This window comes from Pseudomonas sp. 3B-A001-10F, from assembly GCF_056313565.1.
The window spans coordinates 165785-393251 of record NZ_JBQYFW010000001.1 but is presented as its reverse complement, the minus strand read 5'-3'; the positions used below and the strand labels follow the sequence as shown (position 1 = coordinate 393251).

207 protein-coding genes, 3 pseudogenes and 2 riboswitches (2 of these 212 cut by a window edge) are annotated in these 227467 nt (G+C 59.2%); of the genes and pseudogenes, 110 read left to right on the top strand and 100 right to left on the bottom strand.

Annotation, left to right across the window (positions count from 1 at the left end):
• A protein-coding gene (locus AC0ZWN_RS01925) for a PLP-dependent cysteine synthase family protein (RefSeq protein WP_093437669.1) crosses the window boundary here: on the bottom strand, nucleotides 1–157 show its 5' end (the start). The gene continues 887 nt to the left of window position 1, outside the view; 157 of the gene's 1044 nt are visible here — the first part of the coding sequence; it begins with the start codon at nucleotides 155–157; its stop codon lies beyond the left edge, outside the window.
• A gap of 14 nt (nucleotides 158–171) precedes the next feature.
• Nucleotides 172–1566 (bottom strand): Y4yA family PLP-dependent enzyme, encoded by a 1395-nt coding sequence (locus AC0ZWN_RS01920; RefSeq protein WP_476333855.1) that lies wholly within the window; start codon nucleotides 1564–1566, stop codon nucleotides 172–174.
• Between the two features lie 614 nt (nucleotides 1567–2180).
• On the opposite strand from AC0ZWN_RS01920, the gene AC0ZWN_RS01915 reads away from it, so the two are divergent.
• The 4 genes from AC0ZWN_RS01915 (at nucleotide 2181) to AC0ZWN_RS01900 (ending at nucleotide 6399) form a co-directional block, all read left to right on the top strand.
• Nucleotides 2181–3071 (top strand): HpcH/HpaI aldolase/citrate lyase family protein, encoded by an 891-nt coding sequence (locus AC0ZWN_RS01915; RefSeq protein WP_476333854.1) that lies wholly within the window; start codon nucleotides 2181–2183, stop codon nucleotides 3069–3071.
• A gap of 25 nt (nucleotides 3072–3096) precedes the next feature.
• The gene (locus AC0ZWN_RS01910) at nucleotides 3097–3498 is read left to right on the top strand and encodes a ParB N-terminal domain-containing protein (protein ID WP_220558655.1); all 402 of its coding nucleotides are present in this window, start codon (nucleotides 3097–3099) and stop codon (nucleotides 3496–3498) included.
• Between the two features lie 109 nt (nucleotides 3499–3607).
• Entirely contained in the window at nucleotides 3608–5824 is a 2217-nt protein-coding gene (locus tag AC0ZWN_RS01905) for a TonB-dependent receptor (protein WP_476333853.1), read from the top strand.
• Nucleotides 5825–5976: 152 nt separating this feature from the next.
• The gene (locus AC0ZWN_RS01900; RefSeq protein ID WP_476333851.1) at nucleotides 5977–6399 is read left to right on the top strand and encodes a fe2+ zn2+ uptake regulation protein; all 423 of its coding nucleotides are present in this window, start codon (nucleotides 5977–5979) and stop codon (nucleotides 6397–6399) included.
• On the opposite strand, the gene AC0ZWN_RS01895 is transcribed toward AC0ZWN_RS01900, so the two are convergent.
• Complete coding sequence (locus AC0ZWN_RS01895) at nucleotides 6337–6942, bottom strand: LuxR C-terminal-related transcriptional regulator (protein ID WP_476333849.1); 606 nt, start codon at nucleotides 6940–6942, stop codon at nucleotides 6337–6339. The genes AC0ZWN_RS01900 and AC0ZWN_RS01895 overlap by 63 nt on opposite strands.
• Nucleotides 6943–7056: 114 nt before the next feature.
• Here AC0ZWN_RS01895 and AC0ZWN_RS01890 point away from each other — a divergent pair, with 114 nt between their 5' ends.
• Nucleotides 7057–8673: an ATP-binding response regulator gene (locus tag AC0ZWN_RS01890; protein ID WP_476333847.1), complete on the top strand. Its 1617-nt coding sequence runs from the start codon at nucleotides 7057–7059 to the stop codon at nucleotides 8671–8673.
• Between the two features lie 102 nt (nucleotides 8674–8775).
• Here the strand turns inward: AC0ZWN_RS01890 and yecR are convergent, their stop codons facing one another.
• From yecR to AC0ZWN_RS01875, 3 genes are all read right to left on the bottom strand, one after another.
• A complete protein-coding gene (gene yecR / locus AC0ZWN_RS01885) occupies nucleotides 8776–9084 on the bottom strand; it encodes a YecR family lipoprotein (protein ID WP_007918065.1) in 309 nt (102 codons plus the stop codon).
• A gap of 508 nt (nucleotides 9085–9592) precedes the next feature.
• On the bottom strand, nucleotides 9593–10765 hold the full coding sequence (locus AC0ZWN_RS01880; RefSeq protein ID WP_476333845.1) for a cystathionine gamma-synthase: 1173 nt from the start codon (nucleotides 10763–10765) through the stop codon (nucleotides 9593–9595).
• Complete coding sequence (locus tag AC0ZWN_RS01875; protein ID WP_093437711.1) at nucleotides 10762–12138, bottom strand: pyridoxal-phosphate dependent enzyme; 1377 nt, start codon at nucleotides 12136–12138, stop codon at nucleotides 10762–10764. The genes AC0ZWN_RS01880 and AC0ZWN_RS01875 overlap by 4 nt, the downstream gene beginning before the upstream one ends.
• Before the next feature lie 423 nt (nucleotides 12139–12561).
• Between AC0ZWN_RS01875 and metE the strand changes: the two genes are divergently transcribed.
• Entirely contained in the window at nucleotides 12562–14850 is a 2289-nt protein-coding gene (gene metE / locus AC0ZWN_RS01870) for a 5-methyltetrahydropteroyltriglutamate--homocysteine S-methyltransferase (RefSeq protein WP_476333844.1), read from the top strand.
• A gap of 207 nt (nucleotides 14851–15057) precedes the next feature.
• Nucleotides 15058–15564, top strand: a complete 507-nt coding sequence (locus AC0ZWN_RS01865) for a GNAT family N-acetyltransferase (protein WP_476333842.1) — start codon at nucleotides 15058–15060, stop codon at nucleotides 15562–15564.
• Here AC0ZWN_RS01865 and AC0ZWN_RS01860 read toward each other — a convergent pair.
• The 4 genes from AC0ZWN_RS01860 to AC0ZWN_RS01845 form a co-directional block, all read right to left on the bottom strand.
• On the bottom strand, nucleotides 15548–16312 hold the full coding sequence (locus tag AC0ZWN_RS01860) for an ABC transporter ATP-binding protein (protein ID WP_150751926.1): 765 nt from the start codon (nucleotides 16310–16312) through the stop codon (nucleotides 15548–15550). The genes AC0ZWN_RS01865 and AC0ZWN_RS01860 overlap by 17 nt on opposite strands.
• Complete coding sequence (locus AC0ZWN_RS01855) at nucleotides 16309–17313, bottom strand: FecCD family ABC transporter permease (protein WP_177413900.1); 1005 nt, start codon at nucleotides 17311–17313, stop codon at nucleotides 16309–16311. The genes AC0ZWN_RS01860 and AC0ZWN_RS01855 overlap by 4 nt, the downstream gene beginning before the upstream one ends.
• A gap of 8 nt (nucleotides 17314–17321) precedes the next feature.
• Nucleotides 17322–18335, bottom strand: coding sequence for an ABC transporter substrate-binding protein (locus AC0ZWN_RS01850; RefSeq protein ID WP_476333840.1), 1014 nt, complete (start codon nucleotides 18333–18335; stop codon nucleotides 17322–17324).
• Between the two features lie 144 nt (nucleotides 18336–18479).
• Nucleotides 18480–18673: riboswitch (cobalamin riboswitch) on the bottom strand.
• A gap of 42 nt (nucleotides 18674–18715) precedes the next feature.
• On the bottom strand, nucleotides 18716–19651 hold the full coding sequence (locus tag AC0ZWN_RS01845) for a Ppx/GppA family phosphatase (protein WP_093437728.1): 936 nt from the start codon (nucleotides 19649–19651) through the stop codon (nucleotides 18716–18718).
• An 8-nt stretch (nucleotides 19652–19659) separates the two neighbouring features.
• Between AC0ZWN_RS01845 and AC0ZWN_RS01840 the strand changes: the two genes are divergently transcribed.
• The gene (locus tag AC0ZWN_RS01840; protein WP_141231877.1) at nucleotides 19660–19929 is read left to right on the top strand and encodes a hypothetical protein; all 270 of its coding nucleotides are present in this window, start codon (nucleotides 19660–19662) and stop codon (nucleotides 19927–19929) included.
• A 69-nt stretch (nucleotides 19930–19998) separates the two neighbouring features.
• Here the strand turns inward: AC0ZWN_RS01840 and phnX are convergent, their stop codons facing one another.
• From phnX to phnD, 7 genes are all read right to left on the bottom strand, one after another.
• The gene (gene phnX / locus AC0ZWN_RS01835) at nucleotides 19999–20826 is read right to left on the bottom strand and encodes a phosphonoacetaldehyde hydrolase (protein WP_095050083.1); all 828 of its coding nucleotides are present in this window, start codon (nucleotides 20824–20826) and stop codon (nucleotides 19999–20001) included.
• A gap of 74 nt (nucleotides 20827–20900) precedes the next feature.
• Complete coding sequence (locus AC0ZWN_RS01830) at nucleotides 20901–21770, bottom strand: LysR substrate-binding domain-containing protein (protein ID WP_095050084.1); 870 nt, start codon at nucleotides 21768–21770, stop codon at nucleotides 20901–20903.
• A 10-nt stretch (nucleotides 21771–21780) separates the two neighbouring features.
• The gene (locus AC0ZWN_RS01825) at nucleotides 21781–23076 is read right to left on the bottom strand and encodes an MFS transporter (protein WP_258709688.1); all 1296 of its coding nucleotides are present in this window, start codon (nucleotides 23074–23076) and stop codon (nucleotides 21781–21783) included.
• 130 nt (nucleotides 23077–23206) lie between these two features.
• Nucleotides 23207–24298 carry an iron-containing alcohol dehydrogenase PsrA gene (gene psrA, locus AC0ZWN_RS01820; protein WP_476333837.1) on the bottom strand — a complete coding sequence of 364 codons (1092 nt, stop codon included), beginning with the start codon at nucleotides 24296–24298 and terminating at the stop codon, nucleotides 23207–23209.
• Between the two features lie 110 nt (nucleotides 24299–24408).
• A complete protein-coding gene (gene phnE, locus AC0ZWN_RS01815) occupies nucleotides 24409–25227 on the bottom strand; it encodes a phosphonate ABC transporter, permease protein PhnE (RefSeq protein ID WP_476333836.1) in 819 nt (272 codons plus the stop codon).
• Between the two features lie 2 nt (nucleotides 25228–25229).
• The gene (gene phnC, locus AC0ZWN_RS01810; protein WP_476333834.1) at nucleotides 25230–26021 is read right to left on the bottom strand and encodes a phosphonate ABC transporter ATP-binding protein; all 792 of its coding nucleotides are present in this window, start codon (nucleotides 26019–26021) and stop codon (nucleotides 25230–25232) included.
• Nucleotides 26018–26884: a phosphonate ABC transporter substrate-binding protein gene (gene phnD, locus AC0ZWN_RS01805; protein ID WP_095050089.1), complete on the bottom strand. Its 867-nt coding sequence runs from the start codon at nucleotides 26882–26884 to the stop codon at nucleotides 26018–26020. Before phnD ends, phnC begins: the two co-directional genes overlap by 4 nt.
• Nucleotides 26885–26993: 109 nt before the next feature.
• Between phnD and AC0ZWN_RS01800 the strand changes: the two genes are divergently transcribed.
• The 3 genes from AC0ZWN_RS01800 to map all read left to right on the top strand — a co-directional run bounded on the left by AC0ZWN_RS01800 (nucleotide 26994) and on the right by map (nucleotide 28931).
• On the top strand, nucleotides 26994–27851 hold the full coding sequence (locus tag AC0ZWN_RS01800) for a LysR substrate-binding domain-containing protein (RefSeq protein ID WP_095050090.1): 858 nt from the start codon (nucleotides 26994–26996) through the stop codon (nucleotides 27849–27851).
• Between the two features lie 64 nt (nucleotides 27852–27915).
• Nucleotides 27916–28143, top strand: coding sequence for a ParD-like family protein (locus tag AC0ZWN_RS01795; RefSeq protein WP_007918027.1), 228 nt, complete (start codon nucleotides 27916–27918; stop codon nucleotides 28141–28143).
• On the top strand, nucleotides 28140–28931 hold the full coding sequence (map, locus tag AC0ZWN_RS01790; RefSeq protein ID WP_093437755.1) for a type I methionyl aminopeptidase: 792 nt from the start codon (nucleotides 28140–28142) through the stop codon (nucleotides 28929–28931). Before AC0ZWN_RS01795 ends, map begins: the two co-directional genes overlap by 4 nt.
• Before the next feature lie 203 nt (nucleotides 28932–29134).
• On the opposite strand, the gene AC0ZWN_RS01785 is transcribed toward map, so the two are convergent.
• From AC0ZWN_RS01785 to ribBA, 5 genes are all read right to left on the bottom strand, one after another.
• Nucleotides 29135–30289: an ABC transporter ATP-binding protein gene (locus tag AC0ZWN_RS01785; protein WP_257358289.1), complete on the bottom strand. Its 1155-nt coding sequence runs from the start codon at nucleotides 30287–30289 to the stop codon at nucleotides 29135–29137.
• Nucleotides 30290–30306: 17 nt separating this feature from the next.
• Nucleotides 30307–31116: an ABC transporter permease gene (locus AC0ZWN_RS01780; RefSeq protein ID WP_007918021.1), complete on the bottom strand. Its 810-nt coding sequence runs from the start codon at nucleotides 31114–31116 to the stop codon at nucleotides 30307–30309.
• Nucleotides 31117–31122: 6 nt separating this feature from the next.
• Nucleotides 31123–32070: an ABC transporter permease gene (locus AC0ZWN_RS01775; protein ID WP_476333921.1), complete on the bottom strand. Its 948-nt coding sequence runs from the start codon at nucleotides 32068–32070 to the stop codon at nucleotides 31123–31125.
• Nucleotides 32067–33092: an ABC transporter substrate-binding protein gene (locus tag AC0ZWN_RS01770; RefSeq protein ID WP_127926899.1), complete on the bottom strand. Its 1026-nt coding sequence runs from the start codon at nucleotides 33090–33092 to the stop codon at nucleotides 32067–32069. Before AC0ZWN_RS01770 ends, AC0ZWN_RS01775 begins: the two co-directional genes overlap by 4 nt.
• 468 nt (nucleotides 33093–33560) lie before the next feature.
• A complete protein-coding gene (gene ribBA / locus AC0ZWN_RS01765; RefSeq protein ID WP_095050094.1) occupies nucleotides 33561–34670 on the bottom strand; it encodes a bifunctional 3,4-dihydroxy-2-butanone-4-phosphate synthase/GTP cyclohydrolase II in 1110 nt (369 codons plus the stop codon).
• Between the two features lie 68 nt (nucleotides 34671–34738).
• On the opposite strand from ribBA, the gene AC0ZWN_RS01760 reads away from it, so the two are divergent.
• A complete protein-coding gene (locus tag AC0ZWN_RS01760; protein WP_476333832.1) occupies nucleotides 34739–35035 on the top strand; it encodes a DUF1330 domain-containing protein in 297 nt (98 codons plus the stop codon).
• A gap of 96 nt (nucleotides 35036–35131) precedes the next feature.
• Here the strand turns inward: AC0ZWN_RS01760 and AC0ZWN_RS01755 are convergent, their stop codons facing one another.
• The 7 genes from AC0ZWN_RS01755 to AC0ZWN_RS01725 all read right to left on the bottom strand — a co-directional run bounded on the left by AC0ZWN_RS01755 (nucleotide 35132) and on the right by AC0ZWN_RS01725 (nucleotide 40463).
• Nucleotides 35132–35695 carry an NUDIX hydrolase gene (locus tag AC0ZWN_RS01755; protein ID WP_186624250.1) on the bottom strand — a complete coding sequence of 188 codons (564 nt, stop codon included), beginning with the start codon at nucleotides 35693–35695 and terminating at the stop codon, nucleotides 35132–35134.
• 1 nt (nucleotide 35696) lies between these two features.
• A complete protein-coding gene (locus AC0ZWN_RS01750; RefSeq protein WP_116256671.1) occupies nucleotides 35697–36449 on the bottom strand; it encodes a GntR family transcriptional regulator in 753 nt (250 codons plus the stop codon).
• A 42-nt stretch (nucleotides 36450–36491) separates the two neighbouring features.
• Nucleotides 36492–36896 carry a carboxymuconolactone decarboxylase family protein gene (locus tag AC0ZWN_RS01745; protein WP_016984498.1) on the bottom strand — a complete coding sequence of 135 codons (405 nt, stop codon included), beginning with the start codon at nucleotides 36894–36896 and terminating at the stop codon, nucleotides 36492–36494.
• 135 nt (nucleotides 36897–37031) lie between these two features.
• Nucleotides 37032–37517, bottom strand: a complete 486-nt coding sequence (locus AC0ZWN_RS01740) for a flavin reductase family protein (protein WP_476333830.1) — start codon at nucleotides 37515–37517, stop codon at nucleotides 37032–37034.
• Nucleotides 37518–37529: 12 nt separating this feature from the next.
• Entirely contained in the window at nucleotides 37530–39011 is a 1482-nt protein-coding gene (locus tag AC0ZWN_RS01735; RefSeq protein ID WP_095050099.1) for an aldehyde dehydrogenase, read from the bottom strand.
• Nucleotides 39008–39841, bottom strand: a complete 834-nt coding sequence (locus AC0ZWN_RS01730; RefSeq protein WP_476333829.1) for an alpha/beta fold hydrolase — start codon at nucleotides 39839–39841, stop codon at nucleotides 39008–39010. Before AC0ZWN_RS01730 ends, AC0ZWN_RS01735 begins: the two co-directional genes overlap by 4 nt.
• A 31-nt stretch (nucleotides 39842–39872) precedes the next feature.
• Nucleotides 39873–40463 carry an amino acid synthesis family protein gene (locus AC0ZWN_RS01725; protein ID WP_007917992.1) on the bottom strand — a complete coding sequence of 197 codons (591 nt, stop codon included), beginning with the start codon at nucleotides 40461–40463 and terminating at the stop codon, nucleotides 39873–39875.
• Nucleotides 40464–40901: 438 nt separating this feature from the next.
• On the opposite strand from AC0ZWN_RS01725, the gene AC0ZWN_RS01720 reads away from it, so the two are divergent.
• Together AC0ZWN_RS01720 and AC0ZWN_RS01715 are read left to right on the top strand one after the other, a co-directional pair.
• A complete protein-coding gene (locus AC0ZWN_RS01720; protein WP_476333827.1) occupies nucleotides 40902–41945 on the top strand; it encodes a WD40/YVTN/BNR-like repeat-containing protein in 1044 nt (347 codons plus the stop codon).
• Nucleotides 41942–44326: an efflux RND transporter permease subunit gene (locus AC0ZWN_RS01715; RefSeq protein ID WP_093437794.1), complete on the top strand. Its 2385-nt coding sequence runs from the start codon at nucleotides 41942–41944 to the stop codon at nucleotides 44324–44326. The genes AC0ZWN_RS01720 and AC0ZWN_RS01715 overlap by 4 nt, the downstream gene beginning before the upstream one ends.
• Nucleotides 44327–44676: 350 nt before the next feature.
• Here the strand turns inward: AC0ZWN_RS01715 and AC0ZWN_RS01710 are convergent, their stop codons facing one another.
• Nucleotides 44677–45396, bottom strand: coding sequence for a FadR/GntR family transcriptional regulator (locus AC0ZWN_RS01710; RefSeq protein WP_093437799.1), 720 nt, complete (start codon nucleotides 45394–45396; stop codon nucleotides 44677–44679).
• A gap of 211 nt (nucleotides 45397–45607) precedes the next feature.
• Entirely contained in the window at nucleotides 45608–47344 is a 1737-nt protein-coding gene (locus AC0ZWN_RS01705) for an IlvD/Edd family dehydratase (RefSeq protein ID WP_108226767.1), read from the bottom strand.
• Nucleotides 47345–47537: 193 nt separating this feature from the next.
• Here AC0ZWN_RS01705 and AC0ZWN_RS01700 point away from each other — a divergent pair, with 193 nt between their 5' ends.
• The 8 genes from AC0ZWN_RS01700 to AC0ZWN_RS01665 all read left to right on the top strand — a co-directional run bounded on the left by AC0ZWN_RS01700 (nucleotide 47538) and on the right by AC0ZWN_RS01665 (nucleotide 54377).
• Nucleotides 47538–48860, top strand: a complete 1323-nt coding sequence (locus tag AC0ZWN_RS01700) for an MFS transporter (protein WP_077573249.1) — start codon at nucleotides 47538–47540, stop codon at nucleotides 48858–48860.
• Nucleotides 48861–49004: 144 nt separating this feature from the next.
• Nucleotides 49005–49997 carry an AraD1 family protein gene (gene araD1 / locus AC0ZWN_RS01695; RefSeq protein ID WP_476333825.1) on the top strand — a complete coding sequence of 331 codons (993 nt, stop codon included), beginning with the start codon at nucleotides 49005–49007 and terminating at the stop codon, nucleotides 49995–49997.
• A 9-nt stretch (nucleotides 49998–50006) separates the two neighbouring features.
• Nucleotides 50007–51587, top strand: coding sequence for an aldehyde dehydrogenase (NADP(+)) (locus AC0ZWN_RS01690; RefSeq protein WP_476333824.1), 1581 nt, complete (start codon nucleotides 50007–50009; stop codon nucleotides 51585–51587).
• Between the two features lie 156 nt (nucleotides 51588–51743).
• On the top strand, nucleotides 51744–52055 hold the full coding sequence (locus AC0ZWN_RS01685) for a DUF5629 family protein (protein WP_134173684.1): 312 nt from the start codon (nucleotides 51744–51746) through the stop codon (nucleotides 52053–52055).
• The gene (locus AC0ZWN_RS01680; RefSeq protein WP_476333823.1) at nucleotides 52042–53217 is read left to right on the top strand and encodes a lactonase family protein; all 1176 of its coding nucleotides are present in this window, start codon (nucleotides 52042–52044) and stop codon (nucleotides 53215–53217) included. The genes AC0ZWN_RS01685 and AC0ZWN_RS01680 overlap by 14 nt, the downstream gene beginning before the upstream one ends.
• Nucleotides 53218–53373: 156 nt before the next feature.
• Entirely contained in the window at nucleotides 53374–53553 is a 180-nt protein-coding gene (locus AC0ZWN_RS01675; protein ID WP_201148133.1) for a hypothetical protein, read from the top strand.
• 357 nt (nucleotides 53554–53910) lie between these two features.
• Nucleotides 53911–54123, top strand: coding sequence for a hypothetical protein (locus AC0ZWN_RS01670; RefSeq protein ID WP_476333822.1), 213 nt, complete (start codon nucleotides 53911–53913; stop codon nucleotides 54121–54123).
• A complete protein-coding gene (locus tag AC0ZWN_RS01665) occupies nucleotides 54120–54377 on the top strand; it encodes a hypothetical protein (RefSeq protein ID WP_093437845.1) in 258 nt (85 codons plus the stop codon). Before AC0ZWN_RS01670 ends, AC0ZWN_RS01665 begins: the two co-directional genes overlap by 4 nt.
• A 137-nt stretch (nucleotides 54378–54514) precedes the next feature.
• Here AC0ZWN_RS01665 and AC0ZWN_RS01660 read toward each other — a convergent pair whose 3' ends face one another.
• Genes AC0ZWN_RS01660 through AC0ZWN_RS01650 form a run of 3 tightly spaced genes read right to left on the bottom strand, consistent with a single transcriptional unit; the run spans nucleotide 54515 to nucleotide 59978 of the window.
• Nucleotides 54515–55099, bottom strand: a complete 585-nt coding sequence (locus AC0ZWN_RS01660) for a glutathione S-transferase (RefSeq protein WP_476333819.1) — start codon at nucleotides 55097–55099, stop codon at nucleotides 54515–54517.
• Nucleotides 55096–58737, bottom strand: a complete 3642-nt coding sequence (locus tag AC0ZWN_RS01655) for an SbcC/MukB-like Walker B domain-containing protein (RefSeq protein WP_476333817.1) — start codon at nucleotides 58735–58737, stop codon at nucleotides 55096–55098. Before AC0ZWN_RS01655 ends, AC0ZWN_RS01660 begins: the two co-directional genes overlap by 4 nt.
• Nucleotides 58734–59978: an exonuclease SbcCD subunit D C-terminal domain-containing protein gene (locus AC0ZWN_RS01650; RefSeq protein ID WP_476333816.1), complete on the bottom strand. Its 1245-nt coding sequence runs from the start codon at nucleotides 59976–59978 to the stop codon at nucleotides 58734–58736. The genes AC0ZWN_RS01655 and AC0ZWN_RS01650 overlap by 4 nt, the downstream gene beginning before the upstream one ends.
• Nucleotides 59979–60190: 212 nt before the next feature.
• Here AC0ZWN_RS01650 and AC0ZWN_RS01645 point away from each other — a divergent pair, with 212 nt between their 5' ends.
• The 9 genes from AC0ZWN_RS01645 (at nucleotide 60191) to AC0ZWN_RS01605 (ending at nucleotide 64956) form a co-directional block, all read left to right on the top strand.
• The gene (locus AC0ZWN_RS01645; protein WP_460090621.1) at nucleotides 60191–60382 is read left to right on the top strand and encodes a hypothetical protein; all 192 of its coding nucleotides are present in this window, start codon (nucleotides 60191–60193) and stop codon (nucleotides 60380–60382) included.
• A gap of 125 nt (nucleotides 60383–60507) precedes the next feature.
• Entirely contained in the window at nucleotides 60508–60666 is a 159-nt protein-coding gene (locus AC0ZWN_RS01640; RefSeq protein WP_460090622.1) for a hypothetical protein, read from the top strand.
• 738 nt (nucleotides 60667–61404) lie between these two features.
• Nucleotides 61405–61746, top strand: coding sequence for a hypothetical protein (locus AC0ZWN_RS01635; RefSeq protein WP_134173654.1), 342 nt, complete (start codon nucleotides 61405–61407; stop codon nucleotides 61744–61746).
• Between the two features lie 80 nt (nucleotides 61747–61826).
• Nucleotides 61827–62240 (top strand): hypothetical protein, encoded by a 414-nt coding sequence (locus tag AC0ZWN_RS01630; protein ID WP_093437870.1) that lies wholly within the window; start codon nucleotides 61827–61829, stop codon nucleotides 62238–62240.
• Between the two features lie 56 nt (nucleotides 62241–62296).
• Nucleotides 62297–62707 (top strand): hypothetical protein, encoded by a 411-nt coding sequence (locus AC0ZWN_RS01625; RefSeq protein ID WP_476333814.1) that lies wholly within the window; start codon nucleotides 62297–62299, stop codon nucleotides 62705–62707.
• Between the two features lie 195 nt (nucleotides 62708–62902).
• Nucleotides 62903–63202, top strand: coding sequence for a hypothetical protein (locus tag AC0ZWN_RS01620; protein ID WP_476333812.1), 300 nt, complete (start codon nucleotides 62903–62905; stop codon nucleotides 63200–63202).
• Nucleotides 63203–63595: 393 nt separating this feature from the next.
• A complete protein-coding gene (locus AC0ZWN_RS01615) occupies nucleotides 63596–63898 on the top strand; it encodes a hypothetical protein (RefSeq protein WP_476333810.1) in 303 nt (100 codons plus the stop codon).
• A 211-nt stretch (nucleotides 63899–64109) separates the two neighbouring features.
• Nucleotides 64110–64550, top strand: a complete 441-nt coding sequence (locus tag AC0ZWN_RS01610; protein ID WP_257358300.1) for a hypothetical protein — start codon at nucleotides 64110–64112, stop codon at nucleotides 64548–64550.
• 103 nt (nucleotides 64551–64653) lie between these two features.
• Entirely contained in the window at nucleotides 64654–64956 is a 303-nt protein-coding gene (locus AC0ZWN_RS01605) for a hypothetical protein (protein ID WP_099758854.1), read from the top strand.
• A gap of 112 nt (nucleotides 64957–65068) precedes the next feature.
• Here AC0ZWN_RS01605 and AC0ZWN_RS01600 read toward each other — a convergent pair whose 3' ends face one another.
• The 7 genes from AC0ZWN_RS01600 to AC0ZWN_RS01570 form a co-directional block, all read right to left on the bottom strand.
• Nucleotides 65069–66706, bottom strand: coding sequence for a BatD family protein (locus AC0ZWN_RS01600; protein ID WP_476333809.1), 1638 nt, complete (start codon nucleotides 66704–66706; stop codon nucleotides 65069–65071).
• Nucleotides 66703–68442 (bottom strand): tetratricopeptide repeat protein, encoded by a 1740-nt coding sequence (locus AC0ZWN_RS01595; RefSeq protein ID WP_476333807.1) that lies wholly within the window; start codon nucleotides 68440–68442, stop codon nucleotides 66703–66705. Before AC0ZWN_RS01595 ends, AC0ZWN_RS01600 begins: the two co-directional genes overlap by 4 nt.
• A complete protein-coding gene (locus AC0ZWN_RS01590) occupies nucleotides 68439–69518 on the bottom strand; it encodes a vWA domain-containing protein (protein ID WP_476333806.1) in 1080 nt (359 codons plus the stop codon). The genes AC0ZWN_RS01595 and AC0ZWN_RS01590 overlap by 4 nt, the downstream gene beginning before the upstream one ends.
• The gene (locus tag AC0ZWN_RS01585; protein ID WP_038369283.1) at nucleotides 69511–70008 is read right to left on the bottom strand and encodes a DUF4381 domain-containing protein; all 498 of its coding nucleotides are present in this window, start codon (nucleotides 70006–70008) and stop codon (nucleotides 69511–69513) included. The genes AC0ZWN_RS01590 and AC0ZWN_RS01585 overlap by 8 nt, the downstream gene beginning before the upstream one ends.
• Entirely contained in the window at nucleotides 70005–70949 is a 945-nt protein-coding gene (locus AC0ZWN_RS01580; RefSeq protein WP_093437905.1) for a DUF58 domain-containing protein, read from the bottom strand. Before AC0ZWN_RS01580 ends, AC0ZWN_RS01585 begins: the two co-directional genes overlap by 4 nt.
• A gap of 5 nt (nucleotides 70950–70954) precedes the next feature.
• Nucleotides 70955–71914, bottom strand: coding sequence for an AAA family ATPase (locus AC0ZWN_RS01575; protein ID WP_007913915.1), 960 nt, complete (start codon nucleotides 71912–71914; stop codon nucleotides 70955–70957).
• A 272-nt stretch (nucleotides 71915–72186) separates the two neighbouring features.
• On the bottom strand, nucleotides 72187–72540 hold the full coding sequence (locus tag AC0ZWN_RS01570; protein ID WP_093437909.1) for a hypothetical protein: 354 nt from the start codon (nucleotides 72538–72540) through the stop codon (nucleotides 72187–72189).
• A 504-nt stretch (nucleotides 72541–73044) separates the two neighbouring features.
• Here AC0ZWN_RS01570 and AC0ZWN_RS01565 point away from each other — a divergent pair.
• Nucleotides 73045–77940, top strand: coding sequence for an NAD-glutamate dehydrogenase (locus AC0ZWN_RS01565; protein WP_476333804.1), 4896 nt, complete (start codon nucleotides 73045–73047; stop codon nucleotides 77938–77940).
• A 165-nt stretch (nucleotides 77941–78105) separates the two neighbouring features.
• On the opposite strand, the gene AC0ZWN_RS01560 is transcribed toward AC0ZWN_RS01565, so the two are convergent.
• The 4 genes from AC0ZWN_RS01560 to pdxR all read right to left on the bottom strand — a co-directional run bounded on the left by AC0ZWN_RS01560 (nucleotide 78106) and on the right by pdxR (nucleotide 81530).
• Nucleotides 78106–78819 (bottom strand): ATPase, encoded by a 714-nt coding sequence (locus AC0ZWN_RS01560; protein WP_476333803.1) that lies wholly within the window; start codon nucleotides 78817–78819, stop codon nucleotides 78106–78108.
• Nucleotides 78820–79035: 216 nt separating this feature from the next.
• Nucleotides 79036–79440, bottom strand: coding sequence for a cupin domain-containing protein (locus AC0ZWN_RS01555; RefSeq protein ID WP_095050121.1), 405 nt, complete (start codon nucleotides 79438–79440; stop codon nucleotides 79036–79038).
• Between the two features lie 239 nt (nucleotides 79441–79679).
• Complete coding sequence (locus AC0ZWN_RS01550; protein WP_093437926.1) at nucleotides 79680–79973, bottom strand: putative quinol monooxygenase; 294 nt, start codon at nucleotides 79971–79973, stop codon at nucleotides 79680–79682.
• Between the two features lie 123 nt (nucleotides 79974–80096).
• Nucleotides 80097–81530, bottom strand: coding sequence for a MocR-like pyridoxine biosynthesis transcription factor PdxR (gene pdxR, locus AC0ZWN_RS01545; protein ID WP_093437929.1), 1434 nt, complete (start codon nucleotides 81528–81530; stop codon nucleotides 80097–80099).
• A 311-nt stretch (nucleotides 81531–81841) separates the two neighbouring features.
• Between pdxR and AC0ZWN_RS01540 the strand changes: the two genes are divergently transcribed.
• On the top strand, nucleotides 81842–82282 hold the full coding sequence (locus tag AC0ZWN_RS01540) for a carboxymuconolactone decarboxylase family protein (RefSeq protein ID WP_008087990.1): 441 nt from the start codon (nucleotides 81842–81844) through the stop codon (nucleotides 82280–82282).
• Nucleotides 82283–82730: 448 nt separating this feature from the next.
• On the opposite strand, the gene AC0ZWN_RS01535 is transcribed toward AC0ZWN_RS01540, so the two are convergent.
• On the bottom strand, nucleotides 82731–83045 hold the full coding sequence (locus AC0ZWN_RS01535; protein ID WP_077573225.1) for a hypothetical protein: 315 nt from the start codon (nucleotides 83043–83045) through the stop codon (nucleotides 82731–82733).
• A gap of 207 nt (nucleotides 83046–83252) precedes the next feature.
• Here AC0ZWN_RS01535 and AC0ZWN_RS01530 point away from each other — a divergent pair, with 207 nt between their 5' ends.
• The 3 genes from AC0ZWN_RS01530 to AC0ZWN_RS01520 are packed head-to-tail and all read left to right on the top strand — an operon-like array spanning nucleotide 83253 to nucleotide 85436.
• Nucleotides 83253–83918, top strand: a complete 666-nt coding sequence (locus tag AC0ZWN_RS01530; RefSeq protein WP_095122850.1) for a secretin and TonB N-terminal domain-containing protein — start codon at nucleotides 83253–83255, stop codon at nucleotides 83916–83918.
• A complete protein-coding gene (locus tag AC0ZWN_RS01525; protein WP_093437948.1) occupies nucleotides 83915–84466 on the top strand; it encodes an RNA polymerase sigma factor in 552 nt (183 codons plus the stop codon). Before AC0ZWN_RS01530 ends, AC0ZWN_RS01525 begins: the two co-directional genes overlap by 4 nt.
• A 31-nt stretch (nucleotides 84467–84497) precedes the next feature.
• Nucleotides 84498–85436, top strand: a complete 939-nt coding sequence (locus AC0ZWN_RS01520; protein WP_460128281.1) for a FecR family protein — start codon at nucleotides 84498–84500, stop codon at nucleotides 85434–85436.
• Nucleotides 85437–86285: 849 nt separating this feature from the next.
• Here the strand turns inward: AC0ZWN_RS01520 and AC0ZWN_RS01515 are convergent.
• On the bottom strand, nucleotides 86286–86894 hold the full coding sequence (locus AC0ZWN_RS01515; protein ID WP_008087982.1) for a prepilin-type N-terminal cleavage/methylation domain-containing protein: 609 nt from the start codon (nucleotides 86892–86894) through the stop codon (nucleotides 86286–86288).
• Nucleotides 86891–87337, bottom strand: coding sequence for a type II secretion system minor pseudopilin GspH (gene gspH / locus AC0ZWN_RS01510; protein WP_476333800.1), 447 nt, complete (start codon nucleotides 87335–87337; stop codon nucleotides 86891–86893). Before gspH ends, AC0ZWN_RS01515 begins: the two co-directional genes overlap by 4 nt.
• Nucleotides 87338–87457: 120 nt before the next feature.
• Between gspH and AC0ZWN_RS01505 the strand changes: the two genes are divergently transcribed.
• Complete coding sequence (locus tag AC0ZWN_RS01505) at nucleotides 87458–87631, top strand: hypothetical protein (RefSeq protein ID WP_476333798.1); 174 nt, start codon at nucleotides 87458–87460, stop codon at nucleotides 87629–87631.
• Nucleotides 87632–87770: 139 nt separating this feature from the next.
• A complete protein-coding gene (locus AC0ZWN_RS01500) occupies nucleotides 87771–88085 on the top strand; it encodes a hypothetical protein (protein ID WP_476333796.1) in 315 nt (104 codons plus the stop codon).
• 251 nt (nucleotides 88086–88336) lie between these two features.
• Here the strand turns inward: AC0ZWN_RS01500 and AC0ZWN_RS01495 are convergent, their stop codons facing one another.
• Nucleotides 88337–88408, bottom strand: a complete 72-nt coding sequence (locus AC0ZWN_RS01495) for a prepilin-type N-terminal cleavage/methylation domain-containing protein (RefSeq protein ID WP_320337191.1) — start codon at nucleotides 88406–88408, stop codon at nucleotides 88337–88339.
• A 120-nt stretch (nucleotides 88409–88528) separates the two neighbouring features.
• Here AC0ZWN_RS01495 and AC0ZWN_RS01490 point away from each other — a divergent pair, with 120 nt between their 5' ends.
• The 6 genes from AC0ZWN_RS01490 (at nucleotide 88529) to AC0ZWN_RS01465 (ending at nucleotide 92650) form a co-directional block, all read left to right on the top strand.
• Complete coding sequence (locus AC0ZWN_RS01490; protein ID WP_476333795.1) at nucleotides 88529–88960, top strand: type II secretion system protein N; 432 nt, start codon at nucleotides 88529–88531, stop codon at nucleotides 88958–88960.
• Nucleotides 88961–89444: 484 nt separating this feature from the next.
• Nucleotides 89445–90017 (top strand): hypothetical protein, encoded by a 573-nt coding sequence (locus AC0ZWN_RS01485; RefSeq protein ID WP_476333794.1) that lies wholly within the window; start codon nucleotides 89445–89447, stop codon nucleotides 90015–90017.
• Nucleotides 90018–90072: 55 nt separating this feature from the next.
• Nucleotides 90073–90573 (top strand): PAAR domain-containing protein, encoded by a 501-nt coding sequence (locus AC0ZWN_RS01480; protein WP_249122262.1) that lies wholly within the window; start codon nucleotides 90073–90075, stop codon nucleotides 90571–90573.
• Nucleotides 90574–90601: 28 nt separating this feature from the next.
• Nucleotides 90602–91354, top strand: coding sequence for a hypothetical protein (locus AC0ZWN_RS01475; RefSeq protein WP_212622281.1), 753 nt, complete (start codon nucleotides 90602–90604; stop codon nucleotides 91352–91354).
• Nucleotides 91355–91777 carry a DUF4952 domain-containing protein gene (locus tag AC0ZWN_RS01470; RefSeq protein WP_160039611.1) on the top strand — a complete coding sequence of 141 codons (423 nt, stop codon included), beginning with the start codon at nucleotides 91355–91357 and terminating at the stop codon, nucleotides 91775–91777.
• A gap of 513 nt (nucleotides 91778–92290) precedes the next feature.
• Nucleotides 92291–92650, top strand: coding sequence for a DUF6124 family protein (locus AC0ZWN_RS01465; protein WP_476333792.1), 360 nt, complete (start codon nucleotides 92291–92293; stop codon nucleotides 92648–92650).
• Nucleotides 92651–92807: 157 nt separating this feature from the next.
• On the opposite strand, the gene AC0ZWN_RS01460 is transcribed toward AC0ZWN_RS01465, so the two are convergent.
• Nucleotides 92808–93197, bottom strand: a complete 390-nt coding sequence (locus tag AC0ZWN_RS01460; protein WP_476333791.1) for a hypothetical protein — start codon at nucleotides 93195–93197, stop codon at nucleotides 92808–92810.
• A gap of 170 nt (nucleotides 93198–93367) precedes the next feature.
• Nucleotides 93368–93841: a hypothetical protein gene (locus AC0ZWN_RS01455; RefSeq protein ID WP_476333789.1), complete on the bottom strand. Its 474-nt coding sequence runs from the start codon at nucleotides 93839–93841 to the stop codon at nucleotides 93368–93370.
• A gap of 652 nt (nucleotides 93842–94493) precedes the next feature.
• Between AC0ZWN_RS01455 and AC0ZWN_RS01450 the strand changes: the two genes are divergently transcribed.
• On the top strand, nucleotides 94494–94853 hold the full coding sequence (locus AC0ZWN_RS01450) for a DUF6124 family protein (RefSeq protein ID WP_476333788.1): 360 nt from the start codon (nucleotides 94494–94496) through the stop codon (nucleotides 94851–94853).
• 177 nt (nucleotides 94854–95030) lie between these two features.
• Here AC0ZWN_RS01450 and AC0ZWN_RS01445 read toward each other — a convergent pair whose 3' ends face one another.
• Nucleotides 95031–95972, bottom strand: coding sequence for an aromatic alcohol reductase (locus tag AC0ZWN_RS01445; protein ID WP_476333787.1), 942 nt, complete (start codon nucleotides 95970–95972; stop codon nucleotides 95031–95033).
• Between the two features lie 96 nt (nucleotides 95973–96068).
• Here AC0ZWN_RS01445 and AC0ZWN_RS01440 point away from each other — a divergent pair, with 96 nt between their 5' ends.
• Complete coding sequence (locus AC0ZWN_RS01440; RefSeq protein WP_476333786.1) at nucleotides 96069–96527, top strand: winged helix-turn-helix transcriptional regulator; 459 nt, start codon at nucleotides 96069–96071, stop codon at nucleotides 96525–96527.
• Nucleotides 96528–96844: 317 nt separating this feature from the next.
• Here the strand turns inward: AC0ZWN_RS01440 and gspI are convergent, their stop codons facing one another.
• Nucleotides 96845–97231 carry a type II secretion system minor pseudopilin GspI gene (gspI, locus tag AC0ZWN_RS01435; protein WP_476333784.1) on the bottom strand — a complete coding sequence of 129 codons (387 nt, stop codon included), beginning with the start codon at nucleotides 97229–97231 and terminating at the stop codon, nucleotides 96845–96847.
• A 265-nt stretch (nucleotides 97232–97496) separates the two neighbouring features.
• Between gspI and AC0ZWN_RS01430 the strand changes: the two genes are divergently transcribed.
• The 11 genes from AC0ZWN_RS01430 to AC0ZWN_RS01380 all read left to right on the top strand — a co-directional run bounded on the left by AC0ZWN_RS01430 (nucleotide 97497) and on the right by AC0ZWN_RS01380 (nucleotide 122153).
• Nucleotides 97497–98402, top strand: coding sequence for a halovibrin HvnA (locus tag AC0ZWN_RS01430; protein ID WP_476333782.1), 906 nt, complete (start codon nucleotides 97497–97499; stop codon nucleotides 98400–98402).
• Between the two features lie 142 nt (nucleotides 98403–98544).
• Nucleotides 98545–99003 (top strand): type II secretion system major pseudopilin GspG, encoded by a 459-nt coding sequence (gene gspG, locus AC0ZWN_RS01425; protein ID WP_008087930.1) that lies wholly within the window; start codon nucleotides 98545–98547, stop codon nucleotides 99001–99003.
• Between the two features lie 8 nt (nucleotides 99004–99011).
• Nucleotides 99012–99971: a type II secretion system minor pseudopilin GspK gene (gene gspK / locus AC0ZWN_RS01420; RefSeq protein ID WP_476333779.1), complete on the top strand. Its 960-nt coding sequence runs from the start codon at nucleotides 99012–99014 to the stop codon at nucleotides 99969–99971.
• Nucleotides 99968–101146 carry a type II secretion system protein GspL gene (gene gspL / locus AC0ZWN_RS01415; RefSeq protein ID WP_476333778.1) on the top strand — a complete coding sequence of 393 codons (1179 nt, stop codon included), beginning with the start codon at nucleotides 99968–99970 and terminating at the stop codon, nucleotides 101144–101146. Before gspK ends, gspL begins: the two co-directional genes overlap by 4 nt.
• Complete coding sequence (gene gspM, locus AC0ZWN_RS01410) at nucleotides 101139–101687, top strand: type II secretion system protein GspM (RefSeq protein WP_476333776.1); 549 nt, start codon at nucleotides 101139–101141, stop codon at nucleotides 101685–101687. The genes gspL and gspM overlap by 8 nt, the downstream gene beginning before the upstream one ends.
• Nucleotides 101684–104056, top strand: a complete 2373-nt coding sequence (gene gspD, locus AC0ZWN_RS01405; protein ID WP_476333775.1) for a type II secretion system secretin GspD — start codon at nucleotides 101684–101686, stop codon at nucleotides 104054–104056. Before gspM ends, gspD begins: the two co-directional genes overlap by 4 nt.
• Nucleotides 104053–105459: a type II secretion system ATPase GspE gene (gspE, locus tag AC0ZWN_RS01400; protein ID WP_093442461.1), complete on the top strand. Its 1407-nt coding sequence runs from the start codon at nucleotides 104053–104055 to the stop codon at nucleotides 105457–105459. The genes gspD and gspE overlap by 4 nt, the downstream gene beginning before the upstream one ends.
• Nucleotides 105459–106670 carry a type II secretion system inner membrane protein GspF gene (gene gspF / locus AC0ZWN_RS01395; protein ID WP_476333774.1) on the top strand — a complete coding sequence of 404 codons (1212 nt, stop codon included), beginning with the start codon at nucleotides 105459–105461 and terminating at the stop codon, nucleotides 106668–106670. Before gspE ends, gspF begins: the two co-directional genes overlap by 1 nt.
• 454 nt (nucleotides 106671–107124) lie before the next feature.
• Nucleotides 107125–108234 (top strand): substrate-binding domain-containing protein, encoded by a 1110-nt coding sequence (locus AC0ZWN_RS01390; RefSeq protein WP_099758879.1) that lies wholly within the window; start codon nucleotides 107125–107127, stop codon nucleotides 108232–108234.
• Between the two features lie 96 nt (nucleotides 108235–108330).
• Nucleotides 108331–109440 (top strand): substrate-binding domain-containing protein, encoded by a 1110-nt coding sequence (locus tag AC0ZWN_RS01385; protein ID WP_476333773.1) that lies wholly within the window; start codon nucleotides 108331–108333, stop codon nucleotides 109438–109440.
• 218 nt (nucleotides 109441–109658) lie between these two features.
• Nucleotides 109659–122153, top strand: coding sequence for a filamentous haemagglutinin family protein (locus AC0ZWN_RS01380; protein ID WP_476333772.1), 12495 nt, complete (start codon nucleotides 109659–109661; stop codon nucleotides 122151–122153).
• Nucleotides 122154–122316: 163 nt separating this feature from the next.
• Here AC0ZWN_RS01380 and AC0ZWN_RS01375 read toward each other — a convergent pair whose 3' ends face one another.
• The 4 genes from AC0ZWN_RS01375 to AC0ZWN_RS01360 form a co-directional block, all read right to left on the bottom strand.
• Nucleotides 122317–122670, bottom strand: a complete 354-nt coding sequence (locus AC0ZWN_RS01375; RefSeq protein WP_476333771.1) for a DUF6124 family protein — start codon at nucleotides 122668–122670, stop codon at nucleotides 122317–122319.
• A 546-nt stretch (nucleotides 122671–123216) separates the two neighbouring features.
• The gene (locus AC0ZWN_RS01370) at nucleotides 123217–126570 is read right to left on the bottom strand and encodes a hypothetical protein (protein WP_476333769.1); all 3354 of its coding nucleotides are present in this window, start codon (nucleotides 126568–126570) and stop codon (nucleotides 123217–123219) included.
• Between the two features lie 378 nt (nucleotides 126571–126948).
• Nucleotides 126949–130800, bottom strand: coding sequence for an Ig-like domain repeat protein (locus AC0ZWN_RS01365; protein ID WP_476333768.1), 3852 nt, complete (start codon nucleotides 130798–130800; stop codon nucleotides 126949–126951).
• 269 nt (nucleotides 130801–131069) lie between these two features.
• Entirely contained in the window at nucleotides 131070–132017 is a 948-nt protein-coding gene (locus AC0ZWN_RS01360; protein ID WP_476333766.1) for a SphA family protein, read from the bottom strand.
• Nucleotides 132018–132227: 210 nt separating this feature from the next.
• Here AC0ZWN_RS01360 and AC0ZWN_RS01355 point away from each other — a divergent pair, with 210 nt between their 5' ends.
• The 11 genes from AC0ZWN_RS01355 (at nucleotide 132228) to AC0ZWN_RS01305 (ending at nucleotide 143291) form a co-directional block, all read left to right on the top strand.
• Nucleotides 132228–133325, top strand: coding sequence for an AraC family transcriptional regulator (locus AC0ZWN_RS01355; RefSeq protein ID WP_476333765.1), 1098 nt, complete (start codon nucleotides 132228–132230; stop codon nucleotides 133323–133325).
• 318 nt (nucleotides 133326–133643) lie between these two features.
• Entirely contained in the window at nucleotides 133644–134531 is an 888-nt protein-coding gene (locus AC0ZWN_RS01350; protein WP_476333764.1) for a Dyp-type peroxidase, read from the top strand.
• 10 nt (nucleotides 134532–134541) lie between these two features.
• Nucleotides 134542–135510 (top strand): Gfo/Idh/MocA family protein, encoded by a 969-nt coding sequence (locus tag AC0ZWN_RS01345; RefSeq protein WP_476333763.1) that lies wholly within the window; start codon nucleotides 134542–134544, stop codon nucleotides 135508–135510.
• A gap of 221 nt (nucleotides 135511–135731) precedes the next feature.
• The gene (locus AC0ZWN_RS01340; RefSeq protein WP_099758886.1) at nucleotides 135732–136484 is read left to right on the top strand and encodes a GntR family transcriptional regulator; all 753 of its coding nucleotides are present in this window, start codon (nucleotides 135732–135734) and stop codon (nucleotides 136482–136484) included.
• On the top strand, nucleotides 136481–138211 hold the full coding sequence (locus AC0ZWN_RS01335; protein WP_476333762.1) for a fumarate reductase/succinate dehydrogenase flavoprotein subunit: 1731 nt from the start codon (nucleotides 136481–136483) through the stop codon (nucleotides 138209–138211). Before AC0ZWN_RS01340 ends, AC0ZWN_RS01335 begins: the two co-directional genes overlap by 4 nt.
• Nucleotides 138212–138237: 26 nt before the next feature.
• Nucleotides 138238–138483, top strand: a complete 246-nt coding sequence (locus AC0ZWN_RS01330) for a 4Fe-4S dicluster domain-containing protein (RefSeq protein WP_003225615.1) — start codon at nucleotides 138238–138240, stop codon at nucleotides 138481–138483.
• A gap of 211 nt (nucleotides 138484–138694) precedes the next feature.
• The gene (locus tag AC0ZWN_RS01325) at nucleotides 138695–140119 is read left to right on the top strand and encodes an ABC transporter substrate-binding protein (RefSeq protein WP_476333760.1); all 1425 of its coding nucleotides are present in this window, start codon (nucleotides 138695–138697) and stop codon (nucleotides 140117–140119) included.
• Nucleotides 140120–140429: 310 nt separating this feature from the next.
• Entirely contained in the window at nucleotides 140430–141209 is a 780-nt protein-coding gene (locus tag AC0ZWN_RS01320; protein WP_414925834.1) for an ABC transporter permease, read from the top strand.
• Entirely contained in the window at nucleotides 141209–142057 is an 849-nt protein-coding gene (locus AC0ZWN_RS01315; RefSeq protein WP_476333759.1) for an ABC transporter ATP-binding protein, read from the top strand. The genes AC0ZWN_RS01320 and AC0ZWN_RS01315 overlap by 1 nt, the downstream gene beginning before the upstream one ends.
• Entirely contained in the window at nucleotides 142054–143016 is a 963-nt protein-coding gene (locus AC0ZWN_RS01310; protein WP_476333757.1) for a HEAT repeat domain-containing protein, read from the top strand. The genes AC0ZWN_RS01315 and AC0ZWN_RS01310 overlap by 4 nt, the downstream gene beginning before the upstream one ends.
• Nucleotides 143013–143291, top strand: coding sequence for a DUF971 domain-containing protein (locus tag AC0ZWN_RS01305; RefSeq protein ID WP_414925836.1), 279 nt, complete (start codon nucleotides 143013–143015; stop codon nucleotides 143289–143291). Before AC0ZWN_RS01310 ends, AC0ZWN_RS01305 begins: the two co-directional genes overlap by 4 nt.
• A 127-nt stretch (nucleotides 143292–143418) precedes the next feature.
• Here the strand turns inward: AC0ZWN_RS01305 and AC0ZWN_RS01300 are convergent, their stop codons facing one another.
• From AC0ZWN_RS01300 to AC0ZWN_RS01290, 3 genes are all read right to left on the bottom strand, one after another.
• Nucleotides 143419–145077, bottom strand: a complete 1659-nt coding sequence (locus AC0ZWN_RS01300) for a phosphoethanolamine transferase (protein WP_476333756.1) — start codon at nucleotides 145075–145077, stop codon at nucleotides 143419–143421.
• Nucleotides 145078–145288: 211 nt separating this feature from the next.
• A complete protein-coding gene (locus tag AC0ZWN_RS01295) occupies nucleotides 145289–146026 on the bottom strand; it encodes a TorF family putative porin (RefSeq protein WP_257358355.1) in 738 nt (245 codons plus the stop codon).
• 189 nt (nucleotides 146027–146215) lie between these two features.
• The gene (locus tag AC0ZWN_RS01290) at nucleotides 146216–147958 is read right to left on the bottom strand and encodes an amidohydrolase (protein ID WP_476333753.1); all 1743 of its coding nucleotides are present in this window, start codon (nucleotides 147956–147958) and stop codon (nucleotides 146216–146218) included.
• Between the two features lie 103 nt (nucleotides 147959–148061).
• Here AC0ZWN_RS01290 and AC0ZWN_RS01285 point away from each other — a divergent pair, with 103 nt between their 5' ends.
• Entirely contained in the window at nucleotides 148062–148979 is a 918-nt protein-coding gene (locus AC0ZWN_RS01285; RefSeq protein WP_476333752.1) for a LysR family transcriptional regulator, read from the top strand.
• Between the two features lie 48 nt (nucleotides 148980–149027).
• Here the strand turns inward: AC0ZWN_RS01285 and AC0ZWN_RS01280 are convergent, their stop codons facing one another.
• Nucleotides 149028–149624, bottom strand: coding sequence for a LysE family translocator (locus AC0ZWN_RS01280; RefSeq protein WP_476333751.1), 597 nt, complete (start codon nucleotides 149622–149624; stop codon nucleotides 149028–149030).
• Nucleotides 149625–149679: 55 nt separating this feature from the next.
• On the bottom strand, nucleotides 149680–150516 hold the full coding sequence (locus tag AC0ZWN_RS01275) for an AraC family transcriptional regulator (protein ID WP_476333749.1): 837 nt from the start codon (nucleotides 150514–150516) through the stop codon (nucleotides 149680–149682).
• Between the two features lie 137 nt (nucleotides 150517–150653).
• On the opposite strand from AC0ZWN_RS01275, the gene AC0ZWN_RS01270 reads away from it, so the two are divergent.
• Nucleotides 150654–150929, top strand: a complete 276-nt coding sequence (locus tag AC0ZWN_RS01270; RefSeq protein WP_116255676.1) for a hypothetical protein — start codon at nucleotides 150654–150656, stop codon at nucleotides 150927–150929.
• 67 nt (nucleotides 150930–150996) lie between these two features.
• Nucleotides 150997–151920, top strand: coding sequence for a bifunctional helix-turn-helix transcriptional regulator/GNAT family N-acetyltransferase (locus AC0ZWN_RS01265; protein WP_476333748.1), 924 nt, complete (start codon nucleotides 150997–150999; stop codon nucleotides 151918–151920).
• Between the two features lie 535 nt (nucleotides 151921–152455).
• Here the strand turns inward: AC0ZWN_RS01265 and AC0ZWN_RS01260 are convergent.
• Nucleotides 152456–152719: a hypothetical protein gene (locus tag AC0ZWN_RS01260; protein ID WP_476333746.1), complete on the bottom strand. Its 264-nt coding sequence runs from the start codon at nucleotides 152717–152719 to the stop codon at nucleotides 152456–152458.
• An 80-nt stretch (nucleotides 152720–152799) separates the two neighbouring features.
• Here AC0ZWN_RS01260 and AC0ZWN_RS01255 point away from each other — a divergent pair, with 80 nt between their 5' ends.
• The 8 genes from AC0ZWN_RS01255 (at nucleotide 152800) to catA (ending at nucleotide 160099) form a co-directional block, all read left to right on the top strand.
• On the top strand, nucleotides 152800–153756 hold the full coding sequence (locus AC0ZWN_RS01255) for an AraC family transcriptional regulator (protein ID WP_186624174.1): 957 nt from the start codon (nucleotides 152800–152802) through the stop codon (nucleotides 153754–153756).
• Between the two features lie 142 nt (nucleotides 153757–153898).
• The gene (benA, locus tag AC0ZWN_RS01250; protein ID WP_476333744.1) at nucleotides 153899–155254 is read left to right on the top strand and encodes a benzoate 1,2-dioxygenase large subunit; all 1356 of its coding nucleotides are present in this window, start codon (nucleotides 153899–153901) and stop codon (nucleotides 155252–155254) included.
• Nucleotides 155254–155742, top strand: a complete 489-nt coding sequence (benB, locus tag AC0ZWN_RS01245) for a benzoate 1,2-dioxygenase small subunit (protein ID WP_476333742.1) — start codon at nucleotides 155254–155256, stop codon at nucleotides 155740–155742. Before benA ends, benB begins: the two co-directional genes overlap by 1 nt.
• Before the next feature lie 20 nt (nucleotides 155743–155762).
• Nucleotides 155763–156776 carry a benzoate 1,2-dioxygenase electron transfer component BenC gene (gene benC / locus AC0ZWN_RS01240; protein ID WP_476333740.1) on the top strand — a complete coding sequence of 338 codons (1014 nt, stop codon included), beginning with the start codon at nucleotides 155763–155765 and terminating at the stop codon, nucleotides 156774–156776.
• A gap of 21 nt (nucleotides 156777–156797) precedes the next feature.
• Nucleotides 156798–157559: a 1,6-dihydroxycyclohexa-2,4-diene-1-carboxylate dehydrogenase gene (locus tag AC0ZWN_RS01235; RefSeq protein ID WP_476333738.1), complete on the top strand. Its 762-nt coding sequence runs from the start codon at nucleotides 156798–156800 to the stop codon at nucleotides 157557–157559.
• A 22-nt stretch (nucleotides 157560–157581) separates the two neighbouring features.
• Nucleotides 157582–158703, top strand: coding sequence for a muconate cycloisomerase family protein (locus tag AC0ZWN_RS01230; protein ID WP_476333736.1), 1122 nt, complete (start codon nucleotides 157582–157584; stop codon nucleotides 158701–158703).
• A gap of 15 nt (nucleotides 158704–158718) precedes the next feature.
• A complete protein-coding gene (catC, locus tag AC0ZWN_RS01225; protein ID WP_116255671.1) occupies nucleotides 158719–159009 on the top strand; it encodes a muconolactone Delta-isomerase in 291 nt (96 codons plus the stop codon).
• A 172-nt stretch (nucleotides 159010–159181) separates the two neighbouring features.
• Nucleotides 159182–160099 (top strand): catechol 1,2-dioxygenase, encoded by a 918-nt coding sequence (catA, locus tag AC0ZWN_RS01220; protein WP_476333735.1) that lies wholly within the window; start codon nucleotides 159182–159184, stop codon nucleotides 160097–160099.
• A 315-nt stretch (nucleotides 160100–160414) separates the two neighbouring features.
• On the opposite strand, the gene AC0ZWN_RS01215 is transcribed toward catA, so the two are convergent.
• The 7 genes from AC0ZWN_RS01215 to AC0ZWN_RS01185 form a co-directional block, all read right to left on the bottom strand.
• Nucleotides 160415–160876, bottom strand: a complete 462-nt coding sequence (locus AC0ZWN_RS01215) for a DUF3574 domain-containing protein (protein ID WP_476333734.1) — start codon at nucleotides 160874–160876, stop codon at nucleotides 160415–160417.
• 126 nt (nucleotides 160877–161002) lie between these two features.
• On the bottom strand, nucleotides 161003–163135 hold the full coding sequence (locus AC0ZWN_RS01210) for a S8 family serine peptidase (RefSeq protein ID WP_476333733.1): 2133 nt from the start codon (nucleotides 163133–163135) through the stop codon (nucleotides 161003–161005).
• On the bottom strand, nucleotides 163123–164115 hold the full coding sequence (locus AC0ZWN_RS01205) for a trypsin-like serine protease (RefSeq protein ID WP_476333732.1): 993 nt from the start codon (nucleotides 164113–164115) through the stop codon (nucleotides 163123–163125). Before AC0ZWN_RS01205 ends, AC0ZWN_RS01210 begins: the two co-directional genes overlap by 13 nt.
• Before the next feature lie 36 nt (nucleotides 164116–164151).
• Nucleotides 164152–165261: a hypothetical protein gene (locus tag AC0ZWN_RS01200; protein ID WP_476333731.1), complete on the bottom strand. Its 1110-nt coding sequence runs from the start codon at nucleotides 165259–165261 to the stop codon at nucleotides 164152–164154.
• 324 nt (nucleotides 165262–165585) lie between these two features.
• On the bottom strand, nucleotides 165586–167970 hold the full coding sequence (locus AC0ZWN_RS01195) for a DUF3772 domain-containing protein (RefSeq protein WP_476333729.1): 2385 nt from the start codon (nucleotides 167968–167970) through the stop codon (nucleotides 165586–165588).
• A gap of 168 nt (nucleotides 167971–168138) precedes the next feature.
• Nucleotides 168139–168327, bottom strand: coding sequence for a hypothetical protein (locus AC0ZWN_RS01190; RefSeq protein WP_186624177.1), 189 nt, complete (start codon nucleotides 168325–168327; stop codon nucleotides 168139–168141).
• 136 nt (nucleotides 168328–168463) lie between these two features.
• A complete protein-coding gene (locus AC0ZWN_RS01185; protein WP_093433422.1) occupies nucleotides 168464–169342 on the bottom strand; it encodes a LysR family transcriptional regulator in 879 nt (292 codons plus the stop codon).
• Between the two features lie 157 nt (nucleotides 169343–169499).
• Here AC0ZWN_RS01185 and AC0ZWN_RS01180 point away from each other — a divergent pair, with 157 nt between their 5' ends.
• The 7 genes from AC0ZWN_RS01180 to AC0ZWN_RS01150 all read left to right on the top strand — a co-directional run bounded on the left by AC0ZWN_RS01180 (nucleotide 169500) and on the right by AC0ZWN_RS01150 (nucleotide 175120).
• A complete protein-coding gene (locus AC0ZWN_RS01180; RefSeq protein ID WP_026000724.1) occupies nucleotides 169500–169925 on the top strand; it encodes a VOC family protein in 426 nt (141 codons plus the stop codon).
• Nucleotides 169926–170037: 112 nt separating this feature from the next.
• On the top strand, nucleotides 170038–171294 hold the full coding sequence (locus AC0ZWN_RS01175; protein ID WP_093433419.1) for a cation:dicarboxylate symporter family transporter: 1257 nt from the start codon (nucleotides 170038–170040) through the stop codon (nucleotides 171292–171294).
• A 122-nt stretch (nucleotides 171295–171416) separates the two neighbouring features.
• Nucleotides 171417–172520, top strand: a complete 1104-nt coding sequence (locus AC0ZWN_RS01170; protein WP_093433416.1) for an alkene reductase — start codon at nucleotides 171417–171419, stop codon at nucleotides 172518–172520.
• Between the two features lie 57 nt (nucleotides 172521–172577).
• Complete coding sequence (locus AC0ZWN_RS01165; RefSeq protein WP_093433610.1) at nucleotides 172578–173321, top strand: SDR family oxidoreductase; 744 nt, start codon at nucleotides 172578–172580, stop codon at nucleotides 173319–173321.
• Nucleotides 173322–173402: 81 nt separating this feature from the next.
• Nucleotides 173403–173789: a nuclear transport factor 2 family protein gene (locus AC0ZWN_RS01160; protein ID WP_093433413.1), complete on the top strand. Its 387-nt coding sequence runs from the start codon at nucleotides 173403–173405 to the stop codon at nucleotides 173787–173789.
• A 65-nt stretch (nucleotides 173790–173854) separates the two neighbouring features.
• Nucleotides 173855–174286, top strand: coding sequence for an SRPBCC family protein (locus tag AC0ZWN_RS01155; RefSeq protein WP_093433410.1), 432 nt, complete (start codon nucleotides 173855–173857; stop codon nucleotides 174284–174286).
• Between the two features lie 117 nt (nucleotides 174287–174403).
• Nucleotides 174404–175120, top strand: a complete 717-nt coding sequence (locus tag AC0ZWN_RS01150) for a class I SAM-dependent methyltransferase (RefSeq protein WP_476333727.1) — start codon at nucleotides 174404–174406, stop codon at nucleotides 175118–175120.
• 42 nt (nucleotides 175121–175162) lie between these two features.
• Here AC0ZWN_RS01150 and AC0ZWN_RS01145 read toward each other — a convergent pair whose 3' ends face one another.
• On the bottom strand, nucleotides 175163–175708 hold the full coding sequence (locus AC0ZWN_RS01145) for a GNAT family N-acetyltransferase (protein ID WP_476333726.1): 546 nt from the start codon (nucleotides 175706–175708) through the stop codon (nucleotides 175163–175165).
• A gap of 175 nt (nucleotides 175709–175883) precedes the next feature.
• Between AC0ZWN_RS01145 and AC0ZWN_RS01140 the strand changes: the two are divergent.
• A pseudogene (locus AC0ZWN_RS01140) lies at nucleotides 175884–176030 on the top strand (AraC family transcriptional regulator); the annotation flags it as partial.
• A 126-nt stretch (nucleotides 176031–176156) separates the two neighbouring features.
• Here AC0ZWN_RS01140 and AC0ZWN_RS01135 read toward each other — a convergent pair.
• The 3 genes and pseudogenes from AC0ZWN_RS01135 to AC0ZWN_RS01125 form a co-directional block, all read right to left on the bottom strand.
• Entirely contained in the window at nucleotides 176157–176315 is a 159-nt protein-coding gene (locus AC0ZWN_RS01135; protein WP_093433404.1) for a DUF2986 domain-containing protein, read from the bottom strand.
• A 78-nt stretch (nucleotides 176316–176393) separates the two neighbouring features.
• Nucleotides 176394–177302 carry an alpha/beta fold hydrolase gene (locus tag AC0ZWN_RS01130; protein ID WP_258709737.1) on the bottom strand — a complete coding sequence of 303 codons (909 nt, stop codon included), beginning with the start codon at nucleotides 177300–177302 and terminating at the stop codon, nucleotides 176394–176396.
• Nucleotides 177303–177368: 66 nt separating this feature from the next.
• Nucleotides 177369–177482 (bottom strand): annotated as a pseudogene (locus AC0ZWN_RS01125) (VOC family protein); the annotation flags it as partial.
• 105 nt (nucleotides 177483–177587) lie between these two features.
• Between AC0ZWN_RS01125 and AC0ZWN_RS01120 the strand changes: the two are divergent.
• Nucleotides 177588–178055, top strand: a complete 468-nt coding sequence (locus AC0ZWN_RS01120; protein WP_476333723.1) for an anti-virulence regulator CigR family protein — start codon at nucleotides 177588–177590, stop codon at nucleotides 178053–178055.
• Nucleotides 178056–178089: 34 nt separating this feature from the next.
• Here the strand turns inward: AC0ZWN_RS01120 and AC0ZWN_RS01115 are convergent, their stop codons facing one another.
• The 9 genes from AC0ZWN_RS01115 to AC0ZWN_RS01075 all read right to left on the bottom strand — a co-directional run bounded on the left by AC0ZWN_RS01115 (nucleotide 178090) and on the right by AC0ZWN_RS01075 (nucleotide 186881).
• The gene (locus tag AC0ZWN_RS01115) at nucleotides 178090–179631 is read right to left on the bottom strand and encodes a methyltransferase regulatory domain-containing protein (RefSeq protein ID WP_476333722.1); all 1542 of its coding nucleotides are present in this window, start codon (nucleotides 179629–179631) and stop codon (nucleotides 178090–178092) included.
• Nucleotides 179632–179648: 17 nt separating this feature from the next.
• Nucleotides 179649–180365: a phytanoyl-CoA dioxygenase family protein gene (locus tag AC0ZWN_RS01110; RefSeq protein WP_476333720.1), complete on the bottom strand. Its 717-nt coding sequence runs from the start codon at nucleotides 180363–180365 to the stop codon at nucleotides 179649–179651.
• Between the two features lie 19 nt (nucleotides 180366–180384).
• A complete protein-coding gene (locus AC0ZWN_RS01105; RefSeq protein WP_175559599.1) occupies nucleotides 180385–180867 on the bottom strand; it encodes a GNAT family N-acetyltransferase in 483 nt (160 codons plus the stop codon).
• Between the two features lie 64 nt (nucleotides 180868–180931).
• Nucleotides 180932–181993, bottom strand: a complete 1062-nt coding sequence (locus AC0ZWN_RS01100; RefSeq protein WP_476333719.1) for an NAD(P)/FAD-dependent oxidoreductase — start codon at nucleotides 181991–181993, stop codon at nucleotides 180932–180934.
• Nucleotides 181994–182176: 183 nt separating this feature from the next.
• Nucleotides 182177–182380: a PLD nuclease N-terminal domain-containing protein gene (locus tag AC0ZWN_RS01095; protein WP_007916127.1), complete on the bottom strand. Its 204-nt coding sequence runs from the start codon at nucleotides 182378–182380 to the stop codon at nucleotides 182177–182179.
• A gap of 50 nt (nucleotides 182381–182430) precedes the next feature.
• Nucleotides 182431–183351, bottom strand: a complete 921-nt coding sequence (locus tag AC0ZWN_RS01090) for an ABC transporter substrate-binding protein (RefSeq protein WP_093433386.1) — start codon at nucleotides 183349–183351, stop codon at nucleotides 182431–182433.
• Entirely contained in the window at nucleotides 183348–183707 is a 360-nt protein-coding gene (locus AC0ZWN_RS01085) for a (2Fe-2S) ferredoxin domain-containing protein (RefSeq protein WP_093433383.1), read from the bottom strand. Before AC0ZWN_RS01085 ends, AC0ZWN_RS01090 begins: the two co-directional genes overlap by 4 nt.
• On the bottom strand, nucleotides 183707–185644 hold the full coding sequence (locus tag AC0ZWN_RS01080) for a TonB-dependent receptor plug domain-containing protein (protein ID WP_476333716.1): 1938 nt from the start codon (nucleotides 185642–185644) through the stop codon (nucleotides 183707–183709). The genes AC0ZWN_RS01085 and AC0ZWN_RS01080 overlap by 1 nt, the downstream gene beginning before the upstream one ends.
• Nucleotides 185645–185736: 92 nt before the next feature.
• Nucleotides 185737–185942: riboswitch (cobalamin riboswitch) on the bottom strand.
• A 45-nt stretch (nucleotides 185943–185987) separates the two neighbouring features.
• The gene (locus tag AC0ZWN_RS01075; protein WP_093433378.1) at nucleotides 185988–186881 is read right to left on the bottom strand and encodes a LysR family transcriptional regulator; all 894 of its coding nucleotides are present in this window, start codon (nucleotides 186879–186881) and stop codon (nucleotides 185988–185990) included.
• 110 nt (nucleotides 186882–186991) lie between these two features.
• Between AC0ZWN_RS01075 and AC0ZWN_RS01070 the strand changes: the two genes are divergently transcribed.
• From AC0ZWN_RS01070 to AC0ZWN_RS01040, 7 genes are all read left to right on the top strand, one after another.
• Nucleotides 186992–187999 carry a zinc-binding alcohol dehydrogenase family protein gene (locus AC0ZWN_RS01070; RefSeq protein WP_476333715.1) on the top strand — a complete coding sequence of 336 codons (1008 nt, stop codon included), beginning with the start codon at nucleotides 186992–186994 and terminating at the stop codon, nucleotides 187997–187999.
• 48 nt (nucleotides 188000–188047) lie between these two features.
• Entirely contained in the window at nucleotides 188048–189220 is a 1173-nt protein-coding gene (locus AC0ZWN_RS01065; protein WP_476333714.1) for an L-dopachrome tautomerase-related protein, read from the top strand.
• A 54-nt stretch (nucleotides 189221–189274) separates the two neighbouring features.
• Nucleotides 189275–189928, top strand: a complete 654-nt coding sequence (gene nfsB / locus AC0ZWN_RS01060; RefSeq protein WP_095049900.1) for an oxygen-insensitive NAD(P)H nitroreductase — start codon at nucleotides 189275–189277, stop codon at nucleotides 189926–189928.
• A 27-nt stretch (nucleotides 189929–189955) separates the two neighbouring features.
• Nucleotides 189956–190264 (top strand): putative quinol monooxygenase, encoded by a 309-nt coding sequence (locus AC0ZWN_RS01055; protein ID WP_476333713.1) that lies wholly within the window; start codon nucleotides 189956–189958, stop codon nucleotides 190262–190264.
• Between the two features lie 36 nt (nucleotides 190265–190300).
• Nucleotides 190301–192964, top strand: coding sequence for an alpha-ketoglutarate dehydrogenase (gene mdeB / locus AC0ZWN_RS01050; protein ID WP_476333712.1), 2664 nt, complete (start codon nucleotides 190301–190303; stop codon nucleotides 192962–192964).
• Nucleotides 192965–193139: 175 nt separating this feature from the next.
• The gene (locus AC0ZWN_RS01045) at nucleotides 193140–194267 is read left to right on the top strand and encodes a saccharopine dehydrogenase family protein (RefSeq protein ID WP_476333711.1); all 1128 of its coding nucleotides are present in this window, start codon (nucleotides 193140–193142) and stop codon (nucleotides 194265–194267) included.
• Between the two features lies 1 nt (nucleotide 194268).
• Nucleotides 194269–194760: a DUF2269 family protein gene (locus AC0ZWN_RS01040; RefSeq protein WP_460064304.1), complete on the top strand. Its 492-nt coding sequence runs from the start codon at nucleotides 194269–194271 to the stop codon at nucleotides 194758–194760.
• On the opposite strand, the gene AC0ZWN_RS01035 is transcribed toward AC0ZWN_RS01040, so the two are convergent.
• The 3 genes and pseudogenes from AC0ZWN_RS01035 to AC0ZWN_RS01025 all read right to left on the bottom strand — a co-directional run bounded on the left by AC0ZWN_RS01035 (nucleotide 194744) and on the right by AC0ZWN_RS01025 (nucleotide 196797).
• Nucleotides 194744–195205, bottom strand: a complete 462-nt coding sequence (locus AC0ZWN_RS01035; RefSeq protein ID WP_093433359.1) for a thiol-disulfide oxidoreductase DCC family protein — start codon at nucleotides 195203–195205, stop codon at nucleotides 194744–194746. The two genes, AC0ZWN_RS01040 and AC0ZWN_RS01035, sit on opposite strands and share 17 nt — an antisense overlap.
• Nucleotides 195206–195279: 74 nt before the next feature.
• Nucleotides 195280–195957 (bottom strand): annotated as a pseudogene (locus AC0ZWN_RS01030) (acyltransferase family protein); the annotation flags it as partial.
• A gap of 102 nt (nucleotides 195958–196059) precedes the next feature.
• Nucleotides 196060–196797, bottom strand: a complete 738-nt coding sequence (locus AC0ZWN_RS01025; RefSeq protein WP_476333708.1) for a GntR family transcriptional regulator — start codon at nucleotides 196795–196797, stop codon at nucleotides 196060–196062.
• 213 nt (nucleotides 196798–197010) lie between these two features.
• On the opposite strand from AC0ZWN_RS01025, the gene AC0ZWN_RS01020 reads away from it, so the two are divergent.
• The 4 genes from AC0ZWN_RS01020 to AC0ZWN_RS01005 all read left to right on the top strand — a co-directional run bounded on the left by AC0ZWN_RS01020 (nucleotide 197011) and on the right by AC0ZWN_RS01005 (nucleotide 205114).
• Nucleotides 197011–197844 carry an amidohydrolase family protein gene (locus AC0ZWN_RS01020; RefSeq protein ID WP_476333707.1) on the top strand — a complete coding sequence of 278 codons (834 nt, stop codon included), beginning with the start codon at nucleotides 197011–197013 and terminating at the stop codon, nucleotides 197842–197844.
• A gap of 30 nt (nucleotides 197845–197874) precedes the next feature.
• On the top strand, nucleotides 197875–199173 hold the full coding sequence (locus tag AC0ZWN_RS01015; protein WP_476333706.1) for an SLC13 family permease: 1299 nt from the start codon (nucleotides 197875–197877) through the stop codon (nucleotides 199171–199173).
• A gap of 366 nt (nucleotides 199174–199539) precedes the next feature.
• Nucleotides 199540–200697, top strand: a complete 1158-nt coding sequence (locus AC0ZWN_RS01010) for an HD-GYP domain-containing protein (protein ID WP_093433347.1) — start codon at nucleotides 199540–199542, stop codon at nucleotides 200695–200697.
• 43 nt (nucleotides 200698–200740) lie between these two features.
• Nucleotides 200741–205114 (top strand): response regulator, encoded by a 4374-nt coding sequence (locus tag AC0ZWN_RS01005; RefSeq protein WP_476333705.1) that lies wholly within the window; start codon nucleotides 200741–200743, stop codon nucleotides 205112–205114.
• 132 nt (nucleotides 205115–205246) lie between these two features.
• Here AC0ZWN_RS01005 and AC0ZWN_RS01000 read toward each other — a convergent pair whose 3' ends face one another.
• Nucleotides 205247–205609 carry a DUF6124 family protein gene (locus AC0ZWN_RS01000; RefSeq protein WP_320414364.1) on the bottom strand — a complete coding sequence of 121 codons (363 nt, stop codon included), beginning with the start codon at nucleotides 205607–205609 and terminating at the stop codon, nucleotides 205247–205249.
• 491 nt (nucleotides 205610–206100) lie between these two features.
• On the opposite strand from AC0ZWN_RS01000, the gene AC0ZWN_RS00995 reads away from it, so the two are divergent.
• Complete coding sequence (locus tag AC0ZWN_RS00995) at nucleotides 206101–207108, top strand: NAD(P)-dependent oxidoreductase (RefSeq protein WP_476333704.1); 1008 nt, start codon at nucleotides 206101–206103, stop codon at nucleotides 207106–207108.
• Here AC0ZWN_RS00995 and AC0ZWN_RS00990 read toward each other — a convergent pair.
• Nucleotides 207090–207260, bottom strand: coding sequence for a hypothetical protein (locus AC0ZWN_RS00990; protein WP_175559598.1), 171 nt, complete (start codon nucleotides 207258–207260; stop codon nucleotides 207090–207092). The genes AC0ZWN_RS00995 and AC0ZWN_RS00990 overlap by 19 nt on opposite strands.
• Nucleotides 207261–207262: 2 nt before the next feature.
• Nucleotides 207263–207511, bottom strand: coding sequence for a DUF6555 family protein (locus tag AC0ZWN_RS00985; RefSeq protein ID WP_077572547.1), 249 nt, complete (start codon nucleotides 207509–207511; stop codon nucleotides 207263–207265).
• A gap of 195 nt (nucleotides 207512–207706) precedes the next feature.
• Here AC0ZWN_RS00985 and AC0ZWN_RS00980 point away from each other — a divergent pair, with 195 nt between their 5' ends.
• A complete protein-coding gene (locus tag AC0ZWN_RS00980) occupies nucleotides 207707–208141 on the top strand; it encodes an HhH-GDP family DNA glycosylase (RefSeq protein ID WP_099758936.1) in 435 nt (144 codons plus the stop codon).
• A 44-nt stretch (nucleotides 208142–208185) separates the two neighbouring features.
• Here the strand turns inward: AC0ZWN_RS00980 and AC0ZWN_RS00975 are convergent, their stop codons facing one another.
• Both AC0ZWN_RS00975 and AC0ZWN_RS00970 read right to left on the bottom strand, forming a co-directional pair.
• The gene (locus AC0ZWN_RS00975) at nucleotides 208186–208659 is read right to left on the bottom strand and encodes a short chain dehydrogenase (RefSeq protein ID WP_320336936.1); all 474 of its coding nucleotides are present in this window, start codon (nucleotides 208657–208659) and stop codon (nucleotides 208186–208188) included.
• 105 nt (nucleotides 208660–208764) lie between these two features.
• Complete coding sequence (locus AC0ZWN_RS00970) at nucleotides 208765–210114, bottom strand: HEAT repeat domain-containing protein (protein ID WP_476333702.1); 1350 nt, start codon at nucleotides 210112–210114, stop codon at nucleotides 208765–208767.
• 318 nt (nucleotides 210115–210432) lie between these two features.
• On the opposite strand from AC0ZWN_RS00970, the gene AC0ZWN_RS00965 reads away from it, so the two are divergent.
• The 4 genes from AC0ZWN_RS00965 (at nucleotide 210433) to AC0ZWN_RS00950 (ending at nucleotide 214367) form a co-directional block, all read left to right on the top strand.
• Nucleotides 210433–210915 carry an HIT family protein gene (locus AC0ZWN_RS00965; RefSeq protein ID WP_476333701.1) on the top strand — a complete coding sequence of 161 codons (483 nt, stop codon included), beginning with the start codon at nucleotides 210433–210435 and terminating at the stop codon, nucleotides 210913–210915.
• A 315-nt stretch (nucleotides 210916–211230) separates the two neighbouring features.
• On the top strand, nucleotides 211231–212631 hold the full coding sequence (gene gabP, locus AC0ZWN_RS00960; RefSeq protein ID WP_186624209.1) for a GABA permease: 1401 nt from the start codon (nucleotides 211231–211233) through the stop codon (nucleotides 212629–212631).
• A gap of 87 nt (nucleotides 212632–212718) precedes the next feature.
• A complete protein-coding gene (gene gbdR / locus AC0ZWN_RS00955; RefSeq protein WP_476333699.1) occupies nucleotides 212719–213819 on the top strand; it encodes a choline metabolism transcriptional regulator GbdR in 1101 nt (366 codons plus the stop codon).
• A 134-nt stretch (nucleotides 213820–213953) separates the two neighbouring features.
• Entirely contained in the window at nucleotides 213954–214367 is a 414-nt protein-coding gene (locus AC0ZWN_RS00950; RefSeq protein ID WP_220558749.1) for a PaaI family thioesterase, read from the top strand.
• A 175-nt stretch (nucleotides 214368–214542) separates the two neighbouring features.
• Here AC0ZWN_RS00950 and AC0ZWN_RS00945 read toward each other — a convergent pair whose 3' ends face one another.
• Nucleotides 214543–214728, bottom strand: coding sequence for a hypothetical protein (locus AC0ZWN_RS00945; protein WP_095049917.1), 186 nt, complete (start codon nucleotides 214726–214728; stop codon nucleotides 214543–214545).
• Between the two features lie 275 nt (nucleotides 214729–215003).
• Between AC0ZWN_RS00945 and AC0ZWN_RS00940 the strand changes: the two genes are divergently transcribed.
• Nucleotides 215004–218087 carry an autotransporter outer membrane beta-barrel domain-containing protein gene (locus AC0ZWN_RS00940; RefSeq protein ID WP_476333697.1) on the top strand — a complete coding sequence of 1028 codons (3084 nt, stop codon included), beginning with the start codon at nucleotides 215004–215006 and terminating at the stop codon, nucleotides 218085–218087.
• Nucleotides 218088–218370: 283 nt separating this feature from the next.
• Here AC0ZWN_RS00940 and AC0ZWN_RS00935 read toward each other — a convergent pair whose 3' ends face one another.
• The gene (locus tag AC0ZWN_RS00935) at nucleotides 218371–220230 is read right to left on the bottom strand and encodes an ABC transporter ATP-binding protein (protein WP_116255724.1); all 1860 of its coding nucleotides are present in this window, start codon (nucleotides 220228–220230) and stop codon (nucleotides 218371–218373) included.
• Nucleotides 220231–220465: 235 nt separating this feature from the next.
• Here AC0ZWN_RS00935 and AC0ZWN_RS00930 point away from each other — a divergent pair, with 235 nt between their 5' ends.
• Complete coding sequence (locus AC0ZWN_RS00930; protein WP_095049919.1) at nucleotides 220466–220660, top strand: hypothetical protein; 195 nt, start codon at nucleotides 220466–220468, stop codon at nucleotides 220658–220660.
• 55 nt (nucleotides 220661–220715) lie between these two features.
• Here AC0ZWN_RS00930 and AC0ZWN_RS00925 read toward each other — a convergent pair whose 3' ends face one another.
• The 4 genes from AC0ZWN_RS00925 to tspO form a co-directional block, all read right to left on the bottom strand.
• A complete protein-coding gene (locus AC0ZWN_RS00925; RefSeq protein ID WP_476333695.1) occupies nucleotides 220716–221126 on the bottom strand; it encodes a hypothetical protein in 411 nt (136 codons plus the stop codon).
• A 77-nt stretch (nucleotides 221127–221203) separates the two neighbouring features.
• Complete coding sequence (locus AC0ZWN_RS00920) at nucleotides 221204–221830, bottom strand: DUF3885 domain-containing protein (RefSeq protein WP_476333694.1); 627 nt, start codon at nucleotides 221828–221830, stop codon at nucleotides 221204–221206.
• 79 nt (nucleotides 221831–221909) lie between these two features.
• On the bottom strand, nucleotides 221910–222911 hold the full coding sequence (locus tag AC0ZWN_RS00915; protein WP_476333693.1) for an alpha/beta hydrolase: 1002 nt from the start codon (nucleotides 222909–222911) through the stop codon (nucleotides 221910–221912).
• Nucleotides 222911–223351 (bottom strand): tryptophan-rich sensory protein TspO, encoded by a 441-nt coding sequence (gene tspO, locus AC0ZWN_RS00910; RefSeq protein ID WP_095049923.1) that lies wholly within the window; start codon nucleotides 223349–223351, stop codon nucleotides 222911–222913. Before tspO ends, AC0ZWN_RS00915 begins: the two co-directional genes overlap by 1 nt.
• Nucleotides 223352–223493: 142 nt before the next feature.
• Here tspO and AC0ZWN_RS00905 point away from each other — a divergent pair, with 142 nt between their 5' ends.
• Complete coding sequence (locus tag AC0ZWN_RS00905) at nucleotides 223494–223760, top strand: hypothetical protein (RefSeq protein ID WP_257354755.1); 267 nt, start codon at nucleotides 223494–223496, stop codon at nucleotides 223758–223760.
• Nucleotides 223761–223823: 63 nt separating this feature from the next.
• On the opposite strand, the gene AC0ZWN_RS00900 is transcribed toward AC0ZWN_RS00905, so the two are convergent.
• Nucleotides 223824–224771: an EAL domain-containing protein gene (locus tag AC0ZWN_RS00900; protein ID WP_476333691.1), complete on the bottom strand. Its 948-nt coding sequence runs from the start codon at nucleotides 224769–224771 to the stop codon at nucleotides 223824–223826.
• Between the two features lie 30 nt (nucleotides 224772–224801).
• Nucleotides 224802–225335: a CSS-motif domain-containing protein gene (locus tag AC0ZWN_RS00895; protein WP_476333689.1), complete on the bottom strand. Its 534-nt coding sequence runs from the start codon at nucleotides 225333–225335 to the stop codon at nucleotides 224802–224804.
• A 370-nt stretch (nucleotides 225336–225705) separates the two neighbouring features.
• Here AC0ZWN_RS00895 and AC0ZWN_RS00890 point away from each other — a divergent pair, with 370 nt between their 5' ends.
• Nucleotides 225706–226035, top strand: a complete 330-nt coding sequence (locus tag AC0ZWN_RS00890) for a DHCW motif cupin fold protein (RefSeq protein ID WP_095049927.1) — start codon at nucleotides 225706–225708, stop codon at nucleotides 226033–226035.
• A gap of 137 nt (nucleotides 226036–226172) precedes the next feature.
• Here the strand turns inward: AC0ZWN_RS00890 and AC0ZWN_RS00885 are convergent, their stop codons facing one another.
• On the bottom strand, nucleotides 226173–226622 hold the full coding sequence (locus AC0ZWN_RS00885; protein WP_476333687.1) for an N-acetyltransferase family protein: 450 nt from the start codon (nucleotides 226620–226622) through the stop codon (nucleotides 226173–226175).
• A 160-nt stretch (nucleotides 226623–226782) separates the two neighbouring features.
• Between AC0ZWN_RS00885 and AC0ZWN_RS00880 the strand changes: the two genes are divergently transcribed.
• A protein-coding gene (locus AC0ZWN_RS00880) for a tyrosine-protein phosphatase (protein ID WP_476333686.1) crosses the window boundary here: on the top strand, nucleotides 226783–227467 show its start. It continues 1235 nt past the right edge of the window; 685 of the gene's 1920 nt are visible here — the first part of the coding sequence; it begins with the start codon at nucleotides 226783–226785; the stop codon falls past the right edge of the window.

The following is a 227467-nucleotide window of genomic DNA, read 5'->3' as shown; positions in this document are numbered from 1 at the left end:
GCGCCGCCAGCACCATGTTGCGCGCCATGCGGTCTTTGATACTGCCGCCGGGATTGTTCTTTTCAATCTTCAATAACAAACGCGCGTTGGTATCCGGAACATCGATGCCCAACATCGGTGTATTACCAATAAGGTCAGAGACTTTATTCAAGATCATTGCAATTGTTCCCTTTAGTAGTCAGGTGAAAACGCATAGTTACCTTCCGTACAACAGGTCGCCGTCAACCGCCGGGGCAGGGGATGGCGATGAAACTCGTTTTCCAGCAAGTCCATCTGGTAACCAGCGGTATTGATATAAATCAATAAGTCACCGGCTTGCGGTGCCGTCGAAAAGTTGATCAGGCGATGGGTAATGACGTCATCGTCCAGGCAACTATGGCCGGCGATATAAGCTTGAATCGGGGGGTGTGGCTGGTGTGTGGTGCTGATAAGTATCGGATCTACCAGATATTCCGAGGCAAACCAGGTTTCGCAAGCGCTGAAACTGCTGCCCTCCACGAAGATCACGGTTTTATTGTCAGCCAATTGTTTGCTTCGCGTGACGCGAAATACTGACATGGCGGCTTGATCGACCAGACTTCGGCCGGGTTCGAGTGCGAGCGTTATATTCTGAGCCTGCAAGTGATTGGCAATCGACAAACCTTGCGAATGCTCGGCTTCGAGCAATAACGTCAGCCATTGTGTCGCGGTCAGTTCACTGCCGTAAGGATAATAAGTGGAGGGAACTTTCTGGTTGCAATAGTGGCTCGGGTTATTGTCATTTTGCAGGAACTGAGCGTAGGTCTGAGGTTCGACATAACGAATCGGCAAGCCACCACCGATGTCGATCATCTGCGGATTCAAGCCCATTTCCCTGGCCGCCTCGATAAATCCGCTGACCTCACGGAAGGCCTGTGCGCGGGATTCGAATCCATAGCCGCCGAGGTGAAAATGGAAACCTTCAAAATGAAAAAGCTCAGGTTTTTCTGTCAACCGTTGCAGGCATTGCAACAGGTCTTGCGAGCCCATCCCGAATCGGCTGTTCTGACTGCTTTTCGGTCTGTAACGCAGTAGCACTCTGGTTTTCGTCGGACCTGGTTGTGTGGGGATCACGCTATGCAGGTGATCGAATTCCTCTAGCGAATCCACACAAATCAATGAACCGGCGCTGATCAGCGCTTGATGGAAAACGGCTGTTTTGGCCGGTCCTGTGGCGCAGATTTTGGTGCCCGGCACACCTGCGCGCAGGGCAGCATTCAACTCGTGAATGCTCGACACATCGACGCCGATCCCCGAATTCGCTGCAGCGCCGAGCATGCTTTGCGACTTGTTGGCCTTGGCCCCGTAGAAAATGGCATGGGGAACCTGGTATTGCTTCAACACGTTCAGCAGCGCTTGCGTGTTTAATTCAAACGCATGGGGCCAGACCAGATTTAACGGCGAGCCATGTTGTTCCACCAAGTCTGTAAGTTTGTTCGGGAACTTGTTGATAAACGTGGAAATAACCGGGTCGATCAGCGGCGTTAACATCTCCGGGTGATGAACTTTATACGGCTGCTCAACAGCAGATTTATTTGTTGTAGGCATAGTTAACCCCTGGCGTCGAAAGTTACGTCGCCATTGATAGTTCGATCACCGATCGTTATCGATGCAGGTCGTCTTTTTTGCTCGTCAGCGTCGAGGCTTTAAACAACTTGGAGGCGGATGCCAAGTGAAATCCGTTATTGGATCTGTAGCCCTGATCGTAATAAATGGTTCACAAAACAATTGCATGAGAACCCCATTCCATAAGGTTTTCGCGGATGTATTGAATGGCCATTAGTTGCTGGCCATTGCCCTGTAACAGCCTGTGGCTGATGTTTAAGTGACATCACTGACAGGTACTTTTGCAGATACCGATGACTTGCTTTGAAACGAGAATAGTTCCTCTTGGCGGCGTGAACAATATTGCGAACAGGAACGATTATCAAGTAAGGTTTTCAAATATTTTTCAATACCGACCTGCTCAAGGCGAATCCATGAACGTGTATTTACACGCTCAAGGACTCGTTCGTCCCTAGATTAAAAAGTCTCTTAATTGCTTGATCAATAAGGCGTTAAGGGCTTTTGCGATAAGCCTCGGAACGGCAGGCAAATCTGCCGTTGAACGGGCCTGAAAATTTTCACAAACCACGACGGGTTCACGTCAAAGGAGCAACGCCATGCAATCCGATCGACTCAGCCGCAAAGCGCCACTCGCGATCAGCTACCTGTTCGTGCCGGGCAACCGTCCCGAGCGTTTCTCCAAAGCCTGCGAAGCAGGGCCGGACGCGATCATTCTCGACCTCGAGGATGCCGTTCATCCTGACAGCAAAGCCGCCGCCCGTGACGCCATCCAGGCGTGGCAGGAGAAAACGCCGAGCGTTGCTTGTGAGCGTTACATTCGTCTGAACAGCGTCAGCAGTTCGCTGTTTCGCCAGGACCTGAGCTGGCTCAGCGACATGCGTTACCCCGAGCGTTGCAGCGGGATTTTCCTGCCCAAGGCCGAATGTCCCGAGACGCTGGCGCGGGCGGTCGAGCGCTTGCTGGAGTGGCAACCGACGCTGGCGATCGTCGCGATCATCGAGACCGCCAAAGGTCTGCAGCAGGTCGAGTCGATCGCTGCGATTGCGGGCGTGGCGCGGCTGGCGTTTGGCTCGCTGGATTTCTCGCTCGATATCAACTGCAGCCAAGTGCCCGAGGCGTTTCTGTTTGCCCGCAACCGCATCGTGCTGGCGTCGCGCACGGCGGATCTGCCGTCGCCGATCGACGGCGTGACGCCGGCAATCAACGACTTGGCGGTGGTTGCCCAAGACGCGCAATACGCGCGTTCGCTGGGCTTCGGCGCCAAGCTGTGCATCCATCCCGGGCAACTGGCGACGGTGCAGCGCGCCTTCCTGCCGGACTCGCGCCAACTGGCGTGGGCCGATCGAGTGATGCGAGCGGTGGCCACGGGCAGTCACGCGGTGCAGGTGGACGGCGAGATGGTCGACTTGCCGCTGATCGAACACGCCCAACGCCTGCTCGATGTGGCCCGTCAGCATGCGCCATTGGCCCGCGCCGATGCCTGCTGAATCCCCGGCGAATCAGGAGATCACCATGGACCACGGTTATCAGATTGCGCTGCGGCCACTTTGCGAAGTGTTGCAGTCGGAGCAGGTTGATCCAGCAAACGTGACGCTGCTGCGCGAGTCGATTGTCCGTGCCGGGCATTGGCTGGAACCGATCATCGTCGAGCGTTCGCGCGGCATCGTGATGGACGGCAATCACCGTTTCACCGCCGCGTTGCAGTTGGGCTTGAGACGGGTGCCGTGCATCCAGCTCGACTACTCCGATCCGCGCGTCTGTGTGCGGCATTGGCAAACCGGACAAGCGTTCGAGGTGGCGCGGATTTTCACCACCATCGCTCGCGGCGAGATTTTTCCGTACAAGACCACCCGGCACGCGTTTGACCCCGCGCTGCCGCTGGTCGCGATTCCGCTGGAGCGCCTCTACGCCTGACCCTGATCGGGCGACGGAAAAAAACTTTACTGCGGGTGATACTTTTTCGCAGATCGACTGGCAATAGGAGTGATTACCATTTTCCCTCGATGAAAAGGATCCTCACGTCATGCCTGTTGTCAGTCGTCCTTGCGGTGAGCGGGTGTTAGCACTCGCCGTGCGTACCGCCATGCTGAATTTCGTTTTGGTCGCAGGAAGCGCCAACGCTTGGGCCGCCAGCCTCGAGCAACCAGGCGTTGCCGCCGACCCGACTGCGAACGCCGCGCCGGACGCGCTGACCCTCGACACCACCAACGTCAACGCCCGTTACAACGGTGCGACTGCCTTGCCGGAAACCCTCGCCGGTGGTCAGGTGGCGCGCGGCGCACGGCTGGGCATGCTGGGCAACAAAGACGTGATGGACACGCCGTTCAGCGTCACCAGTTACACCGCCAAAACCCTCGCCGATCTGCAAACCGTGACCGTCGCCGATGCGCTGGAACGTGATCCTTCAGTGCGCTCGACCGGGCAGACTGGTGGTATCGTCGACTCGTTTTTCATCCGTGGCTTCCCGATTGGCGAAGGCAACCTTGGTGAGCTGGCGTTCGACGGCGTCTACGGTGTCGCGCCGAATTATCGGGTGTTCACCGACTACGCCGAGCGCGTTGAAGTGCTCAAGGGGCCGGGCGCGCTGATGTACGGCATTTCGCCGAACAGCGGCGTCGGCGGCGTGATCAACATCGTGCCCAAGCGTCCGCTGGATGAAGACCTGACCCGGTTCACCGGCACCTATGCCTCGGATTCTCAGGTCGGTGGGCATCTGGATCTGAGCCGGCGCTTCGGTTCGGAAAACCAGTTCGGCGTGCGTTTCAACGGCAACCTGCAGGGGGGCGATACCGCCGTCGATGATCAGCATCGCGACCTCGGTGTCGGCGCGATCGCCCTGGATTATCGCGGCGAGCGTCTGCGCCTGAACCTCGATTACATCAGCCAGAAAGAAAGCTGGGAGGGCGCTTCGCGGCCCTTCACCATTGCGCCGGGCGTTGATGTGCCGTCTGCGCCGAACGGCCGCACCAATCACTCGCAAGACTGGGGCTGGTCGGACACCAAAGAGCAGTCGGCGTTGCTCGGTGGTGAATATGACCTGACCGACAACGTCACCGTGTTCGCTCATGCTGGCGGTGGTAGATCCGACGTCAAACGCCTGTCCGACCAGGTGCCGAGAATCCTCAACGACGCCGGTGATACCAGCAACATTCCCGGCTACTACAAATTCAACGTTGATCGCTCGACGGCTGATGTCGGTATGCGTGGTGTGTTTGCCACTGGCCCGATCACTCACACCACCACGGTCATGGCGACCCGTTATCAGGATGAGCTATCACGCGGCATCAACAACGGCACGGCCATCCTGTCGAATATCTACCACCCGATCGACAGACCGCAGCAGTACATCAACTCGCCAAAAGTGTTGCGCGTTTCCGAATCGGAGCTGTCCGGCGTGGCGTTGACCGACACAATGTCGATGCTCGATGACCGCTTCCAGTTGACCCTCGGCGTGCGTCGTCAGGACATCGAATCGCGTAACTACAACGCGGCCGGTGCGGTCAGTTCGAAATACAAGGACAACGCCACGAGCCCGCTGTTCGGCGTGGTGGTCAAGCCTTGGGAAGACGTTTCGCTCTACTACAATTATGTCGAAGGCTTGAGCAAGGGCGACATCGCCCCGGGCACGGCGTCCAATGCCGGCGAAACCTTCGCCCCGTACGAATCCAAGCAGCATGAGATTGGCGTCAAGTACGAGCACGGTACGTTCATGACCACGCTGGCGTTGTTCCAGATCCAGAAGCCGAGCGGTGAAGTCGGTGCCGACAACGTGTTCTCTGTGCAGGCCGAACAACGCAACCGTGGTGTCGAGTTGAGCATGTTCGGCGAAGTGGCACCGGGCACTCGCCTGATGGGCGGCGTGACCGTGCTCGACGGCGAGCTGACCGATTCGGCGACCAAGGCCAACCGTGGCAACAAACCGGTCGGCGTGCCGGACGTGCAAGCCAACGTATGGGCCGAATGGGACACGCCATGGCTTGAAGGCTTCACCCTTACCGGCGGTGCGATTTACACCGACAGCCAGTACGTCAACCAGGCCAACACTCAGGAACTGGATGCCTGGACCCGCTTCGACGCCGGCGCGCGTTATGCGACCAAAATCGAAGGCCGGCCCACCACGTTCCGCGCCACCGTGCAGAACGTCTTCGATCGTGAGTACTGGTCGGGCGTGGCGTCCTACGGCGCATTCTCTCCGGGTTATCCACGGACCTTGCAGTTGTCGGCCACGGTCGATTTCTGATGTGTACGGGCAGGGCGTAACGGTCGCCAACGGCGGTTACCGATTTTCCTTCTATATATAGTTTCACGATCACGTTGGCTGTCCGAGACGTGGTCCGGCAGGCGGGCAGCAATTGCTGTCCGCCTGAACCTTTCAGAAAAGGAGTATTCGCCATGTTTAACAACCCAGGCGTGGGGGCGGTAAATGCACCGTTGGCTTTTCGGACAGCGAACAACCCATTGGCTTTTGAGTGTGATCGCAGCGCCAATGCGCATATTCGCGAACTGCTGCGCCACTTTGAGCTGCGCACCAGTCTGATCCGCTTCAAAGTCATCAATGCACTGGTGGTGGCCGGCCGTGATGGACATGGGATCGGGGTGAATGGTGTACATGCGTTTGTCGAGTCTTCATCGCCCGAGCTGTCGTTCGTCAGTGTGCGTGAAGTGCTCAAGCGTCTGGGGGAAGTGGGGCTGATCGTGCTTGGGAGTGACAAGACCTACCGATTTTCCTCTGCGGCCATGGAATTGCTGCAGCTACAGAGCCCCCGTGTATTTCACGGCGGCGGCTGCTCGCGAGGGCACGTTCAGCGTGCGTAATAAAGAAGACACATGAATCCGTACCGTGAACGGTGAGATCTCCAGTTCGCGGGCGATTTCCTTGTTGGTCTTGCCTTGGGCAATCAAGCGCAGTACGTCTTGCTGACGAGGCGTGAGAGCGGCGCCGGTTTCCAGCGGCAGCAGGCCTGACGGCGCGAACTTCACCAGTACATCACCTTCGCGAATTGCCAGAATTGCCTGACCGATTTCGTCCGGAGCGATGTTTTTGCCGATAAAACCGTCGATACCGGCGGCCATGACTTCGCTGATCAGCGACTCATCATCGACCATCGACACCACAATCAGCGTGGTGCGCGGCAAGCGCTGGCGCAGCCCGGCGAGCTGGCTGACACCGGTGAGTCCGGGGAAACGCAGGTCGAGAATCAAGGTGTCTGGTTCGTCACCCAAAGGCAGCAGCGCCAGCACCGCGTCGAGATCGCCGGCTTCGTCGATGACGGCTGCGGGGAGTAAACGCTGCACCGTGCGCAACATTGCCTCGCGAAACAGCGGGTGATCGTCGGCTATGATAATTCGGCATGTCATGGCATGACCCTCCCTGGGTCAGGCGTTGCTCAAGATCTGCACATTAGCACCGAGCGCAAGGGTTGCCTGTAGGCTGCTTCTGAATCTGACGAATACCGCACAAGGACGTTTCCCATGAAGTTCGAGAAAAACACCGAACTGGACCAGGCCAATCTGCGCATTATCATCGCCGCGATTGCCGTGGTTTACATGCTCGTCCTCGGTTTTTTGCCGGGACAGCGCTTCGATACGTATTTGCCCGTGATCACTTACATTGGCCTGTTTTTGCTGGCCTCGATCGGTTTGCGTCAGGCGATTGCACGCTGGCCGGGGCATTACCCGGCGCGGCGGATTTTTTCCATGGTCCACGATTACACCGGCACCTGTTTCGGTCTGGTGGTCGGTGGCGAGGCGGCGTTGCCGCTGTATGCGGTGATCATTTGGGTCAACCTTGGCAACGGCATGCGCTACGGCTCGCGCTATCTAGCGATTGCCACCGGGCTGGCGTTGCTCGCGCTGCTGTGTGTGTATCGCCTGACGCCGGTGTGGCAAGCGCAACCGTTCATGGTGTTGATGCTGATGCTCACCAGCACGGTGATTCCGTTCTATGCGCACTTGTTGCTGGAACGCACGCGCAAGGCCTCCGAAGAAGCGGTTGCGGCGAATCTGGAAAAGTCGCGGTTTCTCGCCCAGGCCAGTCATGATTTGCGTCAGCCGATTCATTCCATCGGCCTGTTTACCGCTTGCCTGCGGGAATCACGGTTGGGCGATGAGGAGCGGCGTCTAGTCGATAACATCGACCGATCGCTGCTCAATGTTTCGCAACTGTTCCGCTCGATTCTCGATCTGTACACCCTCGATAACGGCCGGGTTCTGCCCAAACTGCAAACCGTTAATTTAGGTGAGTGGCTCGCCGATCTGATTCGCCAGAACGCTGAAGCAGCGCGTTGGGCCGGGGTCGAGCTGCGGTTGCGCCCCTGTGAGTATTGGGTGCGCACGGATCCGGCGTTGCTGGCGACCCTGGTGCAGAACGTGCTTTCCAACTGCTTCAAATACGGAGCGCAGCGGCCGGTGTTGATCGGTGTGCGCCGGCGCGGGGCAGGGCTGGCCATCGTGATTTATGACCGCGGCAACGGTATTGCCGAAGAGCATCTGGCCAAGGTATTCGAGGAGTTTTATCGGGTACGGCAAGTGCGCGATAAAGACGTCGAGGGCGTGGGGCTCGGGTTGTCGATCGTCAAGCGGTTGGGTGAATTGATCGGAGTCGGTGTCGCCCTGCGCTCGCGGCTTGGGCGGGGAACGGCAGTAACCTTGTACGGCCTGTCAATCGCTGCGCCCGCGCCGTTAACGGTCAATCGCGACGAGGCGCGTCAGGTCGGTTTGCTCACCGGGTTGAAGGTATGTCTGGTGGAGGATGATCGCAACGTATTGCTCGCGACTTCGGCGCTATTGGAGCGTTGGGGCTGTGTAGTTCAAGCGGAACTGAGCGGGCAGGATTTGATGACCGACTGCGACATCATCGTTGCCGACTATGACCTCGGCACCCACGCCACTGGCATCGAGTGCATTGACGATGTCCGCAAGCGGAGAGGCTGGGCGGTTCCGGCAATGATCATCACCGGGCACGACGTCGAAAAAATCCAGGCGGCTTTGCACGACCGCCAGATCGCCATTCTGTCCAAACCGGTACGCCCGGCCGAACTGCGCGCGACCCTACGAGCCCTGCGTGACTGCGAAACCCGAACCGTGTAGGAGCTGCGGCACGCTGCGATCTTTTGCTCTTCATTTTCAGGATCAAAATCAAAAGACCGCAGCCTCGTTGCACTCGACAGCTCCTACAAAGTTAGTGCTTGTTCAGCGCTTGCACAGGTAATCCTGGGTGATGGTGGTCTGCAGGCAGTTGTACTGGCCCATGGTCCGGCAGATGTTTTTTTCGGAGCCAGTGACTTCGGCGTTTTTGTAGCCCCAGGTCTTGCAGCGTTGTGCGGCGACGGTCAGACCTTGTTCGGCGCTGGTCTGGCCGCTTTCGAATTGGCCCAGTTCATAGGAGACCTGGACGACGCCATCGTTTTTGCTGCCGCCAGTGGCTTCCCATTGCTTCGGCGTGGCGCAGCCAGTGAGGAACAGGGCGCTGAGGGTGAGTGTTGCGATCAGGGTTTTCATGGTGTTTCTTCCTTGGTGTTGTTCTGATTTCCAGGCACAACGATCCCTTACGCTGCGAACAGGCAACGTTGAGGAGCATCGAGGGGTGCGGTGGAATATAGCGCCAGCGGACAGGGCGGTCGATTAGCACAAATGTGCTAGTGCAGTGGGGGGGCGACGGCCGTTAGGCGCTTCTCTTCCTGCCCGATTCGGGCAAAGCTCGAATCAGTCTAAAAACACTGAACCGCGTCGGCGAGCCTTTGCTAGGCTCAAAGATGTAGGCGAAGACGCAGACTGATGCGCAATCGGATAGCAAGGGGGCGTGGGGCGCGCTCCGAAAGGTACACGGTTAGAAAGATCTCCGCGCTGAGATCCAGCCCTTATGCCGTGTGAAGCAGCCGAGGCACTAACTTTCAATTTGACCCGGTACTGTGGGAAGCCCGATAAACCTTGTAAGCCAGAGACCAGCACTGGCCGCCTGCTCGAACACCAAAGCCCGCTTCGTGCGGGCTTTGTCGTTCCTGCCAGGTCAGATCGCTTGCAGCGCCTGCGCCAGATCGGCACGCAGGTCTTCGACGTCTTCGACGCCCACCGACAGACGCACCAGGCCATCGCCGATCCCCAGTTTCGCCCGGGTATCAGCCGGAATGGTCGCGTGAGTCATGATCGCCGGGTGCTCGATCAGGCTTTCAACGCCGCCCAGACTTTCCGCCAGGGCGAAGATTTTCACGTTCTCGAGGAAGCGCCGCGCACCGTCCAGATCGCTGTTCAGATCAACAGAAATCATCCCGCCAAAACCACGCATCTGGCGCTTGGCCAACTCATGCTGCGGATGCGAGGCCAGTCCCGGGTAGTAGACGCGTTTGACCTGCGGCTGCTGCTCCAGCCACTGCGCCAGATCCAGTGCATTGCTGCAATGACGTTCCATGCGCAGCGCCAAAGTCTTCACCCCGCGCAGGGTGAGAAATGCATCGAACGGCCCGGCAATCGCACCGACCGCGTTCTGCAAGAAGCCCAGCTTCTCGGCCAGTTCTTGGTTCTGGCCGACCACGGCGATGCCGCCGATTACATCGGAGTGACCGTTCAGGTACTTGGTGGTCGAGTGCAGCACGATGTCGAAACCCAACTCCAGCGGCCGCTGGATATACGGGCTGGCAAAGGTGTTGTCGGCCACGCTGATGATCCCGCGAGCGCGGCAGATACGGGCGATAGCGGCGAGGTCCGACAGGCTCAGCAGCGGGTTGGTCGGTGACTCGACAATCACCAGGCGGGTGTCGTCCTGCAGTGCCGCTTCGAACGCCGCCAGGTCAGTCAGATCGACGTAGCTGAAACGGTGTCCGGCACTGCGCTGACGGACCTTGTCGAACAGGCGGAACGTGCCGCCGTACAAGTCATTGCCGGAGATCACGTGCGAACCGGCATCGATCAGTTCGAGCACCGTGGAAATCGTCGCCAGCCCGGAGGCGAACGCGAACGCCTGGGTGCCGCCTTCCAGGTCCGCCACGCAACGCTCCAGGGCAAAACGCGTCGGGTTGTGCGAGCGGCCGTAATCGAAACCCTTGTGCACGCCGGGGCTGTCTTGCAGATAGGTGGAGTTGGCGTAGATCGGCGGCATCAGCGCGCCGGTGGTCGGGTCCGGTTCCTGCCCGGCGTGGATCACCCGGGTCGCGAAGCCTTGGGATTTATCGTCGTGCTGACTCATGCGAGGGATCTCCGTAATTGGTTGAGCATGTCGGTGCGGGTAATCAGGCCATGGAAGCCCGATGCATCGGCAATGATCGCGACGAGGCCACGGCTGAGCACCGCTTCCAGCTCAGCAAGGCTGGCGCCAGGGGCGAGGGTTTGCAGTTTGTCGGTCATCACGCTGGACACCGATTGGCTGAAGCGGGCGGCGTCTTCGTGCACCGCCAGCAGGATGTCTGATTCGTCGATCACCCCGACCAGTTGCTTGCCTTCCACCAGCACCGGCAGTTGCGAGACATCCGCCAGGCGCATGCGCTGGAATGCGGTGAGCAGAGTGTCGTCGGGGCCGACACTGATCACGCGGCCGTCCTCGAAACGCCGGGCGATCAGGTCGCGCAAATCGCCGTAGCCCTTGCGCTGCAACAGGCCCTGATCGGTCATCCACTGGTCGTTGTAGACCTTCGACAGGTAGCGCGTACCGGTATCGCAAACGAAGCTGACCACACGTTTCGGCTCGGTCTGTTCGCGGCAGTAACGCAGCGCCGCAGCGAGCAGAGTGCCGGTCGACGAGCCGCCGAGAATGCCTTCGGCCTTGAGCAACTGGCGGGCGTGAGCGAAGCTTTCTTCATCGCTGATCGAATAGGCGTGGCGCACGCTGGAGAGGTCGGTGATCGACGGAATGAAGTCCTCGCCGATGCCTTCCACCGCCCATGAACCGGGCTTGGGCAGAGAGCCGTCGCGGCTGTATTGCGCCATCACCGAACCGACCGGGTCGGCTAGGACCATTTCCAGATCCGGCTGCACGCGTTTGAAGAAGCGGCTCAGGCCAGTCAGCGTACCGGCCGAACCGACACCGACGACGATCGCGTCCAGATCATGTTCAGTCTGCGCCCATATCTCCGGCGCGGTGCTGCATTCGTGGGCCAGCGGGTTGGCCGGGTTGTTGAACTGGTCGGCGAAAAATGCGCCGGGAATATCTTTCGCCAAACGTGCGGCGACATCCTGGTAATACTCGGGATGACCCTTGCCGACGTCGGAGCGGGTGATGTGCACTTCGGCGCCCATGGCCTTCAAGTGCAGGACTTTCTCGGTGGACATTTTGTCCGGCACCACCAGCACCACGCGATAACCTTTGGCGCGGCCAACCAGTGCCAGGCCCAGGCCGGTGTTGCCGGCGGTGGCCTCAACGATGGTGCCGCCGGGTTGCAGACGACCATCACGCTCGGCAGCGTCGATCATGGCCAGACCGATACGGTCCTTGATCGAACCACCGGGGTTCTGCGATTCGAGTTTGAGAAACAGTGTGCACGGGCCAGTATCGAAACGAGTGACTTGAACCAGCGGAGTGTTGCCTATCAGCCCAAGTACGGCAGGGCGTGATTCCTTTGACATTTCTTCACCTCTTAGTGGTGTTGATCGCGTTCCAATCGCGGGGAAAAGACTCGCGTGCAACATAGGCTCAGACATCAGCTGTCGCAACCTTTAGTCGGTCGCAAATACAGCCATTTCGATCTAACGATAGATCGAAATCAAAGACCTGCCGGGGTGCTTTCGGATGCGTTTATACGGAGGCGTCATCGAGTTTTCAAAGGGCGTCTTCATGGCGACGAACAGCTTGAATTACCAAGAAATTTCCTGCTGCAAAAACCGCTCAGCTATCGCCCGCGCTCTCAACTCTGCAATGTCTTCAGGTGACAGGCTGCGATGATTTGATCATGAGGGAAACTCGTGTTGATCAAGATTAAATTGAGTTTGTCTCACTAGCGACCGATGCCGACAATGGCCGCCATCAACAGAACATTGGAGTTGTTTGTTATGGCCCTGGCCCATTCCCTTGGATTTCCGCGCATCGGTCGCGACCGCGAACTGAAGAAAGCGCAAGAGGCGTTCTGGAAAGGAGAACTGAACGAGGCCGGCCTGCGTGATGTTGGCCGTGAGCTGCGCAAGGCCCACTGGGACCTGCAGAAAAACGCCGGCATCGAATTGCTCCCGGTCGGCGATTTCGCCTGGTATGACCAGGTGCTGACGCACTCGCTGATGTTCGGCGTCATCCCCGAGCGCTTCCGTCCGCATGACGGCAAAGCCACTCTGCAGACCCTGTTCGCCATGGCCCGTGGCGTCAGCGACAGTTGCTGTGGCGGTGCGCACGCCCAGGAAATGACCAAGTGGTTCGACACCAACTACCACTATCTGGTCCCGGAATTCAGTGCGGATCAACAGTTCCAGTTGGGCTGGGAGCAGTTGTTCGAAGAAGTCGAAGAAGCCCGTGCGCTGGGCCACAACGTAAAACCGGTGATCATCGGCCCACTGACGTACCTGTGGCTGGGCAAGGCCAAGGGCGCGGAATTCGACAAGCTGGAATTGCTCGATCGTTTGCTGCCGCTATACGGCCAGATCTTCGCGCGCCTCGCCGCTCAAGACGTGGAATGGGTGCAGATCGACGAGCCGATTCTGGTGCTTGATCTGCCGCAGGAATGGAAGAACGCGTTCGAGCGAGCCTACAACCAGATTCAGCGTGATCCACTGAAGAAACTGCTCGCTACTTACTTTGGTGGTCTGGAAGAAAATCTTGGTCTGGCGGCGAACCTGCCGGTCGATGGTCTGCACATTGATCTGGTGCGCGCACCGGAGCAGTACCCGACCATTCTCGATCGTCTGCCGGCCTACAAAGTGTTGTCCCTGGGCGTGGTCAACGGGCGGAATGTCTGGCGCTGCGATCTGGAAAATGCCTTGGCGACGTTGCGCCATGCTTATGAGCGTCTGGGTGAGCGTCTGTGGGTCGCGCCGTCCTGTTCGCTGCTGCACAGCCCGGTGGATCTGGGCCGTGAAGACAAACTCGATGCCGAGCTGAAAAGCTGGCTGGCCTTTGCCGTTCAGAAGTGTGAAGAAGTGGCTGTTCTGACGCATGCCGTCAATGAGCCGGAAGCGCCGAAAGTGCTGCGAGCATTGACTGAAAGCCGTTCGGTGCAGGCCGCTCGCGCTGCTTCGCCGCGCATTCACAAACCTGCGGTTCAGGCGCGGGTTGCGGCGATCACGGCCAAGGACAGCCAGCGTCAGTCGCTGTTTGCCCAGCGCATCGCCAAACAGCGCGCGGGTCTTGATCTACCACTGTTCCCGACCACGACGATCGGTTCGTTCCCGCAAACCGCGTCGATCCGCCTCGCTCGCCAGTCGTTCAAACAGGGCAAGCTGACCGAAGCTGAATACACTGAAGCCATGTACAGCGAGATCCGCCACGCAGTGGAAATCCAGGAGCGTCTGGGCCTCGATGTACTGGTACACGGTGAGGCCGAGCGTAACGACATGGTCGAGTACTTCGCCGAGCAACTGGATGGCTACGTGTTCACCCGTTTCGGCTGGGTGCAGAGCTACGGTTCGCGTTGCGTGAAACCGGCGGTGATCTTCGGCGACCTCAGCCGCCCGAAAGCCATGACGGTCGAGTGGATCCGCTACGCTCAAGGTCTGACCGACAAGGTCATGAAAGGCATGCTGACCGGCCCGGTGACCATGCTGATGTGGTCGTTCCCGCGTGAAGACGTCAGTCGTGAAGTGCAGGCCCGGCAACTGGCGCTGGCGATCCGCGATGAAGTGGTCGATCTGGAAGCCGCCGGCATCAAGATCGTGCAGATCGACGAAGCGGCGTTCCGTGAAGGTCTGCCGTTGCGTCAGGCGCAGTGGCAGCCTTATCTGGACTGGGCGACGGAAGTGTTCCGTTTGTGCGCCTCCGGTGTGCGCGACGAAACGCAGATCCACACGCACATGTGCTACAGCGAATTCAACGATGTGATCGAGTCGATTGCAGCGATGGATGCCGACGTGATCACCATCGAAACCTCGCGCTCGGACATGGAATTGCTGGATGCCTTCGAAGCCTTCGCTTATCCGAACGAAATCGGCCCGGGTGTCTACGACATCCACTCGCCACGCATCCCGGATGCTTCGGAAATGGCTAATTTGCTGCGCAAGGCTGCCAAGCGGATTCCGGCAGAACGCCTGTGGGTCAACCCGGATTGCGGTTTGAAAACCCGTGGCTGGCCGGAGACGGAAGCGGCGCTGGTGCACATGGTTACCGCCGCCCGGCAACTGCGTAAAGAGCTGGCGTAACGCTCGGGTTGCATGAAATAAAACACCTGTGGGAGCGAGCCTGCTCGCGAAAGCGTCCTGTCAGTCAACATCATTGTTGAATGATCTGCCGCCTTCGCGAGCAAGCTCGCTCCCACAAGGTTTTGGGCAAGTCATGAGATTCTGAATGGCCTCGCGGGACCTGTTGTTGCTACTGTGGCCAGCCGCAATCCAGGTGTTTGCCGCTGCATGAATCATCAACTCGTTATCCAAACCGTGTCTGACGCAGACATTCCCGAGGTGCTGGATTTTGTTCTAAAGGCCCGTGCCGAGCTTTTCCCCAAGCTCAGCGCGACCGGCATACCCGACGATCTGGCGCGTTTTGCCGAGGTTTATCTGCGTGGGGCAGGGCGCTTTCTGATCGCTCGTCATGCGGGGCAGATCGTGGCCTCGATCGGCTATCTCTCCTACGACCGACGCTTCCCGAACCTTGATTATCCCGGCCGCAAGGTAGTGGAAATCGTGCGCCTGTTCGTCGTGCCTTCACAACGGCGTTCCGGGTTGGCCGCGACGTTGTACCGATTACTCAAAGAGCTGGCACTCGCCGACGGCGTCGAGGTGATTTACCTGCACACCCATCCATTTCTGCCGGGCGCCATCGAGTTTTGGCAGCGGCAGGGTTTCGAGATTATTGACGTCGACGCTGACCCGGTATGGCAGACCACGCACATGCACAATCTCATGAGTGAAATCTGAGAATCTGCGCCCCATCGAACGGGTCCGTCAGATAGTGCGCCCTGACCCCGAACGTCTCCTGTAATCGCTGCGGTGTCAGCACCGCCAACGGTTCGCCCAGCGCCACCAGTCGCCCGCGCTCCAGCACCGCCAGACGATCGCATTTCAACGCCTGATTAAGATCATGCAAGGCGATCAGCGTGGTCACCGGCAACGCCTGCACCACGTTGAGAATGGTCAGCTGATGCTGAATGTCGAGGTGGTTGGCCGGTTCGTCCAGCAACAGGATTTGCGGTCGCTGCGCCAATGCCCGAGCAATGTGCACCCGCTGCCGCTCGCCGCCGGACAGGCTGCGCCAGAGACGGGTGCGCAGGTGCATCGCGTCGACGTCAGTCAACGCCTGCTGAACAATGGCGTCGTCGGCCGCGGACCACGGTTGCAGCGCCGACAGCCAAGGCGTACGCCCCAGCGCCACCGCATCGAACACGCGAATGCCGTCGTCGGTGTCGGCCTGTTGCTCGACCACCGCAAGCTTTTGCGCAATGCTGCGCCGGGCCATTTTGCCCAGGTGCTGACCTTCGAGCAGCACCTCGCCAGCGCTCGGTTCACGCAGCCCGGCCAGCAGTTTGAGCAGGGTGGATTTGCCGGATCCATTCGGCCCGACGATGCCGAGGGTTTCGCCGCGCTGAACTTCAAGGCTGACACCGCTGAGCAACTCGGCGCCGCGCACTCTGAAGCTCAGACCAGAACAACTCAAAACACTATTCATCGAGCGGACCTGCGGCCGACCAGAATCAAGGCGAACACCGGCGCGCCGACCAGCGCGGTAATCACCCCGACCGGAATCACCTGGCCCTTGATCAACGTGCGCGACAGCACATCAGCGGCAATCAGAAACACTGCGCCGCCCAACGCACTGGCCGGCAACAAGCGCGCATGCCCGGTGCCGAGCAACAGCCGCGCGGCGTGGGGAATCACCAACCCGACAAAACCGATCGAACCGACAATCGACACCATCACCGCCGTCACCAGTGCCGCGCAGCCAATCAGCAGAATCTGCACACGTCGCACCGGAATGCCGAGGGATGCCGCCGAATCCGCACCAAAGGTAAACGCATCCAGCGCCCGCCGATGCCACAGACACACAACCAACCCCAACACGGCCACCGGCACCGCCAGCCACACCGAAGGCCAGCGCACGCCGCCGAGATTGCCCAACAGCCAGAACATGATGCCGCGCGCCTGTTCAGAGCTGGCCGAGCGGGTGATCAAAAACGCCGTGAGCGCGTTGAACAGCTGCGAGCCGGCGATCCCGGCAAGAATGATCTGCCCGGTGCCGCTGGCCGAACCGCTGACTCGCGCCAGTACAATCACCAGCACGAACGCCGTGACCGCGCCGGCGAAGGCACCGACTGACAGCGAGATGATCCCGGCGCCAACACCGAGCAACGCCACCATCACCGCTCCGGTCGAGGCTCCGGCAGAAATCCCCAGCAGATAAGGATCGGCCAGCGGGTTGCGCAACAGCGACTGCAAAATCACCCCGCACGTCGCCAGACCGGCACCGCATGCAGCCGCGACCAGTGCGCGGGTCAGGCGATAGTTCCAGACGATGCCTTCGTCGATAGGATCCAGCGCGTACCCGGCGCCCCACAATTTGTTCGCCAGCACTTGCACGACCACGCCCGGTTCAATCGAGGTTTCGCCGATGGCCACACCAGCGACCACTGCAATCAACAGTGTCACCAAGGCCAGCAGCGTACGGATCAGACTGGCACTCATTGCGACAGGTCATTGCCGTTGATGGCCGTGGCCAATTGTTCGATGCCCTCGAACATGCGCAGGCTCGCCTGCATGGCCATGGCATCAAGAATGATGATGCGGTTGTGTTTCACCGCGTCCATGTTGCGTGTCACCGGATCGCTGCGCAGGAAGGCGAGTTTCTTTTCATAGTCGTCGGCGGGGAAACGTCGACGATCCATGCGCGCGATGACCAGGAAGGTCGGATTGGCCTTGGCGATGGTTTCCCAACCGACGGTTGGCCACTCCTCATCGGACGCCACCACGTTGCGCACGCCGAGGGTGCTGAGCATGAAATCGGGAACGCCTTTGTGCCCGGCTACGAACGGCTCGATGTCCATTTGTGCGCTGGAGAACCACACCAGCGCGCTGGCGTCCTTGAGTTGTTTGCCTTGGGCGGTGGCAATCGATTTGGCGAGGCTGGCCTTGAGTTCGTCGTTGAGCTGCTGGCCACGCTCTTGAACATCGAAGATCTGCGCCAGTTGGCTCACGCTTTTGTAAATCGTCTCGATGCGAAACGGCGCCAGTCGCGTGCCATCGGCGCCGACGAGGTTGTCCTTGGCTTCGCAATCGGAAGGCAGCAGGTACGTTGGAATCTTCAGTTCATGAAACTGCTCGCGCGTGCCCACCGCGCCTTGCGGGCCGACCATCCATTCCAGTTCCACGGCGACCAGTTCCGGACGCTTGCCGATTACCGACTCGAAACTCGGCTCGTTGTCAGCCAGACGCTCGATCTTGTCATCCTGCGCTTTGTATTTGGCCAGCACATTGTTGAACCACAGTGAGGTGCCGACGACTTTGTCGCCCAGGCCCATGGCGTAGAGCATCTCCGTGCCGGCCTGGCCGATGGTCACGGTGCGCGTCGGTGCGTGCTGGAAGGTCAGGGTGCTGCCGCAGTTCTCGACCGTCAGTGGATAGACAGTCGGTGCCGCCTGCGCCAAGGCGCCAAGGCTCAGGCCGGTAATGAGGGTGGCAACGCGGGGCAGCAGCATGGGGCAGTCTCCAGGGGAACCGTACGGGGAGCGGGAGAGTACGGTCTGGAAACACACCATCGAACGCGGTCAGGAAAACAGCGCAAGGCCGGGCAGCCAACGAAGACGCGCACGGCACGATGTCCTTCCCGGACACCCCGCCGGTTAGTAATCACTGTGCCGGCAGGTCTCCTGACTGATGCGTCATCGCCTGGCTCCGGCCTTCCCGGGATTCACCCAGTGGCAGTCGTGGAGCAGGCTCGGCACCTACAGTTGCGGGGGCAGTTCCGATCAGTGCTGTGCAAGCACCTCGGATTCCCTATTAGTCCCGTTCGGGAACCGACGGCGGCATGGTAGTCGATCGAGCCGCTGAAGGGGAGACGAATCTGCCGTGGCGAGGATTAGTGTTGGCTCATCAAACCGTGCAATACGCCCAGACGCAGGCCCGGTTCCGACGGCAGCATTTGCGCGATACCGAACACTTTGAATGCCGCCAGCATTAACACCAGACCGCCGGGCAGAATGCTCTGGCGGTGTGGTTGCAGGCCTGCGAGCTTGAGCTGTTGCACGTTGTTTACCTTCAACAACAGCAGCGACAGGCGCAGCAGGCCGCCGTAGGTGATGCCGTCCTGGCCGAAGTCGTTGAGGCGATTGGTCTTGAGTACTTTGGCGAGCATGCGCGCGGTGCCGGAAGAGCCGATGGTTTGCTGCCAGCCCTGAGCACGGTAGCGCCGGGCAACTTTTTCAAACTGCAGGATGGCGAAGCGTTCAGCCTCCTGTAGCGCGCCGGCGGACACATCGCCGCCGCGAAAGAATCGCGTGCTCAAGGTGCCGCTGCCGATGGCGATGCTTTCGGTTAACAAGGGTTGTGAGCCCTGGCCGAGGATCAGCTCAGTGGAACCACCGCCGATGTCGACCACCAGGCGCAGGTCGTCGGCGCTGGGCAAGGCGTGAGTTACGCCGGCGTAGACCAGCCGCGCCTCTTCATGGCCGCAAATGACGTCGATGGGAAAGCCCAGATGCCGCTCGGCACTGGCCAGAAAAAGTTGCGCGTTGTCCGCTTCACGCACCGCGCTGGTGGCCACCGCACGAACCCGGCCGGCCTCGAAACCGCGCAGCTTCTTGCCGAACCGCGCCAACGCCTGCCAGCCGCGATCCAGTGCCAGTGCATCCAGCGCACCACCGTCAAAGCCCTCGGCGAGGCGCACCGGTTCGCGCAGGGTTTTCACTTCCTGAATCTGCAAGCCTTTGCGGCTGCGCACCGACTGGCCGATCATCAGGCGAAAGGCGTTCGAACCCAGGTCGATGGCGGCAAACAGCGAGGCGTCGTCTTTCATGGGAATCCTTGCAGAGCATCCGTCGCGAGGCTCAAGACGGTTTGCGAGGATTCTGCCGTGATCTTGATGACATCCTGATGACGGGGGCGGGGCGGTTGAATGAATTTTCGGCTGTCATGACACTGTCATTATCCGGCGTCTATGCTGCGGTCAATACATCGCGTGTTCTTAAAGTTTTTGCTGCCATTCGTGGCAGCTTTTTTTTGCCCGCGATCTGGCTGTTGATCGTTCCCACGCTCTGCGTGGGAATGCCTCTAGGGACGCTCTGCGTCCAGTGACGCGGAGCGTCACGGGCTGCATTCCCACGCAGAGCGTGGGAACGATCAGCGCGGGGTGCGGACGATCAATTAGCAGGACTGCGGAGTTTCGCCCCGGGCCAGGCGCGCATTGATGTCGTCGATCACTTCGGGCAGCTCGGCGATGGTGTCGATCAGGTAGTGCGGGCGCGAAGGGGCGAACATTTTGCCGATTCGCGCACGCTCTTCCGCCAGTCGATCCGACGGCAACGCCTTGTATTGCTCATAGGTCAGGCCCAGTGCGTTGCCGGAACAGGTCAATGCCACCGTCCACATGCCGGCTGCGCGCCCTTCGAGAATCCCCGGCCAGGTGTCGTCGACCTTGACGCAGGCGGCCACGTCATCGATGCCCAGGGCAATCACGTTGGCCAAGGCCTGCGCCGGATACGGCCGGCCATTGGGCACTTCATCGGTGGCGACGACATGGTCGGCGACGTAGCCATTTTCCCGCGCCAGTTCGACGACCTTGGCCATCACCACCGCCGGGTAGCCCGAGCACGAACCGATTTTCAAACCCTTGTCGCGCAATGCCGCAATGGCTTCGAGTGCGCCCGGAATCAGCGCCGAATGCAGGGCGATTTTCTCGATTTGCAACGGCATGAAACGTTCGTAGATTGCCGTTACATCGTCATCACTCGGCAAGCGATCAAACGCTGCACGATAGCGTTCAGCAATCTGTGGCAAGTTGCACAGCGTGCGGATGTGATCCCACTTGCCCATGCCCATCGGCCCGCGCGCTTCTTCAAGCGATACCGCGACGCCGAACTCGGCAAAGGCTTCGACGAAGATTTGCGTTGGCGCAAACGAGCCGAAATCGACAACGGTGCCGGCCCAGTCGAGGATCGCGGCTTGCAGGTGAGTCGGTTGTTGGTACTGCATGGTCAATCTCCGTTTTCAGGTAAGCGTGGGCCGTCCCTCGGCAATGAGGTAGGCGGTTCAAGGGTCAGTGCTGATCAGGTCAGCGGTGGATTCGCATCAAACAGTTCGGCAATCACCGGTCGGTTGCGGCGGATGCCGAGGCAGCACAGGTGGTATTCGATGAAAAACGGGTGATCGACAAAGGTGATCGGCTTGGTGCCCGGGGTTTCGGCGTACTCGACCGCCGAGACAAACCCGATGCCGATGCCCTTGACGATCGCGTGGACGATGGCTTCGCGGCTGTTGAGTTGCATGACGCAATTGAGATCGATATTGAGGCGCTTGCAGCTTTCTTCCACCAGTTGCCGGGTGCGCGCACTGGATTCGCGCATCACCCATTTTTCGCCGCTGATTTCACTGATGTGAACCTGCGCCTGACTTGCCCACGGATGGTCATCGCGGACCACGGCGATGATCGGATAACGGTGATACAGCCGCGTGTGGAAGCGCTCATCGAATTCCGACAAGGCCAGAATCGCCACGTCGATATCGAAGTTGAATAACCGCGCCAGGGTGTCCTTTTCCGAGGAAAACGAGGTTTCCAGTTCGATATCCGGGTGGCGCTGCATCAGCTCATACGTCAGGTTCATGGCAATTGGCGGTGACACCGCGCCGAGGCGCAGCATGCCGGTCTTGCGCTGCTTGAAGCTCTGCAACAGTTGCACGGCTTCATCCTCCTGACCGAACAGGCCCTGAGTGATCGCATAGAGCTTGTGCCCGGCGGCGCTCATTTCGATGTAGCGGCCACGGCGATGGAACAGCTCGACCGAGAAGGTCTTCTCCAGAGCGTTGACCTGTTCGCTGACGGTCGGCTGACCGACGCTGAGAAACTCGGCAGCAAGGGTAAAGCTGCCGGTCTTGGCCACCGCATGAAACGAACGCAACCACTTGTGATACTGGTACATGCAAGCCCCGTCAGCGTCGAATGAACAAGGCCACTGCCGCACTGCACAGGCAGGCGCTGGTGACCACTATGAAGATCAGAGACGTATTTGCCGTGGTGTCAAGCAGACGCCCGATCAGTGGCTCGGCCAATCCGGCGAACAGGTACGAGGAAAAGTTCATGATCCCGGTCGCCGTACCCGCGCGCTTGGCCCCGACCAGGTCAGGACACAGCGCCCAGAAACTCGAGGCTGGGCCGTAGACGAAGAAGCCGCACAGGAACAGGGCGATCAGGCCGATGACGCTGTGTGGGGGCAGGCTCCACATCCACAGGCTGGTCGCGGCGCCGAGGAACATATAAAGCATGATCGCCAGATAGCGCTTGGAGCCGAACAACTTGTCCGATACCCAGCCGTTGCTCAATGCGCCGACCGCCATGCCGACGGGAAGGGCGACGGTGATCCATTTCGGATCGATCATGCCGTCACCACTTTTCCAGTCAGCGCCGAGAAAGTGCACCGGCACCCAGACGATCAAGCCGTAGCGCGCCGCGTTCTGAAAGCCCAGTGACAGCGCGGCGATGAGCAGGCGAGGGTTCTTCAGCACGGCTTTGTAGCGTTGTGCCGAGGATTCGACTTCGCCCTGTGCCGCTTCCTGATGTTTGTCGTCAGCGTTGGCCACGCCGGTATCACCCACCGGCTCGAAGCCCAGATCCTGCGGGCGTTCGCGGGCAACCAGATAAAAAATGATCCCGCCGGCGAGCATCAGCAGCACTGGCAAACGGAAGATCCAGCGCCATTCCAGTTGCAGCACTTCGAGTACGACGATAGAGGTGACGTACGACAGAATCGACGCGCAACCGGCGGCGAAAGTGTAGAAACCGTAAACCTTGCCGCGCTCACCCGCCGCCCACCAATTGGCAATCAGCCGACCGCCCGGCGCCCAGCCCAAGGCCTGAAAGTAACCGTTGACGCCCCACGGCAGAATCAGGCTGGTGAAACCACTGGCAAAACTGGTCACCCAGTTCGCCGCGCAGGACAGCACCGCACCGAGGGTCATGATGCGCCGGCCACCGAATTTGTCGGCGAGGTTGCCGTTGATCGCCTGGCCAATCGCGTAGGCCCAGAGCATCGCCGCAGAGGCCCAGCCGAGGGTTTCTTTGCTCAAGCCGAACTCGGCCTGAATCCCCGGAATGGCAAAACCGAAGGTCTGCCGCCCGGTGTAGAAAAACAGGTAACAGAACATCGCCGCCAGCAGCATGCGCCACTGCGCGACCCGGAACGAGGCAGAACGGACGGCGAGACCAGGCATTGTTTCGGCACGATTCATGATCTTTTCCTTATTGTTGTCGGTTCCCGCCGGGTGTCGTCGGCGGGGTGCACTCTTTTTTGGTGCGACAGGAAATCACCGCGGCTGCATGCCGCTGGCGGTGCTTGGGTGACTCGGGTGTTATCAGGCGTCAGGCGGCTTGTGAACCGATGAAGTTCTTGCCGCGCGCACCCTGCATCGCGAGCTGGATGATGGCTTCGGCGTCCTTGGCCGAGACGCCGTAATCGGCAAACTCGGTCTTCACCCCGAGGCTGTGCAGGAACTCGCGCAGTTGCTGTTGGGCTTTGCCCAGGTCCGCGCCGAATACCCGTTGCAAGGTACGGTCGCGCGTGGCGTCGTGGCCCCAGGCCAAACCCAAAACCAGCGGTAAGGTGAAGGAGCAGGCGATGCCGTGGGGCAACCCGTGGCGCAAGGTCATCTCATAGGAAATCGAATGCGCCAGCGCGGTTTTGGTGTTGGAAAATGCCAGCCCGGCCTTGAGTGCGGCGAGGGCCATGCGCGTGCGCAACTCTTGGCTCGACAGATCTTTGTGCAAACGCGGCAGGCATTCGAGAATGTCTTCAATCGCGGAAATGGCAAAGGTGTCTGAGACCGGGTTGGCGTTGACGTTCCAGATCGCTTCCAGCGCATGGGACAGGGCATCGAGCCCGGTGGAAACGGTGACGCCGGCCGGTACGGTGAGCATCAGTTGCGGGTCGATGATCGCCACCCTTGGCCAGGTGCAGTCCAGGTGCAGCGAATATTTCTTTTGGCTGGCGCTGTCCCAGATCGTCGCCCACGGGGTGACTTCGCTGCCGGTGCCGGCGGTGGTCGGTGCGGCGATCAGTTGTTTGCACCGGGCTGGCGTGAAGGGCTTGCCGCTCGACAGCAGGCTCAACAGTTCATCGAAACGGCCGGATTCGGTGCCGACGATCAACGCCTTGGCGGTATCGATGGCGCTGCCGCCGCCCACGGCGAGGACCACGTCACAATCAGCGGCGTGTTGCCAGAAGTGCTCGTAAGTGCTGCGCAGATGGGCGACGTCGGGGTTGGGCTGGACGTTTTCGAAAACGTAGATCAGGCGTTCGCCGAGCAAGCTTTGCAAACGGTCCACCAAGCCCAGCCCTCGGGCTTCAGGGAAGGTTACGAGCGCGACGCGCTGCTGCTCGGTGATGGCGGCAAGGTCTTGCAGGCTGCCCCAGCCGAAACGGGTATCGACGGGGTTCTGGAAGCGGGCAGTCATGGTCAATCCTTCTTGTTGTTGTCGTGTGGCCACATAGTCGAGGGCGACCGACAACGGCACAAATCGATAAATCGCAGGTTTGAATCGGCTGAGCCGATAGCAGCTTTACGCTAGTGCGCCGAACCGCTCTGGATCGCCGCGCGCAGGCGGCTGGAGATGGCGTCGGCGACTATCACCATGAAGGTGATGACGATGATGCAGGTCGCGGTTTCCTGATATTTGAACAGCTTGAGACTGCTCACCAGCTCGAACCCCAAACCGCCGGCACCGACCATGCCCAGCACCGTGGCCGAGCGCAGGTTGACCTCGAAGCGGTACAGGATCACGGCAATCCACGCGGTGATGACCTGTGGCAGCACACCAAACACGATCACCTGTAGCGGCCGAGCTCCGGTCGCTTGCAGCGCTTCAATCGGGCCTTGGTCGATCTCTTCGATGCTCTCGGCGAAGAATTTGCCAAGCATGCCCAGGCCATGCAGCGCCAGCGCCAATACGCCGGGGAAGGGGCCGAGTCCAACCGCCGAGACGAAGATCAGCGCGAGGATCAGTTCGTTGATGCTGCGGGTGAAATTCAGTGCCTGGCGGGTGGCGTGAAACACCCAGCGGTTGCGGCTCAAATTGCGCGCGGCGAGAAACGACAGTGGAATCGCCAGTAAGACGCCAAGCAGGGTTCCCCAAATGGCGATCTGCAAGGTTTCCACCGCAGGCGCGATCAGACGCGGCAGGATGCTCAGGTCCGGCGGAAAGGTGCGCGAGAGAAAGTCGCCGATCTGCGGCAACCCCGCCGCCAGTTCACCGAGGCTGAGCTGCGCGCCTTGTGCGCTCCAGTTCAGCGTCCACAGCACGATCAGGACGACGGCGCCGGTGGTCAGCCAACTGCGCGGGCCACGGGGCCGGTCGCCGACCCACTGATAGTTTTGCGATTGCATGCTCAGGCCCTCGATGCAGTGCAGTAGGACAGGGTGGGCGTGGGCACGTCAGCAGGGGATTGCGCCGATTGCCCCGGATAGATTCGCGCCAGATCGGCGTCGGTCATGCTCGAGGCTTTGCCATCGAACACCAGGCTGCCATTGGCCAAGCCGACCACGCGGTCGCCAAACTCACGGGCGTATTCGACCTGATGCAGATTGCACAGCACAGTGATGCCCAGTTCGCGGGTGGCATCGCGCAAGTACTGCAACACCAGGCGAGCGGTTTTCGGGTCGAGACTGGCAATCGGTTCATCGGCCAGAATCACCTGCGGTCGTTGCGCCAAGGCGCGGGCGATGCCGACGCGCTGTTTTTGTCCGTCAGACAACGAATCGGTGCGCTCGCCAGCCTTGTGCGCCAGTTCGACGCGCTCCAGACATTGCATGGCCAGCGCCACATCGTCACGGCGGAACAGTTGCAGAATCGAGGCGAGGGTACCGACGGAACCGAGGCGACCGGTCAGCACGTTCTTCAGCACACTCAGGCGCGGCACGACGTTGTGGTGCTGAAAAATCATCGCCACTTCACGGCGCAGAACGCTGGTGTCAGGGCAGGCGAGGGCGTCGATGCCGGCCACGTTCAGCGTGCCGCTGTCGGCCTGCGCCAAGCGATTGATACAACGCAGCAAGGTCGATTTACCAGCGCCGGACTGACCGAGCACCACGACGAACTCGCCGGCCGCGACCTCCAGGTTGATGCCACGCAACACCGGGTTGCTGCCGTAGTGTTTGGTCAGTTGGCGGATGCTGATCATTTCATGCTCCGCAAATCGAGATCGAGCACCTTGGCGGTTTCGCGCACCACGTCATACGACGCGTCGGTGGTGGGCTGGAAGCCGTTGAGCAGGCCCTGATCGCCCCACGGCACGTCCTTGATCGAGGCCAGTGCATCGGCGACTTTCTTTTTCAGTTCCGGATCGAGCGCCTTGCGCCAGACCATCGGCGACTCAGGAATCGGCTTGGAACTCCAAACTATTTCGAAGTCATCCTGCTTCACCACACCTTTGGCCACGGCGCTGGCGAAGATGCGGTCGGCGACAGCGGCGGCGTCGACCTTTTTGTTCTCGACCGCAAGGATGCTGGCATCGTGGGAACCGGAGAAAATCACCCGTTTGAATAGGCTGTCCGGAGCAAAACCGGCCTGCTCAAGGCCAGCCTTGGGAAACAGATGCCCGGACGCTGAGCTCGGGTCGACGAATGCGAACGTATGGCCCTTGAGGTCGGCCAGCGAATGAATGCCGCTGTCCTTGCGTGCCAGAATCACGCTTTTGTACGCGCTCTGCCCGGTCTTCTTGGTCACCGCCACCGAGAATGCCTCGACATCCGCCACCGAGGTCGCCAGCACGTAGGAGAACGGCCCGAGGTAGGCGACATCGAGCTTGCCCGAACGCAGCGCTTCGATGATGCCGTTGTAGTCGGTAGCCACGAACGGCACCACCGGCATGCCGATTTTGGCTTGCAGATCGTCGAGCACCTGTTTGCTCGATTCGATCATCGCCTGGGAATCTTCCGAGGGGATCAAGCCAATGGTCAATTTGTCCTTGGCCCAGACCTGGCTGGCGCCGAGGGCAATGACGGTGAGGCTGGCGACACGCAGAAACTGTTTGATTGTTTTCATGGCATTCCACGGTGTGGTTGGGAGTTGCCACAGGCTAGGTCTGTCACGTGACAGTCATTCAATCAATTCAATATGGGAAACAGCAGCTAACTATTGATGGAGTCTATGGATGTCCAGCGCCAAACTGCGGGCCTTTCTCGCCGTTGCCCGTCACGGCAGTTTCAGTGCCGGTGCGCGGGCGACAGGGCTCAGCCAACCAACACTGACCACGCAAGTACAAGCCTTGGAACGCCAGCACAATGTTGAGCTGTTCCATCGGCGCGGGCGGCGGATCGAGCTTTCCGATGTCGGGCGGCAGTTGCTGCCGATCGCGCAACGGATTGCCTTGCTGGAACTGGAAGCGCACAACCTGCTGCGCGACTCTGGACGGCTCGACAGCGGCCAGCTCAAGGTTGGTGCGGTGGGGCCGTTTCATGTGATCGAAATGGTCGACAGCTATTTGCAACAGCATCCGAATATCGATGTGTCGATCCGCGTCGGCAACTCGGCACAGGTGCTGTCGGATCTGGAAAACTATGTGACCGACATCGCCGTGCTGGCCGGGCGTCAAGATGATCCGGCGTTGTGTTCGGTGCGTTATGCGCGGCACGCGATCATCTTGTTCGCCCACCATGAACATCCACTGGCCAATCGTGGCAGCGTGCGGCTGGAGGAACTGGAAGGGCAGCGGCTGCTGCAACGCGAACCCGGTTCGACCACGCGGCTGGTGCTGGAACAGGCGCTGAATGCGGCGCAGGTGAAACCGAGGATCGCCATGGAAATTGGCAGTCGTGAGGCGCTACGTGAGGCGGTGGTGCGTGGGCTGGGGTTGGGGGTGGTGTCAGAAGCGGAGTTCATTGCCGACCCGAACATCCGCACCATCAGAATCGAGGGCGAGGAGCTGTTCACCGAGACTTATCTGTACTGCCTGGCGGAGCGGCGTTCCAGTCGGCTCATCTCATCGTTTTTCGACGCGGCGCTGGGTTGATTTGCAATTTCGCGTGAGGCTTGGCTAATATACGATCCATATACACATCGTATCGGATTCATATATGGGCATCGTAAAGATTTCAGAGGACATGCACGAGAACCTGCGTATCTCCAGCAACGCCCTCAGCCGCTCGATCAACGCGCAGGCTGAGCACTGGATGCGCATCGGCATGCTCGCCGAACTGCACCCCAACCTCGACCACAGCGCCATTTGCCGCTTGCTGATCCGCGCCGAACAGAACGGCGGGCTGGATCTGCAACAACTGACTCAGGAAGCCGTCAGCGCATGAGAAACCAGATCAAGATCAACACCCCGGCCGACATCGCGCAATCGCGTGCTGCCGGCAAACTCGCCGCTGAAGTGCTGGCCATGCTGGTGCCGCATGTGAAGGCCGGCGTCACCACCGATCAGCTCGATCAGCTGTGCAACGACTACATCGTCAATGTGCAGAAAGCGGTGCCGGCCAACGTCGGTTATCACGGCTTTCCGAAAACCGTCTGCGCCTCGGTCAACGACGTGGTGTGCCATGGCATCCCATCGGGCACGCCGTTGAAGGATGGCGATATCGTCAACCTCGACATCGCGGTGATCAAGGACGGTTGGTTCGGCGACACCAGTCGCATGTACGTGGTCGGTGAGGCGACGCCTGAAGCGCAGCACCTGATCAAGACCACCTACGAGGCGATGTGCGCGGGTATTCGTGTGGTGAAACCGGGCGCCACGCTGGGCGATATCGGCCATGCGATCCAGAGCCTGGCGGAGAAAGAAGGCTTCAGCGTGGTGCGCGAGTACTGCGGGCACGGGATTGGCAAGGTCTATCACGATGAGCCGCAGATCCTGCATTACGGCTTTCCGAATCAGGGCATGAAGCTCAAGGCCGGGATGATTTTTACCGTGGAGCCGATGCTCAATGCCGGCAAGCGTCATGTGAAGAATATGCCGGATGGCTGGACCGTGCTGACCAAGGACGGCTCGTTGTCGGCGCAGTGGGAGCATATGGTGGCGGTGACGGAGACGGGGTTTGAGATCTTGACCGCGTGGCCAGATGAGATTGAAGGCTACCGCGCTATTGTCTGATACCGCGTCGACTGTTTCCCTCACCCTAGCCCTCTCCCAGAGGGAGAGGGGACTGACCGGGTTGTTTTGGCGTTATACATCGACTTGAAAGTCCTGAGTCGACCTCAGGTCCTGAAAAGCCCCCGATCTGCTCCCTTTCCCCCTCGCCCCCCTTGGGGGAGAGGGCTGGGGTGAGGGGGGTAGATCCCACAGACAACACGCTGTCAGTGAGCGCCGGCAGCCTTGTTCAGATCGCTCTCGGTCCATTCGGTATACACGCAAGCATCGGCGGTCGCCCAGCGCACCTGCACTGGATCCCCGGCCTTGAGCGGCATGCCGGCGGCGGACAAAGCCTTCACCGTCATCGAAGTCCCGCCCGAAGTGACCACGCTGCAAGTCTGGCTCTCACCGAGGAACAGCACTTCTACAACCTTCGCTGACACCTCATTCCAGCCCGAAGGCAGCGGTTCGCTGATCGCTTGCGCCGCGCTCAACGCCAAGGCTTTTTCCGGCCGCACCATCAGCAAAACATCTTGATCGGTGTGCAACCCGGCGGTCAGGCGAATCGACAATGACTGTCCTTCAAACGAAGCCGCCGCATTGCCCTGCGCCTTGAGCTTGAGGAAGTTCGAGTTGCCCAGGAACGACGCCACAAACGCATTCGGCGGATTCTGATAAAGGTCATAACCGCTGCCCAATCCAACAATCTTGCCGTGACTGAAAATCGCAATGCGCTGCGACAAACGCATGGCTTCTTCCTGGTCGTGGGTCACGTAAACAATGGTGATGCCCAGGCGACGATGCAGTTGGCGCAGTTCATCCTGCAGATCTTCACGCAGCTTTTTATCCAGCGCACCGAGCGGTTCATCCATCAGCAGGATGCGTGGTTCGTAAACTAGCGCCCGGGCAATGGCGACACGTTGCTGCTGGCCGCCAGACAGTTGCGAAGGGCGGCGATGCGCGAACTGTTCCAACTGCACCAGTTTCAGCATTGCATCGACACGCTTGTCGCGCTCGGCGGCGGCCAGTTTGCGGATCGCCAAAGGAAACGCGATGTTGTCGCGCACCGACAAATGCGGGAACAGCGAATAACGCTGGAACACCATGCCGATGTCACGCTTGTGCGGCGGCACATTCACCAGCGACTGGCCGTTGACGAGGATCTCGCCACTGCTCGGCGTTTCAAACCCGGCGAGCATCGACAGCGTGGTGCTTTTGCCCGAGCCGCTGGAGCCGAGGAAGGTCAGGAACTCGCCGTCCTTGATGTCCAGCGAGATGTTGTCGACGGCGGCAAAGTCACCGTAGTGCTTGTTCAGATTGCGCAGGCTGACCAGGGGTTTGTCATTCTGCTGGGAAGCGTCTTTGATCACGGCACTCATGTCGTACTCCTGGGCGCTCAGGCGCTGATTTCGTTGCGCCGGCGCAATGCGGCGGCGATCACCATGACTAGAACAGACAAGCCGATCAGCAGCGTCGAAGCGACGGCGATCACTGGCGTCAGGTCTTGGCGCAGGGTGGTCCACATTTTTACGGGAAGGGTTTGCAGGGTCGGGCTGGCCATCATCACGCTGAGCACCACTTCGTCCCACGACACGAGGAAGGCGAAGAGGGCGCCGGCGACCATGCCCGGACGAATCGCCGGGAATGTCACTTTGAACACCGCTTGCAGGCGTGAAGCACCGCAAATCACCGCCGCGTCTTCAATCGACTGATCGAACAGTTTCAGTGAGTTGATGATCGAGATGATGGTAAACGGCAGCGCGACGATCACATGGCTGACGACGAACGCGAACATTGTCCCGGTGTAACCGAGCTTGAGGAACAGTGCGTACACCGCCACGGCGATGATCACCAGTGGCACGATCATCGGCAGGGTGAACAGGCCGTAGAGCATTTCCCGGCCGGGAAAACGCCCGCGCACCAGCGCAAACGCGGTCGGCAAACCGAGGGCTACGGCGCAGATCGTGGTCAGCACGGCAACCTTGAGGCTGGCCGCTGCGGCGTTCATCCAGTCGGGGTTGGAGAAGAACTGGCCGTACCATTTCAGCGTCCAGCCCGGTGGCGGAAACACCAGCCATTGCGAGGAACCGAACGACAGCAGCACGATGAAGACGATCGGCAACAGCAGGAACAGACCGATCAGCCCGGTGGTGGCGTAGAGGCCGAAGCGCATGCGCCGGCTCATCGCATTGGGGGTCAGGAGCATGTCGGCTTACCTCGCGTTACTGGCGCCAACCGGGGATTCCGGCTGAAGCTTCAGGTAGAAGTAGAACAGCACCAAAGTGATCGCGATCAGCAACGCAGCGCCGGCACTGGCCAGGCCCCAGTTGAGGAACGATTGCACCTGCTGAATGATGAACTCCGGCAGCATCATGTTCTGCGCCCCGCCGAGCAGTGCCGGGGTGACGTAGTAACCGAGCGACATGACGAACACCATCAAGCCACCGGAGGCCAGACCCGGCCGGCACAGCGGCAGGAACACCCGGAAGAAGTTGCTCCACGGACTCGCACCGCAAATCGAACCGGCCTGCAGAATCATCGGGTCGATGGCCTGCATGGTTGCCTGCAACGGCAGCACGATGAAGGGAATCATGATGTAGCTCATGCCGATCACCACGCCGGTGAGGTTGTGCACCATCTCCAGCGGCTGATCGATGATGCCCATCGCCATCAGAGCCTTGTTGATCACGCCGGACGCTTGCAGCAGCACCAGCCACGAATACGTGCGGGCGAGCAGGCTGGTCCACATCGACAGCAGCACGATGTTGAGAATCCAGCGACCCCAGCCGCGCGGCACCAGGGTGATCGCCCAGGCCAGCGGAAAGCCCAGCAACAGGCTGAACAGCGTTACCAGCCCGGCCACCGAGAAGGTGTTGAGCAGCACTCGGGCATACGCCGAGTTGGCGAACAGTTGTTCATAGTTGCCAAGGCCTGGCGTCGGTTCAAGCACGCCGCGCAACAGCAGACCAATCAACGGCGCGAGGAAAAACAGGCCGATGAACAGCAGCGCTGGGGCGAGGTTGCCGGCGCCGCGCCAGCGTTGTCTGAGGGACGGGGCTTGCTGCATCGCAACCGCCTGTGTTCCGTGGGCCGAACCGGCAGCGCCGGTGGCGCCCCCGGTGGCAGTGGAGGGACGGGGCGCGGTGGCCGCCATTTTCATTTGACCAGCCATTCGTTCCACCGTGTCGCGATGGCCTGGCCGTTTTTGGCCCAGTACGCGAAATCTAGAGTGATCTGATCCTTAGCGTAGGCAGTCGGCAGGTTGGGGGCCAGCGTCGAATCCAGACGCTCCACACTGTCGAGGTTGACCGGGGCGTAGGCGGTCAGGTTGGAGAAGTCGGCCTGGCCCTTGGCGCTGCTGGCGGCGGCCAGAAACTTCATCGCCGCGTCCTTGTTTTTCGAGCCTTTTGGAATCACCAGAATGTCGGCCATGACCAGGTTCTGTTTCCAGCTCACACCGACCGGTGCGCCGTCTTCTTGCAGGGCGTGAATGCGACCGTTCCAGAACTGGCCCATGCTCGCTTCACCGGAGGCCAGCAGTTGCTGCGACTGCGCGCCGCCGCCCCACCAGACGATGTCTTTCTTGATGGTGTCGAGTTTTTTGAAGGCGCGATCCAGATCCAGCGGGTAGAGCTTGTCGGCCGCCACGCCGTCGGCCAGCAGCGCCAGTTCGAGCACGCCAGGGCTTGGCCATTTGTACAGGGCGCGTTTGCCCGGGTAGGTTTTGGTGTCGAACAGGGCGCTCCAATCCTGCGGCTTGTTGGCGCCGAGTTTGCCCTCGTTGTAGCCGAGGACGAAGGAGAAGAAGAACGAGCCGACGCCGTAATCGCTGACGAAACGCGGGTCGATCTTGTCGCGCTGGATCACTTTGAAATCGAGGGGTTCGAGCAGGCCTTCAGCGGCGGCGCGCAGGGCGAAATCGGCTTCGACATCGACCACGTCCCACTGCACATTGCCGCTCTCGACCATGGCTTTGAGTTTGCCGTAGTCAGTCGGGCCATCCTGCACGACGGTGATGCCGCTGGCCTTGCTGAACGGATCGGCCCAGGCCTGTTTCTGCGCATCCTGGGTGCTTCCGCCCCAGCTGACGAAGTTCACGCTCTCGGCAGCCATTGCAGCCTGGCCGGTAACGCTGAGCAGTCCCGCAAAAAAGATCGCGGTTGCAGCTTTGTTCAACACCATTTTTACGCCCTCATTGTTGTGTTTTTGAGCGGGCTTGCGTTGTTGCCCGCCTGTCGGGAGCAGTAGATGGACGTTCGTTGGAATGTCCGGTCTATGGAATATCATATTATGGTATTCCAAACTTTGTGCAAGCACTTTGCCTTACCGGTTATCTGTTGATTATGGTTTTTTGGATGTGCTCGGCATGAGATGCAGGGCGCACTTCAGATCCAGCCCCTCACCCCAGCCCTCTCCCTTCGGGAGAGGGGGCCGATTGGAGGCTGTTCAAAACCTGAGTTCGGCTCGGTATCTCAGGTCGGCGTATAGCGACTAAACACCTCGGTCAGCTCCCTCTCCCTACGGGAGAGGGAGCCGATTGGAGGTTGTTCAAAATCTGAGTTCGACTCGGTATCTCAGGTCGGCGTATAGCGACTAAACACCTCGGTCGGCTCCCTCTCCCTCGGGGAGAGGGCTGGGGTGAGGGCAGCTTCACTCGGTAAACGGAATACTCTCAACCACTTCCAGGTCATACCCGGTCAGGCCAGCGTATTTCAAAGGAGGGCCCAGGTGACGCAGCTTGCCAACCCCAAGGTTCTGCAAAATCTGCGCCCCGGTCCCGACCTCCGAATAAATCCGCGATTGCGAACGACTGAACTGCCTCGGCGGCTGGGTCAACTGCGGCACCCGCTCCAGCAGCGCCTGCGACGACTCATGATTGGCCAGCACCACCACAACCCCATGCCCCTCAGCAGCGACCCGTTGCAACGCCGCCCAAAGCGTCCAGTTCGTCGGCCCGCTATATTCCGCGCCAACCAGATCCCGCAGTGGATCGATCACATGCACGCGCACCAGCGTCGGCTCTTCACGGCGCAGATCGCCCATGACCATCGCCATGTGCACGCCGCCCTCGATGCGATCCTCAAAAGTGATCAAGCGGAACGTGCCATGCACCGTCGGCAGCTCCCGTTCGCCGATGCGTTCAATGGTGTGTTCGGTACTCAGGCGATAGTGGATCAGGTCGGCGATGGTGCCGATCTTGATCCCGTGCTTGCGCGCAAACACTTCCAGATCCGGGCGACGGGCCATGGTGCCGTCGTCGTTCATCACCTCGACGATCACCGAGGCCGGCGTAAAACCGGCCAGACGCGCCAGGTCACAACCGGCCTCGGTGTGGCCGGCGCGGGTCAGCACGCCACCTTCCTTGGCGCGCAGCGGAAAGATATGGCCCGGCTGCACCAAGTCTTCAGCGCGGGCATTCGGCGCGACGGCGGCGGCCACGGTGCAAGCGCGATCTGCTGCGGAGATGCCGGTGGTCACGCCCACCGCTGCTTCAATCGATACGGTAAACGCGGTGCTGAACACGCTGCCATTGGCCGGGACCATTTGCTCCAGGCCCAAACGCTGGCAATGTTCGTCGGTCAGGGTCAGGCAGATCAGACCGCGCGCTTCGCGGGCCATGAAGCTGATCGCCTCGGGCGTGCAACGGTCGGCGGCCAGCAGCAGGTCGCCTTCGTTTTCGCGGTCTTCGTCATCGACCAGCAAGACCATTTTGCCGAGACGATAATCTTCGATGATTTCTTCGATGCTGTTGAAGGCCATGCTGGACTCTCAGGGTTCGTTGGAAATATATTGGTATACCATAATACAAAATCAACAAAGAGGTCACTATGAAGGCGTACTGGATTGCTCACGTGGATATAGCCGATGCCGATCATTACAGCCAATACACCCAGCGTGCGCCGGCAGCGTTCGCTGCGTTTGGCGCGAAGTTTCTGGCCAGAGGCGGGCGCAGCGAGGCGATGGAAGGCCGCCAGACGCCACAACGCAGCGTGGTGATCGAGTTCGAGAGCTATGAGAAGGCTGTGGCGTGCTACCACTCAGCGGCGTATCAGGAAGCGAAACGTTATCGCGAGGAATGGGCGAAGGCGGAAATTATCATCGTTGAAGGCATCGCCCCACTCTGAAGCCTAGGGTATTGATCGTTCCCACGCGGAGCGTGGGAACGATCAGAACGACCGCTTTCGCGAGCAGGCTCGCTCCCACAGGGGGATAGGCAATCTTCAGCGGATGAAGTGAATCTTGCCGCTATCGTCATTGCCCATGTAGATCCCATACACCCCAGCCTGGCGTTCTTCGATATAGCGCTCGAGAATCTGCCGGATCGCCGGGTAATAGATCTGTTCCCACGGAATCTCTTCCGGCGCGAAGAACTTGTAATCCATGGTCTCCGGCCCGTACTGCCCGGTGATCTCCAGTGCGATCGCACGGAAGATGATGTACACCTCGCTGATCTTCGGCACGCTGAAAATCGAGTACGGCGAGACGATTTCCGCGCGCACACCGCTTTCTTCCCAGACTTCGCGGATGGCCGCTTGCTCGGTGGTCTCGCCGCTCTCCATGAACCCGGCGGGCAGCGTCCAGGTGCCCGGGCGCGGTGGGATCGCGCGTTGGCACAAGAGGTATTTGCCGTCCTGCTCGATGATGCAGCCGGCAATGATCTTCGGATTGACGTAGTGGATGTAGCCGCAGCCGCGGCACATCAGGCGCTCGTGCGTATCGCCCGGCGGCACCTGCTGACCGAGGTCAGGGCCACCGCATTTCGGGCAATAGCTCGGGCTGAACATATCAGTGACCTATACGGGGTTCTTTCAGCGCGATGGGCAGGGTGATGTTCGGCGTGGCGCCGGTCTCTTCCTGTTTGCGCTTGAGGTAATCGAGCGCCACCGCAGCAGCGGCGCGAACGTGATCGACGCAGGCCTGATGCGCCGCCAGTGGATCGCCGCTCTTGATCGCCTCGACCATTTTTTCCATTTCGTGGTTACTCGCGCCGCGACGGTTTTCCTGAGACACCGAGGTCGCGCGCAGGTAGCTGATGCGCGCCTGCAACTGGCGCAGTTGAGTCGCCGCCACATGGTTGCCCGAACCTTCGAGCAGCACGTCGTAGAAACCCTGCACCGAGTCGATCACCTGCTGCAACTCGCCGTCCTTCAACGCCTTGCGGTTGTCGTCGAGGGCTTTTTCCAGGGCTTTGATGTCCTTGGCTTTAGCGCGCAGGGTGAACAACTGCACGATCAGGCCTTCAAGTACGCAGCGCAGCTCATAGATGTCGACCGCATCGGCGAGGGTGATGATCGCCACGCGCGGGCCTTTGGCATCGGCGAACTCGACCAGACCTTCGGATTCCAGGTGACGCAGGGCTTCACGCACCGACGTACGGCTTACACCGAGGCGATCGCACAGATCGCGCTCGACCAGACGATCGCCTGGCATGAGCTGGAAATTCATGATCGCGCTACGCAGTTTATCCAGCACGATTTCGCGCAGGGTAACGGGGTTGCGATTGACCTTGAAGCTGTCGTCGAGTGGCTGGCGTTTCATGGGGTCCGCTCTTTAAGTTGGCTGTCCATGCCAGACGGGCATCTAAACAGCCGAGGGGTTAACTGAGGCTTCGGCGTCGGCTTCGGCAAAGGCTTCACGGGCCAGCCGGAAACTGTCCACGGCTGCCGGAACGCCGCAATAAATGCCGACCTGAAGCAGAATTTCGCGTATTTGCTCACGACTCAGGCCGTTACGCAAGGCGCCACGCACATGCAGCTTGAGTTCATGTGGACGGTTAAGCGCCGAGATCATCGCCAGGTTGATCATGCTGCGCTCCTTGAGCGACAAACCTTCGCGACCCCAGACATGGCCCCAGCAGTATTCGGTGACCATTTCCTGCAGCGGGCGGGTGAAGTCGTCGGCGTTGTCGATCGAACGCTGAACGTAGGCTTCGCCGAGCACCTGAGTGCGGATCTTCAGGCCCTTCTCATACTTTTCGTTACTCATCATTCCTCCTGTGACCACGATCCCTTGTAGGAGTGAGCCTGCTCGCGATAGCGGTGGATCAGTCGACATCAATGTTGAATGTCAGTCCGCTATCGCGAGCAGGCTCACTCCTACAGGGGGATTTGTGTGAATCCGTCAGGCCAGAGTCGGCAACGGCCCGAGCTTGCCCTTGTGGTAAATCATCGGCGTCACCGGTTGCGCGGGCAGGATCAGATTCTTCACCGCGCCAACGATAATCGCGTGATCACCACCGTCGTACTCACGCCACAACTCGCACTCGATGATCGCCGTCGCTTTGGCCAGAATCGGGTTACCGAGTTCGCTCAAATGCCACGCGATGTCCTTGGCCTTGTCCTTGCCTTTACCGGCAAAAGCATAGGCCTCAGCCGTCTGGTCAGCCGACAGCAAATGGATCGCAAATTTCTTGCTGTCACGCAACACCGGGTAAGTGTCGGAAGCATAGTTGGGACAGAACAACACCAGCGCCGGGTCAATCGACAGCGCGCTAAAAGCGCTGGCGGTGATGCCGACGATCCCACCCTCAGGGTCGAGGGTGGTGACCACCGTGACGCCGGACGGGAACGAGCTCATGACGTCTTTGTAAATGCCGGGTTCGATCATTTCGCAAGACTCCTAGCGCATCACAAACGGATCAGGCATCGGTGCCTGGGAGAGGTTGATCCACACCGTTTTCAGTTCGGTGTAGGCCAGCACCGAATCGATGCCGCTTTCGCGTCCATAGCCACTGTTCTTGAAGCCGCCGATCGGCGCCATCGCTGACACCGCGCGGTAAGTGTTGACCCAGATAATCCCGGAGCGAACATCGCGAGCGAGGCGATGGGCCCGGCCGAGATCGCGGGTCCAGATGCCGGCGGCGAGGCCGAACTGCGAGTCGTTGGCGATCGCCAGTGCTTCGGCTTCATCTTTAAAGCGGATCACCGACGCCACCGGGCCGAAGACTTCTTCCTGCATGATCTTCATCGAATTGCGGTCGCATTCGAACAGCGTCGGCTCGTAGAACCAGCCTTCGCCGAGATCGGTCGGACGCTTGCCGCCAGTGCGCAAACGCGCGCCTTCAGCGATGGCGTCGGCGACCAGACCTTCGACCACCGCCAATTGCTGCGCGGTGGCCATCGGGCCCATTTCACTGTGGTCTTCCTGCGGGTTGCCGATGCGAATGCGCTGGGCGCGTTCGACCAGTCGGCTGACGAATTCGTCGTAGATCTCGTCCTGCACCAACAGCCGCGAACCCGACACGCAGCTCTGCCCGGAGGCCGCGTAGATCCCGGCGATCGCGCCGTTGATCGCGCTGTCCAGATCGGCGTCGGCGAAGATGATGTTCGGCGACTTGCCGCCCAGTTCCAGCGACAGCTTGGCGAAGTTCTCGGCGCTGCTGCGCACCACATGCCGCGCTGTCGCCGCGCCGCCGGTGAAGGCAATCTTGCGGATCAGCGGATGGCGGGTGAGGGCGGCGCCAGTGCTCGGGCCGTAACCGGTGACGACGTTGACCACGCCCGGCGGAATGCCGGCTTCGAGGGCCAGTCGCGCCAGTTCAAGAATGGTTGCGGACGCGTGCTCGGAAGGCTTGATCACAATCGTGTTGCCAGCGGCGAGGGCCGGGGCGAGTTTGATTGCGGTCAGGTACAGCGGGCTGTTCCACGGAATGATCGCGGCGACCACGCCCATTGCTTCGTGCACGGTGTAGGCGAACAGGTCGGGCTTATCCAGCGGCAGCGTGCCGCCTTCGAGCTTGTCGGCCAGGCCGGCGGTGTAGTGGAAAAACTCCGGCAGATAGCTGACCTGGCCACGGGTTTCGCGGATCAGTTTGCCGTTGTCGCGGCTTTCCAGTTGCGCCAGTTGTTCTTTATTTTCGGCGATCAAGTCGCCGAGACGGCGCAGCAATTTGCCGCGTGCGGTGGCAGTCAGGCCGCGCCATGCCGGGCTGTCGAAAGCGGTCTGTGCCGATTGCACGGCGCGTTCGACGTCCGCCTCATCAGCGTCGGGCAACTCCGCCCAGGCTTGCGCCGTGGCCGGGTTGAGGCTTTCGAAGGTCTTGCCGGAGAGGGCGTCGACCCATTCTCCGCCGATGCACATCTGGAAGCGTGCGAGTGTCATGCAACGATCCCCTTTATATGGTTTTGTCGGGAGTGTGCGAATTCGAGAAATTCCAGCAGCGTCTGGTTGACCAAGCGCGGCGACTCTACCGGCATCATATGCCGTTGCTCAGGCAGCACGGCAACCTTCGCACCGGGGATGCGTCGGGCCAGTTGCTCGGCCATTTCCGGGGTCGAACCCGGATCGAGTTCGCCAGTGGCAATCAGCGTCGGCGCCTGAATGCTGCCCAGGTCGTCGGCGCGGTACATGTCTTGGGTAGCGAACAATTCATAAGTGGTCAGGTAACCCTGCGGATCATTACCGGCCAGGGTCTGGCGGATCGCAGCGATCTGCGCCGGGTTGGCCGCCTGATACTCGCGGCTGAACCAGCGCGACAACGCCGCTTCGGCATTGGCGTCCGGGCCATGTTCGGCGGCTTGCGCGGTACGGGCGATGACGCCAGCACGCTGTTCTTCGCTGCGGTTGAACACGCTGTTCAACACCACCAGGCTTTGCAGGCGCTCCGGGTAATGCAGGGCAAAGGCCCGCGCGACCAGACCGCCCATGGAGAAACCGATCACCGCTGCCTGCGGCAGATTGAGGTGATCGAGCAGCTCCAGCAACTGATCGGCGTAACCGAGCAGGTTGGTGCCGCTGGCTGGTCGCGGGCTGGCGCCATGGCCGAGCATGTCGTAGGCGATCACTTGGTACTGGCTGGACAGACCGACGATCTGCCCGCCCCACATTTCTTTGTTCAGGCCCACGCCGTGGATCAAAACCACGGGCTGGCCTTGGCCGGTCGCCAGGTAACTGGTGCCAGCCGGGGTGAGTTCAGCGGTGAGCCGAATCATGGAGCGCTCCTGCAATGCCTTTTTATTGTGATTACTGGGCTTTTTCGGCGGCCAGTTCTTCCAGATCGATGTAGCGATTACCAATGCGCGGGTGCAGACGGCCACCGTCAGCGCAACCCAGCACGACAACGATTTCGTCGGCACGCGGTGCGTCTTCGATCTGCATTTCCAGAGTGATGTAGTGCGAACGCTGACCTTCGTCGTCCTTGTGCATCATCGGGATCTGGATCGAAGTGCCCGGGCCGCCGCGCTTGTTGGTGAAGCTCAGGTAGCTCTTGGCGTTGACCGCTTCGCGGTAGTGATTGCCGAAGCGCAGGGTGTGGATCACGGCGGAGGCGTGCTCGATCTCGCCGTCAGCGCCGACCACAGCGGCTTTGCCGTAGGCCTCGATTTTTTCCGCACCGCCGATGATGCCGACCAGACGTTCAACCATCAGCGCGCCGAGGTCGGAGCAGTTGGCACGGATCTGCGGCTTGAGGTCTTCGACGAAACCGTTGCCCACCCAAGGGTTTTTCATCACCACGGCGAGACCAACCATGGTCACCGGCTTGTCAGTGGCTTTGCCGCCTTCGATAAAGGTTTCTTCGACATAGCTGACGATCTTGCGAATTTCGAAACTCATGAGCTGCTCCGTTGGGGGATTAAGAGTGTCTGTGCGTCTGATGGTATACCATAATACCGATCGTGCAAGTCCCTCCGGTAACTTTTGCCGCATCACCCCGGCGAATGGTCATGTATTCAAATCCCAAAGCCCCCACAACTCCCTGTAGGAGTGAGCCTGCTCGCGATAGCGGTGTGTCAGCTGAGCAATTGCTAACTGATACACCGCTATCGCGAGCAGGCTCACTCCTACAGGGGGGAATCCGTCGGCAATGCGGTTAACAAAAGATAACGTGGCGCCGATTGTCAGACGTTTCGAAAGCCCGATAGGATGAGCCAGCTTCCGAAGTGGCTCTGGATTGCGGGTTTCAGGACTATGCTTCTGACCAGCCATCAGCGGAGCACACTTGCGGCGCCCTTGAAGGCCAATGGCCTAACAATAATAAATAGGGGAAGGTCTATGAGTCGTTGCCGCCCGCCGGCGTTACGCAACACCGCGTTGCTGGCCACAGCACTCTCCATGCTGGGCTTGGCCACGTTATCGGCACCTGTGATTGCCGCCGAGGCGCCGGCCGATGTGGTCTATGCCACTGAATCCGCCAAAGCCGCGAAAAGCCTGATACTCGATGTCGTCCACGCTGGCGCACGCCTGGTCGCGGTCGGCGATCGCGGGCACATTCTCTATTCCGATGACCAGGGCAAGACCTGGACCCAGGCCAAGGTGCCGAGCCGGCAACTGCTGACCGCTGTGTACTTTGTCGACGACCAGCACGGCTGGGCGGTCGGGCACGACGCGCAAATCCTCGCCAGCGCAGACGGCGGTCTGACCTGGACCAAGCAATTCGAAGACCTCAAACGCGAATCGCCGCTGCTCGACGTCTGGTTCAAGGACGTCAACAGCGGCCTCGCCGTGGGCGCGTACGGTGCACTGCTGGAAACCACCGACGGCGGCAAAAACTGGGAAGACGTCAGTGACCGCCTCGACAACGAAGATCAATTCCACCTCAACGCCATCGCGGCGGTGAAGGACGCTGGGCTGTTCATCGTCGGCGAGTCGGGCAGCATGTTTCGCTCCGCCGATGACGGCCAGACCTGGGAAAAACTCGAAGGCCCGTACGAAGGTTCGCTGTTCGGTGTGATCGGGACCGCGCAACCGCAGACCCTGCTGGCTTATGGCTTGCGCGGCAACCTTTATCGCTCGACGGATTTCGGCAGCACCTGGGAGCAGGTCGAGCTGAAAGCCGCGCGCGGATCGCTGGAATTCGGCTTGTCCGGCGCGACCCTGCTCGAAGATGGCTCGATCGTGATCGTTGGCAACGGCGGTTCGGTGATCAGCAGCAGCGACAACGGCGAGACCTTCAGCGTGTTCAACCGTCCGGATCGTATTTCCTTGTCGTCGGTCACCGCTGCCGGCGACGGCAATCTGATTCTGAGCGGGCAGGGTGGCGTTCACACCACGCTGCCAAACGGTGCCGAGATCAATAATAAGAAGGCGGGGCTATGACTTCCTTGATCACTCCTCAGCAGGACAAGGCGACGTTTCTTGAGCGCCTGATCTTCAACAACCGTCCGGCAGTGATCCTTATCTGCCTGGTAGTGAGTATTTTCCTGTTCTGGCAGGCCACGCTGATCCGGCCGTCGACCAGTTTCGAAAAAATGATCCCGCTCAAGCATCCGTTCATCGAGAAGATGATGGAGCACCGCAACGATCTGGCGAACCTGGGCAACACCGTGCGCATTTCGGTGGAGGCCAAGGACGGCGACATCTTCTCCAAGGAGTACATGGAGACTCTGCGCCAGATCAACGACGAGGTGTTCTACATCTCCGGCGTCGACCGTTCTGGCCTGAAGTCGCTGTGGAGCCCGAGCGTACGCTGGACCGAAGTGACCGAAGAGGGTTTCGCCGGCGGTGAAGTGATCCCGCAGAGCTACAACGGCTCGCAAGACAGTCTCGATCTGCTGCGCAATAACGTGCTCAAGTCCGGTCAGGTCGGGCGGCTGGTGGCCAACGACTTCAAGTCGAGCATTGTCGACATCCCGCTGCTGGAGTCCTACCCGGACCCGGAAGACCAGGGCAAGTTGCTTGCGCTGGACTACCGCAAGTTCTCCCATGAACTCGAAGACAAGATCCGCAACAAGTTCGAAGCGCAGAATCCCAACGTCAAGATCCACATCGTCGGTTTCGCCAAGAAGGTCGGCGACCTGATCGACGGTCTGGTGATGGTCGTGCTGTTCTTCGGCATCGCGTTTGTCATCACCCTGATTCTGCTGTTGTGGTTCACCAACTGCGTACGCAGCACCATCGCGGTGTTGAGTACGACGCTGGTGGCGGTGGTCTGGCAGCTCGGCTTGATGCACTTCTTCGGTTTCGGGCTTGATCCGTATTCGATGCTGGTGCCATTCCTGATTTTCGCCATCGGTATTTCCCACGGCGTGCAGAAGATCAACGGTATCGCCCTGCAATCCAGCGAGGCCGACAACGCCCTTACCGCGGCGCGACGTACCTTCCGCCAACTGTTCCTGCCGGGGATGATCGCGATTCTTGCGGATGCGGTGGGCTTCATCACGCTGCTGATCATCGACATCGGCGTGATCCGTGAACTGGCCATTGGTGCGTCGATCGGCGTCGCAGTGATCGTGTTCACCAACCTGATTCTGCTGCCGGTCGCCATCTCCTATGTCGGCATCAGTAAACGCGCGATTGCCAGGAGCAAGAAGGACGCCAACCGCGAACACCCGTTCTGGCGCCTGCTGTCGAACTTCGCCAATCCGAAAGTCGCACGCGTCTCTGTGGTGCTGGCGCTGATCGCCTTCGGCGGCGGCCTCTGGTACAGCCAGAACCTGAAAATCGGCGACCTCGACCAGGGCGCGCCGGAACTGCGTCCGGACTCGCGCTACAACAAGGACAACAACTTCATCATCAACAACTACTCGACCAGTTCCGACGTGCTGGTGGTGATGGTCAAGACCAAGGCTGAAGGTTGCTCGCGTTATGAGGCCATGGCGCCGATCGATGAGCTGATGTGGAAGATGCAGAACACCGAGGGCGTGCAGTCGGCGATATCGCTGGTGACCGTGTCCAAGCAGATGATCAAAGGCATGAACGAGGGCAACCTGAAATGGGAAACCCTGTCACGCAACCCGGACGTGCTGAACAACTCGATTGCCCGCGCCGACGGTCTGTACAACAACAGTTGCTCGCTGGCGCCGGTGCTGGTGTTCCTCAACGATCACAAGGCTGAAACCCTCGATCGTGCGGTACACGCGGTGCAGGAATTCGCCAAGGACAACAACAAGGACGGTCTGGAATTCATCCTCGCCGCCGGTAATGCCGGGATCGAAGCGGCCACCAACGAAGTCATCAAGCAGGCTGAGCTGACCATCCTGATTCTGGTGTACATCTGCGTGGCAGTGATGTGCATGATCACCTTCCGTTCCTGGGCGGCGACGCTGTGCATCGTCCTGCCGCTGGTGCTGACCTCGGTACTCGGCAACGCGCTGATGGCGTTCATGGGCATCGGCGTGAAAGTCGCGACCTTGCCGGTGGTGGCGCTGGGTGTGGGGATCGGTGTCGACTACGGCATCTACATCTACAGCCGACTGGAGAGTTTCCTGCGTGCAGGGCTGCCGTTGCAGGAAGCCTATTACCAGACGCTGAAATCCACCGGTAAAGCCGTGCTGTTCACCGGTCTGTGCCTGGCGATCGGTGTGTGCACCTGGATCTTCTCGGCGATCAAGTTCCAGGCCGACATGGGCCTGATGCTGACCTTCATGTTGCTGTGGAACATGTTCGGTGCGCTGTGGCTGTTGCCGGCACTGGCGAAGTTCCTGATCAAGCCTGAGAAACTGGCGGGGCAGAAGGGGAATTCGCTGTTTGCGCATTGATCTGAAAGGCTGAAACGACAAAGCCGCAACCTTAGGGTTGCGGCTTTTTTTGTGGCTCAAGATCAACAGCCCCTCACCCTAGCCCTCTCCCGGAGGGAGAGGGGACTGACCGAGGTGTGCGGCTTGATACATCGACCTGAAATACCGAGTTGATTATGGATTTAAAGCAAATCATTCGATCTGAGATACCGAGTTGATTATGGATTTAAAGCAAATCATTCGATCTGAGATAACAAGTCGATTATGGATTCACTGCAAATTGTTCAAGTCGGTGTAGTTCTTAAATATCCCCCGGTCGGTTCCCTCTACCTCTGGGAGAGGGCTAGGGTGAGGGTAAGCGGTCTCCAGCCTTAGGAGAGTTCAGCGCCAAGCACAACACTCAAAGCACTACGCGCATCATCCAGCTGCACCAACGTCGCATGCCGAGCACCAAGGGCATCACGGTTCTCAATGGCGGTAAGAATCGCCTTATGCCTCGGCAACGCCAATTCATGCAGATTCGGCCGCTGATTCGAATGCTTCAACGCCTCGGCAATCGCCACCGACAACATATTGCACAGGTTCGCCAACAAGTCGTTGTGTGTCGCATCGGCAATCCGGCTATGGAAATCAAGATCCGGCTGCAACAACGCTTCCGGTGTCGGCGCCGCTTCCATGCGCTGATACGCCTCGCCAATCGCGGCAATATCCGCCTCGGTCGCATGTTGAGCGGCGAGAGCGGCAGCCGCCGGTTCGATAATGCTGCGCACACTGGTCAGCACATTGAAAAACTCATTCTGTGGGCTGCTTTGCATCAGCCAGTGCAGCACGTCCGGGTCGAGCATGTGCCATTCGCGCCGCGCCTTGACCACCGTGCCAACCCGAGGCTTGGAATACACCAGCCCCTTGGCCACCAGCACCCGCGTGGCTTCGCGTAACACCGGCCGGCTGACCGCGTACTCCTCGCAGAGCAGGGCTTCGGCGGGCAGTTTGTCGTCGGGCAAGAAGCGTCCGGAGACGATCTGCATGCCCAGTTCCTGGACGATGCGCGAATGCATGCTTTTGCGGTCGGAAGGTTTGCGGTAATCCATGGGGAGTGGCGCGATCCTGAGCGATGGAGATGCCGCGCATCATAGCAGGCACGGCGCAATCTTGAGGGAGTACACAAAACCAAATGTAGGAGTGAGCCTGCTCGCGATAGCGGTGTGCCAGATGAACAGTTGCTAACTGACACACCGCTATCGCGAGCAGGCTCACTCCTACAGGGGAATGCATTCCAATGCAGGCTATGATGCTGGGCTGTTAATGGGAATGGCGGGGGACTTCAGCGCCTCGGCAACCTACCAGGAAGTCGAAGTCACAGCCCTGATCCGCCTGCAGCACATGGTCGATGTACAACTGACGATAGCCGCCCACCAACAACTGCTGCGGCGGCTGCAGATCGGCCATGCGTGCCGCCAGTTCGGCATCCGGAATATCCAGGTGCAGACGCCCGGTGGCGCAATCCAGCTCGATCCAGTCGCCTTCCTGCACCGTCGCCAAAGGCCCGCCGGCCGCCGCTTCCGGCGCCACGTGCAAAACCACGGTGCCATACGCCGTGCCGCTCATCCGCGCATCAGAAATGCGCACCATGTCGGTCACACCCTGCGCCAACAGCTTGGCCGGCAAGCCCATGTTGCCGACTTCGGCCATGCCCGGATAACCCTTCGGCCCGCAGTTCTTCATCACCAGAATCGAATCCTTATCGACATCCAGTTCCGGATCGTTGATCCGCGCCTTGTACATGTCGAAGTTTTCAAACACCACCGCGCGGCCGCGATGCTGCATCAGTTCAGGGGTTGCAGCGGACGGCTTGAGTACCGCACCGAGCGGCGCCAGATTGCCGCGCAATACGCAAATCCCGCCGTCAGCACGGATCGGATTGTCGAGCGTGCGGATCACCTCGTCCTCGCCATAGATCGGCGCATCTTTGGTGTTCTCGCCGATCGACTTGCCGTTCACCGTCAGTGCATTCGGGTTAGGGATCAGATTGGCTTCACCGAGACGCCGCAGCACTGCCGGCAAACCACCGGCGTAATAGAACTCTTCCATCAGGAAGCGCCCCGACGGCTGCAGATCAACGATGGTCGGCATGCCACGACCGATACGGGTCCAGTCGTCCAGATCCAGTTCAACACCGATGCGTCCAGCGATAGCTTTCAAGTGAATCACCGCGTTGGTCGAACCGCCGATAGCTGCGTTCACACGAATAGCGTTTTCGAAAGCTTCCTTGGTGAGGATCTTCGACAGTTTCAAGTCTTCGCGAACCATCTCCACTGCACGCATACCGGACATGTGCGCCAACACATAACGTCGCGCATCCACCGCCGGGATCGCTGCGTTGTGCGGCAGGGAAGTGCCCAGTGCTTCAGCCATGCAGGCCATGGTCGACGCCGTGCCCATGGTGTTGCAAGTGCCTGCCGAACGCGACATGCCACCCTCGGCCGCAAGGAAATCGTCAATCGTGATGGTGCCGGCCTTGACCTGCTCGCTGAGCTGCCAGACCACCGTGCCGGAACCGATGTCCTTGCCTTTGTGCTTGCCGTTCAACATCGGCCCGCCGGTGACGACGATCGCCGGCACATCGCAACTCGCCGCGCCCATCAGCAGCGCTGGAGTGGTTTTGTCGCAACCCGTCAGCAGCACCACGCCGTCGATCGGGTTGCCGCGAATGGCCTCTTCAACGTCCATGCTCGCCAGGTTGCGAGTGAGCATGGCGGTCGGGCGCAGATTCGATTCGCCGTTGGAGAACACCGGGAATTCCACTGGAAAACCACCGGCCTCGATCACCCCGCGTTTGACGTGCTCCGCGATCTGGCGGAAGTGCGCGTTGCACGGGGTCAGTTCCGACCAGGTGTTGCAGATGCCGATGATCGGCTTGCCATGGAACTGGTGGTCGGCGATGCCCTGATTCTTCATCCAGCTGCGGTACATGAAGCCGTTCTTGTCGGCCGTGCCAAACCATTGGGCGGAGCGCAGGGTGGGTTTCTTATCAGACATGATCGATTCTCTTATTGTATGACTATAGTGTTCCAGCTACGGCCTAATCTAAGCGCAAAATCCTAGGTTTGGAAGTGTTGTTGGTGAATTAGTAATACTATATAGTCGTTTTCGACGGAGGGATGGCCCTGACGGTTTTCCGTGAGAGGCGTCCCCCGAGGTTCTATAAAAACAACAATCGGAGACCGATCTCATGAGCCAGGAACTACGGCTAATCCGGCGCATTACGCTGAAACTGATTCCCTTCCTGATCCTGCTGTACCTGATCGCCTATGTGGATCGCTCCGCCGTCGGCTTCGCCAAGCTGCACATGGGCGCCGACATCGGTATCGGCGACGCCGCCTACGGCCTCGGCGCCGGGCTGTTCTTCATTGGCTACTTCCTTCTCGAAATCCCCAGCAACCTGATGCTCGAACGCTTCGGCGCACGGCGCTGGTTTGCGCGGATCATGATCACCTGGGGCGCGATCACCATCGGCATGGCCTTCGTTCAGGGCCCGCACAGTTTCTACGTGATGCGCTTTCTGCTCGGCGCGGCCGAGGCGGGGTTCTTCCCCGGCGTTCTCTACTACATCACCCAATGGTTCCCGGTGCGCCATCGCGGCAAGATCCTTGGCCTGTTCATCCTCTCCCAGCCGATCGCGATGATGATCACCGGCCCGGTGTCCGGCGGTTTGCTCGGCATGGACGGCGTCCTTGGCCTGCATGGCTGGCAGTGGCTGTTCATCGTCATCGGCACCCCGGCGATCCTCCTGACCTGGCCAGTGCTGCGCTGGTTGCCTGACGGTCCGCAACAAGTGAAATGGATGGATCAAGCCGAGAAAGACTGGCTGACCGGTGAGCTGAAAAAGGATCTGCAGGAGTACGGCCAGACCCGCCACGGCAACCCGCTGCATGCGCTGAAAGACAAACGTGTGTTGTTGCTGGCGCTGTTTTATCTGCCGGTGACGTTGAGCATTTATGGCCTCGGTCTGTGGCTGCCGACGCTGATCAAACAGTTTGGCGGCAGCGATCTGGTCACCGGTTTCGTGTCGTCGGTGCCGTATATCTTCGGGATCATCGGCTTGCTCATCATCCCGCGCAGTTCCGATCGTTTGAATGATCGTTACGGGCATCTGGCTGTTCTTTATGTGCTGGGCGCGATTGGCCTGTTCCTGAGTGCGTGGCTGTCGCTGCCCGTGGCGCAATTGGCGGCGTTGTGTCTGGTGGCGTTTGCGCTGTTTTCCTGCACGGCGGTGTTCTGGACCTTGCCGGGGCGCTTCTTTGCCGGCGCGAGTGCGGCGGCGGGGATCGCGTTGATCAACTCGGTAGGGAACCTGGGCGGGTACATCGGGCCGTTCGTGATCGGGGCGTTGAAGGAGTACACCGGCAATTTGGCTTCGGGATTGTATTTCCTCTCTGGAGTGATGGTGTTCGGTTTGATCCTGACGGGCGTGGTTTACCGCGTGCTGGAACGCAAACACGTCCTGCCAGTCGACCAATTCGCCGCCAGCGCCCGTGGCGCTACCCGAACCTAACTGACCAAAACCGGCCCCTGTAGGAGTGAGCCTGCTCGCGATAGCGGTGTATCAGCAAAAAAAATGTCGACTGACACACCGCTATCGCGAGCAGGCTCACTCCTACAAAGGGCGGCGGTGTTTCGAATAACACAGGAGAAAATCATGCATCTGGTTCAATTCGAATTAAGCAACCGCGAACGCCGCGTCGGCGTGGTCGACAACGATCTGGTGCGCGAAGTGCTAGACGCGCGCAGCGTGCGCGATCTGGCGCTCGCCGCCATCGAAGCCGGCAACACCCTGGAACAGCAAGTGCAGACCCTCGGCCTCGGCATCAGCCACGACTACGCCGAACTGCTCGCGCAACTGCGCATCCTGCCGCCCCTCGATCACCCGGACCCGGCGCACATGCTGGTCAGCGGTACTGGCCTGACTCACCTGGGCAGCGCCTCGGCCCGCGACAAGATGCACCAGCAGGCCGGCGACGAAGCGACGATGACCGACACCATGCGCATCTTCAAATGGGGTGTGGAGGGCGGCAAACCGGCGGCGGGGCAGGCCGGTGTGCAACCAGAATGGTTCTACAAGGGCGACGGCAGTATCGTCGTTCGCCCGGGCCAGCCGTTCCCGGTGCCGCCGTTTGCTGAAGACGCTGGCGAAGAACCAGAGATGGCCGGCCTCTACCTCATTGGCAACGACGGCAAGCCTTATCGCCTGGGTTTTGCGGTGGGCAACGAGTTCTCCGATCACATCATGGAGCGCAAGAATTACCTGTACCTCGCGCACTCGAAATTGCGCAGTTGCAGTTACGGCCCGGAACTTCGCACCGGTGAACTGCCTCAACATCTGGCAGGCACCAGTCGCATCCTGCGTGACGGTGAAGTGCTCTGGCAGAACGAGTTTCTCAGCGGCGAGGCGAACATGTGCCACAGCCTCGCCAACCTCGAATACCACCATTTCAAGTACAGCCAGTTCCTGCGTCCGGGGGATGTGCACATTCACTTCTTCGGCACCGCGACCCTGTCGTTCGCCGATGGCATCCGCACCCAGCCGGGCGACGTCTTCGAAATCAGCCAGGCCGAATTCGGCGCCCCGCTGGTCAACGGCATTGTCCCGGTTCCAGCGGCATTTGAACCGGACAGCATCGGAACCCTTTAAGGAGATCCCATGACTCAGATTCTCGGTCACAACTACATTGGTGGTCAGCGCAGCGCCGCTGGCGACGTCAAACTGCACTCCGTCGATGCGACGACGGGCGAACAGTTGCCGCACGATTTCATTCAGGCCACGGTTGAGGAAGTCGACGCAGCGGCCAAAGCTGCCGCTGCCGCGTACCCGGCTTATCGCAGCCTCAGCGCCGAACGCCGCGCGCAGTTTCTCGACGCAATTGCCGATGAACTGGATGCCCTCGGTGATGATTTCGTCGCCGTGGTCTGCCGCGAAACGGCGTTGCCCGCCGGACGCATTCAGGGCGAACGCGGACGCACCAGCGGGCAGATGCGTCTGTTCGCCAAGGTTCTGCGTCGGGGGGATTTCTACGGTGCGCGGATTGATCTGCCGTTGCCGGATCGCCAGCCATTGCCACGTCCTGATCTGCGCCAATACCGCATCGGCCTCGGTCCTGTTGCGGTGTTCGGCGCAAGCAACTTTCCACTGGCGTTTTCCACGGCCGGCGGCGATACCGCGTCGGCGCTGGCCGCCGGTTGCCCGGTGGTGTTCAAGGCCCACAGCGGTCACATGGCTACAGCAGAACTGGTCGCCGATGCGCTGATCCGCGCAGCCGAAAAAACCGCGATGCCTGCCGGTGTGTTCAACATGATCTACGGCGGTGGCGTCGGTGAATGGCTGGTCAAGCACCCGGCGATTCAGGCGGTCGGTTTCACCGGTTCGCTCAAGGGTGGACGCGCACTGTGCGACATGGCCGCTGCGCGCCCGCAACCGATCCCGGTGTTTGCCGAGATGTCGAGCATCAACCCGGTGATCGTCCTGCCGCAGGCCCTTGCCGAGCGTTCGGTAACCGTTGCTCGTGACCTGACCGCTTCGGTGGTGCAGGGCTGCGGTCAGTTCTGCACCAATCCGGGCCTGGTCATCGGCATCCGCTCGCCAGAGTTCAGCGCGTTCGTGCAGCAGGTTGCGGGTTTGATCGGCGATCAACCGGCACAAACCATGCTCAACGCCGGCACCCTCGGCAGTTATGGCAAAGGTTTGCAGAAGCTGTTGGCGCATCCCGGCATCGAGCATCTGGCCGGCAATCCGCAGCAGGGCAATCAGGCACAGCCTCAATTGTTCAAGGCCGATGCGAGCCTGTTGATCGATGGCGATGAAGTGCTGCAGGAAGAAGTGTTCGGCCCGACCACGGTGATTGTCGAAGTGGCGGACAAGGCGCAACTCAGCGCTGCGCTGCATGGCCTGCACGGGCAACTGACCGCGACGATCATTGGCGAGCAAGCGGACTTTGAACGTTTCCCTGAGCTGACGCCGTTGCTGGAACAGAAGGTCGGGCGGATCCTGCTTAACGGTTATCCGACGGGTGTCGAGGTGTGTGATTCGATGGTGCATGGCGGGCCGTATCCGGCGACGTCCGATGCCCGTGGTACTTCGGTCGGTACGCTGGCCATCGACCGTTTCCTGCGTCCGGTGTGCTTCCAGAATTACCCGGACAGCTTGCTGCCCGAGCCGCTGAAGAACGCCAACCCGCTGCGCATCCAGCGCCTCGTCGACGGCAAGCCCTCACGCGACGCCCTCTGACACGCTGCCCCTGTAGGACGTGCCGACGCGGGCGATCTTTTGATCTTGATCTTAAAAAACAAAAACAAAAGATCGCAGCCTTCGGCAGCTCCTACTCGGGGAGTCGAGCGCCATGAGCTATCATTGGCCCTTTCCCCCCTAGAAAGACTGTTTGCCATGACTGCCCAAACCCTTCTCAACGCCCTCGAACACTGCGGCATGGTCGAAATCGACGGCCTGCACGCCTTCGAATTCGCCCTCGATGAAGACGATAACCTGCACATCGAATGCATCGATGGCCGAGCGGCCAAGCATTGGGAATTCACTCCGGCTCAGGTTGCAGCAGCAACATTTGATGACTCCCTGCAAAGCTGGCTGATCGTCGGTTATTTCAATGAAACCAAAGCGATCGGCGAACACCGCCTGGTCTGCCACGGTGACGTAATCAGCAGCAGCGACGATGAGGAAGAATCTGATGAAAATGCGTAAATTCTGGCCGCTGCTGATGGCCGGCAGCGTCGGTGCCATGGGGCTTTCCAGCGCATCCGCCGAGAACTTCCAGCTGCTGGTCGGTTCCTACACCGCCAACACCAGCCAGGGCCTCTATCGAATGAACTTCGACAGCGCCACCGGCCAGATCGCCGCCAAACCGCTGCAAGTGGTGAAGAGCGAAAACCCGTCCTGGCTGACCCTGTCCAAAGACCAGCATCGCTTGTTCGTGGTTAATGAAAACGGCCCCGGCCAGAAAGACCCGGTCGGGCGTGTCAGCAGCTATTCGATCGACCCGAAGACTCACGCCCTGAGCCTGATCAATCAGGTGCAGAGCCTGGGCAACGAGCCGACTCATTCGAGCCTCAGCGGTGACGCCAGCCACTTGTTCGTCAGCAACTATTCGGTGGTGGAAGATCCGGGTGGAACGCTGGCGGTTTTGCCGGTCGGTGCCGACGGCAAACTCAAACCTGTCGTGCAGATGAGCGCGCACCCGGCGAGCCGGGTCAACCCGGAGCGCCAGGCCTCCAATCATGTCCATTCGACGGTCTCTTCGCCGGACGGACGCTACGTGTTCTCCAATGACTTGGGCGCAGACAAAGTCTTCATCTACCAATTCGATCCCAAGGCCAACCCGGAGCTGCCGCTGACCCCAGCGAAAACCGCATCCGTGGCATTGCCTGCCGGCAGCGGCCCGCGTCATCTGCTGTTCAGTGCTGACGGTAAACACGCCTGGCTGACCATGGAAATGAGCGCGCAGGTCGCTGTGTTCGACTACCACGACGGCGTGCTGACCCAGACGCAACTGGTCGATCTGGCCGCCGGCCAGCCGGCTTCGGACAAGGCTGCGGCGGCGCTGCACGCCTCGGCAGATGGCAAGTTCCTCTACGTCAGCAACCGTGGCACCGCCAATCAACTGCTGGTCTTTGCGATTGATCCGGTGAGTGGCCAGCTCAAAGAACTGCAAAAGCGCTCGGTGGAAGGTGATCACCCGCGCGAGTTCAGCCTTGATCCGAGCGGTAAGTTCCTGCTGATTGCCAACCAGAAGAGCAACGAAATTGTCGTCGTCGAGCGCGATGGCAAGACCGGTCTGCTCGGCAAAACCGTGCAGAAACTGCCGATGGACGCGCCGAGCGACCTCAAGTTTCTAGTGCGACAATAAGCCACAGGCCCCGGTTTACGGGGCCTGCCTCTTTGTATTAATCGCGCTGATATCCGGTAATGCTACAAAGCATTTCAAGCGATCAATCCTCGAGCGTTAAGTTTGCTTCACGGCCCAACCGGGCAAACAAGCCAACCGAACACGAGGGTTACCGCCATGAACTTCAATCTCTTCTCCGTGATTGCCGCTTCCGCCATCTCCGCTACCGTTGTACTGCCAGCCAGTGCCAACGTTGAAATCAGCAGCAAAAAATCCCACACCCAGAGCTACACCCAGAAATACCTGCAACAGAGCGCCAACTTCTACGCCGCCCTGGATCACAAAGCCCAACACTGAAATGCCCGCTTCGAACAACTCCCTGTAGGAGCTGCCGAAGGCTGCGATCTTGATCTTGCCCTTGGGATCGTTCCCACGCTCCGCGTGGGAACGCAGCCCGTGACGCTCCGCGTCACTGGACGCAGAGCGTCCCAAGAGGCATTCCCACGCTGAGCATGGGAACGATCAGATCGCAGCCTTCGGCAGCTCCTACACGTGTGCGCGTGTTTTTCGCGACCTGATAGGTTTTTTCAAACCTGCAAATAGACTGGCTAAATAATCAACGAAGCTGATGTTTACTATGGCAAACCCTGAGTGGTTGCCACGGCTTTTTTGATTGATTCTGTGGACATCGAAACATGCCCACGGGAGAACACCATGGCCAGCGCAATCCTTCATTCAGCCAAACGCGGCGCCTATCTGGCCATCGGTCTTTACCTGGCCGTGGTGTTGGTCGTCAGCATCGCCTCGCAGATGGAACACAGTTTTGAAGCGCCGATTCAAGTCGCCCACCCCGGCGTGCAGTTCGACGTTCGCTCGCAAAGCGTGATGGTCGACCGGGCTGAGCTCGCAGGAGTTGGCGGAGCATGAAAGGCTACAGACTTTGGGTTGTCGCCGGTTTAGCGTTCTTCACCAACGGTGCTTCATTGCTGGGAATCGGCCAAGGCTCGGTGGGTGCATTGGCCCGCGCCATAGAGGCCAATCACACCATCGCGCACAACATCGAACGGGCGAATACCCTGGGGCTGATGGCCGGCAATCCACCGGTAAAAGTCTCGGCCGATTTTCTCGGGCCGTTCGAGATAGATTGCATGGCACTGGGCATGTGCCAAGCGCTGGCTTGACCCTGTAGGAGTTGATCGTTCCCACGCTCCGCGTGGGAATGCAGCCCCGGACGCTCCGCGTCCGATTGGAACGCAGAGCGTCCCTTGAGGCATTCCCACGCAGAGCGTGGGGAACGATCAAAGCAGGAAGGTAAGGGTTATTTCTTCATGATCGAGGTGAACAGGTCGGATTCGAGGAAGCGCTGCAACCAAGTCTGTAAGCGAACATAAGGCGTCTGCGCAAACCACTCACGATCAACATGGGCGAACTGCCGAACGAAGGGCAGCAGGGCGATATCCGCCAGGCTCGGATGATCACCTAGCAAGTAATTGCGATCGGTCAGCAGCTCCTCCAGCCTCTGCAAGAACAACGCCCCCTCAGCCCGATAAATCTCCATCGGTTGCTCCGGGTAAAGTTCGGCGTACTTGTAGCGATTCAAATGCACTTTGAACCCTTGATCATTTGCTTCGATCAATTCAGCAATCCGCGAGTCGCCATCAAGCAACCAATCCTGCGGATCATTCTGCGCCAACGCCCAGCGCATGATCTCCAGACTCTCGTCAATCACCTGCCCACCGGCATCCAGCACCGGCACCGTGCCCTTGGGCGAGATCGCCAGCATCGCGGCCGGCTTGGCCTTGAGGCTGACTTCGATGATGTCCAACGGCACGCCCGAATAACGCAGCGCCATCCGCGCGCGCATCGCGTACGGGCAGCGGCGGAAGGAGTACAGCGTGTTCATTTCACCTCCAGCGTGCTCAAACCATTGCCCTGACGCTGCACCTGAATCTGTACAGGAATCCGCTCGTGCATTTCCTGCACGTGGGAAATCACCGCAACTTTGCGGCCCTGCGCCTGCAAACCGTCCAGCGCATCCATGGCCAGTTGCAGCGACTCCGGATCAAGGCTGCCAAAACCTTCATCGATAAACAGCGATTCAATCTTCAGCGTGCTCGACGCCATCGACGCCAGACCCAACGCCAGCGCCAGCGACACCAGGAACGTCTCGCCGCCAGACAACGAATGCACCGAGCGCAGTTCATCGCCCATTTCCGTGTCCATCACCAGCAGGCCGAGCATGCTGCCGCCGCGTTTCAAGCGATAGCGCTTGACCAGTTGGCGTAACTGCACGTTGGCGTGATGCACCAGTAAATCCAGGTTGTAGGCCTGGGCAATCTTGCGGAAGGTGTCGCCGGTCGCAGAACCGATCAAGGCACTCAATCGCGCCCAGCGCTGATATTCGGCATAGGCCGAGGCGATCTGCTGCGCCAGCGCCTGATTGGCGTTTTGCCGGCGCTGGTCTTCGACCTGTTCGGCACGCAGTTCGGCGCATTGCTGTTCGCTGACGGTGAACTGGTTCTGCAGGTCGGTGAGGGCGCTGGCCAGTTGTTCGGCATCGAGGTTGCCGTTGTGCTGCGCCTGATGATCGAGCAATAAGCGATCACGCTCCTGCAGCAACACCTTGGCCTGTTCGATGGCTTTTTCGTTGTGCTGCAAGCGCTGGCGCAGTTCGGCAACTTGCCCGTCATCGACTCGCAACAGATCTTCGAGGCCACCGTCATCCAGCTCCGGATGGCGGGCGCGCCAGTCGGCAATCTTGCCAGCCAGATCCTGCTCTTCGTTTTCCAGTGCCTGCAAACGCTCTTGCTGTGCCCTGAGTTCGGCGGCGATCTGCACGAGTTGCGTGCGCACGTTTTGCAGTTCCTGCGCGGTAGCGGTTTCGGCATTGCGCGCCTGTTCGACCGCTTGCTCAAGCTGCTGCTGCCAGTGCTCGGCGCTGCTGTGCTCGCCAAGCAACTGGGCGAGTTGTTGCTGGCAGGCTTGCTGTTGCTCGGTGAGTGCCGTGAATTGCTGTTCGGCGCTGAGCAACTGCTGTGCGCGGGTCTGCTGGCGATCCTGTTCTTTCTCCAGCGTCTGTTGGCGCTGTTGCTGCTCGGCCTGTTCTTCTTTCTGCTGCTCGACTTGCGCCAGGCGCTCGGCGATCTGCCGGTCAAGCTGCATGAACGTCGCGGCTGGTTCCTGGCGCAAGGCTTCCAGGGTGTCGGCCGGCAACAAACTGCCGAACGCGCTGAGTTCTTCGTCGAGACGCTGACGGTCGCTGCTCAGCTCACGCTGCTGATTGCTCAGGTGCTGCGCGGCTTGCTGGTGCGCAGTTTCGGCCTGACGCAATTGCTGGGTCAGCCGCGCGGCATCCTGTTGCAAGGTGAGCAGGGCGTTCTGGCGTTGTTCGTCCTGAGTGATGCTCTGGTTCAGTTGCTCGTTTTGCCGGGCGAGCCAGGCATCGCGCTTGTTGGCGTCCTGATTGAACAACTGCGTGGACAGCGGATGCGCGTCGAGGCTCGGCGCCAACGCTTGCTGCTGGGCGGCCAGTTGTTCTTGCTGTTGCAGCAATTCTTTCTGCTGAGCAATGACGCCACCGACTTCGGCGCGCAGTTCAGTGAGTTTTTCCTTGAGCTGATCAACGACTTTCTGGGCGTTGGCCTGCTCGCTTTCATCATGACGACCAAGGCTTTGCAGCAGCGCTTCGGGCTGATGATAGGGATGCTCGTTGCTGCCGCAGACCGGGCACGGCTGATCGTCCTGCAACTGCGCGCGCAATTCTTCGACACTGGCACTGCGCGCCAGACGCTGGCGTTCAAGCAGTTCGCGAGTGACGTTGAGGGTTTGCTCAGCGATGGTCAGTTCGGCTTTGCTTTTCACGCCGTCCTGAGTCAGTCGTTCGCGCTCCTGCTGGGCGTTGAGTTGACGCTGTTGCAACTCGGCGCTGCGTTTGTCCAGATCCTGTTGCGTGGCCCACAGACGCGACAGGTCTTCGAAGGCGCGCAGTTGCTTGCGGTTGTCCTGCAGCAGCGTGCCGAGGATGCCGATCTGCTCAGCGACGGCGTCGGGTTCGGCGCCGGCCTCTTTGAACAGTACTTCCAGTTGCTGCTTTTGCGTGGTCAGCTCTGCGGCGCTGCGCGTGGCGTTTTCTTCGAGGCTCGCCAGTTCCGCCTGCCCCTTGTTCAAGCGATTGCCGATCAACATCAACTGTTGCAGGCGATCGCGGTAGGCATTCCACGCATCACTCAGCGGTGCCAGATGGGTACTTTGCTCCAGCTCAGCGGCGATGCGTTGCAGGCGTTCAGCGACTTGGGTCTGTTTATCCAGCAAGGCTTGAATGGCATTCTGGCCCTCGGTGCAAGCCTGCTGCGCATTGAGCCTGGCTTCGGTACTTTGCGCGACATCCTTGGCCAGACGGGCGAGGGTGCTTTGCTCTTCGAAGGCCTGACGCAATAGCGGCGCGTTTTCAATTTGCCGTTGTTGCGCTTCGCTCAGGGCGACTTTCGCTGCTTCGAGATTCTGCTCCAGTTGCGTCTGGCGCTCAGTCAGTTCGGCATGTTGCCGGGTGTGCGCGGCAATTTGCGCGGCCAGTGGCGTCAGCAGGGCATCGAGTTCGCTTTTGCGCGCGAACTGGTGTCGCTGCGGGCCGAGCTGCTCCAGTCGCGTCAGTTTCACCCGCTCGCCGGCCAGACTTTCCGAATGCTGTTGCGCGCTGTGCAATTGCTCGGCGGCCGCTTGCTGCGCTTCCTGCAACACACGCAAATCCTTGAGCCAGCCGTGCTGTTGCTCAAGCTGTTTGAGCTGCGCCTGCTGCAACTTCATTTGCTGTTGCGCGGCGTTGAAGCGCTCATCCAACTCGGCCCGCGCTTCGGGCGCCAACGGGGTCACGCCGGTCGCCTGATCCTGCAACAGCTTATGCGCTTCGCGGGCTTCTTTAGTCTTGTCGAAGGCGCGGCGGCCGAGGCGGGTGTAGAGCGCGGTGTCGGTGAGTTTTTCCAACAGTTCGCTGCGGTCGTTGTCGTCGGCTTTCAGGAACGCGCTGAACTCGCTCTGGGCCAGCAGCACGGCGCGGGTGAACTGTTCGAAGTTCAGGCCGAGCGCGGCTTCCAGTTGGGTTTTGTATTCGCCTTTCTGACTGGCGAGCAGTTGATCCTGATCGATGTCGCGCAGGCTCTGCCGGCTGGCCTGCAACTTTCCGCCGGCCTTCTCGCGGGCGCGATTAGCTTCCCAACGTGCCCGATAGCGACGGCCATCGACACCGACGAAATCCACTTCGGCATAACCTTCGCCGGTACCGCGACGCAGCAAGGTGCGCGGGTCGCCGGTGGCGATTTCACCGTCGGCATCCGGAACCTTGGCGTCACGGCCGGTGTTGTTCAGGCGCGGCACGGCGCCAAACAGCGCCAGGCACAAGGCGTCGAGCAAAGTACTTTTACCCGCGCCGGTCGGGCCGGTAATCGCAAACAAACCGGCACTGGCCAATGGTTCAGCGGTGAAATCAATCTCGAACGGCCCGGCCAGCGAGGCGAGGTTCTTCAAACGAATGGCGAGAATCTTCATGGCTGCTCGCCCTCCAGTTGTACGTCCTGCAGCAGTTCGGCGAAGTCCTTCAGCGTTTGCTCGTCGACCTCGCTGCCATAGTTGTCGAGCCAAGCGCGGCTGAACAGTTCCTGCGGAGTGAGCTGGTCGAGTTCGATCAGCGCGGTGGCGTCTTCGACGCCGTCAGCGCCTCGGTTGCCGGCGTACTCGGCGGCGATGCGCACCAGGCGCACAGCTTTGCCTTGCAGGGCGCTTTCCACTTGATGGCGCAGATCCGGCTGCGGTTCATCGAGGGTTACGCGCACTTCCAGCCACGGCTGGCGTTGGGTTTCGGCGAGCAGATCGACGTTCGGCAGGTCCGCCAGTTGCAGCAGGATTTCGGCCAGCGGTGCCGGGCCGATGCGCTGCAGATTGACCGAACGCGGGATCAGTTTCGGCTCGACGCTGACCAGGGTTTCGCCGTCGAGGGTGACGTCGAGAATCTGGTGCTGATAGCCGATCTCCGAGAACGACAACGGAATCGGCGAGCCGCTATAACGAATGCGCTCTTCACCGTTGACCTTCTGCGGCTTGTGCAAATGCCCGAGGGCGACATAACTGATACTCGGCCCGAACAAACTGGCGGGCAGGGCTTCAGCGTTACCGATGATCAGGCTGCGCTCGGAATCTTCCGACACCGAACCGCCGGCCATGTGTGCATGGCTGATGGCGATCAATGCTTGACCGGGTTGGCGCTTGGCGTTGGCCGCTTCGATCAGCCATTCGTGCACCTGACCGATGCCGCGCAGATAGTTGTCGCCCAGATGCGCGCCCGTCACCTCTGCTGGGCGCAGGAACGGCAGCGCCAGGCACCACGCGGCGACTTCGCCGGTTTTATCCGGCAACGGCAGCAGCAGGCGTTCGGCATCCAGTTGCCCGTCATCCAGCCACAACACCCGGCCCAGCGCATGCGTGCGCAGACGGCGCATCAGCGGCGCGGGCAGTTCAATCCGCGAACCGGAATCGTGGTTGCCGGCAATCATCACGATGGTCAGCAACGGCTGCTGTTCGTGGGCGCTGACGATGAAGTCGTAGAGGCGTTCCTGGGCTTTGACCGGCGGATTGACCGTGTCGAAGATGTCCCCGGCAATCAGCAGCACATCCGGCTGCGCCAGTTGCAGTTGGCGCAGCAGCCATTCGAGGAAGCACGCATGCTCGAAATCGCGCTCCTGGCCGTGCAGGTTTTGCCCAAGGTGCCAGTCGGAGGTGTGGAACAGACGCAAGGTGGACTCCGCAACATTTAAAGAGGTGATGGCCGCGAGGAAGTGATGGGCGGCGAAAGAGGGGAGAGTTTACAGATTATTGCGCGAGTGGGGCTTGTCGGGTCAGGGTACAACAGGGCATATCGATGAATCCCTTCATTGACGCCCAAATGGCGGCTATCTAGTATCTGGCCATCATATTGATATTGCCTCGACCGCATGGAGCAAACGCAGTGCAACTGATCAACTCTATTCCCCCGGTTACCGACACTGAAAAATATGATGCCTGGAAGAAACAGTGGTCGAATCAGGAGGGGTTGGATATGCATTCGTATATCAATGATCAATGCCACCCGGAACAGATGCTGGTGTTTTCGACGTTGTTCTTCCCGACGTTCGTCGTGTCTCAAGGGGCGTTTTTCTAGAGCGAAATTTTTCAGTAGAAACGTTGGCGCGCTGCTTGAGCCTAGCCTCTCACGACATGGCAGAGGCTGAACGGTTGTTGAATTATGTGAAGCTCTACGATGTTTTTGGTCAATACGGAGATGGCGTGTCGACCGCCATATTTCTTCAGTTGTGCGAGGTCATTGGGTTTGCCTGGCGCATGGTGCTGAAGGAAAAATTCCCGGACAAGTTATTCAGTGTCGAGGTGTCGAACTCCGATGAGAATTACGGCCCGGTGGTTACGTTTTATCAGGTGAAGAAATGATTGATAGTGGGTTGGCAGGCTTTCCGCCCGGAGAATACGGACAGTGAAGATACTTTGCCCGAGGTGCGAGCAGGACCACATTGTCGGTGCCAGTATCAGGGCTACCGGGACTGAGCTATTTATATGTCCAGAGTGTGACGCCATCTGGTTTGCAATTGAGAAAGTTGGCGTTGAACCTTTTATGGATTTTGGTACTTACATGAAAAGCTTGGGGCTTTCAATGCTGTGGGACGAGTTGGACATCATTTCCGAAGGGCCTTAGGCGGTGTGAATCTGGCGTGGAGGGAGGTTCTGTCCCGGTTCTGTCTTCAGATAGCCGAGCACTTGGTGGTTGTCCGACAAGCTTCAAAAAATATTCGTGTCAGGTGGGAGTACGCACGGTGGGTTGCGAATGGTGTGTAATCGAGCAGTTCTATTCGCTGGGCGAATATGATCGTTTTGTGGTTTGGATCAATCATCAAGTAGTGGGGCTGCGGAACGCGTTCCGGTAACAGACAGCTTCGCCGGTCCGGGGTTTGATGAGTGTTGGTACAAATGCACCGACAGCGCAGTGGTCTGGCGTTTGGTTGCGCCCGATCCTCCTTTTCGTGGGTATTGGGCGCCGCTTGATTGAAGTCCTTTTATAACGTTGGCTTTTACGTTCGGTTCATGCGGGTTAAACGGAGGCAGATAACGTTTGAACCGGGCGTTGTCCCGGTTCTATCTAAAAATACCCGTGTGCAAAAAGAGAACGTTGAGATGAATGATTTCGAGTCGGTTAAAAACCTTATCATCCAATTGGTAAAAGAAAAGACCGGTGATTTTGATGGCGATAGCTGGGAGGCTGATTACAAACTGAACTGGGAGTCCGAGTTGGCGGAAAGGCTCGAGATTGCTCTTTTCAGTATGTCTAAAATGGCCTCCGCCAGGGAGAGTGGCGATGATGTCATGTTGACGGCGGCGCTGGTGCATTCACGGATGAACTTCATGGATCTCGCGAATTTTTTCAGGGACATCTTTGACGATCTGGATGCGCTGCTCGTAAAACCAGTCTGGCCAGATATTCCTGAAGGGTTTGATTATGGAAAAAGCGCGAATTAACGGGCAGTGTGGTTTTATTCCGAGGGGATCCGCGCACAACGGTTTTTTCTGTCTATGAACCTTACGTATCGGACGCATTCATGGAACTGAAGTTTTTTCATCATTCAGCCGGTCCTCATCCTGTTGTGGGTGAGGTCTTTTATGACATGGCGCAAGTGAGTCCTGGACAGGAAGGGGCTCAACGCTATGAGCTTTATGTCTGCAGTGTGCTGGATGCCGTCGCACAAACCCCCGCAAGTTGTGACCGGCTGCTTGGGTATCTGGCGTCGGTACTGGATGGCACAGAGCAATCAATTTGTGCGGGTGGAAACGACGTTGTATTGAATATTGATACCACGGGTGTGCAGGTTGACATATCGATCAATGACGACTGGATCGGTCAGCCTGAAAGCAAGTTCACCTTGCAGGAATGGCAAAAAATTCTTGAAAGTTGGAAGTACCTCTTGGAGATGCCCAAGGGGTCAGATGAGGTTGTGTTAGTCCAACTGACATAGAAAATGTAGACCCTCAGCGTACGAACTGAGGAGTAGTCGTAAATTCCAAGGCATTTATGGAACTGAAATTTTATCAAACCGCCGGCGGTACCTATCCCCAAGGACAGTTGTTTCACGCGATCGTTGAAGTGAATTCTGATCAGGAAGACGCTGAACGCTATCAGCTTTATGTGTGCAGCGTTCTTGATGCCATCGCACAAGTTCCGGAGGATTGTGATCGTCTGCTGGCAGCTATGTCATCTGTAGAGGCGGGCGTGCAAGCTTCAATCACTGACGGGGGAAACGATGTCCTGTTGAATATGAGTGATGAGGGAGTACAGGTCGATATTCTGGTCAACGATGACTGGACTGGGCAGCCGCAAAGCTGGTTTAAGTTGCAGGAGTGGAGGAAAGTTCTGGAGCAATGGAAGTGGCTTCTCGAATTGCCGGATGGTTCTGACGAGGTTGTGATACTGAAATTGCCATAGGTCATCACTGAAACGGAAGAAAGGGGCTGAGATTAGAATCGATAAGGATTTGATGAACAGTCGGTACGCTGTTGTGTTAGGTCGAGGCAGCTATAAATAGGACAGACCACGTTTAAATAAACGTGGTCTGTCCCCGATTCTGTCTCCCCGATTCTGTCATGAGAACGAAGCCCAAAAAATACCGGAGATAATCGAGTGATTACAGATGATCTAGAAATCGTCAAAAAAATTTTTCAGATGGTCCACGAGGGTATCGCTCACGGATACGACGCCTTCCGTTACGAGATAGAGATGGGTGAAGGGTTCATGGAGGCCGAACTGACAGTCGAAAAAGACGGAGTTGAGGTAACGGACGCTGAAGTCGATTTTGATGTCTCCGACGTGTATTTTTTGGCAAAAGATTTAAAGGCGAATGCCGTGCAGCGTGGCGAACCCTGGAAATCTTTTGTCATGTCTTATCGCGACGGTGAGCAAGTGAAGACCAAATTCAATTAGTAATTCACCCAAGTCTTTTCAAAAGCGTGACCTTATGTCCGGAACGATGGACTGCACTCGCCGTCCGTTTTTTCGCATTTGAATTACTTCGTTGCCTGCGCTTCGTGGCAGCATCTCGAAGCGTATCCTCCTTCATACCGGAGGATAATGGGACAGACCACGTTTAAATAAACGTGGTCTGTCCCCGGTTCTGCGCAAAGTGTTCTATGAAAACAGGGTTAGAGAGGCGCTGGACGATCCATCAAAAACAGTTGGTGTAACGACCGTCAGGTTCGTGCGTGAAGACCCTGGGTCAGTCCGTCCTGACGCGATGAGAGTTACTTACATAATTGATGGGAAGGCTAAAACCGTACTCTTTAAAAACGAGCCCCATCAAATTCCGGAGGTTATATAGTGATTACTGAAGATATAAAAATCGTCCAGGAAATCTTCCAGGAAGTCGAAGCCGGTATCGTCCATGGCTACGATGCATTCAGCTACGGTGTCGAGTTGGGTGAGGGATACATTGAGACGGAGCTGGGTGTTGAGAAGGACGGAGTGGAGGACTGGAACGTCGAGACCGATATGAACGACGCGAAAATTCTGCGTCTTGTAGGCGAATTACAGGCCAACGCAGACAAGCGTGGAGAACCATGGAGGTCATTTGTCATGTCTTATCGCGAAGGCGAGCAAGTGAAAACGAAATTCCAGTATTGATTCGAGATGACACATTCTGGCATCCCGGGATTGCAGCAGGCGGCACTTGCCGCCTCTTGTCGTTTACCTGACAGGTACAGATAGACTGCGCTCGGACGGAGGATAATGGGACAGACCACGCTTAGAAAGTGTTCCAAAAACGTATTCTGTCCCCGTTTTACCCCGTTTAAATAAACGCGGTCTGTCTCGAGGGATCAAAGGTCTTTAATTTATGACAGTTGAAAATGAAGAAGGCCATCTCCTGAATGTTATTGCTGAAATTGGCGTATTGGAGTGGCAAAAGTATCAACAGCGTTTTCCAAAAGTAAGGGTCGCGAATGAAATGCAGCGGGAGGATCATTCTGCGCTGCCACCCTTCATCGCTTTCAGGTTTGAGTGTATTAGCAAGGTTGATATCGACAAGTTAAAGGCCGCCGTGGAAGGCTACAAGGGGTCTTTACCATGGTCGCTTGTTGGCCGGTCACGAGAAGGGCTACCTGGGATTAACTGGATGATTGCACCGTCAAGGTTGTGGGACGTGGGTGAATGTGCTTTGCAAGCAAACATGACGGCAGCGGCCTATTTGTCCATTCATGAACCTTTACTTGGTCCAGTGGCATACGAGGATTTAATTGGACTCACGGAACATATTCGTTCTGTGTTTGATCACTGAGGATACTGGGACAGACCTCGTTTAAATAAAAACGTGGTCTGTCCCTGAGGGATCCACTTAGAAGGGGGGATGATAGGAACAATCAATTTCCGGAGGAGAGAGAGTGATTGCTGAAGATTTTGAACTTGTGGCAGCCATTTTTCAGCTGGTTGAGGCCGGAATTGTTCACGGTTATGACGCCTTTCGATACCGCGTTGAATGGGGGGGGAACTATATGGAGGCAGACCTCGCCGTTGAAAAAAATGGCTCAGAAATCTGGGATGCTGAAACTGATTTCAACCATTCGAAAATCTATGCGCTTGTAGAAAAATTACACGAGCATGCAGTCGCTCGCGGTGAGCCCTGGAAGGCATTTGTTCTCTCCTATCGCGAAGGCGAACAAGTGAAAACGAAATTCGACTATTGATTCCGATTGTCTTCAGCCTTTTTTCCCTAAAGCAAAATCGAAAGATCGCAGCCTTTGGCAGCGCCTACACATACCCTCTGTAGGAGTTGCCGAAGGCTGCGATTTTTTTCTTTTACTTCGGATAAAGCGGCGGCAACCCGCTATCACCCACCGGATCCTGCACCCGTTCCGCCGCCGGAATAGTGCGGATCGCCCGCCACAAATCCTCACCCTGCCAGTGCTGCCCCGTCTCGCTGTACAGCGCACCATTCAACCCATCCAGCGCGTCCGATAACGGCACAAACCGCGCCGCCATATCCGCCAGTGTCTCCGGCTGCTGACGCGCCCACGCATCCAGCGCCTGCCGCGTTGCTTGCGGGTCATTCGCCTGGCTCGCACGTTTGATGTCATCCATCAACGTGCGCGGGCTCGGGCCGGTTTGGGCGGCGCGATGCACCGCCGGTTGCCAGCGTGCGCGCCACCACAGGCCGAAGCCGAGGAGGGTGGTGCAGGCGAGGATCAGGGTGCTGAGTTTCCACCACCACAACACGTCGTTATCGACGGCGCTCACTTGCAGGTTGCCGGCCGGGGTGTCGACTTGCAGGCTCGGGTTGTTGGCCACTTGCAGGGTGCGCGCGGGCAGGCTGCTGTGTTCCAGGTGATCTTCGAAGGTGTTCCACCAGACCACGTCCACGGTCGGCAAATCGATGGCGCCGCTGCGACTTGGCACCAGCGCTTCGCGTTCTTCGCGGCTGCCGACAATACCGCGTTCGGTGCTCTGGTTGCTCAGCACCGGTTGGTCGGGGTAGCGGCGCAGGCCGTTGACGTCGGTGGCGGGCAGCGCCGGCAGTTGCGAGGCAGCCAGACCTTCGACTTTTAACGTCAGGCTGCGGGTCAGGGAATCGCCGACCTGAGTGTGTTCCGGTTCCGGGTTCCAGCTTTCGCTAAGGCTCAGACTGCGCGCGGGCAGCCATGGCGCGTCGACCGGATAGGTCAGGGGTTTGGGTTTGACGGTCAGGGGGATTTCGGCGGAACTGACGCGCATCAGTTTGCCCGGCTTTGGCCCCTGCGCATTGGCGTCCTGAGACGGCTGCGTGTCGACCAGTGTGGCGCTGAAGGTCTGCGGCGCAATGGTCAGCAAACCGCTGTGCTGCGGGTAGATCGCATAGCGCATTTCGATCACGCCATGGCGCACACCGTTGAGGTCTTTTTCGTAGGTACGCGTGTCGCCAAGCTGTTCGATGCGCGCATCGGCGATTTGCAGCGGCGTCAGGCTGCTGTCGTCGTACAGCGACACCGAATGGTAGATGCGCAGCGTAAGGATTGCCTGCGCCTGCACATAGACGCTGGACTGATCGAGGCTGGCCTCGATGAACACCGGATCGAGGCTGTTCTTGTTCTCGCGGGTGTCGCTTTCGACCACTTGCACGGTGATCGGCTGGCTCTGCGCGTCGCCCAGTTGCAGCGGCGGGATGACCACGCTGCCGTTTTCTTTCGGCAGCAGAGTGATGATCCAGCGCGTGGTCGCGCGGTTGTCGCCATTGAGGGTGTTGAGCTGGTTGACTTGCCGCGTGCCGCGCACTTCGAACAACGCTTCCAGCGCGGTCAGGTCGGGTTTGCCGAACTGGGTGACGTCGCTGGTTTCGAGGGTGAGTTCGACCGTCTCGCCGGAGTTCAGGCGACTGCGATCCACGCTGGCTGTGAGCTCGGCCGCGTGAGCGGTGGCCGTGCAGAGCAGCAGGGGCAGCAAGAGAGCGGTGAAGCGGGTCATCGAGTGTTTTCCTGATCCTGATGTTGTTGCTGTTCGTACCAGAATTTGCGTCGGAGCAATTCGCCCGGGTCGTCGGGGATCTTGCCCAGCCATTGCTCCAGTGCCTGACGTTGCTCGCCTTCGAGGTTGTCTTCACTCGGGCGCAGCGTCGGCACGGTGTCCGTTTGCTCTTCTTCGTCGCTGCCCGGCACCTCGTTGGGGCCAGGCTGCGGCGGTGTGGTCGGTGGCGGTTCGCTGGCCGATTCGGTCGGTTGCGCCTCGCTATGGGTTTCACTTTTTACCGCCGGTGGCGGTGCGGTCGCTGGCGGTGGTTCGTCGCCCGGCAGACTTTGCTGTTCGCTCGGTTTGGTGTCCGGCTCGGCGGGCGGCGGTGTGTTTTTCTGCTTGAGCAGGTTTTCCACCAGCGCCTTGTTGGTCTGCGCCGGGCGCAAATCCGGTTGCAGTTCCAGGGCCTGTTCATAGGCGTCGATTGCCGCTTCCAGCTCACCGCTTTTCGCCAAGGCGTTGCCACGATTGTAGTGGGCGCGGGCGTCGCTGCCTTCGGCGAAGCGCTGGGCGGCGCCACTGTAGTCGCCGGCCTCGTACAACGCCACCCCTTGCCACTGATGATCTTCGAAATGTTGGGCGGCTTCGACCGGGCGCTTTTGCTTGAGCAAATGCAGGCCCTGTTGGTCGGGACGCAGCCACAGGTCTTCGAAGTCGAAAGCGTAGCTGGGCTGCGGCAGGCAGAACAGCAAAGGCAGGCAGAACAACCAGCCGCGCCGGCCGGCGCAAGCGGCGAGCAACAACAGCGGCAACAGCAGCCAGTAACCCTGATCGGCCCAGGTATCGAGGCGCACGGTCTGGCCGTCGTCACGCAAGCTGCGCGGGCCGTTCAGCAGGCCGAGCGCAGCAAGATCCGCTTCGTCGAGGCGAGCAGGGTGGTATTCGCCACCGACGCTGTTGAGAAACGCGCTCAGGCCCGGACTGTCGAGTTGCGGCACGCGAATCGCGCCTTGCTCGTCCTTGAGGAAACTGCCGTCCTCTTGGGCAATCGGCGCACCTTCGGCGGTGCCCACTCCTAGCATCAGCAGTTGTGCCGACTCACCGTTGAGGGCACGCCGAATACCCTGGCGTTCCTCTTCGTTCAATGACGAGCCGATCAGCAGAATCCGCCCCTGACCGAGCGCGCCCTGTTTCAGTAGGGCCAGCGCTTTACTCACGGCCAGATCGGCACGATGGCCGCTTTCCGGCATCAGTGATGGCTTGAGCGCATCGAGCAGATTGCGGCTGGTCGCCAGGTCATCCGACAGCGGCACCAGCGTGTGCGCGCTGCCGGCGTAGACGACGATGGCGGTCTGCGCATCGCTGCGTGCCTGCAACAGGTCGAACAGCTTGCGCCGGGCCTGTTCCAGTCGCGTCGGCGGCGAGTCGGTGGCGAGCATTTCCGGGGTCAGTTCCAGTACCACCACCAACGGATCGGCGGGTTTCTGGCTGGTCTGTTCGACGCGCTCCCAACTCGGTCCGAGCAGCGCCAGAACCGTCAGCAGCCACGCCACGCCAAGGGCAACCCACGGCAGTTTGCTGTCGCGACCATTGCCGCCACTGAGCAGGGTGGCATGAAACGCCGGCGGCAAAATCATCTGCCAGCGCCCGGCGCGTTTCTGCCGATGCCAGAGTTGCCAGATCAGCCAGCCCAGCAGCGGTAGCAACAGCAACCACCACGGACGGAACCAGTGCGGCCAGAGCGCGATCATCGGCGCCTCCGCAGACGCAGGCGCTTAAGGCGCTCACGCCAGTCAGGCAGCGGACTTTGCAGATACAGCTCCTTGGTGAACAGGCGTTGCAGCGGGTTGTCCGGCCACAATTCACGCGCGACCAGCAACAGACTCAGCCACAGCGCCAGCGCCAAAGGCCAGTGATACAAGGCTTGTGCCGGGCGCGCCTGAGTCGGTTGCTGGGTGACCGGTTCGAGTTGATCGAGGGTGTCTTTGATCGCTTGCAGTTCTTTGCCGTCGTGGGCACGGAAGTACTGGCCGCCGGTGACTTCGGCGATGGCTTTGAGCGCTGGTTCGTCGAGGTCCAGACTTGGATTGACTCCAAGCAAACCGGTCGAACCACTGTCCTCGGGATTGGCGCCGATACCGATCGGATAGATTTTTACGCCTTCGCTCGCAGCGAGTTTTGCCGCCGTCAGCGGATCGATTTCGCCGCCATTGTTAGCGCCGTCAGTGACCAGAATCAGCACACGACTTTGCGCCGGACGCAGGCGCAGGCGTTTCAGCGCCAGACCGATGGCATCACCAATGGCGGTGTTCTTGCCGGCAATGCCGATCCGCGCTTCGTCGAGCCAGACGCGCACGGTGTGGCGATCAAAGGTCAGCGGCGCTTGCAGGTAGGCCTGACTGCCGAACAGGATCAGGCCGACCCGGTCGCCATCGCGGCTTTCGAGGAAGTCGCCGAGCAGATGCTGCACCAGCGACAGGCGACTGACTTCTTCGTCCTGCCACTGCATATCAGGGAAATCCATCGAGCCGGACACGTCCACCGCGACCAGCAGATCACGCCCGCTGGCGGCAATCGGCAGCGGTTCGCCGAGCCATTGCGGGCGGGCGGCGGCGGTCAGCAGTAACAGCCACAAGAGCATGAACGGCGCCTGTTGACGCCACGCGGGCAGGTTGGCGCGAGCGCGACGGCGGGCGAGGCCTTCGAGATCGGCGAGGAAACTCACTTTCAGGGCTGGCTCGCCACTGTCGGCGACCGGCAGCACCAGACGCATCAGCCACGGCAGCGGCACCAGCACGAAGATCCACGGCCAGGCGAACTCAAACATGTTTGCGAATCCATGTATCGACCGCTTGGGTCAGGCCGGCGATGGCTTTGTCATCGAGTTTGCACTCCGGTTTATAGGCGCCTTCGACCAGCACCATCCAACGGGTGAGGCCCGCCGCCGGGCAACGGTTGTCGAGAAAGGCCAGCCATTTACGCCCATTGAGGGTGTGGCTCTGGCTGTAGGGATAGTGGTTGCGGCACAGGCGTTTGAGCAGGCCGTTGAGTTGCTGCAACCACGCCCCGGCCGGCGCACCGTCGTAGGGTTTGGGCATTTGCGCCAGTTCGGCGAGGGCGGCGATGCGCACCGGGTCGAGCGGCTGTTCGGCACGGACGATCGGGCGTTTCTTCATCGGGATGAAACGGCGCAGCTTCCACACGGCGAAACCGAGCAGCGGCAATAACAACAGCAGCAGCCACCAGCCCGGCGCCGGCGGCCAGAAGGCAATCGGTGGCGGCGAGATCAGCGGTTGCAGTTGTTCGAGGCCGTTCATCGACCTTTCCCCGGACGCTGCGGATTGAGGAATTCGCGCATCTGCTCGACCATTTCACTTTGCGTGCTCAGCGGCATCAGCAATACCCGCAGCTTCTGCGCGAGCAATTCCCAACGCGCGATGCGTGCTTCGGCCTGGGCGCGATAGGTCTGGCGCAGGTCGAAATTCAGCGTATCGAGTTCGAGTTGTGCGCCGCGTTCGGCGAATCGGAGAAGACCGGCGGCGGGCAGGGCGTGATCGAGGGGATCGGACAGCGGCAGCATCAGCAAATCACAATGGCGCGAGAGCAGGCTCAATTGTTGTTCAGCGCTGTCGGACAACGCGCGCTCGTCGCAGATGACGATCACCAGACTGCCCGGGCGCAATACTTCACGGGCACGGCGCAGCGCCACGCCAAACGCATCGCGATCCGGCTCGCGCTCGCTGTGCAGCGACTGGTTGACCTTGACCAAACGGTTGAGCAATTGCAGCAGGCTCTGTTTGCTGCGCCGAGGCTTGATTTCGTAGTGCTCGTTGTCGCCGAACACCAGCCCGCCAACCCGGTCGTTATGGCCGAGCGCGGCCCAGCCGATCAGCGCCGCTACTTGCGCTGCCAGTACCGATTTGAACATCAACCCCGAGCCGAAAAACAGCCTCGTGCTTTGCTCGACCATGATGAAAATCGGTCGTTCGCGTTCTTCATGGAACAGCTTGGTGTGCGGCTCTTGCGTGCGCGCCGTTACGCGCCAGTCGATGGTGCGCACGTCGTCGCCGGCCTGATAAACCCGCACCTGATCGAAGTCGACGCCGCGACCACGGAATTTCGAGTGATGCAGGCCGATCAGCGGGCTGCGCTGACTCGGCGTGGAAAACAGCTGCACTTCACGCACGCGGTGGCGCATCTCGATCAGCTCGGCGAGGCTGACGCGGATGCCCGGTTCGGACGGCAGGGGGGCGTTCATGGGGGTCAAGCGACGGCTACGACGTCGAGAATCCGCTGCACCACCCGATCCTGATCGATGCCGGCGGCTTCGGCTTCAAACGACAAAATGATGCGGTGGCGCAACACGTCGAACAGCACCGCTTGAATGTCTTCCGGGCTGACGAAATCGCGGCCGGCCAGCCAGGCGTGGGCGCGGGCACAACGGTCGAGAGCAATCGAGCCGCGCGGGCTGGCGCCGTAGGCAATCCACTCGGCCATTTCCGGGTCGAACTTGGCCGGGTTGCGCGTGGCCATGACCAGTTGCACCAGGTATTCCTCCACGGCGTCGGCCATGTACAGACCGAGGATTTCCTTGCGTGCGGCAAAGATCGCCTGCTGGCTGACGCGGCGTTCAGGCTTGGTCTCGCCGTTCAGCGCTTCGCCACGGGCCTGCTGGAGGATGCGGCGTTCGACGGCAGCGTCCGGGAAACCGATTTTCACGTGCATCAGGAAACGGTCGAGTTGCGCTTCCGGCAGCGGATAGGTGCCTTCCTGCTCGATCGGGTTCTGCGTGGCCATCACCAGAAACAACGGCGACAGCTCATAGGTACTGCGGCCGACACTGACCTGACGCTCGGCCATGGCTTCGAGCAGCGCCGACTGCACCTTGGCCGGGGCGCGGTTGATTTCGTCCGCCAGCACCAGGTTGTGGAAGATCGGCCCTTGCTGGAACACGAAACTGCCGGTTTCCGGGCGATAGATTTCGGTGCCGGTGATGTCGGCCGGCAGCAGGTCCGGGGTGAACTGAATGCGATGGAACTGGGCTTCGATGCCCTCGGCGAGTTCTTTGATCGCTTTGGTCTTGGCCAGACCCGGAGCGCCCTCGACCAGCATGTGGCCGTCGGCGAGCAGGGCGATGAGCAAACGCTCGATGAGTTTTTCCTGGCCGAGAATCTGCGTTGAAAGAAAGGTTCGCAGCGCCAGCAGCGCTTCACGATGTTCCATCGGTGACTGTTCCTGGAAAGGGGTGGCCACAGGCGTTCGGATAACGCCGGGGCTGGGGGCGTTACTTTAATCCATCGCGGGGGGTGGCGACTAACGGCATTTTGCGCAAAGTGCGGGAAATGACTGGGGCATTTGTTGGAATTTTGTAGAAGCGGGGAGGGGTAGTGTTCTTTCGGGCCTCTTCGCGAGCAGGCTCGCTCCCACATTTTGAGCGGCGTACATCCGTCAATGTGGGAGCGAGCTTGCTCGCGAAGAGGCCGGTTCAGACGCAATCAAACTTCGTTAATGAATGTTCCCGTCCCGTCGAGGATATTCGTCAAGGTCTCGACCACCTCATCCAGATCAACCATATCCGGGTTAAAGCTGATCTCCAGCACATCATCTCCGTTCAACGCATCGGCATCCGCCGCACCAATCTCGATCTTCAACAGGTTCGAAGTCAGGGTGACTTTCACCCCGTCCAGCGTCGAAGGTTCGCCATCCAGAGTGATCTCCAGCTCATCCTCGTCCGGGTAGCGGCTCATCAGGAACATGTCGCCCTTGTCGCTGTGGCAGCAGAGCATGGCCATGTTGTCTTCTTCGTCATCGCACGGGTTGACGATCAGTAGGGCGGTGGTCATTTGCATGGTCAATTCCTGCCTCTGGGGGCGTGTTGGTCGCTAATGGGCGCGATTCTGCCAGTCCTCGGGAATTTCTGCATGTGAGAGTGTCAGAGGATGTGTCGTGAACGCGACATGGATCAATGGTCATTTCTGGCACGCATGTACCGTAAAAACGGGCATTCAGACCAACATTTTCCGCCACGACTGCTAGTGTTTACCGGTGCCAGACCCTCGGTTTACGTGCCAATGACCGAATATGTCGCAGCACCGCAAGCAGACACATTGTCGCACCCTTTAAGCTGCGCAACGGATGAGCACCCGTAAAGGCATTGTCGGCACCGCTGGCAGTCGCTTTTGCAGATGCTCATTCTATGGAAGGTGAATGTGACCTGAGTGTCCCGTCCAGCTTCACCCACCTGTCCCCCTGTTTCCTCTGCCCGAGAATCAGGAACAGGGCGACACAAGCCCCGAAAGGGGTGTTGCACGCGACGCTTTCCATCAATAACAAGCTTAAGCGGAGTACCACAGATGGCGTTCTTCACCGCAGCCAGCAAAGCCGACTTCCAGCACCAACTGCAAGCGGCACTGGCGCAGCACATCAGTGAACAGGCACTGCCACAAGTGGCGCTGTTCGCTGAACAATTCTTCGGCATCATTTCTCTGGACGAGCTGACTCAACGTCGCCTCTCCGACCTCGCTGGCTGTACTCTTTCTGCGTGGCGCCTGCTTGAGCGCTTCGATCACGCGCAACCGCAAGTGCGCGTCTACAACCCTGATTACGAGCGTCATGGCTGGCAGTCGACCCACACCGCGGTCGAAGTCCTGCACCACGACCTGCCATTTCTGGTCGACTCGGTCCGTACCGAGCTGAACCGTCGCGGCTACAGCATCCACACCCTGCAAACCACCGTGCTCAGCGTACGTCGTGGCAGCAAGGGCGAGCTGCTGGAAATCCTGCCGAAGGGCAGCACCGGCGAAGGCGTGCTGCATGAATCGCTGATGTACCTGGAAATCGACCGCTGCGCCAACGCGGCCGAACTGAATGTGCTGAGCAAAGAGCTGGAACAGGTTCTCGGTGAAGTCCGCGTCGCGGTCGCCGATTTCGAGCCGATGAAAGCCAAGGTGCAGGACATCCTCACCCAGCTCGACAACAGCGCCTTCGCCGTCGATGCCGATGAAAAGAACGAAATCAAAAGCTTCCTGGAATGGCTGGTGGGCAACCACTTCACCTTCCTCGGCTACGAAGAGTTCGTGGTCACCGATCAGGCCGATGGCGGCCACATCGAGTACGACCAGAACTCCTTCCTCGGCCTGACCAAACTGCTGCGCACCGGCCTGACCTACGACGACCTGCGCATCGAAGACTACGCCGTTGCCTACCTGCGCGAACCGACCCTGCTGTCGTTCGCCAAGGCTGCGCATCCAAGCCGCGTTCACCGTCCGGCGTACCCGGATTATGTGTCGATCCGTGAAATCGACGCCGACGGCAAAGTCATCAAGGAACACCGTTTCATGGGCCTGTACACCTCCTCGGTGTATGGCGAGAGCGTGCGGGTCATCCCGTTCATCCGCCGCAAGGTCGAAGAAATCGAGCGTCGCTCCGGCTTCCAGTCCAAGGCTCACTTGGGCAAGGAACTGGCGCAGGTGCTTGAAGTACTGCCGCGTGATGACCTGTTCCAGACCCCGGTCGACGAACTGTTCACCACCGTCATGTCGATCGTGCAGATCCAGGAACGCAACAAGATCCGCGTGTTCCTGCGCAAAGACCCGTACGGTCGTTTCTGCTACTGCCTGGCCTACGTGCCACGCGACATCTACTCCACCGAGGTTCGCCAGAAGATCCAGCAAGTGCTGATGGAGCGCCTGAAGGCTTCTGATTGCGAGTTCTGGACGTTCTTCTCCGAGTCGGTACTGGCGCGCGTGCAGTTGATCCTGCGTGTCGACCCGAAAAACCGTCTCGACATCGACACCGTGCTGCTGGAAAAAGAAGTCGTACAAGCCTGCCGCAGCTGGCAGGACGACTACGCCGCACTGACCGTCGAAAGCTTCGGCGAAGCCCACGGCACCAACGTGCTGGCCGACTTCCCGAAAGGCTTCCCGGCCGGCTACCGCGAGCGTTTTGCTGCGCATTCGGCCGTGGTCGACATGCAGCACCTGCTGAGCCTCAACGAAAAAAATCCGCTGGTGATGAGCTTCTATCAGCCGCTCGGTCAGGTCTCCGGCCAGCGCGAGCTGCATTGCAAGCTGTACCACGCCGACACGCCGCTGGCGCTGTCTGACGTCTTGCCGATCCTGGAAAACCTCGGTCTGCGCGTACTGGGTGAATTCCCGTACCGTCTGCGTCACACCAATGGCCGCGAGTTCTGGATCCACGACTTCGCGTTCACTGCCGCTGAAGGCCTGGACCTCGACATCCAGCAACTCAACGACACCCTGCAGGACGCCTTCGTCCACATCGTTCGCGGCGACGCCGAAAACGATGCGTTCAACCGTCTGGTGCTGACCGCCGGCCTGCCATGGCGCGACGTGGCGCTGCTGCGTGCTTACGCGCGTTACCTGAAGCAGATTCGTCTGGGCTTCGATCTGGGTTATATCGCCAGCACCCTGAACAACCACACCGACATCGCTCGTGAACTGACCCGGTTGTTCAAGACCCGCTTCTATCTGGCGCGCAAACTCAGCGACGACGATCTGGAAGACAAGCAACTGCGTCTGGAACAGGCGATTCTGACCGCACTGGACGATGTCCAGGTGCTCAACGAAGACCGCATCCTGCGTCGTTACCTTGACCTGATCAAAGCCACCCTGCGGACCAACTTCTATCAGACTGACGCCAACGGCCAGAACAAGTCGTACTTCAGCTTCAAGTTCAACCCGCACGCGATCCCTGAACTGCCGAAGCCAGTGCCGAAGTTCGAAATCTTCGTCTACTCGCCACGCGTTGAAGGCGTGCACCTGCGCTTCGGTAACGTCGCCCGTGGTGGTCTGCGCTGGTCCGACCGTGAAGAAGACTTCCGTACCGAAGTCCTCGGCCTGGTAAAAGCCCAGCAAGTGAAGAACTCGGTCATCGTGCCAGTGGGTGCGAAGGGCGGCTTCTTGCCGCGTCGCCTGCCACTGGGCGGCAGCCGTGACGAGATCGCGGCCGAGGGCATCGCCTGCTACCGCATCTTCATTTCCGGTCTGTTGGACATCACCGACAACCTGAAAGACGGCGCGCTGGTACCGCCGGCCAACGTCGTGCGTCATGACGACGATGACCCGTACCTGGTAGTAGCAGCGGACAAGGGCACTGCGACCTTCTCCGACATCGCCAACGGCATCGCCATCGACTACGGCTTCTGGCTGGGTGACGCGTTTGCGTCCGGTGGCTCGGCCGGTTACGACCACAAGAAAATGGGCATTACCGCCAAAGGCGCGTGGGTTGGCGTACAACGTCACTTCCGCGAGCGCGGCATCAATGTTCAGGAAGACAGCATCACTGTTGTCGGCGTCGGCGACATGGCCGGTGACGTGTTCGGTAACGGCCTGTTGATGTCCGACAAGCTGCAACTGGTCGCTGCCTTCAACCACATGCACATCTTCATCGACCCGAACCCGAACCCGGCGACCAGTTTCGTCGAGCGTCAGCGCATGTTCGACCTGCCGCGTTCGGCCTGGACCGACTACGACACCAGCATCATGTCCGAAGGTGGCGGCATCTTCTCGCGCAGCGCGAAGAGCATCGCGATCTCCCCGCAGATGCAGGAACGCTTCGACATCAAGGCTGACAAGCTGACCCCGACCGAACTGCTGAACGCCTTGCTCAAGGCACCGGTGGATCTGCTGTGGAACGGCGGTATCGGTACTTACGTCAAGGCCAGCACTGAAAGCCACGCCGATGTCGGCGACAAGGCCAACGATGCACTGCGCGTCAACGGCAACGAGCTGCGCTGCAAAGTCGTGGGCGAGGGCGGTAACCTCGGCATGACCCAATTGGGTCGTGTGGAGTTTGGTCTGAATGGCGGCGGTTCCAACACCGACTTTATCGACAACGCCGGTGGCGTGGACTGCTCCGACCACGAAGTGAACATCAAGATCCTGCTGAACGAAGTGGTTCAGGCCGGTGACATGACCGACAAGCAACGCAACCAGTTGCTGGCGAGCATGACCGACGAAGTCGGCAATCTGGTGCTGGGCAACAACTACAAGCAGACTCAGGCGCTGTCCCTGGCGGCACGTCGTGCGTATGCGCGCATCGCTGAGTACAAGCGTCTGATGGGCGATCTGGAAGGCCGTGGCAAGCTGGACCGTGCCATTGAGTTCCTGCCGACCGAAGAGCAACTGGCCGAGCGTATTGCTGAGGGCCACGGTCTGACCCGTCCTGAGCTGTCGGTACTGATTTCGTACAGCAAGATCGACCTCAAAGAGCAGCTGTTGGGCTCCTTGGTGCCGGACGACGATTACCTGACCCGCGATATGGAAACGGCGTTCCCGCCGACCCTGGTCAGCAAGTTCTCCGATGCCATGCGTCGTCACCGTCTGAAGCGCGAGATCGTCAGCACCCAGATCGCCAACGACCTGGTCAACCACATGGGCATCACCTTCGTTCAACGACTCAAAGAGTCGACCGGCATGAGCCCGGCGAACGTCGCTGGCGCTTATGTGATCGTGCGCGACATTTTCCACCTCCCGCACTGGTTCCGTCAGATCGAGGCGCTGGACTATCAGGTTTCCGCTGATGTACAGCTGGAACTTATGGACGAGCTGATGCGCTTGGGTCGCCGCGCTACGCGCTGGTTCCTGCGTGCCCGCCGTAACGAGCAGAACGCTGCCCGTGACACCGCGCACTTCGGTCCGCACCTGAAAGAGCTGGGTTTGAAGCTCGACGAACTGCTGAGCGGCGAAATCCGCGAAAACTGGCAGGCGCGTTATCAGGCGTACGTCGAAGCCGGTGTGCCGGAATTGCTGGCGCGTATGGTTGCGGGCACCTCGCACCTGTACACCCTGCTGCCGATCATCGAAGCGTCCGACGTGACCGGGCAGAACCCTGCCGAAGTGGCCAAGGCCTACTTCGCCGTAGGCAGTGCGCTGGACATCACCTGGTACCTGCAACAGATCAGCGCACTGCCGGTTGAAAACAACTGGCAAGCCCTGGCCCGTGAAGCGTTCCGTGATGACGTCGACTGGCAGCAACGCGCGATCACCATCTCCGTCCTGCAACAGGGCGACGGCACTCAAGACGTGGAAGCACGTCTGGCGCTGTGGATGGAGCAGCACGAAAGCATGATCTCGCGCTGGCGCGCCATGCTGGTGGAAATCCGCGCTGCGAGCGGCACGGACTACGCCATGTATGCAGTGGCCAACCGTGAACTGCTGGATCTGGCGTTGAGCGGGCAAGCGGTAGTGCCTGCAGTGGCTGCGAATGCCGAGCTTGAACTGGCATAAGTAAGCGCTGAATGAAAAAGCCCCGGTATCGTGAGATGCCGGGGCTTTTTTATGTCTGAGGGTTTTGTGCTGGCTGTTCCGGCGCCATCGCGAGCAGGCTCACTCCTACAGGGGGAACGCATTCCAACTGTAGGAGTGAGCCTGCTCGCGATGGCGTCCTTTATATCAATACAACTTCTGACCTTGTTTACTATCCAGCATCGACACTTTGTCCGCCGGTCTGGCCACCAAATTGTTGAGCGACTGGTCAAACTTCTGCAACGCCCGAACTTGCACATCCTGCTGCTGATTAATATCCGCCACTATCTCTTCCGACCGTTTGAAGTCCGCCCACACTGGCGTCAATTCCCGTGCATCCGAACCTTTCGCCGTACCGATATAGTTCAACTGCGCATCATAAAAATCGGCACTGACATCGGCCTTGATATCGGAGCTGCGCGAGGTGATCAACTGGCTGTGAGTGTCGACAATCGCCACCACATCAGGCTTGGCTGCACGCAGGCTTTGCATGTCTGGATACACCGTTACCGAGCCGAATTGGCGTTGCAGGGACGCGTTGACCCATTTCACCGCCATGTCTGGTTTCGAGCTGGCGACATAGGCGTCGTGGATCGGCTGCACCAACAGGCTCTGGCCGAAACCGGTGCCGGCGTTGGTTTGATAGTCGCGCAGGTATTCGCGGTTGGTCTGGGTACTTGGGCTGTAGACCACGCCGAGCGACACGCCGGGACCGCTTTTAACCTGAGTGGCGCTGCTGCGGCCGGTGGGATGGGGGAGCAGGGTGTCCAGTGAGGAAACGGCTTGGGGGGCGGTAGGTACCGAACAGGCTGACAGAGCTAAAACCGATATCGCCAGTACACTGGCAAAGGCAAGTTTCATGGTGTTTCTCCCGTGAAACAACATCAGTCGGAAAGTTTAAAAGTCGTAAATCACGACCGTTAACTCAGACTAAACCCGCCAACCTGACAATTTGCTGAGCTAACAGCAGTTGATTAGGTTCATTTGCTGTAACCCGGCGCGGTTAATTGCCCCGGGCAATAAAAAGGCCCAAATCAACGATTTGAGCCTTTTTATTTATGGCTGGTTAAACAGCCATCAGTTTTTCAGCGGGATCAACACTTGTTCGTCCGGGGCCAGCACCATGAATACCAGCAACTTGGCGGGTTTGCTTTGGCTGGCATTTTTCGAGACCAGATGTTCGGAGCCGGCCGGTTCGTACCAGAACTGGCCCTTCTTGTAGGTGATCGGTTGTTCACCTTTGACCTGGGAAATCACTTCACCTTCGAGCACGTAGGCCATCGCCGTGCCGTCGTGTTTGTGGGCGATGGAAGATTGGCCGGGTTTGTAATCAACCTCGATCATCATGGCTTTTTTGCCGGGAGCGTTTTTCAGCATCTGGTCTTGCAGGACGGTGACTTTTTCCGACGGGTCGTGGGCGAAAACGGCCGAAGTGCAAAGGCTCAGGGCAAGGGCAGCGGCGAAGAAGGGCAGGGCTTTCATGGCGGGTTACCTGTGATGATCGGGGTGTTGCTGATCACAGTAGTCCGCAGGGCTAAGCATTCAAACGGCCAATATTCGGGAAGATCAGGTGACCAATTTGCGGGGCGTCAGAAAGGTTATTGGTGTGGCGGAATACGTCTTCGCGAGCAAGCTCGCTCCCACAGGTTCTGCGGTTGTTCACCTATCTTGTGAACAACCAATAACCCTGTGGGAGCGAGCCTGCTCGCGAAGGCGTCAGATCAGACGATAGGGAAGCTATTGAAGTCGACGCTATTGGCCAGCCGACTATCGATCAAGTCAATAAACCCCTGCGCCTCGGGCCGGTTGAAATGCGCCTGCATCGCCGCTTCCGACTGCCAGCGGGCACTGACCGTCCAGCGGTGGCCGTCCTCGGGGCAGCGGTCGACCAGGTAGGAATCGCAGCCCGGTGTTTCGCGCAGGGTTTCGACGATCTTCTGCAGTTGCCTGCCCAGTTCATCCGAGCGGCCGGCCGCAGCCTGCACCTGGACCGTATTGATCACTTCGTTGGACATTGCTCACACTCCTGAATCAGGCCGGACGAATCCTGCTCATTGAGGGATAACGCCTGTGCAGAATAGGCCTGCACCTGTCGATCACCAATAACCAATCGGCGGTTAATCGCCCAGACCAATCATTCAGGCAACTTGTTGCAGAATGTCGCGCAGACGATCCAGCGCGGTATCGATATCGAGCGTTTCGATGGCGCCGAAGCCAAAGTACAGGCCGTTTTTCGGCGTTTGCTGGTAATAGAAACCGTTGATCGCATACAGGCCGACTTCGACCTTTTTCGCCAGTTCGATCACCAGCGGCAGGTCGATCGGCACCTTGCAGAACACCGCCATGTGGAACCCTGCACTCGGCGGCACCGCCTGCAGCCACGGCGAAAGATCGTCGGCCATGCGCGCCAGAATGCGCTCGCGGCGTTGCGCATAAATGGTGTGGCAGCGGCGGATGTGCTTGAGCAGGCAACCCTCGGCGATGAACTTGGCCAGCGCCCATTGCGGCAAGGTCGAGGCATGCAGGTCGGTGAGCTGCTTGGCGCGGATCACCGCTTCGAGAATGGCCGGCGGCAGGATCGCATAACCCAGGCGCAGCTCCGGCAGCAGGGTTTTCGAGAAGGTGCCGACGTAAGCGACGATGCCGCGCTGGTCGAGGTTGAACAGCGAATCAGTGGGTCGGCCTTCATAGCGAAACTCACTGTCATAGTCGTCCTCGATGATGATCGCGCCCAACTCATGCGCGCGAGCCAGCAAGGCTTCACGGCGCGCCTGACTCATCGGCATGCCCAGCGGGAACTGGTGCGACGGCGTGACATAGATAAGGCGCGTGCCCTCGGGAATGTGTTCGACCTGAATGCCCTCGGCATCCACCGGAATCCCGACCACCTCGGCGCCATGGGTGGCGAATAGCAGGCGCGCCGGCGGATAACCGGGATCTTCCATGGCTACAAGACTGCCGGGGCTGATCAATACGCGGGTGATCAGGTCCAGCGCCTGTTGCGCGCCATTGCACACGACGATGTCTTCGTCCTGACAGTTGATCCCGCGAGAAAACGCGATGTGCCGGGCAATCGCATTGCGCAGCGCCGGCAAGCCCTCGGGCAGGCTATAGAAACCCTTGGACTGCGCCATCTGCCGCATCGCGTGAGACACGCAGCGGCGCCAATCATCCTGCGGGAACTGGCCCTTGCTGGTGGCGCCGCCGATAAAGTCATAGCGCAGCGAACCTTCCAGCGTCGGGTGACGCAGAAACACCGGCAGATTGCGCCAGCTCTCGATCACCTCGGCGCCGGCCAGTTCGGTGTGGCTCTGTTTGCGCTGGATCTGCGCCGGACGCGCGTTGACGTAGGTGCCTTTGCCGATCACCCCGGTGAGGAAATTTTCGTAGGTTAGCTGTGCGTAGGTATCGGAAATGGTCTTGCGCGAGATGCCCAGTTGCTCGGCGAGCAGACGGCTGGGCGGCAATTGCGTACCGGCGGCCAGACGCCCGGATTCAATGGCCCCGCGCAGTTGCTGATACAACTGACCGGCAAGATCCTTGCGGCCGTTGATCACGACGTGAAGTTCCATACCGACGAGGCTCCTGGGGCTGTTTGGCGTGCCTGCCAGATTACCGCTGTTGCGGGATCGGCAATAGTTGCCTATCCGAAAAACCCGAAATTGGCCTAGATCCCTGTAGGAGTGAGCCTGCTCGCGATCACGGTGGCACATCCGACAAAAATGTTGCCTGACACACCGCTATCGCGAGCAGGCTCACTCCTACAGGGATTTGTGCTCGGCTCATGGTGATTGGTGTAGCGGCTTTTCGTGCAATTGGGGCTGTAACGCACCACTGTCGGCGTTTACGGTGAACTCATTATTCCGTCTACCGAGACCTGCCCATGTCCCCGCGCCTGGATTACTACAACGCTTCGCCCAAAGCGATGAAAGCGATGATTGCCATGGAGGCGCTGACCGCCAACCTCAGTATCGAACAGCCGCTGCTGCAATTGATCAGGATCCGCGCCTCGCAGCTCAATGGCTGCGCATTCTGCACCGACATGCACTCGGTGGATGCGCGAAGGGCCGGGGAGAGTGATCGGCGTTTGTATGCGATTGCGGTGTGGCGCGACAGCAACTTCTTCAACCCGCGCGAGCGTGCGGCGCTGGCCTGGGCGGAGGCGGTGACGTTGTTAGCGGAGAGCCGGGTGCCCGATGAGGTGTATCAGCAGGCGCGCGAGCAATTCAGCGAAGGCGAACTGGTCGACCTGACCATGGCCGTGACCACCATCAACAGTTGGAATCGCCTTGCGGTGAGCTTCCGCCAAACCCCAAGCGATTGAACCCGCCCTGATCGTTCCCACGCTCCGCGTGGGAATGATCGGTAAGCGACTGAACACCACAGGATCGTTCCCACGCTCTGCGTGGGAATGCCTCAACGGACGCTCTGCGTTCGGCTCCGGATGGGACGCGGAGCGTCCCGGGCTGCATTCCCACGCGGAGCGTAGGAACGATCGGTAAGCGACTGAACACCACAGGATCGTTCCCACGCTCCGCGTGGGAATGCCTCAACGGACGCTCTGCGTTCGGCTCCGGATGGGCCGCGGAGCGTCCCGGGCTGCATTCCCACGCGGAGCGTAGGAACGATCGGTAAGCGACTGAACACCACAGGATCGTTCCCACGCTCTGCGTGGGAATGCCTCAACGGACGCTCTGCGTTCGGCTCTGGATGGGACGCGGAGCGTCCCGGGCTGCATTCCCACGCGGAGCGTGGGAACGATCAGTGGGGTGTCATTGCGGTGGGCGTTGCGGTTTCACTGATGTGCCAAAGGTATTGCCCATCCGCGTACTGGTCGCCGCCGGCGTCGCCAGCCCGACCTGATTCGGCGGCCGTTTGTTCACCGGCACATTCAGCGCTTCCTGATTCTTTTCCGCCGCCGCCGCGCCTTCCGGGTTGTTGCCCATCTGCTGGCTCAGACAATCGTAATTCGGCGCCTTGTAGCCGCCGACCGTCACCTCGACACAGCCCAACGGTTCCTCGGCATAAGCGCTCGACAGCGCCATCAACAACAGTCCGCCAAGGCTCAATCGCCACAGTGTGTTCATGCTCGCCTCCTGGCCGGCCCAAAGGGGCCGCGCTATGGCTTGAGTCTAGTGCAAGCCTTGCGCAATTCCCGTGATGGTTTTTTTGCACCGCCCGTCACACCAGATTCATAAACAGCCCTCAGGATGACGATTTCCAAGGATTCGTCAGCCGTGCAGCGAGGCAATTCCACGGACGGTTTTCAGCGTTCAACGAGGCTTGTGCGCCGGATATGTCTGGGGTGGCTGCTTGGCTGTGCGGCGGGCCACGCCATGGCTGACGCGGTGCCGGCGGACCTGCGCATGACGCTGCACATTCCGGCACAGGATCTGGCGCACGCGCTGGATCAGTACAGCCACGCCACTGGCGTTGCGGTGCTGGTCGACAGTCAGTTGAGTCGCGGTCGTCGCTCGCTCGCGGTGGACGGTGAATACACCGCCGCCGATGCTCTGCGTCGTTTGCTCGGTGGCAGTGGTTTGATGGCGCGGTATGCCCGCGACGATGCGTTTACCTTGCAAGTGGCGCAGGTCGAAGACGTGCCGGCGCCACCGCAAAAACAGACGCCGGAAAGCGTCGCGGTCAACCGCAGTTACGCGACGGCGGTGCAAGCGGCGATCGAGCGCAACCTGTGCCGCTCGCCGCTGACCCGGCCGGGCAGTTATCGCGCGGTGTTGCAGGTCTGGGTCGGCCGCGACGGCTTGGTGCAGCACAACCGGTTGGTCACTTCGACCGGTGATGTACGGCGCGACAACGCGCTGGTGGAAAGTTTTCGCAACCTCAAAATCGACCGGCCGACGCCCAGCGCCTTGCGTCAGCCGGTCACGTTGCTGTTGTTACCGGAGTCGTCAGGGAAACGCATGGAATGCACCAAATGGGAAGGAGTTTCCGGGGGATGAAAGACGCCGGACAAGGTTCGATGGTCCAACTGTTCCTGGCCTCCTACGAGGACTTTCGGGTGCGCCTGCGCAGGCGTCTCGGTTCGGAAGATCTGGCCAACGACGTGCTGCACGAAACCTACCTGCGGGTCGACCGCATGGAGACGCCGCCGAACGTCCTGCGGCCCAATGCCTACCTCTATCGCATGGCCCTGAACATCGCCGCCGACCGCCGCCAGGCCGATGCGCGCCTGCTCACCGGCGAGGAAGTCGAGGAGCTGCTGCAAATCGGCGACGAAGCCCTCGATCCGGCGCGGGTGGTGGGTGGGCAGAAGGAAATCCAGTCACTGCTCAGTGCGTTGTACGAGCTGCCCGCACGGCGCCGGAAGATCTTTATCGCGGCGCGTCTGGAAGAGGCGCCGCATCTGGAAATCTCGCAGCGCTTCGGCATTTCCACGCGCATGGTCGAGAAGGAAATCAAAGCCGCGTTGGGCTTCTGCGCCGCGAAACTGGAAAGAAAAGTGTTTCAGCGGTTCGGTCGCGGGGCCGGAAAACCGTCTTCTGAATAGTGCCCGATCAATTCGTTGAGAATCTGCGCGTTTGAACATCTTTCGACTGACACCTGCCGAGCCATCGGCGGTCGACAATTTGCACAGCGAAGCCCGCGACTGGCTGGTCCTGCTGACCTCTGGCCGCGCCACCGTGGCCGATGCCCGCGCCCTGCGCGAATGGTGCGCGCAGAGCGCCGAGCATGCCCGCGCGTTCGAAGAGGCCAAGGTGTTGTGGCACAACCTGCAACCGGCCGTGGAGCAAATGCAGGCGCCGCGTGGGTTTGGTCGTCGTGCGTTTCTCGGTGGGGCGATTGCTGCGTCGGCGGCGTTTTTGCTGGTGCGCGGGACGATTCCTGGTGGTTTTGAAGGGCTGGGCGCTGACTACATCACTGAAGTTGGCCAGCAGCGGCGTTTTGAACCTGTGCAGGGTGTGAGCCTGGAGCTGAACACTCAGACGCGGATTAATCAGCGTGCGGTGTCTGACGGTGTGCAGGGGTTTGAACTGGTCAGTGGTGAAGTTGAAGTGCAGACCGCGCGGTTGCCGTTGGCGATGCAGGCTGGGGGAGGGTGGTTGCGTGCGAGTCAGGGGCGGTTCAACTTGCGTAATACTGATCAGCAAGTCTGTGTGACTTGTCTTGATGGTGCGGTTGAAGTGGATGTTGAAGGTCGTAGTTTGCGGCTTGAACCGGGGCAGCAGGTGACTTACGACACGCGGCAGGTTGGCAGTGTGCAGAGTGTCGACACGGCGGCGGTGATGAATTGGCGTCAGCAAGTGTTGGTGTTTAACGGCGCTACGCTGAGCCAGATGATTGATGAGATCAACCGGTATCGGCCGGGGATGTTGTTGCTGCTTAATCGTGAGCTTGGGCAGCGGCGGGTGCAGGCGCGCTTCAGCCTAGATCAACTTGCTGGCGTTGCATTGCTGATTCGGGATGCCTATGGCGTCAAATGCACTGAGTTGCCGGGTGGCGTTGTCGTTTTGAGCTAGTGGGTTTGATCGTGTACATATCCGTTGCTGCGGTAACGGCCGCTTAGGGTTTCGCCCTTACGGCGACTCACTTTTTTTACAAACGCCTAAAAAAAGTAAGCAAAAAAACGCTTGCTCCTACGTGCGGCCCGCTCGCTAAAGCTCGGGGTTCCTTCGCTCCGGGATCCATCCGGGCGCATCGCCTACGGTTTGCTTCGCTGCACCTCCTCTCGATGCATTTGGCTGCGCCAAACGGTCGCTGCGCTCCCACCCCCGGATGAATCCCTCCACTCAGCCTTCCGACGTCGCCCGTGGAACAAGATCAAAAGCTGCAGCCGAGCTAACGCTCATCCTGTTGAGTGGGGCGGCTTTGCCGCTTGGGTTGTACGCAAATTAAAAACTGTGGGAGCGAGCCTGCTCGCGAAGGCGGCCCAACAGCCAACCAACCCCCAACTGACTACCCCCAATCCAATTGTGGGAGCGAGCTTGCTCGCGAAGACGGCCTCACATCCAACCAATCCCCAACTGACTCCACCCAATCCCACTTTAGGAGTGAGCCTGCTCGCGATGACGACCTACCAGCCAACCAATCCCCAACTGCCCACCCCCAATCCAATTGTAGGAGTGAGCCTGCTCGCGATGACGACCTACCAGCCAACCAATCCCCAACTGACTACCCCCAATCCCACTGTGGGAGCGAGCTTGCTCGCGAAGACGTCCTGACAGCCAACCAACCTCAAACTGACTACCCCCAATCCAATTGTGGGAGCGAGCCTGCTCGCGAAAGCGGTCCATCAGTAACAACAATATCGCCTGACCCACCACATTCGGTCGCAAACCCCCTCCCACATTTGATTCATGGCCAGCAAATCACTCCAACGGCCCAATCACCTGCCGATACTTCTCCACCCCCTGCGCCGTCCCCCGACTCAAGCGAATCTCCAACCCCAACGGATCCTCCCGCCGATTCCCACTCAACTGCCGCCACCCCTTATCCACCTCCCAAACCCGCACCTGCACATCACTGACATCACTCAAAACAGCCACCCCATTCCCAGGCGCCGGCAACGGATACCGACTCCGCGCCTCAGCCACCGCCCGATACAACGTGTCACCCTTGACCCACCACCGCACCCGCTGCAAAGCCCCCGGCTGATCCGCCGCCGTGCGAATGATGTCCAGCCGAAACCCCTTACTGTCGCTGCTACGCACAGTCAAAGCGGGCGGGGCGCTCGGCGGTTCATCATCCACCCCAACCTTCTTCGGCTCAGTCAACTCAACCCCCGCGCGCATCTCCACATCCCGCTGCAACTGGTTCAGCGCCCGCAACAAACCGTCACTCTGCTCACTGCTCGCCTGCAAATGACTGTCCGCCCGCGTCACACTGTCCAGCCCCCGCCAGGCAATCAGACTCACCACCGCCATCAACAGAATCGCGACCATCACCTCAATCAACGTAAACCCTTGCTGGCGCTTCATTGCAGGCTGATCCTTCCGCTGCCATCACGCAGCACACTCAAGCGATTCAACCCATCCGAAAACGTCAACTGCAGCGGCGGATTGATCCACTCAGCGTTCAGCACAACCCTCTGTTTCGGCTCCACCCGCACCTCCATCTTCGGACTCTGCCAGGCACGCGGCCGCAACTGCGGATCCTGCGCGAAATGATCAAACCCCTTGCCACTGTCACTGCGTCGACTAAAGCGAAACCCCTTGGCATCACTCACCCACACAATCGGCCGGCCATCCGCCCGGGCCTCGGCCTGCGCCACCTGCAGCAACTGCGCCACGCGCTCGGCATCCTTGCGCAGCAACTGCAACGGATCGGGCTTGATACTCAGGCTGATCGCCGCACTGGCGATGCCGATGATCACCAGCACCACCATCAACTCGATCAGCGTAAAACCCTGTTGCCTGTTCATCGCGCGCGCGCTCCTTTGCGTCCTGCGCCATCGTGCACGGCCAACATGTAAGGCGTGTGAAATAAAACGGAGAGAATTGCCGCGTAGGCTGACAGCAGGGATAAAAAGGAGATTCAACCCATGACCTTCACCGCACGCTTTTCCCCACCCCAAATGGTCCAGGCCCTCGCGCTGGCTGGCGGGGCAACTTGGTCGTCGTTGCTGATGGCGGTGGAGGGCGATGCGTCGGTGAGAGAACAGAGTAGGGAGACGTTCCGGCTGTTGCCGGATATGTTGTCGGTAGGGCCGTGCTGACACGACTCTGACGGGCTCTGAGTGGTGACGACCATACGTCTAAAAAGCACTTTTACCTGTCAGATCTGACAGGTGTGCGTTTGCGTCTTTCAGGGTTAAATCACTCCGCCCCATTTATTTCACTATCGGAGTTTTCACCATGGCGACATCCCAAGCTAATGCAAGCGCACCCTCTATCAATTCGGTCAGAGAAGCCAGCGGCGTAGAAATTGCGAATGGCGCTAAAACCACCGAGACCAGCGTGACTCTTGCCGGTAACGCGCAAGGAGCGCATATAGTTGAAGTGTTTGATGGCACGTTAAACAAAGGTGCAGTCGCTGTCGATTCCGCGGGGAACTGGTTCTTTTCCTTGGCTGAATTGAGCGTGGGCTCGCACAGCGTTACAGTCAGGGCGCTATACGGTTTTGGAGACATGTCCGAGCCCTGGACCTTCACTGTGGTTGCAAACAAGTAATAAAAAAATGGCTCATGGTCTGGTTCTCTTCTAAATATCAGGGCCAGGCTCAGGAGCTTAATGGGCGGCTCAGCAGGGTATCGAGTGTGGCCAACGATAGCGCCTCCTGACTACGGTCAAGCACCTGCACGCAAATCCTGAGCAACCGCCCATTCTCCGCCGCGCCAATGACCTGTTCACAGCGCAACAACCGCATAACTCGGCATGCGGGCTGCGCATTCAGGGCCATCGAACGCTCATTCCTCCGCGTCTCAACTCGGCCCGGCGATGATCACCAGCACCACCATCAACTCGATCAGCGTAAAACCCTCTTGCCTGTTCATCGCGCGCGAGCTCCTTTGCGTCCTGCGCCATCGTGCACGGCCAACATGTAAGGCGTGTGAAATAAAACGGAGAGAATTGCCGCGTAGGCTGACAGCAGGGATAAAAAGGAGATTCAACCCATGACCTTCACCACACGCTTTTTCCCACCCCAAATGGTCCAGGCCCTCGCGCTGCTCGCCGCGCTGGTCGGCGTGGCGACGTGGTCGTCGCTGCTGCTGACCTCCGCCGAATCCCACACCCCGGCAGCGGCCCCGCAATTGCTGGCGGCGCGGAGTGATAGCCCGGCGTTGCAGTGGTTTTCCAATCAAACAGCGCCGGTGGACATCAAGGTGAGCGGGGTGATGGCGGGGAGTCGGGGGGCGGTGGCGATACTGAGCCTGAACGATGGGCCGCCGAGGAGTTTTTTGCAGGGGGAGAAGGTGGGGCCTGGGGTGAAGTTGGTGGCGGTGGAGGGGGATGGGGTGGTGATTGAGCAGGGTGGGGAGAGGGTGCGGTTGGTTCTGGATAAACTGCCTGAAGGACCGGTGTTACCGAGGTTGGTGAGGCCGTGATTTGCGGGGTTGAAGGCACCTATTTGTTGTCTCAGCTGTGGTGGTGCGGTCTGGATTGCCGGGAGTGTGCTTGGTTGCCTTTGGCTAGAGGATGTCTGTCGTGAATGCCCTCTTTCGGCCGAGGGTGAAGGTATAAACCTGCGGTGTGAGCAGGAAGTGCCGCACCCAAGATGTACACGCACTTCGGCGGAAGCTGCCTTTCACTACAGGTAGCTCTTGTCCGATATCTGCAGAAAATCAGAATGCCGCAGGAGCATCGTTGGAAACGGAATGTCAGTAGACTTACCATCGACAAACTTATCCTTATCTGACAATCTGAATTAAGTATGTAGCAGCAAGATTTCATCGACGTCTGGGACGCGGGGTCGCGTGGCTAAGTCCCCCAGACGTATTGGCAGCATTTTTATATTGATCTCAATAGACTGAGTCAATTCGCCGTTTTGCCTTTCATCTTGAGGCACTTGGATGTTATTCAGGAGCATGGATGCAGTCCTCTACGTTCAAATCTTCAATCCGCCTTTATGGCTTGACCAGACGAAATACACATGGTCAGTACCATGACGTGAGCTGTACAACTACCACCACCGGTGTCTCTGTAGTTCGGGTATTTGTCTCGCGACTTGACGCAGAGATCGCGGCGCAAAACTCCGATCTCGAAGCACATCCTCTCTCCGATTTTTTCTATCCTGGCCTTCTGGCTGAACAGCAAGGCGGGTTGAACCTTCATATCTGCTTGGGTTTTGCCGCCAACAATGGTCACCTCTCGATTCAAAACAAACAACTCGTTCCCATGGGATGGTTTACCTACATCGATGTGCGCAGTTGGAGCGATGAGCATTATGTGCATTGGGGTGATGAGCTTCCCGGTTTACTGGGCAGAACTTATAGCCTCTTGAAACTCGCCGACTACAACACGTTCCTCAACAGCCTGGATGGCGCCCCCACAAAAGAAATGCATTGGCACGCGAGTGAAGCCATACGCGTGATGCCAACCAATGACGTCGAAACAAGCAGTTGGGATCAAATTTCACTATTCGATCCAGTCGATTGCCGGTAGTGCTTTGGAAGCACGGCCAGCTCTTATCAAACCCACCTCAATTAAGGAGGTTCATATGAGTGGTAAACCTGCAGCCCGTGTTACTGACGCTACAGATTGCCCGATGCCGGGTCATGGCACGAACCCTATAACCAGCGGCTCTCCAGACGTTTTTTTTGACGGCTTGAGCGCAGCCAGGCAAACGGACACAACAGCCTGTGGAAGCCAGATTTCGGACAACGTCATTACCAGCGTGCTGATCAATGGCAAGCCGGCGGTCGTTACTGGAAGTTTAGGGAGCCATGGGAACGTAGTCGTGGGTGGATCTGGCACCATCATCATTGGTAACACCGGAGGCGGAGCGTCCTTTACTCCGATTATTCCGATATCGTTCGGCTTCGATGAGCAATTCACCCTGCTCGATACGGAAGGTGAGCCCGTAGCAGATTTTGCCTACAAGGTGACCACCGCATCTGGAAAAATTTTCAGAGGCGTAACGAACGAATTGGGGAAAACCCAGCGGATACCGACCTCGGTTGTTGAAGATTTGCATCTGGAACCTGACGACATCGCTTAACGCTTAGCTTCTAAATGGACACTGAAGAATGCCAGTACTTACGAACAATCGAACAAGCTCAAATAATCAGCCAAACAGCAGCCATGCAGTTACTGTTGCTACCAAATACTCGAGACGCCCTAATGACAGCGGCTGGTTAAAAATACGTCAGGAGCCGAGCGGCAAAGATGCTTTTCTTTGTGAATACACAAAAGTCACTATGCTGAAAGAAAAAAATGGCCGCACCTATTTCAAAGTGGCTGACGGCAATAGCTCATGGGTGGGAATAGAGGCCAGCATGGCCACTGAAAATGCGGAAAAATATCTTTCGGATGTTGCTCCAAAAGCGCCCGCCACGATGAATGTCAAATACCACGGCAATCCAGTGTCTACCCGCTCCGAAATCCGAGGCGATACGAACAAACAACAATGGGCAATCGCGAGCTTCGATGGCAAAACCGCCAAAGTGACCTTAAACAGTGTTTGGGGTGGTGAATATACACCGCTTCCGCCGGGTACCCATCGGATTATGGCTCCAGATCAGTCTCATGCCAATATTTCTACAGCCGGTTACAAGGCCGCACACCCAGGAAGAGTACGCTGCAATGACGTCTGGTTCCCGATTGAGGTTGAAGGCACAACAGGGAATAGCAGTCGGTATATTCACATCGGTCATTTATCAGAAGGCTGCGTGACCTTTTACGAATTACTGAAGTGGAATGATATTTACGACTACTTAATTGATAAGCGCATGAAAGAAGGTAAAGGGAAATACATTGGCAAACTTATCGTGGAAAAATAAATGAACAGACTAATCTCCTTACTTTTTTTGATAAGTTTATCAATGCTTGCCAGCTGCGCGATGGCTAAGCCTCGATGCGATGATTTTCTGGCAAAACTAAGCGACAAACCTGATTTTGTAGAGTACGTGGAATGCACTCAAAACAATGATGAGCAGGGAAAGCCTCTCATTGCTCGGTACCGCGTAAAAGGCTCAGACGCCCTTGAGGCGGAAAAATACATGAACCAGACTTTCAACCTTCCGATGCTCCGGTTTATCTGCTGCGGCTGGGACTCAACATTTTATTCTTATCGCGATAAAAAAACACAGCGATGGTATCTGCTCGGCATGGGCTCCGAGGAGACGCCGGTGAACAAACGTAATTCGTGGTCAGAAATAAAATTCTTCAACATCACTGTATCAATCAATACCGAAGAGATCTGAGCACACTTAGTAAACGGACAGCACCGATGCTTACCTCAGGTGATGTGTCGGTGGGTACATGTTGACGGTTCCTTATGTCTGAACACTCGGGAAATCTAAGGCTGCGAAAGCAAGTTCGGCCGATCGGCTGTACCCCAGTCAGCAATTGGCATTCGATAAACACCAACGTTTAAAAAGACATCTCCAGACACTCTCTCAGGCTACACACCCTTGCGCCTTTGCCTACAGCTACGCCAGAATCCGCCGGCTTGTGGGCTTTGTACCTGGTCTATATCGTCTATGGGTCGCTGGCAACCCAGCGACCGGGTTTAGCGACCCGACCAGGTATAAGTACAACGACGCTCCAGTTTGTCGCAGACGTTTGCGACGACGATATGGTGGCTGTGCGTGGGAGACCTTCGGGTCTGCCGGGTCTTATACCTCTCGGTTCGCTAACCCGCGTACAGCTGCCACCCTTACTTGTTTAGCGACAGGTGTTGGTGGTTTCACCAGGTATAAATATGGAGCTTCACCATGATCAAACCAACACCCAACCCGCCCGAAACCGCCTCGGTTTCCCCCTACGAATCCATCGATTCCAGAAAACTCCACGAAGCCGCCGACCGCGCGCTCGACCATTACCTCTGTCCACCCGGATCCACGCCGCCCCCACGTAAAAACCGTGGGATGTACGCCGTGACGGCGGACAACAAAACCGAAGAACTGCTGGTCGATGCCAGTGCAACACTCGCTTCGGCCAAAACCATCGCCCAGAACGTCTTCAGCCTGTTGCCGGCATCGCAGCGCCATGCGCTGGCGGGGATTGCGCAGTTGATCATGCTCGGGGAGTTGGCGGTGAATCGGGCTCTGGATAATCTGCAATTGCCGGAGTGATGCGGGTGTCGGGATCACCTGGTGATTGATCGGGTGTTCATTCTGGCGCTTTCGCGAGCAAGCTCGCTCCCACAGGGTTTTATGCTGATGGCAGATGTTGTGTACGACGCTGACACCTGTGGGAGCAGTTGATTATTACCGTGCCATTTTCGTGTGGTTATTGAGACGCTTCAGGACATTCGCGGGTCCATCGCGTCACCGTCATGTCATTGAACTGCTCTCCGATGGTATCGACGCGTAGGCAAGTTCCTTTCTTCGCGTAGTACAAGATGCAGCGCGAGCTATCAAACGAGCAGGTATCCAGTTCGAAGAACTTGCGTGTAGCCAGCTCCTTCTCCACGCCACTGTATTCATAGCCGTCGTTGGTATGCATCCGCGTCGGCTTCCAGCCTTGTTTGACTAGCTTGGATCTGGCCGCGGCCAAACGCTCACCGGCGACGATGCCTGCTGGCCCGCGATTGTCGTTTGGCGCCTGTGAGTCATCGGCAAACGCTGCGCTGATACCCGTGTAATAAAGTGCGAAAAATACGAGGGTCGAGGCCTTCAATTACAGTTCCTATAGCCGATTTTAGCTCGACAAAAACTCCGGATCCTCGGTATGAGGTTGCGGAGGATGGTGATTCTTTGTGCCAGCCCTTCGGGACGTGCTGCCTCCCTTGTTGCTGCTTTCGGCCTAGCGCCGAGCCTAGTGAAAGTGACCTGGGTTATTGCCTGCTTTTATTTAGTCGTTCCTGTGATTCTTCTTCCGGTGCAATGAAAGGCTGCCACCAGAAAATCCTTGAGCGACCACGCCCAAAGACCCAGAAGCATGCAGATCACCAAAAAAGTGAAATATTGATGAAAGTCCGTACTGGGCACTTTTTGGCTGGTTATTCCAACCAGCCCGAGACTTATCAGGCTGACGCAAAAAAAACTCAGACATCGTAAGGCGAGATAGCAAAGGTCTCTGAAGTTAATCGTGGGTACCCAGCTATTTGCAGATTCGGAAAATAAAGCCGACCACACCAGATGAAACAGACTTGCGTAGATAAAGCTCATGCTTAGGCGTTCTGCTACGTCAGCGCCGGAACCGAGGAAAATTTGTGAGTAGAAATGGTCGAGAAACACACCTACGGGACGCATGAGGTCGAGGAAAGGAAACAGGGCGACCCCACCTGCGAGGTAAATGGCTAAAAAAGCGATGATTTTCATCTCGCACTCCGTTGCTTTATTTGCCAGGTCGATTTGATGTCAAATCGGTGTTTTGCGTTCTATGCATCGACCTCGGTATTGGCAGTGCCTGACTATTTTTTCAGCTAGGTAAGTCAACAGCATAGTCATCATGACCACTTCCGGTAACTCAGTCGCTGGACGTCAGAAGGGTAGAGGGCCAGACGGCAGAGAAGCACGGTTTTGCGGCGAGCGGGGTTTCGATGGGCTGCGAGGTTGAGCATTTCACTAGGGATGTGGACGGATCTATTCCGAGAGGTGTTACGGGATTCGTTTCCGATAAACACCAACGTTTAAAAAGACATCTCCAAACACTCTCCCAGGCTACACATCCTTGCGCCATTGCCTACAGCTACGCCAGAATCCGCCGGCTTGTGCGCCTTGGGGACGGGTTCTATTGTGGTGCGGTCGCTGACGAATCAGCGATCGGATTTGACCGTCCGCCCAACATCAAGGCGCACCAGCGTTCTGCACGTGTTCAGGCATTGTCTGAAATCATGTCGCGGTGGCTGTGCGTGGGACACCTTCGGGTGTGCCGGATTCCTTGATGTCCGGTCGGTCAACCCGCGTACAGCTGCCACCCTGTTTGTTTGACCGCGAACGGTGGCGGCTCCAGTCATCAAGGAGCTTCACCATGATCAAACCAACACCCAACCCGCCCGAATCCAACTGCACGTCCCCCTACGAATCCATCGATTCCAAAAAACTCCACGAAGCCGCCGACCGCGCGCTCGACCATTACCTCTGTCCACCCGGCTCCACGCCGCCTCCACGTAAAAACCGTGGGATGTACGCCGTGACTGCGGACAACAAAACCGAAGAACTGCTGATCGATGCCAGTCAAACGCTCGCTTCGGCTCAAACCATTGCGCAGAACGTCGCCAGTTTGCTGCCGGCGTCGCAGCGTCGGGCGTTGTTGGGGATTGCGCAGTTGATCATGCTCGGGGAGTTGGCGGTGAATCGGGCGTTGGATAATTTGCAATTGCCGGAGTGATGCGAGGGGCGGGATCACTTGGTGATTAATCGGGTGTTCATTCTGGCGCCTTCGCGAGCAGGCTCGCTCCCACCTTTGAGTGTGTTCCAAGGTGGGAGTGCGCTGGTTCTTCAGCCGCGATAAATGTCGAGACGATGTGCGCGTATCTGTACCTGCGAGTGGGTTGCTTTCTTTGCGTCAATCGACTGCCAGGTTGTCCCGAGCCCACTGTTCCGCCGTAGTGACCTGAATCGATTGCTGTTCGTTGAAAGTCCCCGCTTTTGGCCACGACACGCCTCTGCCTTGGGCAAATACGGCGCGGTATTTTTTGATGTGGTGAGTGGGGTCTTTTTCCAGTTCCTGCATCAGGTGCGGCACCGTCCAGACGTTACGCTTGAACGGACGCCCCAGCACACGTTCTAGCAGGCTCGCCACCTGCCCATACGTCACCGTGTCGCCAGACAGGTACACGATCTCGTTGCGAAAGCGCGGTTCGAAGAAAACGATTTCCGCTGTCAGCTTGCCGATGTCCTCGGGTGTCGTGAGCGTCACGCTGGTTTCCAGGCTGCCCAAGGCGTTGACGGCGTCGTTCTCAAAATCGACGACCTCAAAGACCGGCTCGAACAGAAAACTGGTGAACATGCCGGTCGAGATGATCACCCATTCGGTTTTATCCTGGGCGCGGAGCAACTCGCGCACGTCGAGTTGCGCATCGAACAAATCCTGCGGGCTGCCTCGGCCAATCACTTCGAAATCGACGCCAAACTGCCAAGGGAAATAGCGCTTCACGCCGGATCTGAGCGCCGCTGTTGCCAGTTTCATCGGTGTTTCGCGGCCCGCGACCATGCCTGCGCAGCCTATGACGGTGTCAAATGCTGCGAACACTTCGGCCAGTTGATCGATGGAATCGTTAACCAAGTCTGCAGCGACCAGTTGGATGCCGAGACTGCGCAGTTCATCGACTTCCAGTTTTTTCTCAGGGACTTGCGTGTTGATGGTCGAATCCCTGAGCAGAACGCTGATGGAACTGCCGGGCGAGCGCTTGGCTACCCGCGCAAGATTACGCAGCACCGGCAAGCCGAGTTCGCCGGCGCCGAGTACGAGAATGGATTGTGGGGAAGGGTGGGTCGCTGCGGTCATGATGTCTCCTGAGATCCGTCGTCTGTATGATTTGGCGATGCTGGCACGATTGCGCAGCGCTCAGAAGAAGGCACACGCGTGATACCAGGGGGACACATGACCGATGAGGAAGCCCTTAGCCAGGCAGAAGCGATCTGCCAGACGCTAAGACGAGACGATGATGGCGTGCGGCGCGAAGTCCTGGCTCACGCCGGTAGCCGCTGGTCACTGGGTATCCTGCATGCCCTGGGTGTGTACGGCACGATGCGTCATGCCGAGATCAAACGGCAAATGACGGGCGTGACTCAGCGCATGTTGACCAAGACGCTGCGTGCACTGGAACGCGATGGTCTGCTGATACGGCGGGAGTTGGATCAAGTGCCGCCCCATGTTGAGTACGAGCTGACGGCGTTGGGGATGGAGCTGTTGGTTCGTATGTCGCCAATTTGGACTTGGGTTGTGGAGCACGTCGACGATTTTCGTGAGGCGCGTCGGGTGTTTGATGGTCAGAGTGGGAGAAAGCCTGCTTGGCAGGTTCCGGTGGTGGGGCTGGTTGATTTGGATGGGTCTGATTGATTGGTTGCTTTGGTTCAGGCCATTGCCTGGAACGTTGCCAGTCTGTTGCCGGGTTTGGGGGGCTTGCGAGCAGAAGCGGCCCTCACCCCAGCCCTCTCCCGGGGGGAGAGGGGCCGACCGAGGTGTCTTGCGGGGTACATCGACCTGGAAGACCTTGGTGATTATGGCTTTGGTGAAAGACCTTGGCGGTTATGGCTTTTGTGAAAGGCCTTCGATTTGGCTTTGTGAGCTTGGCCATTTTGGATTCAATGAAAGACGTTTAAGTCGGTGTAGCTTTCGAATGTCTCCGAATCGGTTCCCTCTCCCTTGGGAGAGGGCTAGGGTGAGGGGTTTTCCGTTCGGGACAGCAAGGTCTCGAGCCGGGCCAACGGTGGCGCGTCCTGACTGCGGTCAAACACCTGAATCCCAACCTTGAGCAAGCGCCCATTCTGCGCCGCACCAATCATTTGCTCACACCGCAACAACAACCGCCCCTGATCACATTCCATCGCCTTCATCCCCAGCGGCAATTTGCCCTCCAACCGCAACTCGGCCATACGACTTTGTCCCGCCAGTAGCGCAATCGAACGATCCCTTAAAACCCCACTGCTCTGCGTCATCAACCCCGCCACACGCACGGCCGCCGACATCGCCACGGCAATAATCGCCAGCGCCACCAGCACTTCAATCAGGGTGAAACCGGCCTCGCGGCGATTGACACGCATCAAGTCATCTCAAAGACAAAGAACAGCAATGTAAGCAACCAAGGTGACCAATTGCTGACCAAAGATCCCGTGCGGCCTTGGACCGTTGGTCGCTACTGTCAGATCTGACAGTAGCGACACGTTTAGAGGCTCTGTTTTGATGGATGTGGCTTGCCAGTCCATTGAGGTGTGACGCTGTGGACGGCCGGTCAATACCTGCCAGTCGGAAGTCTGTCGGTCGCTGGTGAAATCTAACGCAGTGAGGATTTAACCAATGAGACTTTTTATGGTTGTGTTTCTGTGCGTGTTGGCAGGCTGCAGCGCCCGATACAAAGAGCCCGATGAATTCAACATCCAGCAAGCCGCAATCGACGGTGCGGCCACGGCGACCAAACTGCAGGCGCTTTACAACGACACCCGTATCGATTGTGGCGGACCTCGACGTCCTGCCTTTCTTTGTTCGGGCATCATGGGTAGAGCGACAGTGAAATCGACGGCATATCATGTCTGGAATCCGAGCCCGACCTCCGTGAGCCGCGGTGGCGTGTCCTGGTCCTGGTTGCGCCGCGATTCGACATTCCGAACGTTTCTGTACAACAACGGCTATTTTACCTACCCGATTTTCGACAGCCCGGCAGACAAGATCGATATCGATGTTTTCTGCGTTTTCCCGCTGAATGCCAGTACGAACGGGCGGACGGAAAATGGTTGCGGGAACGTTTCATCACAGCCACTGACCAGTCGCCCTTGTCATTTGTCAGGCATTACCACAGCCCAACAGTGGCTGAATAACTACCGCACCAACAATGCCCAATGCGGGTTCAATGTTCGCGAAACCACTTCGGGTGATCACTCGGCATCTGCCTATATCGAAGGTATTCGGGCAATGGCGCTGCTGGGGGACACTTCGTTTCAGGGCTGGAACGAGATCGTCAGCGGCATCTGGCCGCAGAACATCCACAGAACCGTGCCACTGTGGGCCTTTTTCTATACGGGTAGCGGCTTATCTGATGCGCAATACAACCAGCGGGATTTTTATGCATCCGGTGGCATCGTCGCCCCGATCATCCGCGTGACGATGCCGGCGACGCAGGGAGGGAGCGCCAGCTTCCAGTTTTTCAGTGGTGAGCAGGTCGTGGGACGTTGGCAGCCAACTGAGCCTGCGAAGGCGGATTACGCCAAGGCTCTGTGAGTAGCAGCCTACTGGGCGGTGCCCGCCGGGGCACCGCTCGAATCTCTATTTCGTGACTGTTTCACCCGAGGATTTTCAACATCACTGACATATCTTCTTGCAACACTGCGCGTCGAATCGAATCAAGCCAGGGATTGTCGAGATGGATATCGCACCTTTCAAATCGCGTCAGCAACCGTTGCGCACGCCGCGTGGTCAGCAGGGTTTTACCCTGATCGAGATCATGGTGGTCGTGGTGATTCTGGGGATTCTCGCGGCGATGGTGGTGCCTAAAGTGCTCGACCGGCCGGATCAGGCGCGGGCGACGGCGGCGAAGCAGGATATTGGTGGGTTGATGCAGGCGTTGAAGTTGTATCGCCTCGATCACGGCACTTATCCGAGCATGAACCAAGGCCTGAAGGTGCTGGTGGAGCGGCCGGCGGATGCGAAGAACAGCAATTGGCGCTCGTACCTGGAGCGCTTGCCGAACGATCCGTGGGGGCGTCCTTATCAGTACCTCAACCCTGGCGCCAATGGCGAGATCGACATCTTTTCCCTCGGTGCCGACGGTCAGCCGGACGGCGACGGTGTGAATGCCGATATCGGTTCCTGGCAGTTGTAAGGCCGGCCATGAACAGCCGCTCGCCTGAGGGGGCGAAGCAACAGGGCATGGCGATTATCAGCGCGTTGCTGATTGCGGCCGTGGTGGCGGTGATTGCGGCGGGCATGTTGACCCGGCAGAGCGTGTCGACCCGGGCGCTGGAGGCGGATCAGCAGCGTGTGCAGGGGCGGTGGGTGGTGCAGGGCGGGTTGGAGATCAGCCGTCAGTTGCTCTGGGATGCGCGTCAGCGCGATCCGTTGACCCGGCTCGATCAGCCGTGGGCGCAGCGGCTCTCCGCGCAAGGTTTTGAAGGGCGGCTGGAGGATGAGCAGGGCAAGTTCAACTTGCGCAATCTGGTGGCCAATGAGCGTGTCGATGAGGCGCAGGTCGCGGCGTTTCAGCGCTTGTGCGAGTTGATCGGGGTCAGTGCCGGGTTGAGTCAGCGCATCAGTCAGCGGGTGATTGCCTCTTATCCGCGACTGCTGAATGCGCAGATTGCCGAGGCGCCGAAAAGTGGTTTCGACAGTGGCCGCGCGACCTCGCCAAACGCTTCACGCAAACCGCAGAATCCGACGCTGCCGATGCTGCGCAGCATCGATGATTTGCGCAGTGTCGACGGCGTTAATGACGCGCTGATCGGCAAACTGGCGCCGTACCTGACGGTGATCCCCGCGACGACTTGGCTCAACGGCAACACCGCCACCGCGCCGGTGTTGGCCGCGTATGTGCCGGGGCTGTCGCTGGAGCGTGCCAATGCGCTGATCGCCGAGCGCGATGCCGGGCGCTGGTTTATCAACCGTGGCGATTTCGTTAACCGTTTGCGCATGCCGCAACTGGAGCTGACCAGCGTCAAGGTCGGCATCACCAGTGACTGGTTTCGCCTGCGCGGTGAGGCGCGGCGTGATCAGCGTCGGGTCAGTCTTGAGGCGTTGCTGCATCGCAGCCAAGACCGCTTGCCGCAGGTGATCTGGTCGCGGGTGGGCGTATGAGCCAGTTGAAGGTGGCGTTGCCGCCCTTGGCGGAGCTGGATCTGCACAGTCAATTGTACTGCGCCTGGTTGGATCGTCAGGGCGTGGTCACGCGGGAAGAACGCCTCAGTCTGAGCCAGTTGAGTCAGCAGTCGAAACTGCCGCCGCTGGTGTGTTTTCTGCACCCGGCTGACAGCCTGTTGGCGAGTCTCGATTTACCGCCGTTGCCGGCCAACAAGATTGTCGCGGCGGTGCAGTGTGCGGCGCAGGCCTTGATGCTTGGCGACAGCAGCGCGATGCATATCGCGCACAGCTCGCGGGACGAGGCCGGGCAGGTACAGATTGCTTGGGCGCCTCGGCAACAGTTGTTGGGTTTTGGTCAGTTGCTGAAAAGCGCTGGGCTGAACCTGCGCGGTCTCTACCCGGCGCCTTACAGTTTGCCAGTGTTGCCCGGCACCGTCGCTTGCGTGCAGGACGGGCATTTGTTGCTGCGCGATAGCGTGCAAGCGGCGCGGGTGCAGCCGTTGTTCGCTGACGGTTTCGACGGTGTTGTGTGGGAACCGGGCGTCACTTTGCATTGGATCGGTGAGCAACCGCCGCCGGGTGCTGAACTGCCGATGGCGGATGCGCAGCGTTGGACTGGGCCGTTGCCCGGTTGGGGTCTGCATGGCGCCGTGCAAACGCAAAACACCGAGCATCACGGCTGGGGCAGGGCGATCGCCCTGTCAGCGTTGGCCGTGGCCATTTGGGTGATCGGTTTGAACCTTTACGCCGCCCGCGAAGCCGGGCAGGGCCAGCAACTGAAAACCCAGATGAACCTGCGGGTAAAGCAGGCGTTTCCCGAGTTGCCGGTGATCCTCAACCCGTTGCAACAGGCTCGCCAGCAATTGGCGGCGCGGCAGAAGGGCGCGGCGGATGATCCGGCGCAGACCTTCAATCGTCTGGTGTTGCAGGCCGGCAGCGGCATGCCGTCGATGGCCGGCAGTGTCGAGCGGTTGGCGTTTGTCGACGGCACCTTGCAACTGAGTCTGCTGAGTGAAGCCCGTCGCGGCGGCAATGATCAGGAGTGGCAAAGCACCTTGGCCCAGGCCGGTATCAGCGTGACGGCAGACGACGAGGGCTGGACCTTGCGTCCGGCCACTGAAGCCACCTCAAGTGAAAGCGACGACAGCGGCGGAGCAGAAGAAGATGAATAAGGCCTCGCTCGCGCTCTATCGCGCCAAGTGGCAACGCTTTAACGCCCGGTTGCAGGCCCGTTGGCAGCCGTTGGCCTTGCGTGAAAAACGCATGGTCGCCGGCATGGCCGTTGCACTGGTCGGCCTGCTGCTGTGGGTTGCGCTGATCCAGCCACCGCTGAAGAAAATCGCTTATTGGGAAGCCGAGACGCCAAAGCTGCGCGCCCAGACCGAAGCGTTGGAAGTATTGCTGCGCGAAGTCAGCGTGCGTCCCACCGGGCAAAGCGTGGCGCAGTCGCTGGAGCAGACCCTGCAGGCCAGCGGCCTCGCCGGGCATTATCAGTTGCAAGCCGGGGAGGCGGGCGCTTGGCAGTTGACCTTCGACGCGGCGCCGGCCGACGCCGTGCTCGACTGGCTGTTGAGCAACCCGGCACAACTTTCTCTGCAAGTGGTCGAGGCCCGTTTGCAACGCGCAGACAACCCCTCGACCGAAGTCACCGCCGGCACTTTGTCAGGCACCGTTCGCATGGATCAGGCGCTGGGCGCTAAGGAAGCTTCATGAAGGGGTCAGGATCCAAACCGGCACGTCTGGCGTTGCCGATGCTGCTGATGGCGTTGAGCGCGTGCAGCAACACCAGCACACCGCAAAACCAGCCGCCGCTGCTGGTCGACAGTGAACTCGGGCGGCCGCTGGCCAACACCCAGCGCAGCGGCGATGCGGTGCTCGACCGCGAGCGCGCACAGGCGCAGGCACGACCTGTGCCGAAGCAATTGCACAACATCTCCAAAAGTGCGCGCAGCGGCGCGGCGGCGTCGGGCATTGCGTTGCCGAGCAATCCTTTGGGCGATCAGCCGGTGACGCTGAATTTTGTCGACGCCGATATTCAAGCGGTGGTGCGCGCGTTGTCGCGTTCCACCGGGCAGCAGTTTCTCGTCGATCCTCGCGTCAAAGGCACACTGACGCTGGTCTCGGAAGGTCAGGTGCCGGCGCGGCAGGCTTACGATATGTTGCTGGCGGCGTTGCGCATGCAGGGTTTCAGCGTGGTTGATGTCGGCGGCGTGGCGCAGGTGGTGCCGGAGGCGGATGCGAAGTTGCTCGGCGGGCCGATCTACAGCGCCGACAAACCGGCGGGCAACGGCATGCTCACGCGCACGTTTCGTCTGCAATACGAAAACGCGGTGAACCTGATTCCGGTGCTGCGGCCGATCGTTTCGCCGAACAATCCGATCAACGCCTATCCGGGCAATAACACCATCGTCATCACCGATTACGCCGAGAACCTGACCCGCGTTGCGCAGTTGATTGCGAGCATTGATTCGCCGAGTGCGATCGACACCGATGTGGTGCAGATCCAGAACGGCATCGCCGCTGACATCGCGCCGATGGTGGCGGATTTGCTCGATGCGCCGGGCAATGATCCGACGCAGAAAATTGCCGTGATTGGTGATCCGCGGTCCAACACCATTATCATTCGCGCCGGCAGTCCGGAGCGCACGGAACTGGCGCGCAACCTGATCTACAAACTGGATAACGCGCAGAGCAATCCGAGCAATCTGCATGTGGTTTATCTGCGTAACGCGCAAGCGGCGAAACTGGCGCAGGCACTGCGTGGTTTGCTGACTGGCGAAAGTGACAGCGGCAGCAGCGACAGTGCGCGTTCGGTGCTCAGCGCGATGGGCGGCAGCACCGGCGGCAGCGCTGGGCAGAATGGCCAAAGTGGCACGCAAACCAGCGGGAGCACATCGACCACCAACAGCAGCGGCAGCACGGGCGGCAGTTACGCGCAGGGCAGCAGTGGCAGCACAACCGGCAGCGGCGGTGCGCAAAGCAGCGATCAAAACGTCGCTTTCAGTGCCGGCGGCGTGACCATTCAGGCCGACGCCACCACCAACACCTTGCTGATTTCTGCGCCGGAGCCTTTGTATCGCAACTTGCGCGAGGTGATCGATCTGCTCGACCAGCGTCGCGCGCAAGTGGTGATCGAAAGCCTGATCGTCGAAGTCGGTGAGGACGATGCCAGTGAGTTCGGTGTGCAGTGGCAGACCGGCAATCTCGGCGGCAACGGCGTGATCGGCGGGGCGAATCTCGGTGGTTCGGGGATCAACGTCAACGGCAAGACCAGCATCGATGTGCTGCCGCAAGGCTTGAACCTGGGCTACGTCAACGGCACCGTCGACATTCCCGGAATCGGCAAGATTCTCGACCTGAAAGTGCTGGCCCGGGCGTTGAAGAGCAAGGGCGGCACCAACGTGCTGTCGACGCCGAACCTGCTGACCCTCGACAACGAAGCGGCGAGTATTTTTGTGGGTCAGACCATTCCGTTTGTCAGTGGCAGTTATGTCACGGGCGGTGGCGGCACCAGCAATAACCCGTTCCAGACCGTGACCCGTGAAGAGGTGGGTTTGAAGCTCAATGTGCGCCCGCAGATTTCCGAGGGCGGCACGGTGAAGCTCGATATCTATCAGGAAGTCAGCAGCATTGATGAGCGGGCTTCGGCCAGTGCCAATTCGGCGGGGATTGTCACCAACAAACGCGCGATCGACACCAGCATCCTGCTCGATGACGGCCAGATCATGGTGCTCGGCGGGTTGCTGCAGGATGGCTACAGCCAGAGTAACGACGCGGTGCCATGGCTGGGCAGCCTGCCGGGCATCGGTGCGCTGTTTCGCAACGAACGCCGAGCGATCACCAAGACCAATCTGATGGTGTTTCTGCGCCCGTACATCATCCGCGACAGCGAAGCGGGGCGCAGCATTACCCTCAATCGTTATGACTTCATGCGCCGCGCGCAAGGCGGTTTGCAGCCGGAGCGCAGTTGGGCGATGCCGGACATGCAGGCGCCGCAGTTGCCGACGGCGGCGCAGGGTGTGCCGGCGGTTATGCCCGCCTCAGGGCCTCGCGCGACGATCAAAGCGGTGCCTATCCAATGAGTGCGCTGCCTTACGCCTGGGCCAAGGCGCAGCGGATTCTGTTGTGCGATGGCGTGCTGACCGTTTGCCCGTCAACGCCGGGCTGGTCGATCAGCGAGGCACGGCGCCAATTCGGCGCGACCACCATACAACGCGTGCGCGATGACGAACTCGATGGCTTGCTCGCCGCTGCCTATGCCGACACCGGCAGTGCCGCCGCTGTGGTCGGTGCGGCGGAAAACGAAGTCGACCTCGACCGCCTGATGCAGGACATGCCGGAAATCACCGACCTGCTCGACACCCAGGACGGCGCGCCGGTGATTCGCATGATCAACGCCTTGCTCACCCAAGCGGCGCGCGACGAGGCCAGCGACATTCACATCGAACCGTTCGAAACCCATTCAGTGGTGCGCTATCGTGTCGACGGCACGCTGCGTGACGTGGTCTCGCCGCGCAAGGCTTTACATGGCGCACTGGTGTCGCGGATCAAGATCATGGCGCAGCTCGACATCGCCGAAAAACGCCTGCCGCAGGACGGTCGCATCGCTCTACGCGTGGCCGGGCGGCCCATCGATATTCGTGTTTCAACGGTGCCGACCGGGCATGGCGAAAGGGTGGTGATGCGTCTGCTCGACAAACAGGCCGGGCGTCTGCATCTGGAAACCCTTGGCATGGACGCGCAGGTGTTGGCCAAACTCGATCACCTGATCCGCCAGCCCCACGGCATCGTGCTGGTCACCGGCCCGACCGGCAGCGGCAAGACCACCAGCCTCTACGCCGCACTGGCCCGGCTCGATGCGAGCACCAGCAACATCCTTACTGTTGAAGACCCGGTGGAGTACGACTTGCCGGGCATTAGCCAGATTCAGGTGAATGCCAAGATCGACATGACCTTTGCCCTGGCACTGCGGGCGATCCTGCGGCAAGACCCGGACATCATCATGATCGGCGAAATCCGCGATCTCGAAACCGCACAAATCGCCGTGCAGGCTTCGTTGACCGGTCACTTGGTGCTGGCAACGTTGCACACCAACGACGCGGTGTCGGCGGTCAACCGCTTGATCGACATGGGCGTCGAACCGTTTCTGCTGGCGTCTTCAATGCTTGGGGTGTTGGCGCAGCGACTGGTGCGACGCCTGTGCAATCAATGCAAGCAGGAAGACCCGGCGACACCCGGCACTTGGCGCCCGGTCGGCTGTGCAGCGTGCAATCAAACCGGCTACAGCGGCCGCACCGGCATCCACGAATTGTTCTGCATCGACGACGACATCCGCACGCTGATTCACCAAGGGGCAGGCGAGCAGGCCTTGCGCGCATCAGCCGCCAAGGCCGGGATGTTCAGCCTGCGCGAGGACGGTGAGCGCTGGATCCGCAGCGGCGCCACCGCCCCTGAAGAAATCCTCCGTGTGACACGGGACGCCTGATGAATCGCTATCGTTTTGAAGCCGCCGACGCCAGCGGCAAGATCGAATCCGGGCACCTTGAGGCGGACAGCCAGGCTGCCGCGTTCACAACATTACGCGGGCGCGGTTTGACCGCGTTGTCGGTGCACAAGGAAAGCAACGTCGCCCAGCACGGCGGTGGTGGATTGTTCAGCGCCAAACTCTCGGACAACGATCTGGCCTGGGCCACGCGACAACTGGCGAGTCTGTTGGGCGCGAGTCTGCCATTGGAGGCAGCGCTGAGTGCCACGGTTGAACAAGCCGAGAAAAAACACATCGCCCACACCCTCAGCGCCGTGCGCGCGGATGTGCGCAGCGGCATGCGTCTGGCGGAATCACTGGCGGCGCGGCCACGGGATTTTCCCGAGATCTATCGCGCGTTGATTGCGGCGGGTGAGGAGTCCGGTGATCTGGCGCAGGTCATGGAGCGGCTGGCCGACTACATCGAAGAACGCAACAACCTGCGCGGCAAGATTCTCACCGCGTTTATTTATCCGGGTGTGGTCGGGCTGGTGTCGATCGGCATTGTGATTTTCTTGCTCAGCTACGTGGTGCCGCAGGTAGTCAGTGCGTTTTCCCAGGCGCGGCAGGATTTGCCGGGGTTGACCTTGGCGATGCTCAACGCCAGTGATTTCATCCGCAGTTGGGGCTGGCTGTGCGCAGGGATCATGGCGGGCGCGTTTTGGAGCTGGCGCCTGTATCTACGCAATCCGGCGGCACGTTTGAGTTGGCATCATCGGGTGCTGAAACTGCCGTTATTCGGGCGTTTTATCCTTGGTCTGAACACCGCACGTTTCGCCTCGACGCTGGCGATTCTCGGCGGCGCCGGGGTTCCGCTCTTGCGTGCGCTGGAGGCGGCGCGGCAGACCTTGTCCAACGACCGCTTGAGTTTGAGTGTCACTGAGGCCACGGCGAAGGTGCGCGAAGGGGTCAACCTTGCCGCTGCATTACGGGTGGAGAACGTATTCCCGCCAGTGCTGATTCATCTGATCGCCAGCGGTGAGAAAACCGGATCGCTGCCACCAATGCTTGAGCGCGCTGCGCAGACGTTGTCCCGTGATATCGAACGCCGGGCAATGGGCATGACCGCGCTGCTGGAGCCGCTGATGATCGTAGTGATGGGCGGGGTGGTGCTGGTGATTGTGATGGCGGTGTTGTTGCCGATCATTGAGATCAATCAATTGGTCCAGTAGTGCTGTTGTTGCGCAGGGCCTCATCGCGAGCAGGCTCACTCCTACATTTGAAATGCGTTCCCCTGTAGGAGTGAGCCTGCTCGCGATGAGGTCAGCTCAGGCAAAGAATCTGTAAAACTTTTACACCGCATTCGACCATCACCCGACCCTCACAAGACCCATCCTCGGGTTCTCCTTTCTGTCATCTGCAACCACCCGCCAACGCCTCCAGCCCGATTCAGCCAAACCCGCGATCCAGACACTGCGCAGCAGCCGACAAACACCCGAGAAAATCCCTTCGGAAACAGCTCTCAGCTCCCGAGGTTTTTTCCTTTATCTGTCACCGGAAACTGCGAATTTCTCAGTGCGACTTAACCAAGGCCAACGCTAGCGAGGGCCCCGGTGAGTCCTCCCAGTGTCATGCAAGTCACCCGAAAACCTGTGTTCCCAAACCTAGTTGAAAAGGAGATTCTTCATGTTCAAGCGCACTCTGATCGCAGCTTCCCTGACCGTCGCCGCTCTGGCTTCCGCTCAAGCCATGGCCGTTACCGGTGGTGGTGCAACGCTGCCTGCCGCTCTGTACAAAGGCTCTGCCGACAGCATCCTGCCAGCCAACTTCTCCTACGCCGCTGTAGGTAGCGGTGCTGGTAAAACGGCGTTCCTGACCAACGTTGCCACTGGCTTTGGCGCCACCGGCACCGTGCACTTCGCCGGTAGCGACTCGGTACTCAGCGCTTCGGACATCAGCACCTACAACAGCGCTTTCGGTGCTTCGTACGGTCCGCTGATCCAACTGCCGTCGGTGGCCACTTCGGTTGCCATCCCTTACAAAAAATCCGGTCAGACCGCTCTGAACCTGACCAGCGCGCAACTGTGCGACGCCTTTTCGGGCACCGTGACCACTTGGGGCGGCCTGCTGGGCACTGCTGACACCACGCCGATCCGCATCGTTTATCGCAACGTTTCCAGCGGCACTTCGGAAATCCTCACCCGTCACCTGAACGCTGTGTGCCCAACCAAGTTCACCACCAACTCGACGTTCGTCAACGCCCGTCCAGCCGGTTCGACCCTGCCGTCGAACTGGGTCGGCGTCGCTGGCACTGCTGACGTGGCGCCTACCGTTGCAGCCGTTGATGGTTCGCTCGGTTATGTCGGTCCGGACGGTGTGGACGCCACCAGCAACGCCCTGGTTTCGCGCATCAACAACGTACAGCCAACCTCGGCCAACGTTGCCCTGGCACTGGCTTCGGTAACTCCACCGGCGACCGCTGCTCTGGCCGCTGACCCGACTCGCTGGTCGCCAGTGGTGGCTAACCCGGCCATCGGTTACAAACTGGCTGCCTACACCAACCTCATCGTCGGTCAGTGCTACAAGGATGCAGCCGTGGCCAACGACGTGAAGGCGTTCCTGACCACTCACTACAACACCACCACCAACGACCTGGCCGTCAAGAACCACGGTTTCGTGACTGTGCCATCGGCCTGGAAAACCAAGGTGTATGAGACCTTCGTTTCCAACGCTACCGGTTACAACCTGAACATCAACAACACCAGCGTTTGCAACACCATCGGTCGTCCTTTGTAAGGCGCCCGATTCACACCGCAACACGAATGGCAGCCCCTCGGGGTTGCCATTTTTTTTGCCTCCCGGTTTACGGGGCATTCGATAAGGAGATTGAACATGTACAAACACATTGCAAAGGTTGCGCTGCTGTCGGCGGCGCTGATGTCGGGTCACGCGTTGGCGGTGACCGGTGGCGGGGCGACGTTGCCTGCCGCGCTGTACAAGGGCTCGGCCAACAGCATTTTGCCCGCCAGTTTCAGCTACGCCGGTGTTGGCAGCGGGGCAGGCAAAGTGGCGTTTTTGAGCAACAACGCTGCGCCGTTCGGTACTACAGGCACTGTGCATTTCACTGGCAGCGATTCGATCCTGACGGCAAGCGAAATCAGCCAATACCAGAGCGCTTTTTACGCCAGTTATGGTCCGCTGATTCAACTGCCATCCTTGGGCACTGCAATCGTAGTGTCCTATAAGAAAAGCGGTATCAGCAATCTCAACCTGACCAGCAGTCAGTTGTGCAGCGCGCTGTCGGGTGAGGTCACAACGTGGGGCAATCTAATGGGCACTGCCGACACCACGCCGATTCGCGTGGTCTACCGGAACAACGCCAGCGGCACCTCGGAAATCCTCACTCGCCATCTCAACTCTGTTTGCCCGGTTAAGTTCTCGACCAATTCCCTGTTCACTGCGGCGCGCCAGCCGTCAGGTTCGACAGTGCCGAGCAACTGGGTCGGCGTGTCGAGCGACAGTGATGTCCTGCCTACGATCAATCAGGTCGACGGCTCAATCGGTTACTCCGGCCCGGACGGTGTACTGGTGAGCGATAACACTGTCGTTGCGCGTCTTAATGGTGTGTTGCCAACCCTGATCAACGTCGCGCTCGGACTGTCGTCGGTTGCGCCACCGGCGTCAGCGTCTCAGGCAGCCAATCCCGCCAATTGGTCGCCCGTGGTGGCGAACCCTGTCAACGGCTACAAAATGGTCGCCTACAGCAATTTGATCATCGGGCAGTGCTACAGGGATGCCAACGTGGCCAACGAGATTCGTGCCTTCCTGACCACCCACTACAGCAATCCTGGCAACAATGCCGCGGTGGTGGCGCACAAGTTACTGGTGATGCCACTGAGCTGGAAAAACGCCGTCACTGCCAACTTCATCACCAACACCACCGGCAACAACCTCGACATCAACAACCCGGCCGTGTGCAACGGCATCGGTCGTCCTCTTTAAAAGTGACTGCCGCCAAACCGATGGCAGCCCCATATAGGGCTGCCATTTTTTTTGAAGGCGCAGAACGGCCCGGCGCGAATACTCCCCCAACATGAAGTTTGTGTGACATCCGTTCGGTCGCGACCGCCGCCAACTGCCTATGACGTAACAGCAGGTTTTTCCACGCCTGCGGCATGTGTGGCAACCAAAGTGTGGCAACCAAAAAGGATCTCGTAGTGATGCTCGCTCGCCCATCCCGTCGTACCAACGTCCAGTCGTTCAAACGTGAAGCCGTGGAGCCGGCGCTGTGGTTGCTCAAACCGCTGGCGCAAGCGGTGGCGTTGTGTCTGGTGGCGGGCAATGCGCACGCGGCAACGGCGTTCAGCTCCAACTGGTTCGCCGCCAAGGGTGCCGCGCAGCAAGCCGCTGCCGCACGGCCGAGCACTGGCGGCTTGCCGGGGATGACGCCACCCCTGGCGCAGCAGCAAAAAGCCAATCAGCAATTGCAGCGCTCGATCCAGACCTTGAACAACACGGTCGCCGCGATTGCCGCGCAGCAGGCGGCTCAGGCGGCCGGTCGTGCCGCTGCGCTGGGTTCGGTGCAGTTTGTCCCGGACGGTCTGGGCGAGGGCGGTCTGAAGGTCGATAACAGCCTCACCCAAGGTTGGCAGAACGCCAAAGGCCCGCAGCAAACCCAGGCCGACGGCAAGACCACGGTGAAGATCGAGCAGACCGCCGACAAGGCCATCCTCAACTGGGAAACCTTCAACGTCGGGCGCAACACCAGCGTTGAGTTCGCCCAGCAGGCGAACTGGGCGGTGCTCAACCGGGTCAACGACCCGAACGCACGGGCCAGTCAGATTCAGGGCCAGATCAAGGGCGACGGCACGGTAATGCTGATCAACCGCAACGGCATCGTCTTCAGTGGCAGCAGTCAGGTCAATGTACGCAACCTGGTGGCCGCGGCTGCCAACATCACCGATATCCAGTTCCGCGACCGTGGCCTGTATTTCGACAGCAGCGCCACTCAGCCGACCTTCACCGATGCCGCCGGCAAGGTGTTGGTGGAGCGCGGCGCGAGCATCACGACGCACAAACCGGCGACGTCGACCGATGCCGGTGGTTATGCCTTGCTGCTCGGCAGCGAAGTGCAGAACGATGGCAATATCAGCACCGCCAAGGGCCAGACCGTGCTCGGCGCCGGTGACCGCTTCTACATCCGCAAAGGCGCGGGCACCGAGGGCAATGCGCTGTCGACCACGTTCGGCAACGAAGTCACGCCGGGCTTCAAGGCCGGCAACGTCAGCGGCAAGGTCAGCAACAACGGCTTGATCCAGTCATCTACCGGCGACATCACGTTGACCGGCCATGAAGTCGTGCAGAACGGCGTATTGCTCGCCAGTACGTCGGTGGCGTCTCGCGGCACGATTCACTTGTCCAACCCCGCGAGCGACAGCGGCGGCAGTGTCACCCTGGCGCAGGGCAGTGCCACGGCGATCATGCTCGACAGCAGCGATCTGACCGCACTCGACAGTCAGCATCAGGCTGCCCTCAGTGCGGTCAATGCGAACAACCGGATTCGTGGCGATCAGTCGCGCATCGAGATACAGAGCGGCGGCAGTGTCGAGTTCCAGAACGGTTCGATCACCCTCGCCACCGGCGGGCAAGTGGCGGTGACGACGCAGCGTCGCAGCCTGGTGCGCGACGGGGCAATGATCGATGTTTCCGGTGCCCTCGGCGTCAAAGTGGCGATGGAAAACAACAACATCAAGATCAACGTGCAAGGCAACGAGCAGCGCGACGCGTCGGTCAACCGCGACAAAGGCGCGCTCAACAGTAACGATATCTGGGTCGATGTGCGTGAGCTGGTTTACGTGCCGGCGGGCACCAACGGTTATGCCACGGATCGCTGGTACACCGCTGGCGGATTGCTTGAAGTCGGCGGTTATCTCGGCACCCAGGCGCACAGCGTCGGCGAGTGGATGGCGCAGGGCGGTACGGTGAGCTTTGCCGGCAACGATGTGGTCACCGAGAAGGGCTCGTTGATCAATTTGTCCGGCGGCACCCTGGATGTGCAAAGCGGCGAAATCCGCCAGAGCTGGCTGCGCGGTGCGGACGGCAAGCTGTATGAAGTGTCGCGTGCGCCGGGTGATGTGCTTTACACCGGACTGTACAAAGGTTTCGAGGACAGTAGCGAACGCTGGGGCCAGACCCGCTATTTCTACAACCCGCTGATTGCCCCGCGTTCGCGTTTCGAGTCGGGTTACACCGTGGGCCGTGACGCCGGGCAACTGGTGATTGCCACGGCCAACGCCGCGCTCGACGGGCAGATGCTCGGCGAGGTGTATCAGGGCGAGCGGCAGAACCAGGCGCCGAAGCCGGTGCTCGACGGTTATGAGCAGAGCCAGACCGCACTGGCACGCCGCGCGCAATTGATTGTCGGCAGTTATGACCCGGCGTATGTGGCGGCAGCGGGCGGGGTGTTGTATGCGCTCAATCCGTTGCTGGATCAGGTGCAGATTGGCGGCGAACGTCCGCTCGCCGGCAGTGATCAGGAACTGGCCGGCGCCGTCGCGGATGCGCGCAAAGGCAAGCTGTTTCTCGATAACCAGCAGCTCGACAGCTTCCGTCTCGGCGCGCTCAAGGTCGCGGCCAAAGATCAGGTGGTCGTGGAGGGCGCGCTCAGCGTCGACGCCGGTGGCGACATCACCTTGTACGCGCCGGATGTGCAGATCGCTGGCGACCTGACCGCGCGCAGTGGCAGTCTGCATTTGGGCAACGTACTCAATCAGTTCAGCGGCACCGAGAGCAGCGACACCCGGCTGGCGGCGAAAACCGGCCAACCAACGCAAGTGACGGTGGCAAAAGGCGTACGGCTCGACACTCGCGGATTGTGGAGCAACTTGCGCTCCCAGGCGGACGATGGCGCGAGTCTGGCGTATCTGAACGGAGGGTTGCTGTCGATTCGCAGCAGCGGTGACATCGATATCGGCGCCGGCAGCCTGCTCGACGTTTCGTCCGGCGGCGCCATCCTGGCCAACGGCAAGACCCGTGGCGGCAAGGGCGGTGATCTGACGCTGGAGTCCAGTGCGATTTCTGCCCCAGGCCAGTCGCATTTGACCCTCGATGGCCAATTGCGTGGCTACGGGGTAACGGGCGGCGGCAGCTTGACCGTGCAGGCCAACCAGATCTTGATCGGCCAGACCGACAAGTCGTTGAGCGAGACCACGCTGCAATTGTCCGCCGACCTGTTCAACAAAGGCTTCTCTGCCTACAACCTGATCGGCTTGAGCGGTCTGCAAGTGGCCGACGACACGGTCGTGGATGTGAGCATGCCGGTCTATCGTTTTGGCGATGCCGCGCCCAATCAGGCCAGCGGTGGCGACCCGCAATCAGCGCTGGAGCTGTGGACGCCGGGACTGTTTCAGGAAAACCCGACCCAGGGCGTGCTGACGCAACGCGCTGGTGCCAGCCTGACGCTGCAAGGCGGGGCCAGCCTGGTCAACCTGATTGATGCGGCCAGCAGCAGCCTGACCCTCGGCCGTGGTTCACGCATCAGCGTCGATCCGGGGCAGAGCATCAAGCTGCGCGGCGCCGGGCAGATCACTGTGGACGGTGAACTCAATGCCTGGGGCGGCACCGTTGATATTCGCCAGCAACAGTTCGGCTCGATCAAACCGGCCAGCTCCAATCAGGTGGCTGACCCGAATGCGCACAACCGCTCGATCTGGATCGGTGAGCATGCGCTGCTCGACGTGGCCGGGCGCGTGAACACCGCGGTAGATGCCTTGGGGCGCACTTACGGGCAGGTCGGCAAGGGCGGCAGCATCATCCTTGGCGGAGAGATCGACGGGAAACTCGCCACCGCCAGCGCCGCCGATGCTTACGTGATTGTGCGTCAGGGCGCGCGGCTGGAGGCTTCCGGTGCCGAGGCGCAGCTGGATATCGCCGGGCAGGGCCTGACACGCGTGGCAACTGACGGCGGACGCATCGGCATCAGCTCCTATAACGGCCTGTTCATCGACGGTGCTCTGCGTGCGGCAGCGGGCGGGATCGGTGCGGCCGGTGGGCGTCTGGAGGTCGCGCTGGAAACGCCGTTGTACGCGGACGCAGCGGACAACAACGTGCGCGCACCAAGAGAGCTGATCATCGACCAGACGTCGACCGGGCAGACGCTCGCTGCTGACGTGCGCCCCGGTGAGGGTGACGTCGGTTGGCGTTACGGTCAGGGCCGTTTGCATGCCGACAGCCTGATGTCCGGCGGCTTCGACAACCTGAGCTTGTTGAGTAACGGCCTGTTGTCGTTTGACGGTGACGTCAACCTGCAGATAAACCAAAGCCTGAGCCTGTATGCCGGGGCGCTGTCGCTGGCCGAATCTTCCAAGGGCTCTGCACGGGTCAATTTGAGCGCGCCGTATCTGCGCTTGTCCGGCGTCGGCAGCTATTACAGCGTGGTCGGCACCGTGCGCCCGCGCCTGACGAATAACCCGACCGGCACACTCTCCGACGCTCGCTTTAGCGCCACGGCGAACCAGCTCGACCTGAGCAACGGTCTGTCGTTCGGCACTCAGGGCTCGATTGCGCAACTCCAGGCGCCGGCCGCCGAATACAGCCGTCGCGCGTTTGCCGAAGTCAGCCTCGATAGCAGCGGTGATCTGCGTTTCCTTGCACCGACCGATGGCGCCGAGAAAAGCCGTTTGTGGACGCCGGGTGATTTGAGCCTGCGTGCGGCGCAGATTTACCCCGCCAGTGATGTGAAAGCTGAAGTGCGTGTCGGTTATCAGGGCGCGCAGACGGTTGCCGATCACACCCTGCGGATCAGCGGTCACGGGCCAGCGCCCGTGGCCGCACCGTACTCGGCGTTCGGCGAGTTGACGCTGTCGGCGGCATCTATCGAACAGGGCGGCGTGTTGCGTGCGCCGCTGGGCAAGATCGTGCTGGGCGATGACTTGCTCACCACCACCCATGAGGTGCGCTTGCTGCCCGGCAGCCTGACGTCGGTCAGTGGCGCCGGGCTGGTCATGCCGTATGGCGGAACCACGGATGGCATCGACTATCGCTATGGCGGTAAATCGGTGGTGTTGAACGGCATCACCGGTGAGGCGACCGGCGTGTCACTGAGCAGCCAGTTCATTGATGTGCAGAGTGGTGCGGTGATCGATTTGTCGGGTGGTGGCGACCTGCGCGGCGCCGGGTTCATTTCCGGGCGCGGTGGCTCCACCGATGCCCGTTTCAATCCGCTGGTGCGCAATGCCACGGACGGCAGCTTCAGCCTGCCGGGGCTGGCCAGCAATCCGGTGTACGCGATCATGCCGGGTAATCAGAGCGCCTATGCGCCGGTGTTGGCCGAGGCGGGCGCGGTCGATCCACGGATCGGCCAGCAGATCACCATTGGCGCCGGTGTGCCGGGGCTGGCCGCCGGTACTTACACATTGTTGCCGTCGACGTTTGCCTTGCTGCCCGGCGCCTTCCGGGTCGAGGTCAACGGTCAGGCCGCACCGGGTGCGACCAGCGGCGCGTTGCCCTTGCGTAACGGCTCGTGGACCGGCAGCGGGCAAATGTCGATTGCCAATACCCCGCAGCGCGACAGTTTGCCCCGACAGATCATCGTGACTTCGGCGGACGTGCTGCGCCGTTACTCGCAGTACAACGAAACCAGTCTTAGCCAATTCATTCAGAGCGATGCCGCGCGCCGTGGTGTACCCCGCGCGCTGGCACCCAAGGATGGCAAGACCCTCGACCTGCGCCTGGTGGACGGCGGCGAGCAGGACATCGCGTTGCAGTTCAACGGACAGGCGCGGTTCGGCGCTGCCGAAGGTGGTCTGGTCGGTACGGCGGTGGTGCGCAGCGGCAACGCCCGCAGCAGCTTCGAAATCCTCGGGGCCGGGCAGGCGCCGACCGAGGGCTTCAACGGTATCTCGTTGTATGCCGAAACGCTCAACAACCTCAACGCCGCAAGTTTGACCATTGGTGCGATGCCCACCGTCAACTACAACACGGCGGGCAATATCATCGGTTTCACCGGTGACACCTCGAGCATCGTCCTGCGTGACGGTGCACTGTTGGCGGCGCCGGAAGTGTTGTTGCGCAGTAACGCGATCAATGGCGGCATCACCGTCGAAGCCGGGGCGGGGATCAACGCCTTGGGGCGTGGCAACGTGGCGTATGACTCGAGCGCCGGGTACATCTATCAGCCAGGCGCGTCCAGCGTGGTCGTGGTCTCCAACGGCTGGACCAATGTGCTGGCGCCGGAGACGGGCGGTGGTTTCACCGGGGCCGGCAGCATCCGCATCGGCAGCTGCGCCACGGCAGTGTGCGCCAGCCCGGCGCTGCTGTATTCGAACGGCAGCATCACCGCCGCGACGGACAATCAGTTCGAACTCGGTGAAGCCGTGCGTTTCGGCACGCGTCATCTCGCGCTGGCCGTGGGGGCGGTCAATGCAGGCAGTGCCGAAGCGTTGTCTGCTGCAGGCAATCGTGTACCGGCCGGTCTGACGTTGAATCAGAATGTGCTGGATCGTTTGCTGCGCGGCGATAATCAGTTTGGTGCGCCAGCCCTGGAGACGCTGAGCCTGACCACGCGCGATGCCTTCAATCTGTACGGCAGCGTGACCCTCGATACGTTCGATGCGCAGACCGGTCAGAGCAAATTGCAGAACCTGGTGCTCGCCACCCCGGCGATTTACGGCGCGGGCGATGCCGACGATGTGGCGACGATCCGCACCGCCCAACTGATCTGGAACGGCGCCACTCAGGATCCGGGCAGTGTGATCAATGGCGGCGCCGGTACTGGTAGCGGCACGCTGGATATTCAGGCACAACGCATCGAATTGGGTTACGGCCCGATGCCACAACCCAACGGCCTCGATCAGAACAACCGGTTGGCGCTGGGTTTTGCCAACGTCAATCTGAGCGCCAGCGAGCGCATCACCGCCAATCACAAGGGCAGCCTGGCGGTGTATCAACAGCAGGGCGCCTTCGATCCGGTCAAAGGCTATGCCTACAGCGGCGGTAATCTCACGCTGCGCACACCGTTGCTCACCGGTGAAGCGGCGTCGGTCAACCTGCTCAAGGCTGGTAACAGGCTCACGCTCAGCGGTGCCGGTGCTGCTGGCGTGGCCGATGCCCTCGGCGCAGAACTCAATCTGCAAGCCCGCGACATTGTGCTCGACAGCCGCATCGCGTTGGCCAGCGGCAAGCTCACGGCCAAGGCCGAGCACGACTTGACCCTGGCCGGCGGCGCGCAACTGGACATGGCCGGACGCACTTTGCCGTTCAACGACGTGAGCAAGTACAGCTGGGGAGGCGATGTGTCGCTGTTGAGCGCCGCAGGCGATATACGCCAGCTCGCTGGCTCGCGCATCGATCTGTCGGCGAAAAACAATCAGGCCGGCAACCTCAGCGCCGTTGCCTTGGCAGCGGATGCCGGCATCGTCGATCTGCAGGGCGAGATTCTCGGTGCCAGCAGCGGTTATTACGATGCCGGCGGCACGCTGGTGCCGTACAAGGCCGGTGGCGTGGACATTCGCGCGCAGCAACTGGGCGGTGAGGCGAGCGCCCAGTTCGCGGCACTCAACCAACGCTTGAACGCAGGCAAAGTGTTCGGCAGTCGCAGTCTGCAACTCAAGCAAGGTGATCTGTTGATCGGTGACGGGCTCAAGGCCGGCGAGGTCAATGTCTCGGTGGACAATGGCAGCCTGACGGTCAATGGCTTGATCGATGCCAGTGGCGAACGGGTCGGCAGCATTCGTCTGGCGGCGCAGAACGGCCTGACCCTGGCCGGCGACAGTGTGCTCGATGCCCACGGCCGCGTACTGCGGGTCGACAGTTACGGCAAGATCATCGACGCGCCAAACCGGGCCATGGTCGAGCTGAATTCCGGGGCCGGGGTGTTGACCCTGGCGTCCGGTACGCGCATCGACTTGCGCCATGGCACCGATGCAGTGCCGGGCTTTCTCGCCGGGCAGAATGATCAGATGTTGCGCGGCACCCTGGAGCTCAACGCGCCGCGTCTGGGCGCCGGCGACATCGCCATCGATGCCAGCGGCACGGTCAATATTCAGGGCGCGCGTTCCATCGGCTTCAATGGCACGCGCCGTTACACCGATGCGCGTGATGGTGTCGATCCGGCGGTAAGTGGCCGGCCGTATCAGGTGATCGATCAGGCGCTGTTGACCCGCATCGACGGCGACAACACCACGTTCATCGACGCCGCGCTGACAAACGCCGATCTGTTGCAACGCAAGCTGGCGGGTCTGAACAACGCGACCTACGCCGATGCCTTCCACCTGCGCCCCGGCGTGGAGATCGCCAGCAAGACAGCGGACGGCGACCTGGTGGTGGAGGGTGATATCGATCTGTCGCGCTACCGCTACGCCAGCCTCAATCGGCACACGGGCAAAGTCGATGGCGTCTACGGTTCCGGTGAATCCGCCAGCCTGGTGATCCGTGCCGGCGGCAATCTTGATATTTACGGCAGCATCAACGACGGTTTCGCGCCGCCACCGGAGACCGTCGACGACGCTGGCTGGAAACTGTTGCCAGGCGTGCAGCCATTCGGCGGCGATCTGGTTGTACCGGGGAGCGGGGTGACGCTGGCGCCGGGTACGCAATTCCCGTCGGGCGTGACCCTCAATTACGATTTGCCGATTCAGGACACGACGTTGGTCAGCGGTACGCTGTTGCCGGTTCAGGTGGAGCTGGCCGCGCCGTACACCTTCAGTGCCGGCACCGTGCTCGCGGGGGCGGTGCATGACGCCTCGGGCAATCTTTTGTATGCCGCCGGAACACTGCTCGACAGTGACCTGACCGTGCCGGCCAGCAGCCGACTGGGTGCCGGGATTCGCTTGAATCGCAACACCGCGTTGAAGGCGATGAACTGGCCCAAAGGTGTGCCGTTGCCGGGCGCCTTCGATGCCGACACTGGCAGCAGCAAGAATTTGATGTTGAGCAGTTCACTGGCACTGTTGCGCGGTTCGTTGATTCCGTCGATGACCAATGTGGTGCTCGCTGACGGCGCCGCGTTTGTCGAGTTGCGTGGATTCAATGGCACACAGCAGGGCGCCAACTGGGCACTGGCGAGCATGTTGCCGTCGGGCAGTTCGTCGTGGTCGATCCGCGCGGTGGCGGGGGCGGATCTTTCCGCCGCCGATAGTCGTGCGGTGAAACCGCTCACCACCGAGGGCAATTTGCGTCTGGCGGACACTCATTACGGTGCGAAGATCACCGAAGGCAATCCACGCGCGGTGTGGTCGGAAACCAACCAGTACGGTTTCCCCGCCTTCGAACCAGTGCCCGAGGAATACCTGATTCTCTGCGAAACCGATCCCGGTGCCTGCGCCCCGATGGCGCGCTGGACCTGGGCCCCCGGCAACCAGTTCGGCTTTCAGGATTACGCGCCGATTCCCGAGGAATACCTGACGCTGTGCGACAGTTACCCCGAGGTGTGCGTCGAGAGCAATCCGGCGAAAAGCGCCAGCATCCACAGCCAGATGTTCAGTGTCCTGCGTACCGGTACCGGCGATCTTGATTTGCTCGCTGCCGGCAATTTGAGCATGGCTTCGCCGTTTGGTGTGTACACCGCTGGCACCCAGTCGGCCGATGTCGATCCGCGCTTCAAGCAGATGCGCGGACGCTTGTCGGACAAGGATTCGGTATTGGGCAGTGCCGGTGGCGACGTGGAAAAATGGGTCAACGGTGGTACCGACAGTCTCTATCAAGCCTGGTATCCGCAGCTCGGCGGCAACCTGACGATCAATGCCGGTGGCTCTGTCTCCGGTGACACTCTTGGGCGAAAAACCGCCAATACCGGCGGTTACCGTGAACAGGTGCCTGGCGTGGCGGTGGGCAACTGGTTATGGCGTCAGGGCACCGGCAGTGATGACGTGCCGACCGCCTGGTGGATCAATTTCGGCAGCTATGCGACGCAGCCGCTGCCCGACGCCGACATGGACGCGGCGCCGTACCTGGTGGGCTTCACCGGTTTTGGCACTTTGGGCGGTGGCAACATCAGCCTGCGCGCCGGAGAAGATGCCGGCATGCTCAGGCCGATGGGGGATGCGCGGACCAACCCACGCAGCCAGGGCCTGATCGTGGCGGTGGGTAGCACCGGTCGTGTCGGCAGCGACGGTAGCCTGCAATTGACCGGTGGCGGCGACATGGACATTCGCATCGGTGGTTCGCTCAATCCGTCCCTGCAAGCGCGCGCCGGCAACAATGGGATCACGCCACCCAAGCATGATCTGCAAGGCGCGCTGATCAACCTGCGCGGCGCGGCACAGGTGAGTGGCAGTGCGGTCGGCGGCATCAATCTGCAATATGGCGCCAACAGCGTGTTGCATGATGCTCGGGAAACCCGCGCGCTGGACCCGTTTACCGCGACCACCGGCAATGCCTCCGGCGGGCTGGTGCTGATCCCCGGCGATTCGGGCATGCGCATCAACACCCGTGGCGATCTGGTCCTGGGCGGCGCGGCGGACCCGGGCCGCGTGCGTTTGCAGAACGCCACGCCGCTGTTTGACGAGGCGGGGAACGTCAGCCAGGGCGGGATTTTGAGTGGCTTCTCGCTGTGGACCGAGCACACGGCCATCGATCTGTTCTCGGCGGGTGGCAACCTCACGCCGAGTACCCAGTTGGCCGAGACGGACACCAACGGGCCCATCAAAGGGCAGAACACTTCACCGACTGACAGTCGTTTTGTTTATCCGTCGATTCTGCGCGCCGTCGCCGGTCAAGGCTCGATCTACGCAGGTTCATCGGCGGCTTACAGCGTCGGCAATACCGCTCCCGCCACCGCTTACTCGCTGCTGTTGGCGCCTTCGGCTTCAGGTCAGCTGGAGCTGTTGGCCGGTGATTCGATTTATGCCGGCGGCTATGCGATCAACCAGTCCGGGGCCAGTCCACTGGCGATTGCCACGCCGTTTGCGCCGGCATTCAACGGCTATGCCAGCAACTCGGCGCAAACCCCGTTCATCTCCAACAGCGGCAGCGATGGTGTCGCCGCAGAACCGAATCTGCGCTTCCCATTGTTCGCCTTCGGTAGCAACTCGTACTCCGGCCTCAGCGATGTCATGGGGCCGGCGCGAATCTACGCGTTGACCGGCGATCTGGTCGGCATCCGCAGTGGCGAGTCACTGCGTGCAAGCGATTCGCAGCGAACCTGGTACGAAGCAGCCGGGCCGGTGTGGATGATGGCCGGTCGCGACATCGTCGCCTCTGGCACCAACCTGGGCCAACCGACGATTTCGCCGAAAGATGGCGTCGGCACCACCAAGGACACGATTTACTCCACCGGCAACCTGTTCGTGCATAACGACCCGAGGGATGTGTCGAGAGTGTCGGCCGGGCGCGACATCCTTTACAGCAGCTTCGACGTCGCCGGTCCCGGCACGCTGGAGATCAATGCCGGGCGCAATATCCTGATGGAGGACCGTGCCAGCATCACCAGCCTTGGCTCGTTGCTGGCCGGTGATCAGCGTCCGGGGGCCAGCGTGGTCTTGCAGGCCGGCGTGGGCGCGCAGGGGCCGGATTATTCGCGGTTTATCGCGCGCTACCTGAACCCGCAGAACGTGGCGAGCGCGGACGCAGCCCTCAGCGCGCAACCGGGCAAAGTGGTCAAGAGTTACCAGGACGAATTGCAGAGCTGGCTGACCTTGGGTTACGGCTTCAGCGGTAACGCCGAACAGGCACAGGCGTTCTACGCCGCACTGCCGGGCACCGAACAGGCCATCTTCGCGCGGCAGGTGTATTTCGCCGAACTGCGTGCCGGCGGCCTGGAATACAACGATGTCGACGGCCCGCGCAAAGGCAGTTACTTGCGCGGTCGCAACGCCATCGCGGCGTTGTTCCCGAGCACCGATGTGGCCGGCAATCCGATCCGCTACGACGGCGACATCACGCTGTACGGCGGAGCAGGGGTCAAGACGCTGTTTGGCGGCGACATCCAGATGCTCACCCCCGGTGGCGGTCAGGTGTTCGGCATCGAAGGTGCGGCGCCGCCATCGACGGCGGGGATCATCACCCAGGGTTCGGGCAACATTCAGCTCTATTCGCAGGGCAGCATTCTGCTCGGCCAGAGCCGGATCATGACCACCTTCGGCGGCTCAATCCTCGGCTGGTCGGCCGAGGGCGACATCAACGCCGGTCGCGGTTCGAAAACCACCGTGGTCTACACCCCGCCGAAACGGGTTTACGACACTTGGGGCAACGTCACCCTGTCGCCATCGGTGCCGAGCACCGGCGCCGGTATCGCCACGCTCAACCCGATCGCCGAAGTGAAGCCGGGCGACATCGACCTGATCGCGCCGCTGGGCACCATCGATGCCGGTGAGGCGGGGATCCGCGTGTCGGGTAACGTCAACATCGCCGCGCTGACGGTGGTCAACGCCGCGAACATCTCGGTGCAGGGCAAGGCAACGGGTGTGCCGGTGGTCTCGGCGGTGAACACCGGGGCGATTACTTCGGCCAGTTCGGCGGCATCGTCGGCCACACAAGCGGCGGAAGATGTCGCGCGTCAGCAGCAAGCAGCGTCGCGGCAGAATCAGGCGTCGGTGTTTACCGTGCAGGTGCTGAGCTTCGGCAACGAACAACTGGCGCCGACCCGCGATGGCGCCAGCCGCGCACCGGCCCCGGGTTACAACCCGAACAGCCCGGTGCAGGTGTTGGGGGCAGGGGCGCTGGATGAACAGGCGAAGCAGCAGTTGACCGAGGAGGAGCGTGGGCAACTGACGTTGTAAAAGACTCTCGTGCAGTACGTTTGGGCGGCCGGTTGGTCGCCCTTTTTTTGTCTGCACAAACACACTTGAATTCGCGGAGAGCCTGTGGGAGCGAGCCTGCTCGCGAAGGGGCCAGAAGTGACACCGGATCAATCAGCAAGTGTTTCCCATGGCTGCCTCAATCCTACAACTCCAGATTATCCATCACCCGATTCACCGCCAGCTCGCCTAGCATGATCAATTGGGCGATCCCCAACAGCGTCCTGCGCTGCGGCGCGGGTATGAGGTGGGCGAAGTCATGAGCGATGGTTCTGGCTGAGGCGAGTGTTTCGCTGGCATCGGCCAGCAGTTCCTCGTTTTTGAAGTCTGCGGTGACGGCGTACATCCGGCGGGTCTTACGCGGTGGTGGCGTGGAGCCGGGTGGGCAGAGGTAGTGATCGAGGGCGCGTTCGGCGGCGTCGTTGAGCTTTTTCGAATTGGGGGATTCGTAGGGGGATGTGGAGTCGATTTCGGGTGGGTTGGGTGTTGGTTTGATCATGGGTAAAGCCTCTAGAGTGGTGAAGCTACCACCGTTCGCTGCTAACGAAGGGGGTGGCGGCTGTGCGCGGGTTAGCAGACCAGGACTCTAGAACCCGGCGCACCGAAGTGCCCCACGCAAAGCCGCCATAACGGCAACCGACTTTGTGCGTCTAGAGATAACCGGGCTGCTAAACCCGATCGCTGATTCGTCAGCGACCGGACCACAATAGAACCCGACCCCAAAGCGCACAAGCCGGCGGATTCTGGCGTAGCTGTAGGCAAGGGCGCAAGAATTTGTAGCCTGAAAGGCGTGTCTGAAGGTGTCTTTTAAACACCAGAGTTTAAAAGGCGATTTTCGCTGACTTCACAGGCCCCTTCGCGAGCGGGCTCGCTCCTATATTTGGAATGCGTTTCCCTGTGGGAACGAACTTGCTCGCGAAAGGGCCATCCCGGTCAGCAGAAAAACCTCGATCAAGCCTCGCTATTTAAATCACTGGTTAATAAATCCGCCCCCCTTTTCCACCGTCGTCAGTACTTGCTTTTTTAGTTTTGGCTGCCGATCAAGCTAGTTTTTGCAAGTTATTTTTTCGATCCAAATCTGTACATATCCGTAGGGAGGCTTCGTAGATGCTAGTTGCACTATTTCAAAGCCGTTATATGACTGCTCTCCAGGCATTGTGTACTCACGTATAACGTATTCGCCTGCATCGCTGAGTATTGATTGGGTATGAAATACACCTTGTGGTCCTATAAAATTAAAATAGCCAATGACTTCGGTAGCAGGGTCCATTACTTTATAGCTTTTTAGTACTACTGTTATCGTTTTCCGAGATTTGTTTTTCAAGTCAAAAATTGCTTTGTGTTGGCCTACTTGATTATTAACAAATGTATTCAGAATTAGTAACTCTTTGGCGTTGCTGACGTACATGACAGGGTTTCCGCTAATAACTCTGTAAGTGATGATGGCATTTCCTATGTCACGGGTTTCGCCATTTGAAAAGGCGCCTGATCCGAACTGGTCTATAACAATATCTTCTTTTGTCACAGTCAGATCATACGGAGGCTGTGATTCCTGCCCGGTGCCATACAGCCCTTTGACGGTGAAACTATGCGGGCCTAGTTCCAGGTCGGAAACGGTGTGTGTCCACTCACCGGTTAATACATCGGCTTCTGCTTGCCCTTCCGAATGCTTGCCATCAAGAACTTCGACCTTCTGCCCCAAAGCAGCAGCCCCTTTCAGATTTACTGCGGTCTCCACTGTATTTTCGCCGTTGCCGATGTCGGCGCCACTCGGCGAACCTTTGACTGACTTCAGCGTAGGGGCGACGTTTTCCGTTACCGTCAGTGGTCTCGCTGCCGACACAAGACTCGGTTGCCTCAGATCTCTGGCGGTAAAACTGTGCTTGGCTTTGCTCAGGTCTGAAACCGACAGACGCCAGATGCCGGTTACTCCATCAGCGGTGTCTTTACCTTTGATATCCGTACCGTCGAGCACTTCAACGTCTCGCCCGGCAGCGGCAACGCCGCTCAAGATCACGGCCGTTTCCACGGTGAAGCCATCCTCGGGGATTTCGTTACCGCTCGACGAGCCTTTGACTGATGTCAATGTCGGCGCACTGAGGGCTTCCACCGTCAGGAGTCGTACATTGGAATAGGTCGATGTGGGGTGATAAAGGGATTTGGCATACAACCGGCGCGCACCCACTACAACCGTGATCGTGCATTCCCACAGGCCTGTGGCTTTATCCGCTGTCGCGGTTCCCTTTAGCACTGCGCTCGCACCGCTGCCATCATAGATTCCGACGTCCTGATCTTTGCTGGCGGTGCCTTTGAGTGTCAGCGACGTGCTGAAGGTGGTTTTACCCTCTGGCACTTCGTTGTTGCGGTCGTCCAGCACATTGCTCAGCGTCGGCTTAATGACCGCCGTGACAGTGAGGGTGTAGGCCGCAGAGGCAGGTTCGGCACCATATTTTCCTATCGCGCTAAAACTGTGTTTCGCCACACTCAGACCCGGCACAGTGTAGGTCCAGATTCCAGAAACCGGATCCGCCGTGACCTGATCCTTGACGGTGGCACCATCGCGTATCTCGACGTTCTTGCCCTTGGCCGCCATGCCGCTCAGCACCACGCTGGTTTCAACAGTGGTGCCACCTTCGACAATGTCCTTGCCGCTTGGCGAGCCCTTGACCGAGTCGATGGTCGGCGGATCGAGCGCCACCGGCTCACCGATGACAAACTCCAGCACATTCGAATAACTGGTTCTATTACTCGCTGCCCGGAAAATTTCGTAGTGCACCTGCACTTTTTTCTCGCGATTAGGTTCGAAGTGCTGGGCCACAAACGCCGCGTTCAGCGGGAAATCCACGTTTTTGTCCTTGGACAAAGCGTTGAGTGTTTTCGAGTCGGTAACAGGCTCATTGCCTTCAACGATACAGAAATACTTCACGATATCGTTGGCCTCGCTCGGAACAGGCACCGGCCGTGGCGCGGTGATTTTGCTGGCGCCACCGGGCAGGTCTTTGGGTTCGAGCACGCCATTCTTTTCACCCAGCACGATAGGTTTGACCAGTTCGCGTTGCGCTTCGCCGACGTTGAGTAATGAGGCGTGCAGTGAGGCACGGCGGGTGATGGTGCCGTTTTCATCGGCCAGCCGGTTGTACGACAGATGCAGCGTGCCACCCTCGAGGGTTTTGCCGTGTTTACCCTCGACGGTGATGATGAAACCGTTGGGGTCATTGGCCTCGTCTTCGCTGGGGAAATACCAGTCCAGTTCCGGGTCGTAGGTGGTCAGGTCGGGCCGGGTGCCGAACCATTTCAGTTCGATCGCGTTCTCCGGGGTGATCAGTGGATCGTAGGGAATGCAGATGCGGTATTCGGGCGCGTTGGGGTCGAGCGCGCCACTGATCTGGTCGATTGCGATGGGAGCTGGCAGGCGTGTCGGTTCGCCGATGACGCTGTAGGCGCGGGACTTGGATCTGGAGTTGTCGACCACGACGCCGCCGCGGCGTACGTGATAGGAGTACACCACCGTGCGTTTGGCCAAGGCACGCAGGGTGCTGTTCTTGTGCTCGATGGAGACCCGCACTGGCGGGGTGCTTTCAATACGCTGGATCACCAATTCGTTGATCTCTTTACCATCGTCGTCGGTACCGAAGACGCTGAGGTAGATCTCGTCGTTCTTTTTGAAGATGTTCACGTCATCCGCCCAGACCTCCACCATTGGCGGTTCGTCCCCCAGCACCTCCAGATCGACGATGAGACCGTCAGCCTGTTTGAGGATGGGCGCACCCAGCCGCAAGCCCTGGGTGTCGACGACAATACGCACGGCCTCGCACCAGTCTTCGGACTCGTTGTACACGCGGTCGCGGATCTTGTAGCTGACCGACACGCCGTCGGAGTCTCCGGCTGAGAGGATGGTGGCCTTGTCGGCCAGAACCACGATGGGGTTACCCTCCGGATCATCGATCTGTTCCTGGGTGACGGGTTCGGACTCCACGGTTTTCCCGGCCCAGGCCAGGATGAGCACGTCACCGACGGCGCAGTTCAGGTAGAGCCAGCCATCGCCGGGCTTGGGTTTGGCGTAGACCAGCACGCCTGCCTCGGCGGTGGCCTTGTCGACACCGTCGCGCACGACATCCGGAGGATCGAAGGCCATGGTCAGTTCGGAGTGGCCATAGTCGGGATTAAGATCCTGCCCACCGGGCAGTTCGAGTTTGACGAAGAGCTTGATCGTCGGTCCTGGCTCGGGCTTCTGCCCGAAACGCGTGATCTGGTAAGACAGCTCCCAGTCGCCGCTGGGCAAGCGTGACGGCTCGATGAACAGAGTGACGTGCTTGTCCACCTCGATGTCTTCGGTGATGGTTTTTTGCGCGACTATGGTGTTGCCCACGTACACCTTGCAGTTATCGCTCTTGCTCATGTTGTTCCAGGCGGGAACCTGGATCTTCAGCCCCTTGTCGGGGTAGTTGAGTCGTGCGGCGGCGAGGTTGATGCCCCAGGAGCCGTTATCCAGCAGCCGGCCGCCGGGGATTTCCGGATCGAGCAGGGCCAGGGCGGAGATTTATTTGTGCGGTTGGATGAGCATCGCGGGGCACTCCTGCCGTAGGTGGGGCGATGGAGTGATTAGGGGATAAAACCGGGAAATGCGCACCTGTCAGATCTGACAGGTGAAAACTATTTACGACGAGCGGTAATAGCTGCGGGTGCCTAAGCGTTCCAGTTCATTGACTTAGTCCTTTAAAAAGCAACGGACAAATGAATGCTCATTTGTCCGTTGCTTGTCAGCGATTGGCTTTGATCAGGTCCGTAACAGGACGCCGATACAGCCCACCCTGCCGTTGTCATTTGACCCATAAACAACCCCGTCTCCTGGGCGTAGCAACCAATGGGATCCCAATTGGTGTCTGTCGGCTACCCAGTAGAAGTCATAGGAATACCCACCTGGATCCCCTCCGTACACTGAGCGCAGTTTGTTGTAGTCGCCAATGGCTGGAAATTGGCCTCCAGCGTTGTTCACTGTTGCTGACATGGTTGCCAGGTTATGGCGGCCGCCCCCGTAATTGGCGATATACCAGACGTTTTGAACAGAAACAGAATACGACGCCGTAGATCCTCGACTATCTGTAACGATCACGCGAGCACCGCCATTACGTACACCAATCACTCTCCCTGTTGAAACGTCGACCTGGAGATAGGCTGTATTGTCAGTGCTATAGCGATAGGGCGGTATGCCACCGCTGGCGCCTCGAGTTAAATAGGCTCCAGCGGGAGGATTGGTCACGGGTCTGTTGGTATGTCTGACCATGTATCCACTGAGATAAGCGGTGGATGTGTCAATGTACAACGGTGGAATGGGATCTCTTCTGAAATTTCGGGTATCGGATTTCTGGTTCGTTGACAGCGCTTTGACGTACACCGCATGTTCGCCAGTATCAATAGCGTGACTGGTTGTCCAGGTACCGTTTTGGCCGGTAGGCACGATCTGTTTCTCGCCGCCATTATCGTAAACCTGTACGTCATATAAGGGAGTGAACTTGCCCGTCAGAGTGACCGAGCTGTCATAGGTTCTTCCTCCCTCTACCAGTTCACCTCCTGAGTGCCTGATTGAGCTCAGCGTTATTGCGTCGTGCGGCTTGATAGTAAAGTTATGAACTGGTGACTCCAACTGATCACCATAAATCGCCCTGGCTTTGAGGGAGTATGTTGTACCCGTCAGATCAGTCAATGTAGTTGCGCCGACGCCATCACCGTCGAGGGAAACAGGCAAGCCAATAGTATTGGTGCCATTGTAAAGCTGCACCGATTGATTCGGATCTGCTGAGACGACCACTGCAATTTCGGTATCGTAGGTTGTTCCGTTATTGGCAACCGGCCCCAGTGAGTCATTGACCGCGGTAATACTGGGCCGGGTGGCGATACCAATGGTGAACGTTCGTGGCTGACTGATTGGCGGGTCGGCATCATACAAAGCCTCAACCGTTATGCTCTGCAAGCCTTCGAGCAAATCCCCGGTAGCCAACTCCCAGGTCCCGGGAGCGATGACATCGACTATGTCTTGTGGGGCGTTGTTGATCATGACGCGGACTTTTTCCCCCCGAGTGGCGGTACCCTGAGTTTTCACGCGCTTGTCGTAGGTCACGGTCGCTTCTGGAATCTCCTTGTCTTGCGGATCTTTCACACTGGTGATGATCGGTGTTACGTAGTCGTAGCGTGTGCGTATCGTCAAAGGCAGGTTCGGAAATTCGACTGCTGCATCCTCACTGCCATTGAATATCACCGAGCATTTCACGGTGGCTGGAGAGCTGTGGAGCAACTTCAGCACATCAGACCTGAGCAACGGTTCATTAAGCCCGGTGACGGCTTGCTCCTTGCTGATCCTATGTGTTTTGAGCACTTCGATGATGTGGACGCCGGTACTGGCACGACCTACAAGACTGAGATCCACGACTTGCCCTTCGGCAATGAAGGGCCACGGTTTGACCAGAATATTGGCGTCGCCGCTGAACTCCATCAGATCCAGAACGGCATTGACGGCTTGCGGAACTTCGGGCGCAGGCAAGTCTTTTTCCGAGTCCTGGAAACCCAGAATGTTCAGCGGCAATTCCTCTGATTGCGTCCATAACTTATGGCGCTGCACAGCGTATTTGACCGATACAGTGCTCAGGATGTTGGCACCCACCACAGAGGCGGGGAGGTGGAAGGTGACAGTGCCGTTAGCTTCGGCGGGTTTTTCGAGGTCCTCCGATGTTCCGGGGCCGGGCGTACCTGTCCATAACAGACGTAACAGATCCAGCTTCTCATCCATGGTGTCGTAGCTGCATTCGACATCGACACCGTTGAGCGCATCCATCGGATCAAGGGTGTCGTCGGAGGCCTGAATGACCACAGGCGGAAGCAGTCGACCCAGCGGAACCCCGACGATTACCCGCAACGGTGCTGAGTAACTGTATTTCCCGGTGGCGGCATGCAGCAGGGTGTAAATCACTGTGACCGGAAAGCCGATGTTGGTAGTCACGTATTGCGCATCCACCCGAAAGCGCGCGGTCTTGTCGATCGACAACTCAGTGATGGGTATGCTGCCTTTGGTTGAGCCATCAAAGGTGTAACCAATCCAGTGATACGTCAGCGTGTCGCCCTTCATCCAATTGACCGGTTTGACCAGCACATGAGCCTGGGTATACACCAGCGTCGGGTCGATCACGCCATCTTTGGCTTCCTCTACATCGGGGGCCGGTAGTGTGGCGGGGAGTGCGCGTACTTCGACCCGCAAAAAGTCAGACTCGCTGAGTCCATAATCGGCAGGATCGTCGTTGTACACCCGGTAATAGAGTTTGAGGCTGCCGTTGTTCAACGCGAGGATGTGCTCTTGCAACACAGTGATGTAAATACGCTTTGCCTCCTGATCGTTACTGCTGACGTCATACAGTTCCTCATACACATAGGCACTGCCGTCTGATTTCGTGCCTTCCCAGATCATGTTGATCGTGTCACCGGTTTTAAGGCTCGGGTAGGCAATTAATACGGTCGCTGTTTTGCTGTCCCCAGGCAAAATGGCGCCGATAACCTCTTCTATGACCGGCGCCGGCAACAGTGCCGGGTTGCCTATCACTTTGACGAAGGTGCGTTTGGAATAGAGCTTCGAGCCATCGCTTTTTTTGTGCAGTACATAGGAGCCATCGAGCGTTCCGGTGGCGAAGAGACTGACGAATGCAAAAGGGATCGGGAACTCGAGAATGTAGGGCAGATTGCCGACGGTGACTTCCTCGGTCAGAGTACGAGGCGCTGTTCCGGTGCCCCCGACACCGGCGACATTGATTACGATCGTGTCGCCCGTGGTGAACTCTTTATTGATTTCGAGGCGGATCAGCAGGTTGGTCGCCTGATGGTCCAGTCGATCGAGATGGAGCTCGCCATTATCGGCATCTTCGAAAAAGGCCGGGTCCAGGCGAGCAGCACCGGCATCCACCTGAACCGTAGTCTCCTTCGACCATTTCTCGCACCAGTTCCAGACCTCATCATGGATTTCGTACCTGATCGGCAACGAATTGCCATCGCCGCCGGTCAGGATGTCACCGGGCGACGCGGTGATGACAATTTCTTGCGTGCCGTCGGCCTCGGCTTCTGTTACTACGTGCGGGGTCAGAAGAACACTGCCCCAGCGCACCCAGATGACATCGCGCAGCGTAATCTCTCGATAGCGCTTGATGGTTATGGGCACGCCCTTGCTCGACCATTCTTTGCTGACACCATTGTCGATGACATCCTGCGGCAACCCGACAATGTCGAGGTGTGAGTGCCAGGGAAGATGCTGCTCTTCATCCTCGCCTGCGGGCAAATTCAATTTGACCAACAGCGTCAATACGGCAGAAGGATTATCCGGCAGCGTTTCGCCTGAACGGGTCACCTGGCAATAACACTCGGAGTAACCGGGGGTAATTTCAGTGGTGGGGAGAAAGAAGAACAATCTTTCATCGACATCTTCGGGCTTTATTTTCAGTTCGAGAATGACGTTGCCGTTCCAGAAAATCTCGATTTCATCACCAGTCCCCATCCCGAGGTAAGGGTCGATAATACTGAATATGCCAGCCTCGGAATTTTCGAATGTTGCCAAGTTGATACCGCCGTCGCCATTCACAACCGGCTGAGTCATGTCAGCGATGTACACCGGATAGATTTGCAACGGTGTGACGTATAAGTCTCTGCGTGGGGGAAGCCGAAAAAGTCTGAAAGAAGTCATGAGCAACACCGCCTGAAAGGGAAAAAACGGGTGATTCCCTTTTAGTCCCATCGATTGTTCATTGACTACTGTCAGATCTGACAGGGGTAAGCGGTTTTCAGACGGACGGTCAGGTGCGGGAGAAGTCTGTTTATTCGGCGCCCGTCTGAGCACTGTTCGCTTCTGAGCGCAATCTGGCAGGGTCAAAAGGCGTACGGAATACTCACCTTCGCCCACAACATTTCCCCTTCCGGCCGGTTCTCCACATCAAACTCCTTGGCCCAGCGAATCTCCGCGCTGGCGTACTTGAGAAAGGTGAAGTGCAGCGCCGGACCAATCGCGAAGACCTTGCCGCGCACGCCGTCGTCGACGTCCTGCCCGGCGAACTGCACGGTGTGGCCGAACTGTTTGTCGTCGGTGGTCTGCTGGAGGAAGTAGCCGTTGACGCCGAGCATCAGGTCGTCGGTGACCTTGTAGCTGGCCGAATAATCGAAGTGGAAAATCTGCCCGGACTTGTAATCGGTATCCTTGTTCTTTTCGTTGAAGCTGTAGGTGGTCTTCATCGAGACTTCGGTGCGTTCAGTCGGCAGCCAGGTGAACGAGAACAGCGGTTTGTAGGTGTAGAAATTGTTGCTGGTGTTGGCCAGCCGATCGACGCTGTATTCGCCGGTGGGCACGGTGACTTCCACGGCGGCGCCGAGGGTCAGGTTTTTGCCCATGTCCCACAGAATGATCGGCGCGAAGGTGGTATCGCCCATGCCTTCGCGGGTGTCGCTCAGGCCGAACACCGAGACTTCCTGCTTCAACCACGGCTGGGCGATGTAGCCCGCCAGACGTCCGCCGAATATCCGCACCGGGCTTAGATAATCGAGGCGCGGAATCACCGCAGTGGATTCGATTTCGACCTTCGGTACCTTGCCGCCCAGCGAGCTGATGTTGAACCTGGTCGCCTTGTAATGGTTGTAGTAGAGGTTGAACGCGACCATGTTCTCCGGAAGGCTGTCGACTTCCAGCGGCAGCATGAAGAAACCGTCGGTGCCGGTGCCGATATTGTCGACCCCGGCTTCGGTGGCCAGTGCGGGCAACGTCAGGGTGCAACCTGCGATGAAAAGGGCGAGCGGCAAGAAGGATGTTGCACGATTCTGGCTCATGACTGTCCTCATTATTATTGTGATTGGGACTTGGTACCGGTCGCTCGGAGCGCCGGTACGCTAGAAATAAGCGTTTGCCGTACGTTGGGGCAGGGTATTGGCGGACACTGAGGGGGGCATCTGCGGACAGTCCGTAAACCTTGTGCTAACTTCCATCGACACAACCGGTTACAAAAATAACAATCAAGCGTGATCCGGAATGTCAGCCCCATGAACGTAAAAGTCCAAGACCCGACCTTCGAACTGGCGCTGGTCTCGCCGTTCCTCCTGCAAACCCTCGCCGAAGTCGTGCAGAACAGAGGAATCGATTCCCAGAGCCTGTGCCGTGGGCTGGGTTTCACCCTTGAGGATCTGCAGGATCCGGCGCAGCGGATTTCCTATCGCCAGGCCGTGGCGATGATTCAGCGCGCGCTCAAAGTGCTGCCCAATCAGGGCTTGGGGCTGTGGGTCGGGGCGCAGAATGTACTCGGTACGCTGGGTCTGCTTGGGCACGTGTTGTCGCTGTGCAAGACCTTGCGCGATGCCTTTGCCCTCGGCATTCGTCACCAGCACACGTCGGGCGGCATCGTCGTTTCCAGCGTCGATGTGGTCGGCGGGCAGGTGCATCTCGATGCTGAATGCCGCCTGCCATTTGCCGACGTGCAGGTGTTTGCGGTCGAGGAGTTCTTCGCCAGTTTGCTGGTGTATGGCCGCGCACTGGTGGGGGCTGAGTTCAAGGCGATTGCCGTGGAATTTGTGCATGCCGCGCCGGATTACCTGGCCGAATATCACCGCCTGCTGGGGCCGGATGTACGCTTCGGTTGCCTGCACAATCGCATGCTGATCGATGGGCAATGGCTGGACGTGCACCTGCCTAATCATCATTCGCTGGCGTTGCGTCAGGCCGTTGCATTGCTGGAGCTGGAAGCAGCGCAGGTGCATCAGAAGCTCGATCTGATTCAAGCGGTGGAGCGGGCGATTGCCCGGGATCTGAGTAGTGGCAGTCACATTGAAAAGATTGCCGGTGATTTGAATATGAGCAGCCGCACGTTGCGCCGGCGTTTGACTGAGCATGCGCTGACGTTTGAGGCGTTGCTGGAGCAAGTGCGGCAGGCACGGACCTTGAGTCTGCTGGCCAATCCGGATATGCCGATTGAACGGATTACCGAAGAGGTGGGCTACAGCGATGTGCGCAGTTTTCGGCGGGCGTTCAAGCGCTGGACGGGGCTGAGCCCTAGCGCTTGGCGTAATGACGCTAACCCTCACCCCAGCCCTCTCCCGGAGGGAGAGGGAGCCGACCGGGGTGTCTTGCGTCATACATCGACCTGAAGGGTCTTTGTCGATTATGGATTCACCGATGCACGCTCAATTCAGTGTCTTACCTCGATCATCCCCTCACCCCAGCCCTCTCCCGGAGGGAGAGGGGGCCGACCGGGGTGTCTTGCGAGTTACATCGACCTGAAAGATTTTTGTCGATTATGGATTCGGTACAGCGCGTTCAAGTCGGCGTAGCTCTTCAATATTCCCGAATCAGTTCCCTCTCCCCCCGGGAGAGGGCTAGGGTGAGAGTGCTTTTGACTTCCATCCAAACCCACACAAACCCTCCGGCCACAGGTAAACTCCCGCGCACTTTCCCAAGGAGTTCACATGAGTTACTACCAGCCGGGCATTCTCGCCACCCCTGTTCCTGCGCAAGCGCGTCACCTGTTTTTCGCCCTTGAGTCGGTTGAAGCCCTGCCGCAGGCGCTCGACAGCCTGCTCAATCAGGTGGACGGCAAGTCGGCGGTGGTCGGTTTTGGTGAATCCCTGGTCAAGGCGCTCAACGTGCAGATTGACGGTCTGCGCAGCTTCCCGGCCATGACTGGCGTTGGCGTCGAGAACCCGTCGACCCAGCACGCACTGTGGGTGTGGTTGCACGGCGTCGACCGTGGTGAACTGCTCAACCGCTGCAACGCTCTCGAAGCCGCACTCGCACCAGCCCTGCGTCTGGTCGAGATGCAGGAAGCCTTCCGCCACAAGGACGGCCACGACCTGACCGGCTATGAAGACGGCACCGAAAACCCCCACGACGAAGCCGCCATCGCTGCCGCTTTGCAAAGTACAGGCACCGACGGCATGGTCGGTGGCAGTTTCGCCGCGATCCAGCAATGGCAGCACGACCTCAAGGGTTTCCACAAACTCTCGTCCGAGGACAAAGACAACATCATGGGCCGTCGCCTCAGCGACAACGAAGAGATCGACGACGCGCCAGTCTCCGCCCACGTCAAACGCACCGCACAGGAAAGCTTTGCCCCAGAAGCGTTCGTCGTACGCCGTTCGATGCCGTGGATCGAAGGTGATCGCGCCGGTCTGATGTTCCTCGCCTTCGGTTTTTCGCTGGATGCCTTCGAAGCGCAACTGCGCCGTATGAGCGGTCTGGAAGACGGCATCACCGATGGCCTCTATCGCATCAGCCGCCCAATCACTGGCGGCTACTACTGGTGCCCGCCGCTCAAGGACGGTCACCTCGATCTGCGCGCCTTGCGCATTGGCTAAAGGAAGAGACATGGACGTGGTGCGCTGGGGCATGATCGGTTGTGGCAGCGTCGCCGAGCGCAAGAGCGGGCCGGCCTTCTACAAGGCGCCCGGTTCGGCGCTGGTGGCGGTGATGGGCCGACGCCTCGAAGCCGTGACCGAATACGCCGCGCGCCACCGCATCGAGCGGGTCTACACCGACGTCGATGCGCTGATCAACGATCCTGAGGTGGACGCGGTGTACATCGCCACGCCGCCCGACAGCCACCACGCCTACAGCCTGAAAGTCGCTGCGGCCGGCAAACATTGCTGTGTGGAAAAGCCCATGGCGCTGAATGCCGGGCAAAGTCGCGAGATGCAAAAAGCGTTTGCCGACGCCGGTTTGCACCTGTTCGTGTCCTACTACCGCCGTTCATTGCCGCGTTTTGCGCAGGTGCGGCAATGGCTGGAGGAGGGGCGTATTGGCGAGGTGCGGCACTTGAGCTGGACGCTGACCAAAGCGCCTTCGCCGACGGATCTGCAGGGTCGCGACAACTGGCGCACAGATCCGGCAGTGGCCGGTGGCGGTTACTTCGCCGACCTCGCCAGCCATGGTTTTGACCTGTTCCAGTACCTACTCGGCGACATCGTTGAAGTCGCTGGATTCACCGCGCGTCAGGCCAGTTTGTATGCAGCGGAAGATGCCGTCAGCGCCAGTTGGCGTTTCGCCTCCGGGGCGCTGGGCATGGGTTGCTGGAGCTTTGTCGCGGATAGGCGTGAGGATCGGGTCGAGATCATTGGCAGTCTCGGGCGGATCAGTTTTTCGGTGTTTGATGAGCAGCCTGTGCAGTTGCATGCCGATGAACACCTCAGCCTGGAAATCCCCCATCACGAGCACATCCAGTGGCATCACGTGCTGGGCATGAATGCGCATATTCGTGGAGATTCCAAACATCCCGCCGTCGCCGAACAAGCACTCAAGACCGACTGGGTCATGGACCAGATCCTCAAACGCCACTGATCCTCCATGTGTACACCGTCCCCTGTGGGAGCGAGCTTGCTCGCGAAAGCGTCCTGTCAGTCAATAATCTGGTGACTGTTACACCGCCTTCGCGAGCAAGCTCGCTCCCACAGGGAATCGCGTGTGTCCTGCATCTAAGGTTATGCCCAAACAATATTTCTCAACCTTGTCATAACAACTCTAAGATCACGTCATAACTCGTTATAACAAGTGATCCCGTGATGACCGATAACGTTCTCTCCCTAAGCAGTGTCCCGCTGCACACCCAACTGCGCGACGTCCTCCGTGCGCGAATCCTCGACGGTGAATACCCGCAAGACAGCCAGATGCCCTCCGAAAGCGAACTCGGTGCGCTGTTCAAAGTCAGCCGCATCACCGTGCGCCAGGCGCTGGGCGATCTGCAGAAAGAAGGGCTGATCTTCAAGATCCACGGCAAAGGCACCTTCGTCGCCAAACCGAAAACCTTTCAGAACGTCAGCAGCCTGCAAGGCCTCGCCGAGTCGATGACCGGCCGTGGCTACGAGGTGATCAACCGCCTGCGCAGCTTCAAATTCATCCCGGCCGACAAGCGCGTCGCCGAGCGTTTGCAAGTCGCCGAGGGCGAGATCGTTACGCAGATCAAACGCGTGCGCCTGATCAATCGTGAACCGATCTCGCTGGAAATCACCTACCTGCCCAAAGCCGTCGGCGAGCGGCTGGAGAAGGCCGATCTGGTCACCCGCGACATCTTTCTGATCCTCGAAAACGACTGCGGCATCGCCCTCGGCCATGCCGATCTGGCCATCGACGCAATGCTGGCTGACAGCGATCTGACCCAGGCGCTGAACGTCGAGGCCGGCTCGCCGATCATGCGCATCGAGCGTCTGACCCACGACGCGCAAGGCCAGCCGCTGGACTTCGAACACCTTTACTACCGTGGCGATGCGTTCCAGTACCGCCTGCGGATCGACCGGCAAAAAGGGGAGCAGGCATGACCCGCAACGTGCTCGAACAGGAATACGACATTGTCGTCATTGGTGGTGGCACTGCCGGCCCGATGGCCGCGATCAAGGCCAAGGAAAAGAACCGCGACTTGCGCGTGCTGCTGGTCGACAAGGCCAACGTCAAACGCAGCGGCGCGATCAGCATGGGCATGGACGGCCTGAACAACGCGATCATTCCCGGCCACTCGACGCCCGAGCAGTACACCAAGGAAATTACCATCGCCAACGACGGCATCGTCAATCAGGCCGCCGTTTACGCCTACGCCACCCACAGTTTCGAAACCATCGAGCAGCTTGATCGCTGGGGCGTGAAGTTCGAGAAGGACGAAACCGGCGACTACGCGGTGAAAAAAGTCCACCACATGGGTGCTTACGTGCTGCCGATGCCGGAAGGGCACGACATCAAAAAAGTCCTCTATCGGCAGTTGAAACGTGCGCGGGTGAGCATCACCAATCGTCTTGTCTGCACGCGGTTGCTGACTGACGAGGAGGGCACCGTCAACGGTGTGATGGGCTTCGATTGCCGCACGGCCGATTTCCATGTGATCAAGGCCAAGGCTGTAATTCTCGCTTGTGGCGCTGCCGGGCGACTCGGTCTGCCTTCGTCGGGCTACCTGATGGGCACCTACGAGAACCCGACCAACGCTGGCGACGGTTACGCGATGGCCTATCACGCGGGCGCCGAACTGGCCAACCTCGAGTGCTTTCAGATCAACCCGCTGATCAAGGATTACAACGGCCCGGCCTGCGCCTACGTGACCGGTCCGCTGGGTGGCTACACCGCCAACAACAAGGGCGAACGCTTCATCGAGTGCGACTACTGGAGCGGGCAGATGATGTGGGAGTTCCACCAGGAACTGGAAAGCGGCAACGGCCCAGTGTTCCTCAAACTCGATCACCTGGCCGAGGAAACCATCCAGAACATCGAAGAGATTCTGCACAGCAACGAGCGCCCGAGTCGCGGCCAGTTCCACGCCAATCGCGGCACTGATTACCGCACGCAAATGGTCGAAATGCACATCTCCGAAATCGGTTTTTGCAGCGGTCACTCGGCCTCCGGGGTGTGGGTCAACGAACGCGCCGAGACCTCGGTGAAAGGCTTGTATTCGGCCGGTGACATGGCCGCTGTGCCGCACAATTACATGCTCGGCGCCTTCACCTACGGCTGGTTTGCCGGGCACAACGCCGCCGATTTCGTCGCCGGGCGCGATTTTTCTGCGCTGGATGCCGCGCAGATCGAAAAAGAAAAGGCCCGGGTCTACGCCCCGCTGGATCGTGAACACGGTCTGCCGCCGGCGCAGGTCGAGTACAAGCTGCGGCGCTTCGTTAACGATTACCTGCAACCGCCGAAAGTCACCAGGAAAATGCAGATCGGCCTGCAACGCTTCAGCGACATCGAGCGCGATCTCGAGCAGATGAAGGCCAACAACGCCCATGAACTGATGCGCGCGATGGAAACCAGCGTGATTCGCGACTGCGCCGAAATGGCTGCACGCGCCTCGCTGTTTCGCGCCGAAAGTCGCTGGGGCCTGTACCACTATCGCGTCGATCACCCGCAGCGCAACGACAGCGAATGGTTCTGCCATTGCCATCTGAAGAAGGGCGAGGACGGCCGGATGACCAGTTTCAAGAAAGCCGTCGAGCCTTACATCATTCCGCTCGATGCCGAAGAAATGCAGGCGTACGACCGCTTGCGGGTTGGCGCTTTCGCCGCTTGATGCATCCCTAAAAGAGAATCCGGACCATGGCCTATCAAGCTCAGGAAATCTTCTTCCGCTCCAACGCCCCCGTCACCGTTGATGAGGACAAATGCATTGCCGAAAAGGGCTGCACCGTGTGCGTGGACGTCTGCCCGATGGACTTGCTGGCGATCAATCCGGCGACGCAGAAGGCTTATATGGCGTTCGACGAATGCTGGTATTGCATGCCATGCGAGAAGGATTGCCCGACCGGCGCCGTCAAGGTCGACATCCCCTATCTCCTGCGTTGAAACCCGATCCCCTGTAGGAGTGAGCCTGCTCGCGATAGCGGTGTGTCAGTCAGCACATCAACATCTGGAAAACCGCTATCGCGAGCAGGCTCACTCCTACATTTGGAACTGTGACAACCCAAAGCCATCCGGTGAACCCCGGACGCTGGATTCACCGAAAACCCCTCGTTTCCCACCGCGCCCCGATCGCGGCGGAGACGAACTCAAATAAATGATTCGAGGGGAAACACTCATGTTGCGTGCAGCAATCGCCGGTCTGGTACTGGCTTCGTTCACTTTGTCGGCCTCAGCCGAAACCATCCGCATCGCCATCGGCACCCAGGACACCACCATCAATTGCGCCGCTGGCGGTCTGTTGATTCGTGAACTCGGTCTGCTCGACAAATACCTGCCCCACGACGGCACTTACAAAGACGCCAAGTACGACGTGCAGTGGAAAAACTTCACCAGCGGCGCGCCACTGACCAACGAGATGGTCGCCGGCAAACTAGACTTCGGCGCCATGGCCGATTTCCCAGGTGCGTTCAACGGTGTTGCGTTCGAAACTGCCGGCAAGCACAGCCTGTTCATCAGCGTACTGTCGGGGAGCATCAAGGGCAGCGGCAACGGCATCGTCGTGCCGAGTGCGTCCGGCGTGCAATCGCTTAGCGAACTCAAGGGCAAGACCATTTCCGTGCCGTTCGCCTCCACCGCCCACGGCATGTTGTTGCGCGCGGTGGCGGAGCAGGGCTGGGATCCGCTCAAGGACGTCAACATCATTGCCCAGCCACCAGAAGTCGCCGGCTCGGCGTTGCAGGCCGGCAAGATCGACGCCCACGCTGATTTCGTGCCGTTCGCCGAGCTGTTTCCGAGCCGGGGCTTCGCCCGCAAGATCTACGACGGCGCCCAGGCCAATGCGCCGACGTTCCATGGTGCGCTGGTGGATCAGGCGTACGCGAAGAAGTACCCGGAAGTCGTCGTCGCCTATTTGCGGGCGAGCATCGAGGCCAATCAACTGCTCGCCGCCGAGCCTGAGAAGTACAGCGAACTGATCGCCAAAGTCACCGGCGTCGATGCCGAAGTGAATTACCTGTTCCACGGCCCACTCGGCGTGCAGACCCGCGACTTGAGCTGGAAGCCGGAATATCGTCAGGCGGTTGGTACGGCCATCGATACGTTGAAGCTGTTGAAGAAGGCTGATCGTGGCCTCGATCTGAATACGTTCATCGACGATCAATACATCCGCGCCGCGTTCAAGGCGTCGGGTCTGGACTACACGGCGCAACTGGCCAACTACGCACAGACGCCACTGAAGGCTACGGATGCGAAGACGGGGAAAGCAATTACTGACTTCAGTCATGTCGCGGAAATCTGGGTGCGCGGTGAGGACAAAGTGCGCCGCTATGCCTCCGCCGAGTCCGCTTTCACTGCGTTGGCGGCGTTGAAGCAGGAAGGCAAAAACATCCGTGCCGTGTATGCACAGGCCAGTGACAGCGGGATCAAGTTGTTGGCTGAGCAGGCGTGGTTTGCCAGTGATGCGAAGGGCCGGTTGAGTGCGTTTTTGCTTAAGGGGCAGGCTCAGCAATATGCGTCGGCGCAGGGTGGCAAGGTTCTCGATTTTACGGATGCCACGACCCAAGCGGTTGCTGCTCGCTGATTAAAGATCAAAAGCCCCTCACCCTAGCCCTCTCCCAGAGGGAGAGGGGACTGACCGTGGTGTTTGGACTCGCTACGCCGACCTGAAATACCGAGTCGAACGCAGGTTTTGAAAAGCACGCAGGTCGGCTCCCTTTCGAGTCGAACTCAAGTTTTGAAAAGCACGAAGATCGGCTCCCTTTCGAGCCGAACTCAAGTTTTGAAAAGCACGAAGATCGGCTCCCTTTCCCCCTCGCCCCCCTGGGGGAGAGGGCTGGGGTGAGGGGGTAAATCTCAGCCACAACACAGATCCACAACTGGAAACCCGCTCCATGAAAACACCCATCCGCTGGACATCAAGAGCCGCCTCCTTGCTGCTCTGCCTGTTGTTCTGGCAACTCGCCGCCAGCCACCACTGGAACCTCGGCCTGGTCACCTTCGCCAACGTGCCGACACCCATCGCGGTGCTCGAAGCGGCGCTCGGTTTGGGCGATTCTGGCAAGTTGCTCCAGCACCTGACCGCCAGCCTCAGCCGCGTCTTCGCCGGCTATCTCGCGGCGCTAGTCATCGGCATCGCCCTCGGTCTGGCCATCGGCCGTTCGAAGTGGGCCGAAGACCTGCTGCTGCCACCGCTGGAAGTCCTGCGCCCAATCCCCGCCGTTGCGTGGATTCCATTGGCGATCCTGATGTTCCCATCCTCCGAACTGTCGATGGTCTTCATCACCTTCACCGGCGCGCTGTTCCCGATCCTGCTCAACACCGTACACGGCGTCGAAGGCGTCGACCCACGCCTGATCGCCTCGGCGAAAAGCCTCGGGGCAGGGCGCCGGGCGATCCTGCTGGAAGTGATCCTGCCCGGCGCCGCACCCAGCATCATCACGGGCCTGGCGATCGGCATGGGTACCTCATGGTTCTGTCTGGTCACCGCGGAAATGATCTCCGGTCAGTTCGGCATCGGTTATTACACCTGGGAGTCCTACACGATTCAGAACTACGCCGACATCGTCGTCGGCATGCTGCTGATCGGCGTGTTGGGGATGGGCAGCAGCCTGCTGATCAAACGCCTCGGCGGGCTGTTCACGCCCTGGCATCGACCGCGAGGAAAAGCCTGATGAGCGTGATGCAAACCCCGGAAGGGCGGATCGACATTCGCCAGTTGTCCATCGTCCTCGGCGCAGGGCGTGAAGCGTTCGAAGCCGTGCGCGAACTTGATTGCCAGATTGAACCGGGCCAGTTCGTGTGCATTCTTGGTCCGTCTGGTTGCGGCAAGTCGACTTTGCTTGGCGCCTTGGCCGGGCATCTGAGCGCGCATGCCGGCAGTCTGAAAGTCGATGGCGCGGCGGTGTCCGGGCCGTCTCCACAGCGCGGCATGGTGTTCCAGCACCACACGTTGTTTCCGTGGCGCACGGTGCGTGACAACGTGGCTTTCGGCCTGAAAATGCGTGGCATCGGCAAGGCTGAGCGCCACCGCGCCGCCGATGAAATCCTCGAACTGGTCGGCCTCGAAGGTTTTGCCGAACGCTGGCCCGATCAGCTTTCCGGCGGCATGCAGCAACGCGTCGAGATCGCCCGAGTGTTGGTCAACCGTCCGCGCCTGCTGCTGATGGACGAACCGTTCGGCGCGCTGGATGCGCTGACCCGGCTGAACATGCAGGAACTGCTGCTGGACATCTGGACGCGTATCCGCACCACGGTGGTGTTCGTCACCCATGACATCGACGAGGCGCTGTTTCTCGCTGACCGCTTGCTGGTGATGAGCGCGCGACCGGGGCGAATCATCGAAGACTTGCGTCTGGATTTCGCCCGGCCACGCACCAGCGAACTGGTCACCAGCCCTGAATTCTCCCGACTCAAACGCCACTGCCTCGATCTGCTGCGCCACGACAACGACCGACCGCTGCCGCGCCTCAACCCGCTCGGTCTGCCTCCCGAAAACCCTTTGCCGCGATTTGCCCTATGACCTCTATATTTGCTGTGACCGATAACCAGGACATTCTCGATCTGCAACCGCGCCTCACCGCTGAAGACGCCGGTGTGCGACGCATTGCGCTGATTGATCTGGCGGATCTGGAAGAACCGGATGGCTTGCTCTGGCTGGTTGATCGCCTTAGGCAAGATCCCGCCGAAGAGGTTCGCGCTGAAGCCGCACGTTTGCTGGAAGCCTGGGAAGATGAGGGCGTCGTGCAGGCCTTGTGTGAAGCCTTGACCGACCCGTCGCCCGCCGTGCAATCGGCCGCCGCGCAGAGCCTGAGCTTGCTCAAAACGGAAGCGGCGGGGCAGGTGATTTTGCCGTGGACCGATCACGCCGACGTCAGTGTGCGTATCGCCGCATTCCGTGCCTTGCGTGAGTTGCGTTTCGCCGCGGCCGCGCCGCCAGCGGTTTCGGCGCTGAACGATGCCGACGCCAGCGTTCGTCGTGAAGCCGTGGGCGTGCTCGGCTGGCTCAAGCAGCTCGACGCATTGCCCGCCCTGGCACGATTGGCCAGCGCTGACCCCGACACCGAAGTACGCCGTGCTGCGACTGGCGCTTTGGGCTTGGCCTCCAGCGCCGAAGTGTTGCCAGCCCTGCGCCAGGCCTTGCGGGATGACGCCTGGCAAGTACGCGAAGAAGCCGCGACGACCTTGGGCAAGGTCGGCCACATTGACGCTGGTTCCGCGCTCGTCGAAGCCTTGAGCGATGATTATTGGCAAGTGCGCCTGCGCGCTACCCGCAGCCTCGGCCGTTTGCGTTTCGCCCCGGCGCTGGACGCCCTGATCGACACCCTCGGCCATCGCATCAGCAACCTGCGAAAAGAGGCCGCGCTGGCCTTGGGCGAACTGCATGATCGCGGCGCCGTGGCCGCGTTGCAGGCCGCGCAGGACGACGGCGACCCGGAGGTGCGCAAAGCCGTGCGCATCGCCTTGAGTCAGTTGCAATGAACCCGCTGTCGATGGCTAATTCGCAAAGCGAAGGCACCTTGCGCTTGAGCTGGCCGGACGGCCGCGAACAACAGCTCAATCACGCCGAACTGCGCCGCCAGTGCCCGTGCTCGCAATGCCGCGCGTTTCGCCTCAAAGGCATGACACCACGGGTGGATGATCGCGTGCGCCTGATCGAACTCAACCCCCAGGGCTACGGCGTGCAACTGATCTTCAGCGACGGCCATCAACGCGGCATCTACCCGTGGGCCTATCTGGCAAACCTCATCCCCTAATCCACCACATCCCCCTGTAGGAGTGAGCCTGCTCGCGATCGCGGTGTGTCATTTAACAATGATGTTGGCTGATCCACCGCTATCGCGAGCAGGCTCACTCCTACAAGGGATCTGCGCAGCATCCAGGTTATTGCGCAGCCGTCATCGAAGGCCGGCAGCCATGAAAAATATCTAGCCCTGGCTGATACACCGACGTCCTCACATCAAACAGCCCCAGCACCGAGTGGAACAGGTTGTCGTGGCTCAGATCGGCCTGCCCGGTCTTGCCTTGCAAACAACCGCGATCAATCCCCTCACTGGCGAGCGTGCCATTGCCAAACCACATCACCATCGGCACATGGGTCTGCGCTTGCGGCGCCAGCGCATACGGCGCCGCGTGCAGGTATAGCCCGTTCTCGCCCAGCGATTCGCCGTGATCGGAGACGTAAACCATCGACGTGTCCAGTGAGTCCTGATTGCGCTTGAGCAGTTCGATGACCTTGGCAAGGAAATGGTCGGTGTACAGAATCGTGTTGTCGTACACGTTCACCAGTTCATCGCGGCTGCAACTGCCCAACTGGTTGGTGTGGCAGATCGGTTTGAAGCGCTCCATCTCTTTCGGGTAACGCTCGTAGTATTCCGGGCCGTGACTGCCATCGGCGTGCAGGACGATGATCGCGTGGCCCTTGAGGCTGTCGATGTAGCTTTGCAGGTCTTGTAACAGCGCCTCGTCGAGGCAGTTGTTGCCATCGCAGAATGGCCCCGGCTGATTCTTCGAAATGTCGCGATGCGGTACGCGCAGGCAGGTGCCTTTGCAGTCGCTGTTGTTGTCCAGCCAGAGCACTTGCACGCCGGCACGCTGGAGAATGTCGAGCAGGCCTTGGTAGGTTTTGCCTTTCTTGTCGCTGTAATCCTCACGCGGGAACATCGAGAACATGCACGGCACCGAGACCGCCGTCGACGTGCCGCAGGAATGCACTTGGGTGAAGTTGAGGATGTCGAGTTTGCTCAGCTCGGGATTGGTCTCGCGCTCGTAGCCATTTAGCGAGAAATGATCGGCGCGGGCGGTTTCACCGACCACGAAAACCATCAGCGATTTCCTCTCGCGGCTGGCCGCGTTGGCGCTCATCACCGCGTCTTCGCCGATGGCCTGCACCACGAAATGTTTTTTGATGCCCAAGCGTTGCTTGGTGTACTTGCTGATCGCGTAGATGTAGTTGGTCGGGTTGATGAAGTGGGTGAGCTTGTCTTCTTCGCGGAAGATTGGCGCGTAGGTCGAATAGAACGCGCCCACCGAGGCGGCGATCACCAGCACACAGGCGATGATCACCAGCACCTTGTTGAGCAGGCCGCGAAAGAACGGTCGATAACTCACCGGCCAGCGCCAGATCAGCGCCGCCGGCAACACCCCGAGCAGCAGCAGGTAAGCCAACAGCTTGCCGCTGAACAGCGCGGTGGCTTCGGCGGGGTTGGTTTCGAAGACGTTCTGAATCATCACCGTGTCGATGGTGATGCCGTATTCGTTCATGAAATACGCGGCGCAGGCCGAGAGCAGAGCGACCAGGGTGAGCGTCGGTTTCAGTGTCCAGCGAAACGACACCAGGGTCAGCAGCAGGGTGATCGCGGCCCACAAAAACAGCGCGAACGAGGCGAAAAACGCCAGTTTGTGCGCGCCTTGCAAAGTGATCAGGGTGCCCAGCGCCTTCCAGGTCGCCAGGTTGTACAACGCCACCAGCGCCAGGGAAAACAGCAGCACCAGTCGGGTAGGAGTGATGGACGGTAAACGCAGTCCGTTGCCCAAAGCCATGTCAAACATTCCTCTACTTGAATAGAACATCACGCGGTTACGCGTGTAACTGTAGAAGAGCATTAGTAAAAAATTCGTAAACATCCTGTAACAAGTTCGGCCCCCATTTCCTGTACGAGCTGCCGAAGGCTGCGATCTTTTGATGTTGTTCTTAACATCAAGATCAAAAGATCGCAGCCTTCGGCAGCTCCTACAGTGGGATTTCGCTGGGTCAGAAAGATTTGCTGACGCTGGCAACGACGGTGGCGGTGCAGACGTCTTTGAAACCCCAATTGCTCAGACATTGGGTTTGTGAGAGATCGGTGTCGATGTAGCTCAGGCCCAGTACCACGCCGGCGAGGTTATGGGTGAGTTTGACTTCCCATTCGCGATAACTGTCCTCGGCCTGCCCGGACGCCGAGTACAGATGCGGATCCTTGAAGTCCATATTGCCGTAACGCAGCTTCAGTCCCGAGTCGAACGGCAACTCGGTTTCATAACCGATGTAGCTGTATAGCGAACTCTGCTTGCTATCGATCCCCGGCGCATCACTGGAGTAATACGCCGCCAGCTTCACCCCATAAACCCCGAGAATCCCGTAGACCTCGCTCTGGTTGAACTGGCTTTCCTTGGGGTAGGCGTACTTGATGTAGCCCAGATCGAGGCTGACTTCCTCGGTCGCCTGCCACAGCCAGCCGCCGTAGTAATCGACTTCCTGACGGGTTTTCAGGCCTCCGCCGAAATCGACGTTGGAACTCCACGCGCCGAGGTACAGGCCGCTGCTGTGCGCGAGGGTGAGACCGGCTTGCACAGCAGGGTCGTTTTGCGTTTGCGAGATGCCCCGCGTGCGGTAGTCGCTGGCGAGGGCCAGGTCTACCTCCAGCGCAAAGTCATCGTTCAAAGGGATCGCAAAGCTGCTCAAGGGCAGCACGCTCAAGAAACTCAGGGCGAACAGGGGCAAGGCTTTCATGTGAAGTCCCGATGTTGTGATTATTTTTGGGCAGTACGAAAACTGTGTGTGGGAATGCCATATCGGCCACTCTCACAAAACATGTGGGAGCGAGCTTGCTCGCGAAGGCGGTGGGTCAGTCAGTGAAGATGTTGAATGGACTGGCCTCTTCGCGAGCAAGCTCGCTCCCACAGGGTGGGATGGTTGTTGTTATTGGGTGGCGGTATAGACCTGACGGCCGCCGAACCAGGTCTGCAAAACCTGGGTGTCATGCAGGGCTTTGTTGTCGACGCTGAACACATCGCGGTCGAGCACGATAAAGTCAGCCTGCTTGCCCGGCGTCAGCGAGCCGATCTGCTTCTCCAGGCCAATGGTCCGCGCGGCGTTGACGGTGTAGGCGTAGAACATGGTTTCACGGTCCAGACGCTCATCGGCATTGAGCACACCCAACGGTCCGATACGGGTAATCGCCTGGGCCATGGCGTTGAACGGATTCGGTGTCGACACCGGCCAGTCACTCGCGCCGGCGATCGTCGCGCCCTGTTTCAGCAGCGAATGCGCCGGGTACTGATAGCGGAAGGCGAGGGCGCTGACGTAGGGCTTGATCATGTCGGTGGTGTAGTCGTCGGCGCTGGCCCACAGCAGTTGCATTGAGGCGATGACATTGAGCGGTTTGAAGCGGGCGAACTCTTGCGGGTTGACCATTTGCAGGTGAGTGATCGAGTGGGTCACGCCGCTCTGGCGATCCTTGCGCGCCTGAGCAATGCCGTTCAGCGATTCCCGCACCGCGCGGTCGCCGATCGCATGGATGTGCACCAGCCAGCCGCGCTGGTCGATGGCGCTGACCAGTTCGCCGAAATGCTGCGGATCGATCAGCAGTTCGCCCTGTTTGTGCGAGTTGCTGTAAGGGTCGATCATTGCCGCGCTCTGCGCCGGGAACTCGATCACGCCGTCGGCGAAGATCTTGATCCCAGGCAAGGTCAGGTTGGGAATGCCCTGAAATTGCTGGCGCACCTTGTCCAGCGTATCGAGGTCGGCGGGTAGGCTTTTCGGGTTGGCCACCAACAGCGCGGCGACGTGCACGCTCATGTCGCCGCTTTCCGACAGGGCTTTATAGGCCGGCAGCACGCCGACGGTTTCCTCGGTCGGTTTGAGGGCGAACACCGCTTCACCTGGTGCGGCGTTGGCGGCTGGATCCATCCACGCGGTGATGCCCAGGCTGTTGTTGTAGCGCACCGCTGATTTGGCGGCGTTCAACATGTCGGCGGGGCTTGGCACCGGCATTTTCGAGGCGACCCGATCCCAACCGGCGTCGACCACAAAGCCGTTCGGCTCACCGTTGGCCAGTTTGCCGATGGTGTCTTTTTCTGCGTCGGGCAGGGTTTTCAGCAGCGCGGCGTCGATACCGGCGCGTTTGAGCATGACGTTGTTGGCCCACGCGGTGTGGTGGTCGCTGCCGATAAACACCACCGGCACATTGGCCCATTCGCCGTTGTTGAAGGTGTTGCCCAAGGCTTCGGCCTGCGCCCAGTAAACCGAACTCATGCCGGCAATGCTCAGCACGTCGCCGTGTTTGGCCTTGCCGTCTGCACGCCAGTCGCGCAGGCGTTTTTGCAGTTCGTCGAGGCTGACGACTTCGTCTTCCATGTTCGCCGAGACCATTTCCAGTCCGCCGAAAATCGCGTGGGAATGGCTGTCGATCAGGCCGGGCATCAGCGCTTTGCCTTTGAGATCGATGACTTGGGTGCCGGATTCGATCAGGGCTTTGATCTGCGCGTCGGTGCCGACCTTCAGCACTTTGCCGTTCTCTACGGCGAGGGCTTGCGCCTTGGGTTGTGCGCGGTCGGCAGTGAAAATCTTGCCGTTGAGCAGGATCAGATCAGCAGCGGCCATGGCTTCCATCGAGGCAAAACTTACAGCGGTTACCAACAGACTCGGGATGAATCTTTTCATTGAAGATTTCCTTGTTATTGCATCTGATGGCCAGATTAGTGGCTGACAGCGGCCGACAGAACGCCTCCCTCACGAAAAACGTTTTTGCCTGAATGGAAAAAGTATGGACAAGCTGGGTGCATTGAAAATGTTCGTGGTCACCGCGCAGCTCGGCAGTTTCAGCCGCGCCGCCGAGCAGTTGGGCAAGACCCCGTCGGCGCTGACCAAAGCGGTCAATCACCTGGAATCGGAGCTGGGTGCGCGCTTGTTTGAGCGCAGTACACGGCGGATCCTGCTGACCGAAATCGGCCGGGTGTACCTGGAAACCGCACGGCTGGTGTTGCAGCGGCTGGACGAGGCCGGCGAGGAAATCGAGCAGTTGCAGCACGGCTTGCGCGGCAACCTGAAAATCACCGCGCCGCTGGCGTATGGGCGGGCGTTTCTCGATCAGGTGTGTGACGGCTTTCTGCAGCAATACCCGCAGATCAGTCTGCAAGTGGACCTGTGCGATGCCTTCGTCAACCTGCTGGAAAGTGGTTACGACCTGGCGCTGCGTGAAGGCCACGATGACTTGCCGGGGCTGATCGCGCGGGTGGTGGGTAGCAATCGACTGGCCCTGTGCGGCAGTCCGGAGTACCTGGCGCGCAAGGATTTGCCGGTGACTCCGCAAACCCTTGAACAGCATGAGTGGCTGCTCTATCAGCACCCGTTGCTCAGCCGCGAATTCTGGTGGGCCGAGCGCGACGGGCAGCGCTTGAGTCTGGCGCAACCGGCGGCACCGCGGTTGCGCAGCGACAACTACGACTTGCTGCTGGCCAGTGCTTTGGCCGGGCGCGGTTTGCTGCACACGCCGCTGTGGAGCGCCGCACCGTACATTGCCGACGGGCGACTGGTGCGGGTCATGGCTGATTACGACATCGACCCGGATACCTTCGGCCCGCACATTCTCGCGGTGTACCCGAGCCATCGGCGGGCCACGGCGAAGGTGGTGGCGTTCATCGATTACATCTCGGCATTCCTCACCGAACGTGGCCTGAGCTGACAGCCCATTCCTCCGTAGAAGCAGCCTTCGGCAGCTCCTGCAGGGGCGTTATGCCAGGACGGTCAGCCATGCCGAGAGCAGCAGCAACAACGCCAGTGCCGCATTCATGCGCTTGAACGCCCGTGGCGAACCCATCAACCGCGCGCTGCCCACACCCAGCAATGCCCAGAACGTCATGCACGGCAGCGACACCAGCAAAAACGCCAGTGACAACACCAGCAGCCGCAGGGTCTTGTCACCCCCGCCAACAAACACGCTGACCACTGCCACCGCCATCATCCACACCTTGGGATTGACCAGTTGCAGCATGGCAGCGCCCAGCACGCTGAAACGTTCTTCCTGGGCATCCGCCGGGTTCAGTGATGGCGGCGTGCTGCGAAAGATCTGCCACGCCAGCCAGCTCAACCAGAGCACGCCGCCCCAGGCCATGGCTTGCTGCACACGCGGGTAGCGCAGCAACGTTTCGCCGGCACCGAGGCCGACCACCAGCACGATCAGGGCTGCCGCCGCGCAGGCGCCAAAAATGATTGGTAATGTGGCGAGCAGGCCTTGGCGCGAACTGTGGCTCAACACCAGAATATTGGTCGGCCCCGGCGTGATCGAGGCAACAAAAGCAAACAGCAGAAAGGGCAGTAATGACGCCATGATCGGGATTCCCTGAAAATCAACACAGGTATCCATGATCGCCAGACGGCGTGCGTCAGTCTGGAAGGTTTGAGCAGCGTTTGCGGTAATCCGCCGGCGTCAGTTGATAGGCACGCCGGAACCAGCGACCGAGGTGGCTCTGATCGGCAAAACCGAGCACGCTGGCGACTTGCGCCGGCGTTTCACCGCGCGCCAGCAACTGCCGCGCCTTGGCCAGGCGCAACTGGATCAGGTAGGCGTGCGGCGCCAGACCGAAGGCAGACTTGAACGCCCGGCTGAGACGGAAACGGTCCACCTCGCAGACCCGCGCGAGATCATCGAGACCGATATCTTCATAGGTGTGCGCGTGCAGGTAATCCCGCGCCAGTTGCGCCACCAATGGCAGGCGCGGATCGAAAACCTGGCGCTTGCGCCAGTCGAGATGACGCGTGAGCGAGTTCAGCAGACCGTCGATGGCGGTCTGCCGGACGATGCGCAGATCGCCGTCATGCAAGGCATGGAAAGCGTGATTGATCGCTGTGGCCAGACGCGGGTCCTGACTCAGCGTGTCGGCAAAACCGGGCTGGCTGTCGGACGGTGCGTCTTCGAACAGCGCGTGCATTTCACGCTCCAGCCAGTGCGGATCGAGGTAGAGCATCGAATAGGTAAAACCTTCCTCGGTCGGCGCCTGGCCATCGTGGATTTCCCCCGGCTCCAGCAGGAACACATTGCCCGGGGTACTGCGATGACGCACGCGGCGGCAGTTGAACTGCTGCACACCTTGCTCGGTGACGCCGACGAGGAAGCTGTCATGCCAGTGCGGATCGTAGGCATGCCCCTGAAAATGAGCACGAATCGATTCAATCCCGGTGTCGGCATCCTGGGACAGCTCGATCCAGTTGCGTTTATCCACGAAGGCTCCAGTGTTCGCCATTGAAAGGTGCGGCCCCATAAAATACCGCGCAATGCTCATCGAGGTTTAGAAGATTTGTGCAGATGAGGGGGCTAGACTCTGCAGGTCACGACCCCTTTGGCGGCAGGTGGAATACGATGCTCAACCGATGCTCGCTCTGGGGCATGCTCACCCTGATCGGCCTTAGCCTGATGTTTACCGCAGGTTGCTCCAGCCGAAAACATTATCCACCTTCAGGTGTTGGCGATGCCTGCTACGCCAAAGCCTTACCGTCGGTCGGTGAGGGCGGTCTGGCCTGGGGCTCCAGTTTGAACATGGCCCGGCAGAAGTCGATGAACAACTGCATCCGCTATGCCGGACGCTCCGGGGGCACGCCGGATACCTGTCAGGTGGTGTTGGCCAAGTGCCGATAGCTTTCTGTTGACATGGTTGCCTTTGGCAAATATATAGTTGCCTTAAGCAATTAACTGAGCATTTGCCATGTCCAGCAGCCATCTCCTCGAGCAAGCCGACGTTGTGCGCGGTTTCAACCGCTTCTACACCCATCAGATCGGCGTACTGCAGGAGCATCTGCTGCAAAGCGACTACTCGCTGACCGAGTTGCGCATTTTGTATGAGCTGGCGACGCGCGGTGACCTGACCAGCGCTGAACTGCGCCAGATGCTCGGCCTCGATGCCGGCTACATGAGCCGGATCATCAGCGGTTTCGAAAAGCGCGGCTTGATCCAGAAAGTGCCGTCGCCCACGGACGCCCGCGCTGCGCAATTGCACCTCACCAACCTCGGGCGTGAAATTCTGGTCCCGCTGGAAAAGGCTTCCCGCGAACAGATCGTCGCCATGCTCGAGCGATTGCCTGAACCGCAGCAGAAACAACTGATCGGCGCCATGACGCTGATCCAGACACTGCTGCAAGGCAACAAAGACTCAACCTACGTATTACGCGATCCGCAGCCCGGCGACATGGGTACGGTGATGCAGCAGCAAACCGCACTGTATACCCGCGAATACGGCTGGAATTCGGAGTTCGAGGCGCTGGTGGCCGAGGTGGTCGCCAAGTACCTGCGCGATTGCGACCCCACCTGTGAGCGCTGCTGGATTGCCGAAAAAGACGGCAAGGTCATCGGCTCCGTGTTCATCGTCCGCCAGGATGAAACGACCGCCAAACTGCGCATGCTCTACGTCGACGCCAGTGCGCGGGGCTTAGGTATTGGCAGTCGTCTGGTCGAGGAGTGCCTGCGTTTCGCCCGTCAGGTTGGTTACCAGAAAATGACCTTGTGGACGACCAGCAACCTGACGGCCGCACGCAAGATTTATCAGCAGGCCGGGTTTGAGTTGGTGGAGGAAGAAGCGGTTCACAGCTTTGGCAAGGATCTGCTGAGTCAGACGTGGGCGCGGGTGTTGTGAGCTGTTTTTCGTCGGCGGGTGCAGTGAAAAGGCAGACGAAAAAAAACCGCCTTTGCGGGGCGGTTTTTTTAACCTCGGTTTGCGGCTGAGGTTTGTTGCTTCACTAGCTGCTTTGACATGTGCTCATGGTATGAGTCTTTGCGTCCCCTCGCAACATTAATATTCTGTATCAGGTGGACGCATACGTTATCCAATGTTGAAAAGAGCAATGCTGGCAGAAATAACGTTTTACAAAGCCGATGAATTACCTGGTCATGTATCGTTCTATTGAGGGTTATGATGCTGACGCTCACATGTCTGAGCAGCGACGAGGTTTGGCTGGCAACTCAACGATTTCATTCCCTCTGACACGGTTTGCACCCGTGCCGGAATGATACTTCGGAGGGCTTTCAACCGGCCGCCTCATTGGCTGCTTTGACATGCATGCTGAAGGCAAGCATGATCCGGTAAGCTTGCTGGAGGTTTGGCCCCCAGCCCTGGAGGCCAAAACGTATGAAGCTTTTGCTGCGTACGCTGAGCCTTGTATGGAGATTGTTTAAAGCCTTTCGCTTTTACGAGTTCCTGCGAGACCATTTTGACGACCTGAAGTAAAGGCCGTTGAGGTGGGAAAAGCCCGTTTCAGTTTCGACTGAAACGGGCTTTTTTTTCTTTTGAAGCTGTCATAAGTAGGATTTTTCTGTATCTGCTTTTTTGGCGTGTAGGGCATTTCTTCGGCAAGTGTAGGCGTTGGACAAACCACTCCGTAATCCGCAAGAAGTGTTCGATTATCGAATACCCAAACCTTCGTCCAATTGCCCACTCCGACACTCCGGCGTACTGTGACTCGGGATGTCTGAAACCCCGTGATCCCAAAATAACGACAACAATGAGCAACGCCCCATGGACAGCCATCTGCTGAGCGATCGCAGCAGCGTGTTTCGTCACGCTGACCCTTATGCCGTCTCCGACTACGTCAATCAGCACGTCGGCCAGCACTTCATCGGCCTGTCCAGAACCACCCACCCGCAAGCCAGCCTCAACCATCGCAAACTCGCCGATCTCGATCTGGCCCGCATCAGCTATGGCGGCAGCGTACGCGTGACCTCCGTGGCCCTGGAGACCGTTTACCATCTGCAAGTGCTGCTGCAAGGCAATTGCCTGTGGCGCGGGCACAAGCGCGAGCAGCATCTGGTGCCCGGCGAGTTGCTGTTGATCAACCCGGATGATCCGGTCGATCTGACTTACTCGGATGATTGCGAGAAATTCATCCTCAAGGTGCCGGTCAGCGTGCTTGAATCGGTGTGTGACGAGCAGCGCTGGCAGCGTCCGGCAAGCGGTATCCGTTTCCTGCGCAATCACTATCGGCTGGATGAGCTGGAAGGCTTCACCAATCTGCTGGCGATGATCTGTCAGGAAGCCGAGGCCAGCGATCCGTTGCTTCGGGTGCAGGAGCATTACGCGCAGATCATCGGCAGCAAACTGATTTCGCTGATGAGCACCAACGTCAGCCGTGAATGCCTGAGTGCACCGAACATCAGCTTCGAACGCATCGTCGATTACATCGACCGCAACCTGAAACTGGATTTGCCGGCTGAACATTTGGCCGCACAGGCGAGCATGAGCCCGCGCTCGCTGTACACCTTGTTTGAACGCCAACTGGGCGTTACGCCGATGCAATACATCCGCCAACGCAAGCTTGCGCGCATCCACGCCTGCCTCAGTGACCCAAGCTGCCCGGTGCGCAACCTCACCGAGCTGGCGCTCGACTACGGCTTCCTGCACCTGGGCCGTTTCTCCGAAAGCTATCGCCAGCAGTTCGGTGAACTGCCGTCGCAGACCTTCAAACGCCGCCACTAACACTCCCCGCTGAAACTTCCCCGAATCACCTGCCGCGCCATCCTGCACAAATCGGATAGCGATCTGCAGGATTCGGCTATTGCCTCCTGCATCGCCTCCCTAATCTGACCTGGCCTGAACAATAACAATGGAGGCCCCGGCCATGTCCCTGGGAATCGACTACCTCAATGCCATGCTTGAAGAAGACAAGGAGAAGGGCGCCTACCGCTGCAAGCGGGAGATGTTCACCGATCCGCAGCTGTTCGAACTAGAGATGGCGCACATCTTCGAAGGCAACTGGATTTACCTCGCCCACGAAAGCCAGCTCCCCAACAACAACGATTTCCTGACCACCACCATGGGGCGCCAGCCGATTTTCATCGCGCGCAACAAGGACGGTGTGCTCAATGCGTTCCTCAATGCCTGCAGCCATCGCGGCGCCATGTTGTGCCGCCACAAGTCCGGCAACCGCTCCAGCTACACCTGCCCGTTCCACGGCTGGACGTTCAACAACAGTGGCAAACTGCTCAAGGTCAAAGACCCGAGCGAAGCCGGTTACCCGCAAGGCTTCAACTGCGAAGGCTCCCATGACCTGACCAAGGTCGCGCGTTTCGAGTCCTATCGCGGCTTCCTGTTCGGCAGCCTCAATGCCGATGTGAAATCCCTCGCTGAGCATCTGGGCGAATCGGCAAAAATCATCGACATGATCGTCGACCAGTCGCCAGAAGGCCTGGAAGTGCTGCGCGGTTCCAGCTCCTACATCTACGAAGGCAATTGGAAACTCACCGCTGAAAATGGCGCCGACGGTTACCACGTCAGCTCGGTGCACTGGAACTACGCCGCCACCCAGAACCAGCGCCAGCAACGCGAAGCGGGTGAAGCGATCAAGACCATGAGTGCCGGCAGCTGGGCGAAGAAGGGCGGCGGTTTTTACTCCTTCGACCACGGCCATCTGCTGCTCTGGACTCGCTGGGCCAACCCCGAAGACCGTCCTGCCTACGAGCGCCGCGATGAACTCGCCCGTGATTTCGGTCAGGCTCGAGCCGACTGGATGATCGAAAACTCGCGCAACCTGTGCCTGTACCCGAACGTGTATCTGATGGATCAGTTCAGTTCGCAGATCCGCATCGCCCGGCCAATCTCGGTCGACAAGACTGAAATCACCATTTACTGCATCGCCCCCAAAGGCGAGAGCGCCGAGGCCCGGGCCAAACGCATTCGGCAGTACGAAGATTTCTTCAATGTCAGCGGCATGGCCACGCCGGATGACCTGGAAGAGTTTCGTTCGTGCCAGACCGGCTACGGCGCCGGGCGTGGCTGGAACGACATGTCCCGGGGCGCGACCCACTGGGTCGAAGGCGCCGATGCCGCCGCCGAGGAAATCGACTTGAAGCCGCTGCTCTCCGGTATGCGCACCGAAGACGAAGGCCTGTTCGTGCTGCAACACAAGTACTGGCAGGAAACCATGCTCAAAGCCGCTGCCAGCGAATCACAACTGATCCCCGTGGAGGCCGTGTGATGAGCAACCTCTACGACAGCGTGCGCGATTTTCTCTACCGCGAAGCGCGCTATCTCGATGACGGCCAGTGGGATCAATGGCTGGAACTCTACGCCGCCGACGCGACTTTCTGGATGCCGGCCTGGGACGACAACGACACCCTCACCGAAGACCCGCAAAGCGAAATCTCGCTGATCTGGTACGGCAACCGTGGCGGCCTCGAAGACCGCATCTTCCGGATCAAGACCGAGCGCTCCAGCGCGACCATTCCCGACACTCGCACCTCACACAACCTGAGCAACATCGAGATCGTCGAGCACAGCGAAGGGCAATGCCATGTGCGTTTCAACTGGCACACCTTGAGTTTCCGCTATCAGGTCACCGACAGCTACTTCGGCAGCAGTTTCTACACCCTCGATCTGCGTGGCGAACAGCCGCTGATCAAGGCCAAGAAAGTCGTGCTGAAAAACGATTACGTCCGTCAGGTCATCGACATCTACCACATCTAGTCGACACGGCGAGGTGCACCATGAATTTCCAGATTGCGCTTTATTTCGAAGACGGCGTCACCCGTTTCATCGAGGCTGGCGGCCATGAAACCGTGGCCGACGCGGCGTATCGCCAAGGCATCAACATCCCGCTGGACTGCCGCGATGGCGCCTGCGGCACCTGCAAATGTTTCGCCGAGGCAGGGCGGTACGACATGGGTGACAATTTCATCGAAGACGCCTTGAGCGCCGATGAACTCGCGCAAGGTTATGTGCTGACCTGCCAGATGCGCGCTGAAAGCGATTGTGTGGTGCGAGTGCCGGCCGGCTCGCAGGTGTGCAAGACCGAACAAGCGAACTTCCAGGCATCGATCAGCACTGTCCGGCAATTGTCCGAGAGCACTATCGCGCTGTCGATCAAGGGCGAGGCGCTGAGCAAACTGGCGTTTCTGCCGGGCCAGTACGTCAATCTGCAAGTGCCCGGCAGCGAGCAGACCCGCGCTTATTCCTTCAGCTCATTGCAGAAAAACGGCGAGGTCAGCTTTCTGATTCGTAACGTGCCTGGTGGCTTGATGAGCAGCTTTCTCACCGGGTTGGCCAAGGCCGGCGACAGCATGAACCTGGCCGGGCCGCTGGGCAGCTTTTACCTGCGCGAAATCCGCCGACCGCTGTTGCTGTTGGCGGGCGGCACCGGCCTGGCGCCGTTCACCGCGATGCTGGAAAAGATCGCCGAGCAGGGCTGCGATCATCCCGTGCATTTGATCTACGGCGTGACCAACGATTTCGATCTGGTCGAACTCGATCGTCTCGAAGCCTTCGCCGCCCGCATTCCCGACTTCAGTTTCGGCGCCTGCGTGGCCAACCCGCTGAGTGCGCATCCACTCAAGGGCTACGTCACCCAGCACATTGAACCGCGCCACCTCAATGAAGGCGATGTCGACGTGTACCTGTGTGGCCCGCCGCCGATGGTCGAAGCGGTCAGCCAATACATCCGCGAGCAGGGCATCACCCCGGCGAACTTCTACTACGAAAAGTTCGCTGCTGCGGCTGCCTGAAACCCTTCTTTCGAGGTTGTCATGAACAACAGATTCTCCAACAAGGTCGCGCTGGTCACCGGCGCGGCGCAGGGTATCGGCCGCCGCGTCTGCGAACGCCTGCTGAACGAAGGCGCACAAGTCGTCGCCGTCGATCGCTCTGAACTGGTTCACGAACTGCAAGGCGAGGGCGTTCTCGCGCTGACTGCCGACCTTGAGCAATACGCCGATTGCGCGCGGGTCATGGCTGAAGCCATCAACACCTTCGGCCGTCTCGACATTTTGATCAACAACATCGGCGGCACGATCTGGGCCAAGCCGTTCGAGCATTACGAAGTCGAACAGATTGAAGCGGAAGTGCGCCGTTCGCTGTTCCCGACGCTGTGGTGCTGCCACGCAGCGCTGCCGTACATGCTCAAGCAAGGGCGCGGCGCCATCGTCAACGTTTCATCGATTGCCACCCGCAGCGTCAATCGGGTGCCGTACGGCGCCGCCAAGGGCGGCATCAACGCACTCACAGCATGTCTGGCCTTCGAAAACGCAGAGCGCGGCATTCGCGTCAACGCCACGGCTCCGGGGGGCACCGAAGCGCCGCCCCGGCGCATCCCGCGCAATGCCGCCGAACCGTCAGCGCAGGAGCAGGCCTGGTATCAAGAGATCGTCGCGCAAACCCTCGACAGCAGCCTGATGAAGCGCTACGGCAGCCTCGACGAACAGGTCGGCGCGATCCTCTTTCTGGCTTCCGATGACGCCTCGTACATCACCGGCGTGACGTTGCCGGTCGGTGGCGGCGACCTCGGTTGACTACTTTTCAAGGGACATTGAAATGCAGCAAATTCTGATTGAAAACCTGTCGACCATCATCGTCGACCTGCCAACCATTCGCCCGCACAAACTGGCGATGCACACGATGCAGAAGCAGACGCTGGTGATTCTGCGACTGCGCTGCAGCGATGGTATTGAAGGGATCGGCGAAGCCACCACCATCGGCGGTCTCGCTTACGGTTATGAAAGCCCGGAAAGCATCAAAGCCAATATCGACGCGCATCTGGCGCCGGCGCTGGTGGGTATGGACGCCAACAACATCAACACGGCGATGCAGCGGCTCGACAAGATCGCCAAGGGCAATACCTTCGCCAAGTCCGGCATCGAAAGTGCACTGCTCGATGCCCAGGGCAAGCGCCTCGGTTTGCCGGTCAGCGAGTTGCTCGGCGGTCGCGTGCGAGACAGCCTCGAAGTGGCCTGGACCCTGGCCAGCGGCGACACCGCCCGCGACATCGCCGAAGCCGAGCAGATGCTCGAAGCACGTCGCCATCGCATCTTCAAATTGAAGATCGGCGCCAACCCGCTGGAGCAGGATATCAAGCACGTCGTGGCGATCAAAAAAGCCTTGGGCGAGCGCGCCAGTGTGCGGGTCGACGTCAACCAGTATTGGGATGAGTCCCAAGCGATTCGCGGCTGTCAGGTGCTCGGTGACAACGGTATCGACCTGATTGAGCAGCCGATTTCGCGGGTCAACCGCTCCGGGCAGATTCGCCTGAATCAGCGCAGCCCGGCGCCGATCATGGCCGACGAATCGATCGAAAGCGTCGAGGATGCTTTCAGCCTCGCCGCCGACGGCGCCGCCAGTGTGTTCGCCCTGAAAATCGCCAAGAACGGTGGTCCGCGTGCCGTGCTCAGAACCGCGCAGATCGCCGAAGCCGCCGGCATTGCGCTGTATGGCGGCACCATGCTCGAAGGCTCCATCGGCACGCTGGCCTCGGCGCACGCCTTCCTCACGCTCAAGCAACTGACCTGGGACACCGAACTGTTCGGCCCGTTGTTGCTGACCGAAGACATCGTCACCGAAACGCCGCAGTACCGCGATTTCCACTTGCACGTCCCGCGAACTCCAGGCCTGGGCCTGACGCTAGACGAAGAGCGTCTGGCGCGTTTTCGTCGCCACTGAATCAGGAGAACCAGCATGTTGTTCCACGTAAAAATGACGGTGAAATTGCCCGTCGACATGGACCCGTCATTGGCCACCCGGCTCAAGGCTGACGAGAAGGAACTGGCCCAACGACTGCAACGCGAAGGCATATGGCGACACCTGTGGCGCATCGCTGGGCATTACGCCAATTACAGCGTGTTCGATGTGCCGAGCGTCGAGGCCCTGCACGACACGCTGATGCGCTTGCCGTTGTTTCCCTACATGGACATCGAGGTCGACGGCCTGTGTCGGCATCCGTCGTCGATCCACAGCGACGACCGCTAATTCTGAGCTCGCCGCATTTCCCTTGTGGGAGCGAGCTTGCTCGCGAAAGCGGTGAGCCAGTCACCATAGGTGCTGAATGACACAACGCATTCGCGAGCAAGCTCGCTCCCACAGGGGAAGTGCGCTGAGTAAGAGAACTGCGCCAACAAAACAACAAGATGAGGTAACCACCATGACCGTGAAAATTGCCCACACCGCCGAGTTGCAAGCCTTCTTCAAAGAAGCCGCCGGTTTCGCCAACGACGAGGGTAACTCCCGGCTGAAAACCATCGTTCTGCGGATCTTGCAGGACAGCGCGAAAATCATCGAAGACCTCGAAATCAGCGAGGACGAGTTCTGGAAAGCGGTCGACTATCTCAACCGTCTGGGCGCTCGTTCGGAGGCGGGATTACTGGTCGCCGGCCTTGGCATCGAGCACTTCCTCGACCTGTTGCAGGACGCCAAGGATGCACAGATCGGCTTGACCGGCGGCACACCACGCACCATCGAAGGCCCGCTGTACGTGGCCGGCGCGCCGCTGTGTGAAGGCGAGTGCCGCATGGATGACGGCAGCGAGGAGGGTGCCGCCACCGTCATGCACCTCGAAGGCCAGGTGTTCGATCTGCATGGCCTGCCGCTGGCCGGTGCCACCGTTGATCTGTGGCACGCCAACACCAAGGGCACCTATTCGTTTTTCGATCCGAGCCAGTCTGAGTACAACCTGCGTCGACGCATCATTACCGACGCCGAAGGCCGTTACCGCGCTCGCAGCATCGTGCCGTCCGGTTATGGCTGCGACCCGCAAGGGCCAACCCAGGAATGCCTGAACCAGCTCGGCCGCCATGGCCAGCGCCCGGCCCATGTGCATTTCTTTATCAGCGCGCCGGGGCATCGGCATCTGACCACGCAGATCAATCTTTCGGGTGATCAATACCTGTGGGATGACTTCGCCTACGCGACCCGTGAAGGCTTGGTCGGGGAAGTGGTGTTCCGTGCGGACGCGGTGTCGGGGCGTTATGCCGAGCTGAAGTTCGACTTCCAGTTGCAACAGGCGCCGGACGCCAGTGCCGAACAACGCAGCCAACGGCCGCGTGCGTTGCAGGACGCTTGATACCGAGTCGTCTGATTCCCTCACCCTAACCCTCTCCCAGAGGGAGAGGGGACTGACCGAGTTGATCTTGAGCGCTACGTCGACCTGAAAGGCCGAGTTGATTATGGATTCGGTGAGGCAAATACAGGTCGAGGTCGATTTTGGATTCGGTGAGGGAAGTACAGGTCGAGGTCGATTTTGGATTCGGTGAGGGAAATACAGGTCGAGGTCGATTTTGGATTCGGTGAAGCAAATTCAGGTCGGCGTATCCCTCCAATATCCCCGGATCGGTTCCCTCTCCCCTTGGGAGAGGGCTAGGGTGAGGGGCTTCTGATTCTAGAAGGACACCTCCGCCGGCTGCGACAACCGCAGCACCGACAAGTCCCCGGTAATACGCTTGTAAGCCAGGCGAATCGCTTCAATGTTGCCCGCATTCTTCGCACTGTTTTCATGCAGGATCACAATCACTTTGGTGCTCAAGCGTTCAGGCTCTTTCGCGCCCTTATCCCGCCACTGCCCATAAGCATCGAACACACTGAAACCATCAGGAAATCGCGACGTCACCTCCTGATCAAGAAACTCGCGCCAGCGCGCCGGGCTGACCGCACCGTCCTTGCCATCGATCGAGCCTACGGAGAAGTACAACTCGGTGCGAATCCACTGCGCCTGCGCCGGCCGCGAGGCATCGCCTTGCAGGGTCGAACTGGCGGGATCATGGGTGTGAATGGACGCAGGAGGAGGGCTGGCACAACCGGCGACGGCCAAAAACAAGGCCGCCACTAAAAGACGTTGAGGCATGGAACATCCTTATTGATCGTTAGGTGAACCGCACAAGTATAAGGTTGCGGTTTACCGGCCAATAAAGACCTAAAAAGCAGGCGGCTAGGCGCTTTGGGAATAACTCCGTCTATCGCCTTGATTCACCTACAGCGACTGTCTGTAAGGTCTGCTTGCGGTAACCAGAAGGTTCAGCTCAGTGGCTTGCACGTCGAGAACCGGACTATCTGCCACGGGAACCGGCACACCATCCGCATTCAACTCGGCACGGATTTTTATTTTCAATACTGCATCTGTTGATGCTTTTGCGAGGCAGGGGGCTAAAACGACTTCCAGAGGCGTTTTCTTTCCTTTGTAGAACCAGAAACCGTCTTCCGACGCTTTGACAGCCCACAGATTTTCGAGTGACACGGGTTGTGCGCAATTCAAATTCGGCAGTCCGAGGAACTCACCTAAAACCTCATGCACGGTACCGTCCGCATGTGAAGTGTATTTGACGTAATCGTCAAATACATAAAGCGCCCGAGCCGCATTCAATTTTGATCGGGATAGCACTTCGCCTGGGTCCGGAGTGTTCTTTGCACTCTGATGCGGGTTTTTCTTCAGTAGATCTCCACTGACCATCAATCTGTTTTTGATTTCAACAGACGCCATGTTATCGAGCGATCTCAGTAGCGCCGCAGTGAACGTCACAAGTGCCGCAGCCTGGGACGTACCGCTTACTTTAGTGATTTTTTCGCTGTCATTGAGCCAAGATGAAAGATCGCATCCTGGGGCGGCGAGGTCGACTCTGGTGGCGCTGCGATTACTGAAAGCTGCTAACTCACCATCAGGTTTATGGGCCGCAACTGATATGACGTTGCGCTGTGATAGGCCGCCAAATGCTGCCGGGTAGTAGGGGGCGTCGCTGACGTCGGCTTTTCCATCATTTCCTGCGGAAACAACAAACAGATTGTTGCTCTCTACCATACGTAAAAATATCTGATTCGAATTCGAGCCGGCGCCGGCATCGTATTCCAGGCTGAGGTTGATAACGCTATTGTTCAGTAGATTGAGTTGTTGACTCAATTCGCTGGTTGAATTGGGGATCAATGTTTCCTCGCCATTGCCGACATTCACAATCCACAGCCGTAACCAGGATCCTCCTCCGGGACGATCAAACACAGAAAGATAGGGCTGAAAGCTGCTGCCGCCTAACACCAGTCCCGTAACGTGCGTCCCATGGCCGCTTACGATGGATGCGTTTGTTTTTCCGTTTAAATAGTTGATTGGATAAATCTGCTTACCGCTCATGGTCATCGGACCGATGATGCCCGTTCCTCCAGTCATCTTGTTCATGAAAAAACGGGAGGGGAAATGAGAGCCAAAAACGAGTTTGCCGGCAACCAGGTTCGCGCCAAAAAAACCATTGTCTGCAATGGCAACTCTGGTGAAAGACTGATCCAGATTCAACAGTCTCACCGCTTGCAGAGAGTCCTTATAGGCATTTGACAACCACAAACTGTTGAATGACTCGGCAGGTGCAGAGGGATCCTCGCACTCAGGCGGGTTTTTATACGACTGAGTTTTCCCGGCTGCAATCTGGAACTCAGGCATTCCGGGCTCGGCAGGCGATGTAGCGGGCAAGGACTCGTCGAAGGATATCTTGACAACGTTTGACGTCTTGTAAGTGCTCAGTTTTGATTTGAGGTTGTCCGGTGAAAACGAAGCATGGACCACTGTCGCGGTGGTGATGTGATTGGGGACGAGTGTTTGACCGGGCTTTAGTTTGTTCAGATTGTGGATGCCTGATGACTGGAAATATTCGTCGACAATCTGACTTTCACCTGGCGCCCCGGTCAAGTTCTTGTAAACGTTGAAGGCGGTATCTCCAGGCTTCACGGTGTAAGGTTGGGCGGGTTTTGTATCCACGATAAGGCAAGCAGGCCAGTTCATCTTGTACACAAGGTCACCGATGATGGCATTCGGATCAGGTGATAAACCTACAGGCTGGTTCATCTCCTGCAACTTGTCCCAATAGGCCTGATTAAAGGAACCGCACAGCACCGAGATAATCTGGTTGGCGCTTAGTTGATTGAGATCCGGATAGTTTTCTCTTGGCAATTGTTTTGCATCGACCAAGCCCATGAACGCCCTCAGATAATCATCCGAGACCGGCCCGACGGCACGAACGGCGAACGTTCGTTTCTCTGCGTCCGGCACAGCACTTGACGCCAATGCAACCCCGCAGCAGGTGGTCAGAGAGGTCAATAGAAAGGTAACTCGAGTCAATCTCGACATGGTTTGTACCCTGGGGTCCGATTGAACCCACAAATTACGTTCTGCTTATCGGTGGCCAGCCAGGTTGTCACAAACTTTCTGAACGAGTCGGTGGCAAGCGGCGCTACTCGGGAAATGGCGACGGCGCCGGCCTTGCCTGGAATCACTTCAACAGTAGAGTTCACGGCACGCACTTTTCTTGGCTGGGTCTGCGTGGCTGTTGTCACGCCGGAGAACAATGGGCCACCCGAATCTCCGGGGCAAAGCGCAGGCGCACTGTTGAGCGGTGATTGAATACTCGCAAACTGCTTTGAAAACTCTTGACCGTCACTGCCTGCAGACTGAATTTGTGCATCACCGATGCGAAGTAACCCATCCAGTTTCAAGTCAGTGTTCGGGTGGAGGAGGATCGCACTGTCAGAGCAACCAAATCCTGTCATCAGGACGCTAGTGCCGGAGTTCAGGGTGCTGGCGCTATCTATATTTTCATAGCGCAGTTGGTTGAAGAGTTCGGGCGACACCTCAGTGAGTTTGAAGCTGCACAATGCGTAATCCTGACTGACACGAGGTTCGTTACCTCGCCATCCACCTTCCTGTATTGCCTTGGAGTATTCGTCGGATATTCGACATGAAACCGGCAGCTTTTGCCCCCCGATATCCAGAAACACCACAGAACGAATCGGCCTCTCCAGCCCTGAATCGAAACAATGTGCAGCCGTCAGAAAAACCCCCGGCCCAACGAGCACTCCGGTACAGGTTACCGCCGGCTTGTTCCCCGGCGGCGAAAGCCGGGCATTCAGAATAGTGGGCCAATCCTGCCGCTTGGCCTTTACGCCGTTGACCAGTTGGATGTCGCCTTCGACGCCGTGCTCTGCGAATGCTTTAAAGACAACCTCTGTCGGGTCGGATGACTCTTGTAGAGCTCCTGCACCACTAGCGAGCGCATTCAATACGATGAACAAGACTGTTTGAGCCGACGAAGTCAGCTTCGCTCTGTACATGATCCTTCTCCAATGACCCCGGCCATGTTTACAACGTTATTTTTTTGCGTTGGAAGGCGCTTTTTCCTGACCCGCATCGGCATCAGTTGGTTTCTTTGCAGCCTTGATCGTTTCGATTAACTGTTTAACAGCTTGGAAGTCATCGGAGAAAGTTGAGAAACCATCCGCGGTGGTGGCGCCTGACACGGTTGCACTGCAAGTTGAGCCGAGTTCAAGTTTTCCATCTATCGATAAAGGTTGCAGGCGCACGGCATCCAGGTTGGATACGGTGACGTGGAACGCAGATTTTGAACCGTCAGATTTTCTGATAATTTCGAGTGTTGCACTTCTGCAAGCAGGTACTGGCCAGTACGGGACTTTACGATTCATTGCTTTTTCTCTGAAGCTTTGCAGAGTTACAGTTCCTGCGGGAGGGGTTGGGTTGTCGTATTTGAATGTATATGTCCAGTCACTGTTTATCCTCCCGGACGGTTTGGAAATATCAGCAACAAAAGGCTCAAGATCGACTGCTTGTTCAGACGTTTCGCGACTCACAACTAATGCACCAATCTGCATTGCCGTGGCAACAACCGACGCTATTTGCCCTAGCCGCTTCGGTACCAGATTCTCGGCTTTGGTACTAACCGACGACACCATATCGGTATTTTGATATTTGGTTATTCCCACGGCGGTCGACTTCCAGAACCCTGAGTAGCCTTTAACCGCCATGGATTGGCTATCATCGGGAAGCTGCACGACTTTGGCCTCCCATTTACGACGATCAATGACAGCTGTTGCCAAGCCGTTGGAGAGGGTGGGTGGCGAAGGCGTGGCGTCTTTCGACGGCGTTTCAGAGGGCTCGTTTTTTTTCTCGGCGGTGGAGCCGGTTTTAGTTTTTACGTTACTCGTCTTTTCCGTGGATTTGTTTTTTTCCTTGTTATTACCTGCTGCCGATTGTTCCTGGGCAGGCGTTTCCTTGCTCGTAACCTCTGCGATCGGCGTAACGAGAATATAAGTTTTTGGAAAGACAAAGTACTCATAATGCTCGTTCGCCTGAGCTTCTACTTCATCGAATTTTCCTTGAGGTGCGGGATCTGTGTATTGCATCTCCACCGTTTCACAACCGGTAAGAGCTAATACAGAAATGAGAGGGAAAATAGTTTTCACGCTAACCTCCTGGGCGATGCGCGAACGTCATCGGTCGGCAACCCGCGACACATTTAGTGTCAGGGAAGAATCCGTTTTGTTGGTTTTTAGGGATTCGCATTCTGTTGAATGCCCGAACGACATGCCCTGTCGGTGTACAACTAAAAAGTTTTGTACAGGTTGCTGAATTTCATTGAGTCCTGATGATGTTTCGAACTTTAGTCGCTGCCCCTGAACTGTCCAGTGGCCATTATTATTTATTAGAAATAACGCTTATTAAAAATGGCGATATTTGCGGTCCTCGCAGAGGCGGTAAAAGAGCTAGTACCCATGCTCAAACAAAAATCATGCGGTGGTCGGCGGTTTCGCCAACGCAATTTCCGCTGCCCCCAAACGCTTGAGAATTTCAAACAACAAATCACTTTTGGTCACCCCGACAATCCTCGGACTGCCCACATAACCAGTCACCGTCAAGGTAATCCCGTCCGGCGACAACTTGCTGAAGCGCACAAAAGGGGCTGGTTTATCGAGGATGGTTTCGTTCTCCTTGTACGTGTTGAGCAACAGTTCCTTGACCTCTTCGGGATCGATATCCAGCGGGAACACCAGTTCCAGTGACGCCACGCCTTGCGCGCTGCCGCCCAGCGTCACGTTGCGCAGGTTCTGCGAGATCAGTTGCGAGTTCGGCACGATGACGATCGAGCGGTCGCTGAGCTGGATTTCCGTGGCGCGCACGTTGATGCGGCGGATGTCGCCTTCGACGCCACTGATGCTGATCAGGTCGCCGACCTTCACCGGTCGTTCAGTCAACAGAATCAGGCCGGAGACGAAGTTCTTCACGATCTCTTGCAAACCGAAGCCGATGCCCACCGACAACGCACTGACGATCCACGCCAGATTGGTCCACTGCACGCCCAGCGACGACAGCGTCAGCAGAATCACGAAGGCGTAACCGATGTTGGAAAACAGTGTGCTCAGCGACGCACACATGCCCGGGTCCATGTCGGTCCTGGGCAGGAACTCGTTGTCGAGCCAGCGACTCAGGGCGCGGATCAGCCAGATGCCGATCATCAGCGCCAGCACGGCATTGAGCAGGTGGCCGGGGACGATGTTCAGCTTGCGCAGCCCGGCGCCGCCAAGGATCGCCATGATGTTGCTCGCCAGTTGCCCGAGCGTGGTGCCGATGCCACCGACAAACAGAGCGATCACCGCCAGCAGCATCAGTGCGGCCCGACTGAAGCCGGACAGCAGGATCGAGATCTGATCGAGGCGGCGATCACCGATGCCCAATAACTGTTTGAGCGCCTTACCGCTCGCATGTCTGGGTGAAAATACGTGCTCGCAGACGTCCTTGATCAACTGGATCAGCAGGTAGAAACCCGACAAGACAATGTACGCCCACACCAGCTCATAACTGATGAACCGCGCCAGCGACACGTAGCCAGCCAGCAGCGCGATCGCCGAGACAAACATCGAGACGCTGGCAAGGGTGTAAATCACTCCGGCAAACGTACTGTTCGCCGCTGCCGCATCATTGGCCGCGACCAGCGCCTTGCGCACCTTGCCGACGCGCAACAGCAGGATCGTCACGATCATCAGCACGACGATCGAAATGACCCCGCGCCCGGCAATCACGATCTGGCTGCTCATGCCGGTGGCATTGCTCACCTGCACCAGCGTCACCAGCACCAATAACGTGCAGGACAGGATGCGCGGGTAGGGCCTGAGCGCCAGCGCCACCGAATCGGCAATCGCCGGCAGGCGCCACGAGGGATGTTCGGTCGACAGCAACGCGCGGCTCAACCCGGTGAGCAGGACGCAGGCATACACGACCTTCTCGAATTCTTCGGAGAAGGTTTCCAGCACCGGCGGCAACGGTTGGTGGCGGGTGCAGGCATAGAACAGCAATTGCAAGGCAATGCCGGTGGTGGCGATGGTCGCCAGCGCCGAGGCGAACGCCAGCGCACTGCGGCGCAGACGTCCCTCGGGCATGCGGTAAATGCACACCCAGGTCAGACCGCGTTCGGCCAGCCGGCGGCCGAAGGTCCAGATGATCAGTGCCAGCGCCATCAACATACTGGTGTAGATGCGTTCGCCCGGCGCCCACACGGTGGCCCATGTGTCGCGCACCTGCGCAACGAAAAAGCGCAGACGCTGGCGATCATCGTCACTCGGACTCACCAGCGGCGACCAGAAACTGGGGCTCAGCACGCTGTCAGTGCCCAGCGTCAGCTCACTTTCCAGCAGTGTGCGGCGTATCCCGGCGATCTGCGTAATCAGATCCGCCGCGCTCTGCTTCAGCGCCGCCAGGCTCTTCAATGTGCCGTCGACCTTGCTCTTCTGCTCGGCCAACGACGCCCGTTGCGCGACGATGTCTGCCTGCTCTTCCGCTAGATCGGCATCCGGCGCGGCCCCCAGCACCCCCAACTGCACCGCCAGTTGCGCCTGCTGCGGCAACAACGCCGCCGACAACCGATCGACATCCAGAATGAACGCCTGCACCCGATCCTGCGGGCCTTCGAGCTGGTTGTAATTGTTCGCTGCGGAAATCTGTTGCTTGAGGCCGTCGAGGCGTTGTTGCAGCGCCTGCAGTTCGCTTTGCGAAATCACCGGCAGCGGCGCGGCGGCGGTGGTTGCCGGCGCCGGCAAGTCGGCGGCCAATAGCGTCGGACTGCCGCCAACCAGCAGCATGAATGCAACAAAAAACAACGACTTCAATGTGTTGCGCATGGGTGAGGCGGCTCGAATGGATCACACAGTCTATGAGGTTAGGTGATCGAGGCGATTGGCGAGGAAAAGTTTCCGGCAGAGCAGGGTAGGTGAGCAGAACTTGCAGACGCAAAAAGCCCGACGGGTGAGGTCGGGCCTTTATTCGGTGACGGCGGTAAAGCGCTGCACTCAGACGGCGCGGCGTTCGAGCAAACGGTCGGAACCCCCTTCGGCAACGGCATCGCTGAACAGCGGATCAGTCTGGGTGGCGGCGGCTACTGCGTCGCTGAACAGCGGATCGGTTTGAGTCGCGGGAGCGGCAACAGCGTTCAGGGCGAACAATGAGAAAGCGATGCTGAGAAGGGCTTGGCGTTTCATGAGTGTGTGCTCCTTGGGGTAGTGGTCAGGTCTGGAGCCGATGTTACGCCGTGCTATTGATAAGAGAACTTCATTGAATCAATGATTGTTATTGATGCGGTTAATGGCTGTGCTTTGTGAAGGCGCAACCCTGCACTCAGTCATAGCCGATCTTGACCTGCGCACTGATCAGCTCGGCCAGCATCCGTACAGGTTCGGTGAAGGTCTGGCGCGATCGGTGCACCAGCCCGATATCACGGTGGAACGTGTGCTGACCGAGGTCGAGCACCCGGACGCCGGCAGGCCAGGCAAAGTCGGGCGCCGTCTGCGGCACCAGCGCCACGCCGACACCGTTTTCGACCAGTTTGATAATTGCCTCCAGTTCATCCAGCTCGCAGACCTCGTGCAGGGTGAAATGCATCTGCCGTAAAAAGCGGTCGACCTGCCTGCCTCCGAAAGAGGAGCGGTCGTATCGAATGAATGGCTGGCTGGAAAGCAATTGGGCCCAGTCATCGCCCGGCACATCGCGTGGCACGATCAACCGGTAAGGCTCCAGCGCCAGCGTGGTCCAGCGCAGATCACTTTGCAGTGAGAAGGGGGGTCGGATGATCACGGCCATGTCGATCTCGCCAGCATCCACCAGGTTGACCAGTTCCATCGACAACCCCGGAACGATCCGGGATCTGCACTGCGGGCAGTGCTGGTGAAACTTCGCGAGTGCATCGGGTAGATAAGAGCGCTGCACCGACGCAATGGCGCCGATGTTGACCAGCACGCTGGGCGGCAGCCCCACCGTTGTCGAGCCGAGGCTGTCGTAGAGCCTGAGCAGTTCTTGCGCTTGCAGCAGTATCTGGTGGCCCATTCTGTTGAGGTGTGCCGAGCGCCCCTTTCGGTCGAAAAGCTCGAAGCCGAGTTCGGCTTCCAGGCGCTGGATCTGGGCGCTGACGGCAGCCTGCGTGAGGCCGATCCTGTTGCCGGCTGCAGCGAAAGTACCTTCGCGTGCTACGGCGATGAGTGTCTTTAGTTCTTTGATCATTCACAAATATTAATTGTGTTTCTAAGAAATATATATTGATTTTTATGTTTGGTTTTCCGCCCTAGGATGTTTCCCATCCCCCGGCAGCGGCTGAACCCAAGGCGCCGATGACGGCAGGAATGTTCACCAACCAACAAAAACATGATTGGAGTTTCTGATGAGCCTCTCGCCTTTTCACCTCGCTATCCCCGTTTACGATCTGGCTGCAGCGCGCACCTTTTACGGTGAAGTCTTTGGTCTTGAAGAAGGGCGCTCCAGTACTCAGTGGGTCGATTTCGACTTTTATGGCCACCAACTGGTGATTCATGAACACCCGAAAACTGCGTCCCAGGAAAGCGTTCACAGCAACCCGGTCGACGGTCACGACGTCCCTGTTCCGCACTTCGGCATCATTTTGGGATGGCAACAGTGGGAAGCATTGGCCGAACGTCTGAAGTCCTTTGGCACCGAGTTTGTGATCGAACCTTACATCCGCTTTCAAGGGCAGGTGGGTGAGCAGGCCACCATGTTCCTCTTTGATCCTTGCGGTAACGCCCTGGAGTTCAAGGCGTTCAAGGATATGAGCCAGCTCTTCGCCAAGTGACAACCGTCATGGCACAACCCGGTTGTGCCATTTGGTCCCTAGTGAGCTGGAAGCTCATGACTCTAGCAACTGCCGCTGACGCAGACCTTTCCTTCCAACAAAAAGGCTAGACATGAAACGTATTCCCCTGGTGTGGCAAATCGTTGCCGGGCTGTTGCTTGGCGTGCTCGTCGGTTGGTATCTCAATACCCATCCGCAATATCAAACGTGGGTCAGTACAGAGATCCTCAAGCCCCTCGGTGACATCTTTATCAAGATGATGAAGATGGTGGTTGTACCGATTGTCTTCTGTTGCATGATTCTGGGCATCGCTGGCGGTGGCGATAACAAGTCGTTTGGCCGCATGGGCATCAAGTCGCTGGGTTATTTCTTTGCTATTACCGCGCTGGCCATTGTCATCGGCTTGTGTTTCGCAAACCTCTTTGAACCGGGTAGCGGCACCGATATTTCCGGCCTGTCGCATGGCACGGCATCGATCAACATGGAACCCTCGAAAGGCGCGCTGGTGATCGTGCAGAACATCGTGCCGGATAATGTTCTGGTGGCGATGTCGGAAGCGAAATTGCTCTCGGTACTGTTCTTCGCCGTGCTGTTCGGCCTCGCTTTGAATGCGTTGCCAAGAGAAAAAAGTGCGCCAGCCATCGCGGTGGTTCAGAGCATTTCCGATGCGATGTTCAAAGTGGTCTCTATTGTCATGGCCTACGCGCCGGTCGGTGTCTTCGGCATGATTGGCGCCACGGTCGCGACATTTGGTTTTGCCTCGCTGTTGCCATTGCTCAAGTTGATCGGGGTGGTTTATCTGGCGCTGATTGTGTTCGCTCTGGTGATACTCGGCGGCATTTGCTACTTGATTGGCGAGAACATTTTCAAATTGATTCGCTACTTCCGCAGTGAATTGATTCTGGCGTTCTCAAGTGCCGCATCCGCCGCCGTCATGCCGCAGTTGATGAGCCGTTTGGAGACCTACGGTGTACCGCGGCGGATCGTCAGTTTCGTGGTGCCGGTGGGTTATGCATTCAATCTGGATGGCGCTTCGATCTTCCTCGGCGTCGCGACGATCTTCGTCGCGCAGCTCTATGGCATCGACCTGTCGCTGTCGCAGCAGATCCTGCTAGTGGTGACGATGGTCCTGACGTCCAAAGGCGCGGCGGGGGTGCCCGGGTTTGCCATCATCATCCTCTCCGCTACGTTGGCTTCGGCCGGTCTGCCCCTGGAAGGCGTGGCATTGATCGCGGGTATTTTCAGGATCATCGACAGCGGTACGACCACGCTGAACGTATTGGGCAATGCCATCGCACCGCTGGTGATTGCCAAGTGGGAAAGGGCAGCGCTTGAACCGTCAGGTGTTCATCCCGCTGCCGAAGTGTGAGCCTTCAAGCGTCGGACCCTCACGTTTGAAACCGCACCGATAACGAGTGCACGCCCGCTGGCGCAGGGGCGTTTTTTTTGGGTTGCTTTACTAGACGACCGGTCTATTGAATAGGAGTGCTTATGATTGATAACGCTGTTGATACCGACCTTTTTTCGCCCATGCAGATGGGCGCGCTGCAATTGGCCAATCGAATTGTCATGGCCCCCGTGACGCGCAGCCGGATGGCCGACGACGGCGTACCGAATGAAATGCATGCGACTTACTACGCTCAGCGTGCGAGTGCAGGTTTGATCATCGCCGAGGCGACGAACATTTCCGCTCAGGGACGTGGCTATGCGATGACGCCGGGCATCTGGTCGCAAGCGCAGGTCGCCGGGTGGAAACAAGTCACCGATGCGGTGCACGCGGCCGGCGGAAAAATCGTCTGCCAGCTGTGGCACGTGGGGCGTTTTTCCAGTGTCGAGTTGCAGCCCAATGGCGAAGCGCCGGTCGCACCCTCGGCCATCAAGGCTGAGGGCAGCACGTATACCGAGAAAGGTTTTGTCGAGGTATCGATGCCTCGCGCGCTTGAGATCGCGGAAATTCCTGGAATCATCGAGCAGTACAAACTCGCCGCCGAGAATGCCAAGCGAGCCGGCTTCGATGGCGTCGAAGTGCATTCGGCCAACAGTTATCTGCTCGACCAGTTTCTGCGTGATTCGACCAATCAGCGCACGGACCTCTATGGCGGCTCCATCGAGAACCGTGCCCGGCTGACGCTGCAAGTGACGGAAGCGGTGGCGTCCATCTGGGGCAGCGACCGTGTCGGTATCCGCCTGTCTCCGGTAACGCCCGATGCCGGCAATACGCCGCCCGACAGCAACGTCATGGCGACTTACGGCTACCTGATCCAGCAACTCAATCGATTCAATCTGGCCTACCTGCATTTCGTCGAAGGCGCCACGGCCACTTCTCGCAGCGTTCCTGCGGGCGTGGATCTTGACGCGCTGAGTGCGCAGTTCGACGGCGCGTTCATTGGCAACAACAACTATGACCTGGCGATGGCGCTTGAGCGTCGGGCGCAGGGCCATATCGATGCGGTGGCGTTTGGGCGTTTGTTTATTGCCAACCCCGACCTGGTCGAGCGCTTGCGCCACGGTCTCGAACTGACCATTGCCCCGCGTGAGAGTTACTACGGCGGTGGCGCGAAAGGCTACATCGATTGGCCAACCGCTAACGCCTGAATGGCAACCCTGACACCGACCGGGCGCAATCGCATTCACTGCAAAGAGGAACGGAACATGAATTATCTACACAACAAAGTCGCCATCGTCACCGGTGCATCTTCCGGTATCGGCGCGGCCACGACGCGCGCGCTGGCGGCACAAGGGGTTCGCGTGGTTGCCGCTGCGCTGGACGAAAAGGGCCTGCAGGCGTTCGTCGCCGAGTTGCGTGAGGCCGGCCATGACGTGGTCGCTTTTACCGTTGATGTGACCCGGCTTGAGCAAACCAGAGCACTCGCCAGGTTCGCGCAGGACGCCTATGGCGGTGTCGACATTCTGGTGAATAACGCCGGGCTGATGCTGTTCTCCAATTGGGTCGATCTGGCCGTGGAGGATTGGGAAAAGATGATCGACGTGAACATCAAGGGTTATCTCAACGCTACTGCGGCAGTGCTGCCTGTGATGCTGGAGCAGCGGTCCGGGCAGATCCTCAATATGGACTCGGTGGCCGGCCATCAGGTCGGGCCGGCGGCGGGTGTTTACAGCGCTACCAAATTTTTTGTGCAGGCCATGACCGAGTCCATGCGCAAGGAACTGGGCGTACAGCATGGCATCCGCGTCAACACGGTCAGCCCCGGCGTTATCAATACCGGTTGGGCGGACAAGGTCAGTGATCCGCAAGGGCGCAAGGCCGCCCAGGAACTCAACCGCATCGCCATCGCGCCTGACGATGTTGCCCGTGCGGTGATCTATGCGCTCAACCAGCCGGAAAACGTCACCGTCAACGACCTCATCATTTCGCCGACGCGCCAGGACTGGTGAGTGTTGGCTGCTGCAGCCACCGGGTGCCAGCCTTGGCTTCCGGTGGCCTTTGTAACTCACCCCCAACGAAAGGAAACAACCATGTCGAAGAACATCAAGGCTGTACCGACCGCCGAATACACCGCTGTCATCGCCACCGCCAATCAATACGTCGAAGGTCTTCGGGTCGGTGATGCTCAAGGCGTTGCTCAAGCCTTCCATAAAGAGGCGGTGATGTACGGTTTCACCAACGGCGAATTACTCGGCGGCCCGATCAAGAACCTGTTTGATTTCGTCGAGAAAAACGGTGCTGCCCCGCAAATCAGCACACGTCTTGACGTGCTGGCGATCACACCGACCACCGCAGTGGTGCGCGTGGACATGGAAACCGATGCGATCGGTGCTGACTACAACGACTACCTGACCCTGATCAAAATGGGCGGCGTCTGGAAGGTCATCGCCAAGGTTTATCACCAGTTCGAGGCCTGAGTCTCGGTCGATCCCGGTAGTCCGTTGCCGGGATCGGCGGATGATCAATTACAAGGGGATACGAGATGAAGGTTAAGTTTTCCGCTGTCGTGGAAGGCGCTGCACAACAGGTCTGGAACGTGGTGAAGCAGTTTGGCGAGATCAAGAACTGGCACCCTTCGATTGTGGACAGTCATATCGAAGGCGCAGGTCCCGAGATTGTGGGCTGCATTCGCACGCTCACGTTGAGCGATGGCGCCGTTGTCAGAGAGCGCTTGTTGTCGGTTGATGACTCGGCGTTGAGGCTGTCCTACCGTTTTGAAGAGTCGCCCTTACCGCTGGACAACTACGTGGCCAGCGTGGAACTGGTTGCTTTGTCAGGCCAGGACAGAACACTGGTCAGTTGGCTGGCCAGTTTCGATCTTCGAGAACCGACCAGTGCCGAGCACTATCAGGCACTGATTCGCAGCCTGATCGTCGACGGCCATGGTGGGCTGCAGGCGCTGCTTGCTCGGTAATACAAAACCCAGGTTCACATGCCCCGCATTCCCGCAAGGAATGCGGGGCATGAAGCGAATGAATTTTCCCTCTCGCGCTCTTCGGCGTAGCGTGCTCGAAAAACCAGGAGCATTGCCGTGAGCCAAACCTCGACCAGCCCCGCAGAAAAATTCGACACCTCCCGCGCCAGCGAATACGCCCGCCAAAGCCGCATCGCGCTGGCCGGCTACGACGCCTGTCATGATCTGGCGGCCTGCATGTTGGCGGCGAGCCTGGGTTCGCGTCCGGCCAACATACTGGTGGTCGGCGCTGGCGGTACGGCGCAGGAAATCATTGCGATGGCGGCGCTGGAGCCGCAATGGCATTTCACCGCAGTCGACCCTTCCGCACCGATGCTGGAAACCGCGACAGCGCAACTGCAGGCCAACGACTTGCTGCACCGAACCCAGTTGCATCTTGGCCACGTCGAAGACCTGCCGGCTGCTGCCTCATTTGATGCGGCAACGTTGATCGGCGTGCTCCATCATCTGAACGGTGATGAGCCCAAGCGCCAGATCCTGCAAGCGATTCAGGCGCGGCTCAAACCGGACGCGCCGCTGATTGTCGCCGGCAACCATTACGCCTATGCCAGCCAGCCATTAATGCTCCAGGCGTGGGGGCAGCGTTGGCGGCAGCAGGGCGCCAGTGCGGAGGAGGTGAAGGCCAAGCTGGGCAAGATTCTGCAAGGCGCCGACCCGCCGCATTCCGAAGCGGCGGTTCAGGCGTTGTTGCATGAGGCCGGGTTTGGCGAGGCGACGCGATTTTTCAGCAGTTTGTTCTGGGGGGCTTGGCTGGCGTGTAAAACGCCTTCTTGATGCGGACTGGCTCGCAAGGTGCGCTCAGACATGCCATTAACGTCACCGTCGGCGTTCGATCCATTGTTCCCTGGTCAGCCCATAGCACTTGCACAGGGCCGGTGCACCGGAGAGGTTCAACTCGGCGTCGTACAAGTGCACGGCGCCGATTTTCAACGCCGCTTTTTGCGAGCGGATGTTGGCGGGACCAATGTGAAAATAGACGGTGCCGTAGACTTCGAATACATGTTCCAGCATCAGTGCCTTCAACTCACGATTGGCATCGCCACCCCATTTTGCCCGCACCAGAAAGGTGTAGCCGATGGCAATACTTTCGGGCTGATCGGGTGGCGTGTAGTAGCTCGACATACCGACGATTTGCCCCGATTCGATATCGATAACGACGAGTGCTTTTCCGCTGGCCAGTCGAGCGGCAAAGTACCTTTCAAACACCTGCCGTTCATAGCGATCGTGGGCAGGATGGCCGGCCCAGATGAGCGGGTCACTCGCCGCTGAAAACAACACTTCAAAGTCACTGGCGGTCAGCGCCCTGAGCTTTAGCGTGCGTCCATGAAGAACGGGTTGCCAGTCGAATTCGCATACCGGCATGGTTTCTTCCTGATCGATCTGAGGAGTGTGACCAGTCTAGGGCGACAACGGGTTAAGGAAAGATCCAATTCGGTGGGAATTCATGGAGCCAACGGTTGTATCCATGACAATTTATTGATCGTGTTGATTTTGCGACTCTACGATGAGCTTTCGGCTATCTCGCTTGAGGCTCGGCATGCACATTGCCATTCTGACTGTCGAAGGTTTCAACGAACTCGATTCGCTGATTGCCTACGCCATGCTCAACCGGGTTCGGCAGCCGGACTGGCGCGTGTCTATCGCCAGTCCCACAGCCAAGGTGCGGTCAATGAACGGCCTGGTTCATCGCACGGCTTGTCGGTTTGCAAGCTGCACGCGATGCGCTGCATGACGTGGCGCCGATGGCGGAGAAAGACCGCTACATTGAGCGGGCGCTGGCGAATATTGCGCCGTTCTTGCAGGGCAGAGATCAGCTCTCGCGGGTATCGGTTGATTCCACCGCCGCCTCAGCCTCCAGTTTCGCCCGCTCAGCCTTGCTGATGTACTTGGGCTTTTTCGGCGCCAGTTTGGCGCTGGCCTTCTTGGCCTTTTCCTTGAACAACTGCTGCAGTTTCTTTTGACGATTCATGTTTTCTGTCCGGCCTGCTCTTGCGCGCAAAAGGGGCGAATCCTGACGTAAGCGTCGGGCCAAGGCAATGCCCATTCTTCACATTGCGATAAAGTCGCGCACTGCCTTGATGGTCGGTGCCGGCGCCTCTTCCATCAACCAGTGTCCGGCTGCCGGAATCACCACCTCGGTGACGTTGTCCGCGGCATTGCGCATGACGATCGCTTCGTTGTTGCCAAAGGACTTTTCACCGCCCACGGCGAGCACCGGCATGGCCAGGTGTTTCTGCAGAACGGGGGCGTTGTCGAGGGCGTCCTGACGAATGCTGCGGAACTGGGCGAATGCGGCGTGCATGGCGCCGGGGCGGGCGTAGAGCTTGGCGTAATGCTGGCGGGTGCCTTCATCGACTTTGGCCGGGGTGCCGGCGAACTCGTTCCAGAAGCGGTCGAGGTAGATGCGTTCGCGCCCGGCAACCAGACGCTCCATGTCCGCGCCGCCGAAGTCGAAGTGCCAGAGCATCGGCGAACGAACGATGTCGTTCCACGGTGTGATGCCGGGCACGGGCGCATCCATCACCACCAGGCGCTCGGTCAGCTCGGGATAGCGCGCGGCATAGGCGAACGCGACCATGGTGCCGATGTCATGCCCGATGACCACCGAATGTTCGATCTTCAGCGCGCTCAACACCTGACGAATGTCGCCGGCCTGGGTCTTCTTGTCGTAACCGTCCTGCGGAATCGATGACAAACCCATGCCGCGCAGATCCGGCACCACTACGGTGTGGTCGCGGGCCAGATCCGCCGCCAGCGGTGCCCACATATCGCCGGTATCGCCGAAGCCATGCAACAGCACCACGGCCGGGCCTTTGCCACCGACACGCACGTGCATTGTCGCGCCTTCGACTTTGATGTCCTGAGTGTGGAAGGTGGCGGGGAAGGGAGTGACGTCGGCGTGGACCTGAAAACTCAGGACGAGCAGGGCGAGGCCAGTCAGCAGTGGGCGGGTCATGGCGAAGTCTCCAGGCGTGGTGGCGATGGAGAGAGCGTAGACGTATCGATCAGGGGCGGCGGAGTTTCATCCGCAAGCAAATGCTGCCTCGATAAATGCCCCCAGCGCCTTCTCTTCGAGAATCTCGATCGAGAAATGCCCGAAGCGCTTGGGCAACCAGATGATGCGCGTTCCGGACGGGAGTCGATGGGCTGGGCGTAATCGACGATCGGTCAGCCGGAATAAACTAAGCTGATGTGTAACGTCAAGATGACACAGGAGCAACCCACCATGAAGGCGCGCCGCATGAACAAGTCACACACGTTGATTGCAACGATTTCCTCTCTTGCGCTGGTTGTCAGCTCGGCGATGGCATTGGCTGATCCCGGTAATGGCAAGGGCCAGGGCAATGGCAAAGGTAATTCGCAGAATGTGCAGGGCCACGGTAACCAGAAAGGCAATGGCAACAAGGGCAACAACTCGGGTGGTGACTGGAGTCATGGCCCAAATATTGATCGCGGCAATGTGCTCGGGATTGTTGGTGGCTACCGCGACTACTGGAGCCCGGGGCCTGCGCTGCCACCGGGCATTCAAAAGAATCTTGCACGCGGCAAACCGCTCCCGCCCGGGATCGCGAAAAAGCTCGATGGACGCCTGGTCGGTCACCTGCCGCATTACGATGGCTACGAATGGCAGCAGGCGGGTACGGATCTGATACTGGTTGCGCTGGCCACCGGCCTGATTTACGAGGTGCTCAACGGGGCGTTTGATTAAGATTTCCTGCCCCGCTGCGCACCACCTACCCCGATCAGACGATTTTCAAAGCGCTCAGCACGATCAGCGATTGTTCGGCAAACGCCTGGGCTTGCTCGGTCAGTGCGGCGATGTTGGCTTCAGCGGTGGTCAGCGTTTTGCCGTCCTTGACCAACACTTCGTTTTGTTCAGCGATGACGCTCCACGCCAGTTGCGCCCACTCCGCCGGGTGCTGTTTGCCCTGGCGGATTGCAATCAGGAACAGTTGCTGGAAGCGGCTGACCATGACGCCACCGCCGGTGACCGGGCTGCTCAACACCTGAATGTCGGCGTTGAACAGCGCGCGCTTGCACAGTTGCAGGTTGAACGCAGCGCAGCGTTCATACACCAGAGCCTCGGCAGCTTCGCTCTGGCACGGGGCCACCGCACCCATGCCGACCAGGATGGCGAGCGCCTGTTCCAGATCGTCATAGGCGATTGGCGACACCGCATCGAATAACTGCTGCATCGTTTTGGCTTCATACGTCTGGCCCGCGAGGGCATCGAGCAGCGGGCCGTAGATTTCCGCTTGCAAAGACGCTTCGCCAGCGGGGCCGGTGACGCTGGACGCTACGTTTTCTGCTGGTTGCATGAGGACAAAACGCGTTTTGAGCATACGCGCCCGGCGCTCAGCGGCGCAGAGCCGGTTGGCACCCCGCACGTACAGATCACGACGGAAAGATTGATTGACGAAGTAGTCACGTGCCTGCTCGCGCATCACCGGGTGCTCGATACCGTCGAGAAAGGTCAGGGCTTCGGCACTCAGATTGAGTGCATCAACCGAATCCAGCGGCACCGCTGTCGTGACGTAATCGAGCTTGGCCGGGGCCAGCGCATCCACCATGTCGGCGAAATACATGCAGTTCCAGTCGCGATTGAAATATTCGTGGGCGACGTATTGGCGGTCCTGACCTTTGATGGTCTGCAGTCGGGCGCCCAGACTTGGCGCGGCAATGGCGTACTTGGGGTTGGCCGCCAGCAGCGCTTCGGAAAACTGCAACGCGGCGTCGATGCGCTGATCCGCCCGCGTCGCGTGATTGGCGAAACGGTCGTGCAGGCTGAACAATTGGCGCAACGGCGCCGCAGGCGACCAGCCCGGGAATGCGTTGTAACTGACGTACAGATGACCACCCGGTTTGAGGTGGCGCCGAGCGAATTCGACAATCAGCTTCTGGTTGTCACGGCTGACCCAGGTCCAGATGCCGTGCAGGCTGATGCTGTCGAATTGCGGCAAATCATGGCGCGCCAGCAGTTGCTCAAAGCTGTCGTCATAGAGTTTTGCGCCGTTGTTGCTGAGTTCTGCCAGCTCAATGGCATGGGCCGCCTGACCGGGGTGGAAGTCCGTCCCGACGAAGCCGGCAGGGCTCGCCGTGGCGTGGATATTGATCGACACACCCTGGCCAAAGCCGAGTTCACAGTGATAACCGTCGGGATTGTCCAGACCGGCAACACCGCGCAACAACAGGCAGTAACGCTGGAATACCGGATTGATTTCCCGGCTATAGCTGTAGGTGTAGCCTTCGTCGGTGAAATAACCTTCGTTCCAGGCGTTGCTCATGGGTGCAGCCTCTTGAATCAAAAATGAGGGATTGGACTTGCGTCGTTCAATCTTGCGCTGTCCACCGGGATGTTGTCGGCAGGATCAAACCATTCGATAGGGTCCATGCGGATATTTCGCAGAGCCATCGTTTGAAGGTGAGACGCGTACAGCGGCTCGGCCCAATAGTTGATCAGAACCGAACGCCGGCGCCCACCCAGCAGATTCCTGGTGCCGGCATGCAGCAGGTCGACATCGAACACCAGAATATCGCCCGCACGGCCCGTGAGCTGGACTGACCCCGACTCATCATTGACGTCTACCGGTGGTGCTCCCGGCGCCGGACGATGGCTGCCGGGGACGATACGGGTCGCGCCGTTGTTGGCACCATAGTCATCGAAAAAAGCCAGGGCCACCGCACAGTCGCCGGGGCGTTGCGCGGACAAGTCGCGATGCAGCTGCTGATGGCCGCCCCCCGCAAGCGGTTCGCGACCTTCAACCTGGGACAGGAAGAAGCGCTCGGCGATCAGCTCACCGACCACGGCCAACACCGTTGGCAAGCGGCACACCGCGCGCACGGTCGCATGCTCATCCAGCAGCGAATGGCGCCAGTCCTGACCGCGTGGCACGGGCCAGCGATCTGACGGCAGCACACCCGCATCGAACGCCTGGCGCAGGTCGTCCAGCCATTCGGCGGGTATGGCATGACGGAGCAGGGCGAAACCCTGTTGATGGAGCTGTTCACGGTTATTCATGATCGGACGTGTCCGCTCCTCACAAACGCACGCCCATCTCCAGGGCACGGGTTTCGAAGCCGAACTCGGCATACATGCGTACCGCGCGCTCGTTGAATGGCCACACCGTCAGGCGCAAGTCCTGAGCATCTTGCTCGATAGCCCAGTCTTTTACCCGTTGAATCAGTGCGCGGCCAATGCCTTTGCCCCAGAACGGCTCGGCGACACACACCGAGCCGATGCGCACCACATTCTGCGGCTGCATCAGCGGGCCGGAACTGGCGGACAGGATGGCCGTAATGAATGCCACGGGCCGTTCACCGGCGCTGGCGATGAAGACGATCTGGCCAGGCTTTTCGAATACCCCGGCCCAGTGCGGCAAATCGCGGGCAAAATCTTCGGTGGCGGCGGCGTAGATATCAGGGCGAGCGGCGTGGTGTACCGAGTTGAGCAATTGGCCCAATTCGCTCATTACCGGCGCATCGTCAGCAGTGGCAATGCGATAGGTGATGACTTCTTCCATGATAAAAATCTCTTTGTTGTAGATATTGCCGCAGGTTCTCAGCGGGTAAGAGCAGCGTTGTTTGTCACTTTGCCGCAATTCTGAAAAAACGCTCTGGGCGGCACGGTGCAAGGGCAGCAGATGACTGGTGATCCAGCAGCTCTTCACTGACGAGGCGCCCGACGATTGCCGCCAGCGTCACACCGGGATGCATCGCGCAAACGTAAACTCCACCGACCCCAGGCAAGTAACCGACAACGGGGAGGCCATCAGCGGGCATGGGTCGAAGCCCGACGGCGACGGTTTGCGGCGCAATGGAAACCACACCGTGAAGTTCACTCTGTATGGCTTCGGCGGTTTGCCGGGCGATGTCAGTCGGCGAGTTGCCCGGCGCCTCTCCCAGATAATCTTCAGCGGCCAGCAACGTGCCGTCGGCGCTTTGCCGAATTTCCATGACAGGGCTGGAAATGATGCCTTTAACGAGGCCCGGTTGGGTCTGGTAACGGATGAAAATGGCGGGCGAGGCGTCGATGGGCAGGGAGACGCTGAGCATCTGTGTTAACTGCCGGGTGCCAGTCCCCGCGGCAAGCACAACAAGGTCAGCATCAAACGTGCCCGCTGTGGTTTCAACGCCGGTGACATCTGCGTTGCAGGTTTTGAAAGCGGTCACTCGGGTTTGCGTGAGCAATTGCGCCCCCAGCGCCTGGGCGCCGGCAATCAAGGCGTGGGTGGCCTGCACGGCGTCGAGTGCGCCTTCTTCAGCAAGAAATAACGCGCAGGGTGGGGGATTTTTCAGGTTGGGCTCGCGGGCAAGCACTTCGGCAGACGATAACAATGTCGCCGACGCCGGATACTCTGCTGATTCGCTGTACGACAGCGCTCCGGTCCAGCGAATCTGCAAATCCGGCAGCTCGGTTTCGAGTCGCTGGTAGGCTTCTATGGCCATACCGCGCAATTGCGCAATCGGCTCAGCGCCGGCGTGCGTGGCAGTGATCCAGGCGAAAGAGCTTGCCGTCACGCCACTCGCGATCTCGCCGGCCTCGATCAACGTGACCTGTGCACCTTTGCCGGACAGGTGATACGCAAGCGAGGCGCCGACGATGCCCGCACCCACCACCACAATTCGTCGATGTGTTGCCTGGTTCATTTCAACATTCCCTGTTGTCGATCGGCTGATCCTGCAGCAGGGAGACGCAGCGAGCAACCAGAAAAAAGCCCGGCCAAAAGCCGGGCTCGTCCGCTGGCAACGGTTTAAGCAAGCATATCTCCGGCGGGCATTAGGCCTGCCGGTCCGTGACGGATGCTCAGTCGCTATGGATCAAGGATCAGGTTACGACGCCGAATGCTGACTGACATGCTTGGGCCCCGCCAGCGCCCAGGCAATCAACCCGAACAACGGCACAAACACGATCAGCACAATCCACACACCCTTATTGCTCGCTTTCCCCTCGCTCTTGCGTACCCGATTGATGGCCCAGAGTTCGATTAGCAGAAGAACTGCCGCCAGTACGATCCACACGGTTTCGATTTGCATTGGCTACCTCCTGATGGTCTGTTCGTTAGGTGGCGTAGGGTGCGGCGGGTTCATTTATTTTTATTCAGGGCATTGAGCAGGCGGGCCAGTTGCAAGGCGACGCGGCCGCTGTTGTAGGTTGGCAGCAGGTGGGTGAAAGGGATCTCGATGATGCGGTTCTCGCGCACCGCGCGCAGTTGCGAGAGGACCGGGTCGTGGGCCAACAGGTAGCGTTTGCGGCGGGCGGGCGACCATTCGGCGTCGGCCAGCAGGATCACGTCCGGGTCGCTGGCCAGCAGGGTTTCGCTGTTCACGGTCACTCGATAGAGGTTGATGTCGGCAAACACATTGCGCGCACCGGCAGCGGCCAACAGCTGGGTGACAAAGCCACGTCGACCTTCGCTGTCGAGACCTTTGACTTCGCTGTCGAGATAGAACACGGACAACGGTTTACCTACACCGGCCAAGGCTCGGGCGCTGGCAATGTCCTTTTCCATGGAGTCGATCAATGCTTGGGCTTTTTGCTGCTGGTGCAGCAGCTTGCCCAAGGTCAGCAAGTCATTGCGCACATGCGCGAAATAATCCAGTGAGTGCCCGTTGCAGGCGGACTCCAGCAGATACGAACCCACGCCATTGCGCGCAAGCCCCGAGCGCGAGGTCACCCCGTCGCCGAACGCCGTGGCAAAACCGCCGATCACCAGATCCGGCTTCGCAGCGTAAAGCACTTCGCTGGCCGGGTACTGCCGCGCGATTACCGGTACGCCGAAATACTCGGCTTGGCGCTGACCGGCACCGGTGTCATCCAGATACGCCACGCCGACCAGCGCTGGCCCGGCACCCAGTGCGAGGACGAGATCGGCCGCATGCTGATTGAGCGCGACGATGCGCGAAGATTGATCGGCGCTCCATTCTTCGCCGCAATTGCGGTAACTGTCGGCGAGTACAGGCATTGAGCAGAGCAGGGCGCCAAGTACGTACAGAATCGATCTCATGTCTGCACCTTGATCAGCAAATCCGCAACCACTTCACCGCCCACCAGATGCCCCTCGACCAGCCGCTGCACATCTTCATGGCTGCGCACGCCATACCAGCAGCGCTCCGGATACACCGTTACAATCGGCCCCAGATTGCACGGAAACTGGCAGTGCGTACGCGTCAGCAAGACGCCATCCGGCGTCTCGATGCGATCGTGCGCGAGCAAATGCCGGCGCAGGGTTTTCCATAACTGCAAGGCGCCGCGCTGGGTGCAACGCGGGCCGGTGCAGAGGAATACATGGCGCGCATGCTCGGGCACATTTGACCAGTCCGGGTGCGTGTCGACGCCGTCGACGGTTTTGATTCCACTCATCAGAAGCGGTACGTGTAGCGCACTTCGGAGGTGAACGGCCGGCCGAGGTTGTCGACGTTGCTCGAACGGCTGGTGACGTAATCGCGGTCGAACAGGTTTTCCACCAGCAGGCTCACGCGGTGCTGATGAGCGTTGTCGAGGTAGCGATAAGCGTCGGCGTCGACCACGGAATAGTTACCGTACTCGACTTGCTTCGAGCTTTTGATGTCGCGGATATAGCGGATCGCACCGCCGGCGCCCCACAGACGGTTTTCCGATTCATAGCCAAGCCGCGAGCGGGCGAAGAAGCTCGGGATATCGTTGAGGGTTACACCGCTGCGCGATTCGGTGAGGTTGCGGGTCATGTCCGCTTGCAGGCTCCATTGATCGTTGAGCGCGAGTTTGGTGTCGGCCTCGAAACCGCGCATACGCACCTGGCCTTCACCGTTGACCCATTGAATGTCGTCGAGGGTGATCAAGTCGTCGATCTTGCGTTTGAACAGGGTCACGCTGGCGCTGAATTCGCGGTCGAGCAGAAAGCCTTTGTAGTCGACACCCAGCTCCGCATTGCGGCTTTTTTCCGGCTTCAGGTTGCGATTGCCGATCTCGTCGCCCGGTTCATTGACGAACAATTGCTCGGCGTTTGGCAGTTTGTAGGCGCTGCCGTACTGGCCGCGCACCGACCAATTGTCATTGAGGTCATACAGCGAAGTGAGCATGCCGACGGTGGCACCATCGCCACCGCTCATGGCTTCGTGACGCACACCGATGCTCGGGTGCCAGTCGGGCAGGGCGTCGATCTGCGGGCGCAGTTGCGTGTAGAAAGCGTGGGCTTCGGCCTTGTCGTTATCGATGATCAACACATCATCCTGGCCCTTGAACCACTGGTTGTCGGTGCCGAACACCAGTACATGATCGCCGGGCAATTCAGCCTTGCCTTCGGCCTGCACACCCCAATCGGTGAAGCCCCAATAGTCATTGTGGTTGATGACCTTGGTGCCGCCGCCGGCGACGTTGTTGACACGCGTGTAGCGGGTGTCCCAGTCGTTGATATGGCCTTTGACGAAGTAGCTCAGACGCTCGTTGATGTCCTGTTCGAACGTCGCCGTGGCGATCTGCTGCACGCGGTCGTTAGTGGTCTTGTGGTTGTCGACCGGGCGGGCGAAATCGAGGTTGGCGTCGGCGTATTGGTAAAACAGCTCCAGCCGCGAATCATCGCCGAATGACTGAATCGCCTTGCCGCCGAACGTGGTGACTTCGTAGGCGCGATCCTTGCCGGAATCGTTTTTCATGTCGCGGTTGCGATAGGGCTGGTAACCGTCGGAGACGTTGTGACTGACGTACGCCAACAAACCGAGGTCGCCGAAACCGTTAGTGAAGATATTCTCGACGCGGGCGTCTTCGGTGGTGCCGCCAAAGCTGTCGACGCCTAGATTCACTTCGCCGGCGGCTTTGCGCGATTGCGGGCTGCGGGTGACGATGTTGATCACACCGGACACGGCCTGGGTGCCGAACAACAGGCTCTGCCCACCCTTGAGCACTTCGATGCGTTCGATGGCGTTGGCCGGCAGAGTGTCCAGATAGAGGCCGCCGTACAGGCGATTGTTCAGGCGCACGCCGTCGAGCAGGATCAGCGTGTCGTCGTTGCGCCCGCCGAGCAGCGAATACGTGCCGTAGTCGAAAGGGCCGTTTTTCGGCGCCACATACAAGCCTGGAATGAACATCTGCATCACCCGGCTGACATCGGCGCTGGGGCCGGCGCGTTCGATCTGCTCGCGGCTGACGATTTCGACCTTGCTGCCGAATCTGGCCATCTCGGCGACGGTGGTGGATTCCACTGACGGTGCAGTAACGATTTGTTGATTGAGTTCCAGCGGCGCGTCGTCGGCCAGTAGCAGCGGGCTGAACAGGCAGCCAAGGAACAGGGTTGGAGCAGAAGTGTTGAAAGGTCGAATCATTGTCTTCTCGAAAAGGATCTTCGCAGAAGAGCATGCAAGAGAAGGCATCGCGCACAGCCAATACCGGCCCATGCCCGCCCACCGCAGGATTTTGCCAAACGAAATTCCAGGCCGGTCTCCGGGCTCGCGCGTATCGAGGTTTTCACCTTCCCATGGCCGTCTGGCCACAGTGGTGTATTGAAAACATCACGCGCATACCGTTGCGGGGGCAGCACCGGACTTGTTCGAAAAGAACGTACCGGTTTCCCGTTTCACCCCATGCACGGCGGCATGGGACACCTGAAACTGGCCGGCATCTGAACATTCGAGGAGCGTCTCGTCAATGCGGCAACCACCAGGGGAGCTATTGGATACGTTCCAGAGCGACAAATTGGCCACTCAACCACGCATAAAGCTGAGACACCGCCGGGGTGATCTGCTTGCGATGCGGGCACACCAGACTCAACGGTGAGGCATTGCCGGGAAAATCCTTCAGTAGCACGACCAGTCGCCCTGCGATCACGTCTGCACTGACGTCCAGCCAGGATTTGTTGGCGATGCCTTCGCCGCTCAACGCCCAGCGGCGCACGATGTCGGCGTCGTCGCTGAACATCGGTCCCGAGACCTGGATCGTTTCACTGCCCAAACTCCACTTGTCGTAGATCCGGCCGCCTTGCTGGTAGAGCAGGCAAGCGTGGTTGTGCAGATCATCCGGCGTTTGCGGGTATCCGTGGCGCTCCACGTATTCCGGTGCGGCGACCAGCACCCGCCGGTTCCACGGTGCCAGCGGCAGCGCCACGTAGTTGGCATCTTCATTCGAGCCGTATCGAATCGCCACGTCTACCGGGTCACGAAACAAGTCGGCCATCTGGTCCGACAGGGAAAAGCGCAAGGTCAGTTCCGGGTGCTGGCGGCGAAACAGTGTGAGCCACGGCAGCAAAATGTTGCGCCCCAGATCGGACGGCGCCGTCACTTGCAACACGCCGCGCAACGTGGCGTTTTCACCGCGCAGGTTTTCCTTGCCTTGCTTGAGCGCCTCCAGCACCGAGTGGGCAGTGGGCAAGTATTGCTCGCCCTCGGCGGTTAATCGCAGGCTGCGGGTGGTGCGCGCAAACAGGCGCACGTCCAGCTCACGCTCCAGACGCTTGATCGCCGCGGCAACCTGACCGGGCAATAAATCCGCCTCATGGGCGGCAGCTGTGAAGCTGCCCAGCGCGGCGCTGCGGGTGAACAAACCAAGATCATCGATGCGGATCATTTTCACTCCTGCAGTGAAAGTGTTGGCGCATTCTGCTGGTTTTTCTTTGTGCTTGGGAAGTCGAAGATGGCGCCAAGCGAGCACATCAGCTCTTCAGACAGCGAGTTTCCATGAAAGCCATCACCTTCACCCAACACGCTTTGCCCATTGAAGATCCGCAATCGTTGCAGGACATCGACCTTCCGGTGCCAACTCCCGGCCCCCGGGATTTGCTCGTAGAAGTTCGTGCGGTGTCGGTCAATCCGGTCGATACCAAAGTACGCGCCGGCACTTTCACCAAAGAACCGAAAATCCTCGGCTGGGATGCCGCCGGTATTGTCCGCGAGGTCGGGGCTGAAGTGACGCTGTTTCAGCCTGGCGACGAAGTGTTCTACGCAGGCTCCCTTGCCCGCACCGGCAGTTACAGCGAATTTCACCTGGTGGACGAGCGAATCGTCGGGCACAAACCGCGTTCTTTAAGTGCTGCGGATGCCGCGGCATTGCCGTTGACCTCGATCACCGCCTGGGAGCTGTTGTTTGACCGTCTTGGTGTCACCGAAGGTTCAGGGCAGGGCAAGTGCCTGTTGATCACGGGGGCAGCGGGCGGCGTCGGTTCGATGCTGGTGCAATTGGCCCGACAGTTGACGCGGCTGACCGTCATCGGCACCGCCTCGCGGCAGGAAACGGCTGACTGGGTCCGGCAATTGGGCGCGCATCACGTCATCGATCACAGTCAGCCGCTGCTCGCACAGTTGCAGGCACTGGGTATCGACGAGGTCAGCCATGTCGCCAGCCTGACCCATACCGAGGAGCATTTTGCGCAGCTGATCGAAGTGCTCCAACCACAAGGGCGTCTGGGCGTGATCGACGATCCTGAAAGCCTCGACGTGATGCCGCTCAAGCGCAAGTCGCTGTCGCTGCACTGGGAGCTGATGTTCACCCGTTCGCTGTACGAAACCCCGGACATGATTGAGCAGCATCACCTGCTCAATCGCGTCAGCGATCTGATTGACCAAGGCATTTTGAAAACGACTGTCGGTGAACATTTTGGCGCGATCAACGCGGCAAACATGCGCCGTGCCCATGCCTTGGTCGAGAGCGGCAAGGCCCGAGGCAAACTGGTACTCGAAGGTTTCTGATTTCACTCATTCAGACGGGCCTGCACGCGGGCCGGTCAGGAGCAGCTCATGCGTATGAAAAAGCTTTCTGCTGCATTGGCCATGGTCATGGCAGCGCCGCTCGCCCATGCAATCAGCGCCGTGCCGTTGCCGGCCAATGCCCCCGCCGACCGATCCTTCGGCAAGCTCGAACAGGTCCATGCGTTCTACGACGCGATGCCCACCGGTGTGACCGTCACCGAGACCGGGCGCATCTTCGTCAACTTCCCGCGTTGGGGCGACAACGTGCCGTTCACCGTGGGCGAGATCCGCGACGGCAAAGTCGTGGCTTACCCGAACGCGGCGATCAACCAGGAAAACCTCAACGATCCCAGTGATGGTCTGATCAGCGTACAGAGCGTGGTGGCCGACGGGCGGGGCCGTGTCTGGTTGCTCGATACCGCCGCGCCGGGTTTCGCAGACCCAAAACCCAAAGGCGCGAAGCTGATCGCGGTGGATCTGGTCAGCAACAAGATCGTCAAGCGCCTGGTGTTCCCGGACAACGTCATGTTGCCGAGCACCTACGTCAACGACATGCGTTTCGACTTTCGCACAGGCCCGGAGGGAACGGTCTATCTGACTGACTCGTCCCTGCGCGGACCGGGCGCGATCATCGTCATGGACATCGCCAGCGGCAGTGCCATGCGCCGCTTGAGCGGTGTGCCGGCGACCTCGGTTGACCCGACCTTTGTCCCGGTGGTTGAAGGCCTGCCACTCACCGTTGAAGGTCCGGACGGCAAGCGCAAACCGCTGGGCGTGGCCTCGGACGGCATCGCGCTGTCGGCGGACGGCAAGACACTGTATTTCACACCGCTGTCGAGTCGGCACCTGTATTCGGTGTCCACCGCGTTGCTGCGTGATGCCAACTTCAGTGAACAGCAACTGACGGCCGCCGTGCAGGACCTGGGGGAGAAGGGCGCGTCCGATGGTCTGGAGGCTGACGCCGCCGGCGCCGTCTATGCCGGCGATTACGAGCACAACTCGATCCGCAAGCGTCTGCCGGACGGCCAATGGCAAACGCTGGTACACGACCCGCGTCTGCTCTGGCCAGACACATTGTCCATTGGCCCCGACGGCTATCTGTATTTCATCGCCAACCAGTTGCACCGCCAGGCGGCATTCCGTTCCGGGCAGGATCAGCGGCAAAAACCTTACAGCCTGATGCGTCTGAAGATCGACGCAGCGCCGGCGCCGACGCGCTGATTTCCAAGCGGCATTGAGTTCTACGTTTTCACTTTTCAGATCAGGAGTTCAATCATGGATCTCGTTTCTCTGGCCAAGCGCCGTTTCACTACAAAAGTTTTCGATGCCGACCGCAAGATTCCCAGGCACACACTGGAGTTGCTGCTGGAACAACTGCGCAACAGCCCCTCGTCGGTCAACTCTCAGCCTTGGCATTTCGTGGTTGCCGAGAGTGATCAGAGCCGTGCGCGAATCGCCCACAGTACTCAGGGGCCGTTCAGCTTCAACCAGCCGAAAATACTCAACGCGTCGCACGTCATCGTCTTTTGCACTCGCACGCATCTGCCGGAGGAATACCTGCAGGCGTTGCTGGCTCAGGAAGCCATGGACGGGCGTTTTCACAATGCCGAGGCGCGAGCAGGGCAGGAGCGTGGGCGGCGCGGTTTTGTCGATCTGCATCGCTTCGATCAGAAAGATCTGCAGCACTGGATGGAAAAGCAGACCTACCTCGCGCTGGGCACATTGCTGCTGGGTGCCGCCTCGCTGGGTATCGACGCGACGCCGATGGAAGGTTTCGACAGCAAAGTCCTCGACAGTGAACTGGGCCTGCGTGAACAGGGCTTCACCAGTCTGGTCGTGGTGAGCCTGGGCTATCACAGCAGCGAAGACTTCAACGCAGGCCTGCCCAAGTCCCGCTTGCCATCCCAGTCGCTGTTTACCTTTCTCTGAATGCAGCCGGTCCCAGGAGTATTGAAGATGAGCCAGTCCACAGAAACATTGATCTCGATCGCCGTGCTCAAGGCCAGGTCAGGCCAGGAACAGGCCTTGAAAGAAGGCTTGCTGGCGCTGGTTGAGCCGACACGCGCAGAGCCGGGCAATCTCGACTATGTGTTGTTTGAACTGCGCGACCAGCGCGGCACGTTCTACATGCGCGAGGCCTTCAAGGATCAGGCGGCACTGGATGCGCATTTCGCCATGCCTTACTTCAAGCGCTTTGCCACCGCGGCGGATGACCTGTTGGAAGAGCCGCTGCAACTGATATTTCTTGAGCACGTGTCGAACTGATCCAGTCCTCCATTCAACCTGTCAGGGTGTGCAGCCATGAAAGATACCGCGCAACGGCCAACCCACGGAACGCCGGTTCACGAAGACATCGATGCCATTGAAACCAACGAGTGGCTGGAAGCCCTGGCAGGTGTCGCGAAAGTCGGCGGCAGACCGCGCGTGCGGTTCTTGCTGCTGCGACTGGCCGAGCAGGCCAGCCGTCTCGGCGTACAAACGACGGCGAGTGCGTATTCGCTGTACCAGAACACCATCGCGCTCGAACAGCAGCCGGTTTATCCCGGGGATCTGGTGATGGAGGAACGCATTACCTCGATCATTCGCTGGAACGCCCTGGCCATGGTAGCGAAGGCGAACAAGGCCTATGGCGAATTGGGTGGTCATATCGCCAGTTACGCCTCGGCGGCGGAAATTTTCGAGGTCGGCTTCAATCACTTTTTCCGAGCGGACAGCGAAGCCGGGCGCGGTGATCTGGTTTACTTCCAGGCGCACTCTGCCCCCGGGGTGTACGCGCGGGCCTTTCTTGAAGGGCGTTTGCAGGCGTCGCAACTGGAGCGTTACCGGCAAGAAGTGAAGGGCGGCGGATTGTGTTCCTATCCGCATCCTTGGCTGATGCCCGACTTCTGGCAGTTTCCCACGGGCTCAATGGGTATTGGCCCGATCAATGCGATTTACCAAGCGCGGTTCCTGCGGTATTTGCAGCACCGTGGAATTGCCTCGACGGAGGGGCGGCATGTCTGGGGCGTCTTTGGTGATGGCGAGATGGACGAGCCGGAGTCCATCGCGGCGCTTTCGCTGGCAGCGCGGGAGAATCTCGACAACGTCACCTTCGTGATCAACTGCAATCTGCAGCGTCTCGACGGCCCCGTACGCGGCAACGGGCAAATCGTTCAGGAACTGGAGTCACTGTTCAGCGGCGCCGGCTGGAATGTGATCAAGGTGCTGTGGGGTTCGGACTGGGACCCATTGTTTGCCCGCGATGACGGCCATGCACTGTTGCGCCACTTCGCCGGGATGGTGGATGGCGAGTACCAGAATCTGGGGGCCAATGACGGTGCGTATAACCGCAGCCATTTCTTCGACCAGGACCCGCAGTTGCAGGCGTTGGTTGCAGACATGAGCCCGGAGCAGATCGACGCGTTGCGCCGGGGCGGTCACGACTTTCGTAAGTTGCATGCCGCGTTCGAGGCCGCACGCAAGCACAAGGGCAGGCCGACCGTGGTGCTCGCCAAAACCAAGAAAGGTTTCGGCATGGGCCAGATCGGCGAGTCGCGCAACACCTCGCACCAGCAGAAAAAACTCGATATCGAGGTGCTCAAGGCATTCCGTGATCGTTTCGCCTTGCCGCTGGATGATGAGGCCGTGGCAGAAATGCGCTTCTACAAACCGGCTGACGACAGCCCCGAGTTGCGATACCTGCATCAGCAGCGACGGGCGCTCGGCGGTTACTTGCCCAAGCGCAACGGTGTGTCAGCACCAATAACATTGCCACCGCTCGACAGCTATGGCCGTTTTGCGCTGAAGGCCGATGAGCGTGAAAACTCGACGACCATGGCGGTGGTGCGACTGTTCACCCATCTGATCCGGGACAAACAATTGGGGCCACGCATTGTGCCGATTGTCGCCGATGAAGCGCGCACATTCGGCATGGCGAATCTGTTCCGGCAGATCGGGATTTATTCATCCGTCGGCCAGTTGTACGAGCCAGAAGATGCCGGCGCGCTGCTCTATTACAAGGAATCGACCGACGGCCAACTGCTCGAAGAAGGCATCACCGAAGCCGGTGCGATTTCTTCCTGGATCGCTGCGGCCACCTCCTACAGCGTCAATGGCGAGCCGATGCTGCCGTTCTACATTTACTACTCGATGTTCGGTTTTCAGCGCATTGGCGACCTGATCTGGGCAGCGGCCGACCAGCGCGCCAGAGGCTTTTTGATCGGCGCCACATCGGGGCGCACAACGCTGGCCGGCGAAGGACTGCAGCATCAGGACGGCTCCAGTCAGTTGATGGCAGCCACTGTGCCCAACTGCCGCGCCTACGACCCGGCATTTGCCAGCGAGGCGGCGGTGATCATCGACCATGGCGCCCGGCGCATGCTGGAGCAGCAAGAGGATGAGTTCTATTACCTGACGGTAACCAACGAGAACTACGTTCAGGCCTCACTTGAACCAGACGAACACGCGGACGTAATTCGCGGCATGCGCCTCTATGCGCGCTATGGCGAGGGGGTATCGGCGGTTCGTTTACTGGGTTCGGGAGCGATTCTGCGCGAGGTGATTGCCGCCGCACATATGCTGGATCAAGAGTGGCAAGTCAGCAGCGAAGTGTGGAGTGTGACCAGCTTCTCCGAACTCGCCCGGGATGCCCGCGAGGTGCAGCGCCAGCAAGTGTTCGGCGGCGATGTCGAGTGCCAGAGTCACCTGCTGCATTGTCTGCCCGGTCACGCGCCAGTCGTGGCGGCAAGTGATTACGTGCGTGCCTATGCACAATTGGTGGTGCCGTATTTACAGGCGCCGTGCATCTGCCTGGGCACCGACGGATTTGGGCGCAGCGACACACGCTCGGCGTTGCGCAGCTTCTTTGAAGTGGATCGCTATCACATCGTTTTGGCGGCGCTGGCTTCGGTCGATCCGCAGGCACATGCCCAGGCTCGGGCGAAATACGGCATCGACGCCGACGCCGAAGCCCCCTGGAATTGCTGAGCTTTCAGGTCGTGTGTTGCTTCCTTCATCAACCAACAATCGCGACGGCACACTTTGGCTGTCTGCTGCGCAAATGGATCGCGTCGGCTGGCGAACAACTGATCTGAATGGCCTACTGACGTTCGGCCCTATATCCTTCCCGCCTGTTTGATGAAATGACTTAGGGAAGAATTGCATGCCGTTCAGGGTGATGGTGGTCGGGGGCTACGGAAATTTCGGCAGCATCGTGTGCAGACATCTGGCGCTGATGCCGGACATCGGGCTGGTGCTGTCGGGTCGTGATCCGCGCAAGTTGCAGCGCAAACTCGATGAGCTCAACAGCCATTCGGGAAACGTCTGCGAAGGCTGGTGCGGCGATGCCATGGGCGCGGAGTTCGAAGCCGCTTTGCGTGCGCTGAACATTCAGTTGGTCGTCCATACCGGCGGGCCGTTTCAGGGGCAAGCCTATGCCGTTGCGCAGCGTTGCATCGATGCCGGCGTGAACTACTGCGATCTCGCGGACTGCCGCACCTTCGTCAACGGCATCGACGTGCTCGACGCGCGGGCGAAACAAGCGGGCGTGGCGATCCTCAGTGGTTGCAGCTCGGTGCCGACGCTGTCTTCCGCGATCATTGATGAGCAGCGCCAGCGCTTTTCGCGCATTGACTCGATCGAGCATGGCATTTCTTCCTCGGCAAAAATGCCCGGGCTGTCGACCATCGAAGGCGTACTCGCTTACGCCGGCAAACCGATCAAGCAACTCAAGAACGGCAAAGTCCATGAAGTGTCGGGCTGGCTGGACCTGACCCTGCGCAAGATGCCGCAGATGGGCACGCGATTGCTGGCCAACGTCGATGTCCCGGACATGGACATCTTCGCCGGTCGTTATGGTGCGCAAACCCTGAGCTTCAAGGCCGGCGCCGGTCTCAAGCTCGGCGGTATCGCCAACGGCTTGCTGGCGCAGGCGCTGAAAGTCGGGCTGGTGCGCGACCATGCCTTGTGGGCCGGAAGACTGCATCGGTTGGGCATGCGATTTGAGCGATTCGGCGATGGCAAAAGTGCGATGTACATCGACGTGCAGGGCCTTGGTGTTGATGGCAAACCGCTGTCGATGACCGCGCAACTCACCGCTTTGAACGACAAAGGCCCAGAGATCCCCAGCTGCGCCGCCGTGGCCCTGGCCACGAAAATGGCCCAGGGTTACGTGCCAACCGCCGGTGCCAGACCGTGCGTGGGCGAAATCAGCGTCGCCGAGTACATGGCCGCGATCAACGACCCGGACAACCTGAGCCTGGCCGTGCATTTCTCGGACGGGCAGCGCTGACATGCTCTACCTGTGCCTCAAGTACCTGCACATCATCGCCGCGATCTTCCTGTTCGGTTTCGGCATGGGCTCCTACCTCTACCTGATCGCCGCCAGCCGCACCGGTAACCCGCACGTGATCGCGCATGTCGCGCGCATGGTGGTGCGCTTCGACACCTGGATCACCACGCCGGCCGGGTTTGTGCAGATCATCACCGGTTATCTGCTGATGCGGCTTTCGGGGTTGTCGATGAGCACCGAGTGGGTGCTGACCTCGCTGATTGTCTTCTTCTGCGTCGGCTCGCTGTGGCTGCCGGTGTTGCTCCTGCAGAAGCGCCTGTATGTGATGGCGTCGAGTGCGAGCGAGGCGGGGACGGGGCTTGATGAGCAGTATCAAGCCGTTTACCGGAAGTGGTTCTGGATGGGCGTGCTCGGGTTTGCCGGGATGTTTGTCATCGTGCTGATGATGGTGACGAAGATGACACCGGTGCAGTTGATTAGCTTTCTGGCGTAGTTATTTTCAGAAAGCGCTGTTGATGATCCGGGGTAGGCAGCAGGCAGGTGTCGTACTTGCCGAACAGTCGGTAGCGGTTCAGCGCGATGCGGTCGTAGGCCCAGTCGCGCAGGCCGCGCGGGAACACGCGTAGCAGCCGCAATGGCTGCCAGCGGGCGGGTAGTTGGCTGATGACTTCGAAGAACGCGTCTGAACGTTCCCAGTAGTGACGGTCACGGATTACCGCCATGGTGTCGAATTGGTCGACAGGCAGGCCGGCCCACGCGAGCAAGGCTTGTCCCTCCGGCGACTGCACCGCTGCCAGACGCACGCGACGTTGATGATCATGGCGAATCAAAAAACGCGCCCAGCCGTTGCAGAGCTTGCACACGCCATCGAACAGGACCACGGATTCGCCGGGGTTGAGGAACGGGGCGGGGGTAGGGCGGGTTTTTGGCGTGGGCATGGGTTTTGTGTTCAAGACGTCGGGTGTTGCGATCATAGCGCCGCCAGCAGTGGTTCGCGAATGACTGCGCTCGCTTAGGCACATGAATGTGAGAGACAGACCACGTTCAGCAGCGCGATCTGTCGCCTGTCGCCGTCAAGCCGTTGCCTCACTTGCCCGAACGGCCCCACTCGATCCTTGGAGCCGTCCCGAAGTTTATGCCGATACTTCAACGCTGGCCGCTCGACGCAGTAATACGAAACACCACTGAGCAAGAACGACAGCACCAACACCGTTGCAACCTTGGACCAATCGAATGAGGTGATCGGCCAGAGGCCGTGCAGGAAGTAAATCACCACGAAGTGATTGAGGAATACGCCATAGCTGATGTTCCCGAGAAACTCGTCAATCCGGTGAAATTTGAGTGTTGTCAGCCCGTACACGGCAGGGATGACCAGGGCAATGCCGGCGGCCACTTCGGCGTTGGACGGCCGACGTTCGATCCAGCCCATCATGATCGCTGCAAAGATCAATGCCGCTGCCACAGCGGTACCGCCAGCAATCGCGAAACCCTTCGTCTGCGGTTTGTAGAGGTAGCTGCCGCACAGGAAGATGAACAGGACACCCGGCAACAGACGGTAGCCGTAGTAGTCGGTGTTGATGAATCCAAGGCAGGCGGGGATGAAGACCGCAACCGACAAGGCGAAGGCCGCGCCCCGTAGTCTGTAGATGAGCAGGAACGGGATCACCAGGTAGAAACACATCTCCAGTCCGGCTCAGGTTGAGCCTGAACAAGCCGGTTACGCCCCGGTTGGACCGCCGGCGTAACCCCGACACCCCCGGCTGCTAGGGCGTGGGAGCCCTTGTCACTGGGCTCATGAGATATCGATCTGGTACCTGAACCCCTCGGCCGCCGCGCGGGAAATTCGGTATTCGAGCGGGGAGCGGTCATAGCCGAGGGCGGTGCGCTCGATGGTGACGACCGGGGCGCCTTCTTTGATTGAAAGGGTTTTGGCGGTGGCCCGGTCGGCTTGCTCTACGGTGAGGGTCTCTGTCGCCGAGCCGATACATTGTCCGCACTGGGTTTCATAAAACGGGTAGAGCAGTTTGCCGAAGCTTTCGGATTCAATTTCCAGCAATACGCCGAACCGTGTGGCGGGGAGCCAGATATCCTCGTGAAACAGTGTGCGGCTTTCAACCATCCGCAGCCGTTCCAGGTGCACGACGTCTTCGTCGTCCTGCAACTTCAGGGCTGTTGCCACAGGTTGAGAGGGTTTTTGCCGGCTCTTTGCCAGGATGCGGCTGGTCGGTATTTCGCGCCCGCCAGCGGCATTCACTTGTCTGAAAAATCGCGCCAATGAGGCATCGAAGTTGGGACGGCGCACATAGGTGCCCCGGCCCTGGCTGCGCAGGAGCAGGCCTTCATTGACCAGTGTGTCCACGGCCTTTCGTACCGTGCCGATGGCTACACCATAGTGTTTGGTGAGCTCGGCCTCGGTGGGGATGGGCGAGCCTGGCATCCATTCGCCGGTGGCGATCTTGGCGAGCATTTCTTCTCGCAGGCGCTGATAGAGCGGCAAGCGCTCGTCGTATCCGAGGGTAGGGGCGTTCATTTTTTCTTTGATTCCTTTTCGGCATGCGCAGCCACTTTAGCACCTGCGTGAGGTTTGACAGATATCCATCCCTGAATATATGGTGATCTAGTCATATATATGAATTTAAGCTTCTGTACACGTGCTGACGATTGCAGGATTGGGCCAAATAACCTGATTTCTCATGGCGGCAGGTGATTCTCCATAACAACAAACGAACGGGGTTATCTGTTTATGACCAGCCTTCACCCGCCTGCTTTCACCGGTGTGGACACGCACGCCCACGTCTTCCGCCAGGATCTGCCGATGGTTGCCAACCGTCGCTACAGCCCGCGTTACAACGCTTTGGTGGAGCAATACGTGGATCACCTGGATCGCCACGGTTTTTCACACGGCGTGTTGATTCAGCCGAGCTTTCTGGGCACCGACAATCACTTCATGCTTGACGCGTTGCGTCGTTATCCGCAGCGCTTGCGTGGGGTGGCGGTGGTGGATGTCGACTTCAGCGAAACCCTGCTCGACGAATTGGCCGAAGCGGGTGTGGTTGGTATCCGTTTGAATCTCATTGGTAAGGCGCTGGCGGATTACAGCGGCCCAGCCTGGACCACTCTGTTCCAGCGGTTGGCGCTGCGGGGATGGCAAGTTGAAGTTCAGCGCGGCATCGATGACCTGGCGCCGATCGTATCGGCCATCAGGGCCTGCGGTGTGACCGTGGTCATCGATCATTTCGGCCTGCCGACGGGGGGCATCGATGCCGGGAACCCCAACCATCAGGCGTTTCTTGAGTTGCTGAAGGATGACGGGGTGTGGCTCAAGCTTTCCGCCCCGTACCGCAGTCGATCCGATCTTGCCCAGGCATCGCATGGGCTGGCGCTGTTGCGCGACGCGAGTGGCGGCCTCCAGCGACTCGTCTGGGGCAGCGATTGGCCCAACACTCAGTATGAACAGCAGACGGACTATTCCCGGCAAGTGGCTTTCCTCGAAGGCTTGCTGCCGGACGCGGCCGAGCGGGCGCATGTGCTGAAGGACAACCCAGCGAAGCTGTTTGGCTTCGAAATACGCTGCTAAACGATCAATAACAACAATAGGACTTCCATCATGATGAGCCTGCTCGTCGTCGCGGCAATCGTTGTCGCCGTTGCCCTGGGTTACAAGACCAAGATCAACATCGGTCTGTTCGCCATCGCTTTTGCTTACCTGATCGGCTGTTACGGCATGGGGTTGAGCCCGTCCGAAGTCATCAGCCTGTGGCCGTTGAAGATTTTCTTCATCATCTTCTCGGTTTGTCTGTTCTATAGTTTTGCCACCGTCAATGGCACGCTTGAAAAATTGGCGGAGCATCTGATTTATCGATGCCGGTCGATGCCTCAATTGTTGCCGTTCGCGGTCTTCTTCACGGCAACCACCATCTCGGCGATGGGGGCGGGCTACTACACAGTGCTGGCGTTCATGGCGCCCATCACGCTGCTGCTGTGCGAGCGCACCGGGATGAGCCTGATCACGGGCGGCATGGCGGTCAACTATGGCGCCTTGAGCGGAGCCAACTTCGTCTCCAGCCAGAGTGGAATCATTTTTCGTGGCTTGATGGCCAATGCTGGCATCCCGGAAAACGAGGCCTTCATCAACGCCGCAGCGATTTTCGCCAGTACCCTGGTGATACCGCTGGCGGTGATTTCGGTATTGGTGTTTCTCACCGGCCATGGCAAGGCGATGAAAGCGTCCGCTTATGCGGTCGCCGTGCCGACGCCGCTGAACCGCGAGCAGACAATTACCCTGTGGCTGACGTTAGCGATGATGGTGATCGTACTGGCGGCACCCGTCGCGCAAATTGTCTTCCCGGAAAATTCCACGGTGAGCTTCATCAATTCGAAGATGGACATCGGTTTGATCGCCAGCCTGTTCTCGGTGATCGCGCTCTTGCTGAAACTGGGCGACGAACGCAAGGCAATGGCGTCTGTGCCTTGGGGCACGTTGATCATGATCTGTGGTGTGGGCATGCTGATCTCGGTCGCGATCAAGGCCGGGACCATCGGCTTGCTGGCATCGTGGATGGGCAATAGCATTGCGCCGATCATGGTGCCGATTGTCTTCGGTGTGGTGGCGGCGTTCATGTCGCTGTTCTCCAGCACGCTGGGGGTGGTGACGCCGGCGCTGTTCCCGTTGGTGCCACCGCTTGCCACGGCACTGGGGCTAGATCCGATGATCCTGTTTGTGGCCATTGTCGTCGGCGCTCAAGCCACCTCCATCTCGCCGTTCTCCTCTGGTGGTAGCTTGATATTAGGCTCATGTGTCACGGAGCAGAGTCGCAGCTCACTGTTCCAGCAGCTCCTGTTTCGCGCAGCGCCACTTGGCTTTGTCGCGGCACTGGTGTTCAACGCTGTCCTCACGTTCCTCTAAGCACGGCTCTTCACGGCCCGGCGCCTTCGCCGAGCCGTTGCATTTGGCACGTCGATCAATCAATAGGGAAAAATGACCATCATTGATGTGCCGGGAAGTGTGCAAGCCATCCGATATCGGTCAAATCGAATGGGGTTGCTTGCCGTCGCCCAGCACGTTAAGGCTTTTATCGCGCTATCTGAACCGGACGCTGAAGCCCATGCTCGTTAATTTACGAGCGCTCTATCCAGAGTTGATCCACCTGATGCCGGGAACCAGCCTACAGATCTCCGCCTAGCGATTGCAGCTTTTATAGCTACGCTTGCCAGCAAGAGACTGGTGCAAGTGCGCCAACTCCTTAATTGTCTGGCAAGGGAGCCAACAACCATGGATAGCACTCAGGGCGTTTATCCATCAGCGACCGTTCTGGTGGTCGACGATACCCCCGACAACCTGATGTTGATCGCCGAGTTGCTGAAGGACAAATATCGGGTCAAGGCCGCCAACAGCGGCGAAAAGGCCCTACGCCTTCTGCAGGCCGACCCGCTTCCCGATCTGATTCTGCTGGATATCATGATGCCGGGCCTGTCCGGTTATGACGTTGCCGAGCAGCTCAAGCTCGACGTTCGCATTCGCCATATACCGATCATTTTCCTCACCTCCATGACCGCCACGGAGGACGAGATTCGCGGCTTGAGCCTCGGGGCTGCGGATTACATCACCAAGCCGATCATCCCCCCGGTGCTCATGGCCAGGGTCGAGACCCAAATCAAGCTCAAGTCCGTTGCCGATTTCCTGCGCAATCAGAATGAGTTTCTGGAGCGGGAAGTGCAGCGCCGCACCCAGGAGGTGATCGCCATCCAGGATGTCACCATCCACGCCATGGCTTCGCTGGCCGAAACCCGTGACAACGAAACCGGCAACCACATTCGCCGTACCCAGCACTACATCAAACGCCTGGCTGAACTGTTGCGAAACCACCCGCGCTTCCGGCACTTTCTCGACGAGGACAGCATCAAGCTGCTCTTCAAATCGGCACCGCTGCACGATATCGGCAAGATTGGCATTCCCGATCGCATCCTGCTCAAACCGGGACGGCTCACCGCTGAAGAATTCGAGATCATGAAGACCCACACCACATTGGGGCGTGACGCCATCCAGCACGCGGAGGATCAATTAGGCATAAACGTCGATTTCCTTCATTTGGCCAAGGAAATCGCCTACGGCCATCAGGAAAAGTGGGATGGCAGTGGCTATCCGCAAGGCTTGGCCGCCGACGATATCCCGATCAGCGCCAGGTTAATGGCCGTGGCAGATGTCTACGATGCGCTGATCAGCCGCCGCGTGTACAAGCCCGGCATGCCTCACGAGCAGGCGGTGAAAATCATCGGCGAAGGCCGGGGCTCGCATTTTGATCCGGACATCTGTGACGCGTTTCTCGCCAATGCCGAGCAGTTCCGCGCAATTGCCGAGCGATTTGCCGACAGCGACCAGGACATGGCCAGGCAGTTAGCACTGCTTGAGCAGATTGCCGAACGTCCCTGAACCCCGCGCATGACTCTGCACATCCAGCTGAAAGAGGCCGTTTATGAACAGACTGTTCGAGATGCTCGAGCGCCTGTCTCTGCGCAGTAAATTGATCATCGGCTTCGCTGCGCTGCTGATATTGATTCTGATATTGGGCGTGCAAAGCCTGCGCACGCAGTATTCGCTAAGAACTGAAATGCAGCAGTTGTACCAACAGGATCTGGTAGGTATCCAGCATGTGCAGGAGGTCCGGGTGCAGTTGCCGCATCTGTTGCTCGCCATGCAACGTGCAATCGCGACCAACAACGCAGACATCCGTATCAGCGCCAGAGCCCAGATGGATGTCGCCCAGGCGCGACTCCACGAAGCGCTGGAGCAGGTTCGTCCAACGCTGCGCAGGCAGAGCAGCGTCAGCAGCCTGCTGGAATTCGAAATGGTATTAAAGCGTCTGCAAAAAGACGGCGATGAGGCACTGGAGCTGGCCGGCAAGGGTTCCTTGGGTCAGGCCTTGATGTTGCTCAACAGTAAGGATTTTCTTGCGCTGGAACAGGGCGGCGATGGGCTGCTCAACCAGATCGAGAAAAACAAGGAAGCCGACATCCACGATACAGCGAAGAACCTGGCGGAGTACGCAGAGCGTAGTACTGCGATCACGTCCATCTTGCTGCTGGGTGGGTCGACGCTGGCCTTGCTGTTGACCTGGCTGGTCAGTTATTCCATACGCGTGCCGTTGAATCGCGTCCGCGTGGCGGTGGACGAATTAGCGTCCGGCAAGCTGGACGGTCAGATCCCGCACACCGATCTTCGCAACGAAACCGGCGACCTGGCGCGAGCCATCGCCACGCTGCAGCTGGAAGCTTGTCAGCTTGAGCGCCAGCGCTGGATCAAAAACCACACCTCGCTCCTGCAAGTGGATCTGCAACAGGCGGAGACGCCGCAGCAGTTGGCCCAGGCTTTTTTCAGCCACATCGCGCCGCAGTTGGGCATGTGCCAGGGAGCGCTTTACGTTCTCTATGAAGGCGCGGCACGCCTGCGCCTGGTTGGCGGTTATGCGGTGGACAGTGTTCACCCGCTACCCGCTGAACTTGATCTCGGTGAAGGGTTGCTTGGCCAGTGCGCACTGGATCGCCAGCCCCGCCAGCTTCAGGATCTACCGGAACCGTTTTGGCATGTGCGCACGCCGTTGGGCGCAGCCCCCGCCAGCGTCCTGTTGGTTCAGCCCGTGATGCGTGGCGAACGCCTGCTCGGGGTGATGGAAATGGCCGGTTTTCGCCAACTGGAAGAGAACGAAGCGCTGCTGCTGCAAGAAGTCCTGCCCCGGCTGGCCGGCGCCATGGCCATTATGGAACGCAGTGAGGCAGCTCAGGCGCTGCTCTTGGAAACTCGCCGTCAGGCAGACGAAATGGGCGCGCAGGCTTTGCAACTGGAGCACCAGGCCAGCGAGCTGGAGGCCCAGCAGGCCGCATTGCGCGCCACCGAAGCCTGGTACCGCGGCATCATCGAGGCAGCACCGGACGGCATGCTGGTGCTGGGCGCCGACGGTCGCATCCTGATGACCAACCCGCAAATGGATACCCTGTTTGGCTACGCCCCCGGCGAGCTGATTGGCGCCAGCATCGAGCGTCTGGTACCGCAGGCTGCCCGCGAGCGCCATGTCAGGTTACGCGACGGGTTCATTGCCAGCGGCGGAACCCGGCAGATGGGCGGCGATCTTGACGATCTGAGCGGTGTACGCAAAGACGGCAGTTTGTTCTCCGTAGAAATTGGCCTTTCCCATCTACCGCGCCTGGAGGGGCGTGGCGTCTGTGTGTGCGCCTCGGTGCGCGATGTCAGTGAACGCAGGGCGATGGAAGCCAGGCTGCGCACGGCCAGCGATCGTCTGAATCTGGCGCAGGAGTCCGGTGACATCGGGCTGTTCGACGTCGACCTGGTCAGTGGCACAAACTATTGGACCCCCCAACTCGAAACCCTGTTTGGTCTGGAGCCAGGCGGCTTCGGCGGTACGCTGGCGCATTGGAAGGCACTGGTGCATCCCGACGATCTGGCGCGGGTCAGCAGCACGTTCGAGAGTGCCGTCCAGAGTGGCGATGATCGCGCCGAGTTCGACTTCCGGATTGTGCGTAAAAACGATGGGCAGGTGCGCACGTTCCGGTCGCTGAATCGCTTCTCACGTACGCCTGACGGCAAGCCATTGCGCGCAACCGGCATCAACATCGATGTAACCGCACTGGCAGAGGCAAGGGCTGCGGCCGAGGAGGCCACGCAGGCCAAGAGCGAGTTTCTCGCCAACATGAGCCATGAGATCCGAACACCGATGAACGCCATCATCGGCATGAGCCACCTGGCGCTGCGTACCGAACTGGATAAACGCCAGCGCAACTACATTGAAAAAGTCCACCGATCAGCGGAGAACCTGCTGGGAATCATCAACGACATTCTCGATTTCTCAAAAATCGAAGCCGGCCGAATGAGTCTCGAACAGATCCCGTTCCGTCTGGAAGATGTACTCGACAGCTTCGCTGCCATGATCGGCTTGAAGACCGAGGACAAGGGGCTGGAGTTGTTGTTTCAGATCCCGCCCGACCTGCCCACGGCACTGCTGGGCGACCCCCTGCGGCTGGGGCAGGTGCTGATCAACCTCGGCAACAACGCGGCCAAGTTCACCGAGCACGGTGACATCGTGGTCGGCGTTGAAGAAGTTGCTTCTCACAACGAACACGTGCAACTGCATTTCTGGGTGCGCGATACGGGCATCGGCATGACCGTCGAGCAGTGTTCACGTCTGTTCCAGTCGTTCAGTCAGGCTGACAGTTCGATCACTCGCAAGTACGGGGGCACCGGGCTGGGATTGTCCATCTCGAAGAAGCTGGTGGAGCTGATGGCCGGTCGCATCTGGGTTGAAAGCCAACCGGGAGTCGGCTCCACGTTTCACTTCCAGGTACAACTCGGCGTACAGCAAAATGTTCCGCCGCGTCGCATGTTCAAGGCTGGCGAGCTGTTGGGCATGCGCGTGCTTGTCGTGGATGACAACGCCAGTGCCCGTGAAATCCTTTCGGGCATGGCGCGCAGCTTTGGTCTGGAAGTGGATGTCGCGCAGAGCGGTAGTCTGGCGCTGCGCATGTTGGCCGACGCCGAGCACAAGGTGCTGCCTTACGATCTGGTCTTGATGGACTGGCGGATGCCCGGCATGGATGGCATGGAAGCTGTGAGCAGAATGCATTCCGCCAGCCTGATGCGCACGCCATCGGTGATCATGGTGACCGCTTTTGGCCGCGAAGAAGCCCGCGAAGAAGCCGAGCGCCAGGGCATCCAGTTGCCGGTGGTACTGACCAAACCCGTCACGCCGTCCTCGTTACTTGAAGCCATCGGTGTCGTGCTGGGCAGAGACACCCACAGCGATACTCGGGCTGGCGAACGCTCCCTGCACAATGCCAACACCGTCGCCAGCCTCAATGGAGCGCGACTGCTTCTGGTCGAAGACAACGATCTGAATCAGGAACTGGCCAGCGAGCTATTGGAGAGTGTCGGAATACGCTTGCGACTCGCCACGCACGGCCAAGAGGCCCTGGATATTCTCGGCGAGGATGACGACTTCGATGGCGTGCTGATGGATTGCCAGATGCCGGTGATGGATGGCTACACGGCCACCCGGAAAATTCGTCAGCAACCGCGCTTCCGCACTCTGCCAGTGATCGCCATGACCGCCAACGCCATGGACGGTGACCGCGAGCGCGCGCTCGAATGCGGTATGAACGACCATATCTCCAAGCCACTCAACGTCGAAACCATGTTCGCCACAATGGCAAAATGGATCAAGCCACGAGCCGCTCAAGCTTCGCTGAGTGCAGGTTTGATCGATGGATTGCCAGATCGTCTTGAGGGCATTGATCTGGCGGCGGGACTCGCCACCTGCATGGGGCGGCGGGATCTCTACTTACGTCTGCTCTGCAAGTTTCGCGATACTCAGAAAGATTTTTCCGAGCAATTCCAGGCCGCACGAATCGATCCGGATTCTGCTGCTGCCGCACGACTGGCGCACAGCTTGCGCGGCACCGCAGGCAATATCGGCGCCAAGGCCGTGGCGCAGGCTAGCACGTTGTTAGAACAGGCCTGTCAGGACAACGAACCGGCTGAGGTCGTGCAAGCGCTAGCGATGCAGGTCGAGCATTACTTGCTCCCGACCCTCGCGAGTCTGGCGAACCTTGAGGCGGACACACTGGCCTCCACGGAGGGTGACCTGCTGGACGACTCGGCAATCAGCGAGCAACTGAACAGGCTTATTGTTCTTCTGGACGAAGGAGATACGGCGGCTTTGGACGTGCTAGCGGCCCTGCGCAACAGGCCACTCGATCGAGCGTTGGCAGAACGTCTGGCACTTGCCGCGGCGCAGGTGGAGCTGTTCGACTTTGATCGCGCCTTGAAACTCCTTCAGTAAAATTGAGTTGGGTAAACACGTAGCCGTTTAGTTTTAATTGCAACTGACGGCTTTTGGCCGAGAGCGGCCACCCAATGCAATCTTGATCCCTTTGTGACAGCAGCCAGAACGCCGCCACAAAGGGATTACTCATCAATCCACCGGCACAACATTATCCAGCGCTTGATTTACCGCCAGTTCGCCCAGCATTACCACTTGCGCAATGCCCTGAAGGGTCTTGCGCGCGGGGCCTTCCACCATTCCGATCACGTTGCCCAACATCACCGAAGCAGAGCCTAGCGATTCACTGGCATTGACCAGTAATTCCTCTGTCGCAGTTTTCGGGTTGGCCTGGAACATGGTGCTGGGTCGGTACGGCGTGGCCATTATCCGGTCGGCCGGTTTGAGGTAGTGGTCGAGGGCGCGTTCGGCGGCTTCGTGGAATTTCTTTGAGTCGGGTGATTCGTACGGAGAGGCCGGATCTGTTTCCGGCGGGTTTGGCGTGATCTTGAACATTTCTTCTTTTTCCTGTTGGGTGGCCGCCGCTCCGAGCTACTAAACAGGGGGTGGCAGCTGTACGCAGGTTAGTAGACCGGGGAAAAGAAGAAAGCCGGCGCGCCCGAGGGCGCCCTACGCACAGCCGCCATCAAGTACAGGTAAGTGAATACCTTCTCATGGACGCTTGTGCACTTTCATTTACCACGGGCTACTAAACCCGATCACTGGGAATCAGTGACGCGAACAAAGTTACCGGTGGCCCTTGAGACGCACAAGCCGGCGGATTCTGGCGTAGTCGTAGGCAATGGCGCAAGACGTTGTAGCCTTAAGCAGGTAACGCGACGTGTCTTTTAAACAACCATAAAAAACGCCTAAACACGGCTCATCAACACGCTGTTCAAAATGACATTCGTCGGTCCACTCTCCAGCTCAGGCAGTGGCGGGGAACCCTCACGACAGGGCACGCACCAACACTAGGTTACAACCCCAAAAGACGAGGAAGGATACCCATGTCAGTTCACCCGATTTTGTTCCTGGGCGGTTCCGGCGCCATTGGCCACCGTTCTGCCGAAGCGTTGCGTGCTGCTTATCCCGGCGTCCCGTTGCTGATCGGCGGCCGAGACCTGGCCAAGGCTGAGCAAGCCGCCGAGGAAATGGGCGGGGCGCAGGGCGTGGTCATTGACCCTGCTGCCGATGACCTTGGGCTGGGTGATCGCCCGGTCAGCGCCGTAGCGGTTTTCTATATGGATCATTCCCTTGCCGGGTTGCGTTTCGCGCAGAGGCGACGGGTGCCGCACCTGAGCATTTCTTCCGGCATTTTCGAGATAGCGCCGCAAATCGCGAGCTACATCCACCGCCCTGATGCGGCGCCCATCGTGCTGGGTTACGAGTGGATGGTAGGCGCTACGACCGTTGCGACGCTGCACCTCGCCGAGGCCTTTGCCCGGGTGCGCGATATTCGCATCGATGCGTTGGTCGACGAGCAGGATGGCGGCGGGCCGGCGGTGGCCAAGGATTTCGAACACCTGAACAAGATGCTGCCCGCCGCCCTGACTCGGCGCGAGGGCGATTACCTCTGGCGCGAAGGGGCGGACAAGAACGTCAGCTTCCGAGCGCTGGACGGCACGCCGATGCAAGCCAGCGGCTTCTCGTCCATTGATGTCACCGGGCTGGCGGCGGCCACCGATGCGCCAAATGTGCAGTTCAATCTAGCCAGCGGGGTGAGTTCATCGCGCCGCGCGGGTCGGCCGATGTCGACCGAGATTCTCATCGAACTGCTGGGTGAGGATCATCAAGGGCGACCGTTGCACACCCGGCATGCCCTCGTTCACCCGGCAGGCGCTGCAGCGTTGACGGGGCTGAGCGTCGCCATGCTGCTGGAGCGATTGCTTGGGCTGGATGGTCAGCCGCCGACTCCGGCAGGTCTTTACTTTCCTTATCAGTTGCTTGACGCCGGTGCATATCTGCAGCGTCTGAGTGAAGAGGGTGGTGAGTTGCTTCAACTGAATGTGCAGTAAGGCAGGCCTCTTTCGGAATGCTGATTTTGCTCAATGAGCCGCTGACGAGCCTTTAAGTGCTCGCCAGCGATGATTTGCTCACGGTGACTGCCAAACCCCACCGTCAGCCACCGGCACCTCACCCAGATGATCTTACCGATCTGTTTGAACATGACTAAGCCTCCGTCCAGTCCACCGTCGCCGTTTCGCGCCATTTCACCTCGGTGATGCCAAACCGTTCGGCCTGGGGTTTGGAGATGACTTTCAACGGTGGCTTGCCGGGTTTTGGAATCGGCGCAATGCCGGCGTCGCAACTCGCCCAATGCCATGCGTCAGCGTTGCGCATGGTTTTTGCGCGGATGACGAATGACTTTGGCTGGCCGTGAAGTTTGTATTCGATAACGAAGATGTCGACGTTACTCATGCGCTCCTCCTTACGCTCATACGCAAATGAGTTTTGCCGACGAAAAAAATTCAAAGGATTTTCGGGAGTTCGTTTCAGGCCGCTGGTAGGTGTTTTGCTTTGAACGGTTGGAACCGGCGGCAGCCTAACGATCAAGTACTTACCAGGCAGGCAGAGGACGAAAAATCCCCACGATTTCAACTCCGGAGGTTAGCGGTGAACAAGACCATCAGCGCCAGGGATTTGAACATTCAGCTTAAGCACAACGATGACGGTGGCTTGTTCAAATGGCTGCTCGCGAGCTTCTTGATGGGCAAGCGGATACAGGCTGAAATCGCCGCCGAAGCGTATCGGGTGATTGCCGATAAACACGGGCGCGATACGCCGCGCAAACTGGCTGCGTGCAGCCATCGTGAACTGGTCGCGATGCTAGGGGAGGCGCATTACGTGCGTTACGACGAGACCACTGCCGTGCGGCTGCACGCCTTGGCACGCAAGCTTAACGACGAGTACGCGGGCAAGGTCAGCCATATGATCGAGGCAAGCCCTGATCGCCAGGCATTCGAGAAGCGACTGGCGGAGTTCGATGGCATCGGCCCGAAGACCGTGGAAATCTTCATGCGCGAAGCCAGCGCTGTAATCAGCCTTTGATCGCGGGCCGTAAAAAAACGGTCACCGCCCGCGTCGTGCAAAGCCTATTTGCCTCGACGGCCAGAACGATTGATCGCCAACAAGCACAGCCCTACCAGCAATGCCGCGCCTGTAACCAATAGCGCAGAAGGTTGCATCGGCTGGCGGCCGGCTGTTGTATGCCGCTGCGATATCGTCAGAGGTCGGGTTTCAATGGTCACTTCGTCAAACGTCCGCAATGGTGAAACGGCTTCTGCCTGAAACGGCATTTCCTCGATGCTCAGACGCAACCCATCCGCCAGTTCCAGTGTCCGCGCGGTAATCGTGCCAACGATTCTGCCCGGATAAACCGGCTCGCCATTGGGATCGAGTTGGTCATACAGGAAATTCTGTCCTTCAAGCCAGCCGACGGCCGTCTGCAACTCGGGGCCCAGGTAATACTTGCCATCGAGGAAAAATCCAGGAAATTGCGGCGCGCGCTCGACGCTTTCAATGCAGTAACGCTCACCCGGTTTCATACCGGTTTCAGGGGCAATCATGGTCAATTCCTCCACGGTAGGTTCAGTGGTAGAGAACAAGGATCGACCGTCGTTCCATGTGAAAGAGGAAAGGTAGCGGTTGTCTTGATCAACAGCCCGGATCATTCAGGAGAACAAACGCGCACCCGAGCGGATCAGGCCCTTCGCAGTCAATGCCCGAAGCTTTTCCCGCGTTCCTTCGCGCTCGGCCTTGGGCGTTACCGGATCGACAGCCAGATACTGCCTGTCGCACCACCATTCGATTTGGCCGATCCAGTAAGTTTGCCCGGCGTGGCCCGTGTCGAGGCGCCCAAGCAAGTAGCCGATTTGTTGCCACGTGGGGAGCAGTAGAAAAATGGCGTTGCGCCGCGTCAGGGGGAGTTCATGCCAGTCTCGATCAAGTTTGGCTGTCAATCCGCGGATCAACAAAGACCAGGCAACTTTGTCCAGTCGCGCAATCACCACCGAAAAAACTTTGTCCGACGGATCATCGAGGGCCTCGAGCAGCTCAGGCAATTGATCATCGCGAAGCAGGCGCGCTGCGGCCTGTCGCACGGTGACAAAGGCCGAGCGTAATGCGGTGGCATGCCAGTGCTCTGGCAACGTGCTATCGAGTTCACAGGTCAGGCCGATCACGCCCAACCAGTGTTGTTTTGACGTGGGCAAAGGTTGACTCAAGCGCTCGGCGAGGACGGCGTGCGAATCAACGTCGTTACGAGGCGCGGCCCACAGCGCCAGATTGCGGACGGCTGGTGACACATCCAGCAGGGCCTCGCGTAGAACAGGTTTCGGATCGGCAAGTAGTGGCAGCAACGCATACAAGACGCGCACGCGGATTTTGCCGCCCGGGTATGCCATTGCGTCAACAAGCAACGGCAGACTTTGGTCCGCTGGCAACGTCCCACTCGCCGAGACCGCCATCAGCCGTACGGTCAACTCGCGATGAGTCAGAGCGCTGCGGAGCAGGGTTTCGAAGTTCTCAGGACTTTCCAGCAAAAGCGTAAACAGATAACGCGCGGATTTGCCCTGGCGATTCAAGAAGTTGGCGTACACCTCATCCCGGCATTCCGCCGATTGCAGCATGGCGCGTATCATCGACAGCGTCTGGCTGTGGTCGACCCGGCGTTGCGCTGCCAGAGCCATCAACGGTTCGAGTGCGGATAACCACGCTTGGGTGTGAGCGGGCAACAGGTAGTGTTGCAGGCCTGCCGCTGCCAGGTCGCGAACCTGCGGGACCCAATCGTTCAGACGCTCGATCAGCACCGCTAATGCTTCGGCAGAAGGCTGCCTGCACAGTTCTCGCACCGCAACTTCTCGAACAAAACCGTTGGAGTGATTGCTCACGTCTGCCCAAGTGCCGGTGTTGCCGAAGTGAGCGAGTATCTCCAGCGCCTCATTGCGTCGATAGTTCTCATACGCGGAAAGCTGTGTTTGCTTGCGTGCTAGCCGAGCCAGCCAGTCTTGTGTGGTGTTCATGGGCAGTCCTGTGCGTCCTTGCGGGGGCAAATCATTTGCGCAAAAGCGCCAGCCTACGCGACTTGCGCCGGAGGACAAAAAAATCCTTATTTTTCTGAAGACCTCATCTCAGGAGCGACTTGATCTTTTCAAACTCTTCAAACGTCACCTCATGGGTGATGATTATTGTTGCCCACCGCGGGCGCTTGTGGGCGGAGGTGAATACGCCTTACGCAGCGCGGGTAGTGTTTACGTTGCCGGGGTGTGCGGGATCTGCGCAGGCATCGTGACGAGTCCTTTGTTACTCTTTGGCCTCAATCGCTTCAGGACCTCAGGCAGATGGAAATTGCCCCGCATTTCATCATTCATGAAACCGAACACTGGATCATCAATCACCATCTGGCGAACTCGCTTCCCGGTTATCTGATGCTGGGGACGAAGGTCGAAACCACATCGCTGGCCGAGTTATCATCCGATGCCTTGGGCGAGTTGGGCGGTTTGCTTGCCAAAACCCAGCAAGTCATCGAGCGACAACTCAAGCCAAAACACCTCTACATCGGTCGATACGGGCATCAGCCGGGTTTACCGATTCATTTCCATTTCATTCCGGTTTATCACTGGGTCGAAGCGCTGTTCTGGCAGGACGCGCGATATCGGCTCCTCGATACGTTTGCCCACGCTGAAGGCGCTGCGTCAGCGACTGACGGTGCAGAGCTGACGTTGTTCGTCTGGCGGGAGTTTGGGGAAAACCCGATACCACCGAAGGCGCAAGGCCCTTCCATTGAAGAAGTGATCAAACATCTGCGTATTGCGTTTGGCTGATTGTTGGAACAAGGCACAACGAACCCGCAAGCTATTCAGAGACTTCTCGCTGACTGATGGGTATCCGTCTCGACCATTCGGTCTTGGTATGTCGATATCAGACACAACCATGACGCAATCAGGCTACTGAATCATCTGACAGGCCGGGTAAGGTGACGCGTCTTCACATCAAAATAATCCCATCCAGATCATGGGGTTGATAAGAACTGCGGCGGTTGAAGGGGGCTTCTTTCGGGGGGCTCGGCAGGCAACGACAGTGCTCGATTGCCTTGGTCAACTCGCTAGAATGTCGTTCAGCAGAGAATAAAAAAACCAATGATCAGCCCGAACTCAACGGATTCGAGTAGCCAATTGGCGCAGGGCTTCAAGCCTCGTCACGTCACTATGTTGTCCATTGCCGGGATTATCGGCGCCGGATTGTTCGTAGGTTCAGGACATGCCATTGCGGCGGCGGGGCCGGCGGTTCTGCTGGCTTATCTGTTCTCCGGTTTGCTCGTTGTGCTGGTCATGCGCATGCTCGGCGAGATGGCGGTGGCTAACCCCGACACTGGCTCTTTTTCGACCTATGCCGACCAGGCCATCGGACGCTGGGCCGGCTTCACTATCGGCTGGTTGTACTGGTGGTTCTGGGTGTTGGTGATTCCCATCGAAGCGCTCGCCGCCGGCCATGTGCTGAACCAATGGTTTCCGCAGGTCGATGCCTGGCTGTTCGCGTTGGGCTCGATCATTGCGCTGGTGGTGACCAACCTGTTCAGCGTGGCCAAGTACGGCGAATTCGAGTTCTGGTTCGCCATGGCCAAGGTCGTGGCGATCATTGGTTTTATCGGTGTTGGTTTTGCCGTGTTGATGGGCTGGATTCCCGACAGAGAAGTCAGCGGTTTGAGCGGGCTGATGGCCGAGCACGGTGGGTTTGCACCCAACGGCTTGTCAGCGGTGGTCGGTGCGTTCATCACCATCATGTTCAGCTTCATCGGTACCGAAGCGGTGACCATCGCCGCCGCCGAATCGAATGACCCGTCGCGAAACATTGCCAAGGCCACCCGTTCGGTGATCTGGCGTATCGGCGTGTTTTACCTGCTGTCGATCTTCGTGGTGATCTCTGTGGTGCCCTGGAATGATCCGTTGCTGGCCTCGGTCGGCTCTTATCAGCGCGCTCTGGAAATCATGAACATTCCCCACGCCAAGTTCATGGTCGACGTCGTCGTGCTGATTGCCGTGGCCAGTTGCATGAACTCCTCGATCTACATTGCTTCGCGGATGCTGTACTCGCTGGGCCGGCGTGGCGATGCGCCGAAAGCGCTGAAGGCGACCTCTTCCGAAGGTGTGCCGCGCGCAGCGGTTATCGCCAGCACCGTGCTCGGTGCGTCGATCACTGTGTGGAGCTACTTCATGCCTGCCGGGCTGTTTGAATTCCTGCTGGCCAGCTCCGGAGCGATTGCCCTGTTGGTGTACCTCGCCATCGCGGTGTCGCAGTTGCGCATGCGGCGGATATTGCAACAGCGCAACGTCGAGCTGACCTTCCGCATGTGGCTGTTTCCCTGGTTGACATGGCTGGTGATCGTATTCATCTGCGCCGCGCTGGCGGTGATGATGATCACCCCGCAACACCGCACTGAAGTCACGACAACCATTGGCCTGGCGCTGGCGATTTCCTTCATTGGCCTGTTGACGTCGCGTCATCCCGCGCCAGCGGCGAGGGTCACGTCGGTGGGGTAGGCGTTTGCGCCGAACCTGATACTCCCTCCACGTATGTCGGAGGGAATGGCAGACGCCTGCGTCGCGACCGATATTTATGAGGCCATGATGTCATCGACCCCCTCCGTAGCCGACGGTGCAACCCAATCCGTAGGGTTTCTGCTGTTGGACAAATTTACCCTGATGTCATTGGCGTCCGCCGTCGAGCCCTTGCGCATGGCCAATCAACTGACGGGGCGAACGCTGTATCGCTGGCATACCTTCAGCCCCAATGGCGCGGCGGTCTGGGCCAGCGATGGCGTGCCGATCACCCCGGATGGGTCGTGGAGCAATCCCTCCGTGGCGGACACGATTATCGTCTGCGGTGGCGTCGGCATCCAGAGCGCAATTACCCGCGAGCACACGACGTGGCTGCAAGCCCTGGCGCGACAGTCCAAGCGCTTGGGCGGGGTGTGCACCGGTAGCTGGGCGCTCGCCAAAGCCGGGTTGCTCGACGGCTACGAGTGCAGCGTGCACTGGGAATTTCTGGCGGCGATGCAGGAAGCTTTTCCGCGCGTCAATGTCAGCACCAGTCTGTTTACCCTCGACCGCAACCGCTTCACCAGCTCCGGCGGCACCGCGCCGCTGGACATGATGCTGCACCTGATTGCGCGCGATCATGGTCGTGAACTGGCCACCGCCATCTCCGAGATGTTCGTCTACGAACGCATCCGCAATGAGCAGGATCACCAACGCGTACCGCTCAAGCATGTGGTCGGCACGCATCAGCCCAAGTTGCAAGAAGTGGTGGCGTTGATGGAGGCCAATCTTGAGGAGCCGATCGACCTGGATAACCTGGCCGAATACGTCGACCTGTCACGTCGACAGCTGGAGCGGCTGTTTCAGAAATACCTGCAATGCACGCCGTCGCGCTACTACTTGCGGTTGCGGCTGATTCGCGCACGACAACTGCTCAAACAGACGTCCTTGTCGATCGTTGAGCTGGCGTACGTGTGCGGGTTCGTCTCAACACCGCATTTCTCCAAATGCTACCGCGAGCATTTTGGCGTGCCGCCGAGTGATGAGCGCTCCGGCTCTGAGATGAGTCGCAAACCGGTAGCACAGCCTTCAACAATCAAGCCGCTGACGACGCTCGACCAAGCGCGCAACGAATCGACGTTTGCCAGTGTTCGAATGATGGAACGTGGCGATCTGGCGTCCACGGGATGATCGGTCGGTCCTGCTTCGACAGTTGATCACTGGAGATTCCGCATCCGTATAGTTCTTGCTCCATCAGGCGATTGCCAATAAACCCTCCCATTAAGGTCAATGAAGCCGGTGAGTCAACGGCACCAGGAGGGACCATGGACGCCATCGCAATTCCCGAAGGTTTCACCGCGTTTACCCGCAGCAGCCCGTTGCTTGATTTGCTGGGCCCGATCTACGCGAGGGGCAGCGGGTTGCAACTGGAACTGGGTTTGTTAACCGACTCACGCCATGCCAATGGCCGTGGCACCTTGCATGGCGGCGTATTGGCAACGTTGGCCGATGTCGGGATGGGGTACGCGATGGCATTTTCCAGTGACCCTCCACAGCCATTGATCACGGCGAGCATGACGCTGGATTATCTCGGCGCGGTGCAGATGAACGAGTGGCTGGAAGTGCGTTTGGAGTACTCGAAAAAAGGCCGGCAACTGGCGTTTGCTGCCGTTAGTTTGCATGTTGGGGAACGCACGGTGGCGCGGGCCAGTGCGGTGTTTGCGGTGCCGGTGAGTTAAAAGTGAGTGTCCATCAAAAGGTAGGTCATCGATGGACTGCGTCTTGACGAATAGCGGGTAAATGTTTCCACGTCCTGGATAATTGCTTCTGGGCGATATCCGCTCACGAACGACTGCTGTCGGCCAGAAGCTACCGTTCGAAAAACGCAGCTCCTGACCCATTACAGACATCAATTCACTGGCCACTGGTATAGATGAGCACAGCTATTAGCGCTGCGAATGGAGATAGCAGAATGAGTCCACCGACGACAACTGCCCAGCCCCAGGCAAAACCACTCTCACCCTTGAAACGGCCGCCACTCAGTAAGCCCAACACAAACACGCCAATTCGATGAGCTATCAAATCGATAATGAAGTCCATTGACCGTTTCTCCTTGCCGTTTTCCATGAAACGTCAGAACGTCCACTCCCGACCAATACTGGCCACTCGATTCCGCTAGGTTCATCTGGAAGTAGACGGTGATACGAGTTGCTGAGTGCCAAAAAGATCAGCTCACTCGTAGGAAAAGTCCTACATTTCCGTCGGAAAAGCCTGAATTTTTGCCGCTAAATTTCCTGTTCAAATTTCTCCTCAGTGACTTTCGAGCGCCGGCTTGTTTAAGCCTGTCCTGAAAAAAATCAATGAATGAGAGATTTATGAACAGCATCTACCGAACTATATGGAATCGCACGTGCACCTATTTTACGGTGCCGTCGGAGTCGGCGTCTGGCGTATTAAAATCGCGAAACAGCGTTGCGCGCTTAACTTCAAGAGCCCCGGCTTTTCCCTTGAGCACGTTGTCTGCCAGCTTGTTGTTGGCCTTTTCCAGCATGGGGCACGCCACTGGTGTGCTCGTCGACGGTACGATCTATAACGGTACCGGGAAAATGGTGACATCAGGTGACAACAACCCTGCATTGCGGGTTATGAATGTCGGTGATGCGACTTGGAGCAACGGTATTCTCAGCACTTCAGGCACTGGCTTGGGCGCTGTGCTGGTAGAAACCAGCTCCACGCTGAACTTGATCGGCATGACCGTGAATTCCCTCATGGCCAATACGCCTGGGTTGGTGGCGTCTGGTGGCTCTAAGGTAAACCTTCAAAACACCGAGGTCGCTACGCTGGGCAACAGCGTCGCGTTGGATATCAAAGAAGCAAGCCAGCTAAGTGGTAACAATGTGCAGATCAATAGCACAGGTTCGGGCCTGCTCGTGACGAATGCGACGGCTGATGTCAGCAATCTCGATATCGTTACCCTCGGAGCCAACGGGTATGGAATTGCAACAACGGGGACCAGCAACGTCAACGTTCGCGGAGGCTCCATTAAAACCACCAATAGCAGGGGCTATGGAATATACGCCACCGCAGGCGGGACGGTGTCGGCGGACAATATTGCGATCAGTACTTCGGGGGACAACAGTCGTGGAGCGCTGGCCTCAGGAGAGGGTGCTCACATAAGTCTGGACGGCGGCAGCATAACCACTACCGGATCAGGGTACGCCTATGGTGCTCAGGCATCCCAAGGGGCGACCGTTGATGTCAAGAACATGGACATCAACTCTAACGCCGAAGCCGTATTTGCTGATGTTGGAGGGACGGTGAATGTTGAGTCGTCAAACCTGCACTCAACGGCCACTGCCATCTCGGCCAAACAGGGAGGTGTGGTCAATGCGAACAATGTGAAGATCACCAGCGACGGATCAGGACCTATGCTCCGGGCATCTGCAGGCTCAACCCTCAACTTGACTAACAGTGAAGTGGATTTAGGGGAACACGGCCTCTGGAGCAGCAAAATCGATGGCGGGAAAGCAACGTTCGATAATGTCCGCATCCACGGTGAGCACGGCGGCATCGGTCTCTACTCTGCATCTGGGGGTACTGTCATCGGTAAGAATGTCGATATCGCTCTCAATGGTAATGGCAGCTACGGTGTCTATGTAGGCACGGACGTCGGTTCATCGTTGAGCCTCGAAGACTCACGTGTTGTGGTCAATGGCACGACCGCTGTCGGGATCACCGCTCTGACATCCGGCCAGCATAGCGTTCATCTCAAAAACAGCCTGGTCAGCTCTAATGACTATGCCATCAAGGGAGGGGTTCTCGCCGGTGTTGATGTGACCGCTGACGGTTCAACGATTGAAGGCAACATCTTGATGGGCTCCCGCAGCGTGGAGACTAGCGGCAAGAAAATCGAACGTATGACACTGGCCGCCACCAATGGGTCGCGACTGAAAGGCGACGTGTCGATCGATCATGATCACACGCTAGACAGCAGCATCAACCTTGAAAATGGTTCGACCTGGCAAGGTGCAGCGCAATGGCTGGATAAACTGGGTGTAAACAGTGGAAGCGCCTGGACAATGACTGGCGACTCTTCGTTGGGTGCTCTTTCGTTGAACGACGGCCGTGTCAATTTCGACCACGCCAACGGCTTGTTCAAAACGCTGACGGTGGGCAATTTGAGCGGCAATGGCAGCTTCTTGCTCAACACTGACCTGGCAACGCTGCAAGGCGACTTGCTCAAGGTTGAAGGACAAGTTGACGGGGAGCACACGCTGATCGTTGCCGATTCCGGCCACCAGGCCCAAGGTGGTGCACTGATGCTGGTGGATACCAACGGCGGCGCGGGCAAGTTCGATTTGTACGGCGGCAAAGTCGACGTGGGTGCCTTCCGTTATGGCCTCGAACAGCGTGGCGATGACTGGTACCTGGCTGGTACTGCACAGGATGCGGGCGGTGGCGAGGAGCCAGTGGGTGATACCGCTGGCGGTGCCGGAGACATCGTTGCGCCCATTGAACCCATTATCAGCAATCCTCAACCAGAGAACCTGAGTAAGGGCGCGAACGCTGCCATCGCTCAACAGGCGGCGGCCACGGGACTCATCGGTGCGCAGATGAACGCCTTGACCAAACGACTGGGCGAGTTGCGTATGGGTAATGATGAGGGCGGTCTGTGGACACGTGGCTTCGGCAAGGAGCAGCGCATCGATACAGGTTCCAGCCGTGCCTTTGAGCAGCAGGTCAACGGTTTCGAGATCGGCGCCGACAAGGCCATTCCTTTCTACAACGGCAAGCTGTACCTCGGCGGTATGGCCGGACAAGGTGAGGCTCGTCAGAACTTCGGCGAAGGCAGCAAAGGCCACATCGACAGCGCCATGCTCGGCACCTATGCAACCTACATCGACCAAAACGGCGTGTACGTTGACAGCGTGCTGAAATACACCCACTTGGACAACAAGGTCGATATCACCAGCAATATGGGCCAGAAGGTCGACGGTAAATACAAGAATCACGCAATTGCGGCGAGCGTAGAAGTTGGCAAGCAAATCGATCTTGGACAAGGCTGGTTCGTCGAACCACAACTGGAAGTGCAAGCATTCCGCGTGGGCAGTGGCGACTACACCGCAAGCAATGGCTTGAAAGTCGAACAGGACGCCGTTACTTCTGTTCAGAGCCGAGTTGGCAGCCTGTTCGGTCGTAACATGAAGCTGGATAACGGTATGACTGTGCAGCCATACGCCAAAGCATCGTGGATTACCGAACATGCCGGTGACAGCCATGTGAGCGTCAACGACGTAAGTCTGGACAGCAAATTGCCAGGTTCGCGGGCCGAAATCGGTGGCGGGGCGATCCTGCAAACCGCCGAGAAGCACAAGTTTTTCATCGACGCGGAATACACCAAGGGCGATGGCATAGAACAGCCTTATTCGGTGAACCTCGGCTACCGCTACGCTTGGTAAAAGCCTCTCCTGAATGCAGTTTCAGATAAACCGAACAGGACCCGGATCTTTGAATTCGGGTCTTGTTCGTTTGTATTTTTGTTGATGACAATCGGCAGGTTCATTTCGTTATCTCAAACAAGAAACGATTCCTTCCCAGGAAAGTAAGCGCACCTGAGGCAATTGGGGCAAATGACTAATATGCAATTGACGTTTTTGTTGGCCATTGGACGTTTAGACCACTTTCCGATAATGGACGACAGCAGTCGCCCACAAGCGACTGCTCCCAACCAGCCCCACACCCTCAAGCCTGATCCATCGCCGTCGCCACGCCCTGATCCTCACCCAGAAACCCACCACTCTGATGCTGCCAGAGCCGCGCATAAATACCGTTTCTGCTCAGCAACTCAGTGTGCGTCCCTTGCTCGATAATCCGCCCCTCATCCATGACAATCAGTCGATCCATCGCCGCAATCGTCGACAGCCGATGGGCAATCGCGATCACGGTTTTGCCCTGCATCATTTCATCGAGGCTTTCCTGGATGGCGACTTCGACTTCCGAGTCCAGCGCGCTGGTGGCTTCGTCGAGCAGCAGGATCGGCGCGTTCTTCAGCATCACTCGGGCGATGGCGATGCGTTGGCGCTGGCCGCCGGAGAGTTTGATGCCGCGCTCGCCGACCAGCGTGTCGTAGCCGCTGTGGCCCTGCTTGTCGCTCAGTTGGCTGATGAAGCCGTCGGCCTGCGCGTTCGCGGCGGCGCGGCGGATATCTTCGTCGGTGGCGTCCGGGCGGCCGTAGGCGATGTTGTCGCGAATCGACCGGTGCAGCAGCGACGTGTCCTGGGTGACCATGCCGATGGCGCTGCGCAGACTGTCTTGCGTCACGTGCGCGATGTTCTGGCCGTCGATGCGGATCTCACCGCTGTCGACATCATAAAAGCGCAGCAGCAGATTGATCAGCGTCGATTTGCCCGCACCGGAGCGGCCGACCAGGCCGATTTTCTCGCCAGCGCGGATGCTCAGGCTCAAGTTGTCGAGGACCTGACGTTCGCCGTTGTAGTTGAAGTTCACCTTGTCGAACGTCACCGCGCCGCCCGCCGGCACCAGCACGCCGGCGTTCGGCGCGTCCTGCACTTTAGGGCCACGGGTGAGGGTGGCCATACCGTCCTGCACGGTGCCGATGTTTTCGAACAGCGACGTCATCTGCCACATGATCCAGTGCGACATGCCGTTGATGCGCAGCGCCATGGCGGTGATTGCCGCCACCGCGCCGGTGCCTACCTGACCCAGATGCCATAGCCACAGCGCGTAGCCGCCGGCACCGATAATCAGCCCGACCACCAGCGCCTGATTGACGATCTCGAACTGGCTGACCAGACGCATCTGGCGGAACCCGGTGAGTTTGAAATCCTCCATCGCCGCGCGTGCGAAGTGCGCTTCACGCTTGGAGTGCGAGAACAGTTTTACCGTGGTGATGTTGGTGTAGGCGTCGGCAATGCGCCCGGTCATCGACGATCGCGCATCAGCCTGCTCCTGACCGACCTGGCCCAGACGCGGCACAAAGTACACCATGGCCAGCCCGAACAACGCGACCCAGATAATGAACGGCAGCATCAGTTTCAGGGCAAAACCGCCGGCCAGGGCGATGATCGCAATGAAGTAAACGCCGATGCCCGGTGCTATTTCGATGAGGGTGAACAACACTTCACGCACGGCCAGTGCGGTCTGCATGACCTTGGTCGTGACCCGCCCGGAGAACTCATCGGAAAAGAACGAAAGGCTTTGCCGCAGCATCAACCGATGGAAGTCCCAACGCAGCCGCAACGGCAAATTGATCGCGAGGATCTGGTGCTGAACCATGGTGCGCAGCGCCACCAGACCGATGCTGATGAACAACACGATGCCGATGCCCCACAGCACGCGACTTTCCTGCGCGTTGACTCCACCGCCGGCCTGCCACGTCGAGAGCAGATCGACGACCTGGCCGAGAAAAGAAAACAGCCAGGCTTCGTAGATCGACACGCCGGCACTGAGCAGCGCCAGCGCGAGGATATAGCCGCGTGCACCGCGCGTGCAGGCCCACAGGAACCGCATCAGGCCGACGGGCGGAGGCGGTGCTTCGTCGGGAGGAAATGGGTCGAGCCGTTGTTCAAACACGCGCAGCATTGTGGTCTCCGAAATCATCAGGGTCAGGGGATTCTGCCATTGAATGGCGGACTTGAGGGTTTGCATGTCACCGACTTGTCCCCACCCACTGCTATTGCCCGGGATCACTGCGGCGGAGAACCCCACGGATTCCGGGGGCATGCCGATCAGCTAAGCTGTCTGCTCAGATAACTTGAGCAGCGCACGATGCAGCGAACAAATCCGGTTTCATGTTGGGAGTCGATGGACAAAGGAAATGTTTAATTTCTTTTTGACGTTTTTGTTCGTGTTGATCCCCACGGCGTCGCTTTCGCTCGACAGTTATCTTCGCTACCGAGTGGCAAAAAACCAACCGGTGAGCAAGGCGTGGAAGGGCTGTAATCATTTGCTCTCCATCCTGTTGCTCATGCAGTTGCTGGGTTTGGCGCTGTACTTCTTCTACATCGCCTGAGCACGGTGATTGTCGGCCTTCCAGGGAGAGGAAACCTATGCCTGAAAACCGACACCTATCGTTGTGCAAGCACTTCCCGCCTGACCTGCAACGCAATCACAGCAAAGCCTTTGCCAGTGCCGCGCTCGGAAGCCGAATAGCTCTGATGCGCCGAGACATCCTCCCATTGGCTTACGAACTCTACGTGTTGATGATCACTGTCGGTGTCAATTTGAAACGCTATGAACCGTTCCGCTTGATCGAGGATCAAGCCATACAGCCGTGGCATTCCGGGAAAGTCGACTTCAAGATCGAGTACGACGGTTTCTGACCAATCAACACCTTGGCGCTCGCCGAAACGTGTCAAGGCCTCGGGAATATTGGTATCACGCCAGAATCGAGCGGTTTCCGTCAGGCGATGGGCAGTCACCGCATTCTGTTCCCGCACATTGAGTTGCCGCTTCTTGAGCAGACGATCTATTTCCATATTGCGCCCCCAGTATTGCTCACGCCCAAAAGCTCCCTTTTTGGATTCGTCGCTGATGCCAGCGTCCGGTGTAGCGACTAACGCGCCCCTGCGAACGTGGCGTCCATGGCCGAGCGGTCATAGTCAAGCAGGTATTGATTGTGCCGCTCGTACAGTTGCGAAAGTAGCGGTGCATTAGGGCCGACGACATCCATGCCTCTGTCGTCGTAGGGAAAAACCATGACCTGTTTCGACAGATTGAACAGATACACATCACAGTGGGGATTGGGCTCAATAGCGCCAAAATCTTTAGTCAACGCGCACCAGAGAAATGCTTGAAGGCTTGTGATCGGCGCTTCGAACGCGATGTTGATCCAGTACTCAGGCTCTTCTTCGCAATACCATTCTTCGACATCTATCTCCTCGCTCCAGATTGAGCGTTCAGGAGGAATATCAATGCCGGCAGATCGAAATGCCCGAATCGCGGCCCGATGAGTAAAGCCATGGTTGCCTGAGTGAGTGCGCAGACACGCCACAAACGTTGCCGCGTCAGAAAAGATATCGCTGCAGATCGTTGTCGATTTTCGTAGGGCGGTCAGGAACTGCTCAATGATCCCACCCGTTTCGGAGAGCTCAAAACGCAGTCCTCCAGGGCAGGAATAGAAAAGAGGTCGGGCAAAGGCTTTGCCTTGAAAAGTCCTCTCGATTTCATCTCGTAGGTTCACGTTGTCCCTTCGTATTCATTAGCCTGTCTCCTTGGCCAAGGAGGTGCGCACAGATCTTACTGTAACGGTGACGCTTGGGCTAAGTAGACGGTGAAGCTGCTGGCGTTTGTGGCGAACCAGCGTTCCCTATGCGCGCCGAAATCCATTGCCGACTGTACGCCAGCACACCCTCGGCGATGGTCGTGGGAAAGTGGATAAAGCCATGCGGCGAGTCGGGCAACATATACATTTCGACCCGCGCCGATTGCGCCCAGCGCCTGGCGATGTCGAGGGTGTCGTCGCGCAGTGGATCGAGTTCGCCGGCAAACAGCAGCGCGGGCGGGAAACCGGCGAAGTCGCCGTACAGCGGAGAGAGCGGTGGCTGTCGGCGCTGCTCGTCAGTCAGCTCAGGCGTCAGCAAGCGTAACGCCTCGACCATGCCGGGGCCGTCCAGCACCAGCGTGTCGGCAGGCGCGTTGCGTACGCTTGGCGTTCCGGTGAGGTCGTAGACGCCGTAATACAGCAGTGCGCCGCTAATTCTTTGCAGCAGATCGGGCCATTGTTTCAGCGCCAACAGGGTCGCCGCCGCCAGATGACCGCCCGCCGATTCACCGACAACCACGACGGGCAGCCCGGCAAACTCCTCCTCGTGAAATAACCAGCGAGTGGCGTTGAGGCAATCTTCCAGCAGTCCTTCGATGGGCGTGGACACCGCCAGTCGATAATCCACCGAGACCACAGTCACCTGGCAGCTGTCGACGATGGCCGCGTTGAAGTTGTCGTCCATCTGCGCATTGCCGATCACCCAGCCGCCACCGTGAAAATCCAGCACCACGCCTTTCGCCGGGCCTTTAGGGCGGATGATGCGCACCGGTACGTTATCAATCAGCTTACGCTCAGCGGTCAGGCCAAGCTTGCGCAACGCGCCCGAGCCGCCAATCTGACTCGCGCGCAATAGCGCTTGAATCAAGCGTGGCGTCAGGCGGTTGCGGATCTTGAACCGCGGCAGCCAGGCCAGCTTCCTGTTGAAGGCGCGCACCTGCGCCAACTCGCGCTCGCCCTGCGGCCATGGCGTTGCACTGCCCCGATTGGCACTGGTCATCAGCGGTTCTTGATCAGGATGGAAAAATTCAACGCCGCGGCAACGCACAGCCACGCCAGATAAGGAAACAGGATCAAGCCAGTGATCAGGTCCAGTTGTATCGCCAGCACCACCATCGCCGCGACCACCAGCCACAACACGGTGAGAATCACCATCGCCGCCAGCACCTGATGCGCGCCGAAGAACACCGGCGTCCACAGCGTGTTCAACGCAATCTGCGCCGCCCATAGCGCCAGGACGGTCTGGCTGCCGGGGATCAGGCTCAAGCGGTAACCGGCCCAGGCCAGCAGCAGATAGATAATCGTCCAGGCCACCGGGAACGCCCAATTGGGCGGGGTGAAACCGGGTTTGTTCAGCCCTTCGTACCACGGCCCTGGTTTGAACATCACGCCGGTGGCTGCCGCCGCAGCGCAGGCCAGAAGAAAAATGAAAAAGGTCATCGCCAGTCCTTGGCTGAAATCAGCCGGTTGGGGGTTTAAGAAAGGGACGCCTCGGCAAGGAAAAAGTTTGCCATGAATTCCGGATTGGTCAGAGAGGCGATTCAATTTGAACTAAAAACTGACCGTCACGTCAGGATAATCAGTGCCTTTTCCTACTGACGTGGATGACATCATGTACACCTATCACATCAAATATCTATTCAACGGCGAGCCTCGGACTTTTCTGCTTGAACTCAAGGAGCAGCAGTTGGCCAAGCACGCGGCTGCGATGCATCTGCTGGAACTGCATCTGGGCGATGCGGAAAACGGCTTGATCATGCCTACAGCGGATTCAACGCCCGAGCAGATTCTTGAACATGCCGAGCGAGTAGGGATTACGGAGATTGAGGTTTTCAGCCAGACCAACTGAAGCAGGCTGACGGCAAACCCATTGCGCGACCGAAGATGGGTTTGCCCGCGTGTTTATGCGCGCTTAAACCGGCATCGCTGCTTCCTGCGCATCGTGCTCCACTTGCGCGCACTCTCGATAGAACCGTAAAAACTCCTCCGCCGGCATCGCCTTGGCAAAAAGCCAACCCTGACCAAACTGCACACCCTGACCGCGCAAGTAATCGCGCTGCGCTTCGGTCTCGATACCTTCAGCAACGATCTGCAAACGTAAACTCTTGGCCATTTCGATGATGTGGCCGGTCACGGTGCCGGTCGCGGCATCCTGATCGATATTGTCGACAAACGACTTGTCGATCTTCAGCACGTCCAGCGGCAGTTGTTGCAAATGCTGCAGGCTGGAAAACCCGGTGCCGAAATCATCGATAGCCGCCAGATAACCCAGCTCACGGGCGCGATTGACGGTGGCGCGGGCAGCATCAATCTCAACGAAGCCGCGCTCGGTGGCCTCCAGCCAGATCTGCTTTTGTTGCACGTCGGCGCGGCGTAACGCAGCGTCGAGTATCGGCAGAAAGCGGCCGCTGCTGACGTCCTTCGCCGCCAGGTTGATCGCCACGTGCAAGCTGCGCTCCTTGACCAGCAATGGACCGAGGTCACGCATCACATTGTCGATGACCTGATCGGTGATCGGCAGAATCAAACCGCTGTGCTCGGCCAGCGGAATAAACGCATCGGGGCACACCCGCGAGCCATCCGGATGCTGCCAGCGCACCAGTGCCTCCGCACCGACGCAGGCACCGTCGCTGAGGCGGATGATCGGTTGATAGTGAACAACGAACTCGCGATTGCGCACCGCCAGTTGCAGTTCCGCCAGCGGCGACAGACGTTGCCGGGTGCGGCGCACGATCAGCAACACCAGCACCCCGGCGAGCAAACCACCGATGGGCAACAGCAGTAACTCCCGGCGGATCAAGCCTTGCATCAGCTCATGGCGCGACAGCGCGGCGATGGCGACCCAGTCGCCGCTGTGCACGAGGGTGTAGAGGTAGCCGTCGGCAAGGCCCTAGTGCGGGCCGGAATGCACGCGAGCAAGAAAGTGTTCCGCGCCCGGGCGTGAGGTGCTGATCAATTGCCCGGACGCGGTGCCGACCGCCAGGTGCAAATCCTCATCAAGCATCACCTGCAAAAACTGCTCGGGATCGACCAGCACGTTGAACGCCGCGTACTGCAGCGCCATCATCGGTTTCGCTGCAACGATGCGCGACTGCACACCGAGTGAAACGCGCACGCCGTCCGATGTGGTGAAATCCTCGCGCCATGGCGTCGCGTGCTGCCCGACCGGTCCCCAGGAACCACAGGCGTAAATCTCTTCTTCGACGTAGCCGATCGACTTCACCGAGAGGGTGTTGATGGTCAGCAGACGCATCTCGTCGATGCTTTCCGGGGTGCACGGCGCTAGACGCGATCCAGCGATGGATTTCAGTGCACCGGCCGCTTCACTGAAAGTCCCGTGGGCGCGACTAGAGGCGACGGAAGCGAGGGTTTCCAGGCGCTGTTGCGCCGCCGCCAGATTCAACATCCAGGCGACGTAACCCATCAAAAGGACCGGAAGCAAGACACACGGAAGGCCCAGGAGAATGCTCCCCCAGACAATGCGTTTTTTGTTCATTTAGCGCCACCTTGGCCTCAAGGCCTGTGACGTGCGCACAGCACGGCTGTTTTCAGCCATTACAGATTACGGCTGCCGTGTGGGGTAAATACTGCTCCAGATCAATTTAACTGACTGCCCGGATTGTTTGGTTTCTTTGCGTTCTGTGAGCTGCGTGACCGAGCCTCATTACTGGCAAGCCAGCTTCCACAAGGACCGTGTTCAGAGTCTGTATCCCGCAAATCCACGCTGTCTGTATCTATCGGCACAATTCCCTCGTTGATACCTTGCGCGCTTCGCGAACATCAACGAGGTAGCCATGGATCTCACCGCCATTCCTTTCGGTACCACCGATTGGTCAACCATTGAACCGGAGGCGCATGCCGGGGTAACCGGCACGGCTTGGTGGCGAACCTGCCAGTTTGGCGCAACGCGCGTGCGGATGGTCGAGTACAGTCCCGGCTACCTCGCTGATCATTGGTGCTGGCGCGGCCATATCCTCCTGTGCCTGGAAGGGCAGTTGCAGACCGAACTGGAGGATGGCCGCCAGTTCACATTGACTCCCGGCATGAGTTACCAGGTAGGCAACGACGCCGAAGGCCATCGATCCTTCACCGCCACTGGAGCGAAACTGTTCATCGTCGATTGAGTTCGCGTTGATGCCTTCAGGCCTTTTTCGGCTCGTGATGGGGGCTTTTCAGTCACCATCACCTCAGATGGCCGGCCGGCCGCCATCGCGAGCAGGTTCACTCCGGTAATCCTTCTACGGTGGGTTCGACACTGCCATCACCATTGCTTTTGCATGATGATCGTACGTTCGGCACCGTGATATTCGTCTCGAACCCTGTCGAACCCAAGCGATCGATAAAAACCTTCAGCCGTGATGGAAGAGGGCACATGCAGCGTGGTGAAACCCTGGCTGACAGCGACTGACTCAAGCTTTTCCATCAGCCGCTTACCCAGCCCTTTACCCTGACGGGCCGGCGCGACAAACACGCTGCGAACCACGTCCTGATCAAGACTGGCGGTTGCCACGATGTGTTTATTCAAAGTCGCCACGTAAACCTGACGTTTGCCCAGCAAGCTGAGAATCGCCTGCGGTGCAAAGCTGCGCTGCACCTGCTCTATAACGTCTGGCGAATAGTCGCGCCCATTGGACTCACGCAAGGTGTTCACGATGAGTTCACTGATCATGGCGGCATCTTCGCGTGTTGCCATTCGAATCTGATCTTCCATTTTCGTTAGTCCCTGAGACTTTTCCTGCCGGTGGATGGACCAATCACGCACCCTACGGCCCGATCGCGCAGCCATTTCCGTTCAAAGCAAAACTGTCATATTCAGTATCACTTGCCTACCCATAGTGACCAGCCCAACGCTTAAACAATGAGGCTGCACCGTGTTTCAACGTCTTCTGTGTTCGCTGTCCGTACTCAGCCTGTCCATCGCCGCCGCCCATGCTGCCGAGGCTGTACCGCTCGACACGCCGCGCCTGCAAGGCATCGACAACTTCCGCGACGTCGCCGGCATCACCACCGCGTACACCACGGCCCACGACGGCACGATGCGCGCCGGGGTGTTCTACCGTTCCAACGCGCTGACGCCGACCGCCGCCGATCTGGCGATTCTCAACAGCCTCGGCATCAAAGCCGTTTACGACTTGCGTACCCCCAGCGAAATCGCCGCCACCCCCGACACCATGATCAGCGGCGCGACCTGGCAGAACATCGACATCATCGGCAGCACCACCTCCGGCTCGAACATCACCAACATCTCCTTCAAAAGCGCCGCCGACGCCATCGCCATGATGGAACAGACCAACCGCGCTTTCGTCAGTGACGCAGGCATGCGCGGCCAGTTCGGCAAACTGTTCAATGAACTCGCCAGCGTCGACGCCGCACAACTGTTCCACTGCACCGCCGGCAAGGACCGCACCGGCTGGACCGCCGCCGTGTTGCAGAGCATCGCCGGGGTCGACAACGCGACCATCATGGCCAATTACCTCGCCACCAACGACTACACCGCCGCCCGCGTCGCCGCCACGCTCAAAGCGCTGCCGCCGAGCATGGCCGCGATCTACGAGC

What these genes read in the sequence shown, in the direction of transcription:
- AC0ZWN_RS01730 (WP_476333829.1), bottom strand. Translation starts at nt 39,841, where the DNA reads ATGATTCGGCTCACCGCTGAACTCACCCCGGCTGGCACCAGTTACCTG.
- AC0ZWN_RS01575 (WP_007913915.1), bottom strand. Translation starts at nt 71,914, where the DNA reads ATGGAACATCGTGAAGCGCTGCTGGCGCTGCGAACCTTTCTTTCAACG.
- AC0ZWN_RS01075 (WP_093433378.1), bottom strand. Translation starts at nt 186,881, where the DNA reads ATGATCCGCATCGATGATCTTGGTTTGTTCACCCGCAGCGCCGCGCTG.
- AC0ZWN_RS01315 (WP_476333759.1), top strand. Translation starts at nt 141,209, where the DNA reads ATGAGCGTGATGCAAACCCCGGAAGGGCGGATCGACATTCGCCAGTTG.
- AC0ZWN_RS01110 (WP_476333720.1), bottom strand. Translation starts at nt 180,365, where the DNA reads ATGAATAACCGTGAACAGCTCCATCAACAGGGTTTCGCCCTGCTCCGT.
- AC0ZWN_RS01320 (WP_414925834.1), top strand. Translation starts at nt 140,430, where the DNA reads ATGAAAACACCCATCCGCTGGACATCAAGAGCCGCCTCCTTGCTGCTC.
- gspD (WP_476333775.1), top strand. Translation starts at nt 101,684, where the DNA reads ATGAAGGGGTCAGGATCCAAACCGGCACGTCTGGCGTTGCCGATGCTG.
- AC0ZWN_RS01135 (WP_093433404.1), bottom strand. Translation starts at nt 176,315, where the DNA reads ATGAATCGTCAAAAGAAACTGCAGCAGTTGTTCAAGGAAAAGGCCAAG.
- AC0ZWN_RS01525 (WP_093437948.1), top strand. Translation starts at nt 83,915, where the DNA reads ATGAAAGACGCCGGACAAGGTTCGATGGTCCAACTGTTCCTGGCCTCC.
- AC0ZWN_RS01760 (WP_476333832.1), top strand. Translation starts at nt 34,739, where the DNA reads ATGAAGGCGTACTGGATTGCTCACGTGGATATAGCCGATGCCGATCAT.
- AC0ZWN_RS00935 (WP_116255724.1), bottom strand. Translation starts at nt 220,230, where the DNA reads ATGCTGCGCGTGTTTGAACAACGGCTCGACCCATTTCCTCCCGACGAA.
- AC0ZWN_RS00965 (WP_476333701.1), top strand. Translation starts at nt 210,433, where the DNA reads ATGGAAATTGCCCCGCATTTCATCATTCATGAAACCGAACACTGGATC.
- AC0ZWN_RS00940 (WP_476333697.1), top strand. Translation starts at nt 215,004, where the DNA reads ATGAACAGCATCTACCGAACTATATGGAATCGCACGTGCACCTATTTT.
- AC0ZWN_RS01630 (WP_093437870.1), top strand. Translation starts at nt 61,827, where the DNA reads ATGGAACTGAAGTTTTTTCATCATTCAGCCGGTCCTCATCCTGTTGTG.
- AC0ZWN_RS01675 (WP_201148133.1), top strand. Translation starts at nt 53,374, where the DNA reads ATGAACTTCAATCTCTTCTCCGTGATTGCCGCTTCCGCCATCTCCGCT.
- AC0ZWN_RS01685 (WP_134173684.1), top strand. Translation starts at nt 51,744, where the DNA reads ATGACTGCCCAAACCCTTCTCAACGCCCTCGAACACTGCGGCATGGTC.
- AC0ZWN_RS01905 (WP_476333853.1), top strand. Translation starts at nt 3,608, where the DNA reads ATGCCTGTTGTCAGTCGTCCTTGCGGTGAGCGGGTGTTAGCACTCGCC.
- AC0ZWN_RS01085 (WP_093433383.1), bottom strand. Translation starts at nt 183,707, where the DNA reads ATGAGTGGAATCAAAACCGTCGACGGCGTCGACACGCACCCGGACTGG.
- AC0ZWN_RS01920 (WP_476333855.1), bottom strand. Translation starts at nt 1,566, where the DNA reads ATGCCTACAACAAATAAATCTGCTGTTGAGCAGCCGTATAAAGTTCAT.
- AC0ZWN_RS01710 (WP_093437799.1), bottom strand. Translation starts at nt 45,396, where the DNA reads ATGGATTACCGCAAACCTTCCGACCGCAAAAGCATGCATTCGCGCATC.
- AC0ZWN_RS01235 (WP_476333738.1), top strand. Translation starts at nt 156,798, where the DNA reads ATGAACAACAGATTCTCCAACAAGGTCGCGCTGGTCACCGGCGCGGCG.
- AC0ZWN_RS01290 (WP_476333753.1), bottom strand. Translation starts at nt 147,958, where the DNA reads ATGAAAAGATTCATCCCGAGTCTGTTGGTAACCGCTGTAAGTTTTGCC.
- AC0ZWN_RS01485 (WP_476333794.1), top strand. Translation starts at nt 89,445, where the DNA reads ATGCAGTCCTCTACGTTCAAATCTTCAATCCGCCTTTATGGCTTGACC.
- AC0ZWN_RS01170 (WP_093433416.1), top strand. Translation starts at nt 171,417, where the DNA reads ATGATTGATAACGCTGTTGATACCGACCTTTTTTCGCCCATGCAGATG.
- AC0ZWN_RS01665 (WP_093437845.1), top strand. Translation starts at nt 54,120, where the DNA reads ATGAAAGGCTACAGACTTTGGGTTGTCGCCGGTTTAGCGTTCTTCACC.
- AC0ZWN_RS01770 (WP_127926899.1), bottom strand. Translation starts at nt 33,092, where the DNA reads ATGGTGTTGAACAAAGCTGCAACCGCGATCTTTTTTGCGGGACTGCTC.
- AC0ZWN_RS01105 (WP_175559599.1), bottom strand. Translation starts at nt 180,867, where the DNA reads ATGGAAGAAGTCATCACCTATCGCATTGCCACTGCTGACGATGCGCCG.
- map (WP_093437755.1), top strand. Translation starts at nt 28,140, where the DNA reads ATGAGAAACCAGATCAAGATCAACACCCCGGCCGACATCGCGCAATCG.
- AC0ZWN_RS01020 (WP_476333707.1), top strand. Translation starts at nt 197,011, where the DNA reads ATGACCAGCCTTCACCCGCCTGCTTTCACCGGTGTGGACACGCACGCC.
- AC0ZWN_RS01780 (WP_007918021.1), bottom strand. Translation starts at nt 31,116, where the DNA reads ATGCTCCTGACCCCCAATGCGATGAGCCGGCGCATGCGCTTCGGCCTC.
- AC0ZWN_RS01480 (WP_249122262.1), top strand. Translation starts at nt 90,073, where the DNA reads ATGAGTGGTAAACCTGCAGCCCGTGTTACTGACGCTACAGATTGCCCG.
- AC0ZWN_RS01535 (WP_077573225.1), bottom strand. Translation starts at nt 83,045, where the DNA reads ATGAACACACTGTGGCGATTGAGCCTTGGCGGACTGTTGTTGATGGCG.
- AC0ZWN_RS01300 (WP_476333756.1), bottom strand. Translation starts at nt 145,077, where the DNA reads ATGGCTTTGGGCAACGGACTGCGTTTACCGTCCATCACTCCTACCCGA.
- AC0ZWN_RS01040 (WP_460064304.1), top strand. Translation starts at nt 194,269, where the DNA reads ATGCTCTACCTGTGCCTCAAGTACCTGCACATCATCGCCGCGATCTTC.
- AC0ZWN_RS01130 (WP_258709737.1), bottom strand. Translation starts at nt 177,302, where the DNA reads ATGACCCGCCCACTGCTGACTGGCCTCGCCCTGCTCGTCCTGAGTTTT.
- AC0ZWN_RS01070 (WP_476333715.1), top strand. Translation starts at nt 186,992, where the DNA reads ATGAAAGCCATCACCTTCACCCAACACGCTTTGCCCATTGAAGATCCG.
- AC0ZWN_RS00995 (WP_476333704.1), top strand. Translation starts at nt 206,101, where the DNA reads ATGTCAGTTCACCCGATTTTGTTCCTGGGCGGTTCCGGCGCCATTGGC.
- AC0ZWN_RS01830 (WP_095050084.1), bottom strand. Translation starts at nt 21,770, where the DNA reads ATGTACCAGTATCACAAGTGGTTGCGTTCGTTTCATGCGGTGGCCAAG.
- AC0ZWN_RS00945 (WP_095049917.1), bottom strand. Translation starts at nt 214,728, where the DNA reads ATGGACTTCATTATCGATTTGATAGCTCATCGAATTGGCGTGTTTGTG.
- AC0ZWN_RS00950 (WP_220558749.1), top strand. Translation starts at nt 213,954, where the DNA reads ATGGACGCCATCGCAATTCCCGAAGGTTTCACCGCGTTTACCCGCAGC.
- AC0ZWN_RS00985 (WP_077572547.1), bottom strand. Translation starts at nt 207,511, where the DNA reads ATGAGTAACGTCGACATCTTCGTTATCGAATACAAACTTCACGGCCAG.
- AC0ZWN_RS01860 (WP_150751926.1), bottom strand. Translation starts at nt 16,312, where the DNA reads ATGAATAGTGTTTTGAGTTGTTCTGGTCTGAGCTTCAGAGTGCGCGGC.
- AC0ZWN_RS01740 (WP_476333830.1), bottom strand. Translation starts at nt 37,517, where the DNA reads ATGATCGAACCCGGCATTTACAAAGACGTCATGAGCTCGTTCCCGTCC.
- AC0ZWN_RS01100 (WP_476333719.1), bottom strand. Translation starts at nt 181,993, where the DNA reads ATGAACCAGGCAACACATCGACGAATTGTGGTGGTGGGTGCGGGCATC.
- AC0ZWN_RS01145 (WP_476333726.1), bottom strand. Translation starts at nt 175,708, where the DNA reads ATGCCGGTATGCGAATTCGACTGGCAACCCGTTCTTCATGGACGCACG.
- AC0ZWN_RS01550 (WP_093437926.1), bottom strand. Translation starts at nt 79,973, where the DNA reads ATGTCCAACGAAGTGATCAATACGGTCCAGGTGCAGGCTGCGGCCGGC.
- benA (WP_476333744.1), top strand. Translation starts at nt 153,899, where the DNA reads ATGTCCCTGGGAATCGACTACCTCAATGCCATGCTTGAAGAAGACAAG.
- AC0ZWN_RS01350 (WP_476333764.1), top strand. Translation starts at nt 133,644, where the DNA reads ATGAGTTACTACCAGCCGGGCATTCTCGCCACCCCTGTTCCTGCGCAA.
- AC0ZWN_RS01000 (WP_320414364.1), bottom strand. Translation starts at nt 205,609, where the DNA reads ATGTTCAAGATCACGCCAAACCCGCCGGAAACAGATCCGGCCTCTCCG.
- AC0ZWN_RS01670 (WP_476333822.1), top strand. Translation starts at nt 53,911, where the DNA reads ATGGCCAGCGCAATCCTTCATTCAGCCAAACGCGGCGCCTATCTGGCC.
- AC0ZWN_RS01595 (WP_476333807.1), bottom strand. Translation starts at nt 68,442, where the DNA reads ATGATCGCGCTCTGGCCGCACTGGTTCCGTCCGTGGTGGTTGCTGTTG.
- AC0ZWN_RS01430 (WP_476333782.1), top strand. Translation starts at nt 97,497, where the DNA reads ATGGTTGTGTTTCTGTGCGTGTTGGCAGGCTGCAGCGCCCGATACAAA.
- AC0ZWN_RS01335 (WP_476333762.1), top strand. Translation starts at nt 136,481, where the DNA reads ATGACCCGCAACGTGCTCGAACAGGAATACGACATTGTCGTCATTGGT.
- AC0ZWN_RS01895 (WP_476333849.1), bottom strand. Translation starts at nt 6,942, where the DNA reads ATGACATGCCGAATTATCATAGCCGACGATCACCCGCTGTTTCGCGAG.
- AC0ZWN_RS01065 (WP_476333714.1), top strand. Translation starts at nt 188,048, where the DNA reads ATGCGTATGAAAAAGCTTTCTGCTGCATTGGCCATGGTCATGGCAGCG.
- AC0ZWN_RS01190 (WP_186624177.1), bottom strand. Translation starts at nt 168,327, where the DNA reads ATGAAACGCCAAGCCCTTCTCAGCATCGCTTTCTCATTGTTCGCCCTG.
- AC0ZWN_RS01715 (WP_093437794.1), top strand. Translation starts at nt 41,942, where the DNA reads ATGACTTCCTTGATCACTCCTCAGCAGGACAAGGCGACGTTTCTTGAG.
- AC0ZWN_RS01700 (WP_077573249.1), top strand. Translation starts at nt 47,538, where the DNA reads ATGAGCCAGGAACTACGGCTAATCCGGCGCATTACGCTGAAACTGATT.
- mdeB (WP_476333712.1), top strand. Translation starts at nt 190,301, where the DNA reads ATGAAAGATACCGCGCAACGGCCAACCCACGGAACGCCGGTTCACGAA.
- AC0ZWN_RS01365 (WP_476333768.1), bottom strand. Translation starts at nt 130,800, where the DNA reads ATGACTCAGCCGGTTGTGAATGGCGACGGCGGTATCAACTTGGCAACA.
- AC0ZWN_RS00970 (WP_476333702.1), bottom strand. Translation starts at nt 210,114, where the DNA reads ATGAACACCACACAAGACTGGCTGGCTCGGCTAGCACGCAAGCAAACA.
- phnD (WP_095050089.1), bottom strand. Translation starts at nt 26,884, where the DNA reads ATGAAAACAATCAAACAGTTTCTGCGTGTCGCCAGCCTCACCGTCATT.
- AC0ZWN_RS01505 (WP_476333798.1), top strand. Translation starts at nt 87,458, where the DNA reads ATGACCTTCACCGCACGCTTTTCCCCACCCCAAATGGTCCAGGCCCTC.
- AC0ZWN_RS01785 (WP_257358289.1), bottom strand. Translation starts at nt 30,289, where the DNA reads ATGAGTGCCGTGATCAAAGACGCTTCCCAGCAGAATGACAAACCCCTG.
- AC0ZWN_RS01265 (WP_476333748.1), top strand. Translation starts at nt 150,997, where the DNA reads ATGTCCAGCAGCCATCTCCTCGAGCAAGCCGACGTTGTGCGCGGTTTC.
- araD1 (WP_476333825.1), top strand. Translation starts at nt 49,005, where the DNA reads ATGCATCTGGTTCAATTCGAATTAAGCAACCGCGAACGCCGCGTCGGC.
- AC0ZWN_RS01745 (WP_016984498.1), bottom strand. Translation starts at nt 36,896, where the DNA reads ATGAGTAACGAAAAGTATGAGAAGGGCCTGAAGATCCGCACTCAGGTG.
- AC0ZWN_RS01680 (WP_476333823.1), top strand. Translation starts at nt 52,042, where the DNA reads ATGAAAATGCGTAAATTCTGGCCGCTGCTGATGGCCGGCAGCGTCGGT.
- gspF (WP_476333774.1), top strand. Translation starts at nt 105,459, where the DNA reads ATGAATCGCTATCGTTTTGAAGCCGCCGACGCCAGCGGCAAGATCGAA.
- AC0ZWN_RS01500 (WP_476333796.1), top strand. Translation starts at nt 87,771, where the DNA reads ATGGCGACATCCCAAGCTAATGCAAGCGCACCCTCTATCAATTCGGTC.
- AC0ZWN_RS01450 (WP_476333788.1), top strand. Translation starts at nt 94,494, where the DNA reads ATGATCAAACCAACACCCAACCCGCCCGAATCCAACTGCACGTCCCCC.
- gspG (WP_008087930.1), top strand. Translation starts at nt 98,545, where the DNA reads ATGGATATCGCACCTTTCAAATCGCGTCAGCAACCGTTGCGCACGCCG.
- AC0ZWN_RS01690 (WP_476333824.1), top strand. Translation starts at nt 50,007, where the DNA reads ATGACTCAGATTCTCGGTCACAACTACATTGGTGGTCAGCGCAGCGCC.
- ribBA (WP_095050094.1), bottom strand. Translation starts at nt 34,670, where the DNA reads ATGGCCTTCAACAGCATCGAAGAAATCATCGAAGATTATCGTCTCGGC.
- AC0ZWN_RS01775 (WP_476333921.1), bottom strand. Translation starts at nt 32,070, where the DNA reads ATGAAAATGGCGGCCACCGCGCCCCGTCCCTCCACTGCCACCGGGGGC.
- AC0ZWN_RS01900 (WP_476333851.1), top strand. Translation starts at nt 5,977, where the DNA reads ATGTTTAACAACCCAGGCGTGGGGGCGGTAAATGCACCGTTGGCTTTT.
- gabP (WP_186624209.1), top strand. Translation starts at nt 211,231, where the DNA reads ATGATCAGCCCGAACTCAACGGATTCGAGTAGCCAATTGGCGCAGGGC.
- AC0ZWN_RS01910 (WP_220558655.1), top strand. Translation starts at nt 3,097, where the DNA reads ATGGACCACGGTTATCAGATTGCGCTGCGGCCACTTTGCGAAGTGTTG.
- AC0ZWN_RS00895 (WP_476333689.1), bottom strand. Translation starts at nt 225,335, where the DNA reads ATGGGTTACGTCGCCTGGATGTTGAATCTGGCGGCGGCGCAACAGCGC.
- AC0ZWN_RS01385 (WP_476333773.1), top strand. Translation starts at nt 108,331, where the DNA reads ATGTACAAACACATTGCAAAGGTTGCGCTGCTGTCGGCGGCGCTGATG.
- AC0ZWN_RS01305 (WP_414925836.1), top strand. Translation starts at nt 143,013, where the DNA reads ATGAACCCGCTGTCGATGGCTAATTCGCAAAGCGAAGGCACCTTGCGC.
- AC0ZWN_RS01375 (WP_476333771.1), bottom strand. Translation starts at nt 122,670, where the DNA reads ATGATCAAACCAACACCCAACCCACCCGAAATCGACTCCACATCCCCC.
- AC0ZWN_RS01155 (WP_093433410.1), top strand. Translation starts at nt 173,855, where the DNA reads ATGAAGGTTAAGTTTTCCGCTGTCGTGGAAGGCGCTGCACAACAGGTC.
- AC0ZWN_RS01660 (WP_476333819.1), bottom strand. Translation starts at nt 55,099, where the DNA reads ATGAACACGCTGTACTCCTTCCGCCGCTGCCCGTACGCGATGCGCGCG.
- AC0ZWN_RS01795 (WP_007918027.1), top strand. Translation starts at nt 27,916, where the DNA reads ATGGGCATCGTAAAGATTTCAGAGGACATGCACGAGAACCTGCGTATC.
- AC0ZWN_RS01345 (WP_476333763.1), top strand. Translation starts at nt 134,542, where the DNA reads ATGGACGTGGTGCGCTGGGGCATGATCGGTTGTGGCAGCGTCGCCGAG.
- gspI (WP_476333784.1), bottom strand. Translation starts at nt 97,231, where the DNA reads ATGCGTGTCAATCGCCGCGAGGCCGGTTTCACCCTGATTGAAGTGCTG.
- AC0ZWN_RS01475 (WP_212622281.1), top strand. Translation starts at nt 90,602, where the DNA reads ATGCCAGTACTTACGAACAATCGAACAAGCTCAAATAATCAGCCAAAC.
- AC0ZWN_RS00975 (WP_320336936.1), bottom strand. Translation starts at nt 208,659, where the DNA reads ATGATTGCCCCTGAAACCGGTATGAAACCGGGTGAGCGTTACTGCATT.
- AC0ZWN_RS01390 (WP_099758879.1), top strand. Translation starts at nt 107,125, where the DNA reads ATGTTCAAGCGCACTCTGATCGCAGCTTCCCTGACCGTCGCCGCTCTG.
- AC0ZWN_RS00890 (WP_095049927.1), top strand. Translation starts at nt 225,706, where the DNA reads ATGGATCTCACCGCCATTCCTTTCGGTACCACCGATTGGTCAACCATT.
- AC0ZWN_RS01025 (WP_476333708.1), bottom strand. Translation starts at nt 196,797, where the DNA reads ATGAACGCCCCTACCCTCGGATACGACGAGCGCTTGCCGCTCTATCAG.
- AC0ZWN_RS01005 (WP_476333705.1), top strand. Translation starts at nt 200,741, where the DNA reads ATGAACAGACTGTTCGAGATGCTCGAGCGCCTGTCTCTGCGCAGTAAA.
- AC0ZWN_RS01800 (WP_095050090.1), top strand. Translation starts at nt 26,994, where the DNA reads ATGTCCAGCGCCAAACTGCGGGCCTTTCTCGCCGTTGCCCGTCACGGC.
- AC0ZWN_RS01705 (WP_108226767.1), bottom strand. Translation starts at nt 47,344, where the DNA reads ATGTCTGATAAGAAACCCACCCTGCGCTCCGCCCAATGGTTTGGCACG.
- AC0ZWN_RS01880 (WP_476333845.1), bottom strand. Translation starts at nt 10,765, where the DNA reads ATGAGTCAGCACGACGATAAATCCCAAGGCTTCGCGACCCGGGTGATC.
- benB (WP_476333742.1), top strand. Translation starts at nt 155,254, where the DNA reads ATGAGCAACCTCTACGACAGCGTGCGCGATTTTCTCTACCGCGAAGCG.
- AC0ZWN_RS01625 (WP_476333814.1), top strand. Translation starts at nt 62,297, where the DNA reads ATGGAACTGAAATTTTATCAAACCGCCGGCGGTACCTATCCCCAAGGA.
- AC0ZWN_RS01355 (WP_476333765.1), top strand. Translation starts at nt 132,228, where the DNA reads ATGAACGTAAAAGTCCAAGACCCGACCTTCGAACTGGCGCTGGTCTCG.
- AC0ZWN_RS01580 (WP_093437905.1), bottom strand. Translation starts at nt 70,949, where the DNA reads ATGAACGCCCCCCTGCCGTCCGAACCGGGCATCCGCGTCAGCCTCGCC.
- tspO (WP_095049923.1), bottom strand. Translation starts at nt 223,351, where the DNA reads ATGACCTTTTTCATTTTTCTTCTGGCCTGCGCTGCGGCGGCAGCCACC.
- AC0ZWN_RS01470 (WP_160039611.1), top strand. Translation starts at nt 91,355, where the DNA reads ATGAACAGACTAATCTCCTTACTTTTTTTGATAAGTTTATCAATGCTT.
- AC0ZWN_RS01635 (WP_134173654.1), top strand. Translation starts at nt 61,405, where the DNA reads ATGAATGATTTCGAGTCGGTTAAAAACCTTATCATCCAATTGGTAAAA.
- metE (WP_476333844.1), top strand. Translation starts at nt 12,562, where the DNA reads ATGGCCCTGGCCCATTCCCTTGGATTTCCGCGCATCGGTCGCGACCGC.
- AC0ZWN_RS01850 (WP_476333840.1), bottom strand. Translation starts at nt 18,335, where the DNA reads ATGCTGCTGCCCCGCGTTGCCACCCTCATTACCGGCCTGAGCCTTGGC.
- AC0ZWN_RS01120 (WP_476333723.1), top strand. Translation starts at nt 177,588, where the DNA reads ATGAACAAGTCACACACGTTGATTGCAACGATTTCCTCTCTTGCGCTG.
- catC (WP_116255671.1), top strand. Translation starts at nt 158,719, where the DNA reads ATGTTGTTCCACGTAAAAATGACGGTGAAATTGCCCGTCGACATGGAC.
- AC0ZWN_RS01750 (WP_116256671.1), bottom strand. Translation starts at nt 36,449, where the DNA reads ATGAAACGCCAGCCACTCGACGACAGCTTCAAGGTCAATCGCAACCCC.
- psrA (WP_476333837.1), bottom strand. Translation starts at nt 24,298, where the DNA reads ATGACTGCCCGCTTCCAGAACCCCGTCGATACCCGTTTCGGCTGGGGC.
- AC0ZWN_RS01165 (WP_093433610.1), top strand. Translation starts at nt 172,578, where the DNA reads ATGAATTATCTACACAACAAAGTCGCCATCGTCACCGGTGCATCTTCC.
- gspL (WP_476333778.1), top strand. Translation starts at nt 99,968, where the DNA reads ATGAGCCAGTTGAAGGTGGCGTTGCCGCCCTTGGCGGAGCTGGATCTG.
- AC0ZWN_RS01185 (WP_093433422.1), bottom strand. Translation starts at nt 169,342, where the DNA reads ATGATCAAAGAACTAAAGACACTCATCGCCGTAGCACGCGAAGGTACT.
- benC (WP_476333740.1), top strand. Translation starts at nt 155,763, where the DNA reads ATGAATTTCCAGATTGCGCTTTATTTCGAAGACGGCGTCACCCGTTTC.
- AC0ZWN_RS00930 (WP_095049919.1), top strand. Translation starts at nt 220,466, where the DNA reads ATGTTTAATTTCTTTTTGACGTTTTTGTTCGTGTTGATCCCCACGGCG.
- AC0ZWN_RS01015 (WP_476333706.1), top strand. Translation starts at nt 197,875, where the DNA reads ATGATGAGCCTGCTCGTCGTCGCGGCAATCGTTGTCGCCGTTGCCCTG.
- AC0ZWN_RS00990 (WP_175559598.1), bottom strand. Translation starts at nt 207,260, where the DNA reads ATGTTCAAACAGATCGGTAAGATCATCTGGGTGAGGTGCCGGTGGCTG.
- AC0ZWN_RS01175 (WP_093433419.1), top strand. Translation starts at nt 170,038, where the DNA reads ATGAAACGTATTCCCCTGGTGTGGCAAATCGTTGCCGGGCTGTTGCTT.
- AC0ZWN_RS01655 (WP_476333817.1), bottom strand. Translation starts at nt 58,737, where the DNA reads ATGAAGATTCTCGCCATTCGTTTGAAGAACCTCGCCTCGCTGGCCGGG.
- AC0ZWN_RS01915 (WP_476333854.1), top strand. Translation starts at nt 2,181, where the DNA reads ATGCAATCCGATCGACTCAGCCGCAAAGCGCCACTCGCGATCAGCTAC.
- AC0ZWN_RS01540 (WP_008087990.1), top strand. Translation starts at nt 81,842, where the DNA reads ATGTCCCCGCGCCTGGATTACTACAACGCTTCGCCCAAAGCGATGAAA.
- AC0ZWN_RS01565 (WP_476333804.1), top strand. Translation starts at nt 73,045, where the DNA reads ATGGCGTTCTTCACCGCAGCCAGCAAAGCCGACTTCCAGCACCAACTG.
- AC0ZWN_RS01590 (WP_476333806.1), bottom strand. Translation starts at nt 69,518, where the DNA reads ATGTTTGAGTTCGCCTGGCCGTGGATCTTCGTGCTGGTGCCGCTGCCG.
- AC0ZWN_RS00885 (WP_476333687.1), bottom strand. Translation starts at nt 226,622, where the DNA reads ATGGAAGATCAGATTCGAATGGCAACACGCGAAGATGCCGCCATGATC.
- AC0ZWN_RS01570 (WP_093437909.1), bottom strand. Translation starts at nt 72,540, where the DNA reads ATGCAAATGACCACCGCCCTACTGATCGTCAACCCGTGCGATGACGAA.
- gspM (WP_476333776.1), top strand. Translation starts at nt 101,139, where the DNA reads ATGAATAAGGCCTCGCTCGCGCTCTATCGCGCCAAGTGGCAACGCTTT.
- AC0ZWN_RS01090 (WP_093433386.1), bottom strand. Translation starts at nt 183,351, where the DNA reads ATGAGATCGATTCTGTACGTACTTGGCGCCCTGCTCTGCTCAATGCCT.
- AC0ZWN_RS01095 (WP_007916127.1), bottom strand. Translation starts at nt 182,380, where the DNA reads ATGCAAATCGAAACCGTGTGGATCGTACTGGCGGCAGTTCTTCTGCTA.
- AC0ZWN_RS01280 (WP_476333751.1), bottom strand. Translation starts at nt 149,624, where the DNA reads ATGGCGTCATTACTGCCCTTTCTGCTGTTTGCTTTTGTTGCCTCGATC.
- AC0ZWN_RS01255 (WP_186624174.1), top strand. Translation starts at nt 152,800, where the DNA reads ATGGACAGCCATCTGCTGAGCGATCGCAGCAGCGTGTTTCGTCACGCT.
- AC0ZWN_RS01285 (WP_476333752.1), top strand. Translation starts at nt 148,062, where the DNA reads ATGGACAAGCTGGGTGCATTGAAAATGTTCGTGGTCACCGCGCAGCTC.
- AC0ZWN_RS01735 (WP_095050099.1), bottom strand. Translation starts at nt 39,011, where the DNA reads ATGACACTCGCACGCTTCCAGATGTGCATCGGCGGAGAATGGGTCGAC.
- AC0ZWN_RS01600 (WP_476333809.1), bottom strand. Translation starts at nt 66,706, where the DNA reads ATGACCCGCTTCACCGCTCTCTTGCTGCCCCTGCTGCTCTGCACGGCC.
- AC0ZWN_RS01010 (WP_093433347.1), top strand. Translation starts at nt 199,540, where the DNA reads ATGGATAGCACTCAGGGCGTTTATCCATCAGCGACCGTTCTGGTGGTC.
- AC0ZWN_RS01825 (WP_258709688.1), bottom strand. Translation starts at nt 23,076, where the DNA reads ATGAATCGTGCCGAAACAATGCCTGGTCTCGCCGTCCGTTCTGCCTCG.
- AC0ZWN_RS01180 (WP_026000724.1), top strand. Translation starts at nt 169,500, where the DNA reads ATGAGCCTCTCGCCTTTTCACCTCGCTATCCCCGTTTACGATCTGGCT.
- AC0ZWN_RS01295 (WP_257358355.1), bottom strand. Translation starts at nt 146,026, where the DNA reads ATGAAAGCCTTGCCCCTGTTCGCCCTGAGTTTCTTGAGCGTGCTGCCC.
- AC0ZWN_RS01720 (WP_476333827.1), top strand. Translation starts at nt 40,902, where the DNA reads ATGAGTCGTTGCCGCCCGCCGGCGTTACGCAACACCGCGTTGCTGGCC.
- AC0ZWN_RS01490 (WP_476333795.1), top strand. Translation starts at nt 88,529, where the DNA reads ATGACCTTCACCACACGCTTTTTCCCACCCCAAATGGTCCAGGCCCTC.
- phnC (WP_476333834.1), bottom strand. Translation starts at nt 26,021, where the DNA reads ATGATCAGCATCCGCCAACTGACCAAACACTACGGCAGCAACCCGGTG.
- AC0ZWN_RS01465 (WP_476333792.1), top strand. Translation starts at nt 92,291, where the DNA reads ATGATCAAACCAACACCCAACCCGCCCGAAACCGCCTCGGTTTCCCCC.
- nfsB (WP_095049900.1), top strand. Translation starts at nt 189,275, where the DNA reads ATGGATCTCGTTTCTCTGGCCAAGCGCCGTTTCACTACAAAAGTTTTC.
- AC0ZWN_RS01890 (WP_476333847.1), top strand. Translation starts at nt 7,057, where the DNA reads ATGAAGTTCGAGAAAAACACCGAACTGGACCAGGCCAATCTGCGCATT.
- AC0ZWN_RS01055 (WP_476333713.1), top strand. Translation starts at nt 189,956, where the DNA reads ATGAGCCAGTCCACAGAAACATTGATCTCGATCGCCGTGCTCAAGGCC.
- AC0ZWN_RS01865 (WP_476333842.1), top strand. Translation starts at nt 15,058, where the DNA reads ATGAATCATCAACTCGTTATCCAAACCGTGTCTGACGCAGACATTCCC.
- catA (WP_476333735.1), top strand. Translation starts at nt 159,182, where the DNA reads ATGACCGTGAAAATTGCCCACACCGCCGAGTTGCAAGCCTTCTTCAAA.
- AC0ZWN_RS01340 (WP_099758886.1), top strand. Translation starts at nt 135,732, where the DNA reads ATGACCGATAACGTTCTCTCCCTAAGCAGTGTCCCGCTGCACACCCAA.
- AC0ZWN_RS01610 (WP_257358300.1), top strand. Translation starts at nt 64,110, where the DNA reads ATGACAGTTGAAAATGAAGAAGGCCATCTCCTGAATGTTATTGCTGAA.
- AC0ZWN_RS01380 (WP_476333772.1), top strand. Translation starts at nt 109,659, where the DNA reads ATGCTCGCTCGCCCATCCCGTCGTACCAACGTCCAGTCGTTCAAACGT.
- gspE (WP_093442461.1), top strand. Translation starts at nt 104,053, where the DNA reads ATGAGTGCGCTGCCTTACGCCTGGGCCAAGGCGCAGCGGATTCTGTTG.
- AC0ZWN_RS01045 (WP_476333711.1), top strand. Translation starts at nt 193,140, where the DNA reads ATGCCGTTCAGGGTGATGGTGGTCGGGGGCTACGGAAATTTCGGCAGC.
- phnX (WP_095050083.1), bottom strand. Translation starts at nt 20,826, where the DNA reads ATGCAGTACCAACAACCGACTCACCTGCAAGCCGCGATCCTCGACTGG.
- AC0ZWN_RS01560 (WP_476333803.1), bottom strand. Translation starts at nt 78,819, where the DNA reads ATGAAACTTGCCTTTGCCAGTGTACTGGCGATATCGGTTTTAGCTCTG.
- AC0ZWN_RS00915 (WP_476333693.1), bottom strand. Translation starts at nt 222,911, where the DNA reads ATGACCAGTGCCAATCGGGGCAGTGCAACGCCATGGCCGCAGGGCGAG.
- AC0ZWN_RS01440 (WP_476333786.1), top strand. Translation starts at nt 96,069, where the DNA reads ATGACCGATGAGGAAGCCCTTAGCCAGGCAGAAGCGATCTGCCAGACG.
- AC0ZWN_RS01115 (WP_476333722.1), bottom strand. Translation starts at nt 179,631, where the DNA reads ATGAGCAACGCCTGGAACGAAGGTTATTTCACCGACGAAGGCTACACC.
- AC0ZWN_RS01035 (WP_093433359.1), bottom strand. Translation starts at nt 195,205, where the DNA reads ATGCCCACGCCAAAAACCCGCCCTACCCCCGCCCCGTTCCTCAACCCC.
- AC0ZWN_RS01195 (WP_476333729.1), bottom strand. Translation starts at nt 167,970, where the DNA reads ATGCGCAACACATTGAAGTCGTTGTTTTTTGTTGCATTCATGCTGCTG.
- AC0ZWN_RS01455 (WP_476333789.1), bottom strand. Translation starts at nt 93,841, where the DNA reads ATGAAAATCATCGCTTTTTTAGCCATTTACCTCGCAGGTGGGGTCGCC.
- AC0ZWN_RS01215 (WP_476333734.1), bottom strand. Translation starts at nt 160,876, where the DNA reads ATGCCTCAACGTCTTTTAGTGGCGGCCTTGTTTTTGGCCGTCGCCGGT.
- AC0ZWN_RS01080 (WP_476333716.1), bottom strand. Translation starts at nt 185,644, where the DNA reads ATGATTCGACCTTTCAACACTTCTGCTCCAACCCTGTTCCTTGGCTGC.
- AC0ZWN_RS01755 (WP_186624250.1), bottom strand. Translation starts at nt 35,695, where the DNA reads ATGTTCAGCCCGAGCTATTGCCCGAAATGCGGTGGCCCTGACCTCGGT.
- AC0ZWN_RS01555 (WP_095050121.1), bottom strand. Translation starts at nt 79,440, where the DNA reads ATGAAAGCCCTGCCCTTCTTCGCCGCTGCCCTTGCCCTGAGCCTTTGC.
- AC0ZWN_RS00925 (WP_476333695.1), bottom strand. Translation starts at nt 221,126, where the DNA reads ATGGAAATAGATCGTCTGCTCAAGAAGCGGCAACTCAATGTGCGGGAA.
- AC0ZWN_RS01370 (WP_476333769.1), bottom strand. Translation starts at nt 126,570, where the DNA reads ATGAGCAAGAGCGATAACTGCAAGGTGTACGTGGGCAACACCATAGTC.
- AC0ZWN_RS01310 (WP_476333757.1), top strand. Translation starts at nt 142,054, where the DNA reads ATGACCTCTATATTTGCTGTGACCGATAACCAGGACATTCTCGATCTG.
- AC0ZWN_RS01725 (WP_007917992.1), bottom strand. Translation starts at nt 40,463, where the DNA reads ATGAGTTTCGAAATTCGCAAGATCGTCAGCTATGTCGAAGAAACCTTT.
- gbdR (WP_476333699.1), top strand. Translation starts at nt 212,719, where the DNA reads ATGTCATCGACCCCCTCCGTAGCCGACGGTGCAACCCAATCCGTAGGG.
- AC0ZWN_RS01325 (WP_476333760.1), top strand. Translation starts at nt 138,695, where the DNA reads ATGATTCGAGGGGAAACACTCATGTTGCGTGCAGCAATCGCCGGTCTG.
- AC0ZWN_RS01845 (WP_093437728.1), bottom strand. Translation starts at nt 19,651, where the DNA reads ATGAAAGACGACGCCTCGCTGTTTGCCGCCATCGACCTGGGTTCGAAC.
- pdxR (WP_093437929.1), bottom strand. Translation starts at nt 81,530, where the DNA reads ATGGAACTTCACGTCGTGATCAACGGCCGCAAGGATCTTGCCGGTCAG.
- gspK (WP_476333779.1), top strand. Translation starts at nt 99,012, where the DNA reads ATGAACAGCCGCTCGCCTGAGGGGGCGAAGCAACAGGGCATGGCGATT.
- AC0ZWN_RS01270 (WP_116255676.1), top strand. Translation starts at nt 150,654, where the DNA reads ATGCTCAACCGATGCTCGCTCTGGGGCATGCTCACCCTGATCGGCCTT.
- AC0ZWN_RS01210 (WP_476333733.1), bottom strand. Translation starts at nt 163,135, where the DNA reads ATGTCGAGATTGACTCGAGTTACCTTTCTATTGACCTCTCTGACCACC.
- gspH (WP_476333800.1), bottom strand. Translation starts at nt 87,337, where the DNA reads ATGAACAGGCAACAGGGTTTTACGCTGATCGAGTTGATGGTGGTGCTG.
- AC0ZWN_RS01230 (WP_476333736.1), top strand. Translation starts at nt 157,582, where the DNA reads ATGCAGCAAATTCTGATTGAAAACCTGTCGACCATCATCGTCGACCTG.
- AC0ZWN_RS01515 (WP_008087982.1), bottom strand. Translation starts at nt 86,894, where the DNA reads ATGAAGCGCCAGCAAGGGTTTACGTTGATTGAGGTGATGGTCGCGATT.
- AC0ZWN_RS01360 (WP_476333766.1), bottom strand. Translation starts at nt 132,017, where the DNA reads ATGAGCCAGAATCGTGCAACATCCTTCTTGCCGCTCGCCCTTTTCATC.
- AC0ZWN_RS01160 (WP_093433413.1), top strand. Translation starts at nt 173,403, where the DNA reads ATGTCGAAGAACATCAAGGCTGTACCGACCGCCGAATACACCGCTGTC.
- AC0ZWN_RS01585 (WP_038369283.1), bottom strand. Translation starts at nt 70,008, where the DNA reads ATGAACGGCCTCGAACAACTGCAACCGCTGATCTCGCCGCCACCGATT.
- AC0ZWN_RS01205 (WP_476333732.1), bottom strand. Translation starts at nt 164,115, where the DNA reads ATGTACAGAGCGAAGCTGACTTCGTCGGCTCAAACAGTCTTGTTCATC.
- AC0ZWN_RS01330 (WP_003225615.1), top strand. Translation starts at nt 138,238, where the DNA reads ATGGCCTATCAAGCTCAGGAAATCTTCTTCCGCTCCAACGCCCCCGTC.
- phnE (WP_476333836.1), bottom strand. Translation starts at nt 25,227, where the DNA reads ATGCAATCGCAAAACTATCAGTGGGTCGGCGACCGGCCCCGTGGCCCG.
- AC0ZWN_RS01445 (WP_476333787.1), bottom strand. Translation starts at nt 95,972, where the DNA reads ATGACCGCAGCGACCCACCCTTCCCCACAATCCATTCTCGTACTCGGC.
- yecR (WP_007918065.1), bottom strand. Translation starts at nt 9,084, where the DNA reads ATGAAAACCCTGATCGCAACACTCACCCTCAGCGCCCTGTTCCTCACT.
- AC0ZWN_RS01875 (WP_093437711.1), bottom strand. Translation starts at nt 12,138, where the DNA reads ATGTCAAAGGAATCACGCCCTGCCGTACTTGGGCTGATAGGCAACACT.